Annotated in this window: 198 protein-coding genes, 5 tRNA genes, 2 pseudogenes and 1 riboswitch (2 of these 206 cut by a window edge); of the genes and pseudogenes, 127 read left to right on the forward strand and 78 right to left on the reverse strand. The window is 69.9% G+C overall.

Annotated features, from left to right (window positions below; genetic code table 11):
• Together trxA and OG407_RS34940 are read left to right on the forward strand one after the other, a co-directional pair.
• A protein-coding gene (trxA, locus tag OG407_RS34935; protein WP_403590640.1) for a thioredoxin crosses the window boundary here: on the forward strand, positions 1-21 show its end. Its footprint begins 303 nt before the window's first position; 21 of the gene's 324 nt are visible here — the last part of the coding sequence; its start codon lies off the left edge, out of view; it ends in the stop codon at positions 19-21.
• 153 nt (positions 22-174) lie between these two features.
• Complete coding sequence (locus OG407_RS34940; RefSeq protein ID WP_405868778.1) at positions 175-2,409, forward strand: HelD family protein; 2,235 nt, start codon at positions 175-177, stop codon at positions 2,407-2,409.
• A gap of 198 nt (positions 2,410-2,607) precedes the next feature.
• Here the strand turns inward: OG407_RS34940 and glgB are convergent, their stop codons facing one another.
• Positions 2,608-4,998: a 1,4-alpha-glucan branching enzyme gene (gene glgB / locus OG407_RS34945; RefSeq protein ID WP_405868780.1), complete on the reverse strand. Its 2,391-nt coding sequence runs from the start codon at positions 4,996-4,998 to the stop codon at positions 2,608-2,610.
• 631 nt (positions 4,999-5,629) lie between these two features.
• Here glgB and OG407_RS34950 point away from each other — a divergent pair.
• Positions 5,630-6,799 carry a hypothetical protein gene (locus OG407_RS34950; RefSeq protein WP_405863426.1) on the forward strand — a complete coding sequence of 390 codons (1,170 nt, stop codon included), beginning with the start codon at positions 5,630-5,632 and terminating at the stop codon, positions 6,797-6,799.
• Positions 6,800-6,811: 12 nt separating this feature from the next.
• Here OG407_RS34950 and OG407_RS34955 read toward each other — a convergent pair whose 3' ends face one another.
• From OG407_RS34955 to OG407_RS34970, 4 genes are all read right to left on the reverse strand, one after another.
• Entirely contained in the window at positions 6,812-8,203 is a 1,392-nt protein-coding gene (locus OG407_RS34955) for a maltokinase N-terminal cap-like domain-containing protein (RefSeq protein ID WP_405863428.1), read from the reverse strand.
• A 120-nt stretch (positions 8,204-8,323) separates the two neighbouring features.
• The gene (treS, locus tag OG407_RS34960) at positions 8,324-10,024 is read right to left on the reverse strand and encodes a maltose alpha-D-glucosyltransferase (RefSeq protein ID WP_366489974.1); all 1,701 of its coding nucleotides are present in this window, start codon (positions 10,022-10,024) and stop codon (positions 8,324-8,326) included.
• Positions 10,021-12,120 (reverse strand): alpha-1,4-glucan--maltose-1-phosphate maltosyltransferase, encoded by a 2,100-nt coding sequence (locus OG407_RS34965; protein ID WP_405863430.1) that lies wholly within the window; start codon positions 12,118-12,120, stop codon positions 10,021-10,023. The genes treS and OG407_RS34965 overlap by 4 nt, the downstream gene beginning before the upstream one ends.
• 220 nt (positions 12,121-12,340) lie before the next feature.
• Entirely contained in the window at positions 12,341-13,567 is a 1,227-nt protein-coding gene (locus tag OG407_RS34970) for a S8 family peptidase (RefSeq protein WP_405863432.1), read from the reverse strand.
• 222 nt (positions 13,568-13,789) lie between these two features.
• Here OG407_RS34970 and OG407_RS34975 point away from each other — a divergent pair, with 222 nt between their 5' ends.
• The gene (locus tag OG407_RS34975; RefSeq protein ID WP_405863434.1) at positions 13,790-16,408 is read left to right on the forward strand and encodes a glycosyltransferase family 1 protein; all 2,619 of its coding nucleotides are present in this window, start codon (positions 13,790-13,792) and stop codon (positions 16,406-16,408) included.
• A 143-nt stretch (positions 16,409-16,551) separates the two neighbouring features.
• Here OG407_RS34975 and OG407_RS34980 read toward each other — a convergent pair whose 3' ends face one another.
• The 9 genes from OG407_RS34980 to OG407_RS35020 all read right to left on the reverse strand — a co-directional run bounded on the left by OG407_RS34980 (position 16,552) and on the right by OG407_RS35020 (position 31,564).
• The gene (locus OG407_RS34980; RefSeq protein ID WP_405863436.1) at positions 16,552-17,061 is read right to left on the reverse strand and encodes a DUF1990 family protein; all 510 of its coding nucleotides are present in this window, start codon (positions 17,059-17,061) and stop codon (positions 16,552-16,554) included.
• 82 nt (positions 17,062-17,143) lie between these two features.
• Complete coding sequence (locus OG407_RS34985) at positions 17,144-18,799, reverse strand: M4 family metallopeptidase (protein WP_405863438.1); 1,656 nt, start codon at positions 18,797-18,799, stop codon at positions 17,144-17,146.
• A 256-nt stretch (positions 18,800-19,055) separates the two neighbouring features.
• Positions 19,056-21,083 (reverse strand): M4 family metallopeptidase, encoded by a 2,028-nt coding sequence (locus OG407_RS34990; RefSeq protein ID WP_405863440.1) that lies wholly within the window; start codon positions 21,081-21,083, stop codon positions 19,056-19,058.
• Between the two features lie 210 nt (positions 21,084-21,293).
• Positions 21,294-23,054, reverse strand: coding sequence for an ABC transporter ATP-binding protein (locus tag OG407_RS34995; RefSeq protein WP_405868782.1), 1,761 nt, complete (start codon positions 23,052-23,054; stop codon positions 21,294-21,296).
• 35 nt (positions 23,055-23,089) lie between these two features.
• Positions 23,090-24,811 (reverse strand): ABC transporter ATP-binding protein, encoded by a 1,722-nt coding sequence (locus OG407_RS35000; RefSeq protein WP_405863442.1) that lies wholly within the window; start codon positions 24,809-24,811, stop codon positions 23,090-23,092.
• A 163-nt stretch (positions 24,812-24,974) separates the two neighbouring features.
• A complete protein-coding gene (locus OG407_RS35005) occupies positions 24,975-25,883 on the reverse strand; it encodes an alpha/beta hydrolase family protein (RefSeq protein ID WP_405863444.1) in 909 nt (302 codons plus the stop codon).
• Between the two features lie 47 nt (positions 25,884-25,930).
• Complete coding sequence (locus tag OG407_RS35010) at positions 25,931-26,950, reverse strand: aldo/keto reductase (protein ID WP_405863446.1); 1,020 nt, start codon at positions 26,948-26,950, stop codon at positions 25,931-25,933.
• Positions 26,951-27,887: 937 nt separating this feature from the next.
• The gene (locus OG407_RS35015; protein ID WP_405863448.1) at positions 27,888-29,762 is read right to left on the reverse strand and encodes an ABC transporter ATP-binding protein; all 1,875 of its coding nucleotides are present in this window, start codon (positions 29,760-29,762) and stop codon (positions 27,888-27,890) included.
• Entirely contained in the window at positions 29,759-31,564 is a 1,806-nt protein-coding gene (locus tag OG407_RS35020; RefSeq protein ID WP_405863450.1) for an ABC transporter ATP-binding protein, read from the reverse strand. Before OG407_RS35020 ends, OG407_RS35015 begins: the two co-directional genes overlap by 4 nt.
• A 217-nt stretch (positions 31,565-31,781) precedes the next feature.
• On the opposite strand from OG407_RS35020, the gene OG407_RS35025 reads away from it, so the two are divergent.
• From OG407_RS35025 to OG407_RS35040, 4 genes are read left to right on the forward strand one after another with little or no spacing between them, the layout of a single operon-like run.
• Positions 31,782-32,693, forward strand: a complete 912-nt coding sequence (locus OG407_RS35025; protein ID WP_365608066.1) for an ABC transporter ATP-binding protein — start codon at positions 31,782-31,784, stop codon at positions 32,691-32,693.
• On the forward strand, positions 32,690-33,424 hold the full coding sequence (locus tag OG407_RS35030; RefSeq protein ID WP_403587034.1) for an ABC transporter permease: 735 nt from the start codon (positions 32,690-32,692) through the stop codon (positions 33,422-33,424). The genes OG407_RS35025 and OG407_RS35030 overlap by 4 nt, the downstream gene beginning before the upstream one ends.
• Before the next feature lie 26 nt (positions 33,425-33,450).
• Entirely contained in the window at positions 33,451-34,719 is a 1,269-nt protein-coding gene (locus tag OG407_RS35035) for a sensor histidine kinase (RefSeq protein ID WP_405863453.1), read from the forward strand.
• On the forward strand, positions 34,712-35,356 hold the full coding sequence (locus OG407_RS35040) for a response regulator transcription factor (RefSeq protein ID WP_026151002.1): 645 nt from the start codon (positions 34,712-34,714) through the stop codon (positions 35,354-35,356). The genes OG407_RS35035 and OG407_RS35040 overlap by 8 nt, the downstream gene beginning before the upstream one ends.
• Positions 35,357-35,628: 272 nt before the next feature.
• On the opposite strand, the gene glgX is transcribed toward OG407_RS35040, so the two are convergent.
• Positions 35,629-37,920 (reverse strand): glycogen debranching protein GlgX, encoded by a 2,292-nt coding sequence (glgX, locus tag OG407_RS35045; protein ID WP_405863455.1) that lies wholly within the window; start codon positions 37,918-37,920, stop codon positions 35,629-35,631.
• A 152-nt stretch (positions 37,921-38,072) separates the two neighbouring features.
• On the opposite strand from glgX, the gene OG407_RS35050 reads away from it, so the two are divergent.
• From OG407_RS35050 to OG407_RS35065, 4 genes are all read left to right on the forward strand, one after another.
• On the forward strand, positions 38,073-39,305 hold the full coding sequence (locus OG407_RS35050; protein ID WP_405863457.1) for an Ig-like domain-containing protein: 1,233 nt from the start codon (positions 38,073-38,075) through the stop codon (positions 39,303-39,305).
• Between the two features lie 167 nt (positions 39,306-39,472).
• The gene (locus OG407_RS35055; protein ID WP_405863459.1) at positions 39,473-40,720 is read left to right on the forward strand and encodes an Ig-like domain-containing protein; all 1,248 of its coding nucleotides are present in this window, start codon (positions 39,473-39,475) and stop codon (positions 40,718-40,720) included.
• A gap of 94 nt (positions 40,721-40,814) precedes the next feature.
• On the forward strand, positions 40,815-41,582 hold the full coding sequence (locus OG407_RS35060; protein WP_405863461.1) for an enoyl-CoA hydratase/isomerase family protein: 768 nt from the start codon (positions 40,815-40,817) through the stop codon (positions 41,580-41,582).
• Positions 41,583-41,890: 308 nt separating this feature from the next.
• A complete protein-coding gene (locus OG407_RS35065) occupies positions 41,891-42,394 on the forward strand; it encodes an ATP-binding protein (RefSeq protein WP_200691125.1) in 504 nt (167 codons plus the stop codon).
• A 513-nt stretch (positions 42,395-42,907) separates the two neighbouring features.
• Here the strand turns inward: OG407_RS35065 and OG407_RS35070 are convergent.
• A pseudogene (locus OG407_RS35070) lies at positions 42,908-43,108 on the reverse strand (Scr1 family TA system antitoxin-like transcriptional regulator); the annotation flags it as partial.
• A gap of 307 nt (positions 43,109-43,415) precedes the next feature.
• On the opposite strand from OG407_RS35070, the gene OG407_RS35075 reads away from it, so the two are divergent.
• Complete coding sequence (locus OG407_RS35075) at positions 43,416-44,207, forward strand: polysaccharide deacetylase family protein (RefSeq protein ID WP_405863463.1); 792 nt, start codon at positions 43,416-43,418, stop codon at positions 44,205-44,207.
• Positions 44,207-45,385, forward strand: a complete 1,179-nt coding sequence (locus OG407_RS35080) for a hypothetical protein (RefSeq protein ID WP_405863465.1) — start codon at positions 44,207-44,209, stop codon at positions 45,383-45,385. Before OG407_RS35075 ends, OG407_RS35080 begins: the two co-directional genes overlap by 1 nt.
• A gap of 33 nt (positions 45,386-45,418) precedes the next feature.
• On the opposite strand, the gene OG407_RS35085 is transcribed toward OG407_RS35080, so the two are convergent.
• Complete coding sequence (locus tag OG407_RS35085; protein ID WP_405863467.1) at positions 45,419-46,054, reverse strand: GNAT family N-acetyltransferase; 636 nt, start codon at positions 46,052-46,054, stop codon at positions 45,419-45,421.
• Positions 46,055-46,112: 58 nt separating this feature from the next.
• Here OG407_RS35085 and OG407_RS35090 point away from each other — a divergent pair, with 58 nt between their 5' ends.
• Positions 46,113-47,030, forward strand: a complete 918-nt coding sequence (locus OG407_RS35090) for a MerR family transcriptional regulator (protein WP_405863469.1) — start codon at positions 46,113-46,115, stop codon at positions 47,028-47,030.
• Positions 47,031-47,078: 48 nt separating this feature from the next.
• The gene (locus OG407_RS35095; RefSeq protein WP_200689953.1) at positions 47,079-47,291 is read left to right on the forward strand and encodes an EF-hand domain-containing protein; all 213 of its coding nucleotides are present in this window, start codon (positions 47,079-47,081) and stop codon (positions 47,289-47,291) included.
• Positions 47,292-47,358: 67 nt separating this feature from the next.
• On the opposite strand, the gene OG407_RS35100 is transcribed toward OG407_RS35095, so the two are convergent.
• Together OG407_RS35100 and OG407_RS35105 are read right to left on the reverse strand one after the other, a co-directional pair.
• Positions 47,359-48,156, reverse strand: a complete 798-nt coding sequence (locus OG407_RS35100) for an ABC transporter ATP-binding protein (RefSeq protein ID WP_405863471.1) — start codon at positions 48,154-48,156, stop codon at positions 47,359-47,361.
• Positions 48,153-49,757 (reverse strand): 2-isopropylmalate synthase, encoded by a 1,605-nt coding sequence (locus tag OG407_RS35105; RefSeq protein WP_405863473.1) that lies wholly within the window; start codon positions 49,755-49,757, stop codon positions 48,153-48,155. Before OG407_RS35105 ends, OG407_RS35100 begins: the two co-directional genes overlap by 4 nt.
• 233 nt (positions 49,758-49,990) lie before the next feature.
• Between OG407_RS35105 and OG407_RS35110 the strand changes: the two genes are divergently transcribed.
• Together OG407_RS35110 and OG407_RS35115 are read left to right on the forward strand one after the other, a co-directional pair.
• Entirely contained in the window at positions 49,991-50,668 is a 678-nt protein-coding gene (locus OG407_RS35110) for a FadR/GntR family transcriptional regulator (RefSeq protein ID WP_405863475.1), read from the forward strand.
• 86 nt (positions 50,669-50,754) lie between these two features.
• Complete coding sequence (locus tag OG407_RS35115; RefSeq protein WP_405863477.1) at positions 50,755-51,456, forward strand: NADPH-dependent F420 reductase; 702 nt, start codon at positions 50,755-50,757, stop codon at positions 51,454-51,456.
• 21 nt (positions 51,457-51,477) lie between these two features.
• Here OG407_RS35115 and OG407_RS35120 read toward each other — a convergent pair whose 3' ends face one another.
• Both OG407_RS35120 and OG407_RS35125 read right to left on the reverse strand, forming a co-directional pair.
• A complete protein-coding gene (locus OG407_RS35120) occupies positions 51,478-52,035 on the reverse strand; it encodes a GH25 family lysozyme (RefSeq protein WP_403587072.1) in 558 nt (185 codons plus the stop codon).
• A gap of 35 nt (positions 52,036-52,070) precedes the next feature.
• A complete protein-coding gene (locus OG407_RS35125) occupies positions 52,071-53,111 on the reverse strand; it encodes a phosphatidylinositol-specific phospholipase C domain-containing protein (RefSeq protein ID WP_405863479.1) in 1,041 nt (346 codons plus the stop codon).
• Positions 53,112-54,328: 1,217 nt separating this feature from the next.
• Here OG407_RS35125 and OG407_RS35130 point away from each other — a divergent pair.
• A complete protein-coding gene (locus tag OG407_RS35130; protein ID WP_403587081.1) occupies positions 54,329-54,685 on the forward strand; it encodes a PRC-barrel domain-containing protein in 357 nt (118 codons plus the stop codon).
• Positions 54,686-54,738: 53 nt separating this feature from the next.
• Positions 54,739-55,026, forward strand: coding sequence for a hypothetical protein (locus OG407_RS35135; protein ID WP_019060897.1), 288 nt, complete (start codon positions 54,739-54,741; stop codon positions 55,024-55,026).
• Here OG407_RS35135 and OG407_RS35140 read toward each other — a convergent pair.
• Positions 55,023-56,234, reverse strand: a complete 1,212-nt coding sequence (locus OG407_RS35140) for a N(5)-(carboxyethyl)ornithine synthase (protein ID WP_405863482.1) — start codon at positions 56,232-56,234, stop codon at positions 55,023-55,025. The genes OG407_RS35135 and OG407_RS35140 overlap by 4 nt on opposite strands.
• A gap of 81 nt (positions 56,235-56,315) precedes the next feature.
• Here OG407_RS35140 and OG407_RS35145 point away from each other — a divergent pair, with 81 nt between their 5' ends.
• The 3 genes from OG407_RS35145 (at position 56,316) to OG407_RS35155 (ending at position 59,951) form a co-directional block, all read left to right on the forward strand.
• Positions 56,316-56,729 carry a hypothetical protein gene (locus tag OG407_RS35145; protein ID WP_405863484.1) on the forward strand — a complete coding sequence of 138 codons (414 nt, stop codon included), beginning with the start codon at positions 56,316-56,318 and terminating at the stop codon, positions 56,727-56,729.
• 194 nt (positions 56,730-56,923) lie between these two features.
• Positions 56,924-58,825 carry an ATP-binding cassette domain-containing protein gene (locus tag OG407_RS35150; RefSeq protein ID WP_405863486.1) on the forward strand — a complete coding sequence of 634 codons (1,902 nt, stop codon included), beginning with the start codon at positions 56,924-56,926 and terminating at the stop codon, positions 58,823-58,825.
• Between the two features lie 28 nt (positions 58,826-58,853).
• Complete coding sequence (locus tag OG407_RS35155) at positions 58,854-59,951, forward strand: bifunctional class I SAM-dependent methyltransferase/NUDIX hydrolase (protein ID WP_405863488.1); 1,098 nt, start codon at positions 58,854-58,856, stop codon at positions 59,949-59,951.
• Positions 59,952-60,026: 75 nt separating this feature from the next.
• Here OG407_RS35155 and OG407_RS35160 read toward each other — a convergent pair whose 3' ends face one another.
• The 6 genes from OG407_RS35160 to OG407_RS35185 form a co-directional block, all read right to left on the reverse strand.
• Positions 60,027-60,743 carry a GAF and ANTAR domain-containing protein gene (locus tag OG407_RS35160; protein WP_329349346.1) on the reverse strand — a complete coding sequence of 239 codons (717 nt, stop codon included), beginning with the start codon at positions 60,741-60,743 and terminating at the stop codon, positions 60,027-60,029.
• Between the two features lie 106 nt (positions 60,744-60,849).
• Positions 60,850-61,614, reverse strand: a complete 765-nt coding sequence (locus tag OG407_RS35165) for an ANTAR domain-containing protein (protein WP_405863490.1) — start codon at positions 61,612-61,614, stop codon at positions 60,850-60,852.
• 97 nt (positions 61,615-61,711) lie between these two features.
• Positions 61,712-62,143 carry an STAS domain-containing protein gene (locus OG407_RS35170; RefSeq protein ID WP_405863492.1) on the reverse strand — a complete coding sequence of 144 codons (432 nt, stop codon included), beginning with the start codon at positions 62,141-62,143 and terminating at the stop codon, positions 61,712-61,714.
• A 323-nt stretch (positions 62,144-62,466) separates the two neighbouring features.
• Positions 62,467-62,616 carry a hypothetical protein gene (locus OG407_RS35175; protein ID WP_405863494.1) on the reverse strand — a complete coding sequence of 50 codons (150 nt, stop codon included), beginning with the start codon at positions 62,614-62,616 and terminating at the stop codon, positions 62,467-62,469.
• Positions 62,617-62,749: 133 nt separating this feature from the next.
• Positions 62,750-63,415, reverse strand: a complete 666-nt coding sequence (locus tag OG407_RS35180) for a response regulator transcription factor (RefSeq protein WP_365306787.1) — start codon at positions 63,413-63,415, stop codon at positions 62,750-62,752.
• On the reverse strand, positions 63,412-64,656 hold the full coding sequence (locus OG407_RS35185; RefSeq protein WP_405863498.1) for a sensor histidine kinase: 1,245 nt from the start codon (positions 64,654-64,656) through the stop codon (positions 63,412-63,414). Before OG407_RS35185 ends, OG407_RS35180 begins: the two co-directional genes overlap by 4 nt.
• A 187-nt stretch (positions 64,657-64,843) precedes the next feature.
• Between OG407_RS35185 and OG407_RS35190 the strand changes: the two genes are divergently transcribed.
• From OG407_RS35190 to OG407_RS35200, 3 genes are read left to right on the forward strand one after another with little or no spacing between them, the layout of a single operon-like run.
• Entirely contained in the window at positions 64,844-65,758 is a 915-nt protein-coding gene (locus OG407_RS35190; RefSeq protein ID WP_405863501.1) for an ABC transporter ATP-binding protein, read from the forward strand.
• Positions 65,755-66,768 (forward strand): ABC transporter permease, encoded by a 1,014-nt coding sequence (locus tag OG407_RS35195; RefSeq protein ID WP_405863503.1) that lies wholly within the window; start codon positions 65,755-65,757, stop codon positions 66,766-66,768. Before OG407_RS35190 ends, OG407_RS35195 begins: the two co-directional genes overlap by 4 nt.
• Before the next feature lie 53 nt (positions 66,769-66,821).
• Positions 66,822-67,628 carry a polysaccharide deacetylase family protein gene (locus OG407_RS35200; protein WP_405863505.1) on the forward strand — a complete coding sequence of 269 codons (807 nt, stop codon included), beginning with the start codon at positions 66,822-66,824 and terminating at the stop codon, positions 67,626-67,628.
• Between the two features lie 36 nt (positions 67,629-67,664).
• Here the strand turns inward: OG407_RS35200 and OG407_RS35205 are convergent, their stop codons facing one another.
• From OG407_RS35205 to gcvT, 4 genes are all read right to left on the reverse strand, one after another.
• Positions 67,665-69,032: an L-serine ammonia-lyase gene (locus tag OG407_RS35205; protein WP_405863507.1), complete on the reverse strand. Its 1,368-nt coding sequence runs from the start codon at positions 69,030-69,032 to the stop codon at positions 67,665-67,667.
• Between the two features lie 113 nt (positions 69,033-69,145).
• Positions 69,146-70,405: a serine hydroxymethyltransferase gene (glyA, locus tag OG407_RS35210; protein WP_405863509.1), complete on the reverse strand. Its 1,260-nt coding sequence runs from the start codon at positions 70,403-70,405 to the stop codon at positions 69,146-69,148.
• A 15-nt stretch (positions 70,406-70,420) separates the two neighbouring features.
• Entirely contained in the window at positions 70,421-70,798 is a 378-nt protein-coding gene (gene gcvH, locus OG407_RS35215; protein WP_019058529.1) for a glycine cleavage system protein GcvH, read from the reverse strand.
• A 111-nt stretch (positions 70,799-70,909) separates the two neighbouring features.
• Complete coding sequence (gene gcvT / locus OG407_RS35220; protein WP_405863511.1) at positions 70,910-72,052, reverse strand: glycine cleavage system aminomethyltransferase GcvT; 1,143 nt, start codon at positions 72,050-72,052, stop codon at positions 70,910-70,912.
• Between the two features lie 144 nt (positions 72,053-72,196).
• Positions 72,197-72,295, reverse strand: a riboswitch (glycine riboswitch).
• A gap of 149 nt (positions 72,296-72,444) precedes the next feature.
• Between gcvT and OG407_RS35225 the strand changes: the two genes are divergently transcribed.
• From OG407_RS35225 to OG407_RS35270, 10 genes are all read left to right on the forward strand, one after another.
• Positions 72,445-73,128: an AAA family ATPase gene (locus OG407_RS35225; protein ID WP_405868784.1), complete on the forward strand. Its 684-nt coding sequence runs from the start codon at positions 72,445-72,447 to the stop codon at positions 73,126-73,128.
• A 64-nt stretch (positions 73,129-73,192) separates the two neighbouring features.
• The gene (locus OG407_RS35230) at positions 73,193-73,978 is read left to right on the forward strand and encodes an enhanced serine sensitivity protein SseB (RefSeq protein WP_405863513.1); all 786 of its coding nucleotides are present in this window, start codon (positions 73,193-73,195) and stop codon (positions 73,976-73,978) included.
• A 149-nt stretch (positions 73,979-74,127) separates the two neighbouring features.
• Positions 74,128-74,916, forward strand: coding sequence for an enhanced serine sensitivity protein SseB C-terminal domain-containing protein (locus tag OG407_RS35235; protein ID WP_328678906.1), 789 nt, complete (start codon positions 74,128-74,130; stop codon positions 74,914-74,916).
• A 343-nt stretch (positions 74,917-75,259) separates the two neighbouring features.
• Positions 75,260-76,258 (forward strand): ABC transporter permease, encoded by a 999-nt coding sequence (locus OG407_RS35240; RefSeq protein ID WP_403587100.1) that lies wholly within the window; start codon positions 75,260-75,262, stop codon positions 76,256-76,258.
• 53 nt (positions 76,259-76,311) lie between these two features.
• The gene (locus OG407_RS35245; RefSeq protein ID WP_405863516.1) at positions 76,312-78,063 is read left to right on the forward strand and encodes an ABC transporter substrate-binding protein; all 1,752 of its coding nucleotides are present in this window, start codon (positions 76,312-76,314) and stop codon (positions 78,061-78,063) included.
• Between the two features lie 75 nt (positions 78,064-78,138).
• The gene (locus tag OG407_RS35250; protein WP_033282771.1) at positions 78,139-79,146 is read left to right on the forward strand and encodes an ABC transporter permease; all 1,008 of its coding nucleotides are present in this window, start codon (positions 78,139-78,141) and stop codon (positions 79,144-79,146) included.
• Positions 79,143-80,240, forward strand: a complete 1,098-nt coding sequence (locus tag OG407_RS35255) for an ABC transporter ATP-binding protein (RefSeq protein WP_405863518.1) — start codon at positions 79,143-79,145, stop codon at positions 80,238-80,240. The genes OG407_RS35250 and OG407_RS35255 overlap by 4 nt, the downstream gene beginning before the upstream one ends.
• Before the next feature lie 32 nt (positions 80,241-80,272).
• Positions 80,273-81,805 carry a dipeptide ABC transporter ATP-binding protein gene (locus tag OG407_RS35260; RefSeq protein WP_405868786.1) on the forward strand — a complete coding sequence of 511 codons (1,533 nt, stop codon included), beginning with the start codon at positions 80,273-80,275 and terminating at the stop codon, positions 81,803-81,805.
• A 98-nt stretch (positions 81,806-81,903) separates the two neighbouring features.
• Positions 81,904-83,295 carry a M1 family metallopeptidase gene (locus OG407_RS35265; protein WP_405863520.1) on the forward strand — a complete coding sequence of 464 codons (1,392 nt, stop codon included), beginning with the start codon at positions 81,904-81,906 and terminating at the stop codon, positions 83,293-83,295.
• A gap of 46 nt (positions 83,296-83,341) precedes the next feature.
• Complete coding sequence (locus tag OG407_RS35270; RefSeq protein WP_328678900.1) at positions 83,342-83,998, forward strand: trimeric intracellular cation channel family protein; 657 nt, start codon at positions 83,342-83,344, stop codon at positions 83,996-83,998.
• On the opposite strand, the gene OG407_RS35275 is transcribed toward OG407_RS35270, so the two are convergent.
• The gene (locus OG407_RS35275) at positions 83,907-85,148 is read right to left on the reverse strand and encodes an alpha/beta hydrolase (protein ID WP_405863522.1); all 1,242 of its coding nucleotides are present in this window, start codon (positions 85,146-85,148) and stop codon (positions 83,907-83,909) included. The two genes, OG407_RS35270 and OG407_RS35275, sit on opposite strands and share 92 nt — an antisense overlap.
• Positions 85,149-85,311: 163 nt before the next feature.
• Between OG407_RS35275 and OG407_RS35280 the strand changes: the two genes are divergently transcribed.
• Positions 85,312-86,184: a thioesterase family protein gene (locus tag OG407_RS35280; protein WP_405863524.1), complete on the forward strand. Its 873-nt coding sequence runs from the start codon at positions 85,312-85,314 to the stop codon at positions 86,182-86,184.
• Here OG407_RS35280 and OG407_RS35285 read toward each other — a convergent pair.
• A complete protein-coding gene (locus tag OG407_RS35285; protein WP_405863526.1) occupies positions 86,177-86,764 on the reverse strand; it encodes a TIGR03086 family metal-binding protein in 588 nt (195 codons plus the stop codon). The genes OG407_RS35280 and OG407_RS35285 overlap by 8 nt on opposite strands.
• Before the next feature lie 78 nt (positions 86,765-86,842).
• Between OG407_RS35285 and OG407_RS35290 the strand changes: the two genes are divergently transcribed.
• Both OG407_RS35290 and OG407_RS35295 read left to right on the forward strand, forming a co-directional pair.
• On the forward strand, positions 86,843-87,829 hold the full coding sequence (locus OG407_RS35290) for a helix-turn-helix transcriptional regulator (RefSeq protein ID WP_405863528.1): 987 nt from the start codon (positions 86,843-86,845) through the stop codon (positions 87,827-87,829).
• Positions 87,830-87,972: 143 nt separating this feature from the next.
• The gene (locus tag OG407_RS35295; protein ID WP_405863530.1) at positions 87,973-88,344 is read left to right on the forward strand and encodes a hypothetical protein; all 372 of its coding nucleotides are present in this window, start codon (positions 87,973-87,975) and stop codon (positions 88,342-88,344) included.
• A 403-nt stretch (positions 88,345-88,747) separates the two neighbouring features.
• Here the strand turns inward: OG407_RS35295 and OG407_RS35300 are convergent, their stop codons facing one another.
• Complete coding sequence (locus tag OG407_RS35300) at positions 88,748-89,371, reverse strand: TetR family transcriptional regulator (protein WP_405863532.1); 624 nt, start codon at positions 89,369-89,371, stop codon at positions 88,748-88,750.
• 150 nt (positions 89,372-89,521) lie between these two features.
• Here OG407_RS35300 and OG407_RS35305 point away from each other — a divergent pair, with 150 nt between their 5' ends.
• The 3 genes from OG407_RS35305 to OG407_RS35315 all read left to right on the forward strand — a co-directional run bounded on the left by OG407_RS35305 (position 89,522) and on the right by OG407_RS35315 (position 91,297).
• Entirely contained in the window at positions 89,522-89,689 is a 168-nt protein-coding gene (locus OG407_RS35305; protein ID WP_327401151.1) for a hypothetical protein, read from the forward strand.
• A 65-nt stretch (positions 89,690-89,754) separates the two neighbouring features.
• Positions 89,755-90,060: a DUF4190 domain-containing protein gene (locus OG407_RS35310; RefSeq protein WP_405863534.1), complete on the forward strand. Its 306-nt coding sequence runs from the start codon at positions 89,755-89,757 to the stop codon at positions 90,058-90,060.
• A 73-nt stretch (positions 90,061-90,133) separates the two neighbouring features.
• The gene (locus OG407_RS35315; RefSeq protein WP_405863536.1) at positions 90,134-91,297 is read left to right on the forward strand and encodes a cysteine desulfurase family protein; all 1,164 of its coding nucleotides are present in this window, start codon (positions 90,134-90,136) and stop codon (positions 91,295-91,297) included.
• 22 nt (positions 91,298-91,319) lie between these two features.
• Here OG407_RS35315 and OG407_RS35320 read toward each other — a convergent pair whose 3' ends face one another.
• Both OG407_RS35320 and OG407_RS35325 read right to left on the reverse strand, forming a co-directional pair.
• Entirely contained in the window at positions 91,320-92,885 is a 1,566-nt protein-coding gene (locus OG407_RS35320) for a multicopper oxidase family protein (RefSeq protein WP_405863538.1), read from the reverse strand.
• Positions 92,886-93,100: 215 nt separating this feature from the next.
• Positions 93,101-93,859 carry an N-acetylmuramoyl-L-alanine amidase gene (locus OG407_RS35325; protein WP_405863540.1) on the reverse strand — a complete coding sequence of 253 codons (759 nt, stop codon included), beginning with the start codon at positions 93,857-93,859 and terminating at the stop codon, positions 93,101-93,103.
• Between the two features lie 60 nt (positions 93,860-93,919).
• On the opposite strand from OG407_RS35325, the gene mnmA reads away from it, so the two are divergent.
• The gene (mnmA, locus tag OG407_RS35330) at positions 93,920-95,050 is read left to right on the forward strand and encodes a tRNA 2-thiouridine(34) synthase MnmA (RefSeq protein ID WP_405863542.1); all 1,131 of its coding nucleotides are present in this window, start codon (positions 93,920-93,922) and stop codon (positions 95,048-95,050) included.
• 70 nt (positions 95,051-95,120) lie between these two features.
• Here the strand turns inward: mnmA and OG407_RS35335 are convergent, their stop codons facing one another.
• Positions 95,121-95,906: an alpha/beta fold hydrolase gene (locus tag OG407_RS35335; protein WP_405863544.1), complete on the reverse strand. Its 786-nt coding sequence runs from the start codon at positions 95,904-95,906 to the stop codon at positions 95,121-95,123.
• A gap of 36 nt (positions 95,907-95,942) precedes the next feature.
• Complete coding sequence (locus OG407_RS35340; RefSeq protein WP_328678886.1) at positions 95,943-96,266, reverse strand: DUF427 domain-containing protein; 324 nt, start codon at positions 96,264-96,266, stop codon at positions 95,943-95,945.
• Between the two features lie 50 nt (positions 96,267-96,316).
• On the opposite strand from OG407_RS35340, the gene OG407_RS35345 reads away from it, so the two are divergent.
• The 5 genes from OG407_RS35345 (at position 96,317) to OG407_RS35365 (ending at position 103,502) form a co-directional block, all read left to right on the forward strand.
• Complete coding sequence (locus OG407_RS35345; protein WP_405863547.1) at positions 96,317-96,856, forward strand: TIGR00730 family Rossman fold protein; 540 nt, start codon at positions 96,317-96,319, stop codon at positions 96,854-96,856.
• A 7-nt stretch (positions 96,857-96,863) separates the two neighbouring features.
• On the forward strand, positions 96,864-97,562 hold the full coding sequence (locus OG407_RS35350) for an SDR family oxidoreductase (protein ID WP_405863549.1): 699 nt from the start codon (positions 96,864-96,866) through the stop codon (positions 97,560-97,562).
• A gap of 198 nt (positions 97,563-97,760) precedes the next feature.
• Positions 97,761-98,768 (forward strand): methionine synthase, encoded by a 1,008-nt coding sequence (locus tag OG407_RS35355; RefSeq protein ID WP_405863551.1) that lies wholly within the window; start codon positions 97,761-97,763, stop codon positions 98,766-98,768.
• Positions 98,769-98,783: 15 nt separating this feature from the next.
• Positions 98,784-100,976 (forward strand): NAD-dependent DNA ligase LigA, encoded by a 2,193-nt coding sequence (ligA, locus tag OG407_RS35360; protein WP_405863553.1) that lies wholly within the window; start codon positions 98,784-98,786, stop codon positions 100,974-100,976.
• Between the two features lie 270 nt (positions 100,977-101,246).
• On the forward strand, positions 101,247-103,502 hold the full coding sequence (locus OG407_RS35365; protein WP_405863555.1) for a putative bifunctional diguanylate cyclase/phosphodiesterase: 2,256 nt from the start codon (positions 101,247-101,249) through the stop codon (positions 103,500-103,502).
• A gap of 83 nt (positions 103,503-103,585) precedes the next feature.
• Here the strand turns inward: OG407_RS35365 and OG407_RS35370 are convergent, their stop codons facing one another.
• The gene (locus OG407_RS35370; protein ID WP_405863557.1) at positions 103,586-104,179 is read right to left on the reverse strand and encodes a TetR/AcrR family transcriptional regulator; all 594 of its coding nucleotides are present in this window, start codon (positions 104,177-104,179) and stop codon (positions 103,586-103,588) included.
• Between the two features lie 96 nt (positions 104,180-104,275).
• Here OG407_RS35370 and OG407_RS35375 point away from each other — a divergent pair, with 96 nt between their 5' ends.
• From OG407_RS35375 to gatB, 6 genes are all read left to right on the forward strand, one after another.
• Positions 104,276-104,647 (forward strand): DUF4267 domain-containing protein, encoded by a 372-nt coding sequence (locus OG407_RS35375; RefSeq protein ID WP_405863559.1) that lies wholly within the window; start codon positions 104,276-104,278, stop codon positions 104,645-104,647.
• A 27-nt stretch (positions 104,648-104,674) separates the two neighbouring features.
• Complete coding sequence (locus OG407_RS35380) at positions 104,675-105,169, forward strand: cupin domain-containing protein (RefSeq protein ID WP_405863561.1); 495 nt, start codon at positions 104,675-104,677, stop codon at positions 105,167-105,169.
• Between the two features lie 92 nt (positions 105,170-105,261).
• Positions 105,262-105,558, forward strand: a complete 297-nt coding sequence (gene gatC, locus OG407_RS35385) for an Asp-tRNA(Asn)/Glu-tRNA(Gln) amidotransferase subunit GatC (protein ID WP_007384860.1) — start codon at positions 105,262-105,264, stop codon at positions 105,556-105,558.
• A gap of 5 nt (positions 105,559-105,563) precedes the next feature.
• Positions 105,564-107,066, forward strand: coding sequence for an Asp-tRNA(Asn)/Glu-tRNA(Gln) amidotransferase subunit GatA (gene gatA, locus OG407_RS35390; protein WP_365306827.1), 1,503 nt, complete (start codon positions 105,564-105,566; stop codon positions 107,064-107,066).
• Positions 107,063-107,305 (forward strand): hypothetical protein, encoded by a 243-nt coding sequence (locus OG407_RS35395; protein WP_019058562.1) that lies wholly within the window; start codon positions 107,063-107,065, stop codon positions 107,303-107,305. Before gatA ends, OG407_RS35395 begins: the two co-directional genes overlap by 4 nt.
• A 15-nt stretch (positions 107,306-107,320) precedes the next feature.
• Positions 107,321-108,835, forward strand: coding sequence for an Asp-tRNA(Asn)/Glu-tRNA(Gln) amidotransferase subunit GatB (gene gatB / locus OG407_RS35400; RefSeq protein WP_405863563.1), 1,515 nt, complete (start codon positions 107,321-107,323; stop codon positions 108,833-108,835).
• Positions 108,836-108,919: 84 nt separating this feature from the next.
• Here gatB and OG407_RS35405 read toward each other — a convergent pair whose 3' ends face one another.
• On the reverse strand, positions 108,920-109,708 hold the full coding sequence (locus OG407_RS35405; RefSeq protein WP_405863565.1) for an SAM-dependent methyltransferase: 789 nt from the start codon (positions 109,706-109,708) through the stop codon (positions 108,920-108,922).
• A gap of 117 nt (positions 109,709-109,825) precedes the next feature.
• On the opposite strand from OG407_RS35405, the gene OG407_RS35410 reads away from it, so the two are divergent.
• From OG407_RS35410 to OG407_RS35440, 7 genes are all read left to right on the forward strand, one after another.
• A complete protein-coding gene (locus tag OG407_RS35410; protein WP_328678831.1) occupies positions 109,826-110,128 on the forward strand; it encodes a hypothetical protein in 303 nt (100 codons plus the stop codon).
• A gap of 218 nt (positions 110,129-110,346) precedes the next feature.
• Positions 110,347-112,590: an MMPL family transporter gene (locus OG407_RS35415; RefSeq protein WP_405863567.1), complete on the forward strand. Its 2,244-nt coding sequence runs from the start codon at positions 110,347-110,349 to the stop codon at positions 112,588-112,590.
• Complete coding sequence (locus tag OG407_RS35420) at positions 112,568-113,143, forward strand: GNAT family N-acetyltransferase (RefSeq protein ID WP_405863569.1); 576 nt, start codon at positions 112,568-112,570, stop codon at positions 113,141-113,143. Before OG407_RS35415 ends, OG407_RS35420 begins: the two co-directional genes overlap by 23 nt.
• Before the next feature lie 35 nt (positions 113,144-113,178).
• Positions 113,179-113,787, forward strand: a complete 609-nt coding sequence (locus OG407_RS35425; RefSeq protein ID WP_405863571.1) for a hypothetical protein — start codon at positions 113,179-113,181, stop codon at positions 113,785-113,787.
• A gap of 209 nt (positions 113,788-113,996) precedes the next feature.
• Positions 113,997-114,191, forward strand: a complete 195-nt coding sequence (locus tag OG407_RS35430; protein WP_403587189.1) for a hypothetical protein — start codon at positions 113,997-113,999, stop codon at positions 114,189-114,191.
• Between the two features lie 113 nt (positions 114,192-114,304).
• Positions 114,305-117,403, forward strand: coding sequence for an AAA family ATPase (locus OG407_RS35435; RefSeq protein ID WP_405868788.1), 3,099 nt, complete (start codon positions 114,305-114,307; stop codon positions 117,401-117,403).
• Between the two features lie 46 nt (positions 117,404-117,449).
• The gene (locus OG407_RS35440) at positions 117,450-117,869 is read left to right on the forward strand and encodes a DUF6191 domain-containing protein (RefSeq protein WP_405868790.1); all 420 of its coding nucleotides are present in this window, start codon (positions 117,450-117,452) and stop codon (positions 117,867-117,869) included.
• 247 nt (positions 117,870-118,116) lie between these two features.
• Here the strand turns inward: OG407_RS35440 and OG407_RS35445 are convergent, their stop codons facing one another.
• On the reverse strand, positions 118,117-119,271 hold the full coding sequence (locus OG407_RS35445) for a PQQ-dependent sugar dehydrogenase (RefSeq protein ID WP_405868792.1): 1,155 nt from the start codon (positions 119,269-119,271) through the stop codon (positions 118,117-118,119).
• Positions 119,272-119,528: 257 nt separating this feature from the next.
• Entirely contained in the window at positions 119,529-120,527 is a 999-nt protein-coding gene (locus OG407_RS35450) for an aldo/keto reductase (RefSeq protein WP_405863573.1), read from the reverse strand.
• 76 nt (positions 120,528-120,603) lie between these two features.
• On the opposite strand from OG407_RS35450, the gene OG407_RS35455 reads away from it, so the two are divergent.
• From OG407_RS35455 to serA, 6 genes are all read left to right on the forward strand, one after another.
• Positions 120,604-121,584, forward strand: coding sequence for a 2-hydroxyacid dehydrogenase (locus OG407_RS35455; RefSeq protein WP_405863575.1), 981 nt, complete (start codon positions 120,604-120,606; stop codon positions 121,582-121,584).
• Positions 121,585-122,031: 447 nt separating this feature from the next.
• Positions 122,032-125,010, forward strand: a complete 2,979-nt coding sequence (locus OG407_RS35460) for a putative bifunctional diguanylate cyclase/phosphodiesterase (protein WP_405863577.1) — start codon at positions 122,032-122,034, stop codon at positions 125,008-125,010.
• A 243-nt stretch (positions 125,011-125,253) separates the two neighbouring features.
• Positions 125,254-127,101: an acetolactate synthase large subunit gene (locus OG407_RS35465; RefSeq protein WP_403587200.1), complete on the forward strand. Its 1,848-nt coding sequence runs from the start codon at positions 125,254-125,256 to the stop codon at positions 127,099-127,101.
• Positions 127,102-127,121: 20 nt separating this feature from the next.
• Complete coding sequence (gene ilvN / locus OG407_RS35470) at positions 127,122-127,649, forward strand: acetolactate synthase small subunit (RefSeq protein ID WP_033282732.1); 528 nt, start codon at positions 127,122-127,124, stop codon at positions 127,647-127,649.
• A gap of 142 nt (positions 127,650-127,791) precedes the next feature.
• The gene (gene ilvC, locus OG407_RS35475; protein ID WP_405863580.1) at positions 127,792-128,790 is read left to right on the forward strand and encodes a ketol-acid reductoisomerase; all 999 of its coding nucleotides are present in this window, start codon (positions 127,792-127,794) and stop codon (positions 128,788-128,790) included.
• Between the two features lie 392 nt (positions 128,791-129,182).
• Entirely contained in the window at positions 129,183-130,772 is a 1,590-nt protein-coding gene (gene serA, locus OG407_RS35480) for a phosphoglycerate dehydrogenase (RefSeq protein ID WP_318018995.1), read from the forward strand.
• An 85-nt stretch (positions 130,773-130,857) separates the two neighbouring features.
• On the opposite strand, the gene OG407_RS35485 is transcribed toward serA, so the two are convergent.
• Positions 130,858-132,420 (reverse strand): MFS transporter, encoded by a 1,563-nt coding sequence (locus OG407_RS35485; protein WP_405863582.1) that lies wholly within the window; start codon positions 132,418-132,420, stop codon positions 130,858-130,860.
• Between the two features lie 97 nt (positions 132,421-132,517).
• Here OG407_RS35485 and OG407_RS35490 point away from each other — a divergent pair, with 97 nt between their 5' ends.
• Entirely contained in the window at positions 132,518-133,114 is a 597-nt protein-coding gene (locus tag OG407_RS35490; protein ID WP_405863584.1) for a TetR/AcrR family transcriptional regulator, read from the forward strand.
• A 165-nt stretch (positions 133,115-133,279) separates the two neighbouring features.
• Here OG407_RS35490 and OG407_RS35495 read toward each other — a convergent pair whose 3' ends face one another.
• Both OG407_RS35495 and OG407_RS35500 read right to left on the reverse strand, forming a co-directional pair.
• Complete coding sequence (locus OG407_RS35495) at positions 133,280-134,395, reverse strand: MFS transporter (protein ID WP_405863586.1); 1,116 nt, start codon at positions 134,393-134,395, stop codon at positions 133,280-133,282.
• 12 nt (positions 134,396-134,407) lie between these two features.
• The gene (locus OG407_RS35500; RefSeq protein ID WP_405863588.1) at positions 134,408-135,076 is read right to left on the reverse strand and encodes a Type 1 glutamine amidotransferase-like domain-containing protein; all 669 of its coding nucleotides are present in this window, start codon (positions 135,074-135,076) and stop codon (positions 134,408-134,410) included.
• Positions 135,077-135,261: 185 nt separating this feature from the next.
• Between OG407_RS35500 and OG407_RS35505 the strand changes: the two are divergent.
• The 3 genes and pseudogenes from OG407_RS35505 to OG407_RS35515 form a co-directional block, all read left to right on the forward strand.
• Positions 135,262-135,456, forward strand: a pseudogene (locus tag OG407_RS35505) (Scr1 family TA system antitoxin-like transcriptional regulator); the annotation flags it as partial.
• An 83-nt stretch (positions 135,457-135,539) separates the two neighbouring features.
• Positions 135,540-136,142: a DUF4240 domain-containing protein gene (locus OG407_RS35510; protein WP_405863590.1), complete on the forward strand. Its 603-nt coding sequence runs from the start codon at positions 135,540-135,542 to the stop codon at positions 136,140-136,142.
• A 168-nt stretch (positions 136,143-136,310) separates the two neighbouring features.
• A complete protein-coding gene (locus tag OG407_RS35515; protein WP_405863592.1) occupies positions 136,311-136,700 on the forward strand; it encodes a hypothetical protein in 390 nt (129 codons plus the stop codon).
• A gap of 34 nt (positions 136,701-136,734) precedes the next feature.
• On the opposite strand, the gene OG407_RS35520 is transcribed toward OG407_RS35515, so the two are convergent.
• Together OG407_RS35520 and OG407_RS35525 are read right to left on the reverse strand one after the other, a co-directional pair.
• Entirely contained in the window at positions 136,735-136,959 is a 225-nt protein-coding gene (locus OG407_RS35520; protein ID WP_405863594.1) for a hypothetical protein, read from the reverse strand.
• A gap of 86 nt (positions 136,960-137,045) precedes the next feature.
• On the reverse strand, positions 137,046-138,548 hold the full coding sequence (locus OG407_RS35525; RefSeq protein ID WP_405863596.1) for a helix-turn-helix domain-containing protein: 1,503 nt from the start codon (positions 138,546-138,548) through the stop codon (positions 137,046-137,048).
• A gap of 143 nt (positions 138,549-138,691) precedes the next feature.
• Here OG407_RS35525 and OG407_RS35530 point away from each other — a divergent pair, with 143 nt between their 5' ends.
• The 4 genes from OG407_RS35530 to OG407_RS35545 all read left to right on the forward strand — a co-directional run bounded on the left by OG407_RS35530 (position 138,692) and on the right by OG407_RS35545 (position 142,354).
• Positions 138,692-139,618 carry a proline dehydrogenase family protein gene (locus tag OG407_RS35530; RefSeq protein WP_403587226.1) on the forward strand — a complete coding sequence of 309 codons (927 nt, stop codon included), beginning with the start codon at positions 138,692-138,694 and terminating at the stop codon, positions 139,616-139,618.
• A 69-nt stretch (positions 139,619-139,687) separates the two neighbouring features.
• The gene (gene pruA, locus OG407_RS35535) at positions 139,688-141,319 is read left to right on the forward strand and encodes an L-glutamate gamma-semialdehyde dehydrogenase (protein WP_405863598.1); all 1,632 of its coding nucleotides are present in this window, start codon (positions 139,688-139,690) and stop codon (positions 141,317-141,319) included.
• A 100-nt stretch (positions 141,320-141,419) separates the two neighbouring features.
• On the forward strand, positions 141,420-141,962 hold the full coding sequence (locus tag OG407_RS35540; RefSeq protein ID WP_405863600.1) for a GNAT family N-acetyltransferase: 543 nt from the start codon (positions 141,420-141,422) through the stop codon (positions 141,960-141,962).
• Positions 141,963-142,222: 260 nt separating this feature from the next.
• Positions 142,223-142,354: a hypothetical protein gene (locus OG407_RS35545; protein ID WP_327401110.1), complete on the forward strand. Its 132-nt coding sequence runs from the start codon at positions 142,223-142,225 to the stop codon at positions 142,352-142,354.
• 110 nt (positions 142,355-142,464) lie between these two features.
• Here the strand turns inward: OG407_RS35545 and OG407_RS35550 are convergent, their stop codons facing one another.
• Positions 142,465-144,039 carry a purple acid phosphatase family protein gene (locus OG407_RS35550; protein WP_405863603.1) on the reverse strand — a complete coding sequence of 525 codons (1,575 nt, stop codon included), beginning with the start codon at positions 144,037-144,039 and terminating at the stop codon, positions 142,465-142,467.
• A gap of 153 nt (positions 144,040-144,192) precedes the next feature.
• On the opposite strand from OG407_RS35550, the gene OG407_RS35555 reads away from it, so the two are divergent.
• Entirely contained in the window at positions 144,193-145,236 is a 1,044-nt protein-coding gene (locus OG407_RS35555; protein WP_043680300.1) for a 3-isopropylmalate dehydrogenase, read from the forward strand.
• A 262-nt stretch (positions 145,237-145,498) separates the two neighbouring features.
• Positions 145,499-146,587, forward strand: coding sequence for a branched-chain amino acid aminotransferase (locus tag OG407_RS35560; protein ID WP_405863605.1), 1,089 nt, complete (start codon positions 145,499-145,501; stop codon positions 146,585-146,587).
• Positions 146,588-146,593: 6 nt separating this feature from the next.
• On the opposite strand, the gene OG407_RS35565 is transcribed toward OG407_RS35560, so the two are convergent.
• Positions 146,594-148,027: a cytosine permease gene (locus OG407_RS35565; RefSeq protein WP_405863607.1), complete on the reverse strand. Its 1,434-nt coding sequence runs from the start codon at positions 148,025-148,027 to the stop codon at positions 146,594-146,596.
• A 117-nt stretch (positions 148,028-148,144) separates the two neighbouring features.
• On the opposite strand from OG407_RS35565, the gene ureA reads away from it, so the two are divergent.
• From ureA to cimA, 5 genes are all read left to right on the forward strand, one after another.
• A complete protein-coding gene (gene ureA / locus OG407_RS35570) occupies positions 148,145-148,825 on the forward strand; it encodes an urease subunit gamma (RefSeq protein ID WP_405863609.1) in 681 nt (226 codons plus the stop codon).
• Positions 148,822-150,507 carry an urease subunit alpha gene (locus OG407_RS35575; protein ID WP_405863611.1) on the forward strand — a complete coding sequence of 562 codons (1,686 nt, stop codon included), beginning with the start codon at positions 148,822-148,824 and terminating at the stop codon, positions 150,505-150,507. Before ureA ends, OG407_RS35575 begins: the two co-directional genes overlap by 4 nt.
• Before the next feature lie 41 nt (positions 150,508-150,548).
• Positions 150,549-151,586 (forward strand): agmatine/peptidylarginine deiminase, encoded by a 1,038-nt coding sequence (locus tag OG407_RS35580; protein ID WP_405863613.1) that lies wholly within the window; start codon positions 150,549-150,551, stop codon positions 151,584-151,586.
• 17 nt (positions 151,587-151,603) lie between these two features.
• The gene (locus OG407_RS35585; protein ID WP_405863615.1) at positions 151,604-152,206 is read left to right on the forward strand and encodes a TetR/AcrR family transcriptional regulator; all 603 of its coding nucleotides are present in this window, start codon (positions 151,604-151,606) and stop codon (positions 152,204-152,206) included.
• A 399-nt stretch (positions 152,207-152,605) separates the two neighbouring features.
• On the forward strand, positions 152,606-154,210 hold the full coding sequence (cimA, locus tag OG407_RS35590; RefSeq protein WP_405863617.1) for a citramalate synthase: 1,605 nt from the start codon (positions 152,606-152,608) through the stop codon (positions 154,208-154,210).
• 126 nt (positions 154,211-154,336) lie between these two features.
• Here the strand turns inward: cimA and OG407_RS35595 are convergent, their stop codons facing one another.
• The gene (locus OG407_RS35595; RefSeq protein WP_405863619.1) at positions 154,337-156,205 is read right to left on the reverse strand and encodes a ricin-type beta-trefoil lectin domain protein; all 1,869 of its coding nucleotides are present in this window, start codon (positions 156,203-156,205) and stop codon (positions 154,337-154,339) included.
• Positions 156,206-156,339: 134 nt separating this feature from the next.
• On the opposite strand from OG407_RS35595, the gene OG407_RS35600 reads away from it, so the two are divergent.
• On the forward strand, positions 156,340-159,354 hold the full coding sequence (locus OG407_RS35600; protein ID WP_405863621.1) for a glycoside hydrolase family 3 protein: 3,015 nt from the start codon (positions 156,340-156,342) through the stop codon (positions 159,352-159,354).
• Positions 159,355-159,413: 59 nt separating this feature from the next.
• On the opposite strand, the gene OG407_RS35605 is transcribed toward OG407_RS35600, so the two are convergent.
• Together OG407_RS35605 and OG407_RS35610 are read right to left on the reverse strand one after the other, a co-directional pair.
• Positions 159,414-160,460 carry a sensor histidine kinase gene (locus tag OG407_RS35605; RefSeq protein WP_405868794.1) on the reverse strand — a complete coding sequence of 349 codons (1,047 nt, stop codon included), beginning with the start codon at positions 160,458-160,460 and terminating at the stop codon, positions 159,414-159,416.
• 10 nt (positions 160,461-160,470) lie between these two features.
• Positions 160,471-161,214, reverse strand: coding sequence for a response regulator transcription factor (locus tag OG407_RS35610; RefSeq protein WP_405863623.1), 744 nt, complete (start codon positions 161,212-161,214; stop codon positions 160,471-160,473).
• A gap of 231 nt (positions 161,215-161,445) precedes the next feature.
• Between OG407_RS35610 and OG407_RS35615 the strand changes: the two genes are divergently transcribed.
• From OG407_RS35615 to OG407_RS35640, 6 genes are read left to right on the forward strand one after another with little or no spacing between them, the layout of a single operon-like run.
• Positions 161,446-162,429 carry an endonuclease/exonuclease/phosphatase family protein gene (locus OG407_RS35615; protein ID WP_405868796.1) on the forward strand — a complete coding sequence of 328 codons (984 nt, stop codon included), beginning with the start codon at positions 161,446-161,448 and terminating at the stop codon, positions 162,427-162,429.
• A complete protein-coding gene (locus tag OG407_RS35620; RefSeq protein WP_405863625.1) occupies positions 162,426-163,691 on the forward strand; it encodes a lipid II:glycine glycyltransferase FemX in 1,266 nt (421 codons plus the stop codon). Before OG407_RS35615 ends, OG407_RS35620 begins: the two co-directional genes overlap by 4 nt.
• A complete protein-coding gene (locus tag OG407_RS35625; protein WP_405863627.1) occupies positions 163,688-164,638 on the forward strand; it encodes a D-isomer specific 2-hydroxyacid dehydrogenase family protein in 951 nt (316 codons plus the stop codon). Before OG407_RS35620 ends, OG407_RS35625 begins: the two co-directional genes overlap by 4 nt.
• Positions 164,631-165,680 carry a D-alanine--(R)-lactate ligase VanA-Sc gene (vanA-Sc, locus tag OG407_RS35630; RefSeq protein ID WP_405863629.1) on the forward strand — a complete coding sequence of 350 codons (1,050 nt, stop codon included), beginning with the start codon at positions 164,631-164,633 and terminating at the stop codon, positions 165,678-165,680. Before OG407_RS35625 ends, vanA-Sc begins: the two co-directional genes overlap by 8 nt.
• Positions 165,677-166,285, forward strand: coding sequence for a D-Ala-D-Ala dipeptidase VanX (gene vanX / locus OG407_RS35635; RefSeq protein ID WP_405863631.1), 609 nt, complete (start codon positions 165,677-165,679; stop codon positions 166,283-166,285). The genes vanA-Sc and vanX overlap by 4 nt, the downstream gene beginning before the upstream one ends.
• Positions 166,286-166,326: 41 nt before the next feature.
• Positions 166,327-167,679, forward strand: a complete 1,353-nt coding sequence (locus OG407_RS35640) for a hypothetical protein (protein WP_405863633.1) — start codon at positions 166,327-166,329, stop codon at positions 167,677-167,679.
• Positions 167,680-167,825: 146 nt separating this feature from the next.
• Here the strand turns inward: OG407_RS35640 and OG407_RS35645 are convergent, their stop codons facing one another.
• Entirely contained in the window at positions 167,826-168,248 is a 423-nt protein-coding gene (locus OG407_RS35645) for a MarR family winged helix-turn-helix transcriptional regulator (protein ID WP_405863635.1), read from the reverse strand.
• A 62-nt stretch (positions 168,249-168,310) separates the two neighbouring features.
• Between OG407_RS35645 and OG407_RS35650 the strand changes: the two genes are divergently transcribed.
• Positions 168,311-169,381, forward strand: a complete 1,071-nt coding sequence (locus OG407_RS35650) for an FUSC family protein (protein ID WP_405863637.1) — start codon at positions 168,311-168,313, stop codon at positions 169,379-169,381.
• Here the strand turns inward: OG407_RS35650 and OG407_RS35655 are convergent.
• Complete coding sequence (locus tag OG407_RS35655; RefSeq protein WP_405863639.1) at positions 169,345-169,620, reverse strand: response regulator transcription factor; 276 nt, start codon at positions 169,618-169,620, stop codon at positions 169,345-169,347. The genes OG407_RS35650 and OG407_RS35655 overlap by 37 nt on opposite strands.
• Here OG407_RS35655 and OG407_RS35660 point away from each other — a divergent pair.
• Complete coding sequence (locus OG407_RS35660) at positions 169,619-170,347, forward strand: ABC transporter permease (protein ID WP_405863641.1); 729 nt, start codon at positions 169,619-169,621, stop codon at positions 170,345-170,347. The genes OG407_RS35655 and OG407_RS35660 overlap by 2 nt on opposite strands.
• On the opposite strand, the gene OG407_RS35665 is transcribed toward OG407_RS35660, so the two are convergent.
• A complete protein-coding gene (locus OG407_RS35665) occupies positions 170,344-170,598 on the reverse strand; it encodes a DUF397 domain-containing protein (protein ID WP_405863643.1) in 255 nt (84 codons plus the stop codon). The genes OG407_RS35660 and OG407_RS35665 overlap by 4 nt on opposite strands.
• Positions 170,595-171,416, reverse strand: coding sequence for a helix-turn-helix domain-containing protein (locus OG407_RS35670; protein ID WP_405863645.1), 822 nt, complete (start codon positions 171,414-171,416; stop codon positions 170,595-170,597). Before OG407_RS35670 ends, OG407_RS35665 begins: the two co-directional genes overlap by 4 nt.
• A gap of 112 nt (positions 171,417-171,528) precedes the next feature.
• Here OG407_RS35670 and OG407_RS35675 point away from each other — a divergent pair, with 112 nt between their 5' ends.
• Positions 171,529-171,948, forward strand: coding sequence for an ATP-binding protein (locus tag OG407_RS35675; RefSeq protein ID WP_405863647.1), 420 nt, complete (start codon positions 171,529-171,531; stop codon positions 171,946-171,948).
• On the opposite strand, the gene OG407_RS35680 is transcribed toward OG407_RS35675, so the two are convergent.
• The gene (locus tag OG407_RS35680) at positions 171,939-174,113 is read right to left on the reverse strand and encodes a tetratricopeptide repeat protein (RefSeq protein WP_405863649.1); all 2,175 of its coding nucleotides are present in this window, start codon (positions 174,111-174,113) and stop codon (positions 171,939-171,941) included. The genes OG407_RS35675 and OG407_RS35680 overlap by 10 nt on opposite strands.
• 183 nt (positions 174,114-174,296) lie before the next feature.
• On the opposite strand from OG407_RS35680, the gene OG407_RS35685 reads away from it, so the two are divergent.
• Positions 174,297-175,109, forward strand: a complete 813-nt coding sequence (locus OG407_RS35685) for a DUF6461 domain-containing protein (protein ID WP_405863651.1) — start codon at positions 174,297-174,299, stop codon at positions 175,107-175,109.
• Entirely contained in the window at positions 175,102-176,172 is a 1,071-nt protein-coding gene (locus tag OG407_RS35690; RefSeq protein WP_405863653.1) for a DNA glycosylase AlkZ-like family protein, read from the forward strand. The genes OG407_RS35685 and OG407_RS35690 overlap by 8 nt, the downstream gene beginning before the upstream one ends.
• Here OG407_RS35690 and OG407_RS35695 read toward each other — a convergent pair.
• Positions 176,159-176,767, reverse strand: a complete 609-nt coding sequence (locus OG407_RS35695; protein WP_328678732.1) for a YceI family protein — start codon at positions 176,765-176,767, stop codon at positions 176,159-176,161. The genes OG407_RS35690 and OG407_RS35695 overlap by 14 nt on opposite strands.
• 456 nt (positions 176,768-177,223) lie before the next feature.
• Here OG407_RS35695 and OG407_RS35700 point away from each other — a divergent pair, with 456 nt between their 5' ends.
• Positions 177,224-178,807, forward strand: a complete 1,584-nt coding sequence (locus OG407_RS35700) for an acyl-CoA carboxylase subunit beta (protein ID WP_366490145.1) — start codon at positions 177,224-177,226, stop codon at positions 178,805-178,807.
• Positions 178,808-178,863: 56 nt separating this feature from the next.
• The gene (locus OG407_RS35705) at positions 178,864-179,055 is read left to right on the forward strand and encodes an acyl-CoA carboxylase subunit epsilon (protein ID WP_078652542.1); all 192 of its coding nucleotides are present in this window, start codon (positions 178,864-178,866) and stop codon (positions 179,053-179,055) included.
• Positions 179,056-179,124: 69 nt separating this feature from the next.
• Here OG407_RS35705 and OG407_RS35710 read toward each other — a convergent pair whose 3' ends face one another.
• From OG407_RS35710 to OG407_RS35750, 9 genes are all read right to left on the reverse strand, one after another.
• Positions 179,125-182,235 carry an NACHT domain-containing protein gene (locus OG407_RS35710; protein WP_405863656.1) on the reverse strand — a complete coding sequence of 1,037 codons (3,111 nt, stop codon included), beginning with the start codon at positions 182,233-182,235 and terminating at the stop codon, positions 179,125-179,127.
• A 93-nt stretch (positions 182,236-182,328) separates the two neighbouring features.
• The gene (locus OG407_RS35715; RefSeq protein ID WP_100572095.1) at positions 182,329-182,910 is read right to left on the reverse strand and encodes an ATP/GTP-binding protein; all 582 of its coding nucleotides are present in this window, start codon (positions 182,908-182,910) and stop codon (positions 182,329-182,331) included.
• Complete coding sequence (locus tag OG407_RS35720) at positions 182,891-183,463, reverse strand: DUF742 domain-containing protein (RefSeq protein ID WP_405863658.1); 573 nt, start codon at positions 183,461-183,463, stop codon at positions 182,891-182,893. Before OG407_RS35720 ends, OG407_RS35715 begins: the two co-directional genes overlap by 20 nt.
• Before the next feature lie 93 nt (positions 183,464-183,556).
• Complete coding sequence (locus tag OG407_RS35725; protein ID WP_365306985.1) at positions 183,557-183,970, reverse strand: roadblock/LC7 domain-containing protein; 414 nt, start codon at positions 183,968-183,970, stop codon at positions 183,557-183,559.
• An 11-nt stretch (positions 183,971-183,981) separates the two neighbouring features.
• Positions 183,982-187,284 (reverse strand): nitrate- and nitrite sensing domain-containing protein, encoded by a 3,303-nt coding sequence (locus OG407_RS35730; protein ID WP_405863660.1) that lies wholly within the window; start codon positions 187,282-187,284, stop codon positions 183,982-183,984.
• 401 nt (positions 187,285-187,685) lie between these two features.
• The gene (locus OG407_RS35735; protein ID WP_006375318.1) at positions 187,686-188,261 is read right to left on the reverse strand and encodes an ATP/GTP-binding protein; all 576 of its coding nucleotides are present in this window, start codon (positions 188,259-188,261) and stop codon (positions 187,686-187,688) included.
• A complete protein-coding gene (locus tag OG407_RS35740) occupies positions 188,242-188,640 on the reverse strand; it encodes a DUF742 domain-containing protein (RefSeq protein ID WP_019058642.1) in 399 nt (132 codons plus the stop codon). Before OG407_RS35740 ends, OG407_RS35735 begins: the two co-directional genes overlap by 20 nt.
• 111 nt (positions 188,641-188,751) lie before the next feature.
• Positions 188,752-189,165, reverse strand: a complete 414-nt coding sequence (locus OG407_RS35745) for a roadblock/LC7 domain-containing protein (RefSeq protein ID WP_005479910.1) — start codon at positions 189,163-189,165, stop codon at positions 188,752-188,754.
• A gap of 9 nt (positions 189,166-189,174) precedes the next feature.
• Entirely contained in the window at positions 189,175-193,113 is a 3,939-nt protein-coding gene (locus OG407_RS35750; protein WP_405863662.1) for a nitrate- and nitrite sensing domain-containing protein, read from the reverse strand.
• Positions 193,114-193,685: 572 nt separating this feature from the next.
• Between OG407_RS35750 and OG407_RS35755 the strand changes: the two genes are divergently transcribed.
• The 10 genes from OG407_RS35755 to OG407_RS35800 all read left to right on the forward strand — a co-directional run bounded on the left by OG407_RS35755 (position 193,686) and on the right by OG407_RS35800 (position 198,356).
• Positions 193,686-193,871 carry a hypothetical protein gene (locus tag OG407_RS35755; RefSeq protein WP_019058645.1) on the forward strand — a complete coding sequence of 62 codons (186 nt, stop codon included), beginning with the start codon at positions 193,686-193,688 and terminating at the stop codon, positions 193,869-193,871.
• A gap of 79 nt (positions 193,872-193,950) precedes the next feature.
• Entirely contained in the window at positions 193,951-194,727 is a 777-nt protein-coding gene (locus OG407_RS35760) for a fumarylacetoacetate hydrolase family protein (RefSeq protein WP_329349295.1), read from the forward strand.
• Entirely contained in the window at positions 194,711-196,195 is a 1,485-nt protein-coding gene (gene gltX / locus OG407_RS35765; RefSeq protein ID WP_405863665.1) for a glutamate--tRNA ligase, read from the forward strand. Before OG407_RS35760 ends, gltX begins: the two co-directional genes overlap by 17 nt.
• Before the next feature lie 114 nt (positions 196,196-196,309).
• Positions 196,310-196,969, forward strand: coding sequence for a DUF4241 domain-containing protein (locus OG407_RS35770; RefSeq protein WP_405863667.1), 660 nt, complete (start codon positions 196,310-196,312; stop codon positions 196,967-196,969).
• A 50-nt stretch (positions 196,970-197,019) separates the two neighbouring features.
• Positions 197,020-197,751, forward strand: a complete 732-nt coding sequence (locus tag OG407_RS35775) for an HAD family hydrolase (protein ID WP_405863669.1) — start codon at positions 197,020-197,022, stop codon at positions 197,749-197,751.
• A 91-nt stretch (positions 197,752-197,842) separates the two neighbouring features.
• Positions 197,843-197,914: transfer RNA gene (locus OG407_RS35780), tRNA-Gln, on the forward strand.
• 42 nt (positions 197,915-197,956) lie between these two features.
• Positions 197,957-198,029: transfer RNA gene (locus OG407_RS35785), tRNA-Glu, on the forward strand.
• Positions 198,030-198,090: 61 nt separating this feature from the next.
• Positions 198,091-198,163, forward strand: a tRNA-Glu gene (locus OG407_RS35790).
• 20 nt (positions 198,164-198,183) lie between these two features.
• Positions 198,184-198,255, forward strand: a tRNA-Gln gene (locus tag OG407_RS35795).
• A gap of 28 nt (positions 198,256-198,283) precedes the next feature.
• Positions 198,284-198,356: transfer RNA gene (locus OG407_RS35800), tRNA-Glu, on the forward strand.
• A gap of 154 nt (positions 198,357-198,510) precedes the next feature.
• Here OG407_RS35800 and ndgR read toward each other — a convergent pair.
• On the reverse strand, positions 198,511-199,227 hold the full coding sequence (gene ndgR, locus OG407_RS35805) for an IclR family transcriptional regulator NdgR (RefSeq protein WP_019068721.1): 717 nt from the start codon (positions 199,225-199,227) through the stop codon (positions 198,511-198,513).
• Positions 199,228-199,416: 189 nt separating this feature from the next.
• On the opposite strand from ndgR, the gene leuC reads away from it, so the two are divergent.
• From leuC to OG407_RS35825, 4 genes are all read left to right on the forward strand, one after another.
• The gene (leuC, locus tag OG407_RS35810; protein ID WP_405863671.1) at positions 199,417-200,841 is read left to right on the forward strand and encodes a 3-isopropylmalate dehydratase large subunit; all 1,425 of its coding nucleotides are present in this window, start codon (positions 199,417-199,419) and stop codon (positions 200,839-200,841) included.
• 5 nt (positions 200,842-200,846) lie between these two features.
• Positions 200,847-201,440, forward strand: coding sequence for a 3-isopropylmalate dehydratase small subunit (leuD, locus tag OG407_RS35815; RefSeq protein ID WP_033282691.1), 594 nt, complete (start codon positions 200,847-200,849; stop codon positions 201,438-201,440).
• Between the two features lie 275 nt (positions 201,441-201,715).
• Positions 201,716-201,946 carry a hypothetical protein gene (locus OG407_RS35820; RefSeq protein WP_033282690.1) on the forward strand — a complete coding sequence of 77 codons (231 nt, stop codon included), beginning with the start codon at positions 201,716-201,718 and terminating at the stop codon, positions 201,944-201,946.
• Between the two features lie 138 nt (positions 201,947-202,084).
• Positions 202,085-202,699 carry an HU family DNA-binding protein gene (locus OG407_RS35825; protein ID WP_327401064.1) on the forward strand — a complete coding sequence of 205 codons (615 nt, stop codon included), beginning with the start codon at positions 202,085-202,087 and terminating at the stop codon, positions 202,697-202,699.
• Between the two features lie 102 nt (positions 202,700-202,801).
• On the opposite strand, the gene OG407_RS35830 is transcribed toward OG407_RS35825, so the two are convergent.
• Complete coding sequence (locus OG407_RS35830; protein ID WP_405863674.1) at positions 202,802-203,005, reverse strand: hypothetical protein; 204 nt, start codon at positions 203,003-203,005, stop codon at positions 202,802-202,804.
• Positions 203,006-203,024: 19 nt separating this feature from the next.
• Positions 203,025-203,663, reverse strand: coding sequence for a 2-phospho-L-lactate guanylyltransferase (cofC, locus tag OG407_RS35835; protein WP_390156813.1), 639 nt, complete (start codon positions 203,661-203,663; stop codon positions 203,025-203,027).
• 144 nt (positions 203,664-203,807) lie between these two features.
• Here cofC and OG407_RS35840 point away from each other — a divergent pair, with 144 nt between their 5' ends.
• The 3 genes from OG407_RS35840 to OG407_RS35850 all read left to right on the forward strand — a co-directional run bounded on the left by OG407_RS35840 (position 203,808) and on the right by OG407_RS35850 (position 206,940).
• Positions 203,808-204,617, forward strand: a complete 810-nt coding sequence (locus OG407_RS35840) for a lysophospholipid acyltransferase family protein (RefSeq protein ID WP_405863676.1) — start codon at positions 203,808-203,810, stop codon at positions 204,615-204,617.
• Positions 204,614-205,624 carry an NAD(P)H-dependent glycerol-3-phosphate dehydrogenase gene (locus tag OG407_RS35845; RefSeq protein ID WP_033282685.1) on the forward strand — a complete coding sequence of 337 codons (1,011 nt, stop codon included), beginning with the start codon at positions 204,614-204,616 and terminating at the stop codon, positions 205,622-205,624. The genes OG407_RS35840 and OG407_RS35845 overlap by 4 nt, the downstream gene beginning before the upstream one ends.
• A gap of 158 nt (positions 205,625-205,782) precedes the next feature.
• The gene (locus OG407_RS35850) at positions 205,783-206,940 is read left to right on the forward strand and encodes a D-alanine--D-alanine ligase family protein (RefSeq protein WP_327401059.1); all 1,158 of its coding nucleotides are present in this window, start codon (positions 205,783-205,785) and stop codon (positions 206,938-206,940) included.
• A 1-nt stretch (position 206,941) separates the two neighbouring features.
• Here the strand turns inward: OG407_RS35850 and OG407_RS35855 are convergent, their stop codons facing one another.
• A complete protein-coding gene (locus tag OG407_RS35855; RefSeq protein WP_405863678.1) occupies positions 206,942-207,433 on the reverse strand; it encodes a DUF3515 domain-containing protein in 492 nt (163 codons plus the stop codon).
• Positions 207,434-207,453: 20 nt separating this feature from the next.
• On the reverse strand, positions 207,454-207,687 hold the full coding sequence (locus OG407_RS35860; protein WP_003997603.1) for an Lrp/AsnC family transcriptional regulator: 234 nt from the start codon (positions 207,685-207,687) through the stop codon (positions 207,454-207,456).
• Between the two features lie 218 nt (positions 207,688-207,905).
• Here OG407_RS35860 and OG407_RS35865 point away from each other — a divergent pair, with 218 nt between their 5' ends.
• Both OG407_RS35865 and thiD read left to right on the forward strand, forming a co-directional pair.
• Positions 207,906-208,871 (forward strand): thiamine-phosphate kinase, encoded by a 966-nt coding sequence (locus OG407_RS35865; RefSeq protein WP_019058663.1) that lies wholly within the window; start codon positions 207,906-207,908, stop codon positions 208,869-208,871.
• Positions 208,868-209,662 carry a bifunctional hydroxymethylpyrimidine kinase/phosphomethylpyrimidine kinase gene (gene thiD / locus OG407_RS35870; RefSeq protein ID WP_403587343.1) on the forward strand — a complete coding sequence of 265 codons (795 nt, stop codon included), beginning with the start codon at positions 208,868-208,870 and terminating at the stop codon, positions 209,660-209,662. Before OG407_RS35865 ends, thiD begins: the two co-directional genes overlap by 4 nt.
• A gap of 110 nt (positions 209,663-209,772) precedes the next feature.
• On the opposite strand, the gene rpmB is transcribed toward thiD, so the two are convergent.
• Positions 209,773-209,958, reverse strand: a complete 186-nt coding sequence (gene rpmB / locus OG407_RS35875) for a 50S ribosomal protein L28 (RefSeq protein WP_003973430.1) — start codon at positions 209,956-209,958, stop codon at positions 209,773-209,775.
• 259 nt (positions 209,959-210,217) lie between these two features.
• Here rpmB and OG407_RS35880 point away from each other — a divergent pair, with 259 nt between their 5' ends.
• Complete coding sequence (locus OG407_RS35880; protein ID WP_405863680.1) at positions 210,218-211,885, forward strand: DAK2 domain-containing protein; 1,668 nt, start codon at positions 210,218-210,220, stop codon at positions 211,883-211,885.
• Positions 211,886-211,911: 26 nt separating this feature from the next.
• Here the strand turns inward: OG407_RS35880 and OG407_RS35885 are convergent, their stop codons facing one another.
• Together OG407_RS35885 and OG407_RS35890 are read right to left on the reverse strand one after the other, a co-directional pair.
• Positions 211,912-214,863 carry a tetratricopeptide repeat protein gene (locus OG407_RS35885; protein WP_405863682.1) on the reverse strand — a complete coding sequence of 984 codons (2,952 nt, stop codon included), beginning with the start codon at positions 214,861-214,863 and terminating at the stop codon, positions 211,912-211,914.
• Positions 214,863-216,689 carry an HSP90 family protein gene (locus OG407_RS35890; protein ID WP_405863684.1) on the reverse strand — a complete coding sequence of 609 codons (1,827 nt, stop codon included), beginning with the start codon at positions 216,687-216,689 and terminating at the stop codon, positions 214,863-214,865. Before OG407_RS35890 ends, OG407_RS35885 begins: the two co-directional genes overlap by 1 nt.
• Before the next feature lie 168 nt (positions 216,690-216,857).
• Here OG407_RS35890 and recG point away from each other — a divergent pair, with 168 nt between their 5' ends.
• The 8 genes from recG to mutM all read left to right on the forward strand — a co-directional run bounded on the left by recG (position 216,858) and on the right by mutM (position 224,243).
• On the forward strand, positions 216,858-219,071 hold the full coding sequence (gene recG / locus OG407_RS35895; RefSeq protein ID WP_405863686.1) for an ATP-dependent DNA helicase RecG: 2,214 nt from the start codon (positions 216,858-216,860) through the stop codon (positions 219,069-219,071).
• Positions 219,072-219,175: 104 nt separating this feature from the next.
• Positions 219,176-219,763, forward strand: a complete 588-nt coding sequence (gene rsmD, locus OG407_RS35900) for a 16S rRNA (guanine(966)-N(2))-methyltransferase RsmD (protein ID WP_405863688.1) — start codon at positions 219,176-219,178, stop codon at positions 219,761-219,763.
• Between the two features lie 26 nt (positions 219,764-219,789).
• Positions 219,790-220,269 carry a pantetheine-phosphate adenylyltransferase gene (gene coaD / locus OG407_RS35905; RefSeq protein WP_366490413.1) on the forward strand — a complete coding sequence of 160 codons (480 nt, stop codon included), beginning with the start codon at positions 219,790-219,792 and terminating at the stop codon, positions 220,267-220,269.
• Between the two features lie 99 nt (positions 220,270-220,368).
• Positions 220,369-221,460, forward strand: a complete 1,092-nt coding sequence (locus OG407_RS35910) for a cell division initiation protein (RefSeq protein WP_405863690.1) — start codon at positions 220,369-220,371, stop codon at positions 221,458-221,460.
• 155 nt (positions 221,461-221,615) lie between these two features.
• On the forward strand, positions 221,616-222,269 hold the full coding sequence (locus OG407_RS35915; RefSeq protein WP_365306913.1) for a DUF177 domain-containing protein: 654 nt from the start codon (positions 221,616-221,618) through the stop codon (positions 222,267-222,269).
• Positions 222,270-222,271: 2 nt separating this feature from the next.
• Positions 222,272-222,445, forward strand: coding sequence for a 50S ribosomal protein L32 (gene rpmF, locus OG407_RS35920; RefSeq protein WP_015657589.1), 174 nt, complete (start codon positions 222,272-222,274; stop codon positions 222,443-222,445).
• Positions 222,446-222,464: 19 nt separating this feature from the next.
• Complete coding sequence (gene rnc / locus OG407_RS35925; protein WP_033282672.1) at positions 222,465-223,310, forward strand: ribonuclease III; 846 nt, start codon at positions 222,465-222,467, stop codon at positions 223,308-223,310.
• 78 nt (positions 223,311-223,388) lie between these two features.
• Positions 223,389-224,243, forward strand: coding sequence for a bifunctional DNA-formamidopyrimidine glycosylase/DNA-(apurinic or apyrimidinic site) lyase (gene mutM, locus OG407_RS35930; RefSeq protein ID WP_405863692.1), 855 nt, complete (start codon positions 223,389-223,391; stop codon positions 224,241-224,243).
• 32 nt (positions 224,244-224,275) lie between these two features.
• Here mutM and OG407_RS35935 read toward each other — a convergent pair whose 3' ends face one another.
• Together OG407_RS35935 and OG407_RS35940 are read right to left on the reverse strand one after the other, a co-directional pair.
• On the reverse strand, positions 224,276-224,677 hold the full coding sequence (locus OG407_RS35935; RefSeq protein ID WP_403587374.1) for a winged helix-turn-helix transcriptional regulator: 402 nt from the start codon (positions 224,675-224,677) through the stop codon (positions 224,276-224,278).
• 97 nt (positions 224,678-224,774) lie between these two features.
• Positions 224,775-226,052 carry a CAP domain-containing protein gene (locus tag OG407_RS35940; RefSeq protein ID WP_405863694.1) on the reverse strand — a complete coding sequence of 426 codons (1,278 nt, stop codon included), beginning with the start codon at positions 226,050-226,052 and terminating at the stop codon, positions 224,775-224,777.
• Positions 226,053-226,207: 155 nt separating this feature from the next.
• Here OG407_RS35940 and OG407_RS35945 point away from each other — a divergent pair, with 155 nt between their 5' ends.
• From OG407_RS35945 to smc, 3 genes are all read left to right on the forward strand, one after another.
• Positions 226,208-226,489, forward strand: a complete 282-nt coding sequence (locus tag OG407_RS35945; protein WP_405863696.1) for an acylphosphatase — start codon at positions 226,208-226,210, stop codon at positions 226,487-226,489.
• A gap of 393 nt (positions 226,490-226,882) precedes the next feature.
• Entirely contained in the window at positions 226,883-227,083 is a 201-nt protein-coding gene (locus tag OG407_RS35950) for a hypothetical protein (RefSeq protein WP_033282668.1), read from the forward strand.
• Positions 227,084-227,302: 219 nt separating this feature from the next.
• A protein-coding gene (gene smc, locus OG407_RS35955; RefSeq protein ID WP_405863699.1) for a chromosome segregation protein SMC crosses the window boundary here: on the forward strand, positions 227,303-230,686 show its 5' portion. The gene runs 222 nt beyond the window's last position; 3,384 of the gene's 3,606 nt are visible here — the first part of the coding sequence; it begins with the start codon at positions 227,303-227,305; its stop codon lies beyond the right edge, outside the window.

Genomic DNA, 230,686 nt, shown 5'->3' on the forward strand with positions numbered 1-230,686 from the left:
GAACTGGCCGATGTGATCTGAACCCCTGACACGAAAGAATCCCCCGCGCAATTGCGCTCGGGGGATTCTTTTGCGTATATTCAATGGTTCGCGACTTCATTGGAATTAGGTCGCAAAGAGGCTTAGTGAGCACAGTATATATGTCCGGGAGTGGAATTGTCAAACAGCGATGAAATTCACGGTGAGCAGGAATTCATCGACGGTCTGTACGCACGCGTGGACGCGCTGCGCGGCGCCACCGAGGACTCCGTCACGGACGCGCTCGGGCAGGGCAACACGCCCATGCAGGCCCGGCTGGAGCGGGACATCCTGGTCGCCGAGCGCTCGGGGCTGCTCGCCGCGCTGAACGCCGTGGACGGCTCGCTCTGCTTCGGCCGGATCGACCTGACCTCCGGTGTCACCCACCACATCGGCCGTATCGGCATCCGCTCCGACGACGCCGACCTCACGCCGATCCTGATCGACTGGCGGGCGGATGTCGCCCGCCCCTTCTACCTGGCCACCGGCCACACCCCGATGGACCTGCGCCGCCGCCGGCACCTCACCACCGACGGGCGCCGCGTCACCGCCCTGCACGACGAGATCCTCGACCTCGGCGACGCCACCCGCACCGGCCACGAGGACCCGAGCGGCGACGCCGTCCTGCTCGCCGCGCTCAACTCCGCGCGCACCGGCCGGATGAGCGACATCGTGCAGACCATCCAGGCCGAACAGGACGAGATCATCCGCGCGCCCCACCGCGGGGTGCTCGTCGTCGAGGGCGGCCCCGGCACCGGCAAGACCGCCGTCGCGCTGCACCGGGCCGCGTATCTCCTCTACGAATACCGGGAGTTGCTCGCCAAGCGCGCGGTGCTGATCGTCGGTCCGAACCCCGCGTTCCTCGGCTACATCGGCGAGGTGCTGCCGTCGCTCGGCGAGACCGGCGTGCTGCTGGCGACCGTCGGCGAGCTGTTCCCGGGAGTGAAGGCGACGGCGACCGACAGCCGGGCGGCGGCCACCGTGAAGGGCCGCGCCGACATGGCCGACGTCCTCGCCGCCGTCGTACGCGACTGGCAGTCGCTGCCCGACCCGGTGATCGCGATCGAGCACGACCGCGAGATCCTGATGCTCGACGACGGTCTCGTACGGGTGGCCCGCGACCGCGCGCGCGAGGCCCAACTCCCGCACAACGCGGCCCGGGAGCACTTCGAGGGCCACATCCTCAACACGCTCACCGAGATGGTCGCCGAACGCATCGGCACCGACCCCTTCGACGGCAGCAACCTCCTCGACCCCAGCGACATCACCCAGATCCGCGACGAACTCGCCGAGAACCCCGAAGTCTGGGCCGCCATCGACCAGTTGTGGCCGCGGCTGACCCCGCAGTACCTCGTCGCGGACTTCCTCGCCGACCCCGTGGGCTACGTCTCCGACGACGACGCGGACGCGATCCGCCGCCCGGTGACGCGCGAGTGGACCGTGGCGGACGTACCGCTGCTGGACGAGGCCGCGGAGCTTCTCGGGCGGGACGACCGGGTGCGGGTGGCGCGGGCCCAGCGGGAGCGCGAGGAGCAAGTGTCGTTCGCGCAGGGGGTGTTGGACGTGTCCTTCGCGTCCCGGACGTTCGAGTTCGAGGACAAGGAAGAGGGCGACCCCGAGGGTTCCGAGGTGCTGTCGGCGCACGACATCATCGACGCGGAGCGCTTCGCGGAGCGGCATGAGGAGGAGGACCACCGCAGTGCCGCGGAACGCGCGGCGGCCGACCGGACCTGGGCGTTCGGGCACATCATCGTCGACGAGGCGCAGGAACTCTCCCCGATGGCCTGGCGGTTGCTGATGCGGCGGAGTCCCACGCGGTCGATGACGCTGGTCGGTGACCCGGCGCAGACGGCGGAGGCGGCGGGTGTCGGCTCGTGGTCGGAGATCCTCGCCCCGTACGTCGAGGACCGCTACGACCACACCCGCCTCGGCGTCAACTACCGCACCCCCGCCGAGATCATGGACCTCGCGGCGGCGGTCGTCCGCGCGGAGAATCCCGGCTTCGAACCGCCGAGTTCGGTCCGGACCACTGGGGTACGGCCTTGGGTGCGGGCCACTGACGATCTGCCGGGTGCTGTGGCCAAGGCCGTGGGTGAACTGACCCCCGCGGAGGGGCGTTTGGCGGTGATCGCGCCGCGGGATCTGCATCGGCGGTTGGCTGCGCGGCTGGACGGGGTGACGGCGGGGGAGGAGCCGGATCTGACGCGGAGTGTCGTTCTGCTGGATCCTCGGCAGGCCAAGGGGCTGGAGTTCGACTCGGTGTTGGTTGTCGAGCCGGGGCGGTACGGGACGAGTGATCTGTACGTGGCGCTTACTCGGGCTACGCAGCGGTTGGGGGTGTTGCATACGGGGGCGCTGCCGCTGAGCTTGGCGGAAGCGGGGGCGGTGTGACGGGGTGACGGTGTGATGGCGGGCGGTGTTGGTGTGGGCGTCCTGGGGGCTGCGCCCCCAGACCCCCATCGGCCTGGACGGCCTCGTCCTCAGACTCCCCCAGAGGGGGGACCCCCAACGGGCTGACCAATGCCGGCCGGCGTCAGCAAGTGCTGAACAGGCTGGATTTTGCCGGCCGGCGCCTGCAACGTCAGGTTGCTACGCGGGGCGCAGCCAGACCGTCGCGAGCGGGGGCAAGGTGACTCGGATGCTGGTCGGGCGGCCGTGCCACGGTTGGGGTTCGGGCTTGATGGGGTCCGGGTTGGTGATGTCGCTGCCGCCGTAGAGGGCCGTGTCGGTGTTGAGGGTCTCGTGCCAGGCGGGGATGTCGTCGGGGGTGCCCAGGCGGTAGTCGTGGCGGACTACGGGGGCGAAGTTGCTGATGGCGAGGAGGGGGGAGCCGTCGGTGTCGTAGCGGAGGAAGGCGAAGACGTTGTCCTCGGCGGCGTCGCCGGTGATCCACTGGAAGCCGGTCGGGTCGGTGTCGAGTTGCCAGAGGGCGGGAGTGTGGCGGTAGACCGTGTTCAGGTCGCGGACGAGGTCGCGTACGCCTCGGTGGTCGGCCTCGGCGCCGTAGGCGGGGTCGAGGAGCCACCAGTCCGGGCCGTGGGTCTCCGACCACTCCGCGCCCTGGGCGAACTCCTGGCCCATGAAGAGGAGTTGCTTGCCGGGGTGGGCCCACATGAAGGCGAGGTAGGCGCGGAGGTTGGCGCGTTGCTGCCACCAGTCGCCGGGCATCTTCGACACCAACGAGCGCTTGCCGTGGACCACTTCGTCGTGGGAGATGGGGAGGACGTAGTTCTCGCTGTAGGCGTAGACCATCGAGAACGTCATCTCGCCGTGGTGGTGCTTGCGGTGGACGGGCTCGTGCGACATGTAGTCGAGCGAGTCGTGCATCCAGCCCATGTTCCACTTCAACCCGAAGCCCAGGCCGCCGAATCCGCCGGGTCCGATGTGGTGCGTGGCGCGGGTGACGCCGTCCCAGGCGGTGGACTCCTCGGCGATGGTCACGACGCCGGGCACCCTGCGGTACACGGTCGCGTTCATCTCCTGGAGGAAGGCGACGGCGTCGAGGTTCTCCCGGCCGCCGTGCTCGTTCGGGGTCCACTGGTCCGGTTCGCGTGAGTAGTCGAGGTAGAGCATCGAGGCGACCGCGTCCACGCGCAGGCCGTCGATGTGGAACTCCTCGCACCAGTAAACGGCGTTCGCCACAAGGAAGTTGCGGACCTCGCGGCGGCCGAAGTCGAACTCCAGGGTGCCCCAGTCGGGGTGCGCGGCCCGGAGCGGGTCCTCGTGCTCGTACAGGGGGCGGCCGTCGAACTCGGCCAACGCCCAGTCGTCGCGCGGGAAGTGGGCCGGGACCCAGTCCATCAGGACGCCGATACCGGCCTGGTGCAGGGCGTCGACCAGGAACTTGAAGTCGTCGGGGGTGCCGAGGCGGGCGGTCGGGGCGTAGAAGCCGGTGACCTGGTAGCCCCACGAGCCGCCGTAGGGGTGCTCGGCGACCGGCATCATCTCGACGTGGGTGAAGCCCAAGTCCTTGACGTAGGCGGGGAGTTGCTCGGCGAGCTGGCGGTACGTCAAGCCCGGGCGCCAGGAGGCGAGATGGAGTTCGTAGACGGAGAGGGGGGCTTTGTGGGCGGGGAGTTCGGTGCGCTGGGCGAGCCACTCCTCGTCGTTCCACTCGTAGTGCGAGGCGTGGACGATCGAGGAGGTTGCGGGCGGGACCTCGGTGCGGCGGGCCATGGGGTCGGCGCGCATCGTCTTCGAACCGTCGGGCCGGGTGATCTCGAACTTGTACAGCTCGCCCTCGCCGACACCCGGCATGAACAGTTCCCAGACACCGGTGCCGCCGAGTGAGCGCAGCGGGGCGCCTGTTCCGTCCCAGAAGTTGAAGGTACCGGCGAGGCGTACGCCTTGCGCGTCCGGCGCCCACACGGTGAAGCGGGTGCCGGTGACCCCCTGATGCGTCATCGTCCGTGCCCCGAGCGCCTGCCACAACTCCTCGTGCCGGCCCTCACCGATGAGGTGCAGATCCAGATCACCGAGCGCGGGGAGGAACCGGTACGCGTCCTCGACCTCCTGCACGGTGCCCTCGTAGGCCACGGCGAGCCGGTACTCCGGCACACCCTGGAGGGGCAGCACCCCGGAAAAGAACCCGTCCCCGTCATCATGCAACTCGGCCTTCAACTGCCCTGCCACGACGGTGACTCCGAGGGCGAACGGCCGGAATGCGCGGAAGGCCACTCCGCCGGGGACCGGGTGGGCGCCGAGTACGGAGTGGGGGGCGTGGTGGGTTCCGTGGAGGAGGCGGTCGCGGTCCGGGGCGTCCAGGGCGGGGGAGATGGTGGGGGTTGGGGGAGGGGTGGGGGTTGAGTTGGGGGTGGGGGAGGTCGGTGGGGTGGGCTGTGTGGCCAGGTCTGGGGTGTTGGCTGGGGTCGGCAGCGGGGCGGGGGCCGATACCGGCGGCGTGGCCGGAGCCGGCGCCGGAGCCGGAGCGGCGGGCGAGGTCGGTATGGCTGACGGGGGCGCCGGTGTGACCGACTTCAGATCCGGGGTATCGGCCCGGGTCGGCAGCACCGCCGGAGTCGGAGTGGTCGGCGAGGTGGACGGGGTCGGCAGTGTGGCTGACCCCGACTCCGAGGTGTCGTCCGGGGTTGGCAGCACAGCCGGAGCCGGTGCGGTGGGCGGTGTCGATGACGTGGTCGGCTCTGCATCCTCGGTCGCCGCCAGCGGCGTGGCTGACTCGGAAATGGGACCGGAATCCGAGGTGGGATCCGACTCCGAAGCGAGATCCGACTCCGAGGTGGGACCCGACTCCAAGGTGGGACCCGGCTCCGACGTGAGACCCGGCTCCAAGGTGGGACCCGGCTCCGACGTGAGACCCGGCTCCGGGGCGGACGCGATGCCTGGGTCAGCAGCCGCCTGACCCGGTGTGGAGGCCGCCTGCTCTGCTGCGGAACCTTCCTGCTCCGGTGCGGAAGCCTCCTGCTCCACTGAGGAAGTCCCCTGCTCCGGTGGGAAAGCCCCCTGCTCCGCTGCGGAATCTGCCCCCTCCGACAAGGGTGCGGCGCTTTCCCGCGCGGGAGAAGCCGCTCCCTCTCGTTCGGCAGTCTCCCTGTCCGGCGTGGGAGAAGCCGCCCCCGAATCCACCCCCGTGTCGGCACTCACCATCCTCCGCGTGGAGTTCTCGTCGGCCGCGATCGTCTTCCTGGCCAGGCCCTTCTTCGCCGAGTTCTTCTTCCCGGCACCCTTCTTGGCGGCGACCTTCTTGGTCACGTCCTTCTTCGCTGCGGCCTTCTTCGTCACGGTCTTCCTCGCGCTGCTCGTTTCCGCCACGACGTCTTCTGCCGAGCCCGTCTCCGCCGGGATCTTCGCCGTCACGTTCGTCCTCTTCGCCGTACCGGTCTTCGCGGCGCCCGTCTTCGTCATGGCCTTCTCCGTCGCAGCTTTTGTCGCCGAGGTGTCTTCCGCCGAACCAGTCTTCGCCACGGCGTTCTTCTTAGTCGCTTGCTTGACGGCGGCCTTCTTGATCACGGCGTTCTTAGCCGTCGCCTTGGTCGCCGCCGCCTTCTTCGTGCCGGCGTTCTTCGTCGTCGCCCTCTTGGCCGCGGCCTTCCCGGGCTCCGTGGTCTCGCCCGGCGGGTCCTTCTTCGCCGTTTTGGCTCCGGCCTCTCCCGGCTTGGGCGTTTCAGCCCGCGCGTCCTTCGTCGCCGTCTTCTTGGCTGCCGCGTTTCCGGGCGCAGCCGTCTCGGCCGACGCGTCCTTCGCCGCCGTCCTCTTGGCCCCGGCCGTGCTGACCTTCTCGGGCGCAGCCGTCTCAGTCGCCTCGGCCGGCGTGTTCTTCTTCGCCGTTTTGGCCCCGAGCTTCCCAGGCTTAGCCGTCTCAGCCAGCGCGTCCTTCGACACCGCCCTTTTGGCCCTGGCCGTGCCGGCCTTCCCGGGCGCAGCCGGCTCAGTCGCCGCCCCCTCCGTACCGGCCTTCTTCGCGGCGGCGCTCTCCGTCTCGCCCCTCTTTTTCGTCGCCTTCTCCGCAGCCGCCCCCTCGCCCGCACCCCTCTTGGCCTTGGCCTTCTTGGCCGTAGCCTTTTCTCCCGCTGCCTTCTTGCCGGCAGCCCCCTTAGACGCGCTTCCCTTAGCCGCGCCCTCCTTGCCCACCGCCCCCTCGCCCGCAGCCTTCTCCACAGCACCGGCGGCCTTCTTCACGGTGCTGTCGCCCCCCTTCTCCGCAGAAGCCGTCGGCTGTACTTCCGCACCGCTCTTCGCCTCAGCCGGTTTCTTCCTCGGCTTCGGATCAGAACCGTTGGACGGGGGACGCGGGGTCACGGGGGGAGCCTCCTGGGCGGGGTGAGGGCGGGGTGGGTCAGGTGGTGGGGTCGGGGTTGGCCAGGCGGCGGGCCGCTGACAAGGGGACCGGGAGCCAGTCGGGACGATGGCGGGCCTCGTAGAGGACTTCGTAGATCGCCTTGTCCGTCTCGTACGCGCGCAGCAGCACCGGATCCGTCCGCGGATCCACCCCCGTCACCTCCGCGTACCCCGAGCAGTACGCCGCCCGGCACATGTCCGCCCAGCCCGGCGCCGCCGGTGTCGTCGAGTGGGCCGCGTAGTCGAAGGAACGGAGCATCCCCGCGATGTCCCGTACCGGAGGCTGGGGCATACGGCGTTCCGCGAGGGGCCTGGACGGCTCGCCCTCGAAGTCGATCAGGGACCATTCCCCGGAGGGCGAGTGCAGGCACTGGCCCAGGTGCAGGTCGCCGTGGATGCGTTGGGCGGTCCAGGTCACACCCTCCGCCGCCAAGTCTCCCAGCGCTGAGAACGCCGAGTGCAGGCCCGGGGCGTACGGGCGGAGTGCCGGGACCGCCTGTGCCGCCGCGTCCAGGCGGTCGGTCATGCCGGTGACCAGCTGTTCCAGTTGCGCGTGGCCCAACGTCATCGTCGGCAGCGCTCGTGCCAAGGCCACATGGACCTCCGCCGTCGCCCTGCCCAGCGACCTCGCCTCCGCGCCGAAGTCCTCGCCCTTGGACAACTCGCTCAGCGCCAGTTCCCAGCCGTCCGCCGCGCCCTGCACGAAAGGTTGGAGGACTCCCAGGACGTAGGGCTTGTCGGCGAACTCCGCCCGTAGCCACGCCGTCGGGGCCGGTACCCGGGGGCAGCCCTCCAGGGCGAGAGCCAGCGGGAGTTCCAGGTCCGGGTTGGTGCCGGGGACTATCCGGCGCAGCAGTTTCAGGATGTACGTATCGCCGTAGACCACCGATGAATTGGACTGTTCGGCCGTCATCAGGCGCGGGGTCAGGCCGGGGGCGATGTCCGGGGCGTCCGGAGCCCGTTCGAAGCGCAGCCCGCCGATGCGGGCCTGGGTGCGCAACGCCTCCAGGAGCACCTCGGCGGGCCGGGGGTCGTACAGGGCCTCGTACACCGTGTGACCGGCGAGCGGGCCCTCCTCCACATGTCCGATGAGCGCGGGCGCGAGCCGGGGTGGCAGCGCCTCGCGCACGCCTATGAGGAGTTGGTAGCAGTCGCCGGGGTTGGGGGATTGGTGGGCCTGGACCAGGAGGTGGTGGAGGCCTGGCTTGTTGCCGTCCAGCGGAAGCAGCTCGGTCGCCGCCACCAGCGTGAAACCTGTGACGGGACGGCCCTTGCCCGCGAACCATCGTTGCCTGGGCAGCCACTCCCGCAGGAGGGGGTCCAGTGACGCGAGGAGGTCCGGACCGGGACCCGGACTGGTCCGGCCGGAAATTGTGACAGTCTCCGCCATAGGTGTCACATTCCTTTCCCCGGGGGTGGGTCGGGGTGTCACTGTTGCGTGCCCCGGGCGGGGCGGGGGAAACCGAAACCGCCCCGCCCCACCGGGATCCAGCCCGGATCCGGCAGCGATCTAGGCGGCTTCCTTGCGGAGCCGGAACCAGTAGAAGCCGTGCCCCGCCAGCGTCAGCAAGTACGGCAGCTCTCCTACGGCCGGAAAACGCACCCCGCCGAACAGTTCGACCGGATGCCTCCCATTGAACGCCCGCAGGTCCAGTTCCGTCGGCTGCGCGAACCGGGAGAAGTTGTTCACGCACAGCACGAGGTCGTCCTCGTACTCGCGCAGGAACGCGATCACCGCCGGATTGGACGACGGCAGCTCCCGGTACGAACCCAGCCCGAACGCCAGGTTCTGCTTACGGATCTCGATCATGCGGCGCGTCCAGTGCAGCAGCGACGAGGGCGACGACATCGACGCCTCGACGTTGGTGACCTGGTAGCCGTAGACGGGGTCCATGATGGTCGGCAGCGACAGTCGGCCGGGGTCACAGGACGAAAAACCTGCGTTGCGATCCGGTGTCCACTGCATCGGCGTGCGCACGGCGTCGCGGTCGCCGAGCCAGATGTTGTCGCCCATGCCGATCTCGTCGCCGTAGTAGAGGATCGGCGAGCCGGGGAGGGACAGGAGCAGGGCCGTGAACAGTTCGATCTGGTTGCGGTCGTTGTCCAGGAGAGGGGCCAGGCGCCTGCGGATGCCGATGTTGGCGCGCATACGCGGGTCCTTCGCGTACTCGGCCCACATGTAGTCGCGTTCCTCGTCGGTGACCATCTCCAGGGTCAGCTCGTCGTGGTTGCGCAGGAAGATGCCCCACTGGCAGCTGGACGGGATCGCCGGGGTCTTGGCCAGGATCTCCGAGACGGGGTAGCGGGACTCCCGGCGGACCGCCATGAAGATCCTCGGCATCACCGGGAAGTGGAATGCCATGTGGCATTCGTCGCCGCCGCTCTGGAAGTCGCCGAAGTAGTCGACGACGTCCTCGGGCCACTGGTTCGCCTCGGCCAGCACCACCGTGTCGGGGTACTGCGCGTCGATCTCCTTGCGCACCCGCCGCAGGAACTCGTGGGTTGCCGGAAGGTTTTCGCAGTTGGTGCCCTCGGCCGCGAACAGGTACGGGACCGCGTCCAGCCGGAAGCCGTCGATGCCCAGGTCCAGCCAGAACTTCAGCGCCGAGATGATCTCTTCCTGTACGGCCGGGTTCTCGTAGTTGAGGTCCGGCTGGTGGGAGAAGAAGCGGTGCCAGAAGTACTGCTTGCGGACCGGGTCGAAGGTCCAGTTGGAGGCTTCGGTGTCGACGAAGATGATGCGGGCGTCGGGGTACTGCTTGTCGTCGTCGGCCCACATGTAGTAGTCGCCGTACGGGCCGTCGGGGTCTTTCCTCGACTCCTGGAACCACGGGTGCTGGTCGCTGGTGTGGTTCATGACGAAGTCGATGATGACGCGCATGCCCCGCTGGTGGGCGGAGTCGACGAACTCGACGAAGTCGGCCAGGTCGCCGAATTCGGGGAGTACGGCGGTGTAGTCCGAGACGTCGTAACCGCCGTCCCGCAGGGGGGATTTGAAGAAGGGCGGTAGCCAGAGGCAGTCGACGCCGAGCCACTGGAGGTAGTCGAGTTTGGCGGTGATGCCCTTGAGGTCACCGACGCCGTCGCCGTTGCTGTCCTGGAAGGAGCGGACCAGGACCTCGTAGAAGACGGCGCGTTTGAACCACTCGGGGTCCCGGTCCTTGGCGGGAGTGTCCTCGAAGGTGTCCGGGACGGGCTCGTTGACGATCATATGGTGGGTGACCCTCCGATCTGCGGGGACGGTCGCAGGACGGTGAGGATGTGTGCGGGCCGGTTACCCGGCTCCAGGCGCACATAGTTGGCCCTGCCCCAGTGATAGGTCTCACCGGTGAGCTCGTCGCGCACCGGCACCGACTCGTGCCATTCCAGGCCGAGTTGCGGCATGTCCAACGAGACCGTGGCCTCCTGGGTGTGGTGAGGGTCGAGGTTCGCGACCACCAGAACCGTGTTCGAACCGCTCCGCTTCGAGTACGCGATCACCGCCTCCTGATCCACATCGTGGAAGTGGAGGTCGCGCAGCTGCCGCAACGCCGGGCTGCGACGCCGGATGTCGTTCAACTTGCCCAGCAATGGCGCGATGCTACGTCCTTCCCGCTCGGCCGACACCCAGTCGCGGGGACGGAGTTGGTACTTCTCGGAGTTGAGATACTCCTCGCTGCCGGGCCGCAACGGTGTGTTCTCGCACAACTCATACCCGCTGTACACCCCCCACGTCGGGGCGAGGGTGGCGGCGAGGACCGCGCGCAGTTCGAAGGCGGGGCGGCCACCGTCCTGGAGGAACTCGTGCAGGATGTCCGGGGTGTTGACGAAAAAGTTCGGCCGCATGTAGGCCGCCGCCTCGCCCGACAACTCGCCCAGATACTCGGTGAGTTCCTGCTTCGTGTTGCGCCAGGTGAAGTAGGTGTACGACTGCTGGAACCCGACCTGCGCCAGGGTGGCCATCATCGCGGGGCGTGTGAATGCCTCGGCCAGGAAGATGATGTCCGGGTCGGTGCCGTTGATCTCGGCGATCACCCGTTCCCAGAACACGACCGGCTTGGTGTGCGGGTTGTCCACGCGGAAGATCCGTACCCCGTGGTCCATCCAGTGCCGCAGCACGCGGACGGTCTCCGCGATGAGGCCGTCCAGGTCCCGGTCGAAGGCGATCGGGTAGATGTCCTGGTACTTCTTCGGCGGGTTCTCCGCGTACGCGATCGTCCCGTCGGGGCGGTGGTGGAACCACTCCGGGTGCTTCTCCACCCAGGGGTGGTCGGGTGAGCACTGGAGGGCGAAGTCGAGTGCGATCTCCATGCCCAGCTCGGCGGCCCGCGCGACGAACGCGTCGAAGTCCTCCAGCGTGCCCAGCTGCGGGTGGATCGCGTCGTGCCCGCCCTCGGGTGAGCCGATCGCCCAGGGGACGCCGACGTCCTCCCGCCCTGCGGACAGGGTGTTGTTCGGGCCCTTGCGGAAGGTGCTCCCGATGGGGTGGATCGGCGGCAGGTAGACGACGTCGAAGCCCATCGCGGCGATGCCGTCCAGGCGTTTCGCCGCCGTGCGGAAGGTGCCGTGGGGCTGGGCCGGGGTGCCCTCGGAGCGCGGGAAGAACTCGTACCAGGCGCCGTAGAGGGCCCGCTCCCGCTCGACGAGCAGGGGCCTGGGCTCGGAGGTCGTGACCAGTTCCCGCAACGGATACCGGGCCAGTACCCCGTCCACCTCCGGCGTCAGCGCGGCGGCGAGGCGGGACGCGGGTGGGCGGGTCTCGTCGCGGAGGGCGGTGACGGCGGCGCGGAGGACGGGGCGGAGGCCCTTGCCCTTCGGGACGCCGGAGATGGCGCGTTCGTACAGCCGCGCGCCCTCCTCCAGGACCAGCTCCGTGTCCATGCCGGCCGGGATCTTGATCTGGGCGTGGTGGCGCCAGGTGGCGACCGGGTCGCTCCAGGCCTCCACGGTGTAGGTCCACCGGCCGGGTTCGCCGGGTGTGACCGTGGCGCCCCAGCGGTCGGAGCCCGGGGCGAGCTCCCGCATCGGGGTCCACGGGCCGGGGCGGCCGTCCGGGTCGTGGAGGACGGCGTTGGCGGCGACCGCGTCGTGGCCCTCGCGGAAGACGATGGCCGATACCTCGAACGCCTCACCGGTCACCGCCTTGGCGGACCGGTGGCCGTGCTGGACGACCGGCCGGACATCGAGGACGGGGATGCGTCCGATGCCGGGCGATGTGCCGTCCGCGGAGGGTGGCTCCGGGGCGGGTGGTGCCGTGCCGGCGGGGCGCACGGGGGGCGTGGCCGTGCCGGATGTCGGGGGTGGTGACGAGTGGTGCGTGGCGGGCATGACCGCTCCTGTCCGCGTCAACGTGGGTGTGGGCGGATGGATGTGGGGAGGTGGGTCCTGCGAAGGAGATCCCGTGGTGCGTCTGGGGGGCGTACCGGTGGAGCCTTCCCACCCTATTCGGGTTAGCAATCCGGCAGGTTGCTAACTACTTACGCGCAGATCTCCACAGAAAGATCCGGCCCCGTCCAGGGCGAACGGGGCCGGAGCCGTCACTCTCGCACTACGACCGCGGTACTTGCAGAAGTTTGTCCGGCGAACCGGGCCCCGCGCCGGACACCTTCCCGGAAACCGCCCCCGCGACGAGTGCGGCGGAGACCTGTGCCGGGGTGGCACGCGGGTGACCGGCGAGATAGACGGCCGCCGCGCCGGCCGCGTGCGGGGACGCCATCGACGTACCGGAGAAGGTCGCCTTCCCCGTGTCGCTCGCGTACGACGCGGAGGTGATCGAGACGCCCGGGGCGAACAGGTCGACGGCCGGGCCGACGTTCGAGAAGGCCGCCCGGGCGTCGGTCCTGTCGGTGGCGCCGACCGTGATGGCCTCCTTCACGTCCGCGGGGGAGTACCGGCCGGCCTGCTGTCCGTCGTTGCCCGCCGCGACCGTGTACGTGACACCGGAGGCGATCGAATTGCGTACGGCCGCGTCCAGCTGGGCGTTGCGGATGCCGCCGAGGCTGAGGTTGGCGACCGCGGGCTTGTGCGCGTGCCGGGTGACCCAGTCGATACCGGCGATGACCTGCGAGGTCGTACCGGCTCCGGCGTTGTCGAGGACCCGTACGGCGACGACCTTGGCCTTCTTGGCGACCCCGTACGTGGTGCCGGCGATCGTGCTGGCGACATGGGTGCCGTGGCCGTTGCCGTCCTGGGCGGTGGCGTCGTCGTCGACGAAGTCCCAGCCGTAGCTCGCCCGGCCGTCGAAGTCCTTGTGGGTGATGCGGATGCCGGTGTCGATCACGTACACCGTCACCCCGCTGCCCCCGGACACCGGCGAGGTGTAGCTCTTGCTCAGCGGCAGGCTCGGCTGGTCGAGCCGGTCGAGGCCCCAGGACGGCGGATTGCGCTGGACGCGGTTCGCGGCGCCACGGCTGCTGCCGTCCAGGGTGACGCGGGTGTCCTGGTAGACCGAGGCGACCCGCGCGTCCGCCGCGAGGAGTCTCGCCTGTCTCTCGTTCGCCTTGATGGCGTAGCCGTTGAGGGCCGTGCCGTAGGTGTGGCTTATTTTCGCCCCGTACTTCTCGGCAAGGCCCTTGCCCGCCGTCGACGGAGCCTTCGTCCCCCCTTTCAACGTCACCAGGTAACTGCCGCTGACGGAACCGGGTTCACCGGCGCCGAGTATGGTCCCCTCCGGTGCGGCGTGCGCGGGCAGGGTGATGGCCGAAACGACCGCGGCCGTGATGACCGCGGTCAGACCCCCCGCCCGACGCAGACGCCGCGTGCGCGTCCGTGCCATGTCGAGTTCCCCTCCTTCAACTCTCCACTGGGCAGCCTCTCGTGAGGCGCGAAGCACCACAAGGGCGCATGAGGGGCCCTTATTAGTTCAGGGCGGTAGTAATCAGCCCGTTGGGGTCTGGCGGCGAAGCCCCCAGCAACGCCCACACCATCACCGGTACCGTCATCACACACGACGACACACATAGCCGTGTGTCATCCAGCGAAGCGCCGAGGTGGAGCTGTGAAGGCGATCCGTCGATTCACCGTCCGTCCCGTTCTCCCCGAACCCCTCCGACCTCTCAGCGATCTGGCGCGCAATCTGCGCTGGTCCTGGCACGCCGACACCCGTGATCTCTTCCAGTCCGTCGATCCCGAGCGCTGGGCCGCCTCGGAACGCGATCCCGTACGACTCCTCGGCAGCGTCTCCGCCGAGCGGCTCGCGGAGCTGGCCGAGGACGGCCGTTTCCTGCGCCGGCTCACCGAGGTCGCGGGCGACCTCGCCGACTACGTGGGCGGTGACCGCTGGTACCAGGCCCAGTCCGGTGAACTGCCCGCCGCCGTCGCCTACTTCTCCCCCGAGTTCGGCGTGACGGCCGCCCTGCCGCAGTACTCCGGCGGCCTCGGCATCCTCGCCGGCGACCATCTCAAATCGGCCAGCGACCTCGGCGTACCGCTGATCGGCGTCGGACTCCTCTACCGGCACGGCTACTTCCGCCAGTCGCTGTCCCGGGACGGCTGGCAGCAGGAGCACTATCCCGTCCTCGATCCCAACGAACTCCCGGTCGCGCTGCTGCGGGAGGAGGACGGTTCCCCGGCCCAGGTCGCCCTGGCGCTGCCCGGCGGGCGTTCGCTGCGCGCCCGGATCTGGCTCGCGCAGGTCGGCCGGGTGCCGCTGCTGATGCTCGACTCGGACGTCGAGGAGAACGACGTCGGCGAACGCGGCGTGACCGATGTCCTCTACGGCGGCGGCAGCGAACACCGGTTGCTTCAGGAGATGTTGCTCGGCATAGGGGGTGTGCGGGCGGTACGGACGTACTGCCGCCTCACCGGTCACCCCGAGCCCGAGGTGTTCCACACGAACGAGGGACACGCGGGCTTCCTCGGCCTGGAGCGGATCGCCGAACTCTGCGACGCGGGGCTGGACTTCGACGCGGGGCTTGAGGCGGTGCGGGCCGGCACGGTGTTCACCACGCACACGCCCGTACCGGCCGGAATCGACCGTTTCGACCGGGAGCTGGTGGCCCGGCACTTCGGTTCCGAGGCCGAACTCCCGCGCCTGGACGTCCAGCACATCCTGAGCCTCGGCATGGAGACCTACCCGGGCGGCGAACCCAACCTCTTCAACATGGCCGTGATGGGCCTGCGGCTGGGTCAACGGGCCAATGGCGTCTCCCTGTTGCACGGTCAGGTGAGCCGCGAGATGTTCTCCGGTCTCTGGCCCGGGTTCGACGCGGAGGAGGTGCCGATCACCTCCGTGACCAACGGAGTGCACGCGCCGACCTGGGTCGCCCCCGAGGTGTTCCGGCTGGGCGCGCGGCAGATCGGCGCCCAGCGCACCGAGGACGCGCTGACGGTGGGCGGTTCGGACCGCTGGGACGCGGTCGCGGAGATCCCGGACCAGGACATCTGGGAACTGCGCCGCGATCTGCGCGAGCAGTTGGTGGTGGAGGTACGGGAGCGGCTCCGCGCGTCCTGGCGTCAACGCGGCGCGGGATCGGCCGAGTTGGGGTGGATCGACGGTGTCCTCGACCCCGACGTCCTCACGATCGGATTCGCGCGCCGTGTCCCGTCGTACAAACGCCTGACGTTGATGCTGCGCGACCGGGACCGGCTGATGGACCTCCTCCTGCACCCCGATCACCCGATCCAGATCGTGGTGGCGGGCAAGGCGCACCCGGCGGACGACGGGGGCAAGCGGCTGGTGCAGGAGCTGGTGAAGTTCGCGGACGACCCGCGCGTCCGGCACCGGATCGTGTTCCTGCCCGACTACGGCATGGCGATGGCGCAGAAGCTGTACCCCGGCTGCGACATCTGGCTGAACAACCCGCTGCGCCCGCTGGAGGCGTGCGGCACGAGCGGGATGAAGGCGGCCCTGAACGGCTGCCTCAACCTCTCGGTGCTGGACGGCTGGTGGGACGAGTGGTTCCAGCCCGACTTCGGCTGGGCGATCCCCACGGCGGACGGCACGGGCACGGATCCCGACCACCGGGACGACGTGGAGGCCGCGGCCCTCTACGACCTCCTCGAACAGCGGGTCACTCCGCGTTTCTACGAGCGAGGTCAGGACGGGCTGCCGGACCGCTGGATCGAGATGGTCCGCCAGACGTTGACGTTGCTGGGTCCGAAGGTCCTTGCCGGGCGCATGGTCCGGGAGTACGTGGAGCGGCTGTACGGCCCCGCGGCCCATGCCCATCGCGCCATGACCCCGGACGCGGCTCGTGAACTGGCCGCCTGGAAGGGGCGGGTGCGGGCCGCTTGGCATGGGGTGACCGTCGATCACGTGGAGACGTCTGCGGCTACGGCCACTGCCGAACTCGGTACGACGCTCAATCTCCGGGTGCGGGTGGGGCTGGCGGGCCTCGCCCCGGACGACGTGGAAGTGCAGGCGGTGTCGGGGCGGGTGGATCCGGAGGACCGGATCGGCGACGCGACTACGGTCCCCTTGAAGCCGGCGGGGGGTCCGGATGCGGAGGGGCACTGGTTGTACGAGGGGCCGCTCGCCCTTGATCGCACCGGGCCCTACGGGTACACGGTCCGGATCCTGCCCGCGCACCGACTGCTGGCGTCCGGTGCGGAGTTGGGGTTGGTGGCGGTGCCCTCCGAGGACGGGGTGGAGGGGGCCGGGGTTTTGATGCGGTAGCACTCCGTCGGGAAGTCCGGTGCTTTGGCTGCGGGGCCGGTGGGGGCTGGTCGCGCAGTTCCCCGCGCCCCTTAAAGGCGCTGTCGCGAGCGCCGGACTTCGGCTACGCGGCAGAGCCGCGAATGTCACAGCCCCGCGCCCCTCTACACCTCCGAATAAGGCGCGCACATCTGGCGCAGCGTGCTGCCGATCTTTCGCGCGTACGCGTGCTGCAAGCCTCGGGTTGCCGGGCCGCCCAGGCGGGCGTACCACTTGGCGCCCCGGCTGAAGGCGGAGACCGTCAGCCAGACTGTGCCGTCGCCTGTGCGGTCGACGACGAAGGCTTCCTCGCCGGATTCGGGGTGGCCGGGGAGGGTGCCGTAGGCCCAGCCCGCCCGGCGGTGTTCCTCCACCGTCCAGACGATGCGGCAGGGGGCCTTGATGAGGCCGGCCAGGGTGACCGTTACGTCCACGCCGGGGGCCGCCTTTTCCGCAGTCGCCTCGATGCCCACGCCTATCTCGCGGTGGAGTTCCCAGGTCAGGACCGCTTCGGCGGCCCGGCGGAAGACCTTCTCGCCCTCGCCGATCCGGGTGCGCACATACAGGGGGTGGAAGCCCGGGGGGCAGAAGCCGCGTTCGCGGGTCGCGCCGACGTCGTCGTACGTGAAGGACATGGAACCCAAGAGTAGGGCGGTACCCGGAATTGCCTTCGCTCCGGGTACCGCCCTGGTCACTTGGCTGTCAACTCGGCTGTCGTCAGCTGACGTTGACGGCCGACCAGGCCGCGGCCACCGCGTTGTACTCGGTGGAACCGGAGCCGTACAGTGCCGCCGCCGCCGAGAGCGTGCCGGTGCGGGCGCCCGCGTACTTGGTGGTGGACGTGAAGTACGTCGTCAGGGCCTTGTACCAGATCTGCAGCGCCTTGGCGCGGCCGATGCCGGTGACCGTGGAGCCGTTGGACGTGGGCGAGTTGTAGCTCACGCCGTTGATGGTCTTCGCGCCGCTGCCCTCGGACAGGAGGTAGAAGAAGTGGTTGGCGACGCCCGACGAGTAGTGCACGTCGAGGTTGCCGACGGTGGAGGACCAGGAGTCCTTCGAGCCGCCGTCCTTGCTCGGCTTGTCCATGTAGCGCAGCGGGGTGCCGTCGCCGTTGATGTTGATCTTCTCGCCGATGAGGTAGTCGCCCACGTCGGACGAGTTGTTGGCGTAGAACTCCACGCCGGTGCCGAAGATGTCCGAGGTCGCCTCGTTCAGGCCGCCGGACTCGCCCGAGTAGTTCAGGCCCGCGGTGTTGGAGGTGACGCCGTGGCTCATCTCGTGGCCGGCCACGTCGAGCGAGGTGAGCGGGTGGGTGTTGCTCGACCCGTCGCCGTACGTCATGCAGAAGCAGCTGTCGTCCCAGAACGCGTTCACGTACGAACTGCCGTAGTGGACACGGGAGTAGGCGCCGACACCGTTGTTCTTGATGCCGCTGCGGCCGAACGTGTCCTTGTAGAAGTCCCACGTCTCCTGGGCGCCGTAGGCGGCGTCCGCGGCGGCGGTCACGTCCGTGGTGGAGCTGGACGCGGCGCCGGTGCCCCACGTGTTGGTGGTGTTGGTGAAGAGGGTGCCGGTGCCGGACGTCCCGTGCTTCAGGTTGTACGTCTTGTGGCTGCCGCGCGAGGCGTCGGTCAGCGAGTACGTCGTGCCCGACAGCGTGGTGGTGAGGCTGACGGTGCCCGAGTACAGGGTCTTGCCGGTGCCGGTGGCGTTCTCGATGCCCTGGTACTCGAAGAGCTTCTTGCCGGTGGCCGCGTCGGTGATGACGTGCAGCTGGTTGGGGGTGCCGTCGTCCTGGAAGCCGCCGACGATCGTCTCGTAGGCGAGGACGGGGGTGCCGGAGCCGGCCCAGATGACCTTGCGGGCACCGTCGGCGGCGGTCTTGTCGGAGCCGGCGGCCTTGGCGATGGTCAGCGCCTGCTTCTCGGCCTTGGCGGTGGAGATCTTCGGCGTGACGGTGGCGACCTTGATGGCCGCCGCGTGCGCCTTGGTGACACCCTCGGTCTTGCCCGACGGCGCGGTGTGCACGACCAGGTCGCCACCGAGAACCGGGAGGCCCGCGTAGGTGCGCTCGTAGCGGGTGTGGAGCGTGCCGTCGACGTCCTTGACGACGTCCTTGACGACCAGCTTCTCCTTGGTGCCGAGGCCTATCTGCTGGGCGGTCTCGGGCGCCGCGGCCTGCTTCTCCTGGACCAGCGCGGTGCGCGCGGAGTTGGAGAGCAGCTGCGGCGCGGCGGCGAGGGGCGCCGGCTTGGCCGCGGCGGGCTGGGCGGAGGCACCGGTGGAGACACCGGTGGCGAGCAGTGCTCCGGCGGCGACCGCGGTGGCGATGGCCAGGGTGGTGCGCTTGTGACGCGCGTAGAGGGGGGTCACGCAAGCTCCTCTGTGGGGGAGTCCGGCAGTGTGGGGTTACTGACCGGAGCGGTTGTGAATTGGCTGTGCTGAAGCGGCGTGAGGGAAGAGTGGCATCAGGGGCGCGTACATGTCAGGACCCCCAAGTGATGTTGGCTGAAAATCGACTGTCCGGGAAACATTGCGGCCATGTAAACGTCCACAACAGGGCGCCGCCCCGGAGTTGAAACCCCGAGGCGGCGCCCAGTTCGTGCGGCCGGAAGTGGACCGCTGGTTTTTACGGGAACGTAAGCTTCCAGCTGTTGATGTAGCCGGTGTCCTGTGCTGCCACGTCCTGGACCTTCAACTTCCAGACGCCGTTGGCGACTTCGGAGGACGCGTTGACCGTGTAGGTCGCCTGCACGTTGTCCGCCGAGTCGGACGAGCTGGAGTTCTTCAGGCGGTACGTCGACCCGTCCGGAGCGACCAGGTCGATCACCAGGTCACCGCGCCAGGTGTGCACGATGTCGACCGTGACCGAGAGGTTCGTGGGCGCGTTGCCCGTCCGCCCGGACACGGTGACCGAGGAGGTAACCGCCGCCCCGTTGTCCGGAATCGACACGTCGGCCGTGTTCTCGAACGACGTGCCGCCACCGCCACCGCCACCGGAGCGCGCACCGACCGCGACGGCCGCCCACGCGTCCTGCACGGCCTTGTACTCGGCGCCCGTCGTGCCGTACAGCTCACCGGCCGCGGCCAGCGTCCCGGTGCGGGCCGCCGCGTAGTTGGTGGTGGACGTGAACTTCGTGGTGAGCGCGCGGTACCAGATCTGCAGCGCCTTGTCCCGGCCGATGCCGGTGACCGGAAGCCCGTCCGAGGTGGGCGAGTTGTAGCTGACGCCGTTGATGACCTTGGCGCCGCTGCCCTCGCTCAGCAGGTAGAAGAAGTGGTTGGCGATGCCCGACGAGTAGTGCACGTCGAGGTTGCCGACCCCCGAGTACCAACTGTCCGCCGAGCCGCCGTCCTTGCTCGGCTTGTCCATGTAACGCAGCGGCGTGCCGTCGCCGTTGATGTCGATCTTCTCGCCGATGAGGTAGTCGCCCACGTCGGTCGAGTTGTTGGCGTAGAACTCGACGCCGGTGCCGAAGATGTCGGAGGTCGCCTCGTTCAACCCGCCCGACTCGCCGGAGTAGTTGAGCCCGGCGGTGTTGGAGGTGACGCCGTGGCTCATCTCGTGCCCCGCCACGTCGAGGGCGGTCAGCGGGTCCGCGTTGCCGGAGCCGTCGCCGTACGTCATGCAGAAGCAGCTGTCGTCCCAGAACGCGTTCACGTACGAATTCCCGTAGTGGACACGGGAGTAGGCGCCGACGCCGTTGTTCTTGATGCCGGTGCGGCCGAACGTGTTCTTGTAGAAGTCCCAGGTCTCCGCCGCGCCGTAGTGCGCGTCGGCGCCGGCCGTCGCCGCGTTCGACGTGGTGCTGTTGCCCCAGGTGTTGGTGGTCTGCGAGAACAGGGTGCCGGTGCCGGACGTCCCGTGGTTCAGGTTGTACGTCTTGTGGCCGCCGCGGTCGCCGTCGGTCAGGGTGTAGTTCGAGCCCGACTGGGTCGTCGTCAGCGGGACCGAGCCGCTGTACTGGGTGTTGCCGGTGCCGGTGGCGTTCTCGATGCCCTGGTACTCGTACAGCTTCTTGCCGGTGGCCGCGTCGGTGATGACGTGCAGCTGGTTCGGGGTGCCGTCGTCCTGGAAGCCGCCGACGACCGTCTCGTAGGCGAGGACGGGCTTGCCGCTCGCGGCCCAGATCACCTTGCGGGCCGAGTCGGCGGCCGACTTGGTGGAGCCGAGGGCCTTGGCGCGGGAGACGGCCTGCTTCTCGGCGGTGGCGGTCGTGACGTCCGGGGTGAGGTCGGCGACCGCGATGGTGGCGTTCGTCGCCTTGATGACGCGCTCGGTGGCGCCGGACTTGGCGGTGTCGACGACCAGGTCGCCGCCGAGGACCGGGAGTCCGCCGTAGGTGCGCTCGTAGCGGGTGTGGACCGTGCCGTCGGCGTCCTTGATGACGTCACGGACGACGAGCGCCTCCTTGGCGCCGAGGCCGATGTCCTTGGCCGTCGAGGTCCGCGCCGACGAGGCGTCGCGGAGCAGCTCGGCGCGCTGCGAGGGGGAGAGGGAGACTGCGGTGTGTGCCGGATTCCCCTTGCTGGCAAGGGGTTTGGCCGGAGCGGCGGAGGAGGTCGCGCCGGCCTGGACGGCCGCCGCGAGCAGAGCGGTGACGCCGGCTACGGCGACTATGTGGGAGGTGCGTCTGCGCGAGGAATTGCTTCTCAACACTGACTCCTTCAGGACGGTCGCGGATCACGCGACCAGGGGAGATCACAGGGATCACAGTGATCACTGGTGTGAAGCTGTGGGGTTGCTGTGAAGCGCCAGTGGGAAGAGTGGCACCAGTCCGCGCTTTCTGTCAGGAGCGCGTCAGGATGTTGGCCGGAATTCGTTCGTTGTCCGGATGTTCATGTTCGCTATACGGACCCCTTCCGGTCATGTGGCCGTCGGCGGCTCCCCGTGCCACGAATGCCACAGCGCCGCGTACGCCCCGCCCGCCGCCACCAGCTCCTCGTGCGGGCCGAGTTCGGTCAGCAGGCCGTTCTCCATCACCGCGACCCGGTCCGCGTCGTGGGCGGTGTGCAGGCGGTGGGCGATGGCGATGACGGTGCGGCCCTCCAGTACGGCGGCCAGGGCGCGCTCGGTGTGGCGGGCGGTGGCCGGATCCAGCAGGGCCGTCGCCTCGTCCAGGATCAGCGTGTGCGGGTCGGCCAACACGACCCGGGCCAGGGCGAGTTGCTGGGCCTGTGAGCCGTCCGTGACCGAACCGCGCGGGCCGAGGCGGGTGTTGAGCCCGTCCGGCAGGTCCCGGACCCACTCCTCGGCACCCACCGCCGTCAGCGCCGCCCACAACTCCTCGTCCGTGGCGGCAGGTTCGGCGATCAGGAGGTTGTCGCGCACCGAGCCCAGGAACACGTGGTGCTCCTGGGTGACCAGCACGACCTGGCGGCGCAGCGTCTCCGGCGAGAGGCCGTGGACCGGCACCCCGCCCACCGTCACCGTGCCCTCGGTCGGCGCGTCCACGCCCGCCAGCAGCCGGCTCAGCGTGGTCTTCCCGGCGCCCGACGGGCCGACCACCGCGAGCCGTTCACCCGGCCGTACGGTCAGGTCGACGCCGTGCAGCACCTCGCCGCCGCGCTCGTAGGCGTACCGCACGCCCGTCACGTCGATGCGGTCGTCCGCCGGGGCCGGGGCGTCGTCGTCGCCCTCCGCGCGGGGCGCCCGGGCCAGCCCCTCCACGCGGGCGAACGAGGCGCCGCTGCTCTGGAGTTGCTCGATCCGCATCAGGATCTGGTCCAGCGGCTCGGTGAACTGGCGCAGATACAGCGCCGCCGCCACCACCGCGCCCAGGCCCACCTCCCCGCGCCCGTGCAGCCACCCGCCGACGAACAGCACGCCCGCCACCGGGATCGTGTACGACACCTCGACCGCCGGGAAGAACACCGTCCGCAGGAACAGCGTGTACAGGCGACTCCGTAGCGCCGTCCGCAGGGTGTCGCGGCTCGCGGTGACCCGTCGCTCCTGGAGTCGGAACGCCTCCACCGTGCGCGCCCCGGCCACGGTCGCCGTGAGGATCTCGGCGACCTCCGAATTGGCCGCGCCCTCCGCGAGATAGCCGTCCCGGGCCCGGCGCAGATACCAGCGCAGCGCGAACCAGACCGGCGTCAGCCCCAGCACCCCGAACAGCCCGAGCAGCGGGTCGAGCGCGAACACCGCGCCCATCACGAACAGCGCCTGCACCGAGCAGACCAGCAGTTCGGGTCCGACGTCCCGCAGGGTCGTGCCCACGATCGCCACGTCCGCCGTGCCGCGCGCGGTCAGGTCACCCGTCCCGGCCCGCTCCACCACCGACGCGGGCAGCGCCAGCGCCCGGTCGACGAAGTCCTCCCGGACCCGCGCCAGCGTGCGCTCACCGAACCGGTGCCCCACGTACCGCGCCCACCGCGCCAGCAGCAACTGGGCCAGCGCACACGCCACGATGACGAGCGCCAGCCGGTCCACGACCCCCACCCCGGCGCCTGCCCGCACGTCGTCCACGATCCGCCCGAGCAGCCACGGCCCGGCGAGCCCGGCCCCGGCGGCCAGCGCGTTCACCACCAGCACGACGGCGAACGCCCGCCGGTCCGCCCGCACGAGCCGCAGCGCTGCCCGCCGTACGTCCGCCCGTTCCGCGACGGGCAGTTGACCCTTGGCCAGTGAGGACCGCGTCCCCTTCGCCAACGAGGACCGCGTCACCGTACGACCTCTTCCTCTTCCGCGTCTTCCGTGTCCCGGGCCACCAGCGCGCGGTAGCCGGGCTCCTCGGCCAGCAGCCGGCGGTGGCCGCCGCTGGCCGCGACCTTGCCGTCGACCAGGTAGTGCACGGTGTCGGCGTGGTCGAGGACCAGCGGGGACGTCGTGGTCACCATCGTCGTACGGCCCGCGCGCTCCGCGTGCAGCCGTAGCGCGACCGCCGCCTCCGTGTGCGCGTCGAGGGCCGAGGTCGGCTCCACCGCGAGCAGCACCTCCGGCTCGGCGAGCAACGCCCTTACCAGGCGCACCCGTTGACGCTGTCCCCCGGAGAGGCTGCGCCCCTGCGCGGCCACCGCCGAGTCCAGGCCCTCCGGCAGCCCCTGCACGATGTCGTCGGCGGCGGACGCGCGCACGGCCTTCGCCACCGCCTCCGCCGACCGCTCGTGGCGCCCGGACACGACCTCCGTCAGCGGTCCCGCGAACAGGTCGGCCTCGTTGTCGGCGACCAGGATCCGCGCCCGCACCTGGTCCAGCGGAATCCCGTCGAGCCGCACCCCGCCCCAGGTCGCCACGGACGGCGCGTACCGTCCGAGCCGGTCCACCACGGCCAGCGCGTCGGCGGGCCGCGCCCCGACCAGCGCGGTCAGCCGCCCCGGCAGCACCCGCACCCCCGAGTCGGGATCGTGCAGGACGGCCGGCCCGGCGGGAGCGTCCAACTCCCCGTGGTCCGGCACGGGTTCGAGCCGCAGCAGCGCTACGACCCGCCGCGCGGACACCACGCCCCGGCTCAACTCGTAGACCATCTGCACGAAGAAGGCCACCGGGCCGATCAGCACCGCGACATAGCCATACACGGCGACCAACTCGCCGATGCTGAGCTGCCCTTGGGCCGCCAGCCGGGCCGCGAGCCAGGTCACCACGGCGAGGAACAGCGTCGGCAGCCCGACCCCGATCGCCTGCACCCAGCTCGCCACCGCGCCCACCCGGTAACCCTGCGCGCGCAACCGCTGCGAGTCACTGCGGAACGCGTCCGCGAACAGCCCTTTGCCGCCAAGGCCGTTGAGGACACGCAGGCCGCCCGCGAGGTCACCGATGCGCGCGGTGAGCACGCTCTGCCGCTCCCGGTACTCCGTCTCCACGCTCTGCAGCCGCAGCGTCAACGGCCCAGCGAGCAACGCGATCACCGGCACACCCAGCAGCACTACGGCGGCCAGCGGCGCCGAGATCGACAGCAGCACGCCCGCGACCACGCCGTAGACGACGAGGGCGCCGAAGCCGGGGCCGACGACGGTGAGGGACTGGGCGATCGTCCACACGTCGCCGACGCCGGTGGTGATCACCTCACCGGCCTGCGCCCGGCGGGAGAGCACGGCGCCGAGCCGGACCGTCTGGCCGACGATCAGCTTCACCGTACGGAAGTTGGCGTCGATCCGGACCCGGGTCATCGTGCGGTGCCGCATGATGCTCAGCCACGAGTTGACGGCCCCGACCACGAACAGCGCCCCGGTCCACCAGGCCAGCGCGCCCATGTCCCCCGGCACCAGCCCGTCGTCAACCGCTCGGGACATCAGATACGGCGCCGCCGCCATCAGCACCATCCACACACTCGACAGCAGCGCCCCGGACACCGCCCGCCCCGGCTGCCGCCACACCAGCCACCACAGAAACCGCCAGCCGCCCCGGCAGTCGGGCGTCCCGGGATCCTCGTACGCGTCGATCATGTGCCTCCTTGCTCGGGCTGCCGGGCGCGCGCAGCCGTGAGCGATCCGGGGGTGGTTGGAGGCAACGAAGATTACCGAGCGTGAGCGCGGTTGCCCATCGAATATCGCGGGCCCGCAGGCCAAGGGGCCGGCACGCGGGGAGGCGTGGTTCTCCTGGGACCCGTTACTTGCTCTGCAACTTCCCCAGGGGGGCGGGGTCTTGGTCCAGTGCGGCGGCTGCCGCCTTCCAGCCGGTGTCCTCGGGGTGGAGGGCGCTGTGCAGGAACGCCGTGGTGAGGTGTTGGAGCAGGGCGACGCGGGCGGGGCTCTCGTCCGTCGTCTCGGCTGCCTCGTAGCCGGGGATGCCGCCCAGCGAGTGCTCCGCGCCGAAGAGGGTGAGCAGGGTCTTGTCGCCGGGGCTGTAGGTGTACGGGTCGGTGAACCAGTCCGGGCCGCGGGTGGAGAGCCGGGACTGGTCGTGGTCTCCGGCGACGATCAGCGCCGGTGCGGTCATCGTGGTGAACGACGGCCTCATGAAGGGGAGTTGCTCGGCGGCGAACGGGGTCAGGTCGTCGCCCAGGCCGGTCAGGGCGAGCAGCACGCCCGCCTTCACGCGGGGGTCGGACAGGTCCTCGCCGGGGACGCCGTCGGGGTCGAGGACGCGGGCGCCCAGCAGCGTGCTCGCCGTCTGGGCGCCCCAGGAGTGGCCGGCCACGGCGATGCGGTCGTGGTCGAGGCGTCCCGCGAGGCCCGGCACGGAGGCTTCCAGGACGTCGAGTTCGTCCAGTACGCGCTTGAGGTCCTCGATGCGGATGCGCCAGATCTCCGGGAAGCGGGGGTCCTCGTGCGGGATGCCGAGCGTCCTGGAGTCGAGGTGGGTGGGCTGGACGACCACGAAGCCGTGCGCGGCCCAGTGGTCCGCCAGCGGGGCGTAGCCGTCCATCGACCAGCCGAAGCCGTGCGAGAAGACGACGACGGGCAGACCGTCGCCGGTCACGGGCGCGGAGACGCGGACCTGGAGGTCCTCACCACGGCCCGGGGCGGGCAGGACGACCGGCTTCACGGACACGATCGCGGGGTTCGGGTCGGACATGGCTGTGCTTCCGTTCTCTTTGTTGTCCGGTTGTTGTCCGGTGGGCCTCAGCGGCGGCGCAGGGCCGGGTCGAGGAGTGCGGGCGGGGTGTCGTTCTTCTCGTGGGCGGCGAGGTCGGTGCCGGGGGCGACGATCGTGTCGATCGCGTCGAGTACGTCGGCGGAGAGCACGGTGTCCGCGGCGGCTAGCTGGCTGTGCAGGTGGTCCAGGGTCCGGGGGCCGATCAGCGCGCTGGTCACGGCGGGGTGCGCGGTCACGAAACCGAGCGCGAGCTGGATCATCGTGAGCCCGGCCTCGTCGGCGACCTTGGCCAGCTGCTCGACGGCGTCCAGCTTGGCGCGGTTGGCGGGGACGGTGGTGTCGTAGCGCTGCGGCATGAACGTGGAGCGGCTGGTGGTGATGGACCGGCCCTCGCGGATCGCGCCGGACAGCCAGCCCGAGGCGAGCGGGCTCCAGGCCAGGACGCCGAGGCCGTACTCCTCGGTCACCGGCAGTACGTGGGTCTCGATCCCGCGCTGGAGGATCGAGTAGCTGGGCTGCTCGGTGACGTAACGGCCCAGGTGGTTCTCGCGGGCGGCCCACTGTGCCTGGACGATGCGGTACGCGGGGAAGGTCGAGGAGCCGAAGTAGCGGATCTTTCCGGCGCGTTGGAGGTCGGTCAGCGCGGAGAGGGTCTCCTCGTCGCCGGTGCGGGGGTCCCAGCGGTGGATCTGGTAGAGGTCGACATGGTCGACGCCGAGCCTGCGCAGGCTGTTGTCCAGCTCGGTGACCAGCCAGCGGCGCGAGGTTCCCTGATGGTTGCGCTCCTCGCCCATCGGCAGGCTCGCCTTCGTGGCCAGCACGATGTCGTCGCGGCGGCCGGCGATCGCCTTGCCGAGCAGCTCCTCGGACTCGCCGCCGCTGTACGCGTCCGCGGTGTCGATGAGATTGACCCCGCCCGCGAGAGCGGCGTCGACGATCGCGGTGACGTCCTCCTGGGTGGTCCGCCCGATCCTGCCGAAGTTCATGGCGCCGAGCGCGAGGGTGCTGACTTGTACGCCGGTGCGGCCGAGGGTGCGGTATTGCATGACTGCGTCCTCCATGATGGGTAAGCGGAACGTTGTTCCGGTAACGATACGGAACGGGGTTCCGGTTCGCAAGCGGGGAGGGGTGGGGTGGGGTGCGGGGAGATGAGGGGAGGTGAGGGGAGAGGGGTGGAGGGGGGTGGCGCGCGGCGGCACAGGGGTGCGGGGTGCTGTGAATGGCGGCGACGAGGGGTGGGGTGTGCGGACCTGGCCGGGGGAGTGGGTGCTCGGTGCGGGGAAGAGCCCCGCTGTACGTGGCCGTCGTGGCCGTCGCGGGCTTCGGGACGTCAGAGGTGGAGACGCCGGTGCGTAGCTGCGCGGCTGAGGTGGGTGTCGGCCAGGGGGGGCGATCCGCCGCCGCTTCCCGACCCGCGCGGACCTCGGCGTCGCCGTCCATAGGCGCCCGGTCGACGCCCGTGCCGAGGCCGGAACGGTCCCGCCGGTGTTCGGTCCGACACCGCCCGCCGCGCTCGGGCAGCGGAACGCCCTCGCCGTCCGGCCGCCTGGTCACCCGGCACGGACTCGCGACCGGGCCGGGGACGCGGAAAGCGGGGACCGGCAACACGGGTTTCGGCTACGCGGGTTTCGACCGCGACGCGCGCCGCGCGATCGAAACCCTCATCGCGGGACCATGCGCGCCGCAGTGCTACACGTGCCGCAGTGCTACACGTGCCGCAGTGCTACACGTGCCGCAGTGCTACACGTGCCGCGGGATTACACGTGCCGCTGTGCTGCACGCGCCGCTGTGCTGCACGCGCCGCTGTGCTACACGCGGCGCGGGACCACACGCGCCGCTGTGCTACACGCGGCGCGGGACCACACGCGGCGCGGGACCACACGCGGCGCGGGACCACACGCGGCGCGGGACCACACGCGGCGCGGGACCACACGCGGCGCGGGACCACACGCGCCGCAGGCCCCCGCCCTCACGCCCCCGCCCTCACGCCACGCTCTCCCGCCAAGCCCGGTGCAGGTCCGCGAACCGCCCCGTCCCCGCGATCAGTTCGGCCGGGGTGCCGTCCTCGACGACCCGGCCGTGTTCCATGACCAGGACCCGGTCCGCGATCTCGACCGTGGACAGCCGGTGCGCGATCACGACCGCCGTACGGCCGCGCAGGACCGTCGACATGGCGCGCTGTACGGCCTGTTCGCCCGGGATGTCGAGGGAGCTGGTCGCCTCGTCGAGGATGAGGACGGCGGGGTCGGCGAGCAACGCCCGTGCGAACGCGACGAGTTGGCGCTGACCTGCCGAGATACGGCCACCCCGCTTGCGTACGTCCGTGTCGTAGCCGTCGGGCAGCGCGCTGATGAAGTCGTGCGCGCCGATCGCCTTCGCGGCCCGCTCGATCTCCTCACGCGGTGCGTCCGGGCGGCCGATCGCGATGTTCTCGGCGACCGTGCCGGAGAACAGGAATGCCTCCTGCGTCACCATCACCACCCCGCGCCGCAGTTCGGGCACGGACAGCTCGCGCAGGTCGACGCCGTCGAGCAACACCCGCCCGTCCGAAGGGTCGTAGAACCGGGCCAGCAGCTTGGCCAGGGTGGACTTGCCCGCGCCGGTGGAGCCGACGACGGCGACGGTCTGGCCGGCGGGGAGGGTGAGGTCGAAGACGGGCAGCACCTCGCCGCCGGTGCGGTAGGCGAAGCGGACGCCGTCGAAGACGACCTCGCGGCCGGGCTGGTCCGACTCAAGTGCCGGGAGCTGGACGGGGGTTGAGGATTCGGGGACGGACGGGGTCTGGGCCAGCAGGCCCGCGATCTTCTCCAGGGAAGCCGCGGCCGACTGGTACGAGTTGAGGAACATGCCGAGGCGGTCGATGGGGTCGTAGAGCCGCCGTAGGTACAGCACCGCGGCGGCCAGTACGCCCAACTCCAGTGAGCCGTCCGCGACCCGGGTCGCGCCCCAGAGGACGATCACCGCGACGGCCGTGTTGGCGACCAGGCGGGAGCCGGTGACGTAGCGGGCCATCTCCAACAGGGCGTCGCCGTTGGAGCGTTCGTGCTGTTGGTTGAGGACCTGGAAGTCGGCGTCGTTCACGGCCTCGCGGCGGAACGCGCGGACCGGGCGGATGCCGTTCATCGTCTCGACGAACTTCACGATCACGCGCGCGATCGCGGTGGACCGGATCGCGTACACCCGTACCGCGCGCCGCTGGTAGACCCGCACCAGCAGGTACAACGGCACGAAGGACGCCACCGCGACCGCGCCGAGGCCCAGGTCGAGCCAGAGCAGCATCGCCGAGATGTACACGAACGACAGGATGACCGTGATCAGTTCCTGGAGCCCCTCGCTGAGCAGTTCGCGCAGGGCCTCGATGTCCGTCGTCGAACGGGAGATGAGCCGGCCGGACGTGTACCGCTCGTGGAAGTCGATGCTGAGCGCCTGCGCGTGCCGGAAGATACGGCCGCGCAGATCCAGCAGCACGTCCTGGTTGACGCGGGCGGAGGCGCCGATGAACGCGTACTGGAGTCCGCCGGAGATCAGCGCGCAGAACAGGTAGCCCGCTCCTACGGCGATCAGCGGGCCGTGGTCGTCATTCCGGAACGCCGGTACCGCGCGGTCGATGGCGTACGCCACGAGGAGCGGGCCCACCTGCACGGCCGCCTGCTGGAGCAGGAGGAGGAGGGTCGTGAGGGTGACGCGTGCCTTCATCGGGGCGAGCAGGGAACGCAGGAGGGTGGCGGTCGCGCCTGGGGGAGTGGGCAGGGTGTCGCGATCGAAGAGGTCGGCTGCGGCGGGCTGGTGCGGGGGTGACGGCGTGGGCTCGGGGTTGTCGTCGCCGGTGGTGGGGGTGGAGGTGGTGGCCGCGGTCATCGTTCGTCCCCCTGGTGCTCGGCGCCCGACATCAGGTACGCGTACTCCGCGTTCGTCCGCAGGAGTTCCTGGTGGGTGCCGACCGCCGTGATGCGGCCGTCGGACAGCAGGGCCACGCGGTCGGCGAGGAGGACCGTGGACGGGCGGTGGGCCACGATCAACGCCGTTGTGTCGGCCAGGACTTGGCGGAGGGCTGCCTCAACGGCCGCCTCCGTGTGGACGTCCAGCGCGGAGAGCGGGTCGTCGAGGACCAGGAAGCGGGGTTCGCCCACCACCGCCCTTGCCAGGGCGAGGCGTTGGCGTTGGCCGCCGGAGAGGCTCAGGCCCTGTTCGCCTACCTGGGTGTCCGTGCCCTGGGGCAACGCGTGCACGAAGTCCGCCTGCGCGACGGCCAGCGCTCGCTCCAACTCGGGTTCCCCTGCGGCCCTTTCGGCTCCCATGAGTACGTTCTCCCCGACGCTGGCCGAGAACAACGTCGGTTCCTCGAAAGCCACCGCGACGATTGCGCGCAGCGTTTCCCGGGGCATGGCGGTGATGTCCTCGCCGTCCAGTGTGATCTGGCCGGAGGTCACCTCGTGGAGGCGGGGGACGAGCGCCGTCAATGTGGTCTTGCCGGTGCCTGTGGCGCCTACCAGGGCCATGGATTCGCCGGGTCTGATGTGCAGGCTGATGTTGTCGAGGGTGGGTGGGGAATCGGGCGGGGCGTCTGGGTAGCGGAAGGAGACTGAGGAGAAGCGGATGCCGTCGTTGTCGGGTGCGGGTCGGTGGGGGCTGGGCGCGTCCCCTGAGGGCGCTTCCTCCTCCTGGGTCTCATCCATCACCTCGAAGAACCGCTCCGTCGCCGTCGCCGCCTCCTGGCTCATCGCCAGCAGGAAGCCGATCGACTCCACCGGCCAGCGCAGCGCGAGTGCCGTGGACAGGAACGCCACCAGCGTGCCCGCCGACAGACCCCCGTCCGCGACCTGCACCGTCCCCACCACCAGCGCTGCCCCCAGCGCCAGTTCGGGCAGGGTCACGATGACGCCCCAGATCGTGGCGAGGAGCCGGGCCTTGTGGAGTTCGGTGCCGCGCAGGGTGCGGGAGAGGTCGCGGAAGGCTCGGGCCTGGGTGCGGTGGCGGCCGAAGCCCTTGATGATGCGGATGCCGAGGACGCTCTCCTCGACGACCGTCGTCAGGTCGCCGACCTGGTCCTGGGCGCGGCGGGCCACGTGCGCGTAGCGCTGCTCGAAGATCACGCACGTGATGATCACCGGTAGGGCGGGCCCGAGGATCACCAGCCCGAGTGTCCAGTCCTGGAGCAGCATGATGATCACGCCCACCAGGATCGTCACGGCGTTGACCAGCAGGAACGTCAGGGGGAAGGCGAGGAACATCCGGAGCAGCATCAGGTCGGTCGTGCCCCGGGAGAGGAGCTGGCCCGACGGCCATCTGTCGTGGAAGGACACCGGCAGGCGTTGCAGATGCCGGTACAGGTCCGCCCGCATCTCCGCCTCGACGTGCGACAGCGGCCTTGCGACCAGCCATCGCCGCAGCCCGAACAGGACCGCCTCCGCGATCCCGAGCAGCAGCAGATACAGCGCCCCGAGCCACACGCCCGCCGTGTCCCGGTCGGCGACCGGCCCGTCCACCATCCACTTCAGGACGAGCGGGAACACCAGCCCCGTACAGGACGCGACGACGGCGACCCCGGCCGCGGCGAACAGCCGTACCCGCACGGGGCGGACGTACGGCCACAGCCGCGCGAGCGTACGGACGGCGGACCGGTCGGAGTGGTCCTCGGCGGAGGCGGGTGTCGTGGTCATCACGGGCGAGCCTACGGACCACCACTGACAGTGCCCACCGAGTTTTGGCCGGACCCGGATCGGCCGTTGGTCCTACGACCTGGGTGTTCGAAGGGGCGTAGGGGGGTCGTAGCGGCACATCAAGGGGAGTCGTAGTCGCGCATCAACCGATCGGTTGATGTCCCTTCGAGCGCGATGGCCGATGTGCCGGGCCCGGCTCCGGCGGGACCCTCGGTACATGTCAGCCACTCCTGTCATCGAAGTCACCGCACTACGGAAGTCCTACGGCGGCCGGGCCGTCGTGGACGGGGTCTCGTTCGCCGTCGAGGAGGGCGAGATCTTCGGGATCCTCGGCCCGAACGGCGCCGGCAAGACCACCACTGTCGAGTGCGTCGAGGGCCTGCGGGTCCCGGACGCGGGCCGGGTCCGCGTCACCGGACTCGACCCCGTCGCCGACCACGAAGAGGTCGCCCGGGTCCTCGGCGCCCAGCTCCAGGAGAGCGAGCTCCAGGCCAAGCTCACCGTCCGTGAGGCGCTGGAGCTGTACGCGTCCTTCTATCCGCACCCCGCCGACTGGCAGCCGCTGGCCGAACGCCTGGGCCTGACCGCGAAGTTGACCACCCGGTTCGCGAAATTGTCCGGCGGGCAGAAGCAGCGCCTGTTCATCGCGCTCGCGCTCATCGGCAACCCTCGCGTCGTCGTCCTCGACGAACTCACCACCGGGCTCGACCCGCGCGCCCGCCGCGACACCTGGCAGCTGATCGAGGACGTGCGGGCGAGCGGGGTCACCGTGCTGCTCGTCACGCACTTCATGGAGGAGGCGCAGCGGCTGTGCGACCGGATCGCCGTGATCGACAAGGGCCGGGTGGCCGCCCTGGACACCCCGGACGGGCTGATCCGGCGCTCGGCGGGCTCCACCGTCATCAGTTTCACGCCCTCCGCGGCGCTGGACGACGGTGACCTGAACGCGCTCCCCGCGCTCACGTCCGTGACGCGCAAGGACGGCCGGATCACGCTCTCCGGCTCCGACGAGACCGTCAACGCCGTCATCACCCTGCTCGCCCGCAACCACATCACCGCCCACCAACTCCGCGTGTCCGACGCCACGTTGGACGACGCGTTCCTGGACCTGACGGAGGTCTCCGCATGAACACCGCAGTCCTGCGCACCGAGTTGAAGCTCTTCCGCCGTGAACCGGGCGCCCTCTTCTGGATCCTGCTGTTCCCCACCCTGCTGCTGGTGATCCTCGGCTCCATCCCGGGCTTCCGCACCCACCAGGCCGACCTCGGCGGCCTGCGCACGGTCGACGTGTACGTCCCGGTCGCCGTCCTGCTCGGCATGATCGTCGGCGCGCTCCAGTCGATGCCGCAGAACATCACCGGCTACCGCGAACGCGGCATCCTCCGCCGCATGTCCACCACCCCGGTCCGGCCCACCGCCCTGCTCGCCGCCCAGATGGTGGTCTACGGCACGGCTGCCCTGGCCTCCGCCCTGTGCGCCCTGATCGTCGGCCGGCTCGCCTTCGACGTACGCCTGCCGGAGCAGCCCGGCGGCTATCTCCTCGCCCTGCTCCTCGCGATCCTGGCCGCCCTCGCGCTGGGCTCCGTGGTCTCCGCGCTGTCCCGGACGACGAAGATCGCCGGTGCGATCGGGTCGGCGGTGTTCTTCCCGATGATGTTCTGCGCGGGCGTGTGGATCCCGGTGAACTCCATGCCGGACGTCATGGCGCGCATCGTCGGCTACACCCCGTTCGGCGCCGCCGCCGAGGCCCTGAACCGGGCGGCGGCCGGGAACTGGCCGGGCTGGGCACACCTGGGTGTCCTGGTGGCCTGGACCGTCCTGCTCACGGCGGGCGCGTCCCGCTGGTTCCGCTGGGAGTAGGGGAGACGGCCGTGCAGACTGGGGAGATGACCACCAGGGACCGCCAGATCGACCGGCGCTGGGAGCAGCTGCACACATGGGGGCCGTACGCGCTGCTCGGTGTCAGTGTCCTCCTCGCGCTCGCCTCCTCCGGTCTGTTCGACTACTCCGCCGCCCAGTGGTGGACCGGCTGGTCCCTGGCCGGCGCCGCGCTCGTCCTCCAGCTGTGGTGGCACGGCACCCGCTCCCGCCGTCCCGGCCGCGGCCGGACCCCGTCGCGGGCCGGGACGGCGTACTACGTCGTCCGCTGGGCCATCGCCTTCGTCCTCACCTGGATCGACCCGTTCTTCGCGTTCTACGCCGCCTCCGGTTTCATGGACGCCGACGAACTGATCCCGGGTACGGTGGCGCAGCGGGTCGGGCTGTTCGCGAGCGCGGTCACCGTGGCCGGAGCGCAGGCGGGCGGGCTGCCGTTCGGGAGCGGGCTCCAATGGGTCCTCTTCGCGGCGCTCGTGGCCGCCAACTCCGGTCTGCAGATGGCGATCGCGCATCTCACCGAGCAGGAGTCACTGCGCTCCCGCGAGCGCAACGAGACCATCACCGAACTCGAACGCACCAACACCGCCCTGCAACAGGCCCTCGACGAGAACGCCGCCCTGCACGCCCAACTCCTCGTCCAGGCAAGGGAAGCAGGGGTCGCGGACGAGCGGCGCAGGCTCGCCGCCGAGATCCACGACACCATCGCCCAGGGCCTGACCGGCATCATCGCCCAGCTCCAAGTCGTAGCGAACGCCCCCGACTTGACGACCGCCCGCACCCACCTCGAACGCGCCTCCACCCTCGCCCGGCACAGCCTCGGCGAGGCCCGCCGCTCCGTGCAGAACCTCGCGCCCATCGCCCTGGAGAACGACGGACTGCCCGAGGCCCTGAAGAACACGGTCGCGGAGTGGGGTGAACGCACCGCCGTCCGCGCCGAGTTCACCGTCACCGGCATCACCGAGCAGCTCCACGACGAGATCTCGGCGACCCTGCTGCGCATCGCCCAGGAGGCCCTGTCGAACGCGGCCCGGCACGCCCGCGCCACCCGCGTCGGCGTGACCCTCTCCTTCCTGGGCGACGAGGTCATCCTCGACATCCGCGACGACGGCCGGGGCTTCGACCCGCTGGCCCTCCCCGAACGCACCCGCACCGGCGGCTTCGGCCTCGACGGCATGCGCGCCCGCGCCGAACGCGTCGCGGGCTCCCTCACGATCGAGGCAGAGCCCGGTCACGGCACGGCCCTCTCGGCTCGCGTACCGTTGGTCCGCCATGAGTGACGAGTTGCTGATCTCCCTGTTGATCGTCGACGACCATCCCGTCGTACGGGACGGTCTGCGCGGCATGTTCGAGTCCGCGCCCGGATTCCGCGTCCTGGGCGAGGCGTCCAACGGCGTAGAGGCCGTGGAGCGGGCCGCCGACCTCGACCCCGACGTCATCCTGATGGACCTGCGGATGCCGGGCGGCGCGGGCGTCGACGCCATCCGCGAACTGACCCGCCGCGCCGCCCGCGCGAAGGTGCTCGTCCTGACGACGTACGACACCGACTCCGACACCCTCCCCGCGATCGAGGCGGGCGCGACGGGCTATCTGCTGAAGGACGCCCCGCGCGACGAACTCTTCACCGCGGTCCGCGCGGCGGCGGAGGGCCGCACGGTCCTCTCACCCGCCGTCGCCTCCCGCCTGGTGTCCGCGGTCCGCAGCCCCCAGTCCCCGGGCAACGAACCGCTCTCCGCCCGCGAACGCGAGGTCCTGGCCCTGGTCGCCAAGGGCACCTCGAACCGCGAGATCGCCCGCGAACTCTTCATCAGCGAGGCGACCGTGAAGACCCATCTCACCCACCTGTACGGCAAGTTGGGCGTCAAGGACCGCGCGGCGGCCGTCGCGGTGGCGTACGACCGGGGGATTCTCGGCTAGGGCGAGTACTGGCTCGGGTAGGGGAGGAGACCGGAGGCGATCCGTTCCCAGGCCGCCTTCAGCTCGGCGAGCAACTCCGGCTTGTCGGGGGCGAGATCGGCCTGTTCACGCCTGCGAGGCCCTTGTGGGGAAGACGGCGGGCGGCGACGGAAAGCAATGGAAGCCGTGGGGGCGTGCCCTCCATGTGATCACCGGGCCCGCCCCAAGCCCAGCCATCCGCCCGGGAGTTCACGGACCTGAAACCTCACCCCGGCCGGAACCACGGCCGCCCTTCAGCTCACCACTTTCAGCAACAGCACCGCCCGCGCCGGCACCGTGATCGCCGCCCCTGCCCGATGCACCACCCCCGGCGCCTCCCCCTGCTCCTCCCGTGACGTGTCGACGACCACCTCGTACCGCTCCGCCCACGGCGGCCCCGGCAGCACGAAGCTCACCGGGCGGTGGCCCGCGTGCAGGACGGCGAGGAAGCTGTCGTCGACGATCGGGGCGCCGCGTTCGTCGCGGCCGGGGATGTCCCGGCCCGAGAGATACATGCCGAGGGTGGCGGCGGGCGCGTACCAGTCCCGTTCCGTCATCTCCGTGCCGCGCTCGGTGAACCAGGCCAAGTCCCTTATGCCGTCCGCCGAATGGGCCCGCCCGGAGAAGAACGCCCGGCGGCGCAGCACCGGGTGGCGGTGGCGCAGGTCGATCAGCCGGGCGGTGAGGTCGGTCAGCGCCGCCCAGCCGGGGTCCTCCCGCAGGCCCCAGTCCACCCAACTGATCTCGTTGTCCTGGCAGTAGGCGTTGTTGCTGCCCCGCTGCGTCCGCCCCAGCTCGTCACCCGCGACCAGCATCGGCACGCCCGTGGAGAGGAGGAGGGTGGTGAGGAGGTTCCTCAACTGCCGTCGCCGCAGCGCCTTTACGCGCTCGTCGTCGGTCTCGCCCTCGACCCCGCAGTTCCAGGAGCGGTTGTCGTCGGTCCCGTCCCGATTGCCCTCGCCGTTGGCCTCGTTGTGCTTGCGCTCGTACGACACCAGGTCGCGGAGGGTGTAACCGTCGTGCGCCGTAATGAAGTTGACCGAGGCGTAGGGGCGACGGCCGCCCCACGCGTACAGGTCGCTCGACCCCGACAGCCGGTACCCGAGGTCCCGTACGTCCGGCAGCGCGCCCCGCCAGAAGTCCCGGACGGCGTTGCGATAGCGGTCGTTCCACTCCGTCCACAGGGGCGGGAACGCGCCCACCTGGTAGCCGCCCGAGCCGACGTCCCACGGCTCGGCGATCAGCTTCACCCGTCGTAGCACCGGGTCCTGGGCGATCACCGCGAGGAACGGGGACAGCATGTCGACGTCGTGCATCGAGCGGGCCAGCGCCGCCGCGAGGTCGAAGCGGAAGCCGTCGACGCCCATCTCGGTGACCCAGTAGCGCAGGGAGTCGGTGATGAGCCGGAGCACGTGCGGCTGGACGACGTGCAGGGTGTTGCCGCAGCCGGTGTAGTCCGTGTAGCGGCGGGCGTCGCTCTGGAGGCGGTAGTAGCCGCGGTTGTCGATGCCCTTCAACGACAGCATCGGCCCCAACTCGCCTGCCTCGGCCGTGTGGTTGTAGACCACGTCGAGGATGACCTCGATCCCGGCCTCGTGCAGCGCCCGCACCATCCGCTTGAACTCGCCGACCTGCTGCCCGGCGGTGCCGGTCGCCGCGTACCCCGCGTGCGGGGCGAAGTAGCCGATGGAGTTGTAACCCCAGTAGTTCTTCAGCCCCCTGCGCAGCAGATGGTCCTCGTGCGCGAACTGGTGCACAGGGAGCAGCTCTACGGCCGTCACGCCCAGCTTCACCAGGTGCTCGATCGCCGCCGGGTGCGCCAACCCGGCGTAGGTGCCCCGGAGTTCCTCGGGTATCCCGGGGTGCAGTCTGGTGAAGCCGCCGACGTGGAGTTCGTAGATGACCGAGTCCGCCCACGGTGTCTTCGGGCGGCGGTCGTCCATCCACTCGTCGTCGGTGGTGTCGTCGTGGACGACGACGCCCTTCGGGACGTGGGGCGCGGAGTCGCGGTCGTCGCGCACGGTGTCCGCGACCTGCTGCTGCGGCCAGTCACGGACGTGCGCGTACACCTCGGGCGGCAGCCCGAACTCGCCGTCCACCGCGCGGGCGTAGGGGTCGAGGAGCAGCTTCGCCGGGTTCCAGCGGGCGCCGGTCCACGGGTCCCAGCGGCCGTGCACCCGGAAGCCGTAGCGCTGTCCGGGCAGCACGTCCGGCAGGAAGCCGTGCCAGATCTCGTGCGTCAGCTCGGTGAGGGGGACCCTGGCCTCTACGCCCTCCGCGTCGAAGAGGCACAGCTCGACCGCCTCCGCACCTCCCGCCCACAGCGCGAAGTTGGTGCCCGCCACCCCGTCCGGGCCGACCCGGTACCGGGCCCCCAGCGGCATCGGCGTCCCCGGCCACACGGGCACCGGCGGTCCCGTGTGCGAGGCGCCGTTCAGGACGGGCGCGGCGCGTGGCGACGGCACGGCCTCCACCACGCGCTCCATCGGCACGCCGTCGTCGACGCGCCCCTCCTGCACGGCCTCCTGCTCGGCTGCGCTCGACACCGTCCGGCCTCCTGCGGCTCATGGAACGACGAGGTGAAGACCGCGCGACGTCCCGGTCGCGAGTCCCTGTCCTGTCATCCTCCCCACTGTTCTGCCCAGAGCTTGGGTCGCACTCACGTTTCCCCGGAGCGTGCCCGCTCGTTGGGCACCCCGTGAGGCATGCACAAGGGCGCGCGAGGCGCGCGGGGGTCGCACTGGCCGCCGTACTGACATGGGCAGGACTGCTGGCCGGAGCCACCGGCTGTACTTCGGACGGCTCGGGCGGGGGCGGTATCGGCGAGATCTTCGGCAAGGCACCGTCGCCCGAGGATGTGATCCGGATCTCGCCCGAGGACGCCAGCAAGGGCGTCAAACCCGACCAGCGGCTCGTGGTCCGGGTGCCCAGCGGGCGGCTGGAGTCCGTGCAGGTGGTCAAGGCGCAGGACGCCCAGGACACCCCCGTACCCGGCCACATCTCCGACGACGGACTGCGCTGGGAACCCGAGGACGGGAAGCTCGCGCTGGCCGCCGAGTACACCGTCGACGCGGTCGCCCTCGACGGCGACGGCCACCGCTCCGCCCGGCACACCACGTTCACGACCTACGTCCCCGACGAACGGTTCATCGCCTACGTCACCCCGGAGAACCGCGCCACCGTCGGCACCGGGATGATCGTCTCCCTCGGCTTCAACCGGGAGATCGAGAACCGGGCCGCCGTCGAGCGCGCGATCCACGTCACCGCGAAACCGGCCGTCGAGATCCGCCCGCACTGGTTCGGCAACACCCGCCTCGACCTCCGCCCCGAGACCTACTGGAAACCCGGCACCCAGGTCACCGTCTCGCTGCGCCTGCGGGACGTGGAAGGGGCAAAGGGCGTCTACGGCCTCCAGTACAAGACGTTCTCCTTCACCGTCGGCCGCAGCCAGGTCTCCCTCGTCGACGCCGCCAAACACACCATGGAGGTGCGGCGCGACGGCGACCTGCTGGCCACCGTGCCGATCACGGCCGGCGCCCCCGGGAAGACCACGTACAACGGGAAAATGGTGGTCATGGAGATGCTGGAGGTGACCCGCATGAACAGCCGCACGGTCGGCTTCGGCGGCGAGTACGACATCCCCGACGTCCCGCACGCCATGAAACTCACCGACTCCGGCACCTTCCTGCACGGCAACTACTGGGCGCCGACCGCCCCCGGACGCGTCAACGTCAGCCACGGGTGCGTCGGGTTGAGGGACGTCAAGGGCGGCAGCTCGGACACCCCCGCCGGATGGTTCTTCGACCGCAGCATCGTCGGGGACGTCGTCGAGGTCGTGCACAGCAACGACAAACAGGTCGCTCCGGACAATGGCCTCGGCGGGTGGAACATGGGTTGGAAGGAGTGGAAGGCGGGCAGTGCGCTGAGGTGACCCGGGAAGGGGCCGGGGCCCTGTGTCAGGCGGCAGTTGAAGTTGCGACCGAACGGTGACAATCGCCTGACATGAAGCTCAAAACCAGGCGGTTAATATGCGCGGACGTGCACGTCAGATGCGCGAAGGGGTGCGGGCCTGACCGGGCCCGGCGAGGGGAGAAAGTCTTGAACGTGCGACCGATATCGGGGGCGTCGGTTGACGCGCGCGGCCGGAGAAACAAGGGACTGCTGGCGCTGATCCTCGGCGTGCTGCTGCTCGCCGTGACCGCGTGCGGAGGCGGCGGCGGTTCCAACTCCGGGTCCGGCTCGGGCGACAGCAAGGCCAAGGGGTCGGACACGGCCGAGACCAAGCAGTCGCAGGCCGTCGTCACCATCGCCCCGAAGAACGGCTCGAAGTCCGTCGACACCAGCGGCGCCCTCAAGATCAGCGCCGCGAAGGGCAAGTTGACCGAGGTCGAGGTCAAGGACACCGACGGCACCAAGGTCTCCGGCGCGATCACCGGCGGCGGCGCGAGCTGGACGCCGGCGACGCACCTCTCGGCCTCCACCAAGTACAGCGTCCACGCGGTCGCCAAGGACTCCGACGGCCGGGTCGCCGCCGAGGACTCCAGCTTCACCACGCTGACCCCGAAGAACACCTTCATCGGCGACTTCACCCCGGAGGACGGCTCCACGGTCGGCGTCGGGATGCCGTTCTCGGTCAACTTCACCCGGGGCATCACGCACCCCGACGACGTGAAGAAGGCCATCACCATCACGACCGTGCCGGCCGTCGACGTCGAGGGCCACTGGTTCGGCAACGACCGCCTCGACTTCCGCCCCGAGAACTACTGGAAGTCCGGCACCAAGGTCACCGTCAAGCTCAACCTCGACGGCGTCGAGGGCCGCCCGGGTGTCTACGGCAAGCAGACCAAGACGGTCTCCTTCACCATCGGCCGCAACCAGGTCTCCGTGGTCGACGCCAAGAAGCACACCATGAAGGTCACCCAGGACGGCAAGACCGTCAGGACCATCCCGGTCACCACCGGCAAGCCCGGCTACGACACCTGGAACGGCCAGATGGTCATGAGCGAGAAGCTCGAAGTGACCCGGATGAACGGTGAAACGGTCGGCTACGGCGGCGAGTACGACATCAAGGACGTCCCGCACGCCATCCGCCTCACCAACTCCGGCACCTTCATCCACGGCAACTACTGGGGCGGCGGCGCCTTCGGCAACTACAACGCCAGCCACGGCTGCGTCGGCCTCCAGGACGTCAAGGGCGGCTACAGCAGCAGCGTTCCGGCCGCCTGGTTCTACAACCACTCGATGATCGGCGACGTGGTCGTCGTCAAGCGCTCCAACGACGAGACCGTGGCGCCGGACAACGGGCTCAACGGCTGGAACATGTCGTGGGCGAAGTGGAAGGCGTAAGCCGTACGGGAGTTGAGCTGGCCTGACCTGCGGGTCCGGTGCTGTGACACACGGCACCGGGCCCGTTGGCGTTAGCGCGCGTTAACCTGCCCCCATGACCGTGAATCTCGAAGTCGCCGAGGGCGTCGGCACCATCCGCCTCGACCGCCCGCCGATGAACGCGCTGGACGTCGCCACGCAGGACCGCCTCAAGGAACTCGCCGAGGAGGCCTCGCGTCGCGACGACGTACGGGCTGTAGTGGTCTACGGCGGGGAGAAGGTGTTCGCGGCGGGCGCGGACATCAAGGAGATGCAGCGGATGGACCATGCGGGGATGGTCGTGCGGTCGCGGGCGTTGCAGGAGTCGTTCACGGCGGTGGCCCGTATCCCGAAGCCGGTGGTGGCTGCGATCACGGGCTATGCGCTGGGTGGGGGTTGCGAGTTGGCGTTGTGCGCGGACTTCCGGATCGCGGCGGACAACGCGAAGTTGGGGCAGCCGGAGATTCTGCTGGGGTTGATTCCGGGGGCTGGTGGCACGCAGCGGCTGGCGCGGCTGATCGGTCCCTCGAAGGCGAAGGACCTGATCTTCACGGGTCGGATGGTCAAGGCCGATGAAGCGCTTGAACTGGGCCTGGTGGACCGGCTGGTGCCCGCCGCCGACGTCTACACCGAGGCGCATGCGTGGGCGGCGAGGCTCGCGCAGGGTCCGGCGATCGCGTTGCGTGCGGCTAAGGAAGCGATCGACACCGGGTTGGAGACGGACATCGAGACCGGGCTCGCCGTCGAACGGACTTGGTTCGCGGGGCTGTTCGCGACCGAGGACCGTGAGCGCGGGATGCGGAGCTTCGTCGAAGAGGGCCCCGGCAAGGCGAAGTTCCGCTGAACCGGACTGTCGAGCTCCGGTGAACCGGACCGTCAAATACCGCTCAACCACTTGCAATTGACGTGATGTCTCATATGGATCCCTCGGCGGGGCGGTTTATGGGAACCTTAAGGTGACCTTAAGCCTGCCTTGTCGAGGGAGCCTGTCGATTGCCTCCAACAGAGCCTTCACCGCAGGTCGGAGGGGCTGTGACAAGCCCTGAAATGCCATTGGCACATGCCAATCGGATGTCGCGGAACGGGGGCTTCCGGGGGGCGTATTCCTCCGGAACCGCCCCGGAGCCCGTTCGGGGCGGCCATGATGGACGCATGGCGGGGCTGGAAGGTATCGGACAGCCGCGGGGACAAGGCCGTGCGACCGCGGCGCGCTGGTCGCCTGCGGTCGAGGACGAGCGGGCGCTCAAGGCGATCGAGTTGTTCGGCAATCCGACGGAGGCGGAGGTTCCGCTGCCGTCCCGTCCGGAGTCCGCGGCGACGGCCCGCCGGCTTACCCAGATCGTCGTTCTGCGGCACTGGGGGCTCAGTCCGAAACTGACCGAGGACGCCGTCTTACTTGTCTCGGAGCTTGTCGGGAACGCCGTACGGCACACCGGTGCGCGGGTGTTCGGGCTGCGGATGAAGCGGCGGCGGGGGTGGATCCGGGTCGAGGTGCGTGATCCCTCGCGTGGGTTGCCGTGTCTGATGCCGGTTCAGGAGATGGATCTGAGCGGGCGGGGGTTGTTCCTCGTCGACAAACTCTCCGATCGGTGGGGGGTCGACTTGTTGCCGCGGGGCAAGACGACGTGGTTCGAGATGCGGGTGGCGGATCGCTGAGGGCGAAGCGTCTGGCTCTCTTCAAGTGGACGTTGGGCCGCCCGCTTCTTGGCCAGTGTCGGGCTTCCGCGCCCCGAGTAAAGGGCGCTCCCTGCGGTCGCGTCGCCTGCGGCGATTCCGCTTCGCTCCACCCTTGACTCGGTGCACTCCAGCCCGTTGGAGAAGCGAGCGGGCGGCCCCGAGGGATGGGTGGCCAGGTGGGGATCCCCGTGCCTGAACTGTGTTGTCGGCCGGTGCTGAGGAGCGCGCTCGCCTGTCGCCGGCACGCCGGGTCGGCTTAGCGGCCAACTCCGGGTGGTGGGTGGTGTGTTCGCCGTGTCTTGGGATGTCGTCGGGTCGGCTGATGGGTTGCGGCGGGAGCGGGAGGGCCTGAGGGGGTTCGGGAAGCTGGGTGTTTTTCTAACCGGTCAAGTGGTGGATAGCCGGTTAGTTTTGGGACAGCTTCCAGAGACCACCTGGGCCACCTGGGCCACCTGGGCCACCTGGCGGTGCCGGCGGCCTCGACGTAGTCACCGCCGGTACCCGCTCGGGCCCGATCGCCCCTCGATGCGCGGCGCTGTCCGTCAACACCCTTGCGTACTCAGGTGTTTGCAACAGGCCGGGGGTGATGTCGATCTCCCACAGTCGGATCTCAACCTCCCTCAGCCTGCGGATGTGGGCCCCGAAAGCGGCTTGCGGACTGCTGTCGGGCTGGAACTCCTTGATGTTGACCATGCCGCCCCCCAACCTTCCCTTCGCGACTGACTAGTTCGGTCCTGTCATGCAGCGGATCCGGTCCCTGGTCGAAGGCGCGAACGGACGTGCCGCCGGAAGGCTCCCCATACGGCAAGCCCCGGCCGCCGGGGATGCTCGCGTCCTTACGTCCATCGCGAACCGCGTGGCGTGGCGTGGCTGTGGTTGTAGCTGTAGCTGACGAGTCGTAGCCGGCTTCTCTCCGGTCCCGGCTCCCGCACGGAACCCTGGACGCGCCCAATGTCATCAAAGGGGTTAATCACCCCCTTTCTTACCTCGCGCCCCTTAAATGGTGCGGGTGACCACGACCGACCGCCGTACGGCACTGCGCGCAGGCGCCGGCCTAGTCGCCGGAGGCGCACTCGCCGCCGGCTGTGCCACGAACGCCCCCGCCACAACCGCCGCGCACACCCCCACCACGGCAAACGCGCCCGCAAAGGCAACCCCCCTCACCGCACCGACGCCCCGTGCCTTCCCCCACCAGCCCGCGCAGATCACCCACGGACCCCGCGACCGCCCCGACATCGCGCTCACCTTCCACGGGCAGGGCGACCCGAAGATCGCCACCGCTCTCCTCACCGAGGCCGAGAAACACGGCGCGCACGTCACCGTCCTCGCCGTCGGGACCTGGCTCGACACCCACCCCGGGATGGCCCGCCGCATCCTCGACGGCGGCCACGACCTGGGCAACCACACCCAGCGGCACATCGCCGTCAACACCCTGTCCGAGGCCGACGCGCTGGCCGAGATCACCGGCTGCGCCGACCGCCTCAAGCGGCTCACCGGCTCGATCGGCACCTGGTTCAGGCCCTCGCGCGCCCCGGCCGCGTCCCCGCTCGTCCAGCGCCTGGCCCACCGCGTGGGCTACCCGCACGTGCTGTCCTACGACGTCGACTCCCTCGACTTCACCGCGCCCGGCGCCCCCGCCGTCACCCGCAAGGTGCTCGCCGAGGTCCGCAACGGGTCGGTCGTCAGCATGCACTTCGGGTACGCCGACACGGTCGCCGCGCTCCCCGCCGTACTGGAAGAACTCCACCGCCGCGGACTGCGCGCGGTGACGACCACGGAGCTGCTGAGCTGATGCGACACATCCCCCTCACCCGCGCCCTCGTCGCCGGGATCGCCCTTGCCGCCCTCGCCGGCTGCGGCTCGCAGGACCACGCCGACGAGGCCCTCGGCACCAAGGCCGCCCTCCAGCCGCAGCAGCAGAAGAAGGCGCAGGTCGCGCGGGCGCTGCCCGGAATGCCGCCGGTGCTCGACCCGGCCGACGTGTACGCGGCCGACCGCCCCAACCAACTCTCCCCGGTCGTACGGGACTTCCCCTCTCGGGTCTACGTCCCCAACACCAACTCCAACACGGTCTCGGTGATCGACCCGAAGACGTACAAGGTCGTCGAGACCATCCCGGTCGGCGTCCAGCCCCAACACGTCGTCCCCTCCTGGGACTTGAAGACCCTGTGGGTCAACAACGACCGGGGCAACACCCTCACCCCGATCGACCCGCGAACGGGCAGGGCCGGCAAGCCCGTTGACGTGCACGACCCGTACAACCTGTACTTCACGCCCAACGGCAAGTACGCGATCGTCATGGCCTCGCTGGACCGGCAGTTGGTGTTCCGGGACGCGCACACGATGAAGACGGTGAAGGCGGTCCACGTCGGCTGCTACGGCGTCAACCACGCCGACTTCTCCCCGGACGGGCGGTACTTCATCGTCTCCTGCGAGTTCAGCGGTGAGCTGCTGAAGGTCGACACCGAGAAGATGAAGGTCATCGGGCAGCAGAAACTGCCGTTCCACGGTTCGATGCCGCAGGACGTCAAGATCTCGCCGGACGGCAAGAAGTTCTACATCGCCGACATGATGGCCAACGGCATGTGGGTCCTGAACGGCGACACCTTCGCCAAGCCGGACTTCCTGCCGACCGGCAAGGGCTGCCACGGCCTGTACATCAGCCGGGACTCGCGCGAGATGTACATCTCCAACCGCGGCGAAGGCACCATCTCCATCTTCGACTTCACCAAGAACAAGCTCACCAAGAAGTGGCACCTCCCCAACGGCGGCAGCCCCGACATGGGCGGCGTCTCGGCCGACGGCAAGGTCCTGTGGCTCTCCGGCCGCTACAACTCCGAGGTCTACGCCATCGACACCCGCACCGGCACGCAGCTCGCCCGCATCAAGGTCGGCGGCGGCCCGCACGGCCTCGCGGTGTACCCGCAGCCGGGCCGCTACTCGCTGGGCCACACGGGCATCTTCCGCTGAGACCCGCCGCATCTCATCCGGTACGAGTACGGTCTAGCGGGCGCTGAGCAGCACCGCCTCCGAACCCACCGGACGGTAGCCCGCCGCCAGGAACGCCCGCATGCTGCGGGCGTTCCCCGGTGCGACCTGGGCCCACAGCGGCTCGGCGGTGAGGTGGCGGGCGGCGGCCACCAGGGCGCGGCCCAGCCCCCGGTGCCGTACGTCCTCGTCTATCTCGACGGAGACCTCAAGCCGGCCCCCGACTCCGCGCCCGATCACCACTACACCGCCCTCCGTCGTCCACGCGCGGACGTCGTCGCGGCGGCCGCGGGCGTACACGATGCGCGGATGGTCGCCGTCCGTGATCTCCCGTAGGGGGAGCGGGGGTTCGCCCGGCAGCGGGGAACCCACGAGCATCGCGTCGATGGTCTCCGCCCTGCGGCCCGTACGGTCGAGCAGGGCCATCAGGAACCACGGGTTCATCGGCGCCGCGAGCGCGTCGCACGGCACGGCCGCGAGGGTGTCGTGGACCCACTGCGGGTCCTCGTCGACGAAGACGACGGCGTGCGCGGTGAAGGCGAGCACTCCCGCGTCCCGCCCGGACATCTGCGGTACGACGGTCACGCGGCCGTCCGCCGGCGGGAGGTCGTCCCGGGCCACCGCATCGAGAATGTCCCGAAGAGTCTCCATCACCAAGCTCCTTGCGCCGCTTGAGTCTCCACCCACTGGAAGGCCCACACTCACAGACATGATCGATGACGGCACCGGACTCCTCACCATCGGGGAACTGGCCAGAGCCACCGGACTGACCGTGCGCACCATCCGCTACTGGTCCGACGAGGGCGTCCTCACCCCGGTGACCCGCTCCGCGGGCGGCTATCGGCTCTACGACGCCGAGTGCGCCGCCCGTCTCGAACTGATCCGCACTTTGCGGGAGTTGGGCCTCGGCCTGGCCGCCGTACGCAAGGTGCTGGCCGGGGAGACGACGGTCGCGGAGGTGGCCGCCGCCCATGTGGTGGCACTGGACGCGCAGATCAGGTCGCTGAGGGTGACCCGGGCGGTGCTGTCGACCGTCGCGAGACGCGGTTCGACCGCGGAGGAGATGACGCTCATGAACAAACTGGCTCGGCTGTCGGCGGCCGAACGCAGGCGGATCATGGAGGAGTTCGTGGAGGAACTGTTCCACGACCTCGACGCCGTCGATCCGTGCATCAAGGAGCGGATGCGCTCCATCGCCGTGGACCTGCCCGACGACCCGACCCCCGAACAGGTCGACGCCTGGGTCGAGTTGGCGGAGATGGTGCAGGACCCGGAGTTCCGGGCGCAGATGCGCAAGGCCGTCGAGTTCAACGCCTCGGACCAGGAGCGCGCGGCCGTGCGCGGCCGGTCCACCTGGTTCCCCATGCGGCTGGTGCAGCTGGGCGCGGAGGCCAGGGAGCGGGGTATCGCCCCGGGGTCGCCGGAGGCCGAGGCGATCCTGCGGGAGGTGCTGGGCGACGGCGGCGACCCGGCCGCCGTACTCGAACGGATGGAGTCGGCGTCCAACGAACGGCTCGCCCGCTACCGGGAGTTGCTGGCCACGGTGAAGGGCGGCGGACCCACGGCGGCGCACCGGCCGGAGTTCGCGTGGGTGGTCGCCGCACTACGGGCGCGCGCGGCCGGTTAGTCTGACGTCCGTCAACAGGCAGTAAAGCGTTACGAAGGGGCGGATCCGGTGGCGGACATCGAGGAAGCACGCAAGCATTTCCAGCGGATCGACACGGACGGTGACGGTGTCATCACCGCGGCCGAGTTCAAGACCGCCCTGGCCCAGGGAGGCGACTGGAACGTCACCGAGGCAGTCGCCGAGGCCATCATCAAGAGCCGGGACCTCAATGGGGACAAGGTCCTGTCGTTCGACGAGTTCTGGGCCCACCTGAACAAGTGACCTGATCGGTCGGAGGGGCGCCCGTCCTACGGTGGACGGGCGCCCCTCCGTCATGTCCGGCGGTGGGTCACGCCCTGCGGCGGCTGTTCCTGATCCGTACGCTCCAGCGGCCCTCGTGCCGTTCCAGGACCAGCGGCAGGTCGAAGCACTTGCCGACCTGGTCGCTGGTGAGGACCTCGGCCGCCGGGCCCTGTGCGAGGGGGCGGCCGTCGCGCAGGAGCAGGGCGTGGGTGGTGCCGACGGGCAGTTCCTCCAGGTGGTGGGTGACCAGGACCGTGGCCAGGTCCGGGTGGTCCCGGCGCAGGCCGTCCAACGAGTCGAGCAGGCGCTCCCGGCCCGGGAGGTCCAGGCCGGTGGCCGGTTCGTCGAGCAGCAGGAGCCGGGGCTCGGGCATCAGCGCGCGGGCGATCAGGGTCCGGCCGCGCTGCCCCTGAGAGAGCGTGGGCCAGCGGGCGTCACGGAGTTCCGTCAGGCCCAACGTGTCGATGAGCCGCTCGGCCCGTGCCAGCTGCTCGGGCGTGGGCCGCCAACGGGGGAGCGGGGCAACGGAGTTGGTCACCCCGGTCAGGACCACCTCCCGGACCCGCAGGGGTTCGGTGAGCGGGTGGCGGGGGTTGACGTGGCCGACGTAGGACCGCAACTCCCGTACGTCGACCCGGCCCAGGCGTCGGCCGAGGACCGCCACGGTCCCGCCGGTCGGGTGGACCTGCGCGCCGAGCAGGCTCAACAGGGTTGATTTTCCCGCCCCGTTGGCTCCGAGGAGGGCCCAGTGCTCGCCGGTGCGGACGGTGAGGGAGGCCTCGGCCAGGATGGGGCGGCCGTCGCGTACGACCTGGACGTTCTCGGCGCGCAGCACGTCTGTCATCGCGGCACCCGGTTCACCGCGGAGAGGACGGCCCGCACGGAGGCTGCCGGACCCTCCGCCGCGCCCCAGACCGTGACGCCGTTCACCCGGCACTCGGCGTAGGCGGCCGTCGCGTCCTCGGCGAGTTCCAGCACGTCCACCGCGCGGCCGGTCGCGGTGAGCGTCTCGACCAGGGTGGAGGTGTCCAGGCCCGTCAACTCGCCCTGTTCGGGCGGTCCTTCGACCACGTAGGTCTCCCGGAACAGCTCGTACAACTCCTTCGGTGTCGCCTCCCGGCCGCTCGCGTCCGTCGCCTCCTGGACCACCCGGGAGAAGTCGGGCCGCATGCGCGGCGGCAGGTCGAGGCCGTGGTGGGTGCGCAGCAGGTACGCCATTCCGCCCTTGCCGGACTGGGAGTTGACCCGGATCACCGCCTCGTAGGAACGGCCCACGTCGGCCGGGTCGATGGGCAGGTAGGGGACGGACCAGGGGACGCGTCCCTCGGGCAGCCCCAACTCCGCTGCCCTGCGGGCGTGTTGTGCGAGCCCCTTGCTGATCGCGTCCTGGTGGGTGCCCGAGAACGCGGTGTAGACCAAGTCGCCGGCGTACGGGTGGCGGGGGTGCACCGGCAGCCGGTTGCAGTGCTCGACGGTCTCCCGGACCGCGTCGATGTTCCCGAAGTCGACCATGGGGTCGACGCCTTGGGCGTACAGGTTGAGGGCGAGGGTCACCAGGTCGACGTTGCCGGTGCGTTCGCCGTTGCCGAAGAGGCAGCCCTCGACGCGCTGGGCACCGGCCAGGACGGCGAGTTCGGCGCAGGCGACGCCCGTGCCGCGGTCGTTGTGCGGGTGGACGGAGAGGATCACCGCGTCGCGCCGGGACAGGTTCCGGTGGGCGTACTCGATCTGGTCGGCGTAGACGTTCGGTGTCGCGATCTCGACCGTGGCCGGGAGGTTGTGCGTGACCGGCCGGTCCGGGCTCGCGTCCCACAACTCCGTGAGCCCGTCGCACAGTTCGAGGACGAAGTCGGGCTCGGTGAGGTTGAAGGTCTCCGGCGAGAACTGGAAACGGATGCCGGGCGCGTCCCCGGCCCCGCGCGCCATGTGCTCGGCCGCCGCGCGCACGGTCGCCCACACCTCGCCCCGGTCCCGGCCCAGCACGACCTCACGCCACACCGGGGAGGTCGCGATGTACAGGTGGACCACCGCGCGGGGCAGCCCTTCGATCGCGTCGAAGGTGCGGTCGATCAACTCCGGCCTGGCCGGGGTGAACACGACCGGCGTGACATCGTCCGGCACGGCCCCGGAGGTCACCAGATGCCGTACGAAGTCGAAGTCGGTGCGGCTCGCGGAGGGGTAGCCGACCTCGATCTCCTTGAACCCGGTCGCCACCAGCAGGTCGAACAGCCGGCGCTTGCGCGGGGTGTCCATCGGCTCGGCGAGCGCCTGGTTGCCGTCGCGCAGGTCGACGGGGACCCAGAGCGGGGCGCGGTCGATATGGGCGGCGGGCCAACTCCGCTCGCCGGATGGGACGTTGACGCGTTCGTGGAAGGGGCGGTAGCGGTCGTACGGCATCGGGCTCGGGCGCTGGGGGTTCCAGCTGAAGGGGGATGCGGTGGTCATCGTCTGCTGACTGCTCTCGGCTCGGTCGGACGGTGACCGGCAGCACGGCGACCCGCGGCGGGGTGCCGGTCGCGTCAGGCCCCGCCGCGGCAGCCGAGAAGAAGGAGACCGCGAAGCGTCATGCCGGTAGGCTAGCCACACCTCAGGTCCTCAGACAAGTGAGAATCCGCTGAGACCGATGAGCCACGACAAGTACTGATGAGCCCGATGATCTCCGAGTTGGTGAGCCGCCCGTGCCGCTAGGTCCCGTCCGTCCCAGTCCCCTCGTCGAACAGGCCGCCGAGCGATTGCGCGCGCAGATCGCCGCCGGTGAGTGGCCGGTCGGCAGCAAACTGCCCGGCGAGACCACGCTGGCAACGGAGTTGGGCGTGGGCCGTTCCACGGTCCGTGAGGCGTTGCGGGCGCTCGCCGGGGCGGGGCTGGTCCGGCCGCGGCAGGGCGCCGGGGTCTTCGTCGTCGCCACCGAGCCCGCCGAGGACTGGCCGACCCGGCTGCGGCGGGCCGCGGTGACCGACGTCTACGAGGTGCGGATGGGCGTCGAGGTCCAGGCGGCCCGGCTGGCGGCGAGCCGTCGTACGCCCGAGGACGTGACGGCGCTGGAGCGCGCGCTGGAGGCCCGCCGGGCCGCTGCCGGAGCCGACGACATCGCGTTCGTCGACGCCGACATCGCGTTCCACGCGGCCGTGGTCGCCGCCGCTCACAACCCCGTACTCGCCGATATCTTCGGCCAGTTCACGCCGGTGCTGCGGGAGGGGCTGGTGGAGCTGCTGGCGCTGACGGAGCTGCGCGCGCACGATCCGAACACCGGGGACGGGGCGCACGAGGCGCTGGTGCGGGCGGTCGTGGAGGGGGATGCGGAGACGGCGGCGGAGGTGCTGCGGGCGGAGCTGGAGGATCCGTTCGGGGAGTAGGTTCCGCGAGCGGGGAGTCACTCGTACCGGGGAGGGGCCGGAATAGGGGACGGGCACCCGGGGTTGCAGCCGCCAGACGCATGCGCATGCATGGATCGCATGGAATCCGGATCGGCGAAGGGTCTGTCATGAAGATCGGCATCATCGGCGCGGGCAACATCGGCGGCAACCTCACCCGGCGGCTCACCGCGCTCGGGCACGACGTCTCCGTCGCCAACTCGCGCGGCCCGCAGACGCTCACCGCGCTGGCCGAGGAGACGGGCGCGACGCCCGTACCGGTCGAGGAGGCGGCGAACGGGGCCGAGGTCGTCGTGGTCACCGTCCCGTTGAAGGCGGTCCCGAACCTGCCCAAGGGTTTCCTGGACGGCGCCGCCGAGAACGTCGCCGTCATCGACACCGGGAACTACTACCCCGGACGCGACGGCCGCATCGCCGCGATCCTCGACGACGACCTCACCGAGAGCCGCTGGACCGCGCAGCAGATCGGCCACACCGTGATCAAGGCCTTCAACGGCACCTACGCGCAGGACATCCTGGACCGCCCCCGCCCGTCCGGCGCCCCCGACCGCCTCGCCCTCCCGGTGGCCGGCGACGACGAGGCCGCGAAGCGCGTGGTCCGGGCCCTGATCGACGACCTCGGCTTCGACACGGTCGACGCGGGCACCCTCGACGAGTCCTGGCGGCAGCAGCCGGGGACGCCGGTGTACGGGCTGCGGGAGGGCGTGACCGGGATCGAGAAGGGGCTGGGGGAGGCTTCGCGGGAGCGGACGGGGGACTTCAAGGGCTGACCGGCCCGGCTCGCACGACCGTCAGGCGTCCTTCGCCCACGTCTGCAAGGACGCCTTCGTCGTGAAGTCGGCGACGTCCTTGTCGTGGGGGTCCGAGGTGTACTGGTGGAACTTCCAGTCCGCCTTGATGCGGGGCTTGCCGGCCGTGACGTAGTCGGCGATCCAGAGGCCGTCGCCCGCGTAGGACGTCTTGTCGATGGTGAGCCAGAAGTCGCGGTTCGTGTAGAGGATCACCCGGTTGTCCGGGCGGAGGGACTTCACCTTGCGGATGAAGCTGTCCTTCTCGGCGTTCGTGGCGTGGGTGCCGTCGCCCGTGGTCTCCCAGTCGACGGCCAGCAAGTCGCCTGCTTTCTCAGGGGCCTTGCTGACGAAGTACTCCGCCTGGGCGGTGATGTCGCCCGGCCAGAGGAAGTGGTAGAAGCCGACGACCAGTCCCGCGTCACGGCCCGTCTTCGTCTGGGCGGTGAGTCTGGGGTTGACGTACGAATGGCCCTCCGTCGCCTTGATGAAGACGAAGGAGGAGCCGTCCGTTTCGTACGCGGTGGACTGGAACGCGCTTACGTCGATGCCATGCAACATGGGGGACTTGTGCCCTGTCCCCGCTATCCGGAACCTCAGCTTCTGGTGGCTGCCGAGGACAGGACCGACGCCGATTTCGACGACCAGTCAGAAGTGATCACGCTTGCGTGGTCCGCTGCCAAGAGTGCCAATTTGGCGGCGACTTCGTCGTCCGTGGGGGCCGTTGAGGAGATCGCCGGGGCCACCGCGTACGCGTCCGTCATGATCAGGATGTAGTGGTTCGTGGAGTAGAACGACGTGTCGTAGGCGTTGTTGACGTAGGTCGCCGCGTCACCGTCGAAGAAGACGAACCACGGGCGGATGGACGTGTCCGACGTCCAACGGGTCGCCCTGGGATCGCCGTTGGCCGCGCCCAGCACCGCCGGGAAGGCCTGCGCCTGGGCGATCGTGCCGGCCGCGTACAGGTCGCGGAGATGGTCGCCGTACTCCTGGTCCGTCCAGTAGTGGTCGAACGGGTTGGCCTGCTCGACCGTGCCGGGGATCAGTTCGAAGATGAACTTGCCCTTGAGGGCGTCACGTGAGGGCCACGCGTTCGCCTGGGCCGCCGCGTCGAGCGTGGAGTAGGAGGAGCCGAGCAGGTCGGACGGCTTGTAGACGCTGCTGCCGAGCTTCTGCGAGACCAGGGTGTCGAAGGCGGTCGGGCCGAGGCCGATGGTCTGGTTGAAGCCCACCTTCATCTCCACCTTGATGATGATGGGAGCGTGGTCCGGGTGCAGGGTGTTCCAGGCGGCCATGTTGTCCAGGCAACTGCCGAGGTCCTGGTTGCGGTCCTTGCTGTACAGGTCGGCGGGGGTGCTCGCGTACTCGCAGTTGTTGTCGTTGGAGAACAGGTCGCTGTGGCTGACCCGCCACCGCTTGCTCAAACTGTCGACGTAGACGTCGAGTTCGAGCAGCGAGGCCCCGGAGTCCAACGCCTGCGCCCAGTACGTGTACTTGTCCTTCTCGTACGCGTTGTGCGTCCCGATCGTCGTCGTCTCGGAGAACTTCGCCGTCGCCGCATGGGCGTTGCCCGCGGCCCCCGTCAGCAGCAGGGCGACGGTGCCCAGCAGCGCCGCCAGCCGTCTTATCGTCTTCATGAGTGTCAAGTCCCCTTCGCCGTGGCCTAGTTGGAGCCTTGGTGGCGGCAGCAGCGTAGGGCGAAGCGGTTACTGCCCGGTAGCCCCTGGGGGAACATGGGCTTCCGCGCGGGTGGGGGAGGGGCGTTATCTTTTCCCGCATGTTGCATTCTTCGTGATGGGAATCACATTCCCGTGCGATGGCTCGTCCTGGTGTGGAGTTCGCCCTCGGATTCGACTTCCGTCACCCCGAGTCGGCCGGTACGGCCATGGCGGAGGGCAGGGCGCCGGGGCGAGCGGTGGGGTGCGGGTGCCGAGTCTCTCGGCCGTCGTCCGCAACCTCCTGGTCCTGGTCGTCGTACCGACGGCGTTGGTGACGTTCGTCGGGGCGGTGGCCGGTGGGCGGGACCGTGGCCGGCGGGGTGCTGCAGCTCGCGCCGAACGCGCTGGCCGTGCTGCTGACGTTCGGCGTGGGCGCGCCCTGGACCGCCGCGACGCACCCCGTACAGACTCAGGGCGGCAACCCGCTCGCCTCGCTCAGACGATGGCCTTCGGCGGCATGCCCAACGGCCTCCCGATGCCGGCCCGGGCGGGCATGCCGTACGCCGGCGCCCACGCTCACCCGAGTGGGCTGGACGCGGTCGCCCAGGTCACGTTGTCCCTTGCCGGGGGCGGGGTGGCACGGGTGATGGAGCGTCACTTTCCGGGTGGGCGGCGGGTGAGTTCACGGTAGACGGAGAATCGGTCAACGGGGCGTCGGCGCTGAGGAGTTGGGGGAGCGGGGCCGGCGCCGGGGCCGGTGTCGGCAGGATGCGGTCCTCCCACCAGGACAGGCCCAGGACGGTGGCGAGCAGGACGAAGGGGGTCGAAGCCGGAACGATCAGCGCGTACATGTGTCCGCCTGTCGTGAAACGCGAGCGAGGCGGCGGGCGGCGGAAAGGCGCCCGCGCGGAGCGCGTCGATGCCGCGTGGCGATCCGGCACCGATGCGCGAGATGCGCCCCCGAGGAACGCGGGAGAGCGAGCGAGGGTCGACGCTGCCGGGGGCTGGGGCCGTAGGCCACACGCTAGCCCTCTCCACACCTCCCGAACAGGCGTCCGGTGGCCATCCGCAACCGGCCGCCGTCCCCGATCACTGTCCGCGTCCCGCGGTGGGGACTACGCTGGTCGAACCGGCCCTGGCTCTGGCCCTGGCGCTCTGGACCCCGCTGTTGGACGAGCCGTCCGAAGGAGAAGGCCATGATTCACGCAGCCGATGTTCGGGAGTGGCGGGAGCGGGACGTCGTGGATGCGGAGGCGCACAAGATCGGCGTGCTGGAGGCCGTGTACGTGGACACCGCGACCGATGAGCCGGCCATGGCGACGGTTCGGATCGGGTTGCCCACGCGGCATCGGCTGATCTTCGTGCCGTTGGACGACGCGATCGTGGGGCCGGACTACGTGAAGGTCGGGTATCCCAAGGCTCTGGTGAAGCAGGCCCCTTCGATCGGTACGGACGACGTGCTGCCCGCCGAGCAGGAGGAAGGGATCTTCAAGCACTACGGGCTGCCGTACCAGCCGGGTGCCGGCGGCGAGCGCCAACTGGCCCGGCGTTGACGGCACCGGACGCCGAGAGGTTTCAACTCGGCGTTCCGGGCCATCCGTTGAACATGTCCAGACGCTACGGCGGAAGCCCCGCGGGGACGGTTATCTCCGTCATCGCGGACATCGCGGCACTGATCCTGATCCTGTGGATCGCTCTCTATCTGTTCGACGCCAACACCGCGAACAACTCGGTCGACTGGGTCCACAACGCGGCCGACTGGCTATCGGGCTGGTCGCACAACCTGTTCACCATCCACTCGGCGGACTGGCGCACTGTCGTCAACTACGGCCTGCCCGCCCTCGTCTATCTCTTCATCGGCCACGCGGTGGCCACCGGTGTCAACCGGAGCTAGACCACCACCGGGCCGTCAACCGGCTTGCCGTCAGGCCGCCTCACCTCATGACCTCCGGGCCGTCGTGCCTCGGGGCTGTGCGGGTAGGCGGCCGACCGGTGCTGGAAGGAGAGGATCTTCGGGTTCTGGACGACTCCGTCCCGGATCTCGATGGCCTTCCGTACCGTGACGTCGTCGTCCCAGGCGGTCGGTCCGCTCATGACCGTACGCAGATACGGCAGGAGCGCCTCGCTGATCTCCCACGTCGCGGAGTTCCACAGGTGGGACGGGCTGTGGTCCACGGCGTAGTAGTGGCAGCCCGGTCCGACCGTGGCCATCGGGTCGCCGAAGCCGCTCGGCCGGGCCCAGGCGAAGCCCATGCCCTCGTCGCAGGCCACGTCGATGAAGAAGGTCCCCGGCTGGAACAGCGCGAGTTCCTCGTTGTTGACGAACATGAGCGGCGCGTCGGTGTCCTGCAGAACGCAGTTGACGACGATGTCGAACCCGGCCAGATACTGCGCGAGCGGCACCGGCCCGAGCCCGGTGACGGCCTCCAGGCGGGTGGGGTCGTCCTCCCGTTCCTGGAAGTGCCCCATCACGACCGACGGCATCGGCGACGCAACGGCCGCCGCCGCGCGCTGCGTGAGCACCGTGACGTCGGAGACACCCATCGCACCCAGCCCCGTGACCGCGCCGCGGGCGGTGGCGCCGAAGCTTATGACCACGGCACGCAGCCGGCGGCCGTAGCTCCCGGTCAGCCCGCCGAGCTGCAGGGCGTGCAGCACCGAGCAGTAGCCGGCCAGCTCGTTGTTCTTGTGGAACACGTGGACGCTGAAGGCGCCCGTGGAGGTCCAGTGGTTCATGGCCTCCCAGGCGATCAGGGTCAGCCGGCGGTCGATGCCGATCTGCGTCGTCTTCTCGTCCTGCACACAGTGCGGCCAGCCCCACAGCACCTGGCCCTCGCGCAGCTCGGCGAGGTCCTCGTGCATGGGCTTGGGCAGCAGCATGATGTCGCACTCCGCGACCAGTCGCTCACGCGAACGGAGGCCGCCGACGAGGGGCCGCAGCGCGTCGTCGGCGATGCCGAACCGTTCGCCGTAGCCCTCTTCGAGGAAGATCCGCTCCCGTAGGTCCGGGTCGATCCGGTCCAGGTGCCGAGGGTGCAGCGGCAGCCGGAACTCGTTCTCCTTGCGGGAGGAGTGCAGTACTCCGAGACTCATCAGGCTCATGTGGGGCGGCTCATTTCCGGCCGGACACGAAGCGCTCCGGCGTTGCCGTTCCCCGAGGGCGACGCCGAAACGGCTGACGGCGTGCGAGGTGCGCTCGGTAATGCCACGGTACTCCAGTCCCCGAAGGGCTGGATTCCATCGGTCCAGGCCGCGAGCACCCCCGCCGACCCCACCCCGCGCAAGGTCCCCTTCCGGTTCCCGCTGGGCGGTTCGACCCTGGTCATGGCCGGCGTGATCCTCGGTTTCGTCGCCGCGGTCATCGGCTTCACGATGCTCCGCACGAAGGACCTCCGCTCCAGCGCCCTGTCGACGATCCCCCCGGACGTCGACGAGGACGGCGAGGTACGCCCCGACGACGCGTCGGACCTCCCGGTCGGCGCCCCGGCCCGACCGCACCGCGCGGCCGAAGAGCCCGCCCGATTCACCGTCCCGGTGGTCAATCTCCCGCGCCACCGGGACGGTTCAGCGCTGTCCGGCGATCCCTCGGTCGGGTGACGGCCCGCTGTACGGCCACTCGAACACGGTGTCGTGACCACACGCCCCAGCGGCCCCTGGGGCAGCACCCGCGTGGCAGCAGGTGGTCGGGCGGCTAGTGCGGGGGCCCTCGGGGGAGGCTGCCGTATGACTCACCGCCAACACCACTTACCAGAGCGTCGGTTGATGCCCCGCCGTGCCGAGGGGGCGGCCCGATGAGCGCCGGGACGGCCGGCCGGACCCCGTCGGCCGGGACCGCCTCGCGTGTGCCGCCACCGCAACCCGCCGAGATCCGCTACGCGGGCCGGCCTGCCCAGAACCCGTTGGCCGAGGCCGAGTTCGGGAAGCTGTGCGCACGACTGCCCTCCGTGCTGGCGCAGACCGCGCGGATGGCGTGGGCCATCGACCGGGCCGCCGTGCTGCTGCTGGCCGGCTGCCAACTGGCCGTCGGCGCCGCCGCCGTGGTGCTGCTGCTGTCCACCGCGCGGGCGATGCGCTCGGTGTTGGCCGCCGGGCCCGTGAGCGACCGGCTGCATCAGGCGTTGCCCGCGCTGCTGGTCATCGCCGTCGCGGCGGCGGTCGGCCGGGTCGCGAGCGCGCTGTCCTCGTACGCGGACGGGCGGATCACCCCGCGGCTGACCACGGCGGCGGACAGTTCCCTCGTCGAGGCGGTGTGCCGGGTGGAGGCCGCCGCGCGCGCCGAGGACGGTTTCGCCGACCGGCAGGAGGCCGCGGAGATGGGGGTGATCCGGGGCCATGTGATGGTGCAGGACGCCACGCGTTTCACCGCCGCCGTGGTCCGGATGGTCAGCGCGAGCGGGGTGCTGTCCTTGCTGCACCCGCTGATGCTGCCCCTGTTGCTGCTCGCGGTCGTGCCCGCCGGCGTGGGCGCGATCCTGCACGCGAAGGTCCAGTACGAGACGCACTACGCCAACGTCGGTGACCGCAACGTCCGCCAGAACATGCGGGGTTGGGTCACCAGCCCGAAGTTCTCCGACGAGATCCGCGCCAACGGGATGGTCCCCTACCTGGGGTTCTGGCACCGGACGATCTCCGAACGCATCGACCGCCGGGTGCTGGACGTGGCGCCGCGCATGCTGCGGATCGTGCTGGCCAGTTCGGCGATCGGCGGGGTCTTCCTCATCGGGACCTGGGCCGCGCTCGCCTGGCTGGCCGCCACCGGACGCGTCGAACCCGCCATCGCCGCCACGGCGGTCGTCGCCGTCCAGACCACCCTCGCCGCACTCGGCCAACTCGTCATCTACGGCGCCGCGATGTTCCACACCGCCCTCTACCTCGCCGACCTGGAGGGCTTCCTCGCCTTCGCCGACGAACGCGCCCCGAAACGGGGGCAGTTGGGGCCGGGGACGCCGGTGGAGGAGATCCGGCTCGACGAGGCCGTCTACTGCTACCCGGGCAAGGAGATCCCGGCGGTGGCCGGGGTCTCGCTGACCGTGCGGCGCGGGGAGATCCTCGCGGTGGTCGGCGAGAACGGCTCCGGGAAGTCCACCCTGACCCGGCTCCTCGCGGGCATCTTCCTCGCCGACGAGGGCACGGTCAGCTGGAACGGGCGCGACCTCGCGGGTCTCGCCCCGGACGAACTGTGGGGGTTGTCGGGTCTGGTGCCGCAGAATTTCGCCCAGTGGCCCCTCAACGTCCGCGACAACGTCACCCTCGGCCAGCCCCGCACCGGGGACGACATGCTGGTGTGGGAGGCGCTGGACGCCGTAGGGCTGCGGGAGGCGGTGGACGAACTCCCTTACGGGCTGGACACGTTGCTGGCCCGCGAGTTGTGGGGCGGTACCGAACTGTCCGGTGGGCAGTGGCAGCGGCTGGCGTGTGCGCGGGCCCTGTACCGGCAGCCGGACCTGCTGATCCTGGACGAGCCGACCAGTCAGATGGACGCCCGCGGCGAACACGCCATCCTCGAACAGATCAAGGCGATCGCCGCCCGCCGCATGACGATCGTCGTCACCCACCAACTGGTCAACACGAAGATCGCCGACCGGGTCGTGGTCATGCGGCATGGCCGCATCGCCGAACAGGGTACGTACGACGAACTCGCCCATGGCGGCGGCCTGTTCGCGGAACTCCTGGCCCTGTCCAACGACCGCTGACCGATCACCACCTCGCAGGGAGAACCCCGTGACCGACGCATGGGACGCGCACTACGCCGACGGCAACACCTTCAGCCCGCTCCGCGACTCCGAACGCGCGCTCCTCGCCGAGCACGCCCCGGCCCCCGAGAGTGGCGGACACGCCCTGGACGTCGGGTGCGGGCTGGGTGAACTCGCCCGCCATCTGGCCGAGTCGGGGTACGAGGTCGACGCCGTCGACTTCGCGCCCGCCGCCCTCGCGCGCGCCCGTGCCGAAGGCCAGCTCTCCGCCACCCCCACCTCGGCGGTGAACTACCACCTGCTCGACATCGAACGCGACAGCCTCGACGCCCTGCCCCATCCCGCCTACGACCTGATCACCTTCCGCCTCGGCTGGGCCTTCGTCCACGACCGCACCCGGGTGATGAACCGGCTGCGGGAGCGGCTGCGACCGGGGGGTGTCGTGTGTGTCATCACGCCCATTGCGGAGGAGGGGGAGGGGGAGGGGGAGGCCGACGGCAGGCGTTCCATCGCCCTCGACGACGAGGAGATCCGTGCGCTGGGCGGGAGTTGGGCGGTGGCCGAGCGGTACGACGCCGACGGGCTCGCGTTCGTCGTCCTGCGTGATCCGGCCCCCGCGGCCGTCACCTGCGCGGGCAAGAAGCGGCCCTCGCCGCATGCCCTCACCGGTGCCGGTGTCGTCGTGACCGACTCGGCGGGGCGGATCCTGCTGGGCTGGTCGGTGCGCGGGGTCTGGGAGTTGCCGGGTGGCAAGAACGACGCCGGCGAGGGCTTTCTGGAGGCGGGCGTACGGGAGTTGGAGGAGGAGACCGGTCTGAAGGCCGACCCGATCCCGGGAGGCGCGCGGCTGCTGGCCCTCCTCATGGACTCCACGCACGGCATGCCCCGGCTGACGGGCGCCGTCCGCGTCACCGCCTGGACCGGTCAACCGACCGTCACCGAACCGCAGTTGATCCACCGCTGGGAGTGGCACGAGGTCGCCGACCTGCCCACCCTGCCGCAGCCGCTGTTCACGCCGAGCGCGCATGTCATCGACACGGTCTGGCCGGGGTTGCTGCCCGGCCTGCCACCGGTCCACCGGTACCCGGTCACTCCGGCCGCGGCTGCGGCTCCGGCTCCTGCGTAAGGAGTGCTCCCACCGGACCCGCCGCCGTGAAGGACACGCGCGAGGAAACGGTGGAGGGCGCCGCTCGTCTCCCCGTCAGACCCCCAGCCCGGGCAGCGGCTCGGAGTCGTCCACGAAGGCGCGGGCCACCTCCGACAGGCGCCGGTTGTGCGCGCGGGCGTAGCCGCGCAGGGTGGTGAAGGCGCGCTCCATGTCGATGCCGAGGCGTTCGGCGAGCTTGCCCTTGGCCTGCTCGATCAGGACGCGGCTGTTCAGGGCGGTCTGCAGTTGCTCGTTGAGGATCGTGCTGAGGTGACTGGAGCGCTGCTGGAGCAGGCTGATGGTCGCTACGTCGGCCAGGGCCTGGGCGATCAGCGTGGCCGCCGGGTCGAACGGACCGGGGGCGGCCCGGAAGAGGTTGAGGGCGCCGACGACCTCGTCCCGCAGCCGCATCGGCAGCGCCTGAACGGCGGTGAAACCGCTGCGGTGGGCCGTCGTGACGAAGCGCGGCCAGCGCTCGGCCTCCCGGGTCAGATCGGGGACGATCACGGGGGTGCCGGAGCGGAAGCACTCCAGGCAGGGGCCCTCGTCGTTCTGAAGCTGGAAGAGCTCCAGGAGGCGGACCTGTTCGTCGGAGGCCGCCATCACGCGCAGTTCGCCGTCGCGGTCCGCGAGCAGCACGCCCGCCGCGTCGGCTCCGAGCATGCCCACGCAGCGGTCGGTGAGCAGGCGCAGGAAGTCGATCAGATCGAAGTCGGCGACCAGGTTGTCCGCCAGTTCGACGAAGGTTTTGGCCAGGAGCTGCTGATTCATCGTGTCACCTTCGTTGGGGACCGGGTCCCGCCGGGAGGGGGCGGGAAGTGCGGCACGTCCGCCGGCCGCCGTCGACGAGCCGTCCGTCTGTGCGCCAGCCGATACGTCAGGTGTCCTCGTCGTCCTGGTCCGGCTCGGCGTGCGGGGAGAATCGGAGCCGGTGGGCCACCACGTCCGCGGCCACGTCGGCGAGCCGGCGCCCCCGCATATAGGCGTGCGCACGCAGTCGTACGAAGGCCTCGTCGATGCCGATGCCGAGCTGGACGGTGAGGATGCCGGTGGCCTGGTCGATCTCCGCGCGGTATCCGTCCAGGTCCCCGAAGTCCCGTTCGGCCGGGGCCTGTTGGCCGGGCGGGCCGCCCGCTCCGTCGATCCGGGCGTCGAGCAGGAGCAGTGTCGCGAGATCGGCGAACGCGAGGGCGTCGGCGAGCTGTTCGGCGTCCAGTACGGTCGGCACGTCGGCGTACAGGTCCAGGACTCCCGGGCTGATCGCGCCCACTTGCAGGGGGAGGGCGAAGACGGCGCGTGCCCCGACTTCCAGGGCCGCGTCCGCGAACACCGCCCAGCGGTCCTGGAGTCGGCCGGTGAGGAGGTCCGGCGTCAGGACGGCCGAACCGTCCAGGAACGCGTCCACGCAGGGGCCCTCGCCCAACGTCAGCTGCAGTTCCTCCAGTTGCTCGCTGATGTCGTCGGTGCTGCACAGCGGATGGCTCGCCGAGGTGCGGGACATCGCGGACAGCCCCGCCCCGCCGACCGGGAGCGCGGCCACGGCGGCGGTGCACACGTCCACCACACCGGCCCGTTCACCACGCCGCGCCGCCTGCTCGGCGACCAGCACCTGGATCCGGGCCGACCGACTGCCGGCCCTCATTCGAGCCACCGCGTCCGGAGGCCGTCCCCAAGTCCCGTCAGCTGTACGGCCGTTGGGCTCCTCGCGGGAGGGGGCCGGACCCGCCCCGGCCGGGCGGTCACCGTGCGTCGCCCGAGAGCAGGGAGGCGAGGGGAAGGGTTGGGTGCGGCGGGGTGTGGGCGGCGGCGGCAGGGTCCGGGTCGCCGTCGACGGGGGCCAACAGGCATCCCAACGGCACGCCGAGGAGCAGGAATTGGGCGCCGGTGAGGTCGAGGATCAGGCCGAGTGTCGGTGGCGGGTGGTGCAGGCGCAGGGTGGCTCCGACTTCGGCGGCCTTCTGTGCCACGTGGAGGAAGACGTTGAGGCCGCTGCAGTCGCAGAAGGAGACGGGGGTGAGGTCGATGTCGAGGGTACGGATGCCGTCGCGCAGGCACTGGACCAGTGCCGTGCGCACCAGGGGGGCCGATTCCAGGTCGATCTCGCCGACCAGGGTGATCAGTGCCCGTTTCCTTCGGTCATGGCGGTAGACGGTGAGCTGCGTACGGGGCATGACGCCTCGGTTCGGGGGACCATCCGGCAACGGGCGTGGTGGCGACGGGAGTTCCGGCACCGAGGGCGCGCTGCCGACAGGGGGGCGTACGGGGATGCGCCGGGTGACGGACGAAGAATCCGCTCCCCGCGACCATCTGTGTCGAGCATCTGTACCGAGCTACGACGAGCCGCCGGGGTCTGGGACGTCCGTACAGCAGCATAGTCCTCGTGGCGGCGCGTGGGCGGTTCTCACAGGGAAGTACTGACGGCTGTCGGAGTTGGAGTCGGAGTAGATGCTCAGATCGCGGTAACTGGTGCTCGGCGGTGGGTGGTTGGCGCTGCTCACGGTGTTCCGTCGAACGCCTCGCGGAGTTCGGGCAGGAACGAGGCGAGGTGGTTCAGGTCGGCCGCGCAGTGGTGCAGCAGGGCGACCCCGAGCGCCTGGAGATCGGGCGCACCGGCGGGAGCGCGTCCGGCCGGCGGCTGGGCCACCGACGCGGGCGGAAGGGCACGGTGCCGCGTCGGGGGTGTGCGGCGGGGGAGCGGTCTCGGTAACGCGCTGCCGCATCGGGGGAGTTGGGGCCGATCAGGGGCTCCAAGCAGGGTCCGTCGCGTCCGTCGCGGGTCAGACCAGTCCCGCGTAGTGCACGGTCAGGGCGATCTGGACCCGGTTGGTGTGTTCCAGCTTGGTGAGGATGTGGGAGACGTGGGCCTTGACTGTGGCCACGCTCATGTACAGCTCGGCCGCGATCTCCGCGTTGGTCCTGCCCCGGCCGACGGCCACGGCGACCTCGCGTTCCCGGTCGCCCAGCCGGTCGAGGCGGATACGGGCCTCGGCGGTCTCCGGTCGGCGCGGGCCTGTCGTATCGCCGCCCTGGGTGACCCGGGCGATGAGCTGCTCGGTGACCGCGGGGGAGAGCACCGGCTCGCCCGCCTTCACCCGGCGCACGGCCGCGACGATCTCGGCGGGCGGGGTGTGCTTGAGCAGGAAACCGGCCGCGCCCGCACGCAGCGCACCGAGGACCTGCTCGTCGTCCTTGAAGGTCGTCAGCATCACGACGGCCGGTGCGCCGGGCCGGGCCCGCAGCAGCTCGGTCGCCTTCAGGCCGTCCACGCCGGGCATCCGGATGTCCATCAGCACCAGGTCGGGGGCGTGCTCGTCGACCAGGGCGGGCACCTCGCCGCCGTCCGCCGCCTCGGCCACGACCTCGATGTCGTCGGCGCCGCTGAGCATGAGGCGGAGTCCTGAGCGGACCAGCGGGTCGTCGTCGACGAGCAGCACACGGATCATGCGGGCCAGGGTAGCCAGGCCCGAAGCGCGTATTCCGCTCCGTCCCTGCCGTGGCTGAACCGGCCGCCCGCCAGCGCGACGCGCTCCGCGAGGCCGATCAAACCCTGCCCGGAACCCGGGACGCCGTCGCGCGGCCCACCTCGTCCGGCCGGAAGGGCGGGATGGACGGGATCGGCCGGGTTGGTCAGCTCCAGGATGAGCCCGTCGCCGGGGCCGCCCGACACCGTGATCCTGACCGGCGTACCGGGGGCGTGCTTCCTGGCGTTCGTCAGCCCTTCCTGCACGAACCGGTAGGCGGCGAGCCCGGCGATACCCGCAGGACCGCCATCGTCACCGCTGCTCGGTCCGACGCCGCCCATGTCGAGGTCGACCTTCATGCCCGCGTCCCGCGACTCCCTGACCAGCTCGGACACCTCGGCGAGCCCGGTCTGCGCGGGCCGCCGGGTTCCGGTGACGCCGTCCGCGGCCGGACCCCCGGCCGGCGACCGCAACACCTCCAGCACCACCTGCAGATCCTCCAGCGCCTGGTGCGAGCTCTCCCGGATCACGGCGGCGGCCCGCGTGGTCTCCTGCGCGGACGCCCCGGCATTGAACTCCAGCGCCCCCGCGTGGACGCTCAGCAGCGACAGCCGGTGGGCCAGCACATCGTGCATCTCCCGCGCGATGTCCTCCCGAGCCTCGCGCTGAGCCCGCTGGGCTCGCAACACCGCCTCCGCCTCGGCCCGTTCGGTGCGTTCGCTCAGGGAACGGACGAACAGGCCCCAGCCGACCGCGGCGGCGATCAGGACACCCAGGATCACCGCGTTGGCGATCGGCACCCCGGAGACGTAGGGACTGCTCAGGAAGTGGACGGGGATCGGCAGCAGTGCCAGCAGGGCGACGGTCAGGATCGTGCGCGGTGGCCTGAGGACGGCGACGGTGAAGAGCGCCACGATCAGGGGCACCATGGCCGGCGTGACGGTCGCGGCGAGGACCGTCACGACGGCGACGGCGGTCGGCCAGCGCCTGCGCCACCACAGCGCCCCGACGGCGACCAGGCAGATCGGGTTCACCGCCCAGGCGAACCTGAGCAGCAGCGGCGACGAGAAGACCAGCCGGTCGAACGGCCGGCTACCGGACCCCAGTCCCGGGCTCAGTGCCAGATCCCCCCTGACCTGCACCAGCGAGAGGGCAGCCGACAGCACCAGGGCCAGCACCACAAGGCCCAGGTCGATGGTCTTCTCACGCCGGTAACCGCTCACAAGCCACAAATGTAGAGCGACCGCCGCCGGACGCCGTACAGACTTTGGTCTAGAGACTTTGGTCGTACGCCGAGGCCGGAGCACCGACTTTGCGCCGAAGCCACCCATGGCCCGCCGCTCCTAGCGTTCCGGGAGTCGCACATCGCCTTGACGGAAGGCTCGGCCATGAAGAAAGCCGTGAAGAAGAATGACTGATCCGGCGCTGGAGGTGGTCGGCCTCGGCAGGCGCTACCGGCGTGGCTGGGCGCTGCGGGACTGCTCGTTCCGGCTGCCGGCCGGCCGTGTCTGCGCGCTGGTCGGCCCGAACGGCGCCGGCAAGACGACCCTGCTCTCGCTGGCCGCCGGTCTGCTGGAACCGAGCACCGGCACCATCCGGCTGGGCGGACACCCGGCCCGGTCCGCCGAGGCCCGGCAGCACACCGCGTTCCTCGGCCAGGAGAAGGCGCTCTATCCGCGCTTCCGGGTCTCCGACACGCTGCGTATCGGCCGCGAGCTGAACCCGGCCTGGCACCAGGAGACCGCCGAACGCATCGTCGCCGCCGGCAACATCCCGATGGACGCCCGGGTCGGCACCCTGTCCGGCGGCCAGCGCACCCGCGTGGCCTTCGCGCTGGCCCTGGGGAAACGCCCCCGGCTGCTGCTCCTCGACGAACCGATGGCCGACCTGGACCCGCTGGTCCGGCGCCGGATGACGGACCTGCTCATGTCCGAGGCCGCCCAGCACGGTTCGACCGTCGTGATGTCCTCCCACCTGGTCTCCGAACTGGAGGGCGCCTGCGACTTCCTGGTCCTGATCGACAACGGCACCGTCAGACTCGCCGGCGACGTTGCCGAACTCATCGCTGCCCACCGCACCGTCTCCGCCCCCGATGCCCACGCGGCCCGGCTGGCGAGACTCCCCGGCCAGGTGACCGTGGAGACCCGCAGCACGGGCGGTCGTACGACGGCACTGATCCGCCCGAGGGGCCCGCTCCCGGCGGAGAACTCCCCGGCCCTCCCGACCCTGGAGGACCTCCTGCTGGCCCACCTCCGGACGGACGACGTAACCCCGCTGATCACGCCCACGGCACGGGTCGGCGCGCGGCGCGAGGTGACCGTATGAGCGGGGTCCTGACCGTCAACCGCCCCTCGGCACCGCTCAGTTCGATACTTCGGCTACGGGGCCTGACCTGGCTGGTCTGGCGGCAGAACCGGCTGGCGTTCTGGATCGGGATCGGTGTCGCGCTCGCCGTGGCGGCGTACGCGATCGGGCGCCACCAGGAGATGACGACCGCCATCGCGCAGGGGCATCTGGACGCCTGCCGGGGCACCACCGTCCCGGCCGGCGACTGCTCCCACAAGCTCAACTCCTTTGCGCAGGCGTACCAGTTCCCGCTGCGCAGACCCCTCCAGGCCATGCTCGCGCTGCCGTTGGTCTTCGGCATCTTCCTCGGCGGCCCCCAACTGGCACAGGAGCTGGAGTCCGGCACGTACCGCACCGTGTGCACGCAGTCCGTCACTCAACTACGTTGGTTCGCGGCCAAGTTGCTGGTCCCCGTCGTCCTGACGACCCTGATCAGCGGCACGATCGCCGCCGCGATGACCTGGTGGTGGCGGCCGGCGGGCTCCCTGTTGGGCGGCTGGTTCCCCTGGTGGCAGTGGTACCCGTACGACGGCATCGGCCCGGTCGTGGTCGGCCTGTCCGTGCTCTCCCTGCTCATCGGCGTGACCGCGGGTCTGATCCTGCGCCGCACGGTCCTGGCGATGGGCGCGACGGTGGCCGTGAGCGCGGCGGTGATGTATCTGCTGGAGTCGGTCCGCGGGTATCTGCTGCCCACCACCCTGGCCACGGTCCAGCACCCGACCGGCACGGCAGCCCCGTCGAACGCCTGGGTGCTCTCCGAGGGTGCGACCGACGCGACCGGGCGCCACGTACCGGACCTGCCGAGCTGCTACGCGACCGACGACTACACCAACTGCCTTGCCCAGCACGGCAGAACGGGCCGCTGGGCGGAGTTCCATCCGTCGTCCCACCTGTGGCCGTTGCAGTGGGCGGAGACGGGCCTGTGTCTGCTGCTGGCGGCGGGGCTCGCGGGGCTGTGCGTCTGGTGGATCCGCCACCGCTCGGCCTGACCCGTCACCCACACCCCCAACACCCTTTCCCGCGTTCGAGGTTGAGGTACCCCATGCCCTTTTACAGGCTGAGTAGCAGCCGCATACGCCGATCCCGATTCCGATCCCGCCTGCTCATCGCCCTCGCGGCGGCCACGACCACTGCTCTCGCCGTGACACTGACACTGGCGTTGACGGTCACGACGTACGACCACACCTCACCCCGCGCCGCCCGGAACAAGGCAACGGGACCGGTGGCGGCCGGAACCGTCGACTGCCGCAAGGCGAAGTGCGTGGCCCTCACCTTCGACGGCGGCCCGAGTCCCACAACTCCCCGTCTCCTGGACATCCTTGAGCGGGACCATCTCCACGCGACGTTCTTCCTCCAGGGCAAGGGCCACATCGCGAAGTACCCGGAGATCATCCGCCGCATCGCGAACGAGGGCCACGAGATCGGCAACCACACCTGGAACCACAGGGTGTTGACCCAGATCGACGCGGCCGACGCCCGCCGGGAGCTGACCCGCACACAAGACGCCATCGAGCGGATCACCGGCACCAAGCCGGTCCTGATGCGCCCGCCCCAGGGCCGCACCAACCGTCAAGTGGCCAAGATATGCCGCGAGTTGGGCCTGGCGCAGGTGTTGTGGAGCGTAACGGCCAAGGACTACGAAACAACCGACTCGGCCCTGATCACCCGACGTGTCCTCGACCGGACCCACCGCGACGGCATCATCCTGCTCCACGACCTCCACAAGGGCACGGTCCCCGCGGTACCGGGCATCATCAAGGCCCTCCAGCAGCGCGGCTACACCATCGTCACGGTGTCCGAACTCCTCGCCCCGGCCAGGCCCCGGCCGGGGATGGTCTATCGCCCCTGAACACCCGCCCCTGAGGACCCGCCCTGAAGACGCGCTTCAGCACTCGATGATGTTCACAGCCAGCCCACCCCGGGCGGTCTCCTTGTACTTGACACTCATATCCGCCCCCGTCTCCTTCATCGTCTTGATGACCTTGTCGAGGGACACCTTGTGCGACCCGTCCCCCCGCATGGCCATCCGCGCCGCGGTGACCGCCTTCACCGCGGCCATGCCGTTGCGTTCGATGCAGGGGATCTGGACGAGGCCGCCGACGGGGTCGCAGGTGAGGCCGAGGTTGTGTTCCATGCCGATCTCGGCCGCGTTCTCGACCTGTTCCGGGGAACCGCCGAGCACTTCCGCCAACGCGCCCGCCGCCATCGAGCAGGCCGACCCCACCTCGCCCTGGCAGCCGACCTCGGCGCCGGAGATGGAGGCGTTCTCCTTGAAGAGCATGCCGATGGCGCCGGCGGAGAGCATGAAGCGGACCACGCCCTCCTCGTCGGCGCCCGGCACGAAGTTGATGTAGTAGTGCAGGACGGCCGGGATGATGCCGGCGGCGCCGTTCGTCGGGGCCGTCACCACGCGCCCGCCCGCCGCGTTCTCCTCGTTCACCGCCATCGCGTAGAGCGTGATCCACTCCATCGCGTGCGCCAACGGGTCGCCCTCCGCCCGGAGTTGGCGTGCCGACATGGCGGCCCTGCGGCGGACCCGGAGGCCGCCCGGCAGGATGCCCTCCCGCGACATGCCCCGCGACACGCACGCCTGCATCACGCGCCAGATCTCCAGCAGCCCGGCCCGGATCTCGTCCTCCGTGCGCCAGGCGCGCTCGTTCTCCAGCATCAGCGCGGAGATCGACAGGCCGGTCTCCTGGGTGAGGCGCAGCAGCTCGTCGCCCGTACGGAACGGGTACTTGAGGACCGTGTCGTCCAGCTTGATGCGGTCGGCGCCGACCGCATCCTCGTCGACGACGAAACCGCCGCCCACCGAGTAGTACGTCTTCGACAACAGCTCCTCGCCCGCCGCGTCGTACGCCCACAGCGTCATGCCGTTCGCGTGGTACGGCAGGGTTTTCCGGCGGTGCAGCTTCAGGTCGGAGTCGTAGGAGAACGGGATCTCGTGCTCGCCCAGGAGGCGGATGCGGCCTGCCTCCTTTATCTGCTCGACCCGTTCGTCCGCCTTCCCCACGTCCACCGTGCGCGGCGACTCGCCCTCCAGGCCGAGCAGCACCGCCTTCGGGGTGCCGTGCCCGTGGCCGGTCGCGCCGAGGGAGCCGTACAGCTCGGTGCGGACGGAGGCGACGGAGTCCAGGAGGTCCTCGTTGCGCAGCCGGAGCGCGAACATGCGGGCCGCCCGCATCGGGCCGACCGTGTGGGAGCTGGACGGGCCGATGCCGATCGAGAACAGGTCGAAGACCGAGATGGCCACGGTGACTCCTCAGAACGCAAGACGTGCGGGGTGGTGCAAGGGGTGGGACACCGGCGCGCACCTCCCAGTGTGCGCCGGTGTCCCCGACGGCGACTGCCGCCCGGTGGGCCGAACTACAGCCCGGGATACAGCGGGTACTTCTCCGCCAGCGCGGTCACGCGGGCCTTCAGACCCTCCACGTCGTACGACGGCTTGAGCGTCTCCGCGATGACGTCCGCGACCTCGGCGAAGTCCTCGGCCGTGAAGCCGCGGGTCGCCAGTGCCGGGGTGCCGATGCGCAGGCCCGAGGTGACCATCGGGGGCCGGGGGTCGTTCGGGACGGCGTTCCGGTTGACCGTGATGCCGACCTCGTGGAGCCGGTCCTCGGCCTGCTGACCGTCCAGTTCGGAGGTGCGCAGGTCGACCAGGACCAGGTGCACGTCCGTACCACCGGACAGGACGTCGACCCCTACGGCCTTCACGTCGTCCCGCACCAGGCGCTCGGCCAGCAGCCGCGCACCCTCCACGGTACGCCGCTGCCGCTCCTTGAAGTCCTCGCCCGCCGCGACCTTGAAGGAGACGGCCTTCGCGGCGATCACGTGCTCCAGCGGACCGCCCTGGAAGCCCGGGAAGACGGAGGAGTTCAGCTTCTTCGCGAACTCCTTCTTCGCCAGGATGATCCCGCCGCGCGGGCCGCCCAGCGTCTTGTGGGTCGTGGACGTGACGACATCCGCGTACGGGACGGGGTTCGGGTGCAGCCCCGCCGCGACCAGGCCCGCGAAGTGCGCCATGTCGACCCACAGGAAGGCCTCGACCTCGTCCGCGATCCGGCGGAACTCGGCGAAGTCCAGCTGGCGCGGGTACGCCGACCAGCCCGCGATGATCACCTTCGGGCGGTGCTCCTTGGCGAGCTTCTCCAGCTCGGCCATGTCGACCAGACCGGTCGTCGGGTCCACGTGGTACGCGACCACGTTGAACTGCTTGCCGGAGAAGTTCAGCCGCATCCCGTGGGTCAGGTGGCCGCCGTGCGCCAGGTCCAGGCCGAGGATGGTGTCGCCGGGCTTGGCCAGCGCGAACAGCGCGGCCTGGTTCGCGGAGGCGCCCGAGTGCGGCTGCACGTTCGCGTACTCGGCGCCGAACAGCTCCTTGACCCGGTCGATCGCGATCTGCTCGGCCACGTCGACGTACTCGCAGCCGCCGTAGTAACGACGGCCCGGGTACCCCTCGGCGTACTTGTTGGTGAGGACCGAGCCCTGCGCCTCCATGACCGCGACCGGAGCGAAGTTCTCCGAGGCGATCATCTCCAGCGTGGACTGCTGCCGGCGCAGCTCGGCGTCGACGGCCGCGGCGATGTCCGGGTCGAGCTCGTGCAGGGGCGTGTTCAGAACAGACATCAGGTGTACGACTCCTCAGCCGGCGGAAAACGCGGTGTACTCGTCGGCGGAGAGCAGGTCGCCCGGCTCCTCCGCGACACGCACCTTGAAGAGCCAACCCCCCTCAAAGGGGGCCGAGTTCACCAGCGAAGGGTCGTTCACGACGTCCTCGTTGATCTCGGTGACCTCGCCGCCGACGGGCGAGTACAGGTCGGACACCGACTTCGTCGACTCCAGCTCACCGCAGGACTCGCCCGCGGTCACCGTGGAGCCGACGTCGGGGAGCTGGGCGTAGACGACATCGCCGAGCGCGTTGGCCGCGAACTCGGTGATGCCGACCGTCGAGACGCCGTCCTCGGCGACCGACAGCCACTCGTGCTCCTTGCTGTAGCGCAGCTGCTGGGGGTTGCTCATGGCCTGAATTCTCCTGTACGCGGGGGAGTGCTGATGAATGGGGGACTACGGAGGACATCGGCGGACAGGGGCGATCCGCCCCGGGTCACAGACGTGACGCTACGACGACTGTCACTTCTCGCGCTTGTAGAACGGCAGCGCCACGACTTCGTACGGCTCGTGACTGCCCCGGATGTCCACGCCGACACCGGCCGTGCCCGGCGCCGCGTGCGCGGCGTCGACGTAGGCCATGGCGATGGGCCTGCCCAGCGTGGGGGAGGGGGCGCCGGAGGTGACCTCGCCGATCACCTGGCCGTCGGCGACGACGGGGTACCCGGCGCGCGGGACCCGGCGGCCCTCGGCGACGAGCCCGACGAGGACGCGCGGCGGCTGCGAGGCGGCCCGCTCGGCGGCGGCCTCCAGGGCCGTACGCCCGACGAAGTCGCCGTCCTTCTCGAACTTCACGACCCGGCCGAGCCCGGCGTCGAAGGGGGTGAGGGAGGTCGACAACTCGTGCCCGTACAGCGGCATCCCGGCCTCCAGGCGCAGGGTGTCGCGGCAGGACAGGCCGCACGGGATCAGCCCGACCGGCGCCCCGGCCTCGGTCAGCGCGAGCCACAGCTTCTCCGCGTCACCGGGGGAGACGAACAGCTCGAAGCCGTCCTCGCCGGTGTACCCGGTGCGGGCGATCAGCGCGGGGACGCCCGCGACCGTGCCGGGCAGACCGGCGTAGTACTTCAGGCCGTCGAGGTCGGCGTCGGTGAGCGACTTGAGGATGCCGGGGGACTCGGGACCTTGGACGGCGAGCAGCGCGTACGCGTCACGGTCGTCGCGGACGACGGCGTCGAAGCCCGCGGCCCGCTCGGTGAGCGCGTCCAACACCACCTGCGCGTTGGAGGCGTTGGCGACCACCATGTAGGTAGAAGATGCAGCCTCGGTGTCCGCCAGCCGGTAGACGATCAGGTCGTCCAGGATGCCGCCGTCGGCCCGGCAGATCATGGTGTAGCGGGCGCGGCCCACGCCCACGGAGGCGATGTTGCCGACGAGTGCGTAGTTGAGGAGTGCGGCCGCGTCCGGTCCGGTGACCGTGATCTCGCCCATGTGGGAGAGGTCGAAGAGGCCGGCCTTCGTGCGGACGGCGAGGTGCTCGTCGCGCTCCGAGCCGTAGCGCAGCGGCATGTCCCAGCCGGCGAAGTCGGTCATCGTCGCACCGAGCGAGCGGTGCAGCGCGTCGAGCGCGGTGCGGCGCTTCTCAGGGGTGGCGGTACTGCTCATCGGTCGGTCTCCCAAGGCATGACGGCGAGGTCGTTCCTCCCCATCTGTCATCGGGACCTGAGAGGTTCGCCATGACCGCACGCGGAACATGGGTTGCACCTTGGGTGGGACCACCGTCGCCGGCGGTCCGCTTTTCAGATGTGCCTCGCCCGCGCGGTAACGGGGCCTGAGAGATTCAAGGGAGGGACTTGCTCCTTCGGCGCCCCGGCAACAGCTGGCTGGGGACTCTCCCGCGCGGATTCAAGCGGCCGGTATGCAGTTAGGCGGGCACATCATCGCACAGGCTTTGTAACAGGCCTGTGGCCGGACGCGAACGGAACCGCGAGGCACCGTGCATTACCTTCTCTTTACGTTCAGTGGGGAGAACCTTTCCTGACCCCGCAGGGAGGACGATCACGGTGACAAGGACCACGGTGTACGCCACGACCTCGGCCGTAGCGCTGCCCGAGCAGCCCTCGGCCCCGGCCAGGGAGGCATGCCCGGCCCGCCCGGTACCGACCGTCCGCGATCTCCGCGAGCGCGGCGGGCACAGCCCGTACGGACTCCGCTTCGGCCCCCGCGACCTGGTCGTGGTCACCGGCCTGCCCGGCAGCGGCAAGTCCACGCTGATGCGGCGCGCGGTGGCGGGCGGCGACGGCGTCCGCGTCGACAGCCAGGACACCCGGGACCGCTGGGACGCCCACATGGCCGGAGTCCTGCCCTACGCGGTCTACCGCCCCCTGGTCCGCCTCGCCCACTACGCCGGACTGCACCGCGCGCTGCGTTCCGCGTCCGGAGCCGTCGTGCACGACTGCGGTACGCAGACCTGGGTGCGCGGCTGGCTGGCCCGCGCCGCCGGGCGCCGGGGCGGCGCGCTGCACCTGGTGTTCCTCGACGTCAGCCCGGACACCGCGCTCGGCGGCCAGCGCGAGCGAGGGCGCGGGGTCTCGCGGTACGCGTTCCTGCGCCACCGCAGGGCCGCCGCCCGGCTCCTGCGCGCGGTGGAGCGCGGTGATCTGCCCCGGGGCGTCGACTCGGCGGTCCTCCTGGACCGGGACGCGGCGGACGTGCTGCGCCGGATCGACTTCGCGGACTGAGCCGCTAGCCTTTTCAGCCACAGCAGGGTTACAGCAGGCGGTTTCACCAGCAGGCGGTAGGTAGATGGACTTCCCGGCGGACTTCCCCGGTCAGGCGTACCCCCACCCGCATCCGCACGGCGGATGGCCGGGCAACGAGCTGGAGGAGGTGCTCTCCGCGTCCCTCGGCATGCCCTCGGCCGGCGGCCGGATCGTCGAGGTGCTCGGCCGCAGCTTCGTCTGGGTCCCGCTCCCCAGCGGCGGCGGCCCGCAGAGCGGCCCCCTTGACCTGCCGACGCTGGACATCGAGGGGCAGGCGTTCGTCCCGGTCTTCAGCTCCGAGGAGCAGTTCCGGCAGGTCGTCGGCTCGCATCTGTCGTTCACGATCGCGCCGGCGGTGGAGTTCGCCCGCGGGCTGCCCCCGCAGGTCGGCATCGCGGTGAACCCGGGCGGCATGGTCGGCGTCCCGCTCCCGCCCCTCGCGGTGGCCGAGCTGTGCCGCATCGGCCGCACCGCCCTCGACGGCCCCACCAGTGGCGGTCGCGTCCGCCTCTTCGAACCCGACTGGCAGGACGACCCGGTCGACTTCCTCGCCGCCGCCTCCGCCGAGTTCGCGGCGCTCGGCGTGGTCGGCTCGGCCCGCCGCTGCCTGGCCTCGATCGAGACGGCCGCCCCGGTCATGTTCGTGGGCGTAGAACTCACCAACTGGGACGGCGACTTGAGAGCGGCCCCGATGGAGGCGTTGGCGCGGGCGCTGGGCCAGGTCACGGTCCAGTGGCAGGTCAACTTGGTCTTGTTGGACGTAACGCAGGACCCGGTGGCGGACTGGATGCGCCAGACGGTACGTCCTTTCTATACACAGGGTCACTGAGAGCGTCCCTTTAGGGGCGCGGGGCACGGCGCGACCAGCCACACTCGACCGGCACTCGCGAACGCACCACGGGCCCCCACCCCTTGGGCGCTTAAGCTGTTTCCAAACGCAGGCCAACTCAGGGCAACCAAGCAGAAGGGGCGGTACACGTGAGCGCCAGCGGCACCGCGACCGGCCAGGTCGAGCACATGCTGCGCCAGGTGACGCCCGGGCGCTACGACGCCTACGAGGCGCTCCTGCGCGCCCTCGCGACCCCCCACTCCGGTCAGATCTGGATGCTCCTGTGGCACGGCCAGTCCGGCTCCCCGGACGCCCAGTACGGAAACATGCAGGTCGACAAGTACGGCTACGCCCCCTGTGTCACCTCCGCCCAGGAACTGTCGGCGAGCGGCTGGAACCGCTCCTACGAGGTGGTCGACGGCCTGGATGTCGCCCGCACCCTCTACCCCGACCACTTCGGCCTCTGGCTCAACCCGCACGCCCCCGGCGGCGGCGTCGGCATCCCCTGGCTGGATCTCCGCCGGATCGCCACCGGCCTGGAGCGCCAGCCGGCCGGGCCCCTGCGGCTGTCGGAACCGGGCATCGAGATCCCGCAGTTCTACGCCACGCTCACGCAGAACGCCCACCGCACCCCGGCGGTCCGCGCACTGCGCCGCGCCTGGGTCCAGCCCGCGCTCGGAGCGCCGTATCTCGCGATCGGCCTGGACGTCTACGACACCAGTCCGCCCGCCGTGGACTCGGTGCGCGGCATGATGCAGCAGTCGATCGGCGCGGTCCCCGACGGGCTGCCGGTCTCGACCGTGGCGATGTCCGACGAGTACGACCCGGTCGCGCTCTGGCTGCGGGCCAACGCCCGCCCGTTCTACGACCGCGAGGCCCACGCGGCGCCCGCCCAGGCGGGTGGGTACGGATACCCGCCCGTCCGTGGTGGATACTGAACCCGCGAGTCCTCTTCTCAGCTTCTCCGCAGGATTTACGTCTACGACACTTTTCTTCGCGCGTAGACGGCGGTGTGGTGCCCCGAAAGACGCCGAATCTCCGTTCTGTCCCAAGTGCCCGGCGTCCGGGGGGCGTTACCCACTGTTCGGATAACGGAATCCCTAGTTAAGCATCACGGTTGCGCATACTTTCGCCGTCAGACCTGGCGGGTGATCGCAGCCACGCTGAAGACTCGCGACTCAGACACAGGGTCCAGGGACCCATGTCCACTGCAAGTCGACAAAGCCGCTAATCCGCGGCAGGCGTAAGCCGGTAACCACCGGCGAGAGGGGTCGGGTCACAGTGACCGCACCGATCGAGACCACGGGGGCGGAAGCCGGGGCGCAGCCGGAGGCTGTGCTCGTCGGCGCCGAGAAGGGGCAGATCGAGGGCCGTTCCCTTGGACAGATCGCCTGGACCCGGTTCAAGAAGGACAGAGTCGCCGTCGCCGGCGGCGTCATCGTCGTCCTGCTGATCCTGGTCGCGGCACTCTCCCGTCCGATCCAGTCGATCTTCGGACTGGATCCCGACGCCTTCCACCAGAACCTGATCGACGCCAACACCTCGCTGCCCAGGGGCGGTTGGGGCGGCATGAGCTGGGACCACCCGCTCGGCGTGGACCCGCAGTTCGGCCGGGACGTCGCCACCCGCATCCTCGAAGGCTCCTGGGTGTCGCTGGTGGTCGCCTTCGGCGCCACGATCCTGTCGAACGTGATCGGCACGATCCTCGGCGTCGTCGCGGGTTTCTACGGCGGCCGGGTCGACTCGATCATCAGCCGGCTGATGGACACCTTCCTCGCCTTCCCCCTGCTGCTCTTCGCCATCGCCATCTCGGCGACCCTGCAGGGCGGCGCCTTCGGCCTCAGCGGCCTGCCGCTCCACCTGAGCGTGCTGATCTTCGTCATCGGCTTCTTCAACTGGCCCTACCTGGGCCGGATCGTCCGCGGCCAGACCCTCGCCCTGCGCGAGCGGGAGTTCGTGGACGCCTCCCGGGGGATGGGCGCCAGGGGGCCGTACATCCTCTTCCGGGAGCTGCTGCCCAACCTGGTCGGCCCGATCATCGTCTACTCGACGCTGCTCATCCCGACGAACATCCTCTTCGAGGCGTCCCTCAGCTTCCTCGGGGTCGGTATCCAGCCCCCGCAGGCATCCTGGGGCGGCATGTTGCGGGACGCGGTCACCTATTACGAGGTCGACCCCGCGTACATGATCGTTCCCGGCCTCGCCATCTTCGTGACCGTCCTGGCGTTCAACCTGCTGGGCGACGGTCTCCGCGACGCTCTCGACCCCCGCAGCCGCTAGGGCCCGCACCCGAGAGTCCATCAAGTTTCCGACAATGGAGGAAGCAGACCATCATGCGAAGGTCAGCGCTGGCCGCAGTTGCGGCCATCGGCTCCGCGACACTGCTCATGGCAGGTTGCAGCAAGGCCGATGACAGTAAGAGTGACAACGGTGGGACGAAGGCGGCTGGGGCCAACGCAGCGACCAAGGACGTCGTCAACGCCTCTACGCACAAGGGCGGGACGGTCACCTACGAACTGTCCGACGTTCCGGACTCGTTCGACCCGGGCAACACGTACTACGCGTACATGTACAACTTCAGCCGGCTGTACGCCCGGCCGCTGATGACGTTCGAGCCCGGCCCCGGTTCCAAGGGGAACACCCTGGTCCCGGACCTCGCCGCGAGCAAGGGTGTCTCCAGCGACGGCGGCAAGACCTGGACGTACAAGCTGCGTTCGGGTCTGAAGTACCAGGACGGCACGGCGATCACGTCCAAGGACGTCAAGTACGCCGTGGAGCGTTCGAACTTCGCGCGTGACGTGCTCTCCCTCGGCCCGAACTACTTCCAGCAGTTCCTGGTCGGCGGCAAGGACTACAAGGGACCGTACAAGGACAAGAGCGCCGACGGCCTCAAGTCCATCGCGACGCCGGACGACACCACCATCGTCTTCCACCTGAACACGGCCTTCCAGGAGTTCGACTACCTGGTCGCGGCGCCGCAGACGGCTCCGGTGCCGCAGGCGAAGGACAAGGGCGTCGACTACGTCAAGAACATCGTGTCCTCCGGCTCGTACCAGTTCCAGAGCTACCAGGACGGCAAGCAGGCCGTCCTCGTGCGCAACAAGAACTGGAACGCGGCGACGGACCCGCTGCGCAAGCAGTACCCGGACAAGATCGTCGTGAACCTGAAGGTCAACGCCGACACGATCGACAAGGACGTCCTCGCGGGCGACGCGATCGACATGGGCGGTACGGGTGTCCAGGCCGCGACCCAGGCGCAGCTGCTGACCTCCGCCGACAAGAAGGCCGGCACGGACAACACCTTCGGTGGCCGTCTCGTCTACATGGCGATCAACACCAAGGTGAAGCCGTTCGACAACGTGGCCTGCCGCAAGGCCGTCGAGTACGCCATCGACAAGGTCTCCGTGCAGACCGCCGAGGGCGGCCCGATCCGCGGTGAGATCGCCAGCACCGTCCTGCCGCCGGACATCACCGGCTACGAGAAGGCCGACCAGTACGCCACCACGGGCAACAAGGGTGACGTCGCCAAGGCCAAGGCGCAGCTGACGGCCTGCGGCAAGACGTCGATCTCGACGAACCTGTCGGCCCGCAGCGACCGTCCGCAGGAGATCTCCGCGGCCACCGCGATCATCAACTCGCTGAAGGCCGTCGGCATCAACGCCAGCCTGAAGCAGTACCCGTCGGGCAAGTACTTCACCGACTACGCGGGTGTCCCGAAGTTCACCGAGCAGCAGAACATCGGCCTGATCATGATGCAGTGGGGTGCCGACTGGCCCTCCGGCTACGGCTTCGAGCAGCAGATCCTGAACGGTGAGGCGATCGGTGCTTCGGGTAACACCAACCTGTCGCAGTACGACAACAAGACGGTCAACAACCTCCTCGCCAAGGCCATCGGCACCGAGGACGTCGCGACCCGCAACAGCATGTACGCCCAGATCGACAAGCAGACCATGAGTGACGCGGCCCTCGTTCCGCTGACCTACTTCAAGGTCCTGCTGGCCCGTCCGGCGAACTACAGCAACCTGGTGTCGACGGCGGCCTTCAGCGGCCAGTACGACTACCTCAACATCGGCACCGCGAAGTAGTCGTAGCCCCGGAAGGCAGGTGAAGGCATTGGTGCCCGCGGGCTTTGCGGCCCGCGGGCACCAGCGCCGATCCCCGTGATCTCGTACATTCTCCGTCGGACGGTCGCAGCGGTGATCCTGCTGCTGGTCGTCTCCGCGGTCACCTTCGGCATCTTCTTCCTGCTGCCACGGCTCGCCGGCCAGACCGCGGACCAGTTGGCCCAGCAGTACATCGGGAAGAGCCCGTCGGCGGCGGACATCGCCGCGGTCAAGCACAACCTGGGTCTGGACCAGCCCCTTTACCTGCAGTACTGGCACTTCATCAAGGGGATCGTGGCGGGCGCCACCTACAACCTCGGCCCCACCACGGTGCACTGCGACGCGCCCTGCTTCGGCTACTCCTTCAAGGACCACGTCGAGGTCTGGCCGCAGCTCACCTCCCGCCTTCCGGTCACCATCTCGCTGGCCTCCGGCGCCGCCGTGCTCTGGCTGCTGTCCGGTGTCACGGTCGGTGTGATCTCCGCGCTCAAGCCGCGGTCGTTCTTCGACCGCGCCTTCATGGGCGTGGCGCTCGCGGGTGTCTCGCTGCCCATGTTCTTCACGGGCAACCTCGCCATCCTGCTCTTCACGTACCAGTGGCCGATCTTCGGCCGCACCTACGTCCCGTTCACCGAGAACCCCGCGCAGTGGGCCAACACGCTGTTCCCGGCGTGGTGTTCGCTCGCGCTCCTCTACTCCGCCATCTACGCGCGGCTCACCCGCTCGGGCATGCTGGAGACGATGAACGAGGACTTCATCCGCACGGCCCGCGCCAAGGGTCTGCGGGAACGCAACGTCGTCGTCAAGCACGGTCTGCGGGCCGCCCTGACGCCGATCATCACCGTCTTCGGCATGGACCTCGGTCTGCTGCTCGGCGGTGCGCTGATCACCGAGTCGGTGTTCTCCCTGCACGGCATCGGCCAGTACGCGGTGCAGTCGATCGAGAGCAACGACCTGCCCCCGATCCTCGGCGTGACCCTGCTCGCAGCGTTCTTCGTAGTGATCGCAAATCTTCTGGTGGACCTGTTGTACGCCGCCGCCGACCCGCGGGTGAGGCTCTCGTGACCGACCTTTCCAAAACCGGCGCCGCGGTCGGCGAGCCCGTCGACACGGCCAAGTCCGCCCCGAACGCGTTCCTCGAAGTCCGCGACCTCAAGGTGCACTTCCCGACCGACGACGGCGTGGTCAAGTCCGTCGACGGGCTCAGCTTCTCGCTGGAGAAGGGCAAGACCCTCTCCATCGTGGGCGAGTCGGGCTCCGGCAAGTCCGTCACCTCGCTGGCGATCATGGGCCTGCACCGGCTCGGCCCGCGCGGCAAGAACGTACGGATGACCGGCGAGATCTGGCTCGACGGCCAGGAACTCGTGGGTGCCCAGCCGGACGAGGTGCGCAAGCTCCGCGGCCGGCAGATGTCCATGATCTTCCAGGACCCGCTGTCCGCGATGCACCCGTACTACAAGATCGGCGACCAGATCGTCGAGGCGTACCGCGTGCACAACGACGTCAGCAAGAAGGTCGCCCGCAAGCGTGCGATCGAGATGCTCGACCGGGTCGGCATCCCCGAGCCGGCCAAGCGCGTCGACGGCTACCCGCACGAGTTCTCCGGCGGTATGCGCCAGCGCGCCATGATCGCGATGGCCCTGGTCAACAACCCCGAACTGCTCATCGCGGACGAGCCGACGACCGCCCTGGACGTGACCGTCCAGGCGCAGATCCTCGACCTGATCCGGGACCTGCAGAAGGAGTTCGGCTCCGCGGTCGTCCTGATCACCCACGACCTCGGTGTCGTCGCCGAGATCGCCGACGACGTCCTGGTCATGTACGGCGGCCGGTGCGTGGAGCGCGGTCCCGTGGACGAGATCTTCGAGAAGCCGCAACACCCGTACACCTGGGGCCTGTTGGGCTCGATGCCGCGCATCGACCGGGAGACCTCGGAGCGGCTCATCCCGGTCAAGGGCCAGCCGCCGAGCCTCATCAACGTCCCCTCGGGCTGCGCCTTCCACCCGCGCTGCCCGTACGCGGACATCCCCAAGGGCGACGTCACGCGAACCGTGCGCCCCGAGCTGGAGCTGGTCCCCGGCGGGCACTGGTCCGCCTGCCACCTCCCGGCTGCGGACCGTACGCGGATCTGGACCGAAGAGATTGCGCCGAAGCTGTGAGCGATACGAACAAACAGACCGCCACCGCGGTCGTGCCGGAGCAGGCGGCCTCCTCGGAGGACCGTGAGGTACTGCTCAAGGTCGAGGGCCTGAAGAAGCACTTCCCCATCAAGAAGGGGATCCTGCAGCGTCAGGTCGCCGCGGTGAAGGCCGTCGACGGCATCGACTTCGAGGTACGCAAGGGCGAGACCCTGGGCGTCGTCGGGGAGTCGGGCTGCGGCAAGTCGACCATGGGCCGGGTCATCACCCGGCTCCAGGACCCGACGGGCGGCTCGATCCACTTCGAGGGCCAGGACATCACGACCCTGAACGCGGCGGGGATGCGTCCGCTGCGGCGGGACATCCAGATGATCTTCCAGGACCCGTACGGCTCCCTGAACCCCCGGCACACCATCGGCTCGATCGTCTCGGCGCCGTTCCGGCTCCAGGGCGTGGAGCCCGAGGGCGGGGTGCGCAAGGAGGTCCAGCGCCTTCTGGAACTGGTCGGCCTGAGCCCCGAGCACTTCAACCGCTACCCGCACGAGTTCTCCGGCGGCCAGCGCCAGCGCATCGGCATCGCCCGCGCGCTGGCCCTCAAGCCGAAGCTCGTGGTGGCGGACGAGCCGGTGTCGGCGCTCGACGTGTCGATCCAGGCGCAGGTCGTCAACCTCATGGACGACCTCCAGACGGAGCTCGGCCTGACGTACGTGATCATCGCGCACGACCTCTCCGTCGTCCGCCATGTCTCGGACCGGGTCGCGGTGATGTACCTCGGCAAGATCGTCGAACTCGCCGACAGCACCAAGCTGTACGAGTCGCCGATGCACCCGTACACCAAGGCCCTGATGTCGGCCGTGCCGGTGCCTGACCCCAAGCGCCGGGGTGCCAAGAGCGAGCGCATCCTGCTCAAGGGCGACGTCCCCTCGCCGATCTCCCCGCCCAGCGGCTGCCGTTTCCACACGCGCTGCTGGAAGGCCACGGAGATCTGCCGGACGAAGGAGCCCCAGCTGATCGAGCTCCGGCCCGGCCAGCAGGTCGCCTGCCACCACCCGGAGAACTTCGCGGACCAGGCCCCGCAGGACACCGTCCTGCTGAGCGCCGCGAAGGAAGCGGTGGAACTGGTGGGCGCGGCGGTCCTGGGGAAGCCGGCGCAGGTCGAGCCGGAGTCCGAGGCCGGGGCGGAAGCCAAGGTCGAGGCGGAAACTGAGGTCGAGGCGGGATCCGAGGCCAAACCGGAAGCCAAGGTCGGGCCCGAAGCCGAGATCACGGCGGATGCCGAGAGCAAGTCGGAAGCCGAGGTTGAGGTGGCCGAGGTCGCTGCCGTGACCGAGGCGCCGGACGCGGCTGCGCCCGCCGCGACCGAGAAGCCTTCGGCGCCGGCAGCGGCTGTCACCGCGGAGCCTGCTCCCGCCGAATCCACGGCTGCCGCCGAATCTCCGGCGGACGCCGAGGAATCCGCGGCGGAGACGCCCGAGGCCGCCGATGCGGAGTCGGCGGAGACCGCGGCGGAGCAGCCTGTGGCCGAAACCCCGGCCCCCGCTTCCCCCGAAGCGGAATCCGGCGATCAGGAGTCAACTGCCAAGTAGCACATGACGAGTTGGTAAAGTCATGTCCATGTCGAAACGGGAGAGTGCAGAGTCGAGCGCGTCCGTCTGATCGGAAACGCACCCGAAAGGGACGACTCATGGCACTCTCCCGTTCGGCACGTCTGGGGGCCCTCGCGACAGCGGCGGCCTCTTTTCTTGTCATCGCCGCCTCCTCCGCCCCCACCCCCGGCGCCGACGGCATCGGTGACCTCTACTTCCCCCAACTCGGCAACGGCGGCTTCGACGCCCGGCACTACGCCCTGGACGTCGCCTACAACCCCGACACCGACCGCCTCGACGGGCGTACGACGCTCACCGCCCGCGCCACCCAGAACCTCTCCTCCTTCGACCTGGACCTCCAGAAGCTGGAGGTCACCAAGGTCCAAGTGAACGGAAGACGGGCCCAGTTCACCCGCACCGGCGACGAACTGCGCATCACCCCGCGGGACTTCCTCCGCAAGGGCAAGGACTTCACCGTCAGCGTCACCTACGGCGGTGTCCCCGAACCCCTCAACGGCCCCATCGTGTTCGGCTCCGACTACGGCTGGATGAAGACCCCCGACGGAGTCTTCGTCGCCTGCGAACCCAACGCCGCCTCCACCTGGTTCCCGTCCAGCGACCACCCCTCCGACAAGGCCACCTACGACATCCGCATCAAGGCCCCCAAGGGCCTGACCGGAGTCTCCAACGGCCGGCTCGTCTCGACGTACAGCAAGGGCGCCTCGACGTACACCCACTGGCGCGAGAGCAAGCCCATGGCGACCTACCTCGCCACGGCCACCATCGGGAAGTTCGACGTCAGGACGGGGAAGACGCCCGGTGGCATCCCGATCTACGTCGCCATCGACCCCGTCCTCGCCAACAGCAACAGCGTCGACGTGTACGCCGTGACCGCCGCCGCCACCGACTACTGGTCGCAGCTCTTCGGGCCGTACCCCTTCGAGGAGACCGGCGCGATCGTCGACGACATGCCGGAGGCCGGGTTCTCGCTGGAGGTGCAGAGCAAGCCCGCCTACTCGGCCGTGCGCAACGAGACGACGATCGTGCACGAGCTGGCCCACCAGTGGTTCGGCGACTCCGTGTCGGTCGCGCACTGGAAGGACATCTGGCTCAACGAGGGCTTCGCGACCTACGCCCAGTGGCTGTGGGCCGAACACCAGGGCACCCGCACCGCGCACGACTCGTTCCTGGCCGGCTACAACTCCCGCCCCGCCGACAGCTCCTTCTGGCAGACCGTCGTGGCCGATCCGCAGCGCGACACCATGTTCGCCTCCGGCGTCTACCAGCGCGGCGCGATGACCCTCCAGATGCTCCGCGAACGCATCGGCGACACCGCGTTCTTCAAGCTGCTCCCCGCCTGGACGAAACTCCACCGCTACGGCAACGGCGACACCGCCGGATTCATCAAGCTCGCCGAGAAGATCAGCGGGCAACAGCTCGACGACCTGTTCCAGACCTGGCTGTACACGCCGGGCAAGCCCACCCTGTAGATCCACGAGAGATCCGCTGACCGATCCCCGCGAGTAACAATGTGGGGTGCTTCAGCAACTGTTCAGCCCCTCCGTCCAGCACACGCTCGACCTCGTCGGCATCTTCGTGTTCGCCATCTCCGGCGCGCTGCTGGCCGTCCGCAAGAACTTCGACGTGTTCGGCATCGCCGTGCTCGCCGAGGTCACCGCGCTGGGCGGAGGGGTGTTCCGCGACCTCATCATCGGGGCGGTGCCCCCGGCCGCCTTCACGGACCTGGGCTACTTCAGCACCCCGCTCTTCGCCGCGCTCCTCGTCTTCTTCCTCCATCCGCACGTGGAGCGCATCCAGTCCGGCGTCAACGTCTTCGACGCGGCCGGCCTCGGCCTGTTCTGTGTCACCGGCACGGTCAAGGCGTACGACTACGGGCTCGGCCTGACCGCCTCGGTGGCCCTCGGTCTCGGGTCCGCGGTCGGCGGCGGTGTGCTGCGGGACGTCCTGGCCAACGAGACTCCGTCCCTGCTCCGCTGGGACCGCGACCTGTACGCGGTCCCCGCCATCGTCGGCGCCACCATGGTCGCCGTGTGCATCCGCTACGACGTGCTGGGCCCGTTCACCAGCGGGCTCGCGGTCGTCACCGCTTTCGTGCTGCGCCTGCTCGCGATGCGGTTCCACTGGCGAGCTCCGCGTGCGTGGAACCGGAGGTCGACCGTGCGTGAGGAGTAGTCGTCCTCCCGGTCTTCGGGTGCGGACGGTTCTTGCCCATCTCCAGGGTCAGCCAGCGGAACACCGCCTTCACCTGCGGCCGCCACAGCGCCATCGTGTGGCCGCCGTCGCTGCGCGGCAGGAACACCACGTGCACGGTCGTCGGCGCCTTGGCGACGGATGCCAGGGCCGTGCCCGCCTGGTAGCCGTCGCCGGACTCGCCGGAGATGTACAGCGCGATCGGCGGCGGGGTCCTCTCCGCCCTGAGCAGCAGGTACGGGTTGTTGGCGGCGCGCAGGGCCGGGCTCGCGGCGGCGAGTGAATTGCGTTCGCCGATCGGGTCGTTGTAGCCGGACATGCCCACGGCCGCGCGGTATCGGTCCGGGTGGGCGACGGCGAGCTTGACCGCGCAGTGCGCGCCGGCCGAGTAGCCGGCCACCGCCCAGCCCGAAGGGGCGGGCTCGGCGCGGAAGTTGTCCATGACCATCTTCGGTACGTCGACGCTCAGCCAGGTGTCGGCGTTGACCGTGCCGGTGATGTTGGCGCAGCCGGTGTCGACGCCGGCCAGCAGGTTGGTGCGCGGTGCGACCAGGATGAACGGCGCGACCCGCCCGCTCTTCATCAGCGGCAGCAGCTGCTCGTTCGCGTGCAGCGACCCGAACCAGGCCCTGGCCGAGCCGGGATAGCCCGGCAGCAGTTCCACCACCGGGAACTTGTGGTGCCGGTAGGCGGGCTCCTTGTACTGCGGCGGCAGCCACACGTACACCTCGGCGTTGACGCCGGAGACCTGGCCCTTGAGCTGGGTGACCTCGACCCCGCCGGCCGCGCGCATGCCGGGACCCTCGGCGGGCGAGAAGGCCTGCTTCACCTTGGGCAACCGGTTCAGCGAGATGTTTCCGGTGCCGTTCCTGCCGAGATTCGCGGCCTGCTGGACGTGGTTGCCGGTGCCGAGGAGGTCGGCCCAGTTGTCGTAGAGGTTGTTCTGGTTGTTGACCACGACGAAGACCAGGGTGACGGCCGTGGCCTGGGCGAACAGCAGCATCAGGGCCCGTGCCGCCACGCGAACGGCCTTGGGGCCGCGCATCCTCGACCACAGCACGAGCGGCAGTATGAGGGCGACGATCGTCAGCACGACGGCGGTGTAGAGGAACGAGGTCCCGGTGAGGCTCATGTCCCCAAAGAGGGGGATCGCGGGCCGCGGGTCACGGACGAGTTCGGACACTTACCAAGAAATTGCCGGTTCCTCACCCGACCGGCCGACAACGTGCCGGTGTTTTCATCTGCCCGCAACAACAAAGCTACCGCTTAGTAATCACCTGTTGTACGGTTCATCCATGCGAGAAGCAGCACCCGCCCCGGCGCCCCCGCGGGCCAGACGGGCCACGATCGGCGACAGCGAGTTCGACCGCGACACGGCGGTCACCCGTCGCGCCCCGGGCGTCTACGGCATCGACCTCTCGGCCGGCTGGACGATCATCAGCGCCGTCAACGGCGGCTACCTCCTCGCCGTCCTGGGCCGAGCCCTGGCGGACGCCCTCCCGCACAGCGACCCGTTCACGATCTCCGCGCACTACCTCACGGCGTCCCAGCCCGGCCCGGCGGTCATCCGCACGGACACGGTCCGCACCGGCCGCACCCTCTCCACTGGCCAGGCGTCCCTCTTCCAGTACGACGAAGAGGGCACGGAGGTCGAACGCATCCGGGTCCTGGCCTCCTACGGCGACCTGGACACCCTCCCGGACGACGTCCGTACGACGGCTCGCCCGCCGGTGTTCCCGCCCATGGAGCAGTGCTTCGGCCCGGAGGACGGCCCCACCCCCGTCTCCGGCAGCTCGGCGATCACGGACCGCCTGATGCTGAAGCTGGACCCGTCCACCCTCGGCTGGGCCCTGGGCGCCCCCTCCGGCAAGGGCGAGATGCGCTCCTGGTTCGGACTGGCGGACGGCCGCGACGCGGACCCGTTGTCCCTGCTCCTCGCGGTGGACGCGCTCCCCCCGACCGCCTTCGAGATCGGCCTGAAGGGCTGGGTCCCCACGGTGGAACTCACCGTCCACGTCCGCGCCCGCCCCGCACCGGGACCGTTGCGGGTGTCGATCACCACCCGCAACCTGGCCGGCGGTTTCCTGGAGGAGGACGCGGAGGTCTGGGACAGCGAGGACCGACTGGTCGCCCAGGCACGGCAGTTGGCGCGGGCCCGGCTCAGCTGACCGGCTTACGTCCGAGCCAGGCCGCCAACTGGCCGTACGCGTCGGCTCCTTCAGGTGCCGCCTGTGCCGTGGCGAAGGGGGTGTCCGCGTCCCGTTCGGCGTCGGGGAGGACCCGGCGGGCGATGGTGAGCGCGAACTCGGCCAATTCCGGGTCGAGTTGGATGGGGTGGCCCAGTGCCTCGGAGAGGTCCCAGGCGTGGGTGACGTTCTCCATGACGTAGCCCGAGAGCGCGATCCGGCCCGGTGCCTCCCCCCACGGGACCCGGACCAGCGCGTCCAGCCGGGCGTCGTCCGCCCAGGCGGCGCGGACCCGGACGCGGGCCTCGTCGTACACGGCCGTCCAGCCCTTGTCGTCGACGCCGTCCACGAAGGGGTGGACGGCCATGCCGTCACCGCCCTCGCCGACCGTCGCGATCCGGTGGGTGCCGCCGACGAGATGACTCAGCAGGGTCCGTACGTCGAACTCCGCGCAGGGGGTCGGACCGGCCAGCTGCTCCGGCCGTACCGTCCTGATCAGGGCGGCGGCCTGCTCGGTGGCGCGGGTGTACAGGGGGCGGGGGTCGTTCGCGTTGGTGTTCATGGCACCGATGCTGGACCCATAACCTGACAGTTTCCGTCAACATTTGCGCCGGGGTTCCGGGCGGTGGATTCTGGGGGTGTGAAGGCCGACCGACTGCTCTCGATCCTGCTGCTCCTGCAGACCCGGGGTCGCGTTCCCGCGCATGAACTCGCCGACCGGCTTGAGGTGTCGGTGCGGACCATCTACCGGGACGTCGAGGCGTTGTCCGCCTCCGGGGTGCCGGTGTACGCCGAGCGGGGGCGGCACGGCGGGATCGAGCTGCTCGCCGGGTTCCGTACGGACGTGACGGGACTGACCGCCGACGAGTCGCGCGCCCTGTTCATCCTGGCCGCGCAGGGCGCCCATGCCGCACTCGGTCTGGACGCCGCGCTCGGTTCCGCGCTGCGCAAGGTGATGGCCGCGCTGCCGGCGCCGTACCGGCCGGCCGCCGAGGTGACCTCCCGGCGCATCCTCGTCGACGCCACGCGCTGGAAGGGCGGGCCCCAACCCGCCGTGGATCTGGACGTGTTGCAGGACGCGGTCTTCACCGACCGGCGGCTGCGGCTGCGCTACCGGCACAGCGGGGCGAAGGAGCCGAGCACCTACACCGTCGATCCGTACGGCCTCGTCTCCAAGGCCGGTGTCTGGTACCTCGTCGCCGACCGCCGTGCGCGCCCCCGCCTCTTCCGTGCCGACCGCGTCCACTCGGCCACCCTCCTGACCGACCCCGTGAAGCGCCGACCGGGCGTCGAACTCGCCGACGCCTGGGAGGAGTTGCGCCGCCAGGTCGAGGAACGCCCTGGCGGACTCGACGTCACGGTCCGCGTCCGCCGCTCCCGCCTCGACATGTTCCTGCGCCTCAACGCCTCCTCACTCGCCGAACTCCCCAAGGCCGAGGGGGCAGTTGAGGGTGCGGACGACTGGGTGACCGTCCGGCTGTCCTACGGCGTCGTCCGCGAGGCGCGTCAACTGCTGCAGTTCGCCGACGCGTTGGAGGTCGTGTCGCCGCCGGAGGTACGCGCGGAGGTGGCCGCGGCGGCCGCTTCTGTCACGGAGCTGTACCAGCGGGTAGGCGCGGGTCAGTAGCGAAGTAGCAGGTCAGGGCGGTCTCTTGGGCTGCCCTTTACTCCGTGCACAGGGTGAGGACAGGGCTCCGACAACGAAGTCCTAAGCGGCGTTGATTGAGTTCCCGTCACAAGACATCCTCATGGTTTTTGGAGTTGTTTCTCATGAAGCGTGCGCGTCTCCTCCCCGCAGTGGCCCTGCTGGCGCTCTCGCCCCTGGCCCTGGCGGCCTGCGGGTCGAGCGGCTCGTCGTCGTCCTCCGGCAGCGGCAACTCCGGTTCCACCCAGTCCTGTTCGGCCTCCGGCAGGCCCACCGGCAACGCCACGGCACGGCCCTCCGGTGCCCCCTCCGGCGCGCCCACGGGCGCCGCGGCCTCGGGCAGGCCGACGGGCATGCCGACCGGCAACGCCTCCGGTATGCCGACCGGCGGTCCCGGCGGAGGGGGCGGACAGGGCGGCCAGGGCGGCGGCCCCGGCGGCGGGTGCGGCGGCGGCCCGGGCGGCGGCCAGATGAGCGGGGCCCCGCAACAGGGCTGACCGCGCTCCCGCACGACAGGGGCGGCACACCCGTAAGCCGGGGGTGCCGCCCCTGTCGTATGCCCGCCGTCCGCACGGAACTTCCGGCCGCCGGTGTGGAGTTGCGGCCGTCACGGAATTCCTGGCCGCCGGTGTGGAGTTGCGGCCGTCACGGAATTCCTGGCCGCCGGTGTGGAGTTGCGACCGTCACGGAACTCCCGTCCGCCGGTGTGGAGTCGCGACCGGCACCGAACCCTCAGCCGTCGGTGTTGAGTTGCGACCGGTATCGAACTCCCGCGCGCCAGTGCGGAGTTGCGACCGGCACTGAACTCTCAGCCACCGGTGCGGAGTGCCAGCCGGGGCGGAGCTGTCGGCCGGCGATGGAGCTGCCCGGCGATGGAGAGTTGCCCGGCGGTGCCGCACCTCAGCCGAGCCAGTGTCGCCGTCCCACGCTGATCAAGCGCATCTGCTGCTGGGCGAGTTGGGCCATTCGCTCGCGCTCCTCCTCCGGCGCCTCCAGTGTCTCCAGGAAGAGGGAGGCCGTGATGAGCATCTGGTCGACGTAGAGGTGGGCCAGCATCAGCAGGTCGTCGTCGCGCCAGCCGTGTGACTCGGGGTCCTTGGCGAGCTCGGCCTTCACCTCCTCGGCGAACCGGGCGAGTTGGTCCCGGATGGCCTCCCGTACCGGCTGCACCCCACCGTGCCGCTCGCGCGCGATGAAGCGGACGTGCGCCGGGTGCGTGTTCACGTGATGGGCGATCAACTCGACGGCCCGCGTGATGCGTTGGCCGCTGTCCGCCGGGGCCACCGTCTGCCGGATCATCGGATGCAGACTGCCCAGCGCCTCCTCGACGAGCGCGACCCCGAGGTCCGCCGTGGAGCGGAAGTGCCGGTAGAAGGCGGTCGGGGCGACGCCCACGGCCCGGGTGACCTCGCGCAGGCCCAGACTGCTCAGGCTCTGCTCCTCCAGCAGCCCCAACGCGGCGTCCAGCAACGCCTGTCGGGTCTTCTGTTTCTGTACCTGCCGGATGCCGAGGGTGTGACTCATGTCATCCAGTTAACAACTGTTCTCCGTAATTGGAAAGTCGCCGGACGCGCTAGACTCAAGTTCAGTGAACAAGTGTTACTACAACCGTTCACCGAAACGTAACGAGAGCCGTCCCGGACCTCCCGGTCAGCTCGGAGGGGGATTCATCCCATGCTGTTCCTCGTCGTAGCGCTCCTGCTGTTCGGCGTCGTGATGGGCACCGTGGCCCACGCGCCGCTCGCCTTCACCGCCGTCGCCGCCACCGTCATCGCCGTATGGCTGGGCATCTTCGCACTCCGCGAGCGGCACGGCCGCCGCAGCCGTACGACCGCCAACTGACCGTCCGCGGCTGCCTATTGACCGCCCGTCCCACCACCCGCCCGATCCTCGGGAGCTGAACCCACATGCAACTCACCGCACCGGCAACCAGCAGCAACAGCACCACCGCAGCCGACAACGCCGCCGTGAAGCCCACCGGCCGTCGTGACGCCGACGGCATGGCCGTCGCGTCCTTCATCCTCGGCCTCGTCGGACTGCTCGTGCTCAACGTGTTCCTCGGCCCGATCGCCATCGCCCTGGCCGGCGCGGCGCTGTGGCGCGGCACCGCCCGTCGCGGCCGTGCTTTCCTCGGTCTGGGACTCGGCATCGCCGATCTGCTGGTCCTCGTCGCCTTCATGCAGCTGGACAGCACGGTCTCCTGGAGCTTCTAGGGGACCGGCCGGATCCCGTCGGGGCGCCCGCCCCTCCGGGGTGCGCACCGGGGCCCGTAGAATCGGCGTCACCATGGCATACCTCGACCACGCCGCGACCACCCCGATGCTTCCCGAGGCAGTCGAGGCGATGACGGCCCACCTGAGCATCACGGGCAACGCCTCCTCCCTCCACGCTTCCGGCCGCAAGGCCCGCCGTACGGTCGAAGAGGCCCGGGAGACCCTCGCCGAAGCGCTCGGCGCCCGCCCCAGCGAGGTGGTCTTCACCTCCGGCGGCACCGAGGCCGACAACCTCGCGGTGAAGGGCCTGTACTGGTCCCGCCGCGACGCCGACCCGGCCCGCACCCGGGTCCTGGCCAGCCCCGTCGAGCACCACGCCGTCCTGGACGCCGTCCACTGGCTGGGCGAGCACGAGGGCGCCACCGTCGAGTACCTCCCGGTCGACTCCTACGGCCGGGTCCGCCCCGAGGTGCTGCGCGAAGCGATCGCCCGCAACCCCGACGACGTCGCCCTGGCGACCGTGATGTGGGCCAACAACGAGATCGGCACGGTCATGCCGGTGCGCGAACTGGCCGATGTGGCGGGGGAGTTCGGCATCCCGCTGCACGCCGACGCGGTGCAGGCCTTCGGCCAGGTCCCGGTCGACTTCGCCGCCTCCGGGCTCGCCGCGGCGACCGTCTCCGCGCACAAGATCGGCGGCCCGTACGGCATCGGCGCCCTGCTGCTGGGCCGCGAGTACACCCCCGTACCGGTCCTGCACGGCGGCGGCCAGGAACGCCATGTCCGCTCCGGCACCCTCGACGTCCCCGCGATCGCCTCCTTCGCGGTCGCCGGCCGGCTCGCCGCCGAACAGCGCGAGTGGTTCGCCCGCGAGATCGGCGCCCTGCGCGACGAGCTGGTCTCCGCCGTCCGTACGGCGGTCCCGGACGCGATCCTCGGCGGCGACCCGGTGGACCGCCTCCCGGCCAACGCCCACTTCACGTTCCCGGGGTGCGAGGGCGACTCCCTGCTGCTCCTGCTGGACGCCCAGGGCATCGAGTGCTCCACCGGCTCGGCCTGCACGGCGGGCGTCGCCCAGCCCAGCCACGTCCTCCTCGCCACCGGCACCGACCCGGACCTGGCCCGCGGCACCCTGCGCTTCTCCCTCGGCCACACCTCCACGGAGACCGACGTGGAGGCGGTCGCGAAGGCGATCGGCCCGGCGGTGGACCGTGCGCGCGCCGCCGGGCTGACCTGAACGCCGTTCGCCGGCTCGCCGGCTAGCTCTCCGTCACCATCAGGGCGGCCATCATGCCCTCGTCCTCGTGCTGCAGGAGATGGCAGTGGAGCATGTACATATAGGTGTCGTCGGCGTAGTCGGTGAACTCCATGGCGATCTGGATCGAGCCGCCGCCGACCACTTCGTAGGTGTCGTACCAGCCGAGTTGGACCCCCGTCGGGGTGTCACCGTTGATCGCTATGAGCTGATACGGCACGTCGTGCAGATGGAACGAGTGTTCCAGCTGAGTGCTGTTCTTGATCGTCCAGATCTCCTTGGCGCCCAGCGTGGTGCTGATCATCGCCATGGACGACATGCTGGTGCCGGCCGAACCGTTGATCAGCATCGTCGCGCCGCTCTGGCCGAGCGTGATGGTGCGGGCGGTGAAGTCGCTGGTGTCGTACCGGTCGATGGTGTTGAGAGTGGAGGGCAGGTCGTCCGGGGTGTCGGTGCCGCTCGCGGTGACGGCCAGGACGTCGTAGGTGCCGCTGCCGCCGCGGACCCAGCCGGTGGTGATGACGGCCTGGAGCGTGGCGTCCGCGGTCAGGTCCATCACGAACTCGGCGCGGGCGCCCGCCACCAGCCGGATGGTCGTCACCTCGGCCGCCTCGGCGAGGTAGCCCTGGTCGCTGGAGATCTGGGTGAGGGTGCCGCCGTCGCTGCGCTGGATGGTGATGATGTCCGACGGCGAGGCGTTGAGCGCCCGGAACCGGGTGCGGGTCTTGGTGGCGGTGAAGCCGAGCGTGGTGGAGTCGACGTTCGTGCCGTTCAGCAGGACCGGGTAGCTGAGACCGCTGCTCAGGTAGCCGGTCAGGTCGTACTTGATGTCGCCGGCGCTGTCGACGGCGAGGCACTGGAAGATCAGCGGAACGTCGTCGACGCCGTAGTCGCTGGGCAGGTCGGCGGAGGTGGTCGAGTCGTCCTCGACGATGATCATGCCGGCCAGCCCGTGCACCGCCTGCTTGGCCGTGGTGCCGAGCGCGTGCGGGTGGTACCAGAGGGTCTTCGCGTCGTCGTCGACCGTGAACGTCGGCGACCAGGTGGTCCCGTCGGAGAACGCGACCTGCGGGCCGCCGTCCATCTTGGCCGGGACGTGGGCGCCGTGGAAGTGGACGGTGGTGTCCGCGCCCAGGCTGTTGGTGATGTTCAGCAGGACCGTGTCGCCGTTGGTCCACTTCATGGTGGGGCCGAGGAACGACTGGTTGTAGCCCATGGTGTCGCTGGTGACCCCGCTCAGCACCTCGGCGGTGCCGGTCTTGGCCTCCAGGGTGAAGGTCGTGGTGCTGCCGCTGGTCGTGCCCTCCAGGAGGTCCGGGATGACCAGGGTGCTGTCCGCCGCGGACGCCTTGTTCTTCGCCGCGTCGTTCAGCAGGGCGAAGGCTCCGCCGGCCGCCGCGACCGCCGCGATGCCGGTACCGGCCATCCCGCCGAGGAACTTGCGCCGGTGCAGACCCTTGCCCCGGAGCGCGATGTCCTGGCCGTGCTCGCGCTTCTCGGCCGTGGACTTGCGGTGGTTGCCCTTCACGTCGCTGTTCTCTCCGGACGCGGGCTCGCTGGTGTGTGTCATGGGGCCAGAGATTTGACCTAAGGGCTGTGTAAAGACTGGGGGACACTTAGTAGTCAGCAGAGCAGTCTATGAAAGACATGCGTGCCCGATCGCTCCCCAACTGCCCTTGAGGGAAAGCCGAGTTGGCGTGCCCCAGGTCACGTCCGGAGCGGGGGACGCATCGGACACCGCCCGTTACTGAAATGACTCATAGCCAACCCGTCGTGTGACCCGAGTCACAATTGTGTCCGGTGTGCCCGCCTTACGAGTGTCATGTACCGGTCCCAGTCCCAGTACCGCCCGGGGTCCGTGTGATCGGTCCCCGGCACCTCCACGTGCCCGATGACATGCTTCCGGTCCACAGGGATTCCGTAGCGCCCGCATATCTCCGCCGTCAGCCGCGCGGAGTTCGTGTACATCACGTCCGTGAACGACGACTTCCGGTCCACGAAGCCCTCGTGCTCGATGCCGACACTGCGCTCGTTGTACGACCGGTTGCCCGCGTGGAAGGCCACGTCCAGCTCGCGGATCATCTGCGTGATGTCCCCGCGCTGCCGGACGATGTAGTGCGCGGCGGCCTGGTGCCCGGGGTCCTGGAAGGCCTTCACCGCACTCGCGTAACTGCCCTGCGTGACATGGATGACCACCCGGTCTATCGCGTAGTCGTCCGGCCGGTCGGCCCGCCGGTAGTTCGCCGAGGACGCCGCCACCCACGTGGCCCCCGGGAAGTCGACGGCCCCCGGAGTCCGCGGCTTCTCCACCCCCGGCACCCGCCACCACAACCGCGCCAACTCGTCCCGAGCCACCACAGCGGTCCCTACGGCGGCCACGGCCCCGCCGATGAGCAGAGCGCGCCGCCCGGGCCGCCGGCCGACGGAACCGGGTGACGTGTCCGCGGCGCCCGGCGGCTTCCTCGCCGGATCGCCCGGATCACCCCGATCGCCCTGACTGTCCTGATGACTTTGACGGTTCCGATCGCTCTGCGTCTCCCCCATGTGATCGTCAACGGATACTCGCGGGCCCCGGTTCCCGAGGACCCGTACCCTGGAAGGGTTATGACTGAGACCTCGCAGCGCCCCCGCCCCCTTCGCGTACTCGCCGCCATGTCGGGCGGCGTCGATTCCGCCGTCGCCGCCGCCCGCGCCGCGGAAGCCGGCCACGACGTGACCGGCGTCCACCTCGCGCTCTCCGCGAACCCGCAATCGTTCCGCACGGGCGCGCGTGGCTGTTGCACGATCGAGGACTCACGGGACGCCCGCCGCGCCGCCGACGTCATCGGCATCCCGTTCTACGTCTGGGACCTCGCCGACCGCTTCCGCGAGGACGTCGTCGAGGACTTCGTCGCCGAGTACGAGGCCGGCCGCACCCCGAACCCGTGCCTGCGCTGCAACGAGAAGATCAAGTTCGCCGCCCTCCTCGACAAGGCCCTCGCCCTCGGCTTCGACGCGGTCTGCACCGGCCACTACGCCCAGGTGATCGTGAACGAGGACGGCAGCCGCGAACTGCACCGCGCCTCCGACATGGCGAAGGACCAGTCGTACGTCCTCGGCGTCCTGGACGAGCGGCAGCTCGCGCACGCGCTGTTCCCGCTCGGCGACACCGTGACGACGAAGGGCGAGATCCGCGAGGAGGCCGAGCGCCGGGGCCTCGCGGTCGCCAAGAAGCCCGACTCGCACGACATCTGCTTCATCGCCGACGGCGACACCCAGGGCTTCCTCGCCAACCGCCTGGGCAAGGCCGAGGGCGACATCGTCGACGAGTCCGGCTCCGTCATCGGCTCGCACGAGGGCGCGTACGGCTTCACCATCGGCCAGCGCAAGGGCCTGCGCATCGGCACCCCGGCCGCCGACGGCAAGCCGCGCTACGTCCTGGACATCTCCCCGGTCGACAACACGGTGACGGTCGGCCCGGCCGCCTCCCTCGACGTCAGCGGCCTCACCGCCGTCAAGCCCCGCTGGTGCGGCACGGCCCCGACCGGCCCCGGCACCTACACCGCCCAGCTCCGCGCCCACGGCGGCGAGACCGAGGTCACCGCCGAACTCGTCGACGGCACCCTGGAGGTGTCGTTCACCGAGCCGGTACGGGGCGTGGCCCCCGGGCAGGCGATCGTGCTGTACGACGACACGCGCGTGGTGGGGTCGGCGACGATCGCGACGACCACGCGCGCGGCGACGGCGATGGCCTGAGACCTGGGACTGAGACCAGGGCGCCTGAGAGCAGGGCCCGAGACCGGGGCCAAGTCCCCAGGCGGCCTGGTCAGTTCGAGTCCGCGAAGAACTCGGTGAGCACGGGCGCCAGGACGGCCGGGTCCACCATGTGGGTCTGACCGTCCAGCACGCGATACGTCCCGTCCGGCGCCGCATGCGCCACGGCCTGCGCGGCCTCCCGCATCCACTCGGCGCTCGCGCCGCCCGCGATGGTGAGCACCGGCACGGACAGGGACGCCAGCCGTTCCGCCGGCACCAGTCCATCCCCCAAGGCGGCGTCGTCGTAGGCGAGGGTCGGGGCGATCGCCTCCATGCCGGGCCACATGGGGGAGCGGCGGGCGCCGTCGATCATCTCCGGGGGTGCGCCGGTGAGCGCCATGAACAGCGCGACGGCGTCGCCGTGGCGGCCCTCGGCGAGGAGTTCCGTGAGGCGCTCGGTGTACTCGGCGCGCTCCTTGGCGCCGGTCGCGTCGAGGGCGAACGGCGGCTCGTACAGGGCGACTTGGGTGACCGGCAGGCCGCTCGCCGCCGCGTGCAGGGCGAGGGCCGCGCCGGACGAGTGGCCGTAGAGGGCCGCGCTGCCGCCCACGGCGTCGATCAGCGCCGCGAGGTCCTCGACCTCCCGGGCCACGGCGAAGGGCGCCGTGTCGCCGCTCGCGCCCCGGCCCCGGCGGTCGTACGGGACGGCCCCGAACCGGTGCGCGAGCTGCGCGGCGAGCGGCAGGAGCCCGTCGCCCGTCGTCATCGCGCCACCGACCAGGACGACGGGCGGACCCGCACCGATGCGTTCGTACGCGATGGCGGTGCCGTCGCGCGAAACAGTCTTCTTGTCCATGCCCTGGAGACTGCCGCAGGGCGGCGGGCTAATCGGTCACAACACTTCTACTTCGTAGAAGCAGAGGTGGTCCTTGATCTGGGCGACGTCGGGCTTGGGGTCGGGGTACGCCCACACCAGGTCGGGGGAGTCCGGCAGGGACCAGTAGGAGGCGTCGCCCTTGAAGGGGCAGTGGGTGTGGGTCTCGGAGGGGGTCAGGAGGTCGAGGCGTACATCCTCCGGAGGGAGGTAGTACCGCACCGGAGAACCGGTCTCCTTCAGGACGAGGGGGCGGTCGCTCTCCGCCAGCACCTGGTCGCCGTGGACGACGCGGACGTGCCGGTCGCCCTGCTCGATGGTGATCGTGTGTCCTTGGGCCATACCGGAAAAGCACTCGCGGGCCCCTGGTTCTTCCCGCGTACGGTGACGACATGAGGATCTGTGTCTTTCTCTCCGCCGCCGATCTGGACGAGCGCTACACGCGCCCCGCGCGCGAGTTCGCGGAACTGCTCGGCAAGGGCGGGCACACGCTCGTGTGGGGCGGTTCGGAGTCCGGACTGATGAAGGTGGTCGCCGACGGCGTACAGGCGTCCGGCGGACGCCTGGTGGGCGTCTCGGTGACCTTCCTGGCGGCGTCGGCACGGGCGGACGCCGACGAGATGGTGATCGCGGCCGACCTCGCCGAACGCAAGAGGCTGCTCCTGGAGAAGTCCGACGCCGTGGTGATCATGGTGGGCGGCACCGGGACGCTGGACGAGGCCACGGAGATCCTGGAGCTGAAGAAGCACGGCCACACCGACAAGCCGGTGGTGCTCCTGAACACCGCGGGCTTCTACGACGGCCTGAAGACCCAGTTCCGGCGCATGGAGGACGAGGGGTTCCTGCCCGTGCCGCTCGCCGACCTGGTGTTCTTCGCGGAGGAGCCGGTGGGGGCGCTGGCCTACCTGGAGGAGTCTTTCGGTACCCGCTGATGCGAGCATGGCGGGCATGGCTACACATGTGATCACCGGGGCCGGTTCCGGCATCGGCGCGGCCGTCGCCCGCCGCCTCCACGCGCGCGGGGACGAACTCGTGCTCCACGCGCGCGACGCGGGCCGCGCGAAGGAACTGGCGGCGGAGTACCCCGGGGCGAGCACCCTGGTGGGCGACCTCGCGGACCCCGACAAGCTCAGCTGGGCGTTCTCGCACCAGAGCCTGCCCGACCGGGTCGACACGCTCCTGCACATCGCCGGGGTGGTCGACCTCGGCCCGGTGGGCGAGCTGACCCCCAAGACCTGGCGCCACCAGCTCAACGTCAACCTGATCGCCCCCGCCGAACTGACCCGCCACTTCCTGCCCCAACTCCGGCTGTCCGGCGGCCACGTCCTCTTCGTGAACTCCGGCGCCGGACTGCGAGCGAGCGCCGACTGGTCCGCGTACGCCGCCTCCAAGCACGGCCTGAAGGCCCTGGCGGACTCCCTGCGCCACGAGGAACACCCCAACGGCGTCCGCGTCACCTCGGTCTACCCCGGCCGCACCGCAAGCCCCATGCAGGCCAAGGTCCACCAACAGGAGGGCAAGCAGTACGACCCCGCCCAGTGGATCGACCCCGAGTCGGTCGCGACGACGATCCTGATGGCGATCGACCTGCCTGGGGACGCGGAGGTCAACGACCTGACGGTGCGGCCGGGACGGTGAGGTCGCCCCCGGGGACGGCGACCGGGGCGGCTGGGAAAATGAACGGGTCGGCGGAGGCGGGCACTTCTCAGCGCAGGCCGCCACAATCCAGCCTGTCCGGCGCTTGAGGACGAGGCCCCTTCAGGGCCGAAGCGGGGTCTGGGGGCGCAGCCCCCAGGGGCGCTGCCTCACCCCCGGCGGGTTCCGTAGTCTTCCGGGGTGAGCAACAACAGCCAGTTCAGCTTTGGCGCGGCCACCGGTGTCGGTTCCCTGCCCGGTGGTGACGCCCGTGAGGCCGCGAAGACCGCGACCGGTGCCTTCGAGGACTTCCCGTTCCTGCCCGAATTGCCCGCGCGGGGACCCGGCGCGGACATGATCGGCCGGACCGCGGGGCTGCTCGTCGAGGTGTACGCGCGCGTGGAGCCCAGCGGTTGGCGGATCGGGGACCGGCCGGGGCGGGACACGAAGCGGGCGTGGGCGTGGCTGGGGGAGGACCTCGACGCGTTCGAGGAGTTCACCCAGGGGTACGAGGGGCCGCTCAAGGTGCAGGCCGTTGGACCCTGGACCCTCGCCGCGAGTCTGGAGTTGAGGAACGGTGAGTCCGTGCTCTCCGACCTCGGGGCGAGCCGGGACCTCGCGGGCTCGCTCGCCGAGGGACTGCGCAACCACCTCGCCGACGTCCAACGCCGCGTCCCCGGCGCCCAGATCGTGCTCCAGCTCGACGAACCGTCCCTCATGGCCGTCCTGCGCGGACACGTCAGGTCCGCCAGCGGCTACCGCACGCACCGCGCCGTCGACCGTCAACTCGTCGAGGACACGCTCCGCGAGGTCGTCGGGGTGCACGGGAACGGCCCGGTCGTCGTCCACTCCTGCGCACCGGACGTGCCGTTCGCCCTGCTGCGCCGGGCGGGCGCGGCCGGGGTCTCCTTCGACTTCTCGCTCCTCACCGAGCGTGACGACGACGTGATCGGCGAGGCGGTCGAGGCCGGCACCCGGCTCTTCGCCGGTGTCGTGCCGGGCACGGACACCGCGTTGTCGGACCCTGCCGGTAGCGTCATGGGTGTCAGGACGCTGTGGCGCAGGCTGGGGCTGCGACCGGGACTTCTCGCGGAGGCGGTCACGATCACCCCGTCGTGCGGACTCGCGGGGGCTTCTCCCGAGTACGCGCGCCATGCCCTCGCCCACTGCGTCCGGGCGGCGAGATCCCTCGCGGACAACCCTGAGTGACGGAAGGACAATACGGTGGCCGGCGACAGGCAAGCGGAGACGGCGGTGCCCGCAGAGGCACGGGAGAAGCACGCGCAGCTCGCTGAGCAGATCGAGGAGCACCGCTTCCGGTACTACGTGAACGACGCCCCGGTCGTCAGCGACGCGGACTTCGACAAGCTCCTGCGCTCCCTGGAGGCGCTGGAGGAGGAGTACCCGGAGCTGCGGACGCCGGACTCGCCGACCCAGAAGGTCGCGGGGGCGTACGAGACGGAGTTCACCTCCGTCGTCCACCGCTCCCGCATGCTCTCCCTGGACAACGCGTTCGACGACCTGGAGCTGGCGGCCTGGGCCGAGCGCGTCCAGAAGGACGTCGGGACCACCGACTACCACTTCCTGTGCGAGCTGAAGGTCGACGGCCTCGCCGTCAACCTGACGTATGAGCACGGCCGCCTCACGCGCGCGGCGACCCGCGGCGACGGTCGTACGGGCGAGGACATCACGCCCAACGTCCGCACGATCGCGGAGATCCCGGACCGCCTGACCGGCGACCGCGTGCCCGACCTCGTGGAGATCCGCGGCGAGGTCTACTTCCCGATGGAGAAGTTCGAGGAGCTCAACGCCCGCCTGGTCGAGGCAGGCGACAAGCCCTTCGCCAACCCCCGTAACGCGGCGGCCGGTTCACTGCGCCAGAAGGACCCCCGCGTCACCGCCACCCGCCCCCTGCACATGGTCGTGCACGGCATCGGCGCCCTGGAGGGCTTCGACGCCCTCACCCGTCTCTCCGAGGCGTACGACCTGCTGAAGACCTGGGGCCTGCCCACCTCCTCGTACAACAGGGTGGTCGACGACCTCGACGGCGTACGGGAGTTCATCAGGTACTACGGCGAGAACCGCCACTCCGTGGCGCACGAGATCGACGGCGTCGTCGTCAAGCTCGACGAGATCCCCCTCCAGGGGCGGCTCGGCTCCACCTCCCGCGCCCCGCGCTGGGCGATCGCGTGGAAGTACGCGCCCGAGGAGGTCAACACCAAGCTCGTCAACATCCGCGTGGGCGTGGGCCGTACGGGCCGGGTCACGCCGTACGCCCAGGTCGAGCCGGTGACGGTGGCGGGCTCGGAGGTCGAGTTCGCGACGCTGCACAACCAGGAGGTCGTCAAGGCCAAGGGCGTCCTCATCGGTGACACGGTGGTGCTGCGCAAGGCCGGTGACGTCATCCCGGAGATCCTCGGCCCGGTCGCCGACCTGCGCGACGGCAGCGAGCGGGAGTTCGTGATGCCGGCCGAGTGCCCCGAGTGCGGGACCCCGCTGCGGCCGATGAAGGAGGGCGACATCGACCTCCGCTGCCCGAACGCCCGTACCTGCCCTGCCCAGTTGAGGGAGCGCCTGTTCTACCTCGCGGGCCGCAAGGCGCTCGACATCGACCACTTCGGCTATGTGTCGGCGGCTGCCCTCACCAAGCCGCTGGAGCCCGCGGACCCGCCGCTGGCCGACGAGGGCGACCTGTTCGACCTCACCATCGAGCAGTTGCTGCCCATCAAGGCCTATGTCCTCGACCAGAACAGCGGACTGCCCAAGCGGGACCCGAAGACCGGCGAGGAGAAGATCGCCACGGTCTTCGCCAACCAGCAGGGCGAGCCCAAGAAGAACGCGCTCGCGATGCTGGAGACCATCGCGGCGGCCAAGGACAGCCCGCTCGCCCGCGTCCTCACCGGTCTGTCGATCCGTCATGTCGGCCCGGTCGCGGCCGAGGCGCTGGCCCGCGGGTTCCGCTCGATCGAGCGGATCGAGCAGGCCACCCAGAAGGAGCTGGCGGACACCGACGGCGTCGGCGAGATCATCGCCGCCTCGCTCAAGGAGTGGTTCGCCGAGGACTGGCACCAGGAGATCCTGCGCAAGTGGCGGGCCGCCGGGGTCCGGATGGAAGAGGAGGGTTCCGCCGAGGACGAGGGCCCGCGCCCGCTCGAAGGTCTCACCGTGGTCGTCACCGGCACACTTGAGCACTTCACGCGGGACGGGGCGAAGGACGCACTCCAGAGCCGGGGAGCGAAAGTGACCGGTTCTGTTTCGAAGAAGACGTCTTTCGTTGTCGTAGGTGACAATCCTGGTTCGAAGTACGACAAGGCAATGCAGGTCAAGGTGCCTGTTCTGAACGAGGACGGCTTTGTCGTCCTGTTGGAACAGGGCCCCGAGGCGGCCGCCGAAGTCGCGCTTCCGGTCGAGGAGTAGCGAGGAGCAGCGGTTGAAGGCCACCCGATCGGCGCATACCAGATGCATACGGGTGGCCGGGTCGCATTCGGGCAACCGTCTACGACCGCTGCCCGTGGAAGCCTTCTGCGGCCTACTGTTGAGGTGTGCACCTGCCGTGCCCAGCTGCGGTTGGGGCAACCCCCTGCTCTTGGTGAGCAGGGGGAGGGGTTTTCCAAACGCGGTGCCGTTGACGGAAGTCGGGCATCGGACCGCGTGGCGTGGGCACCGCCGGCTGTGAGAGGGACGGGAATGGAACCGACCGAGAGCGCCCCCCCGGACTCTCTGCTGCGCCGGGTCACCGGCGCCTGGCGGGAGAGCCGTTGGGGAGCGCGCCCCGTGGAGCGTCCGGGCGCCCAGCCGCGCGCCACCGGACAGTACTCCACACCCGATGCCCGTCACTCCGCACCGCTCTCGGCCGACCCGGGCGCAGGACTGCCCGGCGACGGCGAACGCCATCCGACCTGGCCCGCGCTGCCCACGGCGGTCGTCATCGCGGCCGGGTTCGTCCTCGGCGCCGGTTTCTTCCGGGCGTTCACCGGCGACCACGCGCTCTTCCCGTCCGGCACGGTCGGCTGGTCGCTCGCCGTCCTGACCGGCGTCATCGTCGGCCACCTCGTCGCCCTCGGCCGCGCCCGCTGGTGGGGCGGCACCGGCTCGGGCGCCGCCCTCACCCTCGGCGTCCTGCTGCTCTACGGCTGGGTCGCCGCCGGCATGGTCAGCCTCACCGTCGTCGTCCTGGTCGGCATAGCCCGGCGCAACCGCTGGCGCCAGGGCGTCCTGCACGGCGCCGTGGACATCCTCGGCATCGCCGCCGGCGCACTCGTGCTGGGCGCGTTCGGCCGGGTGCCGTCCGTCGAGAAGCCCTGGAACCCGGACACCTGGACGGTCTACACCGCTCCTGAAGTGGTCCTGGTCGCCGTCGCCTATCTCGCCGTGACCCGCACCCTGCTCTGGTACCTGCACGCCCCGCGCCACGGCGGACTGCCCACCGTCGCCCGCACCGCCCTGCTCAGACAGGGGCTGGTCGCCGTAGCCCTGCTCGGCATCGCACCCCTCATCTGCGTGGTCGCCGTAGCCCAGCCGGTCCTGCTGCCCCTGTTCTCGATCCCGCTCATCGCCCTCGACTCCACCCTGTGGATGGCCCGGGCCCGGGCCGAGGAGCAGCTGCGCGACCCGCTGACCGGGTTGCCCAACCGGCAGTGGCTCCTGGAGCGCATCTGGACCGCCCTGGACGACGCCGAGCGGATCGGCGCCAAGGCCGCGCTCATGCTGATCGACCTCGACCGGTTCCGGTCGGTCAACGACACCCTGGGCCATCTGGCCGGTGACCGGCTGCTGTTGCAGATAGCCGACCGGCTGCGGGTGGCACTGCCGCGCGGGGCGGAGGCCGCGCGGCTCGGCGGTGACGAGTTCGCCGTCCTGCTGCCCGTCGCCGACTCCACGACGTCCGCGACCCGGGTCGCCCGCAACCTCGTCGCCGCGCTCAGCTCCCCGCTCGACCTCGACGGACTCACCCTCGTCCTGGAGGCCAGCGCGGGCGTCGCCGTCTTCCCCGACCACGCCCTCGACGCCGAGGGGCTGCTGCGCCGGGCCGACGTCGCGATGTACCAGGCGAAGCGGGACCGTACGGGCGTAGAGGTCTACGAGTCCAAGCGGGACTCCAACACCCCTGACCGGCTCGGCCTGTTGGGCGACCTGCGCCGCGCGCTCGACGCGCACGAGGTGCAGCTGCACTACCAGCCCAAGGTCCGCTTCGACGGCCAGGTCGCCGGACTTGAGGCGCTGGTGCGGTGGGTGCATCCGGAGCGCGGGAAGGTGCCGCCGGACGAGTTCATAGCGATCGCCGAGTCGTCCGGGCTGATGCCCCATCTCACCGAGTACGTGCTCGACACCGCCCTCGCCCAGGTCGCCAGGTGGCGCGCTCAGGGCCTGTTCGTACCGGTCGCGGTGAACGTCTCCCCGCGCGACGTCCACACCCCCGGCTTCGCCGGCTCGGTCGCCGCGCGCCTCGCCCGGCATGGCGTCCCGCCGGGCTCCCTCCAGCTGGAGATCACGGAACACGTCCTCCTGGAGGACCCCCAGCGCGCCGCCGACACCCTCAACGGGCTGACCGGGCACGGCGTGAAGATGTCCCTCGACGACTTCGGCACGGGGTACTCGTCCCTGGTGCATCTACGGCGGCTGCCGGTCAGCGAGTTGAAGATCGACCGGTCGTTCGTGGCCCGGCTCGCGGTGGACACGGAGGACGCGGAGATCGTTCGGTGCACCGTTGATCTCGCGCATTCCCTCGGGCTGCTCGTCGTGGCTGAGGGGGTTGAGGACGACGAGACGTGGGAGCGGTTGCGGGACCTGGGGTGTGACGCCGTTCAGGGGTGGCTTGTCGCTGCGGCGATGCCTCCGGAGGACATGACGGCTTGGTTGCGGGCTCGGGGTTCGCGGGGTTGGCAACGGCCTCGCGCCGCGCTGCCTGCGGCTGCGGCGGATGATCCGGGGCGGATCGGCTGAGGTCGCTGCGCCTATTGGGGTGGGGCTTCTGTTTGGTCGCGGGCGCCGGTGCGTTGTGGCTTGTCGCGCAGTTCCCCGGGCCCCTAGGGGGTTCGCCTCACGCCTGCTGTGAAGTGGGCGATCAGTAGCGCAAGCCGCTGCTCGTGGGCCTTCTCCGGTAGGCGGCCGCTGCGCATCAATGTCACCAAGCCGTGCAGGCCCGCCCAGTACGTCTCCGTCAGCAGGCCCGGGTCGTCGCCCTCTGCCGCGATGGGCTCGACGGCCTGGAAGATCTCGCCGAAGGCCGCCTGCAAGGGCGCCGGTGCCTCCGGGGTGGCGAACGGCAGGTCGACCATGTGCGTGAACATCGCGTCGTAGAGGGCCGGGCGGCGGCGCGCGAACGACGTGTACGTTTCGCCGACCGCGCTGAGCGCCCCACGCGCGCCCTTCGCAGCCGTGCGCGCCGTGCGCAGCTCGGCGGCCAGTACGGCGCAGCCTTCCACCGCCACCGCCGCCATGATCGCCCCCTTGTCCTTGAAGTGGCTGTAGAGGACGGGCTGGCTGTACTCGATCTCGGCTGCCAGGCGCCGGGTCGTCACCGCGTCCCAGCCCTCCGTCTCGGCCAGTTCGCGTGCGGCCGAGATGATCAGTCGCTCCCGCTCCGCCCGCTCGCGCTCCCGGCGCGTCTGAATCGTCATGCCCGGAATTCTAGCATCGCTAGCGTTTCTTTCGTCGCTCTGTTAGCTTCGCTCTTGTTGCTAGCGTTGCTAGAAAACGAGACGAGGAGAAGTGGCATGACCATCACCGCGTACACCCTGGCGATCGTGCTGGACCTGTTCTGTCTGTTCCTCGGCTATCGGTTCCTGTTCCAGCCGGCCTCCGCCGCGACCGGTTACGGAGTCCCGGCCGATCCCGCCGGCGACGCCGGTGCCTACCTCGCGATCAAGGGCCTCAGGGACGGCACGTTGGGCGTGGTGGGCCTTGCCCTGCTGGTCTTCGCCGGGGTGCATGCCGAGGCGTGGTTCATGCTCTGCGTGGCGCTCGTCCCGCTCGGCGACACCCTGATAGTGCTGCGCAACGGCGGCGCGAAGGCCGTTGCGTACGGGATCCACTTCGCCACGGCGATCGTTGTACTCGTCAGTGCCGTCCTGCTGTTCCTCAGCTGAATCCGCCGTATCCGAAGGGGACCCGAAATGTCGTTGCTCGTACCGAAGTTCGACGAGTCCGTGATCGTCCGTGATGCCGAGGCCGAGGTGGTGGGCCGGGCGCCGACCACCGTGAAGCTGCTGGCGGACAGCAGTGCGACCGGCGGTGCGCTGTCCACCCAGCGCGTCACCCTCAGCGGGGGAGCCGACGGCGCCAAACCGCACTGGCACGACAACTCCGCCGAGATGTTCTTCCTGCTCGACGGCGCCGCCCAGATCCTCTCCGGCGACCAGGTCGTCACCGCCGGACCAGGTGACCTGATCGTCGTCCCGCCCGGCCTGCCCCACGCCTTCGCCGCCGCGCCCGGCACCGACGCCGACCTCCTCATCGTCATCACGCCCGGCGTAGAACGCTTCGAGTACTTCCGTCACCTGCAGCGCATCGCCCTCGGAGAGGTCGGCCCGGAGAGCCTCCTGGAGGTGCAGGAGCTGTACGACAACCACTTCACGAAGAGCGCGGTGTGGGACGCGAGAGGCCGGTGATCGGGGTCCCGGAGAAACCGTTTAACGGCTGAGGGCCCCCGCCCCATAGGATTGGCGCCAAACCACACACACTCACCCCAGAGGAACGCTGCATGCCTGGCATCACGCGCGAGGAGGTCGCCCACCTCGCCCGGCTGGCGCGTCTGGAGCTGAAGCCCGAAGAGCTCGAACACTTCGCGGGACAGCTGGACGACATCATCGGCGCGGTCGCCCGCGTCAGCGAGGTCGCCGACCAAGACGTACCGCCGACCTCCCACCCGCTGCCCCTGACGAACGTCATGCGCGCGGACGAGGTCCGTCCCTCGCTCACCCCCGAGCAGGCGCTCTCCGGCGCCCCGGCCCAGGAGCAGCAGCGTTTCAAGGTGCCGCAGATCCTGGGGGAGGACTAACCACCATGACGGACCACAGCAGCATCATCCGGCTCACCGCCGCCGAGATCGCCGCGAACATCGCGTCCGGCGTGCTCACGGCCGTCGAGGTCACCGAGGCCCACCTCGCCCGGATCGAGGAGGTCGACGCGAAGGTGCACGCCTTCCTGCACGTCGACCGCGAGGGTGCCCTCGCGCAGGCCCGCGCCGTCGACGAGAAGCGGGCCCGGGGCGAGCAGCTCGGCCCCCTGGCCGGTGTTCCGCTCGCGCTGAAGGACATCTTCACCACCGAGGGCATCCCGACCACGGTCGGCTCCAAGATCCTCGAAGGCTGGATCCCGCCGTACGACGCGACCGTCACCAAGCGGCTGAAGGCCGCCGACGTCGTCATCCTCGGCAAGACCAACATGGACGAGTTCGCCATGGGGTCGAGCACCGAGAACAGCGCCTACGGGCCGACCGGCAACCCCTGGGACCTCACCAAGATCCCCGGCGGCTCCGGTGGCGGTTCCTCCGCCGCGCTCGCCTCCTTCCAGTCGCCGCTCGCGATCGGCACCGACACCGGCGGTTCCATCCGCCAGCCGGCCGCCGTCACCGGCACGGTCGGCGTCAAGCCGACGTACGGCGCGGTCTCCCGCTACGGCATGGTCGCCTTCTCGTCCTCCCTCGACCAGGGCGGGCCCTGCGCCCGTACGGTCCTGGACGCGGCGCTCCTGCACGAGGCCATCGCCGGACACGACCCGCTCGACTCCACGTCGATCGACGCCCCGGTCCCGCCGGTCGTCGAGGCCGCGCGCAACGGCAGCGTGCAGGGCATGCGCGTCGGCGTCGTCAAGCAGTTCCGCGGCGAGGGCTACCAGGCCGGCGTCATCCAGCGCTTCGACGAGGCCGTCGAGGTCCTGAAGGAACTGGGCGCCGAGATCGTCGAGCTGGACTGCCCGTCCTTCGACCTCGCCCTGTCGGCGTACTACTTGATCGCGCCCTCCGAGTGTTCGTCGAACCTGGCCCGTTTCGACGGCCTGCGCTACGGCCTCCGCGTCGGCGACGACGGCACCCACTCGGCCGAAGAGGTCACCTCGATCACCCGTGAGGCGGGCTTCGGCCCCGAGGTGAAGCGCCGCATCATGCTCGGGACGTACGCGCTCAGTTCCGGCTACTACGACGCGTACTACGGCAGCGCCCAGAAGGTCCGTACGCTCATCACCCGCGACTTCGAGAAGTCGTTCGAGAGCGTCGACGTGATCGTGTCGCCGACGACGCCGACCACCGCCTTCCCGATCGGCGAGCGCGCCGACGACCCGATGGCGATGTACCTCGCGGACCTGTGCACCATCCCGACCAACCTGGCGGGCAACTCGGCCATGTCGCTGCCCTGCGGTCTCGCGCCGGAGGACGGTCTCCCGGTCGGGCTGCAGATCATCGCCCCGGCGCTGAAGGACGACCGGCTTTACAAGGTCGGCGCCGCCGTCGAGGCCGCCTTCGTGGAAAAGTGGGGCCACCCGCTGCTTGAGGAGGCACCGTCGCTGTGAGCAATGCACTGTCGAAGGCCAAGGGCTTCAAGAAGTCCAAGTCCGGCACGTACGTGTCGATGGCCACCACCGCGTTCGGCGCGCTGGGTGTCGCCAAGCAGATCAAGAAGGCGCGCACCGAGCACGACACGCTCCGTCTGATCGACGCCACGGTGTCCGCCGTCGCGCTCGTCACCGGCTTCGCCATCCTGTACCGCGAGCTGAAGCGGCTGGGCGACGACGACGTCCTGCTGGGCTGAGAGGGAAAGTTCACCGTGACCACCACGACCGACCTGGAGTCGTACGAGGACGCGCTGGCGTCGTACGACCCCGTCATGGGCCTTGAGGTCCATGTCGAACTCGGCACCAAGACCAAGATGTTCTGCGGCTGTTCGACCGAGCTGGGCGCCGAACCGAACTCGCAGACCTGCCCGACCTGCCTCGGCATGCCCGGCGCGCTCCCGGTCGTCAACGCGATCGGCGTCGAGTCCGCGATCAGGATCGGCCTCGCGCTGAACTGCGAGATCGCCGAGTGGTGCCGCTTCGCCCGGAAGAACTACTTCTATCCGGACATGCCGAAGAACTTCCAGACCTCCCAGTACGACGAGCCGATCGCCTTCAACGGCTACCTCGACGTACAGCTGGAGGACGGCGAGACCTTCCGGGTGCAGATCGAACGCGCCCACATGGAGGAGGACACCGGCAAGTCGCTGCACGTCGGCGGCGCGACGGGCCGTATCCACGGCGCCTCGCACTCGCTGCTCGACTACAACCGCGCCGGTATCCCGCTCATCGAGATCGTCACCAAGCCGATCGAGGGTGCGGGCGAGCGTGCTCCCGAGGTCGCCAAGGCGTACGTCGCCGAGCTGCGCGAGCTGATCCGGGCGCTCGGTGTGTCGGAAGCCCGCATGGAGCAGGGGCAGATGCGCTGCGACGTCAACCTGTCGCTGCGTCCGCACGGCCGCGAGAAGTTCGGCACCCGGAGCGAGACGAAGAACGTCAACTCGCTGCGTTCCGTGGAGCGTGCCGCCCGTTACGAGATCCAGCGCCATGCCGCGGTGCTGAACTCCGGCGGCACGATCATCCAGGAGACCCGCCACTTCCACGAGGACACCGGGTCGACGACCTCGGGCCGCGTGAAGGAGGAGGCGGAGGACTACCGGTACTTCCCGGAGCCGGACCTGGTGCCGGTGGCCCCCTCGCGCGCGTGGGTCGAGGAGATCCGCGCCGAGCTGCCCGAGCAGCCGCTGGCCCGCCGCAACCGGCTGAGCGAGGAGTGGGGGATCACCGCGTTCGACATGCAGTCGATCCTCAACGCCGGTGCCATCGACCCGATCGTCGCCACGATCGACGCCGGTGCGGACTCGGCCTCCGCGCGCAAGTGGTGGATGGGTGAACTCGCCCGCAGCGCCAACGAGTCCGGCAAGGCGCTCGACGAGCTGCCCATCACGCCGGAGCAGGTCGCCCGGGTCACCGCGCTGGTCACCGCCGGCGAACTGAACGACAAGCTGGCCCGCCAGGTCATCGAAGGCGTCCTCGCCGGCGAGGGCACCCCGGACGAGGTCGTCGAGAAGCGCGGCCTGAAGGTCGTCTCCGACGACGGCGCCCTCACCACCGCCGTCCAGGACGCCATCACCGGCAACCCGGGCATCGCCGACAAGATCCGCGGCGGCAAGGTGGCGGCGGCCGGCGCGCTGGTAGGCGCCGTCATGAAGGCCACCCGAGGCCAGGCCGACGCGGCCCGCGTCAAGGAGCTGATCCTGGAGCAACTCGGCGTCAGCGAAGGCTGATACGGCCGTAGGAAATCAGCCGTAGGAAGTCAACAGCCCTGGGGGGATGCATCGGTTGCGATGCATCCCCCCAGGTGTGTCACTTCACAGGCGGCGCCCCACGACGCGTGTGAAGCCGATCAGATGGTCCACGTCGGCGTGCACCAACTCCACCGACGTGCGCGCCATGCCCGCCATGAACTCGCTCGGGCTCTCCTCGGCACACACCTCGCTCCACAGCAGCCAGTCGCGCCATCCATCGGCCAGCCAGTCGGCCGTCTCGACCTCCACGGCTCTGCCGCGAGTCCAGTGCCTGCGCCACCAGGCGGGGGAGTGGAACGCCCAGAAGCCCGGGTCTCCTTCCCAGTACTGCTTCAGATGCTCCGGGGCCTCGTCGCCCGCCAGTTCCTCCCGCAGCGCGGGCATCACGACGCCGATCCGGCCACCCGGCTTCAACAGCCTTGTCAGGGTGGGCAGATAGAGGTCGGCCGTGCCGAAGTACTGGTAGGCGTCGATCGACACGATCGCGTCGAACGTGCCGTCCCCGAAGGGGAGATCGTGCGCCTCCACATGCAGGGGGAGCACCCGGTCCGCGACACCCGCCTCGGCGATCCGCACGGCGTTCTCCTCGGGTTTCACCCACAGGTCGGCGGCGGTGACCTGGACGTCGTACTCCTTGGCGAGGAAGACGGAGGTCATGGCGCGCCCGCAGCCCAGGTCCAGGACACGGGCGCCCGGGCGCAGGGTGTCCAGGCCGAGGGTCGGGGCCAGCCATTCCAGCAGCCACAGGGCATGCGGGCCCATCTGGTTCTCGATGGTCCAGCGGGCGTCGTAGCCGCTGCTGCGGGGGTAGCGGGGGTGGGTCAGGCGGGCGGTCAGGTCGGTGTCCGGCATCGGTGAACGGTGTCCTCCGGTTCTGCGTAGGTTGCTGTGAGGAAGCAACGAGATTGTGGAGGACGTCGGTTGGCCGCGCACCAGGTTTCTCAGGCGGAGGCGCTACAGTCGCCCGCCATGGACGGACGCGGAGATTCCGAGATATCCGAAGTGCAGGATTTCGGGGATCCGGCACTGGACGCACGGCGGGCCCGGTGGACGGCCGCGCTGACCGGTGCCGTGCTGGCCCTCGCGGGGGTGGCCGCCGCGGTGTTGCGGGCGAGCGGGGCCGGGCCGGTGCTCGTTCCGGCCGCCTATGCGGTGGGCGCCGCGGTGTGTGCGCTCGCGTCCGTGCTCGGGTCCAGGGGGCGTACCAGGCGGGCGCTCTGGCTGTTGGTCGTCGGGGCGATGGTGATGGCGCTGGGGGACCAGTTCGACTGAGCCGACGGTCAACGTGGCAGCCGGGGCTACAGAGTTGCCGTTACTGTCCTGTGATCTGGCTCCCACTCCCGTGATTCAGCGCATGAACGTCATGAACGATCATTTTCTGCTGCAAGAGTGGGCCCCGTATTGCTCATGCGTTCTTTGCGGGCTGTTCATCCCTTGAACCAGGATTCCCGGTCAAAGATCCACAATTCGCCTTCCCCGGGAGCACGTTCGTGGCAGCCCTTGCCCGCTGGTGTGTTCGGCACCGCCTCGTCGCCGTCCTGTTGTGGCTCGTCGCGTTCGGCGGGGTCACCGCGGCCGCCGCCGTCACCGGCTCGGCGTACTCGAACGACTACGAGGCCCACGGCACCGAGTCGGGTCGTGCGACCCAGTTGCTCAAGGAGGGGTTTCCGGGCCTCGGCGGCGACAGCGACACCGTTGTCTGGCGCACCTCACCCGGCTCCGTCCGCGCCGCCGCCGTCGAACAGACCATGACCCGCGCCCTGGACAGGATCGCCGACCTGCCCGGAGTCGCCTCCGTCGTCAGTCCGTACGACGGACAGGGCACGGGCCGGATCAGCGCCGACGGACGCACCGCCTACGCCACCGTCACCTTCGCGCACCAGGCCGAGGACATCGACAAGTCCGAGGCGCAGGCGGTTGTCCGCGCCGCCAAGGATGCCCAGACCGCCGGGCTCCAGGTCGAGTTGGGCGGCAGCGCCATCGCGCTCACCGAGGCGTCCAGCGGGCACACCGCCGAGATCGTCGGGGTCGCCGTCGCCGCCCTCGTGCTGTTCCTCGCCTTCGGGTCGCTCGCCGCCTCGCTGCTGCCCATCGGCACCGCCCTGGTGAGCGTCGGCACCGCGTACGGGGCGATCGTGCTGCTCGGGCACGCCATGACCGTCGCCGACTTCGCGCCCATGCTCGGCATGCTGATCGGGCTCGGCGTCGGCATCGACTACGCCCTGTTCATCGTGACCCGGCACCGGCGCGGGCTGAAACGCGGCCTGTCCGTCACCGAGGCGGTCACCAACGCGGTCGTCACCACCGGACGCGCGGTCGTCTTCGCCGGCGCCACGGTGTGCATCGCCCTCCTGGGGATGCTGATCCTGCGCCTCGGCTTCCTCAACGGGGTCGCGATCGCCGCCTCGTCGACCGTGGTGCTCACCGTCGCGGCCTCCGTGACGCTTCTCCCGGCCCTGCTGTCCTTCATCGGCCCCCGCGCCCTCAGCCGCCGCGAACGACGCCGACTGGCCGAGCACGGGCCCCAGCCGGAGCTCCCCACCGGCCTCGCCGCCCGCTGGTCCGCGTTCGTCGAGCGGCGGCCCAAACTGCTCGGCACCCTCGCCCTGATCGTCATGGCCGTCCTCGCCCTGCCCACCCTCGGCCTCCACCTGGGCACCTCCGACCAGGGCAACGACCCCAGGTCGTCGACCACCCGCCAGGCCTACGACCTCCTCGCGGCCGGCTTGGGACCCGGCGTCAACGGCCCCCTCACCCTCGTCACCAAGATCGACGGTGCCGAGGACAAGCTCACCCTCGACAACCTCGACGCCACCCTCCGCACCACCGAGGGCATCGCCTCCGTGACCCCGGTGACCTACGACGCCGGCGGCTCCACCGGGTACTTCAGCGTCGTACCGGACTCGGCACCGCAGTCGCGGAGGACCAGCGACCTCGTCGACCGGCTGCGCACCGAGGTGCTGCCCAGGGCCGAGACCGGCACCTCGCTCGACATCCACGTGGGTGGCGTGACGGCGAGCTACGACGACTTCGCCGACGTGATCGTCGGCAAGCTCCCGCTGTTCGTCGGGGTCGTCATCTCGCTCGGCTGTGTGCTGCTCCTGCTCGCCTTCCGCTCGATCGGCATCCCGCTCAAGGCCGCCGCGATGAACGTCGCCGCCGTGGCCGCCGCCTTCGGGGTCGTCGTCGCGATCTTCCAGTGGGGCTGGGGGAGCGAGTTCCTCGGCCTGGGACGCGCCGGACCGATAGAGCCCTTCCTCCCCGTGATCATGGTGTCGGTCCTTTTCGGGCTCTCCATGGACTACCAGGTCTTCCTGGTGAGCCGGATGTACGAGGAATGGCTGGAAACCGGCGACAACCGCCGTGCCGTCCGCGTCGGCCTCGCCGAGACCAGCCGGGTGATCAACTCGGCCGCCGTCATCATGATCTCGGTCTTCCTCGCCTTCGTGCTCAGCGGCGACCGCGTGATCGCCATGTTCGGCATCGCGCTGGCCTCCGCCGTCGCCCTGGACGCGTTCGTCCTGCGCACCCTCCTGGTGCCGGCCCTCATGCACCTCCTGCGCGGCGCCAACTGGTGGCTGCCCCGCGGCCTCGACCGCGTCCTGCCCCGCATCAGCATCGAGCCCCCCGAGTGCCGCGCCGCCCATGAGAGGCTGGCCGCCGCGACGGACGCCGAGGTGGCGGACGTCCTGGCGAAGGAGCAGGAGCAGGATGTACGCGATATCCCTGGGTGACGACGGAGCCGAACTGCGTCCCCTGGAGCCGTGGCACGCCGAGGAGTTCCTCGCGCACCTGGACCGCGGCCGGGAGTTCATCGGCCGGTTCATCGCCTTCGGGTCCAAGGAAACGGACGTCGACTCCGCGCGGGCCATGCTCCAGCGCTACGCCGACCTCCGCGCCGCCGACAGCGCGTCCCTGCACGGCATCTGGCTGGACGGCAAGCTCGTCGGCGGGGTCCTCTTCCTGAACTTCCACGCCGACCAGGGCAACTGCGAGGTCGGCTGCTGGCTGGAACCCGCCGCCGCCGGGCGCGGGCTGATCACCCGGGCGATACGGATTCTCATCGACTTCGCGGTCGAACAGCGCGGCATCCACCGCGTCGAATGGCACGCCGCCGCGGGCAATGAGAAGAGCCTGAATGTTGCCCGCCGCATGGGCATGACCAGGGACGCGGTCCTGCGCGAGTCCCACCCCTACGGGGGGCAAAGGCATGACATAGAGGTGTGGTCCGTGCTCGCCCCCGAGTGGCGCGAGGCACGCGCGCGTGCGCAACACAGCGATCTTTAAGGAACTTCTCAGACTTCACCCCTACCGTGCGCATCATGGGTACCAAGACTGTTGACGAGGCCGCGAACGAGGCCACCGAGGTGAAGAGCGACGCGGAGACCGTCGATGTCACCAAGACCGACGAGGAAGTGACCGAGCCGGACACCGCGAACACCGAGGCCGAAGCCGCCGAGGACGAGGACGACCTCTCCGAGGAGGAGTACGCGGCCGAGCTCGCGAAGCTCCGGCTGGAGCACCCCGAGGAGGGTCCCTCCGGCGTCGGCCAGGGCGCAGCCGCCGTGGTCTCCGCCGCGCTCGGCTTCATCTCGCTCTCCGGCGGCTGGATCGGCTCCGTCGCCGCCGCCCGCGAGACCCTCGTGGGCCAGCTCCACACCGCCTCGACCGCGAGCGTGTCCACCCAGATCAAGGAGGTCTACGGCGACGCCTGGCACACCACCGCGCTCTGGGCCGGCATCTTCGCCCTGGTCGGCGCCCTCGTGGGTGTCGCGGCCCTGATCCGGCCCGCGTTCGGCACCCCGGGCAAGCCGCAGGCCACCTGGATCAAGTCGGTCGCCTGGGCGGGCATCGCACTCGGTGTCGTAGGACTGCTCCTGGCCGTCCTGAAGTACACCGACGTCCTGCTCAGCCTGCCGTCGGCCACCTGACGGCCGGGCCGTTCCACCGCACGTAACCAGGGGTCTTAGGGCCTCCGTAAGCACCTTACGGAGGCCCTAAGACCCCTTACGCATGTCTAAGGCCCGCTCGGCCCCGCAAGATGCGGAACTCTCCCGATGTGGCGGACCCCCCTTGGAGACGAAGGTTGAGGCATCGCAACAAGCGAAGCCGAAGAACCGCCTCCATCAAGGGACTTGAGATGTACGAGTTCGAACTCCACCAGATCCGTTCCGCCGAACTGCGCCGGCAGGCCGCCAACGAGCGGCTGGCCCGCGAGGCCGTGCGCGGCGCCCGCGCCGCCCGCCGCGAGCAGGCCCGTCAGGCCCGCCAGGCCGCCGAGGGGGAGGTGCATACCCAGCGCCCCCGCAGGCACCTGTTCGCCCGCGCGTCGTGACCGTCCGGGCCCGGGAGGACGGCCGTACGGCGCCCGCCCGGCAGGCTCGCGGGGCGCTCCTCCCCGCGGCCGTCCTCCCGAAAACCGGTGCCGCGTTGTCAGACCCGCGTGACATGCTCGCAGGCGTGGAGACCAGGTCCGTCAGTCCGGTCTTCGTCGGCCGCGCCGACGAACTGGACACGCTGAACGATGCGCTCGCCCGCGCCGCCGCGGGCGAGCCGCAGGCGTTGCTGCTGGGCGGCGAGGCGGGCGTCGGCAAGACCCGGCTGGTCGAGGAGTTCGCCACCGCCGCCTGCCGCCGGGGTGCCGTCGTCGCGCTCGGCGGCTGTGTCGAGATCGGCGCGGACGGACTGCCCTTCGCCCCGTTCTCCACCGCCCTGCGCGCGCTGCGCCGCGAACTGCCCGACGAGCTGTCCGCCGCTGCCGCCGGCCAGGAGGAGGAACTCGCCCGGCTCCTCCCGGAGTTGGCGGAAGCGGCCACCTTCCAGCGGGCCGGCCGGCACGACGAGGAGGGCATGGCCCGCCTCTTCGAACTCACCGCGCGCCTCCTGGAGCGCGTCACCGCCGACCGCACGGTCGTCGTTGCCCTGGAGGACCTGCACTGGGCCGACGCCTCCACCCGCCACCTCCTCGCCTACCTCTTCCGCACCCTGCGCACCGGCCGCCTCGTCGTCCTGGCCACCTACCGCGCCGACGACATCCACCGCCGCCACCCGCTGCGCCCCCTGCTCGCCGAACTCGACCGGCTCCGCACGGTCCGCCGGATCGAACTGGGCCGCTTCAACCGGGAGGAGGTGGGCCGTCAGATCGCCGGCATCCACGCCGCCGAACCCGACCCGGCCCAGGTCGACGAGATCTTCGAACGCTCCGACGGCAACGCCTTCTTCGTCGAGGAACTCGCCGTCGCCGCCCACGACGGCTGCCGCGGCAACCTCACCGACTCCCTGCGCGACCTGCTCCTCGTCCGCGTCGAGTCGCTGCCCGAGAGCGCCCAGCGGGTCGCCCGGATCGTCGCCGAGGGTGGCTCCACCGTCGAGTACCGGCTGCTCGCCGCCGTCGCCCGGCTCACCGAGGACGACCTCATCGAGGCGCTGCGGGCCGCCGTCGGCGCCAACATCCTCCAGGCGGCGCCCGGCGACGACGGCTACCGCTTCCGCCACTCCCTGGTCCGCGAGGCCGTCGGCGACGACCTGCTGCCCGGCGAGCGCTCCCGCATCAACCGCCGCTACGCCGAGGTCCTGGAGGCCGACCCGACCCTCGTCCCGGCCGACCAGCGCGTCATGCGCCTGGCGAGCTACTGGTACCACGCCCACGACGCCGCCAAGGCCCTCCCCGCCGTCCTGGACGCCTCCGTGGCCGCCCGCGGCCGGCACGCCCACTCCGAGCAACTACGGCTCCTGGAGCGGGCGATGGAGCTGTGGGACACCGTCCCCGACGCCGTACGCGCCGGACTGCGCCCCGTCGACTACACCGAGGTGTACCCGCCCTGCGGCTGCGACCCGGAGACCACACCCCTGCGCTACCTCGACCTGATGGCGGAGGCCGCCGTCGCCGGGCGGCTGAGCGGGGAGCGCGAGCGCGCCCTGAAGATCACCAAGCGGGCCCTGCACCTCCTGGAGGACGAGGGCGACCCGCTGCGGGCCGCCTGGTTCTGGGTGCAGCGCTCCGTCCTGGTCCGGTCCCAGGCCCGTGGGGACGGCTGGCCGGAACTCGCCGCCGCGCAGGAGCTGGTCCGCGGACTGCCGCCCTCCGAGGTGCACGCGGAGGTCCTCGCCAAGGTCGCCGGCTGGTCCATGGTCCACGTCCCGGGCCCCGACGCCTACGTGGCCGCCGAGCGCGCGGTCGAGTACGCGCGCATGGTCGGCGCCCGCGAGATCGAGATGGACGCCCGCCTCACCCTGGCCGGCCTCATGGTCGCCTCCGGCGACGTCGAGGGAGGTCTCGCCGAACTGGTCGAGGTGAACGAACGCACGGTCGCCGAGGGCATCTCCGTCGTCGCCGGCCGCAGCTATGTGAACCTCCCCTCCTCCCTCCAGACCGTCGGCCGCTCCCGCGAGGCCGTGCCCATCCTGGAGACGGGGCTCGCCTTCGCCAAGAAGTTCGGCCAGTTCGACAAAGAGGCCTGGATCTGGGGAAACCTCGCCGAATCCCTGTTCTCCCTGGGCCGTTGGGACGAGGCCGCCGAGGCCGCGACCAAGTCGGAGCGCGTGGACCAGAGCGCCAAACCCCGGGGCTTCCACGCCCGGATCCGCGCCGAACTCGCGCTCGCCCGCGGCGAGCTGCCCGAGGCCCGTCGCCAACTGGCCGCCGCCCGCGAGCACTTCGGCACCCACGACGTCGCCCCCCAGCACCATCTGCCCCTGGAGCGGATCGAACTCCAGGTCGCCACCGCCGAAGGCCGCCTCCTCGACGCCCGCGCCACCCTCGAACTCGTCCTGGACTCCGACTTCCTCCCCGGCACGTACTTCGAGGTCTGGCCCCTGCTGGTCACCGCGGCCGTCGCCGAGACCCAGGCCGTCGGCCTGCCCGTCGCCGACCCCGGCCGCCCCAAGATCCTCGAACGCATCCGGAAGGCCGCCAAGCCGGTCCCCACCAACGTCCCTGTCTGGCAGGCCCACGAACGCTGGCTCCGCGCCGAACTCCTGCACGCCGAGGGCCGCTCCACCCCGGACGACTGGTCCGAGGCGGTCGCCGCCTTCGAATGCCTCGACCGCCCCTACGACCTCGCCCGCGTCCGGCACCGCCTCGCCGAGGCGCTGCTGTCCGCCCCCGGCGGGGGTGACGACGAGCGGGACCGCGCGACGGAACTGCTCCGCCTGTCAGCCGCCGTCGCCGACCACCTCGGCGCCCGCCCGCTCGCCGACTCCGTCGCGCTGCTCGCCCAGCGGGCCCGGCTGACCCTCACGAAGGCCCCGGAACGGCGAGGGGTTTCCTCCGACCCCGCCGACCCCGTCGAGGCGCTCGGCCTCACCAGTCGCGAGCGGGACGTCCTGCGGCTGGTCTCCGCCGGCCGCACCAACCGGCAGATCGCCGAGGAACTCTTCATCTCCCCGAAGACCGCGAGCGTCCACGTCTCGAACATCCTCGGCAAGCTCGGCGTCTCGGGCCGGGGAGAGGCGGCGGCCGTCGCCCACCGGCTGGAGCTGTTCCCGCCCCACCCGCCCTACCCGCCCCACCCGTCAGACCCGCTCACCGCGCGCTCCGCGCGATGAGTCGTACGCTGGAGGGGACCGGCACAGGGGAGGCGCCGTGTTCAACATGTTCGAGGAGTTGTTCTCACCGGGCCGCAAACACACCCAGGACGAGGCCAACCGGCTTGAGCTGACCAGGGTCGACGTCGCGGACGGAGACCCCGGGCGCGGGCCGATAGACCTGGAGTCCGGGAGGGTTGTGGTGCGGCTACGGGAATCGGGGACGGAAGCCGAGTCGGTGGCCGAGCCTGGTTCGGGCGCCGAATTCGATTCTGGCCCTGATGCCGGTTCCGGTTCGGGAACCGATCCTGGTCCTGATGCTGGTGCCGAATCCGGTCCCGGTTCCGAAGCCGGTTCCGGCGCCGGGCCCGATCCCGGGTTCGCTGCCGATCCCGGATCTGAACCTGATTTCGGCCCCCGTCCCGCTGACGAAGCCGATTCCGGCCCCGAGACCGGTTCCGGTACTGGGCCCGCGTCCGGTTCCTGACGCCGCTCCAGAGCCTGGTCCCGGTCCCGAGTCAGCTTCCAGGTCCGCTCCGGAATCCGAGTACGAGGCCGCTCCCGATCCTGGGTCCGCTCCCGCTTCCGCTCCCGGGTCTGTGCCGGAGTCCGAGCCCGTGCCGCTCCCGACCCCGAGGCCGCTCTGTTGCCCGGGCCTGCTGAGCTGAGGCCCGGGTCGCCCGGATCCGCCCCGTCGCCCGGGTCCACCTCGCCCGGTTCCGCCCCACCCGGACCTACGTCACCTGAATCTCCAGGATCCGGTCGTCGCCCGGCTTGGGCGTGCCCCGGCCGTCCGTGTTGCTGGTGATGAGCCACAGCTTGTCGTCGCCGGCCGAGACCACCGTGCGCAGGCGGCCGTACTCGCCGGTGAGGAAGGCCTGTGGGGCGGCGGATGTCTTCGTGCCGTTCAGGGGGATGCGCCACAGGCGTTGGCCCTTGAGGCCCGCCATCCATATGGAGCCCTTGGCGTAGGCGATGCCGCTGGGGGAGGCGTCGTCGGTGTGCCACTGGGTGATCGGGTTGTGGTACTTGGGGTTGTTCCCCTTGCCTTCCGCGTTCGGCCAGCCGTAGTCGTCGCCCGGTGTGATCGCGTTCAGCTCGTCCCAGGTGTCCTGGCCGAACTCCGAGGCGAACAGGCGCTGCTTGGAGTCCCAGGCGAGGCCCTGCACATTGCGGTGGCCGTAGGTGTACACCGGCGAGTCCGGGAACGGGTTGCCCGGCGCCGGGTCGCCCTCCGGGGTGAGCCGCAGGATCTTGCCGCCGAGGGACTTCTTGTCCTGCGCGAGGCCTCGCTGACCGCTCTCGCCCGTACCCGCGTACAGCATGCCGTCCGGGCCGAAGGCGATGCGCCCGCCGTTGTGGATGTAGCCCTTGGGGATGCCCTTGAAGATGGTGTCGGGCGCGCCCAGCTGCTCACCGGCCGGCTTCTTCTCGTCGTACAGGACGCGGACGATGCGGTTGTCCGAGGCCGAGGTGAAGTACGCGTAGATCATGTGGTCCGAGGCGTAGTCCGGGGAGAGCGCGATGCCGAGGAGACCGCCCTCGCCGGCCGGGGAGACCCCGGACACCTTGCCCAACTCGGTCTTCTTGCCGGTCTTCTCGTCGACCCGGGTGATCGTGCCGTCGTCGCGCGAGGACACGAGCAGGTTCCCGTCAGGCAGCGGGGCCAGACCCCAGGGCGTCTTCAGCCCCTCGGTGACGGTACGCAGCACCTTCACGGTGCCCTTCGCGGGCGGGGTCTGCTCGGCGGCCTGCGCGGAGGGCGAGGCGCCCGTACCCGTACCGGTACTGCCGGGCGACGCACTCGTACCGTCGCCCGGAGATCCTCCCCCGTCGGAGGAGCAGCCCGCCGTCAGCAGGAGTGCGGTCACGGCCAGGGCGGCCGACACGACTCGACGTTGCACGATCAGGTCCTTTCGACGGGCGGGCACTCACCAGTGGGTACGGCGGGTTCTCGCGGCGGGCTCACGGCCGGGCCCTGCGGCTGGTTCTACTTTTCATACACCGCTCGCGCCACCCGGGTTCCCGATCACCGCCCACCGACGCACGATCGAGCCGTCGGGGCCGGAGAGCCGGGGCGCCGGTCGGTCCCAATCCCCGGAACCGGTACGGCTGCCGGCCTCGAAGCCGGAGAAGCCCCCGCCCCTCAATCCCAAGACCCCAACGCCCCCGGCAACCCCGCCACCTCCGCAAGATCCTCCGACGTCAACCGCAACCCCGCCGCCCCCGCGTTCTCCACCACCCACCGCTCCCGCTTCGTGCCCGGTACCGGCACCACATGCGCCCCCTGCGCGAGCACCCACGCCAGGGCGACCTGGGCCGGGGTCACCTCCGGACCGTGGCGGCGGGCGACCCGGCGCAGGCCGGCGACGATCGGCTGGTTCGCGGCGGTCATCTCGGCGGTGAAGCGGGGGTGGCGGGCGCGGACGTCGTCCGGTTCGAAGCCCTCGCCCGGGGTGAGGGTGCCGGTGAGGAAGCCGTTGCCCAGGGGCATCGCGGCCAGGAAGCCGACGCCTCGGGCCGTGCACCACGGCAGCAGCGCGTCCAGGGCCTCGGACGACCACACCGACAACTCCGCCTGTACCGCCGTCACCGGGAACACCTGCTGTACGCGCTGGAGTTGGCGGATCGTTCCGTCATGGAGGCGTGCCCCGGGGCGGCGGGCGGAGCGGGCGCCCACCGCGCACATGCCCAACGCCCGTACTTTTCCGGCCTGTACGAGATCCGCCATCGCGCCCCAGGTCTCCTCGACGGGGATCTCGGGGTCGGCGCGGTGCAGTTGGTAGAGGTCGATCACGTCCGTCTGGAGGCGGCGCAGTGACGCGTCGCACGCTCGTCTGACGTAGCCGGGGCGGCCGTTGGCCACGATGTGCTGTTCGCCGACCAGCAGGCCGACCTTGGTCGACACGAACGCGTCCGCGCGCCGCTCCTTCAACACCCGCCCCAGCAACAGCTCGTTGGTGAACGGGCCGTACATGTCGGCGGTGTCCAGCAGCGTCACCCCGAGATCGAGCGCCCGGTGCACGGCCCTGACCGACTCGTCGCCCCGCCGCCGCGACCCGCTGTAGGCCCAGTGCATCGGCATGCAGCCGAGTCCGACGGCCCCCATCGCGAGCGCCCCCGCGCCGATCGTCCTGCGCTCCACCTGCTCGTGACCTTCCTTCTTCTCGCACCCCAACCTAACCTCTACGCGCGCGTGGCCCTGACATAGCCTCCTGACCATGACTGTCGACGTGTGGCTGCCCATCCCGCCGGAGGAGATCGAGGGGCTCCCCGAGGGGCCCAACTACCTGTTCTGGGACGGGGGTGAGGACGGCGATCAGGCGTTCCCCGGTGATCCCGCGGACTGCGTCCTATACGTAGTGCCGTACATGAAGCGTCAGCCCGTGAAGACGCGGCCCCTGGAGCGGATGCGGAAGCTGCAGGTCATCCAGACGCTCACCGCCGGCATCGACGACATGACCGCGAGCCTCTCGTCCATCGTCCCCGGGGTGCGGCTCTGCAACGCGCGCGGAGTGCACGAGGCGAGCACCGCCGAGCTTGCGCTCGCCCTGACGCTCGCGTCGTTGCGCGGTATCCCGGGGTTCGTGCGGGCGCAGCAACAGGAGCACTGGCAGGGGGACTTCCACCCGGCGCTCGCCGACCGGTCCGTCCTCATCGTCGGCTACGGGGCCATCGGTTCCGCCATCGAGGACCGGCTCACTCCCTTCGAGCTCGCGCGGGTGGCGCGGGTGGCGCGCTCCGCGCGTGCCACCGCGCGCGGGCCGGTGCATCCACTCGCCGAACTGCCCGCCCTGCTCCCGGAAGCGGACGTCGTCATCCTGTCCACGCCCCTGAACGAGACCACCCGGCACCTCGTCGACGCCGAGTTCCTGGCCCGGATGAAGGACGGGGCGCTGCTGGTCAACGTGGCCCGCGGTCCCGTCGTCGACACCAAGGCGCTGCTCGCGGAGCTCGAAAGCGGGCGTATCACCGCCGCGTTGGACGTCACCGACCCCGAACCGCTGCCCCAGGGGCACCCGTTGTGGCACGCGCCCGGCGTGCTGATCAGTCCTCATGTCGGCGGGCCCACCTCGGCGTTCCTGCCGCGCGCGAAGCGTCTGGTCGCCGACCAGTTGGGACGGTTCGTGAACCGGGAGCCCTTGCGGAACGTGATCCTTACGACAGGCGAGAGGGTCGAGACGGGAAAGTCGGGGAACTAGCCCCAACAGACGGGCAATCCACTTCCGGGCACCCTCCGCAACCTTTCGGAAGCGGGGCGTGCGCGCATCTCCGCTGGTCGTTACGGAGCGTAGAGAGACTATGTCCCTGAGTGACGAGACTGGTGTATCGTCCCGGCAGGGGCTGCGCCGCGCACCGTTCGGCGCCGGGGATGGACATTTCAGACTGTGAGGGGGGCGACGGGCGATGCACGGCCTATGGACGAGCGATCCGACGCGGCGGGGCCGCCGACGGCGACCCTGGCGCACCGCCGCGCGCAGCCGCGGCCACCACGCCGACCACTGCGGTCACGGCGGTCATGGCGGCCGCGGCGGACATCACAGCAGCCACAGCCATCACCACCGCAGGCCCAACAGCCGCCGCAGGCACGCTCATCCAGCGCACCGGGGCCCGCGGGACCCGGGAGCGACGCGGACCGGGAGGGCCCGGTGAGTTCGCCACCGTCTCCGACGACCACCCTCAACGGGGCGCTCCGGGACCGGACTTCACCCGGGGCGCGGCAGCCACGCCCGCCGGCGACCGGCGGAAAATGGAGCCTGGTCCAGCAACTCGTCCTGGCCCTGGTGTGCGCGGGATACGCCGTCGGTTCCGCGCTCGACTGGGGGTCCGCCCAACTCGCCCTGGTCATGGGCGACTTCGGGCTCAGCGCGGCAGCCGGTACCGCCGCCGTCTCGTGCTTCCTCTACGCGCGAAGCCGCCGTATCCGCTTTCGACCCGCCTGGCTGCTGTTCTCGCTCTCCTCGGCGATGGCGGCGCTGGGCAACGGAGTCTGGGGGTGGTACGAGGTCGTGCTGGAGCGGCCCGTGCCCAGCCCCAGTTTCGCCGATCTGTTCTTCCTGTGCTTCGCGCCGCCCGCCATCGTCGGGCTCCTCGTCCTCGCCAAGAGGCCTGTCACCAAGGCCGGTTGGGTCTGTCTGGCGCTGGACGCCTGGCTGATCGGGGGCTCGCTCCTCACGCTGTCCTGGAGCCTCGCGCTGGCCCAGGCAGCCAAGTTCGACGGGCCGAGCGTGGCCCACACCGCGCTGTCGCTGGCGTACCCGCTGCTCGACATCATCCTCGTCAGCATGGTGCTCGCGCTGCACTTCCGGCGCTCCTCGGTCAACCGCACCGCGGTGAACACCGCGATCGGCGCGCTGGCCCTGACGGTGATGTGCGACGCCCTGTTCACCTCGCCGCTGCTCCACAACAACTACCACTCGGGCCAGTTGCTCGACGCGGGCTGGTTCGCCGGCTCGCTGCTCCTCGCCTACGCCCCCTGGGCCGCGCCCCGGCACACCCAGCCCGAGGACGACGGGCACACGCGCGTGGTGCACGAACACCGGCCCGGACAGCGCAGCGGCGTCCAGCCGCAGGCCGCGGCACCCGGCGCCGATCACGGACGGTATCCGGCGACCCGGCCCATCGCGGGTTCGCTGGCCGCGCTCACCCCGTATCTCGCCGCCGCCGTCTGCACGTTGGGGATTCTCTACAACGTGCTCAACGGCCGCAGCCCCGACCGCGTGGTGCTCATCACCGCGGGCTGCGTGGTGCTCGCCCTCGTGGTGCGCCAGGGCATCATGCTGCTCGACAACATCACCCTCACCCAGGAGCTGGCGCAGAAGGAGAACCACTTCCGCTCCCTGGTGCAGGGCTCCAGCGACGTCATCATGATCGCCGCCCCGAACGGCATCCTCCGCTACGTCTCCCCGGCCGCCGCCGGTGTCTACGGCAAGGCCGCGGAGGATCTGGTCGGGACCGAACTGGCCTCGATCATCCACCCGGAGGACCTCGGCTGCGTGGTGCACGAGGTGCGCCGCTTCCTCACCGCCAGCCCCTTCGAGGAGTCCACCACCCGCATCGAGTGCCGCTTCCGCTCCGGCGACGACGGCTGGCTGAACGTCGAGTCGACGGTCAACCGCCACCACGGCGGCCTCATCTTCAACAGCCGGGACGTGACCGAACGGGTGCGCCTCCAGGCGCAGTTGCAGCACAACGCCGAGCACGACCCGCTCACCGACCTGCCCAACCGCGCCCTGTTCACCAAGCGCGTCCAGCAGGCCCTGTCCGGCCGCCGCTCCACCGACCGCGGCACGGCGGTCCTCTTCATCGACCTCGACGGCTTCAAGGCCGTCAACGACACCATCGGCCACCAGGCCGGCGACGAACTCCTCATCCAGGCCGCCCGCAGACTCGACGGCGCCGTCCGGCACGGGGACACCGCGTCCCGGCTCGGCGGCGACGAGTTCGCGGCCCTGATCGTCGGCGACGGCACCCGGGACCGTGCCGCCCGCGAGCGGCACATCATGGAGCTGGCCGACCGCCTGCGCATCACCCTGTCCCAGCCGTACCTCATCGACGGCAACGATGTCCGGGTCGCCGCCTCCATCGGCGTCGCCTTCGCCGAACCGGGCCTGGGCGCGGGGGAGTTGCTGCGCAACGCGGACCTCGCGATGTACCGCGCCAAGGGCGCCGGCAAGGGTCGCGTCGAGCTGTACGCCCCGCAGATGCAGCAGGACGTCGTACGGAAGGCGGAGCTGGCCACGCGGCTGCGGGCGGCGCTGCACGACGGGGAGTTCGCGCTGCTGCACCAGCCCGTGGTGTCGCTGGTGGACGGCCGGATCGCGTCGGTGTCCACGCAGGCGCGCTGGCGGTCCTCGCAGGGCGTGCTGTTCACGCCGGCCGAGTTCCTGCGGGTGGCCGAGGACAGCGACAAGACCGCCGAGCTGGGGCGCTGGATGCTGGAGGAGGCCGTAGAGCAGGCCGCCGAGCGCACGGCGACCGGGCTCGCCGTGTCCGTCGCTGTGCGGATAAGTGCCCGGCGGCTGCTGGACAAGTCGATGCCGCTCGGCTCGATCGAGGCCCTGCTGACCCGGCACGGGCTGCCGTCCGGGTCGCTGGTGATCGAGCTGTCCGACACCGACCCGAGGATCTCCCTGGACGAGCTGGAGCGCCGTCTGACCGCCCTCAGGCGCCTCGGCGTCCGGATCGCCCTCGACGGCTTCGGCAGCGGCTACGCGGCCATCACGACGCTCCGGCGGCTCCCCGTCGACGTACTGAAACTGGACCGCAGTCTGGTCGAGGGCGTCGTCGAGTCCGCGCGGCTGCACAAGATCACCAGCGGGCTGCTGCGGATCGCCTGCGATCTCGGGCTGCAGTCCGTCGCCGACGGCGTCGATCTGCCCGAACAGGTGGTCGCCCTGCGCGCGATGGGCTGCACGCACGGGCAGGGCATGGCCTTCTCCGCGCCGCTGGACGAGTACCGGCTGCGCCGGGCCCTCTCGCGCGGTCACTATCCGGTGCCGCACGGCCCGGCCGAGCCCGCGTTCGCGGGGGGTGGCCTGGGGGTGTACACCAGTGGTGTGCCCGCGGTTTTCGGTGGCGGAACGGCCCTCCGTTCACATAATGAGACTCCCGTCCCACCCACTTGACAGTCGGTGCGTGCCGGGGGGAGGGTCAATGCCATGCGCACCCGAATTCTCGTACTTGGAAAGCGCGTCGGCTGAAGCTGGTGACGTCCGGACGGACCCGGAACTCCCAGCGACCGCACCCGGCGCGCTCCCCTCGCTTGCCTCACGGCACGAGGGGTTTTTTGTTGCACAGGATCCAGTCGTGCAGCAGCAGAACCCCGCACAAACCTCGCAAAAACCCTCAGCATCGAGAAGAGAATGACGATGACCGAGCAGGCCACCGGGGCCCATCCGCAGCCGCGGCCCCGATCCGGAGGACAGCAGTCCGCCCCCGAGCACGTCACGGGCGCGCAGTCCCTCATCCGCTCTCTTGAGGAAGTCGGGGCCGACACGGTATTCGGCATCCCCGGGGGCACCATCCTGCCGGCGTACGACCCGCTGATGGACTCCACGCGGGTGCGCCACGTGCTGGTCCGCCACGAGCAGGGCGCCGGCCACGCGGCCACCGGATACGCGCAGGCCACCGGCAAGGTCGGGGTGTGCATGGCGACCTCCGGGCCGGGCGCCACCAACCTGGTCACCCCCATCGCGGACGCGAACATGGACTCCGTGCCGCTGGTCGCGATCACCGGGCAGGTCGTGTCCGCCGCGATCGGCACGGACGCCTTCCAGGAGGCGGACATCGTCGGCATCACCATGCCGATCACCAAGCACAGCTTCCTGGTCACCAAGGCGGAGGACATCCCCCGGGCGATCGCGCAGGCGTTCCACATCGCCTCCACCGGCCGTCCGGGCCCGGTCCTGGTCGACATCCCCAAGGACATCCTCCAGGCGAAGACCACCTTCTCCTGGCCGCCGGTCATGGACCTGCCCGGCTACCGCCCGGTGACCAAGCCGCACGCCAAGCAGATCCGCGAGGCCGCCAAGCTGATCACCGCCGCGAAGCGGCCCGTCCTCTACGTCGGCGGCGGTGTCCTCAAGGCACACGCCACCGCCGAACTGAAGGTCCTCGCAGAACTCACCGGAGCGCCCGTCACCACCACCCTGATGGCGCTCGGCGCATTCCCCGACAGTCACGAGCTGCACGTGGGAATGCCGGGCATGCACGGCGCGGTCACCGCCGTCACCGCGTTGCAGAAGGCCGACCTGATCGTCGCCCTCGGAGCCCGCTTCGACGACCGCGTCACCGGCAAGCTGGACAGCTTCGCCCCGTACGCCAAGATCGTCCACGCCGACATCGACCCGGCCGAGATCGGCAAGAACCGCACCGCCGACGTGCCGATCGTCGGGGACGCCCGCGAGGTCATCGCCGACCTCGTGCAGGCCGTCCAGAAGGAGCACAGCGAGGGTCACACCGGCGACTACAGCGCCTGGTGGAAGGACCTCAACCGCTGGCGCGAGACCTACCCGCTCGGCTACGAGCAGCCCGACAACGGCTCGCTCTCCCCGCAGCAGGTCATCGAGCGCATCGGCCAACTCGCCCCGGAGAACACCATCTTCGCGGCGGGCGTCGGCCAGCACCAGATGTGGGCCGCGCACTACATCCAGTACGAGAAGCCCGCGACCTGGCTCAACTCCGGCGGCGCCGGGACCATGGGCTACGCGGTCCCGGCCGCGATGGGCGCCAAGGCCGGGGCGCCGGACCAGACGGTCTGGGCGATCGACGGCGACGGCTGCTTCCAGATGACCAACCAGGAACTCACCACCTGCGCGCTCAACAACATCCCGATCAAGGTCGCCATCATCAACAACGGCGCTCTCGGCATGGTCCGCCAGTGGCAGACCCTGTTCTACAACCAGCGCTACTCCAACACCGTGCTGCACAGCGGCCCGGAGGCGGACGGCAAGCAGCCGAGCGCCGGCACGCGCGTCCCCGACTTCGTCAAGTTGTCGGAGGCGATGGGCTGTTACGCGATCCGCTGCGAGTCCCCCGACGACCTGGACAAGGTCATCGAGGAGGCGAACTCGATCAACGACCGCCCCGTCGTGGTCGACTTCATCGTCCACGAGGACGCCATGGTGTGGCCGATGGTCGCCGCCGGCACCTCGAACGACGAGGTCATGTTCGCCCGGGACGTCCGCCCCGACTTCGGCGACAACGAAGACGACTGAGCGAGAGAGACGAACGAGAAATGTCCAAGCACACGCTCTCCGTCCTGGTGGAGAACAAGCCAGGTGTCCTCGCCCGGATCACCGCCCTGTTCTCCCGGCGCGGCTTCAACATCGACTCCCTCGCGGTCGGTGTCACCGAGCACCCCGACATCTCCCGCATCACGATCGTGGTGAACGTGATCGAGGCACTCCCGCTCGAACAGGTCACCAAGCAGCTCAACAAGCTCGTCAACGTGCTGAAGATCGTCGAGCTGGAGGCGGGTTCCGCGGTTCAGCGCGAACTCGTTCTGGTGAAGGTGCGCGCCGACAACGAGACGCGCTCCCAGATCGTCGAGATCGTCCAGCTGTTCCGCGCCAAGACCGTCGACGTCTCCCCGGAGGCCGTCACCATCGAGGCGACCGGCTCCAGCGACAAGCTGTCCGCCATGCTCAAGATGCTGGAGCCGTACGGCATCAAGGAGCTGGTCCAGTCCGGCACGATCGCCATCGGCCGCGGCGCCCGCTCCATCACCGACCGCTCGCTGCGCGCGCTCGACCGGTCCGCGTAACCGTCGTAGAAGACTCGTCTACGACCGGAATGCGGGCGCCCGACAGCTGCCGGCCGCCCGCATTCCGAGACCCGGAAACTTCCCCTCCCGCCGCCGTCATACGGTGGGACGCAACACCTGCACACCAAGGAGAGAACCCAAAGTGGCCGAGCTGTTCTACGACGCCGACGCCGACCTGTCCATCATCCAGGGCCGCAAGGTCGCGGTCATCGGCTACGGCAGCCAGGGCCACGCCCACGCGCTGTCGCTCCGTGACTCCGGCGTCGACGTGCGCGTCGGTCTGCACGAGGGCTCCAAGTCCAAGGCGAAGGCCGAGGAGCAGGGCCTGCGCGTGGTGACCCCGGCCGAGGCCGCCGCCGAGGCCGACGTCATCATGATCCTCGTGCCGGACCCGATCCAGGCCCAGGTCTACGAGGAGTCCATCAAGGACAACCTCAACGACGGCGACGCGCTGTTCTTCGGCCACGGCCTGAACATCCGCTTCGACTTCATCAAGCCGCCGGCCGGCGTCGACGTCTGCATGGTCGCCCCCAAGGGCCCGGGCCACCTCGTCCGCCGCCAGTACGAGGAGGGCCGCGGCGTTCCGTGTATCGCGGCCGTCGAGCAGGACGCGACCGGCAACGGCTTCGCGCTCGCGCTGTCGTACGCGAAGGGCATCGGCGGCACCCGCGCCGGCGTCATCAAGACGACCTTCACCGAGGAGACCGAGACCGACCTGTTCGGTGAGCAGGCCGTTCTCTGCGGTGGTACGGCCGCGCTGGTCAAGGCCGGTTTCGAGACGCTGACCGAGGCCGGTTACCAGCCCGAGATCGCGTACTTCGAGTGCCTGCACGAGCTGAAGCTCATCGTCGACCTCATGTACGAGGGCGGCCTGGAGAAGATGCGCTGGTCCATCTCCGAGACCGCGGAGTGGGGCGACTACGTCACCGGCCCGCGCATCATCACGGACGAGACCAAGGCCACGATGAAGCAGGTCCTCGCCGAGATCCAGGACGGCACCTTCGCCCGTGAGTGGATGGCCGAGTACCACGGTGGCCTGAAGAAGTACAACGAGTACAAGCAGAAGGACGCCGAGTCCCTGCTGGAGACGACCGGCAAGCAGCTCCGCAAGCTGATGAGCTGGGTCGACGAAGAGGCGTAAGTCCTGCGGCAGAGGGGCTGGAGCGAACGCTCCGGCCCCTTTGTCCAACCCGTCCAGCCTCGGACGGGTGATCCTTCCACAGAGGCGCAGGACGACTGTCGGAGCGCCACTACACTGCCGTACTAATACGCGTCAGGCCCACAGCGTCGTGCGTCTCCGCGGCAAAGCGACACCGAGGAATGTCAGGCACACCCCTGCGCCGCCCGGCACGCACTCTCGCCGCACCGGCCAAAGGCCCTAGTAGCTCCGCTACGAGGACCTTCGTCCGGCACACCGAGAGCACGCACCGAACGACGCAGGAGCGCACCCGACATTCCCCGGCGCCGCTTCCCCTCCACCGCCTGCGGCCGTCGGGACGGCCGTCCGCACGCAATGGACTTGTGAGGACTCACGTGAGCTCGAAACCTGTCGTACTCATCGCTGAAGAGCTGTCGCCCGCGACGGTGGACGCCCTCGGCCCTGACTTCGAGATCCGGCACTGCAACGGCGCCGACCGGGGCGAGTTGCTCCCCGCGATCGCCGACGTGGACGCGATCCTGATCCGCTCGGCCACCAAGGTCGACGCCGAAGCGGTCGCCGCCGCACGGAAGTTGAAGGTCGTCGCACGAGCCGGCGTCGGCCTGGACAACGTCGACGTCTCCGCCGCCACCAAGGCCGGCGTGATGGTCGTCAACGCCCCCACCTCGAACATCGTCACCGCCGCCGAGCTGGCCTGCGGTCTGCTGCTGGCGACCGCACGCCACATCCCGCAGGCCAACGCCGCGCTGAAGAACGGCGAGTGGAAGCGCAGCAAGTACACGGGCGTCGAGCTGGCCGAGAAGACCCTCGGCGTGGTGGGCCTGGGACGCATCGGTGCCCTCGTGGCGCAGCGCATGTCCGCGTTCGGGATGAAGGTCGTCGCCTACGACCCCTACATCCAGCCCGCGCGGGCCGCCCAGATGGGCGTCAAGATCCTGTCGCTGGACGAGCTGCTCGAAGTCTCCGACTTCATCACGGTGCACCTGCCCAAGACCCCGGAGACGGTCGGTCTGATCGGCGACGAGGCGCTGCGCAAGGTCAAGCCGACCGTGCGGATCGTCAACGCCGCGCGTGGCGGGATCGTCGACGAGGCGGCGCTGTACTCCGCGCTCAAGGAGGGCCGCGTCGCCGGCGCCGGGCTCGACGTCTACGCGAAGGAGCCCTGCACGGACTCCCCGCTGTTCGAGTTCGACCAGGTCGTCTCCACCCCGCACCTCGGCGCCTCCACGGACGAGGCGCAGGAGAAGGCCGGTGTCTCGGTCGCCAAGTCGGTGCGCCTCGCGCTCGCCGGTGAACTCGTCCCCGACGCGGTGAACGTCCAGGGCGGCGTCATCGCCGAGGACGTCAAGCCGGGCCTGCCCCTCGCCGAGAAGCTCGGCCGCATCTTCACCGCGCTCGCGGGCGAGGTCGCGGTCCGCCTCGACGTCGAGGTCTACGGCGAGATCACCCAGCACGACGTCAAGGTGCTCGAACTCTCCGCGCTCAAGGGCGTGTTCGAGGACGTCGTCGCCGAGACGGTGTCGTACGTCAACGCTCCGCTGTTCGCGCAGGAGCGGGGTGTCGAGGTACGGCTGACCACCAGCTCGGAGTCCGCCGACCACCGCAACGTCGTCACCGTGCGCGGCACGCTCGGCAGCGGCGAGGAGGTCTCGGTCTCCGGCACGCTCGCCGGCCCCAAGAACCTGCAGAAGATCGTCGCGGTCGGCGACTACGACGTCGACCTCGCGCTCGCCGACCACATGGTGGTGCTGCGGTACGAGGACCGCCCGGGTGTCGTCGGCACGGTCGGCCGTGTCTTCGGTGAGGCCGGGATCAACATCGCCGGGATGCAGGTGTCGCGGTCGGTCGCGGGCGGCGAGGCGCTGGCCGTGCTGACGGTCGACGACACGGTGGCCGCGAACGTGCTGGCGGAGGTGGCCGAGGAGATCGGCGCGACGTCGGCCCGCTCGGTGAACCTGGTCTGAGATTCCTGTCCGACGTTTCACGTGAACGCCGGGTGGGCTGAGGAGATGATCCTCAACCCACCCGGCGTTTCTGTGTAGTTGGGGGTCACGCCTCGGCCTGCTGCGGCTCGGCCGCCACCGGCTCGGGCGCCTGCACCTGGATGCCCCGCAGGGTCCGTGCCGCCGCGAAGGCCGCGCCCAGCAGCAGCACCGCACCGGCGATCGCCGCGCCGTGCATGCCGTCGGTGAAGGCCTCGCGGGCGGTTGCGATCAGGGCGTCTCCCGTGCGCCCCGGCAGCCGGCGGGCGACGGCCAGGGCGCCGCCGAGGGTCTCGTGGGCCGGGGCGGGGGCCGAGGCCGGGATGCCGTGGCGGTAGATCGCCGTACCGATGGAGCCGAGGACGGCCATGCCGAGGGCGCCGCCGAACTCCGCGCCTGTTTCCATCAGCGAGGACGCGACGCCCGCCTTCTCCAGCGGGGCGTTGCCCATCGCGAGGTCCATGATCTGGGACATCACCATGACGATCCCGGAGGCGAGGACACCGGCGGCGGCCAGGACCAGCCAGAGGGAGTCGGTGCCGGTGAGGGCGAGCATGCCGTAGCCGCAGGCGGCGATCGCGAAGCCGGACGCGACCACGTAGGCGCGGTCGACTCCCTTCTGGACGAGGGTGGTTGCGAGCGGGGCCGCCATGCCGATCGGTACCGAGGGGAGCAGGGCCCACAGGGCTGCCTCCATCGCGCTCTTGCCGAGTACGGACTGGAGGTACTGCGTGGTGAAGAAGGCCGAGCCCAGCATCCCGAAGGTGGAGAGGAGGTTGAGGACGACGGAGGGGCCGAAGCCCCGGGCGCGGAACAGGGTGGGGTCGATCATCGGGGAGGCGGTGGTGCGCTGGCGGTGGACGAACAGGGCCGCGAAGAGCAGGCCGACCGTGATCGAGACGACGTACTGGACGTGCCAGCCCTCGGAGGGGATCTCCTTGAGGCCGTAGATCACGGGCAGGACGCCGGCCATCGACAGGGGGACGCTCGGCCAGTCGAAGCGGCCGGGGGCGGGGTTCTTGGACTCGGGGAGCAGGAACGGGCCGATCAGGAGCAGCAGGGCCATCGCGGGCAGGTTGACCAGGAAGACGGAGCCCCACCAGAAGTACTGGACGAGGACACCGCTGAGCACCGAGCCGAGGGCGACACCGGCCGTCATCACGCCGGACCACAGGCCGATCGCCTTCGCGCGCTGGCCGGGGTCGGTGAACATCGTGCGCAGCAGCGCCATCGTCGAGGGCATCAGGGTCGCGCCGCCGATACCGAGGACCGCGCGGGCGGCGATGAGGGTCTCGGCGCTGTTCGCGTAGGCCGCGATGACGGAGGCGGTACCGAAGGCGGCGGCGCCGATCAGGAGGAGCCGGCGGTAGCCGACGCGGTCGCCGACCGAGCCCATCGTCATCAGCAGGCCGGCCAGGACGAAGGCGTAGATGTCGAAGATCCACAGTTGCTGGGTGCCGCTGGGCTCCAGGTCCGCGCTGATCGCCGGGATGGCGAAGTAGAGGACGGAGACGTCCATCGAGACCAGGAGCAGGGGGAGCATCAGGACGCCCAGAGCGGTCCATTCGCGGCGCCCGGCACGGGAGTTGGGGGTGCTCGGGGGGTTCGGTGCGTGCGTCGAGTTCGTCATGGCAGTGAATGTACGCGCGTCTTAAACGCTTGTCTAGAACGAATGTATAGGTCACCCGTCTAGGACGGTTGTATGGAACTGGCGGTACGGTGGAGGCATGGGACACCGTGAGGATCTGCTCGAAGGCGCGAAGCGCTGTCTGCTGGAGAAGGGGTTCGCGCGGACCACCGCGCGCGACATCGTCAAGGAGTCGGGGACCAACCTCGCGTCCATCGGCTATCACTACGGCTCGAAGGACGCGTTGCTCGCGCAGGCCTACATCGCGCTGGTGGAGACGGCGTCCGACGGCTTCGAGGGAGGCGACGGGGGCGCGGGCGCGGAGATCGGCGGCGAACCCGGTTCACTGGAGCGGTTCCGGGCGGTGTTCGCGAACATCGTCGCCAGCATGAGCGAGCCCGGTTCGATGTGGGGGCTCGGCATGGAGATCATGACCATGGGCGACAAACTGCCCGAAGTACGCGACCAGTTGGTCCGGGCCCAGCGTGAAGGCGGGCGGGGCATGGTCGCCTTGATGACGAGCGTGCCCGAGGCGGAGGTCTCCGACGAGACCGCGGACACCCTCGGCGCGCTCTACATGACCCTGATCACCGGGCTCATCGCGCAGTGGACCTTCGACGCGAAGAGCGCGCCGGACGCGGGGCAACTCACCGAGGGGCTGCGCCAAGTGCTCGAAGGCGCGCGGAAGTCCCGCTGATCCGGGGACGGGAGTGACGGTGATCCGGTGGGTGTACGGACGGCACGGCGATCCGGGGCAGGGGGCGCGGTGATCCGGCGGATGTATGGACGGCATGGCGATCCGGGGCAGGGGGCGCGGTGATCCGGCGGATGTATGGACGTCACGGTGAGCCGGGGATCGAAGTCACGCTGGTCCGGCGGGTGTTCGTCGGTCCCGGAGCGCCGGGGCCGCCGCGCCCAGCATCAACAGTGCGGTCAGCGTGAACGCCCACGGGTAGCCCGTCAGGCCCGCCGCGATGCCGAAACCTGCCGCGCCTACGCCCATTCCGCCGTCGTAGGCCAGGTTCCACAGGGCGCTGACCGTGCCGTAGGAGGTGGCGGAGACGTGGGCGTACATCAGGGTCAGGGTGGCGTTCTGGGTGATGCCGAAGCCCGCGCCGAAGATGGCGGTGCCCGCAACGACCGATACCGGGTTGGCAGTTGGGGCGATGACCAGGACGCCCGCCGCCGACAGGAGCAGGCCGGGGAGGATGAGCCGCGCGCTGCCGTGGCGGTCGCCGAGGCGGCCCGCGAGCCAGCGGGTCAGGGTCGAGGCGGCGGTCTGTACGAACAGGGCCGTCGCGATGACTCCGGCCGGCGCCGACGGGACGGCCAGCGGTAGGAAGGTCACCACGATGCCGGCGGCGGTGGCGGTGGCCGCGAAGACGAGTACCGGCCGGAGCAGCGCGCCCGTGCGCAACCCCCGTACGACGCCCAGCGGTTGCTCGGAGTGGTCCGTGTGGTCCGTGTGGTCCATATGGTTCGGCAGTCCGAGGACGAAGGCGATCGCGGCCAGCGCGGCGAGGCCGCCGGTGACAGCGACCGGGCCGTAGCCCACGCGGTCGGCCGGCCAAAGCCCCAGTGGCAGTGCGATCAGCGACGGCACGCCGGACACCACACCCACCAACGCGAGCCCCTCGCCCCGGCGTTGGTCCGGGATCAGCGACGCGGTGAGGGCACCGCCCGCGACGATCGTCAGCGCGAAACCGAGTCCGCGTACGAAGCACACCGCTACGATCCACGCCGTCTGCCCGGAGACGGTCAGCACCAACGCCGGTGCCCCGAGCAGGAACAGCCCCACGATCAGGGTCAGTCGATACCCGAAGCGCCCGACCAGCCGGGGTGTCACCAGCCCCCCGAGCACCGTCGCCAGCATCAACGAACCGGTCGCGAGCCCCGCCGCACCTCCACCGCCCCGCTCGGCCGCGTACGCCGGTACGACCGACAGCAGGAGAAAGAAACTGATCCCATTCCGGGCCACTGGACCGGTCGCTCAGTTGAACAGCCTCCAGCGCCCCTCGGACACGACCTCGACGCCACCACCGTCGGTCACCTTGATCGCGGTCTGCGCGTCGATGGCGTATGCCGGACCTCTTGTCGCGGCGGCCCAACGTTCCGCCTCCGCCATGGTGTTGTCCGGACAGCCCGGGCTGTCGAGGTGCGGGAAGAGGGAGAAATCGACGACTCCCAGCGCGCTGTCGTCACCCGTGGGCGGCTTCCAGTCGGCGAAGGCCTCTCCGATGCGAGGAGTCAGCACCATGCTTCCGGCGCTGAGGCCGACGTAGACCGTGTCGCGCAGGGACGGGAAGAGGTCGGCCAGGCCGGACTCGCGCATCCAGTGGCACAGGTAGAGCGCGTCGCCGCCGTTCACCAGGAGGGCGTCTGCTTCTCGGACCCAGGAGACCCAGCGTTCCTTGTCGATCCCGGGCAGTGCGGTGAGTTCCAGTACGCCCACCGACTTCCAGCCCAACTCGGTCATGGGGCTGGGGGATTGACCGCTGATGAAGCGCCATGGCCCGCCCGGGTCGCCGTACGGGCCCCCGTATCCCGCCGTGGGGATGCAGAGCGCGCCTGCCTCGGCGATCGGTTTGCCGAGGAGGTCGACTAGTGCCGCCAGGATGCTCGCGTTCCTGACGCCGGAGTCGGTGAGGAGGAGCTTCATCGGGACTCCCTGCTGCTTGGGCAACTGCCTTTTCCACCCGTCATGTTGGACCCTCCTCCCACATGCCCAAGGCTGGGGCTCTGAGTGCGAAGCAACGGAACGCGTGCAGGAGCGGTGGGGCGTACGTCCTCGGGGGTCACCGTCCATTCCGTCCCGCTGGTGACCCCGTGCAGGCGCCCTCGTCGTTGGTGTTCGTCGTGCTGGACGAGAGCTGTCTGCGTCGGTCCGTCGGTGAACCCGCCGTCATGAACGGCCAGTTGGACCGGCTGCTGAAGTTCGCCGAGTTGCCCAACACCGTGCTGCAGATAGCCCCGTTCGAGATGGGGGAGTGTGAAGGCTGCCGACACCCGCCGGTGAGGACCCTCTTCGTGGAAGTGTGACACTTTGCCGGAGAGTGTCACATTTCTGCACCCTGCCTACCCACCCGGAGGGCGATGTCAGTGCCGCCTGTCATGGTGGGATCGTGGACGACGAGACCTTCTGGAATCTGATCGAGGGCTGCCGACGACGGATGCCCGGCCCTGACGAGCAGGACGAGCAAGTGGGTTGGCTGTCCGGGGAGTTGGCGCGCCGCGCCGAACCGGAGATCGTGCGGTTCCAGGTATGCCTGGACCGTGTGCTGATCCCCACGTTCACCTGGGAGTTCTGGGCCGCGGCGGAAAGAATCATGGGCTGGTGCTCCGACGACAACTTCTTCTACTTCCGGCTCTGGCTGGTCGGGTTGGGGCGGGACGCGTTCGACCGGGTGACCCGTGATCCGGACGCGCTGGCGGAACTGCCGGAAGTGGTACGGCTCGTGGGCCGGCACCGGGAGGCCTGGGGTGAGGAGGAGTGGCTCGCCTGGGAGGAGTTGGGCTACGCGGCGGGGCGGGCGTTCGTCCAGGTGACGGGCAGGACGGAGCAGGACTTCTACGACGCCGTCGAGGCGTGGGGCGCCGAGGATCCCGAGCCGATGGACCCGGCCGGTGAACAGTGGGACGCGAACGACGACGAGCAGGCGAAGCGTCGTCTGCCCCGCCTCAGCGCGCTGTTCCCCGTGTCCGAGGGCAACTCCGGGACGGCGTAGGAGAGCGCCCTTCTACGGCGCACGCGCCCCCGCCCTCCGCCGGGGGCGCACCCCGTCACCCACACGAGCGGCATCGACGCCGTTCACCCGTACGGCCCCTGCGGGTCGTTCCGTGCCTCCTCCATGATCGCCGTGCAAGCAGGCACCGCACGGAACGAGGAGCAGGCAGTGAACGTACGGAAGAAGATCGGCATGCTGGCCATGGCGGGCGCGCTGGCGCTGGGGATGGCCTCGGCGCAGTCACCGGCGAGTGCGACCTCGGGCGCCACCCCGGTGAAGTCCGTGCGGGCCGAGTGCGGTGTGCGTTCCGACGCCCGGCTGTACTGCGGGAACAAGGCCGGCGCGAAGGGCTACGCGGACCGCTCCTACCGCTCCGCGACCCGGGGCCAGTTGAACGGCACGTTCAGCTGGTTCCAGTGTTGGGGCCACGGCGACCCGCACCCGGGCGGCAACGACATCTGGTACTGGACCCAGCTCGACAACGGCGCCTGGGGCAACGTCCCCGCCGTCGACGTCTCGACCGGCCAGGACCCGGCGCCCGGTCTGCGGCAGTGCTGAAGCGCTGAAGCGCTGATGTGCTGAAGTCGCTTGATCAGCGCGCTGTTTCCGGGGCGCCGATCACGTGATGGATCGCGGACGCGGCGTCGACGGCGATGTGGGTGGGGCGGAACGTCGGCTCGGCCAGGGTGACGCGGTCGGCGGCGCCCCGGTCGAGGAACGTCCGGACGGCATCGCCGGTGACCGTCCCGCCGTAGCGCTCGATCATGGCCTCGGCGACGGCCTGCCTCGGCGCGTAGCCGCTCGCGTCGACCGACATCAGCCAGGTGACGTCGTCCTCAGGGTGTTGTCCAGATCGAGCATCCGCTGGGGCACGCCGAGCTGTAGATCACCGGCCGGCGGTGTCTACAGCCGCGCCCTTTTCAACGCCATGTGGAGCAGCAGCCGGTCCTCGCCGTCGTCCAGGTCCAGGCCCGTCAACTGCTCCACGCGCGACAGCCGGTAGTACAGCGTCTGCCGGTGGATCCCCAACTCGGCCGCCGCGCGCCCCGCTTGGCCCGCGCAGTCGAGGTACACCTCGGCCGTGCGGGCGAGTTCGTGGTGGGCGGGGGAGAGGAGGGGGGCCACCGCGGGGTCGTGGGGGGACTCGGGGGAGAGGGAGGTCAGGAGGCGGTACGGGCCGATGCCGGACCAGTCGGCGACCGGGGCGAAGCGGGGTTCCGCGAGGGCCGCGCGGCACGCCGCCGTGGCTTCCTGCCAGGCGGTGCCCAGGTCGGTGAGGCCGATGCGGGGGGTGCCGATACCGGCGACGGGGGTGGTCCCGCGCGGCGGTCGTGAGGCGCTGCTCGCCGGGGGAGTCCGGCCGTCTGTCGGTGGTCGTGAGGTGGTGTTCGCGGGGGGAGTGCCTCCGGCGGAAGCCGGTTGCGAAGTGCCGCCGGCCCCCGCAATCCGTCCGTTCGCGGGGGGCCGCGAAGCCGCACTCGCCCCGGGCCCCCGCGTATTCCCTGGCGCCTGTGCCGCCGCAGTTGTCCCGGGTCCCCGCCTATTTCCCGGCGCCTGCGAAGCCACACTCGCCCCTGGTCCCCGCGTATTCCCCGGCGCCTGCGAAGCCGCACTCGCCCCGCCCCCCCGCACATCCCCCAACACCCGCGCCGCCGCGGTCGCCGCCGGAGTCCGTACATCCGTCGACCGCAGCCGTACCAGCACCGCCAGGCACTGCTCCTCCGCCGCACCCCACGGCACCGTGCACAGCGCCGTCGCGTGCGGGACCGTACGGGCCGACGGGGCGTCGTCCGGGTCGGCGGACGGCCACGGCGCGACGCAGACCACCGCGTGCGGGCCGTCGCCGCGCGGGCCGAGGGCCGTGCGGAGGGCGGCCACCGCCATGTCGCGCTGCCAGCCGCGTTCGGCGGTGAGGACCGCGCGGAGTTCACGCGTCAGGTCGGCGCCCGCCTGGGCCTCGTCCGCGAGGAGCGCGCCGATCCGGGCGGCCACCCCCATCGCCGCCGCGAGCCGCGTCTCGTCGGGGCCGGGATCGTCGTCGTCCAGGAGCCAGACGTAGCCGAGGACGACAGCCCGATGGCGTACGGGGAGGCAGATGCGGCCGCGGTAGACGCCCGCCTCGGGGGTCGGCGGAATCCGGACCGGGCCGGCGGCGCGCGTGATGCCGAAGCCCTCGAACCACGTGCGGATCGCCGCCGTGGAACGCCGGGTCAGGATCGAGCGGGTGCGGACCGGGTCCAGCGCGGACGGGTCGAGGTCGCCCTCACCGTCGTAGGCACCGAAGGCGATCAGCTCGAAGTCGCGGTTCTCCAGGGTCGCGGGGGCGCCGAGGAGCTCCGAGATCTCGTCGACGAGCTCTTGGTAGTCGCCGGTGGAATCGGATGTCACCCGGGCATTCTCCCGCATTCCCGCATCGATTCCAGGCTGCCTTCATACATCTGTCTGAGATCTGCGGCACGGATGCGTGACAGCTGTCGATGGCCGACGATCGGAGACAACCCTAGGTTTCACGGTGGTTCCCCGTATGCCCGACTGCTTGGAGGTACCCCGTGCTGGGTCCCGTGATTCTCGCCGCCTCGCGCAGCGATCAGATGCGTCGGCTGATCTCGGCCGCGCCGGTGACCAAGCAGGTCGTCGACCGCTTCATCCCCGGCGAGACCGTGGACGAGATCGTGCCGATCGTCCAGGACCTCACCGCCAAGGGTCTTGAGCTGACGATGGACGTCGTCGGCGAGGACATCACCACCCCCGAGCAGGCCGCCGCCGCCCGCGACGCGTATCTCCAACTCGTCGACCGGCTCAAGGAGTTGGAGCTGGGCACCCGGGCCGAGATGTCCATCAAGCTGTCCATGTTCGGGCAGGCGCTGGACGGCGGTCACGAACTCGCCCTCGCGAACGTCCGGCCCGTCGTCGAGGCCGCCGCCGCCATCGGGACGACCGTCACGCTCGACGCCGAGGACCACACCACCCTCGACTCGATGTTCGCGATCCACGAGGAACTGCGGAAGGACTTCCCGGGGACCGGCTGCGTCATCCAGGCCTACCTCTTCCGCACCGAGTCCGACGCCCGCCGCCTCGCCGAGGCCGGCAGCCGGGTCCGGCTCGTGAAGGGCGCGTACAAGGAGCCCGCCGAGGTCGCGTACCAGCAGAAGCACGAGATCGACAAGGCGTACGTCCGCATCCTGCGCATCCTGATGGAGGGCGAGGGGTACCCGATGATCGGCTCCCACGACCCGCGCCTCATCTCCATCGGCCAGGAACTCGCCCGGCGCGCGGGCCGCAAGCTCGACGAGTACGAGTTCCAGATGCTCTACGGCATCCGCAGCGACGAGCATCTCCGGCTCGCCGCCGAGGGGCACCGCATGCGCGTCTACACCGCCTACGGCACCGACTGGTACGGATACTTCATGCGCCGCCTGGCGGAGAAGCCGGCCAACCTCCTCTTCTTCGCACGATCGACCCTCACCAAGGGCTGACCGAGGCCGACCGAGGCTGACCAGGGATTGACCCCAACACCCGCTCACGTACAAGGAGTTACGGATCTCATGGACGCTGTGACCCAGGTCCCCACCCCCGTCAACGAGCCGGTGCACGGCTACGCGCCCGGTTCTCCCGAGCGGGCCCGTCTTGAGGTCAAGCTCAAGGAGCTGGCCGAGAACCCGATCGACCTGCCGATGACCATCGGCGGCGAGAAGCGGCTGGGCGGCGGCGAGCGCGTGGACGTCGTACAGCCGCACAACCACAAGGCGCGGATCGGCACATACGCCAATGCCACGCAGGACGACGCCCAGGACGCTATCGACGCGGCCCTCGCCGCCGCGCCCGCCTGGCGTGCGATGTCCTTCGACGACCGTGCCGCGATCATCCTGCGCGCGGCCGAGCTGCTCTCCGGTCCGTGGCGGGAGACCCTCGCCGCGTCCACCATGCTGGGTCAGTCGAAGACCGCCCAGCAGGCCGAGATCGACTGTCCCTGCGAGCTGGTCGACTTCTGGCGCTTCAACGTCAAGTACGCCCGCGACCTGCTCGCCGAGCAGCCCCCGGTGAACTCCGCGGGCGTCTGGAACCGCCTCGACCACCGCCCGCTCGAAGGCTTCGTCTACGCGATCACGCCGTTCAACTTCACGGCTATCGCAGGTAACTTGCCGACGGCTCCGGCTCTCATGGGCAACGTGGTGGTGTGGAAGCCGTCGCCGACGCAGACCCACTCGGCCGTGCTGTTGATGCAGCTGCTGGAGGAGGCGGGTCTCCCCAAGGGCGTCATCAACCTCGTCACCGGAGACGGCATCGAGGTCTCCAAGGTGGCTCTTGAGCACCGCGACCTGGCCGCCATCCACTTCACCGGTTCCACCAAGACCTTCCAGTACCTGTGGAAGACGGTCGGCAACAACATCGAGAAGTACCGCTCCTACCCGCGTCTGGTCGGCGAGACCGGCGGCAAGGACTTCGTCCTCGCCCACCCGAGCGCGGACCGCGCGGTGCTGAAGACGGCGCTGACCCGGGGCTCCTTCGAGTACCAGGGCCAGAAGTGCTCCGCCAGCTCCCGGGCCTACATCCCGGCGTCGATCTGGAACTCGGGTTTCAAGGAGGAATTCGCCACCGAGGTCGACTACTTGACGATGGGTGACGTCACCGACCTGTCGAACTTCATCGGCGCGGTCATCGACGAGCGCTCCTTCGCCAAGAACAAGGCGGCCATCGACCGCGCGAAGGCGGACCCCAACTGCACGATCGTCGCGGGCGGTTCGTACGACGACTCGGTCGGCTACTTCGTCCGCCCGACGGTCGTCGAGTGCAGCGACCCGACCAACGAGGTCTTCACGACGGAGTACTTCGGCCCGTTCCTCGCGGTCCACGTCTACGAGGACGAGAACTACGACGAGATGCTGACCCAGATGGAGTCGGTGTCCGACTACGCCCTCACCGGCGCGGTCATCTCCAACGACCGCGCGGCGGCGGCCCACACGATGGAGAAGCTCCGGTACGCGGCCGGCAACTTCTACATCAACGACAAGTCCACGGGTGCGGTCGTAGGCCAACAGCCCTTCGGCGGCGGCCGCTCCTCCGGCACCAACGACAAGGCCGGCGCCCCGCAGAACCTGATGCGCTGGACCCTGACCCGCGCCATCAAGGAGACCCTGGTCGCACCGACGGACTACACGTACCCGCACATGGGCTGACGTCCGGTCGGACGGCATGAGGGGCTGGGCGATCGCCCAGCCCCTCGGTGTTTCTCCGAATGCGCCGGGCCGACGAGCCCTCGTCTCCGATACTGACCCCGTGACCATCCGTATGCGCACCGTCCACACGGCCGACCTCACCCCGGCCGATCTCCGTGCCGCCCGCGAGCTGCTGGACGCGGCCTTCGGGGGCGATCTCACCGACCAGGACTGGGAGCACGGGCTCGGGGGCGTGCACGCGCTGCTCGCCGACGACACCGGGCTCCTCCTCGCGCACGGCTCGGTCGTCATGCGCCGGGTGCGGTATCGGGGGCGCTGGCTGCGGGTCGGGTACGTGGAGGGCGTCGGGGTGCGGCCCGGTGCCCGGCGCAAGGGGTACGGCGGGCTGGTCATGGCCGAGCTGGAGCGGATCGTCGATCGTGGCTACGACGTCGGGCTGCTCGGGGCCAGTGACGACGGGGCCCGGCTCTACACCGTGCGCGGGTGGCGGCTGTGGGGCGGCAAGATCTCCGCCCTCGGGCCGGACGGGATCGTGCACCTGCCCGAGGAGGAGGACAGCACCTACGTCCGGACCGCGCTCGCCGGGCCCCTCGACCTCGGCAGCGATCTTCTCTTCGACTGGCGCGACGGGGATGTGCTCTGACGGGCCGGATCACAAAAGGCCAGGTCAGGGGCGTGTGACTCGTTTCACCGTCTCAGATAGTAGGAAGTCCGAGTAATTGTGGAGACAGATGCGCTGTCCTGTCCTAGCTTTGTAGGAGCCGAACGTCTCGCTAGACCAAGCGAATGGCGGTCGTGAGCCGGACACCGTGCAGGCAACCCCTGCGGTCCGTCGCTCCCCGTCTCTTCCGGCGTCTCGTAACCCCCTTCAGCACTCCAGGAATTCGAAGGAGTCGGTTCCCCATGGCCGAGACGACCGTCCGCCCCCGCGTCCGCCACGTGTCCCGCACGAGCGAGTCCGAGCGCAAGAACGCCGCAGCCGCCCTGCAGCGCGCCCTCGACCGCCGGGACAACGGCGGCGAGACCGGGCACTGAGCAGCAGTAACGCCTCAAAGGCCGCAGCCGCAGTAACGCTTTGAAAGCACGCCCGTCTTGAAGCACGCCCACCAGCCGGGAGCCGCGCCCGCACGGGGTGCGGCGCGGTCTCAGTGACCGCGCCGCACCTCGAAGTGGTCGATGCGCTCGCCGTTCCCGTCGAGGGCCGACACCCTGAGCCGGGGCGTACTGCCGCTCTCCGCCTCCACCGAGAGGAGGGAGAAGCCCCGGTAGCGCACCCGTGACCACTCCACCGTCTCCGCCTTCGTGTGCTGCCCCTTCGCCCACTCCACGGTGTCGACCGTCCCGTGCCGCGTGACGTGCCCCTCGTAGCTCTCCTTGACGCCCGCCGGGAAGCCGTACAGATCACGGCCGCCGCCGCCCGCCGTGACGTAGACGATCCCGTCCTTCGTCGGATCGGTGGACGCGCCGATCGGTACCGCCCGGCCGACCGTGTTGTCCCTGATCGCGTCGGTCCGCTCGTAGACGTGGTTGTGCCCGTTGATCACCAGGTCCACCTGGTGCTTGGCGAACAGTGGTAGCCATTCCGCCCGCACCCCGCCGTCCGACGCGTGCGACGAGGTCGAGTACGCGCAGTGGTGGAAGAAGACCACGACGAAGTCGACCTCCTTCGCCGCCCGCAGCTCACGCAGCCGGCCGTCCAGCCACTTCGTCTGCTTCCCGTCCGTGTAACCGAGGTTGGCGGTGATCTCGTACGACACGTCGTTCGCGTCCAGCGCCACGACGCCGACGTTGCCGTAGACGAAGGAGTACACGCCCGGCGCGTGTGTCGGGTCGAAGCCGTTCTCCGGGAGGGACCAGCGGGCGAGCTGGCCGCCGTAGCCGTCGGGGGAGTACCAGGCCTCCATGTCGTGGTTGCCGGTCGTCACCATCCACGGGACGGACCGGGAGACGGGCTCGTTCTGCTTGAGGAACAGGTTCCAGTACGTCGGGTCGTAGCCGTCCGTCGTCCTGCCCAGGCCGTTGGTGTCGGCGTAGCAGATGTCGCCCGCGTGGAGGTGGAAGGCGGGGTTCTCGCGCAGGACGACGTGGTCGTTGGCGGCGGCGGCGTTGCTCACGCCCTGGTCGCCGAAGGCCGTGAACACGAACTTCTCGGGGTTCCCCGGTGCCGTACGGAACGAGCCGATCGTCGAGCGGTGTGCCGGTGCCGCCGGGTCGAAGCCCTCGTGGCCGACGCCGTAGTAGTACGTCGTGCCGGGGTGGAGGTCGTCCAGGGCCGCGTGCACGTAGTACTGCTCCACCGCGGGACGGACGCCGGTCAGCCCGGGGGTGTGCAGGTCGCGTACCTCGGCGGTGATCCGGCGGCTCAGGTCGTCCGGCTTCAACCCCACGCGTACGTACGGCTTCCTGACCGCGAACGGGACCTGCCAGGAGATCCGCATCGCCGTCTTCGGGTCGGCGCCGAAGGCGAGATGGCGGCCGAACGGGGTGACGACCGCGCCGGGCACCTTCGACGTGGCGGGGCTGCTCGTTTTCCCGCCGGCCGCCTTGCCGTCGGTGGTCCCCTTGCCGGCGCACCCCGTCAGCAGTCCGCCCGCCGCCACCGCGCCCGCCGTCACCAGCGTCCGGCGCCGGGACAGCTTCGTGCGCAGGTACTCGTACTGCTCGGCCATGCTCATCCGGACCGCGAGGTGCTCCGGGATGCCGACGTCAGGTGTCTCCATGTCGATGAAGTTCCCCTAGAACTCCAACGGGGGCCATGCGTAGGGGTGAACGTACGTCGAACGGCCGACACCGGTGCCCGGGAGCAGTCCGTGCCCCGTCCGCATCGTGGACACCCGGTGTCATCCCATGGGACGCGGAGTACGGTGTCGGGCATGTCTCGCAGCATCGATCTCGCAGTGATCCCCGGTGACGGCATCGGTCAGGAAGTCGTGGCCGAAGGTCTGAAAGTCCTCTCCGCCGTCCTTCCGCAGGATGTGAAGCTGGAGACCAAGGAGTTCGACTTCGGCGCCCGGCGCTACCACGCCACAGGTGAGACCCTCACCGACGCCGACCTGGCCGCGCTGAAGCCGCACGACGCGATCCTGCTGGGCGCGATCGGTGACCCGAGCGTCCCCTCCGGGGTGTTGGAGCGCGGCTTCCTGCTGAAGCTGCGCTTCGCCTTCGACCACCACGTCAACCTGCGGCCGAGCAAGCTGCTCCCGGGAGTGGCGACCCCCCTCGCCGGTGAGCCGGAGATCGACTTCGTCGTCGTCCGTGAGGGCACCGAGGGTCCGTACACCGGCAACGGCGGCACGATCCGCAAGGGCACCGAGCACGAGGTCGCCACCGAGGTCTCCGTGAACACGGCCTTCGGTGTCGAGCGCGTCGTCCGGGACGCCTTCGCCCGCGCCCAGGCCCGCCCGCGCAAGAAGCTCACGCTGGTCCACAAGAACAACGTGCTGACCTTCGCGGGCCACCTGTGGACGAACGTCTTCAACAAGGTCGCGGCCGAGTTCCCCGAGGTCACCACCGACTACATCCACGTGGACGCGGCGACGATCTACCTCGTCACCGACCCCGCCCGCTTCGACGTGATCGTCACCGACAACCTCTTCGGCGACATCATCACCGACCTCGCCGCGGCCGTCTCCGGCGGCATCGGCGTCGCCGCGAGCGGGAACATCAACCCGTCCGGCGAGTTCCCCTCGATGTTCGAGCCCGTGCACGGCTCCGCGCCCGACATCGCGGGCCAGGGCAAGGCCGACCCCACCGCCACGGTCCTGTCCGTCGCCCTCCTCCTGCGTCACCTCGGCTACGAGTCCGAGGCCGTCCGCATCGAGGACGCCGTCTCCGCCGACCTCGCGGACCGCACCGGCAAGCCCGCCCGCAGCACCACCGAGATCGGCGACGCGCTCGCCGTACGAGTAGCCGGCTGACCCCGCCGCCACTCGAAAAACTCTCGCAGTATTTCGAAGCCGCCGGGTAGCAACCGCACCCGGCGGCTTTTCTTACGTCCCCGCCGGGTGCCACCATCATCCCTGGGTCGCATTCACGCCGTTTTCGTCCACGGTCCACCACGCGCGATAATCGAACGCGGAGCCGCGGAATGAGGGAATGCTCGGACGTCCTAACACTGGCCACTGGCAGTCGGGGCGTGAGCGCGGCCCGTCACACACAACCGGTGAAGGACAACCACTCATGACGACGCCCACGATCGAGCTCAAGCCCTCGGCCTCGCCACTTTCCGCCGCCGAGCGCGACGCGATTCTGACGAACCCCGGCTTCGGCCGCCACTTCACCGATCACATGGTGACGATCAAGTGGACCGAGGGCCGCGGCTGGCACGACGGCCAGCTCGTGCCGTACGGCCCGCTCTCCCTCGACCCCGCGAACATGACCCTGCACTACGCGCAGGAGATCTTCGAGGGCCTCAAGGCCTACCGACAGGCCGACGGCTCCGTCGCCACCTTCCGCCCCGAGAAGAACGCCCGCCGCTTCCAGACCTCCGCCCGCCGCCTCGGCATGCCCGAGCTGCCGGTCGAGACGTTCATCGAGGCCTGTGACGTGCTGGTCCAGCAGGACCGCGACTGGGTCCCGGCGCACGGCGGCGAAGAGTCCCTGTACCTGCGCCCGTTCATGATCGCGACCGAGGTCGGCCTGGGCGTGAAGCCCGCCAACGAGTACCTCTTCCTCGTCATCGCCTCCCCGGCCGGCGCCTACTTCCCCGGTGGCGTGAAGCCCGTCTCCATCTGGGTCTCCGAGGACCACGTCCGCGCCGTCCCCGGCGGCATGGGCGACGCCAAGACCGGCGGCAACTACGCCGCGTCCCTCCTCGCCCAGGCCGAGGCCGCCGAACAGGGCTGCGCCCAGGTCTGCTACCTCGACGCGGTCGAGCGCACGTGGGTCGAGGAACTCGGCGGTATGAACCTGTACTTCGTCTACGGCGACCGGATCGTCACCCCCACCCTCACCGGCTCGATCCTGGAGGGCGTCACCCGCGACTCCCTCCTCACCCTCGCCCGCGACCTCGGCTACGAGCCGGAGGAGGGCCGGATCTCCATCGACCAGTGGCAGCGCGACTCCGAGAACGGCACGCTGACGGAGGTCTTCGCCTGCGGTACGGCCGCGGTCATCACCCCGGTCGGCACGGTCAAGCGCACCGGCGCCGAGTGGCACCAGTCCGCCGGTGAGCCCGGCGAGGTCACGCTGAAGCTCCGCGCGGCACTTCTCGACATCCAGCGCGGCGACAGCGTCGACAAGCACGGCTGGATGCACAAGCTCGGCTAGGAACGGCTAGACCCGACTGGTCACTTCGGGGGTCGTCACGGACTCGGTCTCCCGGTCCGTGGCGGCCCCCGCCGTCAGCAGCACGTACGCCAGCCCGCCGACCGCCCCCGACAGCAGGAAGCTGCAGTCCACCCCGCCGGTCAGCGACAACAACGGCCCCTCGTACGACGGCAGCGACACCGCGAGCAGACCGACCCCCGCGCCCACCGCCCAGGAGATGACCGCCGGGACGTTCCAGCCCGCGCGGTACCAGTAGATCCCGCCCCGGGAACGGCGGTTGAAGACCTGGAGGGCGTCGGCGTCGTACATCCCCCGGCACCGCACGAAACCGACGAGGGTGATGACCGCCCACGGCGTCCCGATCGCCGTCAGCAGAAGCACGAAGGACGTCATCGCGGACTGCGCGTTCCAGGCGTAGTGGCCGACGAAGACACAGGCCATGGCGACGACCGCGACCGCGCACGTGGCCCGCGCCCGGGACGCGCGGGGCAGGATCGCGTCCAGGTCGAGGCCCATCGAGTAGAGCATCAGGCCCGCGTTGCCGACCGAGCCCGCCGACGCGGCGAGCAGCAGCGGGACCAGGTACCAGGTGGGTGACGCCGACACCAGCGGGCCCGCGTAGTCGAGAGCCGCCCGCGCCCCGAACGCCGTGAACGTGCCGAAGAGTTGGGGCACCAGGAGCCCGGCGATCAGGCCGAGCCAGGTCGCGTGCAGGACCGTACGGGAGGTGTGGCGGGCCGGGGAGATGTAGCGCGTGTAGTCCCCGAGGAGGGTGATGAACGCGATCGGCCCGGACAGTCCCGCCGCCACCGTCGCCAGACACCACGTCGGCCAGAACCCGCCCAGCAGATACCCGCCCGCCCCCGGCAGCGCGCCGGTCGTGAAGTGCGGGGCGTACGCGATCACCCCGAGGACCAGCAGCGCCGTCATCCCGACGGACAGGACGCGGGACATCGCGAGCAGCACCCGGTAGCCGTACACCGCGCCCGCCACGGTCGCCGCCGCGAGCAGCGCGTACACGACGGCGTACGACGCCCCGTCCGCCGGCAGCCCGAACAGCCGCCCCAGCACGCCCACCATCACATCGCCGCCGATCCACACGGTCAGCGCGGTGTAGCCGAGGGCGAGGAGCAGCCCGACGACCGAGCCGACCAGCCGCCCCCGCACCCCGAACTGGGCGCCGGACGACGTCGACAGGTTGGTCGCGGTGCGCAGCGAGACCAGCGCCAGCGGGGCCGTGAACAGCGTGCCGACCACCGTCCCCGCGACGATCGAGGAGACGGAAGCCCACCAGCCGAGCCCGAACGACGGCGGCAGCCACCCGAAGATGATCACGCCGAGGCAGAGGTTGGAGCCGAGCAGGATCGACATGAGGTCGCGCGGGCCGCTGGTGCGCTCCGCGTCCGGGACGGTGTCGACTCCGCGCTGTTCTATCGGCATGGTGGGCCACCTCATTCTTAGAGTGACGTTCAATGTGAACCGGGCGAGGGTGGCGCGTCAAGCATTCCGGGTATGGGTTTTACCGGTTAGAGTGATGCTCTAAAGGAGGGATACGGGATGAGGCTCACCCCCACGGAACGCGACCGCCTGCTGCTGTTCTCGGCCGCCGAACTGGCCCGCGCCCGCAAGGCGCGCGGCCTGCGGCTCAACGTGCCGGAGGCCACGGCGCTCATCGCGGACACGGTGTGCGAGGCGGCTCGTGACGGTGCTCGACTTGCCTTCGCGATCGAGCGCGCCCGGTCCGTCCTCGGCCCCGACGACGTGCTGCCGGGTGTCGCCGACGTCGTCACCGAGGTGCATGTCGAGGCCGTCTTCGACGACGGTTCGCGGCTCGCGGTGGTCTCGGACCCGATCGGCGGGGGACTCGCGGCCGATGCCCCGGGTGCGCTCCTCCCCGGCCCCGCGCACGCCGAACCCGAGGCGGTCGTACGGCTCACCGTCACCAACACCGCGACCGTCCCCGTCTCCGTGACCTCCCACTTCCACTTCTTCGAGGCCAACCCGCGCCTCGACTTCCCCCGCGCCGAGGCCTACGGCATGCGGCTCGCCGTCCCCGCCGGATCCTCGGTCCGCTTCGGTCCGGGCGAGAGTGCCGAGGTCGGCCTGCTGCCCATTGGCGGCGAGCGCGTCGCGATCGGTTTCGCGGGCCTCGTCGACGGCCCGCTGGACGCGCCGGGCGCGAAGGCGGAGGCGCTGCGCCGGGCAACTGCCTGCGGCTACCTGGGAGTTGAGCAGTGAACCCGTACGAGTACGCCGCCACCCACGGCCCCCGCGCGGGCGACCGCGTCCGCCTCGGCGACTCCGGACTGATCATCCGCGTCGAGTCCGACTCGCAGCGCTACGGCGACGAGTTCCTCGCCGGGTTCGGCAAGACGGCCCGCGACGGACTGCACCTCAAGGCCGCCGCCGTGCGCGATACCTGCGATGTCGTGATCAGCAATGTGGTCGTGATCGACGCCGTGCAGGGCATCCGCAAGGTGTCCATCGGGATCAGGGAAGGGCGGATCTGCTCCATCGGGCGGGCCGGCAACCCCGACACCCTCGACGGGGTGGACGTCGTCGTCGGCACCGGTACCTCGATCGTGTCCGGCGAGGGGCTCATCGCCACCGCCGGCGCGGTCGACACCCACGTCCATCTGCTCTCGCCGCGCATCATGGAGGCCTCGCTGGCGTCCGGGGTGACGACGATCATCGGGCAGGAGTTCGGCCCGGTGTGGGGCGTCGGCGTCAACTCGCCCTGGGCGCTGCGTCACGCCTTCAACGCCTTCGACGCCTGGCCGGTCAACATCGGCTTCCTGGGCCGGGGTTCGTCGTCCTCGGACGCGCCGTTGATCGAGGCGTTGGCCGAAGGCGGGGCCTCCGGCTTCAAGGTGCACGAGGACATGGGCGCCCACACCCGCGCGCTGGACACCGCGTTGCGGGTCGCCGAGGAGTACGACGTCCAAGTCGCCCTGCACAGCGACGGGTTGAACGAGTGCCTGTCCGTCGAGGATACCCTGCGAGTCCTGGAGGGCCGGACGATCCACGCCTTCCACATCGAGGGCTGCGGCGGCGGACATGTGCCGAATGTCCTGAAAATGGCGGGAGTCGCCAACGTCATCGGCTCCTCCACCAACCCCACCCTCCCCTTCGGCCGGGACGCGGTCGCCGAGCACTACGGCATGATCGTCTCCGTCCACGACCTGAAGACCGACCTGCCCGGCGACGCCGCGATGGCCCGCGACCGCATCCGTGCCGGGACGATGGGCGCCGAGGACGTGCTGCACGACCTGGGTGCGATCGGCATCACCTCGTCGGACGCGCAGGGCATGGGCCGGGCCGGTGAGACCGTGCGCCGTACGTTCGCGATGGCCGGGAAGATGAAGGCCGAGTTCGGCGCGCTCGGCGGTGCTCCGGAGACGGACCACGACAACGACCGCGTCCTGCGCTACATCGCCAAGCTGACCATCAACCCCGCGATCGCACACGGACTCTCGCACGAGGTCGGCTCCATCGAGGTCGGCAAGCTCGCGGACATCGTGCTGTGGCAGCCGCAGTACTTCGGCGCCAAACCACAGCTCGTCCTGAAGTCCGGGTTCCCGGCCTACGGCGTGGTCGGCGACCCCAACGCGGCGACCGACACCTGCGAACCCCTCGTCCTGGGACCGCAGTTCGGCGCGCACGGCTCCACGCCCGCCGACATCTCCGTGGCCTTCGTCGCGCAGGCGGCCCTGGACCAGGGGAACGACTCGATGCCAACGCGGCGCCGACGCGTGGCAGTTCGCGGCACGCGGGGCATCGGGCCCGCCGACCTGCGGCTCAACTCCCGTACCGGGGCGGTCGATGTGGACCAGCGGACCGGCCTGGTCACCCTCGACGGTGAGCCGCTGCGCTCGGAGCCGGCCGAGTCGGTCTCCCTGACCCGTCTCTACTTTTTGTGACACATGACCGGTCGAGTGTCACATTTCCAGAAAGGACCCTCATGACCACGCCCGCCACCGACGGCTTCCGGATGCCCGCCGAATGGACCCTGCACGAGCGCACCTGGATGGCCTGGCCCGGGCCCAACCCGACCTTCACCACGGCGGAGGAGCTGGCCGAGGCCCGTGCCGCCTGGGCGTCCGTGGCCCGTGCCGTGCGCCGCTTCGAACCGGTGACGATGGTGCACGGCACGGGCCAGGGCGAGTCGGCGCGCGAGCTGCTCGGCCCGGACGTCGACCTGGTCGAGCGCGAGCTGGACGACGCGTGGATGCGGGACATCGGCCCCACGTTCGTCACCGACGGCAAGGGCGAACTGGCCGCCGTGGACTGGACGTTCAACGGCTGGGGCGCGCAGAGCTGGGCCCGCTGGGAGCACGACTCCAAGATCGCCCGCCATGTCGCCGACCTGGCCGGAGTCCCCGCACTCAGCAGCACGCTTGTCAACGAGGGCGGCGCGATCCACGTCGACGGCGAGGGCACGGTCCTGCTCACGGAGACGGTCCAGCTCGGTGCCGGCCGCAACCCCGGCCGGACGCGCGAGCAGGTCGAGGCGGAGATCCACGCCAGGCTCGGCACCACAAAGGCGATCTGGCTCCCGCACGGTCTCACCGGCGACTACGGCCTCTACGGCACCCAGGGCCACGTCGACATCGTCGCGGCCTTCGCAAGGCCCGGCACCGTACTGGTCCACAGCCAGCGCGACCCGGCCCACCCGGACCACGCCCGCTCGCAGGAGTACCTCGCCCTCCTCCGCGCCGAGACCGACGCGCAGGGCCGTCGCCTGGAGGTCGTCGAGGTTCCGGCCCCGACCGTCCTCAAGGACGAGGACGGCGACTGGGTCGACTACTCCTACATCAACCACTACCTCTGCAACGGCGGGGTCGTGCTCTGCGCCTTCGACGACCCGGGCGACGAGATCGCGGCCGGGATCTTCCGTCGCCTCTTCCCCGAGCGGACGGTCACACTGGTGGACGCCCGTACGATCTTCGCGGGCGGTGGCGGCATCCACTGCATCACCCAGCAGCAGCCGAAGATCTAGGGCCGGAGGAGACGGGAATGGCCGGTGCGCGGAAGAACGCGCCGCCGCGCGAGGACGTCCTCGCCGCAGCCATGGGCATGATCGCCGAACGCGGTCTGGAGCAGCTCACCATGGCGGCGCTCGGCCGCGAGGTCGGCATGAGCAGCGGCCATCTCCTCTACTACTTCCACTCCAAGGACGAACTCCTCCTCCAGGCCCTGGAGTGGAGCGAGGGCAGACTGGGCGCCGAGCGCGGTCGCCTGCTCACCCGCAGCACGGCCACGGCCCGCGAGCGCGTCGACGCGTACGTCGACCTGTACGTCCCCGACGGCCACCGCGACCCGCACTGGACGCTGTGGCTGGAGGTCTGGAACCGCTCGCAGAACGCCGACGACAACGCCCGTGACCGGCAGGCCGCGATCGAGGGCGTCTGGCACCGCGACCTGGTCGCGCTGATCGCGGAGGGGGTGTCACGCGGGGAGTTCCGGGCCGTCGACCCGGACCGGTTCGCCGCCCGGCTCCGCGCTCTCCTCGACGGTTTCTCCATCCACGTGGCGATCGGGCTGCGGGGCACGGACCGGGCGCAAGTCCTCGGCCACGTACGGGAGTTCCTGGACGAGGGACTTCTCGCGGACGCGTGACCTTCCGCTTGCATCCCCGTGAGTCCCCCGTGAGTACGGTGACGTTCAATTCGGCGGTGTCGGACGTGTTCATCCGCCAGGCGAGTTGATCAACGGACTGTTCGCATCATGAGACGGACGGTGAGCGCGGACGCGGGGTGTGCCAGACTGCGTCCGTGTTCTCGTTCGCCACGATTATTGGCAGCAGGCGCGCCGGTCCGCAGTGACCGCCTCGTACGACCAGGTACGGGCGGCCACCGTCGTCACTCGACCCGCGCGCAGACCTCTCGCACCCGCGAGGGGTTTTTCGCTTTTCTGGCCCACCTTCAGCCGGGAAAGCAGTGCGAGGGATCATTGAGGGACGGTGGAGCCGGTCATTCCGGTACAGACCGAGATTCAGATCCTCAGGAGCCAGACACCATGACGGAAACCAGCGAACTCGACGACTCGTTCCACGTCTTCGACACGACCCTGCGTGACGGCGCGCAGCGGGAGGGCATCAACCTCACCGTCGCGGACAAGCTGGCCATCGCACGGCACCTGGACGACTTCGGCGTCGGCTTCATCGAGGGCGGCTGGCCCGGGGCCAATCCGCGGGACACCGAGTTCTTCGCCCGCGCCCGGCAGGAGATCGACTTCAAGCACGCCCAGCTGGTCGCCTTCGGCGCGACCCGGCGGGCGGGCGCCAAGGCCAGCGAGGACCCGCAGGTCAAGGCGCTCCTGGACGCCGGCACCGAGGTCGTCTGCCTCGTCGCGAAGTCCCACGACCGCCATGTCGAGCTGGCCCTGCGCACCACCCTCGACGAGAACCTGGCGATGGTCCGCGACACCGTCTCCCACCTGGTCGCCCAGGGCCGCCGCGTCTTCGTCGACTGCGAGCACTTCTTCGACGGCTACCGCGCGAACCCCGAGTACGCGAAGGCGGTCGTACGGTCCGCCGCCGAGGCCGGCGCGTCCGTCGTCGTCCTCTGCGACACCAACGGCGGGATGCTCCCGGCGCAGATCCAGGCGGTCGTCTCCACCGTCCTCGCCGACACCGGCGCCCGGCTCGGCATCCACACCCAGGACGACACGGGCTGCGCGGTCGCCAACACCCTCGCCGCCGTCGACGCGGGCGCGACCCACGTCCAGTGCACGGCGAACGGCTACGGCGAGCGCGTGGGCAACGCCAACCTCTTCCCCGTCGTCGCCGCCCTGGAGCTGAAGTACGGCAAGAAGGTCCTCCCCGACGGCAAGCTCCGCGAGATGACCCGCATCTCGCACGCGATCGCCGAGGTCGTGAACCTCACCCCGTCCACGCACCAGCCCTACGTCGGCGTCTCGGCCTTCGCCCACAAGGCGGGCCTGCACGCCTCCGCGATCAAGGTCGACCCCGACCTGTACCAGCACATCGACCCCGAGCAGGTCGGCAACACCATGCGGATGCTGGTCTCCGACATGGCGGGCCGCGCGTCGATCGAACTCAAGGGCAAGGAACTCGGCGTAGACATCAGCGGCGACCGCGAGCTGGTGGGCAGGGTGGTCGAGCGCGTGAAGGAACGCGAGCTGAAGGGCTACACGTACGAGGCGGCAGACGCGTCGTTCGAGCTCCTCCTCCGTGCGGAGGCGGAGGGCAGGGCCCGCTCCTACTTCGAGGTCGAGTCCTGGCGCGCGATCGTAGAGGACCGCCCCGACGGCACCCACGCCAACGAGGCCACGGTCAAGCTCTTCGCCAAGGGCGAGCGCATCGTAGCCACCGCCGAGGGCAACGGCCCGGTCCACGCCCTGGACCGCGCCCTCCGCGTAGCCCTCGAAAAGATCTACCCCCAGCTCGCCAAGCTGGAGCTCGTCGACTACAAGGTCCGCATCCTGGAGGGCAAGCACGGCACGTCCTCCACGACCCGCGTCCTGATCGCCACGTCCGACGGTTCGGCGGAGTGGTCGACGGTCGGCGTCGCCGAGAACGTCATCGCCGCGTCATGGCAGGCGCTGGAGGACGCGTACACGTACGGCCTGCTGCGCGCGGGAGTCGAGCCGGCGGAGTAAGCGAGCGAGACACCGGAGGGACTGGAAATTCAGCCGAGAAAATCCAGCCCCTCCGGCGTTTGAGGAGCGGGGCCTGGGGCGGAGCCCCAGAAGGATGGGACGGGTAGGGGCGGCGGGGGCGAAAACCTACTGCAGATGCCACTTCTGGTTCGCAGCCCCCGTGCACGTCCAGATCTGCGCCCGAGTCCCGTTCGCAGACGTATTGCCCGTCACATCAAGGCACTTGTTGGCCGCCGTATTCACCACATCACCGGTGGTCGCGTTGTACGACCACTGTTGCGCGGCGGTTCCATTGCAGTCGTACAACTGGACCTTCGCCCCGTCGGCGGTCGAAGCCGACGTCACGTCAAGGCACTTGCCGAGGGAGCGGACCGTGCCGTCGGTGCCCACGGTCCACTGCTGGGCGGTCGAGGAGTTGCAGTCGTAGAGCTGGACGGCCGTGCCGTTGGTGGCCGAACCCCCGGCCACGTCGAGGCACTTGCTCGCGAGGCCGACGAACGCGCCGGTCTGGCTGCCGCCGCCGGCCTGTGTGCCCGCCCAGGTGAACGTGGCGGACGTCTTGCCGGGGAGGGAGTAAGTCGCGTGCTGGCCACCCCAGTTGATGGTCACCGTCTTCGCCGTGGACGCGTCGTTGTAGGCGATCAGCGCCTTCGATCCGTCCGGGTTGCGCCACGCCACGTTGGGGACGTTCGTGGACGCCGTCGACGCGATCCGCTGGGCTCCCGGCCGGACGAACTTCGTCAGCTGGCCCATCGTGTAGTACTCGACGGTGTAGTCGACGGTCCCGCTCGCGCCGTCGCCGTTGTGCACGGTGATCAGACCCGTGCAGGTGCCGCAACCGCCGTTGTGCGGGCCCATGTTCTGGTCCACGGCGAGCGACCACTTGGTCACCGACTTCGCCCAGTTGCGGGTGTAGTCGATGATGTTGCTCATGTCCTCGCGCTGCTGGTTGGCGATCCAGGTGCCGCCGGAGTGCTCGGTGCCGAAGGCGTCGAGCGTGGGGTACTGGTTGTGGACGGTGGTCTGCTTGGTGACGTCACCGCCGTAACCGTGCCAGGCGATCCCGCCGAAGTTGGGGTTCGAGCGGACGGCCGCGTCGTCCACGGTCGAGGCCGCGTAGGAGTCGTAGACGTCCCAGTTCCAGTCGTGCGCCAGCACCTTCGTCGTCAGGCCGGACGCGTTGAGCTTCGGCAGCAGCTCGCTCTTCGTGAAGTAGGCGAGGCCGGACGCGTTCCAGCTCATCGACGGGTAGCCGGAGCAGCAGGTCGGCTCGTTCTGGACGGTCACGTACGAGACCGGAACGCCCTGGTCCTTGTACGCCTGGAGGTACTTGACGAAGTAGTTGGCGTAGGCGCCGTAGTCCTCGGACTTCAGCCAGCCGCCGTTGAGCGAACCGCTGTCCTTCATCCACGCCGGTGCCGTCCATGGCGAGGCCATGACAGTCAGAGAGGGGTTGAGGGTCAGCGCCTGCTTGGTGAGCGGCACGACATCGGCCAGGTCGTGCGCGATCGAGAAGGAGTTGAGGTTCGGGTCGGTCTGGCCGGCCGCCACGTCGTCGTACGAGTAGCCGTAGCGGGCCAGGTCGGAGGCGCCCATCGGGTTGCGCAGGAACGACAGCCCGATCCCGTCGGTCGGCGAGAACAGCTTGGTCATGGTCGCGTTCCGGGTCGCCGTCGACAGCGCGCCGCTGCTGTTCATCAGCCAGGCCGCCGTGTCCGTGAAGGACGCGCCGCCCCCGGTGAACGTCTGGTAGCGGGTGTTCTCGTCGACGGTGATGTTCTCGCCGCTCCCGCCCGTCCCGGACGAGAAGGCGAACGGAGTCTGGGCCTGGAGGCCGCGCGTGACATGGCGTCCGGCGGCGTCGTCGGTGGTGGTGAGCCAGGCCGTGACCTGTTCACCGGCAGCGTGTGCGGGAGGTACGGCCGCGGTGAAGCCGGCCACGGAGAGCAGTCCGGCGAGCAGCAGCCGGGCCGTGCGGGGGGTTCTCCTGGACATGGATGCGTTAGCCCTTCCTGACGAGATGTCTTGACGGGTCTGCGGGCCGTTAGTTAACTCACGGCGTGATCTAAGTCATGAGTGAACTGTGCGAACCCAGAGTGAACCAGAGCTCCAGAGCCGAGGGAAGGTCCATGCCAAGAACCGCCCTGCTCGTTTCCACCGCCCTGTGCGCCGCGCTGCTGTCACCGGCCGCGGTCTCCCAGGCGGCCGCCGCCGCCGATCCAGCCCCCACGCCCGTCGACCGCTTCGAGGGCGAGGTGCCCTTCGCGAGCCAGCCCGCCGAGGGCATCTTCACCTGGGGCGGTGACACCGACGACCCGCCCCAACTCGCCCTGACCGCGAGACCCGACGCCCCCGAGGGCGCGAAGGTTCTCTCCGGGACGTACGACATCAGCGGCTACGGCGGCTTCACCCACGACTACGCCGCGACCGAACCCGGACACGACTGGTCCGCCCATCAGGGCATCCGCTTCTGGTGGGACGGCCAGAACACCGGCAAGGCCACCAACTTCGAGATCAAGGACGGCGGCGCGAACGGCGAGGCCTCCGAGCTGTGGACGACGTCCTTCACGGACGACTTCACCGGCTGGAAGCAGATCGAGATCCCGTTCACGAACTTCGTCTACCGCACGGACTACCAGCCCGTCGGCGGTATCGACCACGTCCTCGGCCTCACCCAGATGTGGGGCTACGCGGTCACCCTCCCGGTCGGTGTGCCACACGGCCAATTCGCCATGGACGACGTCGAGTTGTACGGCAAGGCCGACCAGTCCCTGCGCGCCTCCGTCACCACCGACTCGGCCGTCTACCCGGTCAAGGAGGGCGGTACGGCCGCGGTCAAGGTCACCGTCTCCACCACCGGCGCCGTCCCGCTGGACGACCCGGTGACCGTCGCCTACGCGTCCGACGGCGGCACCGCCACCACCGGCAAGGACTACACCCCGGTCGCCGGCACGCTCACCTTCCCGGCGGGCACCGCGTCCGGCGCCACCCAGACCGTCAAGGTCCGCACGCTGAAGGACAAGTCGGCCGAGAACGCCGAGACGATCCCGCTGAAGTTCACGGTCACCGGCGCCAAGGCCCCGGCCGAGAACCCGCAGGTCGTCATCGACGCGCACGGACTGCCGTACCTGGACAGCAAGTTGCCCATCAAGAAGCGCGTCGCCGACCTCGTCAAGCGCATGTCGCTGGAGGAGAAGGCCGGGCAGATGACCCAGGCCGAGCGCGGCGGTGTGGGCACCGGCGCCGACGTCGCCACCTACGACCTCGGCTCCCTGCTCTCCGGCGGCGGCTCGACCCCGACGCCCAACACGGCAGCCGCCTGGGCGAAGATGATCGACTCGTTCCAACTCCGCACGCAGGCAACCCGGTTCCAGATCCCGCTGATCTACGGCGTCGACGCGGTGCACGGCCACAACAACCTGGCCGGCGCCACGATCATGCCGCACAACATCGGTATCGGCGCGACCCGCGACCCCCAACTCGCCGAGAAGGCGGGCGCGGTGACGGCCAGTGAGGTCCGCTCGACCGGCGTCCCGTGGGACTTCGCACCCTGCCTCTGCGTCACCCGTGACGAACGCTGGGGCCGCTCCTACGAGTCCTTCGGCGAGGACCCGGCGCTCGTGCAGTCCATGGAGACGGTGATCCAGGGTCTCCAAGGCGCCGCGAACGGCAAGCAGTTGAAGGACGACGACAAGGTCCTGGCCACCGCCAAGCACTTCGTCGGCGACGGCGGCACCGCGTACGGCTCCTCCACGACGGGCACGTACACGATCGACCAGGGCGTCACCACGGTCACCCGCCAGCAACTGGAAGCCATCCACCTCGCCCCCTACCAAACGGCAGTCGACCGGGGCATCGGCACGGTCATGCCCTCCTACTCCTCGCTCGACATCGTCGGCGACGGCCTCGGCCCGGTGAAGATGCACGCCCGCGCCGACATGATCAACGGCGTCCTCAAGAACCGGATGGGCTTCGACGGCTTCGTCATCAGCGACTGGAACGCCATCGACCAACTCCCCGGCGACTACGCCTCGCACGTCGACACGGCGGTCAACGCGGGCGTCGACATGATGATGGTCCCGTACAGCTACAAGGACTTCAGCTCGACGCTCATCGCCGAGGTGAAGGCGGGCCACGTCACCGAGAAGCGGATCGACGACGCCGTATCGCGCATCCTCACCCAGAAGTTCAAGCTCGGCCTCTTCGAGAAGCCGTACGCCGACACGAGCAACGCCTCGAAGATCGGCTCGACTTCACACCGGGCCGTGGCCCGGCAGGCGGCGGCCGAGTCGCAGGTGCTGCTGAAGAACGCGGTTGGCGTCCTGCCGTTGAAGAAGAACCAGAAGGTCTACGTCGCCGGTTCCAACGCCGACGACCTCGGCAACCAGACCGGTGGCTGGACCATCACCTGGCAGGGCTCGTCCGGCACGAACACCACCGGCACGACGATCCTCCAGGGGATGAAGAACGCCGGCGGGAACGTCACGTACTCCAAGGACGCCTCGGCTTCCACGAGTGGTTATGACGTGGGTGTGGTCGTCGTCGGCGAGACCCCGTACGCCGAGGGCGTGGGCGATGTCGGCAACGGCAACGACCTGACCCTCACCCCGGCCGACCAGGCAGCCGTGGACAAGGTGTGCGCGGCGATGAAGTGCGCGGTGCTGATCGTCTCCGGGCGCCCGCAGCTGATCGGGGACCAACTCCCCAAGATCGACGCCCTGGTGGCCTCCTGGCTCCCGGGCACCGAGGGCGACGGTGTGGCCGACGTGCTCTACGGCAAGCGGTCCTTCACCGGTCAACTCCCGGTCACCTGGCCGAAGTCGGAGGCCCAGCTCCCGATCAACGTGGGTGACACGTCGTACGATCCGCAGTTCCCGTACGGCTGGGGTCTGACGACGCGGACGAAGGCGCCGACGGGTGGCGCGGCCACCTTGAAGGCGCTGGAGAACGCGGCGGCGCACGCCAGGTCGGCGGAGAGCGGCAAGGCGCTCGTCACCAAGGCGCGGCTGCTCGTGCAGGCGAAGGTGGGGCAGAACGTGACGGCGGCGGTGTCGAAGCCGTTCGCCGACGCGGACCATCTGCTGCTGACGGGTAAGTACGCGGCGGCTGTGAAGAAGCTGGAGGAGGCGTACAAGGCGGCGTAGGCCTCGGCTTGTTCGCCGGATTCGCACCCCCTGTGGCCTCAACGGCACGAGGGGTGCGGCTAGTTGGCGGGTAGTTCCACCGTGATGCGGAGGCCGCCGGCGGGGCGCGGGGTGAGGGTCAGGGTGCCGTCGTGGGCGCCCGTGATGGTCTTGACGATCGCCAGGCCGAGGCCGACTCCCGCGTGGTCGGTGTGGACGCGTTCGGTGCCGCGCTGGAAGGGCTCGGTGAGGGTCGAGACCTGGTGGGGGGTGAGGATGGCGCCGGTGTTCTCGACCGTGAGGACCGCGGACTTGGGGCCGACGGCGGTGGTCACCCACACGGTGCCCCGCTCGGGGAGGTTGTGGACGATCGCGTTCTGCACGAGGTTCGTGGTCAGTTGGAGCAGGAGTGCCTGGGAGCCGCGGGTGGGGGTGATGTCGCCGCCGGTCTCGATGCTGACGCCGTGCTTCTCCGCGAGGGGGAGGAGGGTCTCGGTGGCCTCTTCCGCCAGGAGGGACAGGTCGACGGGTTCCCGGGCGAAGGACCGCTGGTTGGCGCGGCTGAGCAGGAGCAGTGCCTCGGTGGCGTCGATCGCCCGGGTGTTGACGGTGTGGAGGCGGTCGATGATCCGGCCGGTGTCGTGGTCCGGGTCGGCGCGGGCCAGGTCGAGCAGGGTCTTCGAGATCGCCAGCGGGGTGCGCAGCTCGTGGGAGGCGTTGGCCGCGAACCGCTGCTGTTCGGCGACGTGGGCTTCGAGCCGGGCGAGCATCGTGTCGAAGGCGTCGGCGAGTTCGCGGAACTCGTCCTCGGGGCCCGGCAGTCGGATGCGGTGGGAGAGCGAGCCGTCCGTGGCCAGCCGGGTGGCCTCCGTGATGCGGGTCAGCGGGGCGAGCATGCGGCCGGCGAGCAGCCATCCTCCGCCGAGACCGAACACGAGCAGGAACGTCAGCGTGACGGCCGCGGTCGGAGCGAAGGCGCGCAGCACGGCCAGGGTGTAGTCGGGCTGGATGATGAGCCCGACGTGGGACACGCGCGTCAGGAACGTCCACGCGGCGACGAGCAGCAGGACACCGGCGAGCATGAGGAACCCGGCATAGCTGAGGGTGAGCTTGAGCCGGACGCTCATCCCGGGGGCTCTATCCACGGGCTTCCCCTTCCTGGCCGGGTTCCGATGGCTTCAATGATTCCGGTGGCTCCAATGGCTCCAATGGCTCCGATTGCTGCGTGTCGATGCGGTAGCCGACGCCCGGCACGGTGGCGATGATCCAGGGCTCGCCGAGCCGCTTGCGCAACGCCGAGACGGTGATGCGTACGGCGTTGGTGAACGGGTCGGCGTTCTCGTCCCAGGCCCGCTCCAGGAGTTCCTCGGCGCTGACGACTCCGCCCTCGGCGGCGACGAGGACGTCCAGCACGGCGAACTGCTTCCTGGTCAGCGCGACATAGCGGCCGTCCCGGTAGACCTCCCTGCGGAACGGGTCGACGCGCAGGCCCGCGATCTCCCGTACGGGCGGCCGGCTGTGGGCGCGTCGGCGGTCCAACGCCCGCAGCCGGAGGGCCAGTTCCTGGAGTTCGAAGGGTTTCGTGAGGTAGTCGTCGGCGCCGAGTTCGAACCCGGTGGTCTTGTCGTCGAGACGGTCGGCGGCGGTCAGCATGAGGATCGGCATACCGCTGCCGGAGGCGACGATACGGCGGGCCACCTCGTCGCCGGAGGGGCCGGGGATGTCGCGGTCGAGGACGGCGATGTCGTAGCTGTTGACGCTCAGCAGCTCCAGCGCGGTGTTCCCGTCACCGGCGATGTCGGCCGCGATCGCCGCCAGGCGCAGGCCGTCGCGGATGGCCTCCGCCAGATAGGGCTCGTCCTCGACGATCAGCACACGCATGGGTCCGATGGTAGGAGTCGGCACATATCGTCCGCGTATCGAAAACCCCATACGCGCCGGCAACACCGGGCTGCCTTGACTGGCGGCGTGACGCCAACTCCTTCACCGGTACCGACGCAGACACCCTCACCGGCACCGACGCCGACTTCATCACCGGCACCGACGCGGACCCCGCCGCCAGGGCGAACGACGGGCCTCCGGACAACGAGCCTCCGGACAACGACCTTCCGGATTCCTCGCGAACCCTGGAAACGCGGCCCGGTGCTCGCGACGCTCGCCCTGCTGCTCGGGCTGCTCATGGCGCTGCACGCCCGGCTCCCGAGCATCGGGGGCATCGGCAGCCTGGTGGAGAGCCTCCTGCCGTGGTTCGGCGCGTTCGTGCCGGTGCTGCTGGCCGGAGCGCTGTGGCGCCGGTCCGCCTCCGCCGTGGTCGCGCTGGTGCTGCCGGTCACGGTCTGGCTGAGCCTCTTCGGCGGGCTGCTCACCGACAAGGCCCACCCCGGCGGCGACCTCACCGTGGTCAGCCACAACGTCGACGCCGGCAACCCCGACCCGACCGGCACCGCCCGCAGACTGGCCGCCTCCGGCGCGGACTTGCTCGCACTGGAGGAGCTGACCGATCAGGCCCGGGGCAGCTACGAGAAGGGGCTCGCGAAGGCGTACCCGTACCACGCGGTGCGGGGCACGGTCGGGCTCTGGAGCAGGTTGCCGCTGTCGGACACGCGGCCGGTGAACGTCGTACGGGGTGATGCCGGACCGCTGGCGAGGACCAAGCCGGCCGAATCGAAGGCGGAGGCGGCGGACGAGGTCCGGGCGCTGCGCACGACGGTGGCCACGGCTCGCGGGCCGCTGGCGGTGTACGTGGCGCACCTGGGGTCCGTGCGGGTGACGTCCAGGGACGGCTTCTGGACGGTCTCGCGCGACTTCGGCGCGGACGCGCTCGCCAAGGTGATCGCCGCCGAGCCGAACAAACGGGTGGTGCTGCTCGGCGACCTGAACGGCACCACGGACGACCGCGCGTTCCACGCCCTCACCTCGCGGCTGAACTCGGCCCAGGAGACGGCCGGGAACGGCTTCGGCCTCACCTGGCCCGCGTCCTTCCCGATCGCGCGGATCGATCAGATCCTGGTACGGGGGGTGCGGGCGCGGAGTTCGTGGGTGCTGCCCGAGACCGGTAGCGATCACTTGCCGGTCGCGGCCCGGATCAGCTGGTGAGCCGAACCGTCCACCCCTCAGGGGCCGTTGCCGCGGGCGTGCGTCGTCTGTCCGTCGAACCGATCAGCTCCGCAGAGCACTTGGCATTCGTACGCGCCCAGCGGTCGGTGAGTTTTCTGCAGACCCCGGCGTGGGGCCGCGTCAAGACCGAGTGGCGCAGCGAGTCCCTAGGTTGGTACGACGGCCGTCAACTGGTCGGCGCCGGGCTCGTGTTGCACCGTCCGGTGCCGAAGCTGGACCGCTGCACGCTGGCGTATCTGCCCGAGGGCCCGGTCATCGACTGGACCGGGGACATCGACAGCTGGCTCGACCCGTTGGCGGCGTATCTCAAGGCACACGGCGCGTTCGCGATCCGGCTCGGGCCGCCGGTGTGCACGGACATCTGGAGCGCGGCCCAGGTGAAGGAGGGCCTCGCCGACCCGGGCATCCGGCGGCTCACCGACCTGCCCGCCGCGTGGGCCGATCCGGTCGGCACCCGCGTGACCGACCGTCTCCGGGCCGCCGGCTGGCTGCCGCAGAACCCGGAGGACGGCTTCGGCGTCGGGCATCCGCAGTTCAAGTACGAGATGCCGCTGGCCGGCCGAACGGAGGACGACCTCCTCAAGGGCATGAACCAGCTCTGGCGCCGCAACATCAAGAAGGCGGCCAAAGCGGGAGTCGAGGTCAGAGTCGGCGAAGTCACGGCAGGCGGGGGCACGATCGTTGGTATGGCCGGAGCCGGAGCCGGAGCCGGAGCCGGAGCCGGAGCCGGAGCCGGAGCCGGAGCCGCGGACTCGTTCGGCCCGGACCTGAAGGCTTTCCACGACCTCTACGTCCACACCGCGCGACGCGACCGCTTCACGCCCCGCCCGCTGCGCTACTTCGAGACCATGTTCGCGGCACTGAACGCCGAGGATCCCGACCGGATCAAGCTCTATCTCGCCCACCATCAGGGCGACTTGGTCGCCGCCACGATCCTGGTCCGGGTCGGCGCCCACGCCTGGTACTCCTACGGCGCCTCCTCCACCGAGAAGCGCGAGGTGCGCGGCTCCAACGCCTGCCAGTGGGCGATGATCCGCGACGCGCTGGCCGCCGGCTGCGATGTCTACGACCTGCGCGGCATCACCCCCACCCTCGACGCGGACGACCCGCAGGTCGGGCTGGTCCGGTTCAAGGTCGGTACCGGGGGTCAGGCGGTGCGGTACGCGGGGGAGTGGGACCTGCCGTTGCGGCCGCTGCTCTACCGGGCGTTCGACCTCTACATGAGCCGGCGGGGCCGATGAACACGGGCATCACGATCTACGGCTGCGGGCCGGACGAGGCCGCTCTGTTCCGGGAGTTGGCGCCCCGCTTCGGTGTCGTCCCGACCATCACCCAGGCGCCGGTGTCCGCAGCGAACACTCAACTGGCCTACGGAAACAGGTGTGTCAGCGTCAGCCACAGAACGCCGATCACGAACTCCGTTCTGCTCGCGCTCAGTCGAGCCGGCGTGGCGTACCTCTCCACGAGGAGCATCGGCCGCGACCACATCGACGTGGACTACGCGAACCGTGTGGGCCTGTCCGTCGGGAACACCGCCTACTCGCCCGACAGCGTGGCCGACTACACGGTGATGTTGATGCTGATGGCGATCCGGAACGCACGGTCCACGGTCCGCCGCACGGACGTACACGACTACAGGTTGAACGAGATGCGCGGAAAGGAACTGCGCGACCTGACCGTCGGAGTCGTCGGAACGGGCCGTATCGGCACGGCGGTTGTGGACCGGCTACGGGGTTTCGGCTGCCGGGTACTGGCCCACGACAGCCGTCTCACCCTCGATCTGGACGAGTTGCTGCGGCTGAGCGACATCGTGACGCTCCACGCACCGCTCACCCCGGACACGCACCATCTCCTCGACCGTCGGCGCATCGAGCGGATGAGAAACGGGGCGTTCGTCATCAACACAGGCCGCGGCCCGCTGCTCGACACCGAGGCCCTCGTCACGGCCCTGGAAAGCGGCCGGTTGGGCGGTGCGGCGCTGGACGTCCTCGAAGGAGAGGAAGGGATCTTCTATGCCGACCACAGAGACAAACCCATCGACAACAAGACGTTGCTGCGGCTGCACGAGCTGCCGAATGTGCTCATCAGTCCGCACACCGCCTACTACACGGACCACGCCCTGAGGGACACGGTCGAGAACTCCCTCACCAACTGTCTGGCATTCGAAAGCGGGGATCAGCATGGCTAGGTCGAAGATCGCGGTTCTGTTCGGTGGCTGTTCCGAGGAACACCCCGTCTCCGTCAAGTCCGCGCAGGAGATCGCGCGGAACCTCGATGCGGAGAAGTACGAGCCGTTCTATGTCGGGATCACGAAGAGCGGTGCGTGGAAGCTCTGCGACGGTCCGGGCGAGGACTGGGAGAACGGCAGGTGCCGTACGGCCGTGCTGTCACCGGACCGGAGTGTGCGAGGCCTACTGATCCTGGAGCAGGGGCGATACGAGACGATCGGCCTGGACGTCGTGCTGCCGGTCCTGCACGGCACGCTCGGTGAAGACGGCGCGATACAGGGCTTGTTGGAGCTGTCCGGCATTCCTTACGTCGGCTGCGACGTCCCGAGTTCCGCCCTCTGCATGGACAAGTCCCTCGCCTACGTCGTCGCCGGAAGCGCGGGAATAGCCACCCCGAATTTCTGGACCGTCACGGGCAAGGAGGACGACATCGACCCCGGCCGGCTCACCTATCCCGTCTTCGTGAAGCCGGCCCGTTCGGGTTCGTCGTTCGGGGTCGGCAAGGTGTCCCGGAAAGAGGAACTGCCGAACGCGCTGGACAGTGCACGGCAGTACGACACGAAGGTGCTGATCGAAGAGGCGGTCATCGGCAGCGAGATCGGCTGTGCCGTCCTGGGCGATGAACTCGACCTGGTCGTGGGCGAGTTGGATCGCATCGCGCTCTCCCACGGGTTCTTCAGGATCCATCAGGAGGACAAGCCCGAGACCGGTTCCGAGAACGCGACGGCGGTCGTCCCCGCCGACATCCCGGCGGAGTCGCGCACACGCGTCCAGGAGACGGCGAAGGCGGTGTACCGCGCCTTGGGGTGCAGGGGCCTCGCACGGGTGGACATGTTCCTCACCGAGGACGGGGAAGTGATCCTCAACGAGGTCAACACCCTGCCCGGAATGACCTCGTACAGCCGCTATCCGAGAATGATGGCAGCCGCTGGATTTCCACTGACCGAGGTGATCGACCGACTGGTGTCATCGGCGCTGGCCGCTGCTGGGGAAAGCCGATGAACGACGACTTCGTCTACGTGGACGAGCACGTACCCGGAATGCGCTGGGACGCCAAATACGCCACCTGGGACAACTTCACCGGCAAGCCGGTGGACGGATACCTGGCCAATCGCATCGTAGGGACAAAGGCGCTGTGCGCGGCGCTGGAAGAGGCGCAGCAGAAGGCCGAAACCCTGGGCTTCGGTCTGCTCCTCTGGGACGGGTATCGCCCCCAGCGTGCCGTGGACTGCTTTCTGCGCTGGTCACGACAGCCCGAGGACGGCCGGACCAAGCCCCGCCACTATCCGAACATCGACAGGGCCGGAATGTTCGCGAGGGGATATGTGGCCGCCAGGTCGGGCCACAGCCGGGGCAGCACGGTCGACTTGACGCTGTTCCGCCTGGATACCGGTGAACTGGCTCCCATGGGCGGGGGCCATGACCTGATGGATTCCATCTCGCACCACGGAGCGAAAGGGATCACGTATGCGGAGACGGAAAACCGTCACCACCTGCGCGCCCTCATGGATTCCTGCGGTTTCAGCGCATATGACAACGAGTGGTGGCATTACGTACTGAAATCCGAACCGCATCCGGACACCTATTTCGACTTTCCCATCACGTAACCGATCCGGCCTGGGGAGCCGGTGTCGGGTAGCGTCGAATCATGAAGGCCGTGACTCTGACCCGAAGCCTCCCGGGGCTGCTGCTGGCCCTGCTGCTCGCCGCGCTGACCATGGCGTCCCCGGCCGCCGCGGACACCGGCGTCTCGACGATCGGGCAGGCCCTGCGCAAGGGTCCCGTCTACGTCGACCCGGCGGCCTCCGGGCTGTCGTCCGCCGACGCGCTCACGCAGCGGATCAAGAAGGCGGACAAGCCGGTGTTCATCACGGTCCTCCCCGCCGACTACCCGACGGCGAACCTCTTCACGAACCTCCGCACCGCCACCGGCATCACCGGCCTCTACGCGATCCGCCTCGGCGACCGTTTCGACGCCCGCGCCGACTCCTCCGTCCTGTCGAACACGGCCGTGAAGAACCTGGTCAGCAGCGTCCAGGGCGAGGACGCGAAGACTCAGCTCGCCGACTTCACCGACCGCGCGCTCGCCAGCATGGGCGGCTCGGCGCCCGCGTCCTGGGGCGGCTCGTCGGACGGCGGCGGGGGAGTCTCCGGTACGGCGCTGATCGTCGCGGGCGGGGTACTGGTGGCCGGTGGCGCGGGGGCGTACACCCTCGTACGCCGTGGCCGTCGCCGCCGCGAGGAGGAACAGCGGGCGGCGCTCGACAGGCTACGGGTGGTCGTGGACGAGGACATCACGGCGTTCGGCGAGGAACTGGACCGCCTCGAATTCCACCCGGCCGAACCCGGCGCCGACGACGCGATGCGCGCGGACTACGAACGTGCCCTCGACGCCTACGAGCAGGCGAAGTCGTACATGGCGGCGGCCACGAAACCGGAGGACGTCCGGTCGGTCACCCAGGCCCTGGAGGACGGCCGCTTCTCCCTCGCCCAGCTCGCCGCCCGCCGCGAGGGCCGCCCGCTGCCCGAACGCCGGGCCCCCTGCTTCTTCGACCCGCGCCACGGCCCGTCGGTCGCCGACGCCACCTGGACCCCGCCCGGCGGCGCACCCCGCGAGGTCCCGGTCTGCGCGGCCGACCAGGCCCGCCTCGCCGACGGCCGGGACCCGATGATCCGCGAGGTCGACACCGACTACGGCCGCCGCCCGTACTGGGACGCCGGCCCGGCCTACGGCCCCTGGGCAGGCGGCTACTTCGGCGGCGGCCTCCTCCCCGGCCTCCTCGTCGGCACGGTCCTCGGCAGCATGATGTCCACCCCGTCCTACGCCTCCGACTACGGCACGGGCTACGGCGACTTCGGCACCGGCGGCTACGACGGCGGCGACGTCTCCGGAGCGAACTTCGACCCGGGCGACTTCAGCGGCGGCTTCGGCGACGGCGGGGGCGGGGACTTCGGGGGCGGCGGAGACGGCGGCGGTGGAGACTTCGGCGGAGGCTTCTAGAGGAGAGAAACCGCAGGGACCTGCTCCGGCGGTGCATACCAGCCCCGGCCGGGGCAACTCCCGCAGGGGCGTGGCAACTCCGGCCGGGGCAACCCCCTAAGGGGCGCGGGGAACTGCGCGACCAGCCCCCACCGGCCCGCAGCCGATCAACTACCTGCGAGCCGTTCCATCAACACCCCTGCCAACTCCAACACCCCCCGCTCCGTAGCACTCAGCGAAGCCAACGCCTCCGCCAGCCACACATCCCGCTCGCCCATGTCCCGGTCCAACGCCCCGTGCCCCTTGGCCGTCAGCGTGAGAACGGACTGACGCCGGTCGACCGGGTCCGGCGCACGCGAGATCAACCCCTCCGCCTCCAGCTCGCCGAAGACCCGGGTCAGAGACTGCGGCCGCTGCCGCTCCGCCGCCGCGATCTCGCCCGGAGTCGCGGAGTGATGCCGGTGCAGATGCCCGAGCACGATCAGCTGATTCGGGGTGAGCCCGGCCTCGTTGCCGCGCTCCTGCCGCAGCCGCCGGTTGAGCCGTACGACGCCACGACGGATCCGGACGGCCTCGGAGAGATGATCCATGCCGGATATCGTACGCCGATGCTTACTATTCAGAGGCCATAACCCCCGCTATTCTCGGGACAGTGACCCCGAAACTCATACGCAACGCGTACGAAGCGGCCCTGACGATGACCGCCGTGCTGCTCTGCTGGGGCGCCGCCCTCTCGCTGGAGGGTGCCGCCGGGCTGCACACCGACGTGCTCGTCCTCGCGGTCGCCCTGACCCTCACCCTCGCCAACACCCAGCGCACCGCCGACACCCGCCGCCGCCTCACCGCGCTCGTCCTGCTGCCCGTCACGGCCGGTGCCTCGATCTTCGTCGGGCGACTGATCGGCTCCCACTACCTGCTCGGCGCCGCCGTCTTCACGGCGGGCATGGCGCTGGCGATCTGGATCCGCCGCTACGGCCCCGCCGCCACCAAGGCGGGCACCCTGCTCGCCCTCCCACTCGTGACGCTCCTCGTCGTACCCGGCCCCCCGCTGCCGGCCAAGGCGCAGAGCGGGCTGGTCACTTGGGGCTGGGCGGCGCTCGTCGGGGCGCTCGCGTGTGCCGGGGTCTGGCTGGTGCAGGGGCTGGGCGACCGGTTCGGGCCCCCGGCCTGGCGTGCGGAACCCGGCCCCGACCAACCCCCGCGCCGCTCCCGCCTCCACCCCCGCCCCAGCACCCGCATGGCCCTCCAGATGGCGGCCGGAATCGCCGCCGCGTTCACCGTCGGGCATCTCCTCTTCGACGACCACTGGCCGTGGGTCGTCCTCACCGCGTACGTCGCCGCGAGCGGCAACCGCGGCCGAACCGACGTACTGCGCAAGGGAATTGAACGCCTCGCCGGAGCCACGGTCGGCACGCTGCTGGCCACCGGCATCGCGCTGGTCGGCGTCACCGGCCACACGGCCGTGGCGCTGATGTTCGCCGTCCTCGCCGTGGCGTTGTGGCTGCGCCCCCTCAACTACGCCTACTGGGCCGCCGGAATGACCTGCGCGCTCTCCCTCCTCCTCGGCTACTTCGGCCAGGACGCCCTGAGCCTGTTGCCCACCCGGCTCGAAGGGATCGCGGTCGGGGCGGTGTTGTCGGTGGCGTCGGCGTGGTGGCTGCTGCCGGTGCCGCGCGCCCGCCGCCGTCAGCCGGTCCTCGGCACGACGAGTCCCGTCTCGTAGGCCATCACCACGGCCCGCGTACGATCCCGCAGCCCCAGCCTGGACAGCCCCTCCGCGAGCAGCCGCCGCGTGATCCCGGGTGGCCTGGGCGGCGACTCGCCCGCGGCCACGACCCGTACCGCCTCGGCGCCGTCGCGGGCCGTGCCCACGACCGTGAAGTCGGCCTGGGTGGCGAGGAGTCCGGCGTACCCGAACCGGACGATCTCATGGTTGTCGGCGACGACGATCCGGATGTTCATGGCAGCGCCTCCGCCTCCGTCTCCGGCGGCGCAGTGGCTGCTGAGGGTGACACCGGCGGCTGCCTTCGCGATCCAGCAGGGCGTCACGTACTACCCGCAGGTCCACCACAACTGCCTTCCGGAGAGCGGCTGTTACCCACTCACCCCGTACCACGGCCTGGCGGTCCTGGCGGTCTATGCGGCGGCGGCTCTGCTCCTGGCGGCAACGGTCGCCTTGACGGCGGCGGTCGGCGCGGCGGCGGCCTCGTCCCTCACGACCCAGGTGTGCCCGTCTCCCGCCGCCTGTCACGAGGACACGGTGAAACTGACCCTGACCGGGGTCCAGTTGAGCCAGGCACTGTGTCTGGTCCTGGGCGTGCTGTCGATGGGGGCGGAGTACAGCACGGGCACGATCCGCACGACGCTCACGGCGATGCCGGGACGGTGGCGGGTCCTGGCGTCCAAAGCGGCCACGCTGTCCCTGCTGACGGCGGTGACGGGAGCCCTGGCGGTACTGTCCGCCGTGGGCCTGGGCTTCCTCTACGTAGTCCCGTCCCTGTCCCGCCTGGTCAACTCCCCGACCTGGCAACACCGTTTGCAACGCAGGACCCCCATGCCGGCGGCCCTCTCCATCCAGGCGACGAAGAACCTGGAGAGGCTGGCGATCGCTCCGTGGCCGGGGTTGGGGGTGCTGGCGGCTTACGCGGTGGGGTTGTTGGTGGTCGGGGGGAGCGGCGTTCGGGATTAGGGACGCGTGACCTGACCGAGGAACTCGCTCCAAGTGCCGGGCGAGACGGTGAAGATGGGTCCGGCGGCGACCTTGGAGTCACGAACGTGAATGGCGGCGGGGTGAGCGGCGACCTCGATGCAGTCCCCGCCCTCGCTGCCGCTGTAGCTGGACTTCCGCCAGGCGTAAGCGACTTCGATGCAGTTGCCGCCCTCGCTGCCGCTGTAGCTGGACTTGAACCACGCCAACTGCTGCCGTGCTGCGGTGTTCATTGCTCTCCTAGCAGTCGCTCCAGGAGGCGCATGCTCTCGGAGGGAGAGAGCGCCTGTGACCGCAGCATTCCATATTTCAGGTGGTAGTTACTCACCTCTTCCGGGTCCTCGACGAGGAAGCTGGCGCGCTGAACTTCCAGGTAGGCGAGGCGCTCGTGGTCCGGCGTCTCCAGCAACACCAGAGGACCGTCGAGGCAGGCGTGGGGCATCCGGTCCATCGGCATGATCTGCACGCCCATGTGGGCCGGTTCGTTGGCCTCGATCAACTTGCGGATCTGGTCCCGCATGATCTCCGGGCCGCCGACGTTCCGCCGCAGGGCGCTCTCCTCGATGATGAAGTGCCCCACCGGCGGCCGCTTGCGTGTCCAAATCTCCTGCCGTTGCATCCGGTTGGCCACCCACTGGTCGGCCGTCTTGTCCGCGACCGCTGGATACCCGGACTCGAAGACGCAGCGGGCGTACGCCTCGGTTTGGAGCAAACCGGGCACGACCTGTGTCTCGTACGACAGGATGGCGACGGCCTCCTGCTCATTGTCGACGAGCCCCTGTGCGAACGCGGGCATCCGCGCCTGCACCGGCAACTTGTCGACCAGGGCGAACAACGCCCCACCCGTGTGCAGCAGTTCATCGAACTCGATGGCCCGATGATCCTGCAACGCAAGCCGCCCTTGCTCGATGGACCTGATGGTGTCAACGTGCAGGTTCGCGATCTCGGCGAACTGCTCCTGCGTGAGCCCCGCCTGCCTCCGGAAGTGGGCGACCAGCCCGCCGACCGCCTGCCAAGTACCGACCTTCTTGGGCCTCTTCGCCGATTGCATGCGTGTCCCTTTCCCCCGCGCACACCCGAAGTCGTCGTAGTGGGGTCGTAGAGAAAACAAATACGACCTCACTCACTGACCCACGATAGTGACTGCCTGTGACAGTGGCCTCATGAACGAACAACTCCACCAAAGCCACACCCGCCAGGCGTTCTACCGACGCGACCGCAGATCAGTCGCGCTGGCCCGCACGTTCACCCGGAACACCCTCGCGGACTGGGAGATCACCGACCGCACCGATGATGTCCTGCTCTGCGTAAGCGAGTTGGCGACAAACGCGGTCCTCCACGGCGTACCACCGGGCCGGCGTCTCGCCCTCCGTCTCTGCGTCCACCTCGACGGAGTCCTCCGCGTCGAGGTCCACGACAGCGGCACCGGCGAACTCCGAAAGGTCCGCACCCCGTACCGGGATCTCCACGCGGAGGACGGCCGCGGCCTGATGCTGGTCTCCATGCTCGCGGACAAGTGGGGGGTGGGGGAGCGGGCGCCGGGGAAGGTGGTGTGGTGCGAGTTCGCGGTGGGTTATGGGTGAGTGTTTGGGAGTTCGGCGATGTCGGACTCGTCGCTGAACTCCCGGTACAGATCAGGCGCTTGGCGCCGAGCTGATAGTGCCTCCTGGGTGCGGTCGAGCTGGAGAAGCACGGTGCTTATGCTGGCCCGGGCCAGGGTCTCTCCGTGACGGTCGCGGAAAAAGACGTACCAGTTCAATGCCCGGTTGTGGGCTCCGAGCGCCTTGTCGTACAACCCCAACTCGTTCCAGGTCGTCCCCAGGTTGCTCCAGGCGTTGGCCCGGTAGTGCCAGTCGCCGGATTCGGCGCACAGCCCCAGAACATGGACGAAGGCGGTGGTGGCTTCCTCATGTCGGCCCAGCTTGAAGAGGGCGACGCCAAGACCGTTACGGGCCATTGTCTCGCCTTCCTTGTCGCCGAGTTCCACGTGGATGGCCAGGGCTTCTTCGAAGACGTCGTGTGCCTCTTCCGTGCGACCCGCCTCACTTAGGGCAGCACCGAGATTCATGCGTACCCTTGATGTCTGCCGGACCAGGCCGATCTCGGCGGCGATCCGCGCGCTGCGGGTGTGGGCATCGATCGCGTCGTCATACAGTCTGAGCGCTCGCAGCGTAATTCCGATGTGGTTCCACGCCATGGCCTGTCCTTTGGCGTCGCCGGATTCCTCGGACAATCGCAGGGCTCGCCGCTGGGCGGTCTCGGCCTCTTCGAACCGCCGGAGGTGGAACAGGGCTAAGCCGTGAGCACCGGATGTCTTGGCCTCGGCCCAGGAGTCGCGGACCCGGCGGGCGGCTTCATATGCGGCCTTCGTCACAGTGGCCCAGTCGTCGAAGGCACGTCGAAGGCTGAGGTAGCTGTCCAGGTACAGGACGATCAGCAGGGAGAGGGGCCGCCCCTTGTCCTCGCCGTCGGTCCAGTGGACGATCTCCAACAGTCCCGTACGCTCGGAGTCGAGCCATTTCAGGGCTCCTTCGCGTGTGTCGAAGTAATCCTGGGGTGCCGCTTCAGAGATCCCCTCGACGTGAGCCTTGGCGGATACGAGCAGGTGGCAGTAGAACTCCAGCAACTTCATCCGGGCCTCAGCCACTTCCTCATGCACCCCGGGATCCTCGACGGCGACGAGTCGGGCGTAGACCCGAACGAGGTCATGCATCACCCAGTGCTCACCACCTGGGAGTGCGGTGAGGAGCGAGACAGCGGTCAGTTCGTCGAGGAGTGGTTCCAGGTACTCCGGTTCCAGCGAGGTCAGGCTGATCGCGGCCCCGAGCCAGATACTGTCCCCCGGCGCCTGCCCCAACAGTCGGAAAACCCAGGCGAGTTCAGGCTCCAACCGTGCATACATCACGTCGAACACGGGGCGCAGACTCAGTTCCTTGCCGTACTGATCAACCCCCTTCGCTCGCAACGCCCGCACCCGATCCTCGGCCGCCCGCAACTCACTGACCAGTGTGGAAACCGGCCGCTGCCGACGCCGTAGCAACGCCGAGACGATCAGCAAGGCGAGCGGCAAGTGACCGCACAGTTCAGCGAGTTGGCGTACAGCCTCCGGCTCCTCCGCAACCCGACGATCTCCGGGGTCGGACAGCCGAAGCGACCGATCGACAAGATCTCGCGAAGCATCTGGTGTAAGCCCGTTGACCCTGAACTGCCGTACCGGAAGGGAGTCCTGGACCTCCCGGGACGTCACCAGAACCCGATGTCCGCCCCCCTCTCCCGGCAGCAGCGGAACGATCTGAGCCGGGTCGGAGGCGTTGTCCAGAAGAATCAGCACAGGCTCACGGGAACTCAACTCGCCCCGATACCGCGCGTACTGCTCATCAGCCGTAGGCGGCAGATCCGCATCCCCCACCCCCAACGCCCGCAACAGTGCCAGCACCGCCTGATCCGCAGTCACCGGAACCTCGTCGTACCCCCGCAGATCGACGAAGAGCGCACCCCCGGAAAACCACCCCCGCCCCCGCGCCGCATGCGCAACACACAACGCGAGCGCGGTCTTTCCGACGCCACCCAACCCCGAGACGGCGGAGATGACCACGGACTCGGAACCACTACCGACCCCCGGATCAAGGGCGCCCAACAACTCGGCCACCTCATCCTCACGACCGGTGAAGACGGCGGGCGCGGCAGGCAACGCCGACAACGCGGTGGGGGAGGGTGCCGCACGCGGGGACTCCGACTTCCCCGTCACGGGCCCGTGGAACGTACCGCCCCGAAAGTCGAAGTAATCCCCGTCGCCCACTCGCCCCGCCCACCGCTCGTCCCCACGCAGCACTACCGACTGCCGTACCCATAGTGCCCGGGATGTCAGTGGGTCGTCCTAGGGTCAACAGACACAGGCAGGGCGCCTGTTCGTTGCGGAAAGGGGCGGCACGTGGGCGACGGCATTCAGTGGATGGTGGGTGCTACGTCGAGCTCCGGGTGGATGCTGGACGTCCACTTCGCCTGCGGCATCGGCGTCGAGGAACTCGCGCTTCGCATGGGCGCACCGCTCGGGGCGACGGCGGAACCGATGACCGACGCCGAGGTGGCCGATCTCGACATCGACGCCTACCCCGATCGCGGGCCGGGCAGCGCCGTGATCCGCGTCGGCGAGGACGCCGGCTGGGCGTTCGCCATCACCTATGGTCCTTACCTCGACCGACTGGCGGAGGCATCGCGCGACGGCGGGGAAGCCGTCCACTACCACTACAACTCGGAGCACCCGCCCACCACCGTCATGTACGCGCGCGACGGCCGCACCGTCTGCGGATTCGGGCTCTGCGAGGAGGACAACCGCTACGGGGACGAACCCGATCTGCTCCTGCCCGACCTCGTGGCCGCCGGGATCCTGCGCCCGGACGGAGGGACCTACCGCGACCCCAGGATCGGTTTTGGCATCGACGACTACGAAGACCGTAAGCGCCTCGGCCTGGCCGTCTTCGAGGGACGCTTCGGCCTCTCCCTGCCCCGCTCCGCACTCGCGGAAGCCCGGCTTCCCGTGTACGCGATCATGGGTTCACCGGCCCCGGACTTCGAGGAGATCTCCGCGTGGGCCGCGGCCAACGACAGACCCCTGCCCGACACCCACCTGCGCCTGATCCCGGCCGGCCTGCGCAAGGAGTACGAGCGGGCCACCGACCCCGAGTGGTGGCAACGAGGGGCACACCGCCTCACCGCACGCGTCGAGTGGAGCCCCCATGCATGAACTGACCCGCCCCCAAGCCCGCCGCATCGCCGTCCAGGCTCAACTCCTCGACGCCCATCGCCCCACCGAACTCCACGCGGTCGTGAGGCAGTTGACCCTGCTCCAGATCGATCCGATCGCCGCGATCGCCCCGAACGCCGACCTGGTCGCCTGGAGCCGCCTCGGCTCGTCGTACGTACCGGACGAGTTGGCCACCGCGCTCAAGGAGCGGACCCTCCTCGAACTGCGGGCGATGATCCGCCCGAGCGAGGACCTGGCGCTGTACCGCGCCGACATGGCCGTATGGGAAAGGGAGTCGAAGCACTACCGCGAGTGGGTCGTCGCCAACGACGCGTGCAGGCGGGACATTCTGGAACGGCTCGGCGGTCAAGGGCCGCTCACCTCACGGGAGTTGCCCGACACGTGCGCGGTGCCGTGGAAGTCGTCGGGGTGGACGCACAACCGCAACGTCAGCCAGCTGCTGGAGCTGATGGTGTTGAGGGGGGAGGTCGCCATCGCGGGGCGTGCGGGGCGGGAGCGGCTGTGGGACCTGGCCGCACGCGTCTACCCGGACGAACCCGCCGTGCCGCTCGACGAAGCGCGGCGCCTGCGTAACGAACGGCGGCTGCGCGCCCTCGGTATCGCCCGGGCCACCGGCACCGCACTCCCGGTCGAACCCGCTGTCGTCGGTGAGGTCGGCGAACGGGCCGTCGTAGAAGGGGTGAAGGGGGAGTGGCGGGTCGATCCGGCATACCTGGAACGGCCGTTCAGCGGGCGGGCCGCACTGCTCTCGCCCTTCGACCGGCTGATTCACGACCGGAAGCGCACCGCCGAACTCTTCGGCTACGACTACCAGTTGGAGATGTACAAACCGTCCGAGAAGCGCCGCTGGGGTTACTTCGCCCTGCCGATTCTCTACGGTGACCGGCTCGTCGGAAAGCTCGACGCCACCGCCGACCGCAAGGCCGGCGTGCTCCTGGTGAACGCCGTCCATCAGGACGTGGAGTTCACCCGGAGCATCGCCGATGCCGTGGACGCCGAGATCGAGGACCTGGCGGTCTGGCTCAAGCTCAGGCGCTCTTGATCGCCGAGATGTCGAAGTTCAGCTTGATCTTCTCGGAGACGAGGACGCCACCGGTCTCCAGCGCCGCGTTCCAGGTGAGGCCGAACTCGGAGCGCAGGATCTCGGCCTTGCCCTCGAAGCCCACGCGCTCGTTGCCGAACGGGTCCTTGGCCGCGCCGTTGAACTCCAGGTCGATGGTGATCGGCTTGGTGGTGCCGAGGATCTCCAGGTCACCGGTGACGCGGTAGTCGTCGCCGCCCAGGGCCTCGGCCGAGGTGGAGCGGAAGGTCATCGTGGGGAACTCGTCCGTCTTGAAGAAGTCCGCGCTCTTGAGGTGACCGTCACGGTCCGGCGAGCCGGTGTCGATGCTGTCCATCTTGATGTCGAGAGACGCGGTGGACTTGGCCGGGTCACTGCCGTCCAGGTGCAGCGTGCCGGTGAAGTCGAGGAACTTGCCCTTGACGTTGGTGACCATCGCGTGGCGGGCGGTGAAGCCGAGCGTGGTGTGCGACGGGTCGATGGTGTACTCGCCGGTCAGCGCGGCCAGGTCGGGGTTGACGGCGGCGGGTGCCGAGGTGGTGTCGGTCTCGTCGCTCTTGCGGCCGAAGATGCCCATGACGTGCTCCTAAAGGGGACGGGGGTGGTGCGGGGATGAAGCGGGGGTGGTGCGGGAGTGGCGCGGGGATGAATCTGTTGAACGTTCAACGATGCCAACACGAAGGACCGTAGACCTATTCCATTCAATTTTCAACATCATCCGCAGGGTGTTGCGCCAACTACTACGAGTACGCCCTCTCGGCGGCCCCGGCAACGCGAGAATCACTCCGCGAATCGCTTCGGGGGGCGCTCGGGAGTCACTCGGGAGTCACTCTGGGGATGGCATCCGCCGCACGTGAATGTGAGGTGGCTCTCAGCTGTCAGGTTTGTGTAACCCCTACAACCAGCATGCCCCGTGAGCAGTCGGAACGGCTGCATGCCGGTGAGGTTCTGTTCAGGGGTACCAGGAAAACGGTCCGGAGACTGTGCAGAGTCGACGGCGCCCTTTCCTTGGTCCCCTTCGTAGGGTCAGTACATGACCGTTTTGGATGAGGCGCCGGGTGAGCCGACTGACGCGCGTGGGCGAGTGGCCGAGCTGCACGAGATTCGTGCGCGGGCACTGGCCGGCCCGAGCGAGAAGGCGACCGAGGCGCAGCACGCCAAGGGGAAGCTGACCGGCCGGGAGCGTATCGACCTGCTCCTCGACCCCGGGTCCTTCCGTGAGGTCGAGCAGCTGCGCCGGCACCGCGCCGTCGGCTTCGGCCTGGAGGCCAAGAAGCCGTACACCGACGGTGTCATCACCGGCTGGGGCACGGTCGAGGGCCGCACGGTCTTCGTCTACGCGCACGACTTCCGGATCTTCGGCGGCGCGCTGGGCGAGGCCCACGCCACGAAGATCCACAAGATCATGGACATGGCCATCGCGGCCGGGGCTCCGCTGGTCTCCCTGAACGACGGCGCCGGTGCCCGCATCCAGGAGGGCGTCTCCGCCCTCGCCGGGTACGGCGGCATCTTCCAGCGCAACACCAAGGCCTCCGGGGTCATCCCGCAGATCAGCGTGATGCTCGGCCCGTGCGCCGGCGGCGCGGCGTACTCGCCCGCCCTCACCGACTTCGTCTTCATGGTCCGCGAGACCTCGCAGATGTTCATCACCGGCCCGGACGTCGTCAAGGCGGTCACCGGTGAGGAGATCTCGCAGAACGGCCTCGGCGGCGCCGATGTCCACGCCGAGACCTCCGGCGTCTGCCACTTCGCCTACGACGACGAGGAGACCTGCCTCGCCGAGGTGCGCTACCTCCTGTCGATGCTCCCGCAGAACAACCGCGAGAACCCGCCCCGCGCCGAGTCGAGCGACGAGGCCGAGCGCCGCTCGGAGATCCTGCTCGACCTGGTCCCGGCGGACGGCAACCGGCCGTACGACATGACCAAGGTGATCGAGGAGATCGTCGACGACGGCGACTACCTGGAGATTCACGAGCGTTGGGCCCGCAACATCATCTGCGCGCTGGCCCGCCTCGACGGCCAGGTCGTCGGCATCGTCGCCAACCAGCCGCAGACCCTCGCGGGCGTCCTGGACATCGAGGCCAGCGAAAAAGCTGCGCGCTTTGTCCAGATGTGTGACGCTTTTAACATTCCGATCGTTACGTTCCTGGACGTTCCGGGATTCCTTCCCGGCGTCGACCAGGAGCACGGCGGAATCATCCGGCACGGAGCGAAGCTGCTCTACGCGTACTGCAACGCCACCGTGCCGAGGATTTCGCTCATCCTGCGCAAGGCGTACGGAGGTGCCTACATCGTCATGGACAGCCAGTCCATCGGCGCCGACCTCACCTACGCCTGGCCCACCAACGAGATCGCCGTGATGGGCGCCGAAGGTGCCGCCAACGTCATCTTCCGCCGCCAGATCGCCGACGCCGAGGACCCCGAGGCGATGCGGACGCGCATGGTCAAGGAGTACAAGTCCGAGCTGATGCACCCGTATTACGCGGCTGAGCGCGGACTCGTCGACGACGTCATCGACCCCGCCGAGACCCGCGAAGTACTCATCAAGTCGCTCGCGATGCTGCACACCAAGCACGCCGACCTGCCGTCGCGTAAGCACGGCAACCCCCCGCAGTAATCCAGCGGATTCCTCGCGGTACACCCGCGGAAACCTCATCCACGGAGACTGAACCTATGAGCACCCCTGACATTCGTGTCGAGAAGGGCCACGCCGAGCCCGAGGAAGTCGCCGCCATCACGGCGATCCTGCTGGCCCGTGCGGCGGCTGCGCCCGCGGAAGCCCCGGCTCACCGTCCGCTTCCCAAGGCCGGCTGGCGCCGGTTGGAGCGCGAGGGTGGATTCCGGGCGCCGCACAGCTGGCACTGAGCAGCGCTTCAACTCGCTTGCTGCGGCCCCACTCTCCTGCGGGAGGGTGGGGCCGTTGGCGTTTGCGGGTCAGGTGATGTTGAGGTTCTTGACCGGGAGGTCGAGGGTGGTGATGGGAGTGCCGTCGGGAGACCGGCAGGACGATAGGTGTAGTAAGTCGAGGGAGCTGAGGTCGCGGTAGGCGCGGGAGTCCCCAGGCGCGACGCAGCGCTCCAGTATGAGCGTCCGCAGTTGGGCCGGAAGGGGTTCACGTGCTGTCAGCCATTCCGGCAAGTGCATGACTCTGAGGATGAGGTCATGGAGCCCGTGCATGGCTGAGACGCTGCTCAGGCCACGTGGCGTACACGTGCTCGCGGTCGACAGAAGGAGGCATTCGACATCGGGGAAATTACTCAAAGCGGTTAGTTCGCACGTCCCGTTCAGCTCGTAGAAGCACAGCCAGGATGTGGTCGGACCGAGACGCAGACTGTCGAGGTCGGCCATGCCCCCGTGGCCGAGCGCCAGGTAGGAGAGGTTCCCTAAGTTCTCCACGGATTCGAGTCCGTGCAGCTTTCCTCGCCCCAAGACCGTGAGGTGCCGTAGCTGTGGGTGAGCCGACAGCACTGAGAGGTCTCCGGGGCCACGGAGGTCGAAGACCGACAGGATCCCCACGGGTGGGAGTTGATCCACGGCAGCGAGCGTCGGGAGCGGGTAGTGGATCAACAGCTGCGTGACGGACTTCAACCGAGTCGCTGCGCGCCACTGTTGGGAGTGCGTGAGACTCACGTGGTGTCCCGCCAACGGCAACCCGGCCAGTACCTGCTCGCCGTAGGCGTCCGCGTCGAAGTATGCCCAGGCGTCGATGATTTCCTGGACGACGGGGTCACGGCGGTCCGCGGCATACCTCACCATCAACGCCAACGCCTCCTCACCCCCGATCATCGCCACGGTCCGCACCGTCTGCACCGCGGCCTTCTCCGTCAACTCGCCCAGTGAACGCGGCAACCGCCGCAGCAAGCTCGTCCCCACAGCCGCCAAAGCCGGAGCATCCGTACGCCGACGAGCCGGAAGCAGCGCCGACACCGCCCCGTCCAACCGCCCCGCCAGCCCATCCGGGACCGTCGGCAACGTCTCCTGACAAGAAGCCGCGAGCAACCGCAGCCCCCGCGCATACCGAGGTTCCGCCTCCGCCCGATCCAGGATCCCGTCCAACAGCTCCTGCCGCTGACGGGAGTTGGCATGCCCCGCGGCCATGATGATCGTCTCGCGCCACAGGTCCAGGTGGGCCCGCCCGACGAGGTTGCCGATGCGGTCCTCCTCCGTGGCCTCTTCCGCCGCCAGGTACTCCTGGAAGGTCCGGTGGACGAAGTCGAGGCGGCCCTCGACGGGGGAGCGGAGGATGCCGGAGCGGTCCCGCAGCTGTTCCAGGACCCCAAGGCCGTCCTGTACCTCCAGGTGCCGCATCGCCGAGAGCTTGGACGCGACATGACCTGCAGCTAGCTCAAGGGCGATCTCGCTGCGGTTGTTGTCCGACAGGCGCCAGGCCAGATCCCGCAGCACGACCAGCTTGTCGCCGAGGCTGAGCTTGCTGTCCAGCGCACTCGGCACGTTCCGGTCGGCGTCGCGGTCGTGGACCAGGGTGTGGAGCGCGTTGCGGTACAACTCCATGCGGTCCCGGGGGAGTTGGCTGCCCCGGTTCAGGTGCATCGCGCACAGCATCGCGGCCAGGAGCGGGGTGCCCGCCAGGGACTGGAGATGCGCGCGGTCCTTGAGGCTGTTGAGCAGGGACTGTTCGTAGCGGGGCAACTCGTCGACGCCGCAGGGGAGTTCATCGCCGAGTTCCCGTACGGCCTCGTGCCACTGCCGTACGAACGCGGCCAGGTCCGGGGGTGTCATCCGGTCGAGGTGCAGCGCGGTGAAGTCCTCCCGGCGCAGCCAGTCCGCCCCGGCGGCGGTCGGGCGGGAGGTCACGACGACCCGTATGCCACCGTAGGCCCCGAGTAGCTTGCGCAGCCAGTCACGCACCAACCGTCGCTCCGAGCCCAGCAACTCGTCCACTCCGTCGACCAGTAACAGGACCTTGTTGTGCCGGAGTTGGCGCTCCACCCAGCCCCTGGGCATGATCCCGGTGATGTTCCCGGCGACTCCGTCCAGCAACTCCTCGGGTTTCTTGGGCAACGAACGGCCGCTGTACTCGCGGAGTTTGACGAAGACGGGTGTGAGGCCGTTCCAGTCGGCGAGTTCGGCGGTGAAGGCGCCCCGGGCCGCCGTGATCGCCAGCCAGCGGAGCAGCGTGGTCTTGCCGGAGCCCGCCTCGCCGCGCAGCAGGACCCTGGACGCCCCGCCCAGCGCCGACTCCACCCGCATCCCGGAGCTCTCCGTCCCGGACTCCTCCCAGCCGCTCAGGTCCGGCCTGAGCGGCAGTGTGCGGACGGCGGCGCGGCGGCGGGTCCCGTCGTCCCCGGTGGCCCGCAGGCTGACGTAGGCCACCGACAGCCGTACCTGCGCGGCGGCGCGGTCGGACGTGCGGCGGAACAGTTCCACCTCGTCCAGGGTGTTGCTGACCAGCTCCATGTACCAGCGGCGGAACTCCTGGTCCCGGTCGGTGCCGTCGGGGGCGAACAGGGAGCGGTCGGGGAGGCGTTCGAGGACGCGGGCGACCCGGTCGCTCAACGAGCTGGTGCGGGCCAGGAGTTCGGCCAGGGTCCGCTCCTCGAAGACCGGGAGGGTGCGCACGATGCTGACGTAGTACTCGCAGCATTCGCTGAAGAGGAGTTCGTAGAGGCGTGTTTCGGGTTCGTTCAGGCCGACCGGTGGGCTCACGGATGCGGTGATGCGGCGGATCAGTTCGGCCGGTTGCGCGTCGGCAGCCAGGACCGCCTCGTCGGAGAGGTCGGCGCGGGCGAAGGTGTCGCACACCCCGTTGAGCGCCGCTTCCCGGCCGCTCTCGTCCAGGCCGCGGAACTCCTGGGCCAGGAACGGCTCGATCCGCGCGGCCGCCGTGTCGGCCATCTCCTCGAACTGGCGCTGGACGCTGCGCTGTTGGCGCAGCCCGGACACCCGCAGCCGGACGAGTTCGTCCATCGGCAGCCGGCGCTCCTGCTCGCGCCGCCTGCCCCCCAGCCACGTCTGCGCCGCCGCCTTCACCACGGTCGTCCCCAGACGCAGTGCAGCCGCCTCCGCGCTCATCGTGTCCCCCATTGCCGAACCGAAGAGTGTTCAGTGTGGCAGGGGGGTACGACAAAGGGGCCTACTCCAGCCGGAGTTGGCCCCTTGACGTCGACATGCCGCGTGTTACCGGAGGCGGGCCATCAGCGCGTGCTCGACCAGGGTGATCAGTGCCGACTTCGCGTCCGCGCGGTGGCGGGCGTCCGTCGTGATGATCGGGGCGTCGGGGCCGATCTGCAGGGCCTCGCGGACCTCGTCCGGGTTGTACGGCTGCTGGCCGTCGAAGCCGTTGAGGGCGATGACGAAGGGGAGACCCGAGTTCTCGAAGTAGTCGACCGCGGGGAAGCAGTCGGCGAGACGGCGGGTGTCGACCAGGACGATCGCGCCGATCGCGCCTCGTACCAGGTCGTCCCACATGAACCAGAAGCGGTCCTGGCCCGGCGTACCGAAGAGGTACAGGATCAGGTCCTGGTCCAGGGTGATGCGTCCGAAGTCCATCGCGACCGTCGTGGTCGTCTTGTCTCCGGTGTGGGTGAGGTCGTCGATGCCCGCGGACGCGGACGTCATCACAGCCTCGGTACGCAGCGGGTTGATCTCCGAGACGGCCCCGACGAACGTGGTCTTGCCCACGCCGAAGCCGCCCGCCACCACGATCTTCGCCGAGGTCGTGGAGCGGGAAGGCCCTCCGCTAGAGCTTGCGAAGTCCACTGAGCACCCTTTCGAGCAGTGTCACATCTGGCTGGCCGCCGGCGTTCTCGTCGCCGCCGGGTTGATGAATGGCGACCAGGCCTGCCTCCGCCAAGTCGGCGACGAGGATCCTGGCCACACCGAGAGGGATCGTCAGGAGGGCCGAGATCTCGGCCACCGACTTGATCTCCCGGCAGAGGTTGCAGATCCGCTGATGCTCGGGCAACTGGCCCTGCAACTGGTGCGGCTGCGCGGTCGTGTGCACCAGCGCCTCGATGGCGAGCTGGTAGCGGGGGCGCGTCCGGCCGCCGGTCATGGCGTACGGACGCACCAGGGGATTGCTCGACGACCCTGCGGGCGCCGCCTCGGGGGAGCGTCGATGGGGCTGCACAGGCTGGATGCGCGGCGCCGGCGGCTGGTCGTACGGCGAAGGACCGGGGCCCTGCGGGTACTGCGGGCGACGCGGGGACGGCGAGGAGGGGAAGTTGTACCGGTTCTGGGAACCGTCGCCCTGCCCCTGGCCGGGGCCGTACGACCAGTTGCCCGAAGACGAACCGCCTGGGGGTGTTGCCACTTTCTCCTCCTCCGACTGTGCCGGGCACCCATCAATGTGGAGCCGCGTCCCGAAACCTTATGGCTCAGAACGCCAAAACGCACCGTCCGCTGGTTAGTTGAGAAGGCTCCCTTGGAGCTCTGATCGAAGGTCCGGGGTCAGGACCGAGCCGGTACGGTCCACCAGAAGGGCCATCTCGTACCCAATGAGGCCGATGTCCGCCTCGGGGTGTGCGAGGACCGCGAGGGAGGAACCGTCGGATACGGACATGAGGAAGAGGAATCCCCGCGCCATCTCCACAACCGTCTGGTTCACGGCGCCGCCCTCGAAGATGCGGGAGGCGCCCGCGGTCAGCGAGGTCAGGCCCGATGCGACGGCCGCCAACTGGTCGGCACGGTCACGCGGGAAGCCGTCGGACATCGCCAGAAGGAGTCCGTCGGCGGAGACCACCACCGTGTGGGACACACCTGGGGTGTTGTCCACGAAGTTGGTGATCAACCAGTTCAGGTTCTGCGCCGCCTGGCTCATCGGGCTCACAACTAACGCTCCTGGTTGTAGGTGCTGTCGGAGCCGAAGCCCTGACCGTTCGTTTCACTGCCTTCGCTCCGTCCACGCTGGACGCCGCGGCGCAGGTTGCTCAGCCTGCCCCGGATGTCCTCGGGAGCGCGGGAGACCTGTGGGCCTCCCTGGGGGGTGCTCTCGGCGGTGCCCTCGACCAGGTTGGCCTTGGGTACCCGCCTCGGCAGGCCGGAGGAGGTGACCCCGCCCGCCTTGGGCTTCTTCAGTGCCGACGCCTGCTGCCAGCGCTCGTCGTTCGCCGAGCGCCAGTCCACGGCTCCGGTGCCGCCGTTCGCGGTGCCGAAGACATCGACCTTGCTCTCCGGCGCCGCTGAGGCCGACGGCCCCGGCTGCGCGGGCTGCGAACCGTTCGTGCTCGTACCGTTCGCGGCCGAACCGCGGCGCGGCAGTCCGGCGTCGGTCAGCGCGTGGACGGCGGAGGGGGTCGGTCCCGGACGCTCGAAGCCTACGTGGTCCCGCTCACTCACGTCAGCGGCCTGCGTGGACTCCGCTTCCGGAGCGTACTGGTCCGGGTACCCGTTGCGGTAACCGTCCTGCTGGGGCCAGTCGTCCTGGTAGGACGGCTCTTCGAAGCCCGGATACGTCTCCGGCCCCGTGGGGTGCGGTGACGCGTGCTCCTCCTGCGCCGGCTCCGCGTACCCGGGTTCCGGGTAGCCGCCGTTCGACGGGAAGGAGTCGGGGAAGGCGTCGGCCTGCGGCGCGGCGCCGTTCGGCGCGAAGTACTGCTCGTCGTACGAGGGTTGGCGCGGCTCGTCGTACGACGTCTGCTGCTGCTCCTCGTACGCCGGCTGACCGGTGAAGCCGGTCGGCTGGTCCTGGTAGCCCTGCTGGCCGTTGCCGTACGGCTGCTGCTGCGGGGCGTCGAACTCGTTGTACTCCCGGTACTCGCCCGCTTCGAGCTCCTGGCCCGGCTTCTGGGACTCCAGGGCCGCGCGGCGCTCCTCGCGCATCAGCGAGCGGCCCACCGGGTCCAGCTCGCGGATGTCGTCCGGCACCTCGGGGTAGCGGGTGTCGTCGAAGCCCAGCTCGGCGGCCGTGCGCAGCGGGGCCTGGTTGAAGTCCTCGCCCTGGTACTGCGGCTGCTGGGGCTGCTCCGGCATGATCTGCGAGACGGTGAACTCGTCGCGCTGGAGCTGCGACTCGCCACCGCCACCGTGCGTGATCGCGTCCGGCAGCATGACCAGCGAGGTCGTGCCGGCCTGCTCGCCGGAGGGGCGGAGCTGGACGCGGATGCCGTGCCGGTCGGACAGGCGGCCGACCACGAACAGGCCCATGCGCTGGGAGATCGCGACGTCCACGGTCGGCGGGTTGGCCAGCTTGTGGTTGATGTCCGCGAAGTCCTCGGCGGTGAGGCCGATGCCCTTGTCGTGGATCTCGATCATGACCCGGCCGTCGGGGAGACGGGTGGCCGTGACGCGGACCTTGGTCTGCGGGGAGGAGAACGTCGTCGCGTTCTCCAGCAGCTCGGCGAGCAGGTGCACGAGGTCGGTCACGGCGCGGCCGTGGATCTCGGCCTCCGGGACGCCCGACAGCTCGATGCGCTCGTACTGCTCCACCTCGGAGGAGGCGGCGCGCAGCACGTCGACCAGCGGGACCGGCTGGTCCCAGCGGCGGCCGGGCTCCTCGCCGGCGAGGACCAGGAGGTTCTCGCCGTTGCGGCGCATACGGGTCGCGAGGTGGTCCAGGCGGAAGAGGTTCTCCAGCTGGTCCGGGTCGGCCTCGTTGTTCTCCAACTCGGTGATCAGGGTCAGTTGGCCCTCGATCAGCGACTGGTTGCGGCGCGAGAGGTTGGTGAAGATCGCGTTGATGTTGCCCCGCAGGAGGGCCTGCTCGGCGGCCAGTCGTACGGCTTCGCGGTGGACCTGGTCGAAGGCTCTGGCGACTTCGCCGATCTCGTCGGTCGTGTTGATCGGGATCGGCGAGATCCGGGTGTCGACCCGGCCGGGGTCGGTGCGCGAGAGCTGGTCGACCAGCATCGGCAACCGCTGCTCGGCGATGCCGAAGGCGGCGTTGCGCAGCTGGCGCATCGCGCGGCTCATCTGCCGGGCGACGGCACCGGCCAGGATGAAGGCGAGGAGCAGGGCGACGACGACGGCGGCACCGGTGATGATGGCGTCCCGCTTGGCGGTGTCGGCGATGTCCGACGCCTCGCTCACCGCGGTGTCGGCCTTGTCCTCCTCGATCTTGCGGTACGCCTCGTACTTGAGGGTCGTGCCGGCCCACCAGTTCTGCGCGGTGATGCCCTTCTCGGCGAGCGCGGCACGCGCCGAGGTGTCGGTGGTCTGCAGTTGCGACATCGCCGTGATCATGTCGATCGGGTTCGCCGGCGGCGGCACATACGTCTCGTTGGCGGCCTTCGCCTGCGCGGCGGCCTGCTTGACCATGGTCGCGCCGTCGGTCTTGACCTTCGCCATGGCCGTGTTCAGCTTCGCGATGTCCGCGTCGGTACCACCCGCCTGGTACTCCTGGATGGCGATGCCCTCCAGGTACGCGTACGAGGTGATGGCGGTGCGCTGGGTGGCCAGGCTGCCCTGGCCGGGGCCCGGCTTCACCAGCAGGTGCATGCCGATGGAACGCTCCAGCGAGAGCGCGCCCTTGGCGAGTGCGATGGCGTAGACCGAGCGGCCGTAGCTGGTGATGTTGCCGGTGCCGAGGCCCAGTTCGTTCGAGAACTCAAGGAGCGGGTGCTCCAGGTTCACGTAGGCCTCTTCGGTCTGCACACCCGTGAACTTGGTGGTGTACGCGGCGGCCCGGATGGACGTCAGCTGCGGCTCGACCTTGCGGAAACGGCTGAGCCGGCGCTCCAGGCCCGACTGGTCCGGCATGTTCTGCGCGGCCTTGTCGAAGGTGTCCGCGGCGTCGTCCGTGGCCTTGCGGGCGGCGACGACCGTCGGGTCCTTCACGCCCTTGCCCAGCAGCAGCGGTGCGGCGGTGGAGTCACGCTCGTTGGTGATCGCGTTGCTGTAGGTCAGGGCCGCCTGCACCAGGCGGGCGGTCTTCTCCGCGTCCTCGGCGTTCTGCCAGGTGTCGATCGAGCTCTTCACCTGGAAGCCGCCCATGACGAGGCCGACCACCACGGGTATGAGCAGAATCGCGTTCAGCCTGGTCGGCACCCGCCAGTTGCGGGGGGAGAAACGGGTGCCGCTCGGAGCGGGTAGCGCCGTGGGCTCCGAGCCGGGCACAGGGGCGGGCGCCGCTCCGCGCGGCGGCGGGGTGAAGTTGCCCCGGGCCGACGGCTCGGGACCGTTCTTGCTTCGCCTCACTCGACCAACAACCTTCCGGCGGTCGGCACCTATCGTCGTGCCGCAGTGTCTCAAGCCCGTCAACGACCTCTGCCTATCAGTACGTCGTTGACTATTGGGCAGTTCAGGCATTCCAGCACGTCAGCCTGCGCGATTCCAAACAGTCGGAACGGCGGATTCCGAGTGATGTAAGCCCCAGATAAAACGGTCATAAAGAGCGAGCCCCGCCAAAAGACGGGGCTTTGTTAGCGCAGTGGCACCGGATGACCGCGACGTGTTGCGGTACCACCGGATTCCTCTGCCGAAACGTTATGAACACCGGGGCCGACCGTGTCAAAGGCCACAGCCGGCTCCGGGGTGTCTACGACAAGTGCCGTATGGCGCTGCCGACTTGAGAACTGCATGCAGAGCCCCGTCGCAAGCTACCGCAGCCGGGCCATGAGTGCGTGCTCGACCAGCGTGATCAGCGCGCTCTTCGCGTCCGAGCGGTGCCGGGCGTCCGTCGTGATGATCGGTGCGTCCGGGCCGATCTGCAGCGCCTCGCGCACCTCCTCCGGGTTGTACGGCTGGTGCCCGTCGAAGCCGTTGAGGGCGATGACGAAGGGGAGACCCGAGTTCTCGAAGTAGTCGACCGCGGGGAAGCAGTCGGCGAGACGGCGGGTGTCGACCAGGACGACGGCGCCGATCGCGCCGCGCACCAGGTCGTCCCACATGAACCAGAAACGGTCCTGACCCGGCGTACCGAAGAGGTACAGGATCAGGTCCTGGTCCAGGGTGATGCGTCCGAAGTCCATGGCCACCGTGGTGGTGGTCTTGTCCCCGGTGTGGGTGAGGTCGTCGATGCCCGCGGACGCGGACGTCATGACGGCCTCCGTGCGCAGCGGGTTGATCTCCGAGACGGCACCCACGAACGTGGTCTTGCCGACGCCGAAGCCACCCGCCACCACGATCTTCGCGGAGGTGGTCGCCCGCCCTCCGTCAGAGCTTGCGAAGTCCACTGAGCACCCTTTCGAGCAGCGTCACGTCCGGTGCGCCGCCGTTGTTCTCGTCGCCGCCCGGCTGGTGGATGGCCACCAGTCCGGCCTCGGCGAGGTCCGCGACGAGGATCCTGGCCACACCGAGGGGCATGGCGAGGAGTGCCGACACCTCGGCCACCGACTTGACCTCGCGGCACAGGTGGCAGATGCGCTGGTGCTCAGGGAGCAGTCCCATCAGCGCTGCCGGGTCGGCCGTGGTGCTGATCAGCGCCTCGATGGCGAGCTGGTAGCGCGGCCTGGTCCGGCCGCCGGTCATCGCGTACGGACGGACCAGCGGCTGGTCGCCCTCGTCCCCGTACGGCTCGGCGTACGGGTCGTGAGAGGCGGTGGGCGGGGTCATGAATCCTCCGGGCGGGACAGCAAGTCGGTCGGGCTAGCCGTCTGACAGGGCCGGTGGGGGGATTGTGGCGGCCGGACGGTGATTTGGTGAGACGGGTGGTGCCGGGGCCGGTCAGTGAAGCAGACTGCCCTGGAGTTCGGCGCGCAGGTCCGGTGTGAGGACCGCCCCCGCACGGTCGACGAGCAGTGCCATCTCGTAGCCGACGAGACCGATGTCGCACTCGGGGTGCGCGAGCACTGCCAGGGACGAGCCGTCCGAGACGGACATGAGGAAGAGGAATCCCCGCTCCATCTCCACGACCGTCTGTGCCACGTCGCCGCCCTCGAAGATCCGGGATGCCCCGGCCGTCAGCGAGGTGAGCCCGGAGGCCACGGCCGCGAGCTGGTCGGCGCGGTCCCTCGGGAACCCTTCGGACATGGCCAGAAGGAGTCCGTCGGCAGACACGACGACGGTGTGGGACACACCCGGGGTGTTGTCCACGAAGTTGGTTATCAACCAGTTGAGGTTCTGTGCCGCCTGGCTCATCTGGCTCAACTAACGCTCCTGCTGGTGAGTGGGGCTGGGGAAGCTGCCGGTCTGGCCGGTACCCGTACCGGCCTGTCGACCCTGTGCGATGCCCCGACGGAGATTGGTCAGCCGGCCGCGTACGTCGTCAGGCGCACGGGAGACCTGCGGACCGGTTTGGTGCTGTTGCTGCTGAGCCGTGCCCGGGACGAGGTTCGCCCTGGGCACCCGGCGCGGCAGGCCGGAGGTGGTGACGCCGCCCGCGGCCGGCTGCCGTACACGCTCTGCCTGCCGGACGAGATCGTCGTTCGGCGAGCTGCGCCACGTACCGCCCGTGGGTCGTTGGGGGGGTGTCGCCGGAGCAGACGGTGCCTGCGGCTGCGGGGCGGGGGCGGAGCCGTTGGTCTGGCTCTGCTGCTCCGCCTGCTGGCCGTGGAACCAGTTGGTCTCCAGCGTGTCGTACAGCGGCGTCCTGCCGTCACCGGGACCCGTGGCAGGCGGCAACGCCTCGGGCTCCTGGCGGGTGGGACGCTGCGGGGCGGGCGGTCGCCCGGAGCCGAGGTCGGCGCCGTTGCGGTTCCCGTTGACCTGCGGCCGCTCGAACTGCCCGGTGTTCGCGGGGTTCTGACGGTTCGGCAGATTGTGCTGACCGGTGGAGCCGTTGTCAAAGCCGGGTGTCGCGAACTGGCCCGTGGAGCTGGGGTCGTACGCCTGCGGGACAGCGAACTGTCCCGTGTTGGCGGGGTTCGACGGGTTGTTGGCCTGGCTCGACGGGCCACTCGGCGGGGTGCCGAAGACGTCCGAGCGGACGAACTGGCCGCCGTTCTGCGGGGAGTTGGCGCCGGGACGCGGAGTGTCGAACTCCGGCCGCGGGAACGAGCCGGTGTCCTGCGGTCCGCCCGTACCTGGCCGCGGGAACTGCCCGCCGCCCTGCGATCCGTTCGCCCCGGGACGTGCGGACTGCCCTGTGTCCTGGGGGCCGTTGGCGCCCTGGCGGGGGAACGAGCCGGTGTTCTGCGACCCGTTGGTGCCGGGACGCTGGAACTGGCCGGTGTTCTGCGCGTCGAGGCGCGGTATCGCCGGCATCTCCGTCGTGGCCGCGGGGCCCTGGCGGTCGTCGATGCGCGGCATCCGGGAGGTCTGCTCGGCGTCCCGCTCGTCGTGACCGCGCGGGGCGTCGAGGTTGCCGCGGCCCAGCGGGGGCTGCGCGTTCTCGTCGCTCCAGCTCGGACGCTGGTTGTTGTTGCCGCCGGGCAGCTCGGCCCGCGCACCACCGCGCGGCGGGAGCTGCGGCTGACGGCCACCACGCCGCCGGCCACCACCGCGGGGCGGCTCGGGCTCGTCGTTGCCCGTGCGCTGCGGCGGCACCGGGTTGCCCTGCGGCGGGGGTCCGCCGAAGGCGTCCTGGCGACCGTCGCTGAAGCCCTGCGGGGTACCCGTACCGGCCGCCTGCATGCCCTGCGGGGCGCCCGGAGCCTGGCCGAAGAGACCGGCACCGGAACCCGCGGCCGGACGGCCCTGCGGCGCCGAGGGACCCTGAGGCCCACGCGCACCGCCCGGACCACCGGGACCGCCGGGTCCACCCGGACGTCCACCGCCCGTACCGGGCAGCGCGGCCCGCGGGCCCTGACCGGCACCGACCTGGCCGCGCGGAGCGGCCCCGGCACCGAGAAGTCCACCGTTGCCACCGGCGGGCGCACCCGCGCCGAGCGCGGAGCCGGTCTGGCCGTTGCCCCGGCGGGCCGCACCGGCACCGGCCGCGGCAGCCGCCGCGGCGGAACCGACGGCGGCCTGGCCGGGCTTGCCCGGAGCGGGCTTCTTGCCGCCCTGGGCGACGTCGACGGGGAGCATGACCAGCGCGGTCGTACCACCGGAGTCGGACGGCCGGAGCTGGATGCGGATGCCGTGGCGCTGCGAGAGGCGGCCGACCACGAACAGACCCATGCGGCGGGAGACCGAGACGTCCACGGTGGGCGGCGAGGCGAGCCGCTCGTTGATCGCCGCGAGGTCCTCGGGGGAGAGGCCGATACCGGTGTCGTGGATCTCGATCAGGACGCGGCCGTCGGGCAGCGCGTGACCGGTGACCTTGACCTTGGTCTGCGGCGAGGAGAAGGAGGTCGCGTTCTCCAGCAGCTCGGCGAGGAGGTGCACGAGGTCGTTGACCACACGGCCGGCCACTTCGGTGGTCGGCACGGAGGACAGCTCGATGCGCTCGTACTGCTCCACCTCGGAGGCGGCGGCGCGGAGCACGTCGACCAGCGGGACCGGACGGGTCCAGCGGCGGCCGGGCTCTTCACCGGCGAGGACCAGGAGGTTCTCGCCGTTACGGCGCATGCGGGTCGCGAGGTGGTCGAGCTTGAAGAGCGAGGACAGCTGGTCCGGGTCGGCCTCGCGGGACTCCAGCTCGGAGATGAGCGAGAGCTGACGCTGGATGAGGCCCTGGGAGCGGCGCGAGAGGTTGGTGAACATCGCGTTGACGTTGCCCCGCAGCATGGCCTGCTCGGAGGCGAGGCGGACGGCCTCGCGGTGCACGTCGTCGAAGGCCGAGGCCACCTGGCCGATCTCGTCCCGGGAGTGCACACCGACCGACTCCACGGACGTGTCGACGTCCTGCGGGTCGGACTCGGACAGCTGCCGGACCAGCTCGGGCAGCCGGTCCTGGGCGACCTTGTTGGCCGTCTCCTGGAGGCGGCGCAGCGAGCGGATCATGGACCGGGCGATGACGAAGGCGCCGACGAGGGAGACGCCGAGCACGAGCAGGATCAGCGCACCGGAGATGATCGCCTCGCGCTCGGAGGCTGAGCGCAGCTCGCGGGCCTTCTGCTCCATGTCTTCGAGCAGCGTGTGCTCGATCTTCTTCATCTGCTCGATCTTGGTCGAGCTGTCGTCCACCCAGTCCTTGTAGGACCGCTTGTCCAGCGAGGCCAGGCCGTTCTGGTTGTCGAGGACACGCTGGGCGTAGGTGTCGGCCGACTCGATGGTCGGGTTGCCGTCCTCGATGGGCGAGATGAGGTCCTCGGCGCCCTGGTTGCCGTAGATGTTGCGGAAGATGCTCAGTTCCGACTTCTCGCTCTCCAGAGCGGAGTCGGCGTAGAGCCGGTCGTTCGGGGAGAGGGTGCCCAGCTGCGTGTTGTTGTTCGGCAGGGCCGCCGCGATCACGGCGCGCTGCACGGACGAGAACTCCTTGGCGGCGGAGAAGGCCGCCAGGGCGCGGGTGCGCTGGATCATCTCCGGGTTGCTGGTGGCCTCCGCCATGTCCTGCGAGAGGTCCAGCAGCTGGCTGATCAGCCGGTGGTAGGCGTCGACCGTCTGCGTCGAGTTGCCCTTCGACTGGTACGCCGTCTTGCGGATCTTGTCGAGGTTGTCCAGCTCGGTCGCGAGACCGACCAGGCTCTCCCGGACGCCCTGGAGGTTGCCGCTCTTGCTGGCGCTGTCGACCTCTTCCGAGGCGTTGATGAAGTTGTCGCGGGCGCGGTCGGTCTTCTCCTCGTAGCCCTTGACCTCGTAGTCGGTGGCCTTGCCGCCGTGCGAGAGGGGACCGGCCGACTGGTCGCGCTCCTCCTGGAGCGCGGTGGCCAGCTCGGTGGCCTGCTTGGTCATGTCCGTCAGCAGCTTCATGTTGTCGAGCTGCTGGATGTCGGTCATCGAGTCGCTGATGCGCAGAGCGCCCAGCGAGGTCGCCGCGACCACCGGGAGCGCGAGCAGCGAGACCAGGCGCGTGGAGATGCGCCAGTTACGCAGAGCGACGCGCGGTCCGGGTCCTGGTGCGCCCGACGGCGGCTTCACCGGGGGCGTGGGGGTCGGGGCTGCGGACACACCGGGGCGCCCGGGGCCTCCACCGTCACCTGACGGCGCCGGGCCCGGGTTCTGGGCGTGCTGGGGCGAGGAGCTGCCGGTCTTGGGGCCAGCCCCGCCATGCGGCTCCGGCTCCGCCGAAGCACTGCCATCCCTCTTGAAACGTCCCTGCACTAGCGTCGCAACCTCTGGACCAGGCGCCCCTCCGCGCGAACGGAAGGACGGTGTCGGCGTCTTAGGGAGCGCCCTGAACGCGCCCCCCAGTGTGTGGTCGTGAGTGACCGGCGCTGCTCCCCCTTCCGCCGCCCCTGGCGCTGCGTTGCGCCCTCTGCGCGCCGGGCTGATTCTGCGGCGGTCCGTGGAATTCCAGCACAGTGCCGGATCTCCAACAAGGCCCGTAGGCCAGGCTGTGACCTGTGTGACACCGCGTGAGGGGTGCGTCACGAGACGTAGAAAGCTATTCACCCCAAAGGGTGCATATCCGCACGGCCTCCAGGGGCATGCCATGTGCCCAAGTCGCCATGATCAGGAGCGGAATAGCAGCTTCAAGGGGGCAATGTCCGTTTCGTTGAGGTGAGTTGGGGGTCCGAATTGGTCGCTTTGCCCATACGGCCGTGAGCAAACTCACACCCGGATCAGGGGCCCTTCGCGTCTTCGGCCGGGAATTGGATGTTTAGCCTGACGCTTTACATGAGGGCACATACTGCCAACCACCCACCCACGGACGACGAGGGTCGAGTACAACAGTGAAGACCACGATGATGTTCCGCAACATTGCCAACCCGCGACGCACGACGCTGGCGCACCTCACGGACGCCGAGCCGCTGCAGACGCCGGAGCTGCAGGAACACTCGCTCGACCTGCCGGCCCAGACCGCCAACCCGCGCCGCACCATCCTCATGGAGATCCCGGTCACCGCCGCCGCGGAGTAATCGCGCGAGGAGGGGCCCCGCACCGCGTTAGCCTGGAGCGTCAGACTCCAGCCAGCTCAGTGAGGGGCGCCAGGATCCCGTGCGCATCGCCAGATTCTCCATCGACGGGAACGTCGCCTTCGGCGCGGTCGAGGGCGACAAGCCGGACGAGCTCGTCCTCGACATCATCAAGGGCATCCCGTTCGCGGACTTCGAGCTCTCCGGTACGAAGGTCCCGCTCAGCAAGGTCAGGCTGCTGCCGCCGGTCCTCCCGAACAAGATCGTCGCCTACGGCCGCAACTACGCCGAGCACGCCCGCGAACTGGGCAACGAGGTGCCGGACGTCCCCTTCGCCTTCTTCAAGCCGTCCACCTCGGTGATCGGCTCCGGCGACGACATCCAGTACCCCTCCTTCACCGAGGACCTCCACCACGAGGCCGAACTGGCCGTCGTCATCGGCCGGATGTGCCGCGAGGTCCCGCGCGAGCGCGTCAAGGACGTCATCCTCGGCTACACCTGCGCCAACGACATCACCGCGCGGGACGTCCAGAAGCGCGAGAAGCAGTGGGCCCGGGCCAAGGGCTTCGACACCTCCTGCCCGCTCGGCCCCTGGGTGGAGACGGACCTCGACCCGAGCGACCTCACCATCCAGCTCACGGTCAACGGACAGCAGCGCCAGCTCGGCCGCACCAGCGAGATGATCCACTCGATCGAGGATCTGATCGTCAACATCACCGAGGCCATGACGCTGCTCCCCGGCGACGTGATCCTCACGGGCACCCCGGCAGGCGTCGGACCGCTCACCGTCGGCGACGAGGTCGCCGTCTCCATCGAAGGCATCGGCACTCTCACGAACAAGGTTGTCAAGCGTGGCTAGCGCACCCGTACGCGTCCGTTTCTGCCCCTCGCCGACCGGCAACCCGCACGTGGGCCTGGTCCGCACCGCCCTGTTCAACTGGGCGTTCGCCAAGCACCACCAGGGCACCCTGGTCTTCCGCATCGAGGACACCGACGCGGCCCGCGACTCCGAGGAGTCGTACGACCAGCTGCTCGACTCGCTGCGCTGGCTGGGCTTCGACTGGGACGAGGGCCCCGAGGTCGGCGGCCCGCACGCGCCGTACCGCCAGTCGCAGCGGATGGACATCTACAGGGACGTCGCCCAGAAGCTCCAGGACGCCGGCCGCGCCTACCACTGCTACTGCTCCACGGCGGAGCTGGACGCCCGCCGCGACGCCGCCCGCGCCGCCGGTAAGCCGTCCGGCTACGACGGCCACTGCCGCGACCTCAGCGCCGAGCAGGTCGAGGCGTACCGGGCCGAGGGCCGCACGCCGATCGTCCGGTTCCGGATGCCCGACGAGACGATCACCTTCACGGACCTGGTCCGCGGCGAGCTGACGTTCACCGCGGAGAACGTGCCGGACTACGGCATCGTCCGGGCCAACGGCGCCCCGCTGTACACGCTCGTCAACCCGGTCGACGACGCCCTGATGGAGATCACCCACGTCCTGCGCGGCGAGGACCTGCTCTCCTCCACCCCGCGCCAGATCGCCCTCTACAAGGCGCTGATCGACCTGGGCATCGCCAAGGAGATCCCCTCCTTCGGGCACCTGCCGTACGTGATGGGCGAGGGCAACAAGAAGCTCTCCAAGCGCGACCCGGAGTCCTCGCTCAACCTCTACAGGGAGCGCGGTTTCCTGCCCGAGGGACTGCTCAACTACCTTTCCCTGCTGGGCTGGTCGCTCTCCGGCGACCGGGACGTCTTCTCGATGGACGAGATGGTCGCGGCCTTCGAGATCTCCGACGTGAACCCCAACCCGGCGCGCTTCGACCTGAAGAAGTGCGAGGCGATCAACGGCGACCACATCCGCCTGCTCGACGTGAAGGACTTCACCGAGCGCTGCGCCCCCTGGCTCCAGGCCCCGTTCGCTCCCTGGGCGCCGGAGGACTTCGACGAGGCCAAGTGGCAGGCGGTCGCGCCGCACGCGCAGACCCGCCTGAAGGTGCTGTCGGAGATCACGGACAACGTCGACTTCCTGTTCCTGGCCGAGCCGGTCGAGGACGAGGCGTCCTGGACGAAGGCCATGAAGGAGGGCTCCGACGCCCTTCTCCGCACGGCCCGCGAGAAGCTGGAGTCCGCGGACTGGACCTCGGCCGAGGCCCTCAAGGAGGCCGTCCTGGCCGCCGGTGAGACCCACGGCCTCAAGCTCGGCAAGGCGCAGGCCCCGGTCCGTGTCGCCGTCACCGGCCGCACGATCGGCCTGCCGCTCTTCGAGTCCCTGGAGATCCTCGGCAAGGAGAAGACCCTCGCCAGGATCGACGCGGCCCTCGCCAGGCTGGCCGCGTAACGCACGCACGCGTGAAGGGGCGGCAGCCGCAACGGCCTGTCGTCCCTTCGGCGTTGTCAGCGCGGGGCGTTAGGGTTCCGGATCATTGAAGATCGTTCAGGAGAGGCGCCTTTCATGCCGATGACCGCTCGTGACTACACCTGGCTGTTCACGCCGGGCAGCGAGTTCAGGGAGGACGAGACCGGCACGGTCGGCGTGATCCACCTCGTCGACGGCGGCCAACTCTGGCTCCCCACCGGCCAGGTGATCGCCTGCGACCCCTTCGTCGGCCTCGGCCAGGGCGAGTTCGAGCCCTTCACGGTCGCCGTGACTCCTGGCCACTACCGCGTCGAAGCGGCCGTCGCCACCCTCACCCGGCCCGACCAACTCCCGTCCGACGACCCGCACTTGCGGGTGGCCGCCGCCCGCCTGGTCATACGGGACGAGCCCACCGCCGGCTGGGAACTCGCCCTCCAGCCCGGCCAGGACCTCGCCGCACTCACCGAGGACGAGTTCTACGGCTACGGGGTCGACGCCGGCACGGGCGCGTTCTACGACGCGTCGGTCGACGGCTCCTTCCCGGAGTGCGTGGCGGACGAGGGCCCGCTGTGGGACGCCTTCGAGCAGACCAAGTGGGCCCCGGGACCCCACCTGATCACCGCCCCCGACACCGGGCACAACCTGGCGGCCTTCACCTCCGGCTGGGGCGACGGCGCCTACCCCACCTGGATCGGCCGGACGGCGGCCGGTGAAGTCACCTGCTTCGTCACGGACTTCTTCGTCGTCCCCGTGTGACGGCGGGCCGGGGGCAGACGCGCCCCCGGGGCCCGGGTTACCGTCGGATCATGACCATTCGGGCCGTTGTCTGGGACGTCGACGACACCTTGTTCGACTACACGGGTGCGGACCGCGCGGCCATGCGCGAGCACCTGCTGGCCGAGGGGCTGACCGACGGGCACGAGAGCCTGGCGGACGCCCTGGAGCGCTGGCGGCTGGCCACCGAGTTCCACTGGGCACGCTTCTCGGCCGGCGAGGTCTCGTTCGAGGGACAGCGGCTGGACCGCGTCCGGCTGTTCCTGGACCGGGAGTTGACCGACGCCGAGGCCGAGGACTGGTTCCAGCGCTACAAGGCCCACTACGAGACCTCCTGGGCCCTCTTCCCGGATGTCCTGCCCGTCCTGGACGCCCTCGCGGCCACCCACCGGCACGCCGTCCTCTCCAACTCCAGCCTCATCGTCCAGGACCGCAAACTGCGCGCTCTCGGTGTGTACGACCGCTTCGAGGCCGTCCTGTGCGCGGCCGAGCTGGGCGTCTCCAAACCCGAGGCGGGTGCCTTCCTCGCGGCCTGCGAGGCGCTGGAACTGCCGCCGCACGAGGTGGCGTATGTCGGAGATCACCCCGAGATCGACTGGCGCGGTGCCGCGGACGCCGGACTGCTGTCCGTGTGGATCGACCGCCGCGGTGAGCACGCCCCTGGTGAGGCCCTCGTGGGGCGGCACCGGATCGTCTCGCTCGCCGAACTCCCCGCGCTCCTCGGCGCTGATACCCGTTTTGGAGCCCCGTCCACCTTCAGGTAATGTTCTTCCTGCGCCGCCGGAGAACAGACCGAAAGGTCGGCTACCTGGGGGCGAACGCTAGAACAAGATCCCGACAGGGATTGAGTCTTAGTGGCCTATGGTGTAATTGGCAGCACGACGGTTTCTGGTTCCGTTAGTCTAGGTTCGAGTCCTGGTAGGCCAGCTCGCAGAGCTCATCTGCAACCGCAGAGGTCAACTCTGCAAAGCCCCCGTTGTGTAGCGGCCTAGCACGCTGCCCTCTCACGGCAGTAGCGCCGGTTCGAATCCGGTCGGGGGTACAGATCCTTCCCAGGAAGGTGGTCGGGTCGCACCCGCCGCCTCTCATGCAGGATCGCTAGGGCCCCCGTTGTGTAGCGGCCTAGCACGCTGCCCTCTCACGGCAGTAGCGCCGGTTCGAATCCGGTCGGGGGTACGCTTTACCTTGAATCACCTTGGTCTATGGTGTAATTGGCAACACTACGGTTTCTGGTACCGTCATTCTAGGTTCGAGTCCTGGTAGACCAGCTTTGATCTGCGGAAACGTACGATCTGGGCCCCCGTTGTGTAGCGGCCTAGCACGCTGCCCTCTCACGGCAGTAGCGCCGGTTCGAATCCGGTCGGGGGTACGTACAGGAAAGACCCTCCACTTCGGTGGGGGGTCTTTCGCGTTGTCCGCCCCGTGCGTCAACTCGGCGTGCTCCACCAGGAGTTGGGGGCCGGACATGACGAAGGGCCTGCCGCGGCGTTGAGGCAGGCCCTCCTTGAGATGTTCCCGGCGGATCAGCCGGTGCGGCGCAGGGCCTCGGAGAGGCGGGCGGCGGCGTCGATGACCGCCTGGGCGTGCATACGGCCCGGGTGACGCGTCAGGCGCTCGATGGGGCCGGAGACGGACACGGCGGCCACCACGCGGTTCGAGGGGCCGCGCACCGGCGCGGAGACGGACGCGACGCCCGGCTCCCGCTCGCCGATCGACTGGGCCCAGCCCCGGCGTCGTACGCCCGAGAGGGCCGTGGCGGTGAAGCGGGCGCCCTGGAGGCCGCGGTGCAGGCGCTCCGGCTCCTCCCAGGCCATCAGGATCTGCGCGGACGAACCTGCCTTCATCGTGAGCGTCGAGCCGACCGGGACCGTGTCCCGCAGTCCGGACAGGCGTTCCGCCGCGGCGACGCAGATGCGCATGTCGCCCTGGCGGCGGTAGAGCTGCGCGCTCTCGCCCGTGATGTCCCGCAGATGCGTGAGCACCGGGCCCGCCGTGGCGAGCAACCGGTCCTCGCCGGCGGCCGCGGCCAGCTCGGCGAGACGGGGGCCGAGAATGAACCGGCCCTGCATGTCTCGCGCCACCATGCGGTGGTGTTCCAAAGCCACGGCCAGCCGGTGTGCCGTGGGTCGTGCCAGCCCGGTCGCCGCGACCAGACCCGCGAGGGTGGCCGGACCGGACTCCAGAGCGCCCAGGACAAGGGCTGCCTTGTCCAGGACGCCGACGCCGCTACTGTTGTCCATGAAACGATACTCGCGTCTCACTCTGTGAAACGCAAGTTCCTTTTTTCGTGAGACGCGCAACTCTTGTAGGCACAGCGGCCCGCGGACCAACGGGCCAGGCGGCGGCTGCCCGTGAACCAGGGGTGCGAGCGCCGTCTCCTCAAGATCTCTAGTTGGGCCGGCGCTGTTTCGCCGGCCGGAGGGAAAGCGATGGGTAGGACACTCGCGGAGAAGGTCTGGGACGACCATGTCGTCCGGCGCGCCGAGGGCGAGCCCGACCTCCTCTTCATCGATCTGCACCTGCTGCACGAGGTGACCAGCCCGCAGGCCTTCGACGGTCTCCGCCAGGCCGGGCGTCCCGTGCGGCGCCTCGACCTCACCATCGCCACCGAGGATCACAACACCCCGACCCTCGACATCGACAAGCCCATCGCGGACCCGGTCTCCCGGGTCCAGCTGGAGACGCTGCGCAAGAACTGCGCCGACTTCGGCGTGCGCCTGCATTCCCTGGGCGACGTCGAGCAGGGCGTCGTCCACGTCGTAGGGCCGCAGCTGGGGCTGACCCAGCCCGGTACCACGGTCGTGTGCGGTGACTCCCACACCTCCACCCACGGCGCCTTCGGCGCGCTGGCGTTCGGCATCGGCACCTCCCAGGTGGAGCACGTGCTGGCCACCCAGACGCTGCCGCTGGCCCGCCCGAAGACCATGGCCATCACGGTCGACGGCGACCTGCCCGACGGCGTCACCGCCAAGGACCTGATCCTCGCCATCATCGCGAAGATCGGCACCGGCGGCGGCCAGGGCTACATCCTCGAATACCGCGGCTCCGCCATCGAGAAGCTCTCGATGGAAGCCCGCATGACCATCTGCAACATGTCGATTGAGGCCGGGGCACGCGCGGGCATGATCGCCCCCGACGAGACCACCTTCGAGTACATCAAGGGCCGCGCCCACGCCCCCGAGGGCGAGGACTGGGACGCCGCCGTCGCGTACTGGAAGACCCTGAAGACCGACGCCGACGCGGAATTCGACGCCGAGGTCGTCATCGACGGTCCCTCGCTGGCGCCGTTCGTCACCTGGGGCACCAACCCCGGTCAGGGCGCGCCGCTTTCGGCGTCCGTCCCCGACCCGGCTTCGTACGAAGACGCTTCGGAGCGCTTCGCCGCCGAAAAGGCCCTGGAATACATGGGGTTGGAGGCCGGCCAGCCGCTGCGCGACATCAAGGTCGACACCGTCTTCGTAGGTTCGTGCACCAACGGCCGTATCGAGGACCTGCGCGCGGCAGCCGAAATCGTCGAGGGACGCAAAGTCGCCGACGGTGTACGGATGCTGGTCGTCCCGGGCTCCGCGCGGGTCGGTCTGCAGGCCGTCTCCGAGGGCCTGGACGTCGTGTTCAAGGAGGCCGGCGCCGAATGGCGGCACGCGGGCTGCTCGATGTGTCTGGGCATGAACCCGGACCAGTTGGCGCCCGGTGAGCGCTCTGCGTCCACCTCCAACCGCAACTTCGAGGGCAGGCAGGGCAAGGGCGGCCGTACGCACCTCGTCTCGCCGCAGGTCGCCGCCGCGACCGCCGTGCTGGGCCACCTGGCCTCGCCCGCCGATCTGTCCGACGCCCCTGTGCCCGCTGGAGTCTGAGAGTCATGGAAGCATTCACCACGCACACCGGCCGGGCCGTTCCACTGCGCCGCAGCAACGTGGACACCGACCAGATCATCCCCGCCCACTGGCTCAAGAAGGTGACCAGGGACGGCTTCGAGGACGGGCTCTTCGAGGCCTGGCGCAAGGACGAGAACTTCATCCTCAACCGCCCCGAGCGCAAGGGCGCGACGGTCCTGGTGGCAGGCCCCGACTTCGGTACGGGCTCCTCGCGTGAGCACGCCGTGTGGGCGCTGCAGAACTACGGCTTCAAGGCCGTCATCTCCTCGCGGTTCGCCGACATCTTCCGCGGTAACTCGCTGAAGAACGGCCTGCTCACGGTGGTTCTGGAGCAGAAGATCGTGGACGCGCTGCAGGACCTCACCGAGAAGGACCCGCAGGCCGAGGTCACGGTCGACCTGGAGGCCCGCGAGGTGCGCGCCGAAGGCATCACCGCCGCCTTCGAACTCGACGAGAACGCCCGCTGGCGGCTGTTGAACGGCCTGGACGACATCTCCATCACCCTCCAGAACGAGGGCGACATCGCCACGTACGAGGCCAAGCGCCCCTCGTACAAGCCGCGGACGGTCCAGGTCTGACCCGAAGGACCTCACGAAGCCTTCCCCGAGTCGAGATTCGGCCACGCGACACCCCGTCTGTACCCCCGATCGCCACGATTGGGGGTACAGCCATGTCTGCACCCGAACGGCCCTGCGCGCCTGCAACGCTTTGCTCAACTTCCCATGTTAGACAGGGTGTTGACGGGGTACGTGCAGCTTTGAGCCAAGGCTGCCGCCGGACCCCTGAAGGCTGTTTGAGGCACCAGTTGCTACCCCCGCAGGCGACAACTCGCCCCAGATGGCACAATCTGTGCATGGAACACGACGGCCAACTCAAGCTCTATGCGGCAGTCGCGGACCAACTCAAAGAAGCGCACACAAGGGTGCGCGCACTGCAAGTCCCGGAGGGCGTACGGATGGCGCTGGCCCGGAAGCTGCTGGTCATTACGGCCGCGGCCAAGCACGATCTCGCCGACGCGACAAGGCGGCTGGACCGGTTCACAGAGGACCTCGACGCGGGTCGATTCCCGGAAGAGGAACGCTGAAACAAGTCCAGGACAGCCGAGTTCGTTGCGGCGCACGGGTGATTAGCCCGTTTCGTGTTTGATTTGCGGTATATATCTGCCTAACGTGCGAAAAAGCCGGAGCAGTTTCGTTCCGGCAATGTCTCCGAAGGGGAAGACGTGAACAAGGCGCAGCTCGTAGAAGCGATTGCGGACAAGGTCGGTGGCCGTCAGCAGGCCGCCGAGGCGGTCGACGCGGTTCTGGACGCGGTCGTCCGCGCCGTCGTCAATGGGGACCGGGTTTCGGTCACCGGCTTCGGTTCGTTCGAGAAGGTCGACCGTCCGGCCCGTTACGCCCGCAACCCCCAGACGGGCGAGCGGGTTCGGGTCAAGAAGACCTCCGTGCCGCGCTTCCGCGCGGGCCAGGGTTTCAAGGACCTGGTGAGCGGCTCGAAGAAGCTCCCGCGCGGCGGCGAGGTCGCCGTCAAGAAGGCGCCCAAGGGCAGCCTGAGCGGCACCGCCTCGGCGACGGTCAAGAAGGCCGCGGCCAAGAAGACCACCGCCAAGAAGGCGTCTGCCGCCAAGAAGACCGTGGCGAAGAAGACGGTCGCCAAGAAGACCGTCGCGAAGAAGGCCACGGCCAAGAAGGCCACCGCCAAGAAGACCACGGCGACGGCGAAGAAGACGGCGGCCAAGAAGGCCACCGGCACCGCCACGAAGGCGACGGCCAAGAAGGCGCCCGCCAAGAAGTCGGCGACGCGCAAGACCACCGCCAAGAAGGCCACCACCCGCTAGTCACGGGGCGCAGGGCACTCACGCGCCGGGCCGGACTCCCTCTGGGAGTCCGGCCCGCGGCGTGTTCAGGGGGACGGGAAGCAGGGCGTACGGAAAGGGCGTTCAGAAGGTCTGCAGCGTCACCAGCGTGACCCTGAGGCCGCCCTGGGGCCCCTCGGTCTCGATCCGCACCCGCTGTCCCGGCCTGAGCAGCCGCAGCCCGCCCGCGTCGAACGCGGCGGCGTCGAAGGACACCGGGGTGCCGTCGTCGAGCAGCACACTTCCGGTACGGGTCCCGGCGTCGTAGGTGTAAGCGGTCGCCTGCATGGGCGCAGCCTACTGCCGGTCACTGGCCCGGAATCAGCAGCCCCGCCGCCGCTGCCGCCGTGCGCGGGCCCACCCCGAGAGCCAGTGCCGCCCGCAGGTCCTCGCCGGTGTCCACGTCCTGCCGTACGGAATCCACCGCGTCCAGGGTGAGTTCGCTCGCCCCGGAGGCGCGATGGCGGGCGCGGGAATCCGTGCCGAAAGCCGGGCGCAATTCGCGGCCCTCTCGGGCGGTGAGCAACGTGGTGCCGATTGCGGCGGCGTCCGGGAGGAATGCGCGCGGGAATTCGGCGGCCGCGTCCAGGACCCGGGCCAATTCCGCGGGGCGCAGAGCCGGCAGATCGGCGTTCAGGGCCGCCACGGCGCTTTCGGGTCGGGAAACCCGCACGACCGCCGCCGCGTGCCGCAGAGCGGCGTTCAGGCCGCCTCCCGGCTCGTCGGCGACGATACGGGCGCCCAGCGCGGCCAGCTCGCGGCCGGCCAGGGCGTCGTCCGTGACGACCGCCACATCGCGGACCGCCGGGCAGGCCAGCGCGGCTGCCACGGTGTCCTGGGCGAAGGCGAGGGCGAGGCCGGGGCGCAGCCCGTCGCCCGCCGTGTCCGAGAGCCTGCTCTTGGCGCGCGCCAGAGGCTTCAGGGGGATGACCAAGGTCCACTGCACGGGCGTTCCGCCCCTCTCTTGTCGCGGCCATTGTCACCCGGCGCCCCTGGCGGTGTCGGTGGCGGGGCGTACGGTGTTCTCGACAGACCGACGGCCTGGGGCGACACTTGTGCGGCCCCCCAGGTCCAAGAGGAAGGTGTTCGCGTGCCCCGCCGCAGAATCGGGTTCTGGTACCGCTTCGCAGCGGTCCTCTGCAAACCACCGCTGGTGGTTCTGATCAAGCGGGACTGGGGCGGAATGGAGCACATTCCGGCCGAGGGCGGGTTTATCACCGCCGTGAACCACAATTCACAAGTGGACCCCTTCGCATACGGACACTTTCAGTACAACACCGGACGTGTTCCGCGATTCCTGGCGAAGAGCGGCCTTTTCGGGAAGGGATTCGTCGGTGCCGCGATGCGCGGCACCGGACAGATCCCCGTCTACCGCGAGACCACGGACGCGTTGAGTGCCTTCCGCGCCGCGATCGACGCCGTGGAACGCGGAGAGTGCGTCGCGTTCTATCCCGAGGGCACCATCACCCGGGACCCCGACCAATGGCCCATGACCGCCAAGACCGGTGCCGCGCGGGTGGCCCTGCAGACCCAGTGCCCGGTGATTCCCGTAGCGCAGTGGGGCGCCAACGAGTTGCTCCCGCCGTACGCCAAGAAATTGCACGTCTTTCCGCGCAAGACCAGCCATGTGCTCGCGGGCCCGCCGGTGGACCTCACGCGTTTCTACGGCAAGGAGATGAGCCCGGACCTTCTCAAGGAGGCGACCGAGGTCATCATGGCCGACATCACCCGCCTGTTGGAGCGGATCCGCGACGCGAAGGCACCCGAGACGCCCTACGACCCGCGCCGCGAGCGGATCGAGCAGCGGCGCCGGACGGCCGTGGAAACACAGGAGTTGGAGGCTCGGGCCCAGTCGGCACTTGAGCCGAAGGTCGAGCAGGAAGAGGGGCAGGGCACGTGAGCAAGCCGGTCAAGGCGGCTGTCTTCAGCGCCGGTTCGTGGGGCACGGCTTTCGGCATGGTGCTCGCCGACGCGGGGTGCGAGGTCACGCTGTGGGGGCGCCGCGCGGAGGTCGTGGAGGCCATCAACTCCACGCGTACGAACCCCGATTACTTCCCCGGCGTCGAACTCCCGGAGAACCTGCGGGCCACCACCGACGCCGCCGAGGCCGCCGCCGACGCCGACTTCACCGTCCTGTCGGTCCCTTCGCAGACGCTGCGCGCCAACTTGGCCGACTGGGCACCCCTGTTGGCGCCCGACACGGTCCTCGTCTCGCTCATGAAGGGCGTCGAGCTCGGCTCCGTCATGCGCATGAGCGAGGTCATCGAGGACGTCGCCAAGGTCGGCCGGGACCGTATCGCCGTGGTCTCCGGACCCAACCTCGCGCGCGAGATCGCCTCCCGGATGCCGGCCGCCGCGGTGGTCGCGTGCACCGACGAGGCCGTGGCCCGCCGGCTCCAAACCGCTTGCCACACCCCGTACTTCAGGCCGTACACCATCACCGACGTCGTGGGCTGCGAGCTCGGCGGCGCGGTGAAGAACGTGATCGGCCTCGCCGTCGGCATCGCGGACGGCATGGGGCTCGGGGACAACGCGAAGGGTTCGCTCATCACCCGGGGTCTCGTCGAGACGACCCGGCTCGGGCTCGCGATGGGTGCGGATCCGCTCACGTTCTCCGGGCTCGCGGGCCTCGGCGATCTGGTGGCGACCTGTTCCTCGCCGTTGTCGCGCAACCACACCTTCGGTACGAACCTCGGCAAGGGCATGACCCTTCAGGAGACCATCGCGGTCACCAAGCAGACCGCGGAGGGCGTCAAGTCCTGTGAGTCCGTGCTGGACTTGGCCCGTCGGCATGATGTCGACATGCCCATCACGGAGACGGTGTTCGAGATCGTGCACGAGGGGAAGTCGCCGGTGGTGGCCGTCAAGGAGCTCATGTCGCGCAGCGCCAAGCCGGAACGTCGCTGAGGGCTCCGCCAGGGGTGCCGCTGGGTGCCGTTGTGCGGCTGCGGCGCCGTCGTGGCTGGGCGCGCAGTTCCCCGCGCCCCTTCCGGGGCGCTTGTCGAACCGCCGCTCGTCAACGGACGCTGACTCGAAGCGCTGCCACCGGGTACTCTCATCGCGATATGAGCACCGAGAACCTCTCCCAGAACCCTGAGCAGCCGCCTCGCAAGCCGCGTGTGGCCGTCGTGTTCGGCGGTCGCAGCTCCGAACACGGGATCTCCGTGGTCACCGCCGGGGCCGTCCTCGCGGCCATCGACCGGGACAAGTACGACGTCCTGCCGATCGGCATCACCCGCGAAGGCCGCTGGGCCCTCACCGCCGACGCCCCGGAGCGGATGGCGATCACCGACCGCCGTACCCCGGACGTCGAGGAACTCGCCGAGTCGAGCGAGGGCGGCGTGGTGCTCCCGCTCGACCCCGGGAACCGTGAAGTCGTCGTCAGCGAACCGGGATCCGTGCCCAAGGCGCTCGGCGAGGTCGACGTCGTCTTCCCCGTCCTGCACGGCCCCTACGGCGAGGACGGCACCCTGCAGGGACTCCTGGAGCTGTCCGGTGTGCCGTACGTGGGCGCGGGTGTGCTCGCCTCGGCCGTCGGCCAGGACAAGGAGTACATGAAGCGGGTGTTCACCTCGTTCGGCCTCAAGGTCGGCCCCTACGTGGTGATCCGGCCGCGCGAGTGGGAGCGGGACGAGTCCGCCGCACGCAAGAAGATCATCGACTTCGCGGGTGAGCACGGCTGGCCGCTGTTCGTGAAGCCCGCGCGCGCGGGGTCGTCGATCGGCATCACCAAGGTCGACGAACTGGCCGGTCTCGACGAGGCGATCGAGGAGGCGCAGCGGCACGACCCGAAGATCCTCGTGGAGGCCGCGCTGCGTGGCCGCGAGATCGAGTGCGGGGTCCTGGAGTTCGAGGACGGCCCGCGCGCGAGTGTGCCGGCCGAGATTCCGCCGCCCCAGGAGCACGCGTACTACGACTTCGAGGCGAAGTACATCGACTCGACCCCCGGTATCGTGCCCGCCCCGCTGACGCCGGAGGAGACCGCCGAGGTCCAGCGGCTCGCGGTGGACGCCTTCGACGCGGCCTCCTGCGAGGGGCTCGTGCGGGCGGACTTCTTCCTTACCGAAGACGGCGAGTTCGTCATCAACGAGATCAACACGATGCCCGGGTTCACGCCGATCTCGATGTACCCGAAGATGTGGGAGGCCAGCGGCGTGCCCTACGGCGAGCTGGTGGACCTCCTGGTGCAGGCGGCGCTGCGCCGGTCGACCGGACTGCGCTGAGCTAGTCGGCGATCCCTGCGGGGATCGCCTTCTCGACCGACTTCGCGAGGTCGACCAGCGGTGCCATGCCGTCTCCGGTGCGGTCCTTCGGGATGGTCACCTCTACGTACGCCTTCCGCAGCGTCGTGGTGAAGCGGAAGGAGCCGTCGTCCTCCTTCTGGAGGAGCCAGCCGACGCCGTTCACCTCGACGCCGTCGGCCTCCGGGTCGTTCATCTTGGCGGGTCTGACGACACCGCAGCGCAGTATGATCGCCGGGTTCCCCCAGCCCGCGGTCAGCGCGGACGCGGGCTCGGGATCCCGGCGGCCCAGGTCGTCGACCTTCGACGGCAGCATCTTGTCCAGGTTCCGGCACAGCCCGGTGACCTTCGCGCCCGGCGAGGGAACCGCCGCCGACACGCCGTCGTCTGCTGAGGAGCAGCCCGCGACGGTGATCAGCGCGGCGAGCACGGACAGCCCGATGACAGAACGGTGCCGGTGACGGAGAGAGTTCACCGGCCAAGGGTAGACGGGGGCTACAGATGCACCACCGGGCAGGTCAGGGTGCGGGTGATGCCGTCCACTTGCTGGACTTTGGCGACCACCATGCGGCCGAGGTCGTCGACCGTGTCGGCCTGGGCCCGCACGATCACGTCGTACGGTCCTGTCACGTCCTCGGCCTGGATCACTCCAGGGATCTTGCTGATCGTTTCGGCGACGGTCGACGCCTTGCCGACCTCCGTCTGGATCAGGATGTACGCCTGTACCACGGAACCTCCAGGGCGGCCACGAGGATCATGTGGGGAAAAGGAACGCCACGGTATCGCGTCGCCGCTCACCACGGGGAGACCCGCGGAGGTCCGGGCCCTTGTGCCGGGGCGCGGGCACGACTGAAGCGGGCACGACCGAAGTCGACGGTCACCTCGACCGTACCGAGCACACCGACGGCTCGCGACCGGGCGCTGCCGTCACGAGAAGAGGACGAACGATGAAGGGCACCGTCGGTGAGTTGGGGGAGTTCGGGCTCATCAGGGAGCTCACTTCCCGGCTCACCACCACCCCCGCGGTCCGGGTCGGCCCCGGCGACGACGCCGCGGTCGTCGCCGCGCCCGACCGCAGGGTCGTGGCGAGCACCGACATACTGCTGGAGGGCCGCCACTTCCGCCGCGACTGGTCCACCGCCTACGACGTCGGACGCAAGGCCGCCGCGCAGAACCTCGCGGACATCGCCGCCATGGGCGCCGTACCGACCGCGCTGCTTCTCGGCCTGGTCGTACCCGCCGAACTCCCGGTCACCTGGCCCATGGAGCTGATGGACGGCCTGCGCGACGAGTGCCAGGTCGCGGGCGCCTCGGTGGTCGGCGGCGATGTCGTACGGGGCGACACGATCATGGTGTCGATCACCGCGCTCGGCGATCTGCGCGGCCGTGAGCCGGTCACCCGGGGTGGTGCCCAGCCGGGCGATGTGGTCGCCGTGACCGGGTGGCTGGGCTGGTCCGCGGCCGGGTTCGCGGTGCTGTCGCGGGGTTTCCGCTCGCCGCGCGCGTTCGTGGAGGCGCACCGGCGCCCCGAACCGCCGTACCACGCGGGTCCCGCGGCGGCCGGGCTCGGCGCGACCTCGATGTGCGATGTGAGCGACGGGCTGATCGCCGACCTCGGGCACATCGCGGAGGCCAGCAAGGTCCGCATCGACATCCGGTCCGGCGCGATCGACGTCCCGACGCAGATGAACGACATCGGGCAGGCCGTCGGCGTCGACCCCATCCAGTGGGTGCTCACCGGGGGTGAGGACCACGCGATCGTGGCGACCTTCGCACCGGACGTGAAGCTGCCGGCCCGCTGGAAGGTGATCGGCGAGGTCCTCAACCCCTCCGCACTGCCCCAGGTGACGGTCGACGGGGCGCCCTGGACCAGCAAGGGTGGCTGGGACCACTTCGGGGACATCGAGTCGTGAAGCCTCTCGTGCTGACGGTCGCAGGCTCCGACTCCGGTGGAGGGGCCGGAATCCAGGCCGACTTGAAGACGATGCTGGCGCTCGGCGTGCACGGCATGAGCGTCGTCACGGCGGTCACGGCGCAGAACTCCCTCGGCGTACAAGGCGCTTGGGAACTTCCGGCGGAGGCGGTGCGCGCCCAGTACCGCAGCGTGGTCGACGACATCGGCGTACAGGCCGTGAAGACCGGGATGCTCGCGTCGGCCGAACTCGTCGAGACGGTCGCGGGGTTGATCGGCGACACGGACGTTCCTACGGTCGTCGACCCGGTCGGCATCTCGAAGCACGGGGACTCGCTGCTGGCGGCCTCCGCGCTGGACGCCGTACGGACGAAGCTGTTGCCGGTGGCGACCGTTGCCACGCCGAATCTGGACGAAGTGACGCAACTCACCGGCGTGCGGGTCGAGTCGGAGGGCCAGTTGCGCGAGGCCGCGGCGGCTGTGCTGTCGTACGGGCCGCGGTGGGTGTTGATCAAGGGTGGTCATCTGCCGGGTGACGCGGTGGATCTGCTCACCGATGGCTCCGAGGAACACTGGCTGCGCGCGCCCCGGCACGACAACCGGCACACCCATGGGACCGGCTGCACGCTCGCCTCGGCGATCGCGTCACAGCTCGCCAAGGGGGAGTCGGTTCCGGAGGCGGTGACGGCGGCGAAGGCGTATGTCACGGGGGCGATCGCGGCGGGGTTCGCGCTCGGGGGAGGCATCGGACCCGTGGATCACGGGTGGGCGCTGCGGCGCGGGGATTCCTGAACTGGGTTTCCTGAGCTGTGCTTTTGAGAGGGCACGGCAAAAAGCCGGCCCACACGAGGTGGACCGGCTCGATGCAGCGAACCAGCAGTGGCCGCGCGCTCAGCAGTGCGTCAGCGCGAGACCTTGCCGGCCTTGATGCACGAGGTGCAAGCGTTCACGCGCTTCGGCGTCCCACTGACCACGGTACGGACGCGCTGGATGTTCGGGTTCCAGCGACGGGACGTACGGCGGTGCGAGTGCGAGATGTTGTTGCCGAAGCCCGGCCCCTTGCCGCAGACGTCGCAGTTGGCAGCCACGGGTCACTCCAAAGACTTCAGATGCACAGATGCACTTACGGATGATCCCGGCATGCCGGGATCGAGATCGTAGGATCTGGAAGTGGCACTGCCAGGGGGGATGGCCCGATCGGGATCGGGCAACCGGAGCAGCATACAACGACCGCGCCAGTACAACGAAACTACCATGCCTGGTCGGGGGCCCGCTCCGGCCCTCCTCGGGCCCGGGCCGCCCCAAGGTCTACGCTGCGGTCCAGTCCAGCAGCTCAAGGAGGCGCAGGTGCCGCAGGTGCCGCAGACATTCTTCGATGCTCTCGCGGTGCGCACCTGGTGCGGTCTCGCGCTGCGGGCGCTGGGGCGTGCGCGCGAGGAGATCGACGCGATCAACGTGTACCCGGTGGCCGACGGGGACACCGGCACCAACCTGTACCTGACCATGGAGTCCGCCGTCGCCGCGGTCGAGGCGGTGTTCGACGGACACGGCACCCTCACCGAGCGGAAACCGCCGCTGGCCGACGCCGCCCGCGCGATGGCCCACGGGGCCCTCATAGGGGCGCGCGGCAACTCCGGGACGATCCTCGCGCAGCTGCTCCGGGGCATGGCCCAGGTCCTCGCCGCCGACGGTGAGACGGCTCACACGGACGGGGAGGGCCTACGGCTCGCCCTGCGCCGCGCGGCCGACTCCGCCCGGCACGCGGTGGCCCACCCGGTCGAGGGCACGGTCCTCTCGGTCGCCTCGGCGGCGGCGGACGCGGCCGACGGCACCGACGGCGACTGCGGGACCGTGGCACGGGCTGCCTATGAGGGAGCGTGCGCGGCGCTGGCCGCGACCCCGGGGCAGCTGGCCGTCCTGGAGCGCGCGGGAGTCGTCGACGCGGGCGGGCGGGGGCTGGTGGCGGTGCTGGCCGCGCTGGTGGAGACGTTCACGGGGGAGGTGCCGGTCTTCATGGTTTTGGAGGCGCACGCACGCGTGGAGGCCGTTCTGGATTCAGGTGCTCCCGAAGTCACCCCTTGCGGGGGCGATGGCCCCGCCTTCGAGGTGATCTACCTCCTGGAGGCCGACGACTCGGCCGTGACCCGGCTGCGGCAGCGGCTGGACGCCCTTGGCGACTCGCTCGTCGTGGTCGGCGGGGACGGCCTGTGGAACGTCCATGTGCACGTCGACGACGCGGGCGCCGCCGTGGAGGCAGGTGTCGAGGCCGGACGGCCGTACCGGATCCGGATCACCCACTTCGGGCTCGGTGACGTCCACACCACCGGTGCCGAACGGCCGCCCAGGGAGCGTGCGCAGCGGGCCGTCGTCGCCGTGGTCCCGGGGGAGGGTCTGGCGGGGCTCTACGGAGAGGCAGGCGCGACCACCGTGCTCGCGCGCCCCGGGGAGCCGCCCGCCAGCGGGGAGTTGGTCGCGGCCGTACGGCGGGCACACGCGCGTGAGGTCGTGCTGCTGCCCAATGACGCGGAGCTGCGGCACACCGCCGCCGCTGCCGCCGAGCAGGCCCGGGCCGAGGGCATCCGGGTCGCGCTGATCCCGACGCGCTCCGCGGTCCAGGGGATCGCCGCGCTCGCCGTGCACGAGCCGGAGCGGCGCTTCGACGAGGACGTCGTCTCCATGACCTCGGCGGCGGGCGCGACCCGCTACGCCGAGGTCGCCGTCGCCGAACGTCAGTCCTGGACCATGGCCGGCATCTGCCAGGCCGGGGATGTGTTGGGTCTCGTCGACGGTGATGTGGCGGTGATCGGCGCCGATGTCACGGCCACCGCCCGGGCCGTCCTGGACCGGATGCTCGCGGCCGGTGGCGAACTGGTCACGCTCGTCCTCGGCGACGAGGCGCCCGTGAGCGTCGCCGACATCCTGGAGATCCACGTCCGGGAGTCGTACCTCGCCGTCGACACGGTGGTGTACCGGGGCGGCCGACAGGGTGCGCTGTTGCTCATCGGCGTGGAGTAGGTCCCTAGTCCCACCCTCAACTCCCCCTACTTTTCCGTCTGTTCCTCCATCAGCTGGAGGAGCTGCTCCGCCTCGGCGCGACGGGCCCGTACCGTCTCGTCGCCGTCGTCGGCACCCTCGTAGGCCTGCAGTACGCCACGCGCGCGTGCCGCCGCGTCGGCGGGGCGGCTGAGGTCGGCCTCCAGCCAGCCCGCGGCGAGTTCGGCTCCGGTGCGGGTGTGCACCGCGCCCTCTCCTAGGGCGGCGAACACGGTGACCGCCTCCGCGGTCTGTGTCAGGGCGTCCTCGAACGCGGCCTGGATCGCGGTGTCCTCGGCCTCCTCGGCGACGGAACGGGCCAGCAGCTCACCGAACTGCCGGTGCGTGTGGCCGAGTTCGCCGGTGAGCCGCTGCCGCGCCTCCTGGTCGTCGGTCACGAGCAGCGCGGCCTCGCACTCCTGGATCGCGCCCGCCATCAACTCCCGTGCGCGGTCCAGGCCCCGGTCCGCCCGGTCCGCGCGCAACGCCAGCCACGCGCGGGCGCGCAGCGAGCGGACGAGCCCGTGCACGTTGCCCAGGGAGCGCCACAGGTCGCCCGCGCGCTCGTACGCCTGGTCGGCCTCGGCGGGCAGTTCCGCGTGGCCCAGGGACTCGGCGGCGAGGTGGGCGAGCGTCGCGTGGTCGTTCTGCTCGGGCCAGTGCCGGGCGATCTCGGCCGCCTGCAACCGCCGTTCGGCAGCGGCCCGGTGCTCGCCCAGCTCGCTCAGACAGTCACCGAGCCACCACTGCGTCTGGACGATCGCGCCGTCGCCGTGCGTCTCGACGCTCAGGTCGGGCAGCGCCGACTCCAGCACCTCTGCCGCCTCGGCCCACCGGCCCTGGCGCAGCAGGAAGCCGCCGAGCTGGTGCCGCGCCCAGGCGCCCAGCGTCGGACCCTCGCCGGCCTCGTCGGACCAGTGCGCGGCCTCCAGGGCGTGCTCAGCGGCCTCCTCGGACCGCCCTCGGCCGCCGAGCACCTCGGCGAGCTGGAGATGCAGCTGCGCCCGCCCAGGGGCCTCCAGGTACGGCCCACCGTGCTCCAGGGCCGCCCGCAGCGCCCGCTCCGCCTCCGTGACGTCGCCGAGGTGATGGGCGAGCCCGGCCAGCCGGGCCTCGTACTCCACCGCGAACCACGGCAGCTCCGCGACCACGAACGCCGTGGACGCCTTCGAGAACAGCCGGACGGCCGTCTCCACATCCCCGGCCCGCACCGCGAGTTCGGCCAGCATCGCCTGCCCCTCGGCACCCCGCGCGGCCAGCCGCACATCGGCCACGTCACCAGGAAGGGGCCGCCCCTCGACGAGAGCCAGCACTTCCCGTACGGCGGCCTCGGCGGCGGCCAGGTCCCCGCTGTCGGGTTCGTGGTCGGGGGAGTCCCCGTGGACCCTGCGCATCAGGATGCGTGCCCGGCTCATCAGCACGGCCGCCGTCTGCCGTACGCCGGTGCCGTCCTCGGCGTACAGGGCGAGCACTCCGTCGTACGGCTCGGCGATCGCCGTGAGGGCCTCGTCGATCTCGCCCGTGAGAGCGCGTACGTACGCTCCACGCGCGCGTGCCGCCCACGCCTCCCCGGGGTCGCCCGCCTCGGCGAACAGCCCGGCCGCGCGCTCGAAGAGGGCGATGCCCTCGGGGCCGCGGTCCATCGCCTGGTGGTCGGCGATCTCGGCGCGGTCGCGGGCGGACAGCTCGACGCCCTCGGCGGCCCGGGAGACCGCCAACCAGGCCTCCACGGCGTGCGGTTGGAGGGTGTCCGACAGCCGCCGCGCCTCCGCGAGGAGCGCGGTGAGGTCCTTCTCCGGGATGACCTCGGGTGCTGTGGCCGTCACCGGCGCCGCTGTCGGCCGGCCCGCCGAACGCACTCCCAGGGGGAGCCGTTCCACCAAGGGCCGCTGGTCCATGCGCGCGCGTGCCTGGTCGCCGACGTGGGTCGTGCCGTTGCGTTCGTCGAAGCGGGCGGCCAGGGAGAGGGTCTCCACGCGTGCGTGGGCGGCGAGTTCGCGTGCCGTCCAGGTGCGGCCGGCCGGGCCCGGCACCTGCTGGCCGCCGAGTCCCAGCTCGGTCAGCCGGTCCATCAGCAGGGTCACCACGGAGAGGAAGTCCAGCCCGCTGCGCGGGTTCCCGGAGTCCGTGAAGTACGCCGGACGCTCCGCGAGCAGCTCCAGACCGCGTGCCTCGTTGCCGCTCAGCGCGCAGAACTCCACATGGTCCGCGTAGGCGCCCCGCATGCTCTCCATGGGCCGTACGAGACGGAAACCGCGCAGGTGATGGGCGCGCGCCTCGTCGGCCCGCCCGAGGCGCAGCAGCGGGGTCAGGGAGGACGCGAGGACGGTGTGCGGCTCGTGGGCGCAGGTGAACTCGCCCTCCAGGACCGGCTCCCACAGGTCGAGGGCCTCGGCGTACCGCTCCCGCTGCACCTGCCACTCGCCCTGGGTGTGCAGTTCGCACGCGTGACAGTCGGCCATGGTGTCCCGGTCGGCGGCCAGCCACGCGGCGTACGCCCGCTCGGCCCGCGCCAGGTCGCCGACGTGCGAGGCGACGCTGAACTCGGCGCTGCGGACGGCCCGTTCGGAGTGTCCGGCCAGCCGGTAGCGGTGCTCCATCTCGCCGAGCCACTTCTCGATCGACGCGAGCGGGATGTGCGGCTGGCCCAGCATCCCGGACGACACCCACTTGAAGACCCAGTGCAGCGAGTGGACCTCGTACTCGTCGAAGTCCTCCGGCCGTTCGTCCCACATGCGCAGCAGGCGCGCGAAGGGGACGAACATCTTGTCCTTCTCGGAGCTGTAGTTGTAGACCTTCAGCTGGTGTCCGAGCGCCTCGATCACCGCGAGCGGGACGTCCAGCTTCTCGGCCTCGACGAGCAGGTGCTCCGCGCGCGCGTTGCGGGCCGGTCCCTCCGGCTCCTCGGAGTTCTCCGCCATCGCCCGGCGCAGCGCGTCGAAGTCCGTGATCCCTGTCATCAGTGCTCGCCCTCCCCGTGTGTGGCCCACTCCAGGAGGCCGATGAACGCCCGGTTCAGCAGTGCCGAATCGGCGGGGCGCAGTGGTCGCTGCGCCATCAGGAGTGCCTGCCCGTAGAGCGACTCCGTGGCCGTCCCGATCAGGTCCCGGTCCCTCAGCGAACTGATCCGCCGGATCAGCGGGTTGAGGTGGTTGAGCACGAGACGCGCGCGTGGGGCGCTGCCCCGCAGCGAGCCCAGGATGCCCGCCCACAGGTCGTCGGCCTGCTCCTCGGCCTCCGCGCGGGCCTGCTCGTGCCGGGCGGACCGGTCGTCCAGGTGCAGCGCGGGCACCGACAGCGGATGGAAGGCCCGGAGGACGACATCGCAGCCCAGGGGGTCCAGCTTGGCCCGCGCGGCGGCCAGGAAGTCCGCCAGGGCCAGCTCCTCGGCCGGGTCGACCGAGTCCAGGTGCGCGGTCACGGTGTCCGAGTCCAGCTCGGCGACCACCGTCCCCGGGCGCACCGACGGCAGCGCCTCGACCAGCTCGCCGTCGTAGGTGTAACCGCCGTTGATCACCCCGATGCCCTGCGCGGACGCGATCGGGGCGACCTGCCGGTACTCCTCGACGGTCCGCGTGAAGTGCACCACCGGGTGGCGCTGCGCGAACTCCTCCAGGGACACCCGTCCGTCGGTCGTCTCGAACGGGAGCCACGGCAGCATCGTGCGCAGCATCTCCTTGTCGTGCCGCGCCAGGGACTTCACCCCCAGGTGGTGCACCGACAGGAACGCGGCAAGACGCTCCGGATCACCCGCCGCGAGCCCGGTCAGCCAGGCCCGGATCCGCTCCCCGAGCGCCTCCCGTACGGCGGCCAGCGTCTCGTCCTCGTACAGCGACTCGCGCGAGGCCGTGGGCCGCAGACTGTCCGTGTCCAGCACACAGCGCACGAAGAACGCCCAGTCGGGCAGCAGCTGTTCGGCCCGCTCGGTCAGCAGCATGCCCTTGAGATGCACCCGGTGACTCGCCCGCTGCGCCGGACTCACGGCACCGGGAAGGACGTAGGCCACCCCCCGGATCCCCGCGAGCGGCACGGACAGGTCGATCGAGTCCAACGGCGTGAACCCGAACAGCTCGTGACAGTGCCGCGCCAGCGCCACCCTCCGGGTGCTGGGACTCGGGTACGACCGGTCCCAGGGCGCGGGCAGGTCGGTGATCGCCTCGCCGTCCACGCGCACGTCGTACGGCAGCAGCGCCCCGAAGTCCCGGGCCAGCGCGAGGACCTTCTCCTTGGTGAGCCATTCGCCGGCGCCCGCGCGCGCCACCAGGTGCACGGTGGTGCCCGGTTCGGGGCGCTCGGAGTCGGGGAGGGTCCGCACGGTGTACGAGCCGTCGTCGGTCGCCGTCCACTCCACGGGCGGCGCGTCGGGCGTGCGGGCGCTGCGGCTGACGACCCGGATCCGCTCGGCGACCACGAAACAGGCGAGCAGCCCGATGCCGAACTGCCCGAGGAAGTCGGAACGAACCTCCTGGAGCCCGTCGGCCCGCTTGGAACTACGGCCGATGGTCGCGAGGAGGTTGTGCACGTCCGCCTCGGTGAGCCCGACGCCGGAATCCTCGACGCGCAGGGTGCCCCCGTCGGCGAACAGCCGTACCAGGGCAGGGGAGTCGGGCTGCTCGGCCCGGCGCGCGGTGATCGCGTCCACGGCGTTCTGCAGCAGCTCGCGCAGATAGACCTTGGGGCTGGAGTAGAGGTGATGGGAGAGCAGGTCCACCAGACCGCGCAGGTCGACCTGGAACGTGTGGGGTGACTGGGATGCCTGGGATGACTGTGAGGTCTGGGAGTCCATCGTCGCAGCGCCGAGGTGGGGGAAGTGCGATCGGCGCGAGGGTCGGGCGGTCCCTGTGAGGCGGTGACCGCGGGGGATGGCCGGAGCGCGCCATCCTAGGCCTCGAACGACCCGCCTGACCAGGAGTTTCGCAAGACGTATACGGCATTGTCAGTGGCGTGGTGTGCAATGGATCTCGTGCCCGCACTGGAAGAACCACTGAAAAAGGTGCTCGGCCCCGCCACCGCGAAGGTGATGGCCGAGCATCTCGGCCTGCACACAGTGGGCGACCTCCTGCACCACTACCCGCGCCGGTACGAGGAGCGGGGCCAGCTCACGCACCTCGCCGAGCTGCCGATGGACGAGCACGTCACCGTGGTCGCCCAGGTCGCCGACGCCCGGCTGCACACCTTCGCGTCCAGCAAGGCCCCCCGGGGCAAGGGCCAGCGTCTCGAAGTCACGATCACGGACGGCAGCGGCCGGCTCCAACTCGTCTTCTTCGGCTCGGGAGTTCACAAACCCCACAAGGAACTGCTGCCGGGCACGCGCGCGATGTTCGCCGGCAAGGTCTCCGTCTTCAACCGCCGCCTTCAACTCGCTCATCCGGCGTACGAGTTGCTGAAGGGCGACGCCGAGGAGACCGTGGAGACCTGGGCGGGCAGCCTGATCCCCATCTACCCCGCCACCGCCAAACTGGAGTCCTGGAAGATCGGCAAGGCCCTCCAGACGGCACTGCCCAGCGCCCAGGAAGCCGTCGACCCCCTCCCGGACTCCCTCCGCGAGGGCCGCGGCCTGGTCTCCCTCCCCGAGGCCCTCCTCAAGATCCACCGCCCCCACACCAAGGCGGACATCGCCGCAGCCCGCGACCGCCTCAAGTGGGACGAGGCCTTCGTCCTCCAGGTGGCCCTGGCCCGCCGCCGCCACGCGGACGCCCAACTCCCCGCCGTAGCCCGCAAACCGTCCCCCGACGGCCTCCTCTCGGCCTTCGACGACCGCCTTCCGTTCACCCTCACGGACGGGCAGGTGAAGGTCTCCAAGGAGATCTTCGACGACCTGGCTACGGAGCATCCGATGCACCGGCTGCTGCAAGGAGAGGTCGGATCGGGAAAGACAATGGTGGCCCTACGAGCCATGCTCGCCGTGGTCGACGCGGGCGGGCAGGCCGCGATGCTCGCGCCCACCGAAGTGCTCGCGCAGCAGCATCACCGGTCGATCACCGAGATGATGGGGGAACTGGCCGAGGGCGGGATGCTGGGCGGGGCCGAGCCGGCCACCAAGGTCACCCTGCTCACCGGCTCCATGGGGACGGCCGGCCGCCGTCAGGCCCTCCTGGACCTCGTCACCGGTGAGGCCGGGATCGTGATCGGCACGCACGCGTTGATCGAGGACAAGGTCCAGTTCCACGACCTGGGCCTGGTCGTGGTCGACGAACAGCACCGCTTCGGCGTGGAACAGCGCGACGCCCTGCGCGGCAAGGGCAAGCAGCCCCCGCACCTCCTCGTCATGACCGCCACCCCCATCCCGCGCACGGTCGCCATGACGGTCTTCGGCGACCTGGAGACCTCGGTCCTCGACCAACTCCCGGCAGGCCGCTCACCCATCGCCAGCCACGTCGTCCCCGCCGCCGACAAGCCGCACTTCCTGGCCCGCGCCTGGGAGCGCGTCCGCGAGGAGGTCTCCAACGGCCATCAGGCGTACGTCGTCTGCCCCCGCATCGGCGACGAGGACGACGACCCCAAGAAGGCCGGCAAGACCAAGAAGAAGTCCCCCGAGGACGAGGCGGAGAAGCGCCCACCACTCGCCGTCCTCGACATCGCGGCCCAACTCGCCAAGGGCCCGCTCCAAGGCCTGAAGATCGAGGTGCTGCACGGCCGTATGCACCCCGACGACAAGGACGCGGTCATGCGCCGCTTCGCCGCCGGGGACACGGACGTCCTGGTCGCGACGACGGTCATCGAGGTCGGCGTCAACGTGCCCAACGCCACGGCGATGGTCATCATGGACGCCGACCGCTTCGGCGTCTCCCAGCTCCACCAGCTGCGAGGCCGAGTGGGCCGAGGCTCGGCTGCCGGCCTCTGCCTCCTGGTCAGCGAGATGCCCGAGGCCAGCCCCGCCCGCCAACGCCTCAACGCCGTCGCCTCCACCCTCGACGGCTTCGAACTCTCCCGCATCGACCTCGAACAGCGCCGCGAGGGCGATGTGTTGGGGCAGGCCCAGTCCGGTGCCCGTACGTCCCTACGGGTCCTGTCGGTCATCGAGGACGAGGAGGTCATCGCGGAGGCGAGGGAGGAGGCGACGAGTGTGGTGGCAGCCGATCCGGAACTCACGGGGCTCCCCGGCTTGCGGACAGCCCTGGATGCCCTCTTGGACGAGGAGAGGGAGCAGTACTTGGAAAAGGGCTAGCGATGACCCCCAGGGGCGCGGGGCTGTATTGAATATGCGGCTACCGCCGCGTGCGCGCGACCAGCCACAATGAACCTGCACCGACCCACGAACAAGGACCCCAGATGACCCGCGTGATCGCCGGCGAAGCCGGTGGACGTCGACTCGCCGTCCCGCCCGGCACCGGCACCCGCCCCACCTCCGACCGCGCACGCGAGGGCCTCTTCTCCACCTGGCAGTCCCTCCTCGGCGCCCCCCTGCACGGCGAAAGGGTCCTGGACCTGTACGCGGGCTCGGGCGCCATCGGCCTCGAAGCCCTGTCCCGCGGCGCGAGCCACACCCTCCTCGTGGAGGCCGACCCGAAGGCCGCCCGCGTCATCAGGGAGAACGTCAAGAACATCGGCCTCCCCGGCGCCGAGGTCAGGGCGGGCAAAGCGGAGCAGATCGTCCAGACGCCGGCGCCGGCAGACCCGTACGACATCGTCTTCCTCGACCCGCCGTACGTTGTCGCAGATCACGATCTTCGGGAGATTCTCCTCACACTCCGGTCCGGGGGCTGGCTCGCGCCGGACGCGCTCGTCACCGTGGAGCGCAGCACCAGAGGCGGCGAATTCGGGTGGCCGGACGGATTCGACGCGATCCGGGCCCGGCGCTACGGCGAGGGGACCTTTTGGTACGGTCGCGCCGCCTCTACGTGCGAAGACGCACGATGACCGGACCGGAGAGCGAGGGAACTCAGTTGCGCCGCGCCGTTTGTCCGGGGTCGTTCGACCCCATCACCAATGGACACCTCGACATCATCGCCCGTGCCTCCCGGCTGTACGACGTCGTGCACGTCGTCGTGATGATCAACCAGTCGAAGAAGGGCATGTTCACCGTCGACGAGCGGATCGAGCTGATCGGCGAGGTCACCGCCGAGTTCGGCAACGTCCAGGTCGAGGCGTACCACGGACTGCTCGTCGACTTCTGCAAGCAGCGCGACATCCCGGCCATCGTCAAGGGCCTGCGCGCGGTCAGCGACTTCGACTACGAACTGCAGATGGCCCAGATGAACAACGGTCTTTCGGGCGTCGAAACCCTGTTCATCCCCACCAGCCCCACCTACAGCTTCCTGTCGTCCTCGCTGGTCAAGGAGGTCGCGCAGTGGGGCGGCGACATCTCCCACCTGGTGCCGTCGATCGTCCTGGAAGCGCTCCACGAGCGGCTCGGCCAGGGCTGAGGCACTGACAGTGCGTCACCCGGTGTCGGGCGGGGCGGGTGTGGTCGTACAGTCGACCCGTCCGTCTCCAACACGTCGGTAGAGAGTGGCGAGCACACGGTGGACGTGCAGAAGAAGCTCGACGAGATCGTCGCCTCGGTCTCCAGCGCCCGGTCCATGCCCATGTCGGCCTCGTGCGTGGTCAACCGCGCCGAGCTGCTCACGCTGCTCGAAGAGGTGCGCGCGGCCCTGCCGGACTCGCTGGCGGAGGCGCAGGAGCTGATCGGCGGCCGGCACGAGATGGTCGAGCAGGCCCGCCAGGAGGCCGAGCGGATCATCCAGACCGCGCACGCCGAGCGCGGCTCGCTGATCTCCGACACCGAGGTCGCCCGCCGCTCGCAGAACGAGGCGGACCGCATCCTCGCCGAGGCCCGCCAGGAGGCCGAGGAGGTCCGCGGGGAGGCCGACGACTACGTCGACTCCAAGCTCGCCAACTTCGAGGTCGTCCTCACCAAGACCCTCGGTTCGGTCGGCCGCGGCCGCGAGAAGCTGCTCGGCACCGGCCCCGGCATCGACGACCAGGGCTACGAGGACGAGGACGCCCCCGAGCGCAGCCACGACCCCGAGACCCTGCGCCGCGACGCCGACGCGTACGTGGACGTCAAGCTCGGCGCCTTCGAGGCGGTGCTCGCCAAGACCCTGGAGGCCGTAGGGAAGGGCCGGCAGAAGCTGCACGGCCGGCTCGCCAGCGACGATCTCGGCGCCCTCTCCCTCGACGACGACGGCAACCAGGTCCAGCACACCAGCGACGCCGACTACCTCGCCGACCTCGCGACCGTCACGGACACCCCGGTCTCGAACACCCCGCTCCAGCCCGAGCAGCAGGACTACGCCCCGCAGGCGGCCTACGACTACCAGCAGACCGCCCAGCAGCAGGACCCGTACGGCTACCAGCAGCAGGGTTACGCCCAGCCCCAGCAGCAGGACCCCTACGGGTACCAGCAGGCCGACCCCTACGCCTACCAGGGCTACGACACCGGCCAGCAGCCCGTGTACGACCCGAACCAGATGCAGCAGGCCCAGCTCGACCCGCAGCAGACCCAGCAGGCCCAGGCTCAGCAGGGCTACGCGCTCGACGAGACCAGTCTCTTCGACACCGGCATGATCAGCGCGGAGCAGCTGCGGGCCTACGAGCAGGGTCGCGGCCTGTAGCGATCCGGGCCGGTGGCCGAGAGCGCACACCGGATTGGGCCGTGAGCGAAAGGTCCAGTATCCTGGCTCTTCGGTCGCGTGTACGTCCGCGATCAACGCTGCCCGGAAGCACCGAAGGGCAGCGTCCTCTTGAGCTAGTAGACCGAAAGACAGGGATGGCTCTGAACGCCCGCCTCGACCACCGCAACCCTCTCGTGTTCGACACTCACGAGCTGGGTCGGCGTCCTGGTGCGCTGCAGCGCCTGAACCGTTCGATCGACGCTCCCAAGGATCTCGGGATCCAGGGAGTCATCGGAGTGCCGGAAGGCGCCCCGGTGGAGCTCGACCTCCGCCTTGAGTCCGTCATGGAAGGGGTGCTTGTCACAGGCACCGCCCGTGCGCTGGCCAAGGGGGAGTGCGTAAGGTGTCTGGAGCCGCTGGAGCTGTCGCTCGAAGCGGACTTCCAGGAGATGTTCTCGTACCCTGACGCCGACGACCGTGGCCGCGTAAAGGCGGAACCGGTCGACGACGCCGAGGAAGACGAGGACAGGCTCTTCATCGAGGACGGCTTGTTCGACCTCGAATCCGTGCTGCGCGATGCGGTGGTGCTCGCACTGCCGATGCAGCCGGTGTGCCAGGACGACTGTCTGGGCCTGTGCTCCGAGTGCGGGGTACGGCTCACGGACGACCCGGACCACCACCATGACGCCGTCGACATCCGTTGGGCGGCACTGCAGGGACTCGCCGGTTCACTCGAAGACGGCGAGAAGGACGAGATCAGTGGCGAAGCGCCCCGACCGGCGCGCGCCAACGAGAAGCAGGAGAAGTAGCCGTGGCTGTTCCGAAGCGGAAGATGTCGCGCAGCAACACGCGCCACCGCCGGTCGCAGTGGAAGGCTGCGGTCACCCCTCTGGTTGCGTGCGAGCGCTGCCACGAGCCCAAGCAGCAGCACATCGCGTGCCCTTCTTGCGGCACGTACAACAAGCGCCAGGTCCTCGAGGTCTGAGCGGCTGGTGAGAGGCACCATGTCTGACGTCAAGGCCGACTCAGTCGCCAAGAAACACGCGGACACAGCCTCGTCCCACACGCTGTTGGAAGGGCGGCTCGGGTATCACCTCGAGTCCGCCCTTCTGGTGCGTGCGCTGACCCACCGTTCGTACGCGTACGAGAACGGCGGTCTGCCGACGAACGAGCGGCTGGAGTTCCTCGGGGACTCCGTGCTCGGCCTCGTCGTCACGGACACGCTGTACACGACCCACCCCGACCTGCCCGAAGGCCAACTGGCCAAGCTGCGGGCCGCGGTGGTCAATTCTCGTGCGCTGGCGGAGGTCGGTCGCGGTCTGGAACTCGGCTCCTTCATCCGGCTCGGCCGCGGTGAAGAGGGCACGGGGGGCCGGGACAAGGCGTCCATCCTCGCCGACACCCTGGAAGCGGTGATCGGCGCGGTCTATCTCGACCAGGGCCTCGATGCGGCCTCCGAACTGGTGCACCGCCTGTTCGACCCGCTCATCGAGAAGTCCTCGAACCTCGGTGCCGGCCTGGACTGGAAGACCAGTCTCCAGGAGCTCACCGCGACCGAGGGGCTCGGTGTCCCCGAGTACCTGGTCACGGAGACCGGCCCCGATCACGAGAAGACCTTCACTGCTGCCGCCCGCGTCGGAGGCGTCTCGTACGGCACCGGCACCGGCCGCAGCAAGAAGGAGGCGGAGCAGCAGGCCGCCGAGTCCGCCTGGCGGTCCATCCGGGCCGACGCGGACGAGCGAGCCGAGAAGGCGAAGGAGGCGGCCGAACAACAGGCCGTCGAGACCGCCGCCGAGGCCGCTGAGCAGCCTGCCGAGGAGAACACCGACACGTCGTCGGCGTCCGCCTGACCGAACAGCGCGACCGAGCGCCCGTCCCCACGTGGGACGGGCGCTCGGATCGTTCACCCGTTGCCACCAGGGGATGTCATGCCCGAGTTGCCCGAGGTCGAGGTCGTCCGGCGCGGTCTGGAGCGGTGGGTCGCCCAGCGCACCGTCGCCGACGCCGAGGTGCTGCATCCGCGTGCGGTACGACGACATGTCGCCGGTGCCGACGACTTCGCGCACCGGCTCAAGGGGCATCGGATCGGCACGCCGAGCAGGCGCGGAAAGTATCTGTGGCTGCCGTTGGAGGACACCCACCAGGCGGTGCTGGCGCACCTCGGGATGAGTGGTCAACTCCTGGTCCAGCCACACGAGTTGCCCGACGAGAAACATCTGCGCATCCGGGTCCGGTTCGCCGACTCCGTCGACACGGAACTCCGCTTCGTCGACCAACGCACCTTCGGTGGGCTGTCGTTGCACGACACCACCCCGGACGGGCTGCCGGACGTCATCGCGCACATCGCGCGTGACCCCCTGGACCCCTTGTTCGACGACGAGTTGTTCCACCAGGCCCTGCGCCGCAAGCGCACGACCATCAAACGGGCCCTGCTCGACCAGTCGTTGATCAGCGGAGTCGGCAACATCTACGCGGACGAGGCCCTTTGGCGGGCCCGCGTCCACTACGAACGTCCGACCGCGACCTTCACCCGCCCGCGCACCGCCGAACTCCTGGGCCACGCACGGGATGTGATGAACGCGGCCCTCGACGTGGGCGGCACCAGTTTCGACAGCCTGTACGTCAACGTGAACGGGGAGTCGGGCTACTTCGACCGCTCGCTCGACGCGTACGGCCGCGAGGGCCTGCCGTGTCGGCGCTGCGGAACGCCGATGAGCCGGCGGGCGTGGATGAACCGGTCGAGCTACTTCTGCCCGAAGTGCCAGAAGGCGCCCAGGAGTTAGCGGGCGCCGCGGCTCCGGAACTCGCCGATGGTCTAGAGACCGCCGCGCGTCTCGTCGTAGCGCGTGCGGGCCGCGAGGACGTCGTCCATGCGGGACTCCATGAAGCCGACCAGTCCCGCGAGGCGTTCGGCGACGCCATGTCCCAGCGGGGTCAACTCGTAGTCCACGCGCGGTGGGTTGGTCGGCTGGGCCTCGCGGTGGACCAGGCCGTCGCGCTCCAGGGCGTGCAGGGTCTGCGAGAGCATCTTCTCGCTCACGCCGTCGACGCGGCGGCGCAGTTCGTTGAAGCGCAGCGAGCCCTCGTGCAGCGCGCACAGGGTGAGTCCGCCCCAGCGGCCCGTGATGTGCTCCAGGGTGCCTCGGGAGGGGCAGGCCTTCGCGAAGACGTCGTACGGGAAGCTCTGCTCCTCCGTACGCTCCTGGGTGGTGTCCATGTCGCCAGGGTACGCGAGCGCAGCGCTAACCAAAAGGGAGCACTAACCAATGGTTAGCGCTCCCTGTCGGTGTCCTGCGGAGCCTTACGGCGTCGGACTAGTACCCGAAGTCCTGCGTCCACCAGGGGCCGCCGGTGCCGAAGTGCACACCGACGCCCAGGGTCTTGAAGTCGCAGTTCAGGATGTTGGCCTTGTGGCCGGCGCTGTTCATCCAGGCGTCCATGACCGCGGCCGCGTCGGCCTGGCCGCGGGCGATGTTCTCGCCGCCGAGGTTGGTGATGCCGAGCTTCTCCGCCCGGTCCCACGGGGTGGCCCCGCTGGGGTCGGTGTGGTCGAAGAAGTCCTGGTCGGCCATCTGCTGGCTGAAGTTCTCGGCCAGCGTGGTCAGCGAGCTGTTGGCGGCCACCGGGCTGCAGCCGACGAGCGCCCGCTGCTCGTTGACGAGCTTGAGCACCTCGGCCTCGGCGGCGGCCTCCGTGGAGACCGTCACCGGTGCGTCGGCGGACTGCGTGGGCGCCGGAGTGGTGGGCTTCGCCGAGGGGGTCGAGGTCGTCGGCTCCTCGGTCGGGGTGGCCGCCGGCTTCTTCGCCGGGGCCTTGGTGGCGGGCGCGGTGGCGGACTTGGTCGGAGCCGCCGACGGGGAGGCCGCACGGTTCGCGTCGCGGCTCGTGGACGAGCCGTCGTCGCGGGACTCCGCGCTGCCGGAGGTGCCGCCCTGCTCGGTCGCCGAGTTGGACGGCGAACCGGCCGCCTGCACCTTGTCCGAGCCGCCACCGCCGCCGAGCTTGTAGTGCTCCAGCCCCGGCATCGCGCCCGCGGCGACCGCGACCGTGCCGATGGCGACGGCGGCGGAGACACCGAGCAGACCGGTCTTGACCGGCGTCGCGGTCCTGCGCTTGCGACGGCGACCGCGGCCCGGGCGTGAGGCGTCGCCCCGGGAGGAGGTGGCGCCCGCCGCCTCGGGGAAGACCACGGCGTAGTCCTCCTCGGTGGCGAAGAGGTAGGCCTCGCTCTTGCGGCGGGAGTCGGCCTTGAGGCGGCTCTCGGCCTTCAGCCGGGCCTCGCTCTTCGGCGGGACCTCGTGGTTCGCGCGGACCTCGTGGACCCGGTGGTCCGTGGGGGCCTGGTGGTTCGGGTGGGGCTGGTGGAACTCGGCGGGACCCTCCGGGTGGAGATAGGGCGCCATGCCGATCGTCGAGCCGTCGGCCGGGTTCCAGTCGAAGCGGTCGTTCCGGGTGGAGTGGTCGGCGCGGTCGTTCCAGTCGTACGAGTCATGCGGGTCGTAGCCGCTCGTGTATGAGCCGTGCGTCTCTGTGACCCCCGTGGCGCGGCTCGTGGCGGCGCGGCCGGCGGCGGAGCGTCGGTGGCGTCCCATGTCCTTGCCTTTCGTCCTTGCGGTCAACTCGTCCCTGCGGTGACCCAGCTCACTCGATCGAGTGAGTTTCATATGAGATTCATTGGGGCGGACGGTACCGCATGGCGCGAGGGGAGCAAGTGTCCAGAGAGGTTTTGGCCGGTTAGGTTGCAGCCATGAGCGAGGATGTGCGGATGGTCGCCTGGGTGCGAGGGCGTGTGCAAGGTGTGGGTTTTCGGTGGTTTACCCGTGCCAAGGCTCTGGAGATCGGCGCCCTGAGTGGTTTTGCTCTCAATTTGGGCGACGGACGCGTCCAGGTGGTCGCGGAGGGATCGCGCGAGGGCTGCGAAGGACTCCTCGACTGGCTCCAGGGGCACGACACGCCCGGGCGCGTGGACGGCGTCACCGAGATCTGGGACACACCCCGCGGCGGCTACGACGGCTTCGCGATCCGCTGAGCACAATCTGCGAAACGCTGTAAAGCGGCCCTGGCGGAAGCGGAGGGACATGCCACCGGCAGCTGCCCGCGGCGGAAACTGCCTGGTGGTTGCCAAGAACGGCTCGCTCTGGCAGGCTCCGCACCTAAGGATGATCGCCACACCCAGCGAGGCCCCGCAGGAGTCGCAGTGCCGCCCGGTCAGGGCCGCGCGCCCCCGGGTCGCCCGCCAATACGGGGCGTGATCGTGTTGACCGTCAAACTTTTTGGTGAGACTCTGAAAGCCCCGCGCACCTTAGCTGTTTGGCATGGAAGAACAGCAGAGCAACACCCCAGTTTGTCAAGCATCGCGGGTGCGATTCCCTCACGACCCACACCGCTTCGGTCGGTCACTCAGTGTGGAGGACCATCCATCATGGCAAAGGCGCTTCTCGGTTACGTCGGCGGCTCTGACCCGCGACTCCTCGCCGAGATGCGACGGCTCCAGCAACGCGTCCAGGACCTGGAATCCGAGCTCGTTCGGATCCAGGACGAGAACGACGCGCTGACGGCTGCCGCAACTCACGATTCGCTTCTTGAGCTCGACGCACGCCAGGCGGAGCCCGCGCTCACCTGATCACCGCGACGCATCACATGACAAGCAGTGGTTGGGCTGCCTGCGTCAACCGCTGGATTGTCAGAGTTTGCAAGGGACGCTTCGGCGTCCCTTCTTTCTTTCCCCCGTGCTGCCTCCACCCTCTTTAACGTTTGGTGTGCCCTGCACGTTCAAGGGCGAAACCGCGGGGAACCGGACGTTCATGGAGAGAGCGAGCGGCGGAAGGTAGAGTCCAGCGGCGTGCACCTCAAGGCCCTGACCCTGCGGGGGTTCAAGTCGTTCGCCTCGGCGACCACGCTCCGGTTCGAGCCGGGCATCACGTGCGTCGTCGGTCCGAACGGCTCGGGCAAGTCCAATGTCGTGGACGCGCTCAGCTGGGTCATGGGCGAACAGGGCGCCAAGTCGCTGCGCGGCGGCAAGATGGAGGACGTCATCTTCGCCGGCACCACCGGCCGCCCCCCGCTGGGCCGCGCCGAGGTGTCCCTCACCATCGACAACTCCGACGGGGCACTCCCCATCGAGTACGCCGAGGTCACCATCACGCGGATCATGTTCCGCAACGGCGGCAGCGAGTACCAGATCAACGGCGACACGTGTCGCCTCCTCGACATCCAGGAACTCCTCTCCGACTCCGGCATCGGCCGCGAGATGCACGTCATCGTCGGCCAGGGCCAGCTCGACTCCGTGCTCCACGCCGACCCCATGGGCCGCCGCGCCTTCATCGAGGAGGCGGCCGGCGTCCTCAAGCATCGCAAGCGCAAGGAGAAGGCGCTCCGCAAGCTGGACGCGATGCAGGCCAACCTCGCGCGCGTGCAGGACCTGACGGACGAACTCCGCCGCCAGCTCAAGCCCTTGGGCCGCCAGGCCGCGGTCGCGCGCAGGGCGGCCGTCATCCAGGCCGACCTCCGCGACGCCCGCCTCCGCCTGCTGGCCGACGATCTCGTACGACTGCGCCAGGCGCTGAACACCGAGATCGCCGACGAGGCCGCGCTGAAGGGACGCAAGGAGGCCGCCGAACTGGAACTGCGCAAGGCGCTCCAGCGCGAGGGCCTCCTGGAGGACGAGGTACGGCAGCTCACCCCACGTCTCCAGCGCGCCCAGCAGACCTGGTACGAGCTGTCCCAGCTGGCCGAGCGGGTACGCGGCACGATCTCGCTGGCCGACGCCCGCGTGAAGAGCGCGACGTCGGCGCCGCCCGAGGAACGTCGGGGCCGTGACCCCGAGGACATGGAGCGCGAGGCCGCCCGCATCCGCGAGCAGGAGGCGGAACTCGAAGCGGCCCTTGAGGCGGCCGAGCACGCCTTGGAGGACACGGTCGCCCACCGCTCCGAACTGGAGCGGGAGTTGACGGCCGAGGAACGGCGCCTGAAGGACGTGGCCCGTTCCATCGCCGACCGCCGCGAGGGCCTCGCCCGGCTCAACGGCCAGGTCAACGCGGCCCGTTCACGCGCCGCCTCCGCCCAGGCCGAGATCGACCGCCTCGCCTCCGCCCGCGACGAGGCCCAGGAACGAGCGGTCACCGCGCAGGAGGAGTACGAGGCACTCCAGTCCGAGGTCGACGGCCTGGACGCGGGCGACGAGGAACTCACCGCGCGCCACGAGACGGCCCGGGCCACCCTCGCCGAGGCGGAAGCAGCCCAGGCCGCCGCCCGCGAGGCGTCCACAGCGGCGGAACGCCAACGCGCCGCCACCCAGGCCCGCCGAGACGCGCTGGCCCTGGGCCTGCGCCGCAAGGACGGCACCGGGATACTGCTCGGCGCCCGCGACCGCCTCACCGGAATCCTGGGCCCGGCGGCGGAACTCCTCACGGTGACCCCGGGCCACGAGGTAGCCCTGGCGGCGGCCTTCGGCGCGGCGGCGGACGCGATCGCGGTGACAACTCCCGCATCGGCGGCGGACGCAATCCGCTTGCTGCGCAAGCAAGACGGGGGCAGGGCGGCACTCCTGCTGGCAGGAGGCCCGGACGATCGCACACCGGGCACGAGCACACCCTCAAGGGGCGCGGGGAACGGCGCGACCAGCCACGACGAGCCCGCAGACAACAGACAACCCGTCGCCGCTGATTTCGTCCGCGCCCCCGCCGACCTCATGCCCGCAGTCCGCCGCCTCCTGCACAACTACGTCGTGGTCGACACCCTCGAAGACGCCGAGCAACTCGTATACACACACCCAGAGTTGACCGCAGTAACCGCCGAAGGCGACCTACTGGGCGCCCACTTCGCCCACGGCGGCTCCGCAGGCGCCCCCAGCCTCCTCGAAGTCCAGGCCTCCGTAGACGAAGCCGCAGCCGAACTCGAAGAACTGGCCATCCGCTGCGAGGAGTTGGCCGCCACCCAGCAGGCCGCAGGCGAGCGCCGCAAGGAATGCACCGCGCTGGTCGAGGAGTTGGGGGAGCGGCGCCGAGCCGCAGAGCGCGAGAAGTCGACCGTGGCACAGCAGTTGGGCCGGCTGGCCGGGCAGGCGCGGGGCGCCGCCGGTGAGGCCGAGCGGTCGACCGCGGCGGCGGCACGGGCACAGGACGCGCTCGACAAGGCCGTAGAAGAGGCTGAAGTGCTCGCCGAACGGCTGGCCGTGGCCGAGGAGATGCCGGTCGAGGAGGAGCCCGACACCTCCGTGCGGGATCGGCTTGCCGCTGATGGGGCCAATGCGCGGCAGACCGAGATGGAGGCGCGGCTTCAGGTTCGTACGCATGAGGAGCGGGTCAAGGGGCTTGCCGGGCGGGCCGATTCGCTGGATCGCGGGGCCCGGGCCGAGCGGGAGGCGCGGGCACGGGCGGAGCAGCGGCTCGCGCGGTTGCGGCACGAGGCCGCTGTCGCCGAAGCCGTCGCCTTCGGCGCGCGGCAGTTGCTCGCGCACGTCGAGGTGTCACTGCACCGCGCCGACGAGGAGCGCACCGCCGCCGATGCCGCCAAGGCGCGCCGCGAGCAGGAGCTGGCCGCCGCCCGCAACCAGGGGCGCGACCTCAAGGGCGAGCTGGACAAGCTGACCGACTCGGTGCACCGCGGTGAGGTGCTCGGGGCCGAGAAGCGGATGCGGATCGAGCAGTTGGAGAACAAGGCGCTGGAGGAGCTGGGGGTGGAGCCCGCGGGGCTCGTCGAGGAGTACGGGCCGCATCAGCTCGTGCCGCCCTCGCTCGCCGCCGAGGGCGAGGTGCTGCCCGATGATCCGGAGGACCCGCGCAACCAGCCCCGTACGTTCCACCGCGCCGAGCAGGAGAAGCGGCTCAAGTCCGCCGAACGGGCGTACCAGCAGCTCGGGAAGGTGAACCCGCTCGCGCTGGAGGAGTTCGCGGCGCTGGAGGAGCGGCACAAGTTCCTCAGCGAGCAGCTGGAGGACCTGAAGAAGACCCGCGCCGACCTGCTTCAAGTGGTGAAGGAGGTCGACGAGCGCGTCGAGCAGGTCTTCACCGAGGCCTACCGGGACACGGCCCTGCAGTTCGAGGGCGTCTTCAGCCGACTGTTTCCCGGGGGCGAGGGCAGGTTGATCCTGACCGATCCCGACAACATGCTGACCACGGGTGTGGATGTGGAGGCCCGCCCGCCCGGTAAGAAGGTCAAGCGGCTCTCGCTGCTCTCCGGCGGGGAGCGGTCGCTGACCGCCGTGGCGCTGCTGGTGTCGATCTTC

Origin of the sequence: Streptomyces sp. NBC_01515, from assembly GCF_045040345.1 — a bacterium.
GTDB lineage: Bacteria > Actinomycetota > Actinomycetes > Streptomycetales > Streptomycetaceae > Streptomyces.

Excerpts from the sequence above, each read along its gene's own strand:
- OG407_RS35490 (WP_405863584.1), top strand. The coding sequence starts at position 132,518 with ATGGGACACCGTGAGGATCTGCTCGAAGGCGCGAAGCGCTGTCTGCTG.
- OG407_RS35315 (WP_405863536.1), top strand. The coding sequence starts at position 90,134 with ATGGCATACCTCGACCACGCCGCGACCACCCCGATGCTTCCCGAGGCA.
- OG407_RS35550 (WP_405863603.1), bottom strand. The coding sequence starts at position 144,039 with ATGGAGACACCTGACGTCGGCATCCCGGAGCACCTCGCGGTCCGGATG.
- gatC (WP_007384860.1), top strand. The coding sequence starts at position 105,262 with ATGCCTGGCATCACGCGCGAGGAGGTCGCCCACCTCGCCCGGCTGGCG.
- OG407_RS35885 (WP_405863682.1), bottom strand. The coding sequence starts at position 214,863 with ATGACAGGGATCACGGACTTCGACGCGCTGCGCCGGGCGATGGCGGAG.
- OG407_RS35285 (WP_405863526.1), bottom strand. The coding sequence starts at position 86,764 with ATGAACACCAACGCGAACGACCCCCGCCCCCTGTACACCCGCGCCACC.
- OG407_RS35950 (WP_033282668.1), top strand. The coding sequence starts at position 226,883 with ATGGCAAAGGCGCTTCTCGGTTACGTCGGCGGCTCTGACCCGCGACTC.
- recG (WP_405863686.1), top strand. The coding sequence starts at position 216,858 with ATGGATCTCGTGCCCGCACTGGAAGAACCACTGAAAAAGGTGCTCGGC.
- OG407_RS35035 (WP_405863453.1), top strand. The coding sequence starts at position 33,451 with ATGACCACCAGGGACCGCCAGATCGACCGGCGCTGGGAGCAGCTGCAC.
- OG407_RS35040 (WP_026151002.1), top strand. The coding sequence starts at position 34,712 with ATGAGTGACGAGTTGCTGATCTCCCTGTTGATCGTCGACGACCATCCC.
- OG407_RS35440 (WP_405868790.1), top strand. The coding sequence starts at position 117,450 with ATGTTCGAGGAGTTGTTCTCACCGGGCCGCAAACACACCCAGGACGAG.
- OG407_RS35600 (WP_405863621.1), top strand. The coding sequence starts at position 156,340 with ATGCCAAGAACCGCCCTGCTCGTTTCCACCGCCCTGTGCGCCGCGCTG.
- OG407_RS35135 (WP_019060897.1), top strand. The coding sequence starts at position 54,739 with ATGTCCAGACGCTACGGCGGAAGCCCCGCGGGGACGGTTATCTCCGTC.
- OG407_RS35850 (WP_327401059.1), top strand. The coding sequence starts at position 205,783 with ATGAGCACCGAGAACCTCTCCCAGAACCCTGAGCAGCCGCCTCGCAAG.
- rsmD (WP_405863688.1), top strand. The coding sequence starts at position 219,176 with ATGACCCGCGTGATCGCCGGCGAAGCCGGTGGACGTCGACTCGCCGTC.
- OG407_RS35560 (WP_405863605.1), top strand. The coding sequence starts at position 145,499 with ATGACGACGCCCACGATCGAGCTCAAGCCCTCGGCCTCGCCACTTTCC.
- OG407_RS35525 (WP_405863596.1), bottom strand. The coding sequence starts at position 138,548 with ATGCGGGAGAATGCCCGGGTGACATCCGATTCCACCGGCGACTACCAA.
- rnc (WP_033282672.1), top strand. The coding sequence starts at position 222,465 with ATGTCTGACGTCAAGGCCGACTCAGTCGCCAAGAAACACGCGGACACA.
- OG407_RS35075 (WP_405863463.1), top strand. The coding sequence starts at position 43,416 with ATGGTGCGGGTGACCACGACCGACCGCCGTACGGCACTGCGCGCAGGC.
- OG407_RS35545 (WP_327401110.1), top strand. The coding sequence starts at position 142,223 with ATGGCCGAGACGACCGTCCGCCCCCGCGTCCGCCACGTGTCCCGCACG.
- OG407_RS35655 (WP_405863639.1), bottom strand. The coding sequence starts at position 169,620 with ATGAACATCCGGATCGTCGTCGCCGACAACCATGAGATCGTCCGGTTC.
- OG407_RS35140 (WP_405863482.1), bottom strand. The coding sequence starts at position 56,234 with ATGAGCCTGATGAGTCTCGGAGTACTGCACTCCTCCCGCAAGGAGAAC.
- OG407_RS35660 (WP_405863641.1), top strand. The coding sequence starts at position 169,619 with ATGGCAGCGCCTCCGCCTCCGTCTCCGGCGGCGCAGTGGCTGCTGAGG.
- OG407_RS35370 (WP_405863557.1), bottom strand. The coding sequence starts at position 104,179 with ATGACGATTCAGACGCGCCGGGAGCGCGAGCGGGCGGAGCGGGAGCGA.
- OG407_RS35150 (WP_405863486.1), top strand. The coding sequence starts at position 56,924 with ATGAGCGCCGGGACGGCCGGCCGGACCCCGTCGGCCGGGACCGCCTCG.
- ureA (WP_405863609.1), top strand. The coding sequence starts at position 148,145 with ATGAGGCTCACCCCCACGGAACGCGACCGCCTGCTGCTGTTCTCGGCC.
- OG407_RS34970 (WP_405863432.1), bottom strand. The coding sequence starts at position 13,567 with ATGGCACGGACGCGCACGCGGCGTCTGCGTCGGGCGGGGGGTCTGACC.
- OG407_RS35300 (WP_405863532.1), bottom strand. The coding sequence starts at position 89,371 with ATGAGTCACACCCTCGGCATCCGGCAGGTACAGAAACAGAAGACCCGA.
- OG407_RS35555 (WP_043680300.1), top strand. The coding sequence starts at position 144,193 with ATGTCTCGCAGCATCGATCTCGCAGTGATCCCCGGTGACGGCATCGGT.
- OG407_RS35405 (WP_405863565.1), bottom strand. The coding sequence starts at position 109,708 with ATGCCGGACACCGACCTGACCGCCCGCCTGACCCACCCCCGCTACCCC.
- vanX (WP_405863631.1), top strand. The coding sequence starts at position 165,677 with ATGAACGACGACTTCGTCTACGTGGACGAGCACGTACCCGGAATGCGC.
- OG407_RS35365 (WP_405863555.1), top strand. The coding sequence starts at position 101,247 with ATGGAACCGACCGAGAGCGCCCCCCCGGACTCTCTGCTGCGCCGGGTC.
- OG407_RS35350 (WP_405863549.1), top strand. The coding sequence starts at position 96,864 with ATGGCGGGCATGGCTACACATGTGATCACCGGGGCCGGTTCCGGCATC.
- OG407_RS35625 (WP_405863627.1), top strand. The coding sequence starts at position 163,688 with ATGAACACGGGCATCACGATCTACGGCTGCGGGCCGGACGAGGCCGCT.
- OG407_RS35455 (WP_405863575.1), top strand. The coding sequence starts at position 120,604 with ATGACTGTCGACGTGTGGCTGCCCATCCCGCCGGAGGAGATCGAGGGG.
- OG407_RS34965 (WP_405863430.1), bottom strand. The coding sequence starts at position 12,120 with ATGCCCGCCACGCACCACTCGTCACCACCCCCGACATCCGGCACGGCC.
- cimA (WP_405863617.1), top strand. The coding sequence starts at position 152,606 with ATGACGGAAACCAGCGAACTCGACGACTCGTTCCACGTCTTCGACACG.
- OG407_RS35375 (WP_405863559.1), top strand. The coding sequence starts at position 104,276 with ATGACCATCACCGCGTACACCCTGGCGATCGTGCTGGACCTGTTCTGT.
- OG407_RS35500 (WP_405863588.1), bottom strand. The coding sequence starts at position 135,076 with ATGAAGCTCCTCCTCACCGACTCCGGCGTCAGGAACGCGAGCATCCTG.
- OG407_RS35700 (WP_366490145.1), top strand. The coding sequence starts at position 177,224 with ATGACCGTTTTGGATGAGGCGCCGGGTGAGCCGACTGACGCGCGTGGG.
- OG407_RS35105 (WP_405863473.1), bottom strand. The coding sequence starts at position 49,757 with ATGACCACCGCATCCCCCTTCAGCTGGAACCCCCAGCGCCCGAGCCCG.
- OG407_RS35335 (WP_405863544.1), bottom strand. The coding sequence starts at position 95,906 with ATGGACAAGAAGACTGTTTCGCGCGACGGCACCGCCATCGCGTACGAA.
- OG407_RS35280 (WP_405863524.1), top strand. The coding sequence starts at position 85,312 with ATGCGAGAAGCAGCACCCGCCCCGGCGCCCCCGCGGGCCAGACGGGCC.
- OG407_RS35010 (WP_405863446.1), bottom strand. The coding sequence starts at position 26,950 with ATGCAATACCGCACCCTCGGCCGCACCGGCGTACAAGTCAGCACCCTC.
- OG407_RS35740 (WP_019058642.1), bottom strand. The coding sequence starts at position 188,640 with ATGACCCCGCCCACCGCCTCTCACGACCCGTACGCCGAGCCGTACGGG.
- OG407_RS35865 (WP_019058663.1), top strand. The coding sequence starts at position 207,906 with ATGAAGGGCACCGTCGGTGAGTTGGGGGAGTTCGGGCTCATCAGGGAG.
- OG407_RS35030 (WP_403587034.1), top strand. The coding sequence starts at position 32,690 with ATGAACACCGCAGTCCTGCGCACCGAGTTGAAGCTCTTCCGCCGTGAA.
- OG407_RS35645 (WP_405863635.1), bottom strand. The coding sequence starts at position 168,248 with ATGGATCATCTCTCCGAGGCCGTCCGGATCCGTCGTGGCGTCGTACGG.
- OG407_RS35160 (WP_329349346.1), bottom strand. The coding sequence starts at position 60,743 with ATGAATCAGCAGCTCCTGGCCAAAACCTTCGTCGAACTGGCGGACAAC.
- OG407_RS35130 (WP_403587081.1), top strand. The coding sequence starts at position 54,329 with ATGATTCACGCAGCCGATGTTCGGGAGTGGCGGGAGCGGGACGTCGTG.
- OG407_RS35170 (WP_405863492.1), bottom strand. The coding sequence starts at position 62,143 with ATGCCCCGTACGCAGCTCACCGTCTACCGCCATGACCGAAGGAAACGG.
- OG407_RS35310 (WP_405863534.1), top strand. The coding sequence starts at position 89,755 with ATGCAACTCACCGCACCGGCAACCAGCAGCAACAGCACCACCGCAGCC.
- OG407_RS35090 (WP_405863469.1), top strand. The coding sequence starts at position 46,113 with ATGATCGATGACGGCACCGGACTCCTCACCATCGGGGAACTGGCCAGA.
- leuC (WP_405863671.1), top strand. The coding sequence starts at position 199,417 with ATGGGTAGGACACTCGCGGAGAAGGTCTGGGACGACCATGTCGTCCGG.
- OG407_RS35725 (WP_365306985.1), bottom strand. The coding sequence starts at position 183,970 with ATGAGCCAGGCGGCGCAGAACCTGAACTGGTTGATCACCAACTTCGTG.
- OG407_RS35245 (WP_405863516.1), top strand. The coding sequence starts at position 76,312 with ATGCGAAGGTCAGCGCTGGCCGCAGTTGCGGCCATCGGCTCCGCGACA.
- OG407_RS35230 (WP_405863513.1), top strand. The coding sequence starts at position 73,193 with ATGGACTTCCCGGCGGACTTCCCCGGTCAGGCGTACCCCCACCCGCAT.
- OG407_RS35420 (WP_405863569.1), top strand. The coding sequence starts at position 112,568 with ATGTACGCGATATCCCTGGGTGACGACGGAGCCGAACTGCGTCCCCTG.
- OG407_RS35005 (WP_405863444.1), bottom strand. The coding sequence starts at position 25,883 with ATGTCCGACCCGAACCCCGCGATCGTGTCCGTGAAGCCGGTCGTCCTG.
- OG407_RS35085 (WP_405863467.1), bottom strand. The coding sequence starts at position 46,054 with ATGGAGACTCTTCGGGACATTCTCGATGCGGTGGCCCGGGACGACCTC.
- OG407_RS35325 (WP_405863540.1), bottom strand. The coding sequence starts at position 93,859 with ATGGGGGAGACGCAGAGCGATCGGAACCGTCAAAGTCATCAGGACAGT.
- OG407_RS35165 (WP_405863490.1), bottom strand. The coding sequence starts at position 61,614 with ATGAGGGCCGGCAGTCGGTCGGCCCGGATCCAGGTGCTGGTCGCCGAG.
- leuD (WP_033282691.1), top strand. The coding sequence starts at position 200,847 with ATGGAAGCATTCACCACGCACACCGGCCGGGCCGTTCCACTGCGCCGC.
- OG407_RS35770 (WP_405863667.1), top strand. The coding sequence starts at position 196,310 with ATGCCGATGACCGCTCGTGACTACACCTGGCTGTTCACGCCGGGCAGC.
- OG407_RS35435 (WP_405868788.1), top strand. The coding sequence starts at position 114,305 with ATGCTCGCAGGCGTGGAGACCAGGTCCGTCAGTCCGGTCTTCGTCGGC.
- OG407_RS35940 (WP_405863694.1), bottom strand. The coding sequence starts at position 226,052 with ATGGGACGCCACCGACGCTCCGCCGCCGGCCGCGCCGCCACGAGCCGC.
- OG407_RS35485 (WP_405863582.1), bottom strand. The coding sequence starts at position 132,420 with ATGACGAACTCGACGCACGCACCGAACCCCCCGAGCACCCCCAACTCC.
- OG407_RS35020 (WP_405863450.1), bottom strand. The coding sequence starts at position 31,564 with ATGACCACGACACCCGCCTCCGCCGAGGACCACTCCGACCGGTCCGCC.
- OG407_RS35690 (WP_405863653.1), top strand. The coding sequence starts at position 175,102 with ATGCATGAACTGACCCGCCCCCAAGCCCGCCGCATCGCCGTCCAGGCT.
- OG407_RS35195 (WP_405863503.1), top strand. The coding sequence starts at position 65,755 with ATGAGCGGGGTCCTGACCGTCAACCGCCCCTCGGCACCGCTCAGTTCG.
- OG407_RS35595 (WP_405863619.1), bottom strand. The coding sequence starts at position 156,205 with ATGTCCAGGAGAACCCCCCGCACGGCCCGGCTGCTGCTCGCCGGACTG.
- OG407_RS35200 (WP_405863505.1), top strand. The coding sequence starts at position 66,822 with ATGCCCTTTTACAGGCTGAGTAGCAGCCGCATACGCCGATCCCGATTC.
- OG407_RS35945 (WP_405863696.1), top strand. The coding sequence starts at position 226,208 with ATGAGCGAGGATGTGCGGATGGTCGCCTGGGTGCGAGGGCGTGTGCAA.
- OG407_RS35430 (WP_403587189.1), top strand. The coding sequence starts at position 113,997 with ATGTACGAGTTCGAACTCCACCAGATCCGTTCCGCCGAACTGCGCCGG.
- OG407_RS35605 (WP_405868794.1), bottom strand. The coding sequence starts at position 160,460 with ATGAGCGTCCGGCTCAAGCTCACCCTCAGCTATGCCGGGTTCCTCATG.
- OG407_RS35890 (WP_405863684.1), bottom strand. The coding sequence starts at position 216,689 with ATGGACTCCCAGACCTCACAGTCATCCCAGGCATCCCAGTCACCCCAC.
- OG407_RS35830 (WP_405863674.1), bottom strand. The coding sequence starts at position 203,005 with ATGCAGGCGACCGCTTACACCTACGACGCCGGGACCCGTACCGGAAGT.
- OG407_RS35520 (WP_405863594.1), bottom strand. The coding sequence starts at position 136,959 with ATGTCGGTCGACGCGAGCGGCTACGCGCCGAGGCAGGCCGTCGCCGAG.
- treS (WP_366489974.1), bottom strand. The coding sequence starts at position 10,024 with ATGATCGTCAACGAGCCCGTCCCGGACACCTTCGAGGACACTCCCGCC.
- glyA (WP_405863509.1), bottom strand. The coding sequence starts at position 70,405 with ATGTCTGTTCTGAACACGCCCCTGCACGAGCTCGACCCGGACATCGCC.
- OG407_RS34955 (WP_405863428.1), bottom strand. The coding sequence starts at position 8,203 with ATGGCGGAGACTGTCACAATTTCCGGCCGGACCAGTCCGGGTCCCGGT.
- OG407_RS35745 (WP_005479910.1), bottom strand. The coding sequence starts at position 189,165 with ATGAGCCAGGCGGCACAGAACCTCAACTGGTTGATAACCAACTTCGTG.
- gcvH (WP_019058529.1), bottom strand. The coding sequence starts at position 70,798 with ATGAGCAACCCCCAGCAGCTGCGCTACAGCAAGGAGCACGAGTGGCTG.
- OG407_RS35675 (WP_405863647.1), top strand. The coding sequence starts at position 171,529 with ATGAACGAACAACTCCACCAAAGCCACACCCGCCAGGCGTTCTACCGA.
- OG407_RS35585 (WP_405863615.1), top strand. The coding sequence starts at position 151,604 with ATGGCCGGTGCGCGGAAGAACGCGCCGCCGCGCGAGGACGTCCTCGCC.
- OG407_RS35425 (WP_405863571.1), top strand. The coding sequence starts at position 113,179 with ATGGGTACCAAGACTGTTGACGAGGCCGCGAACGAGGCCACCGAGGTG.
- gatA (WP_365306827.1), top strand. The coding sequence starts at position 105,564 with ATGACGGACCACAGCAGCATCATCCGGCTCACCGCCGCCGAGATCGCC.
- OG407_RS35820 (WP_033282690.1), top strand. The coding sequence starts at position 201,716 with ATGGAACACGACGGCCAACTCAAGCTCTATGCGGCAGTCGCGGACCAA.
- OG407_RS34980 (WP_405863436.1), bottom strand. The coding sequence starts at position 17,061 with ATGTCCTTCACGTACGACGACGTCGGCGCGACCCGCGAACGCGGCTTC.
- OG407_RS35610 (WP_405863623.1), bottom strand. The coding sequence starts at position 161,214 with ATGCGTGTGCTGATCGTCGAGGACGAGCCCTATCTGGCGGAGGCCATC.
- OG407_RS35080 (WP_405863465.1), top strand. The coding sequence starts at position 44,207 with ATGCGACACATCCCCCTCACCCGCGCCCTCGTCGCCGGGATCGCCCTT.
- OG407_RS35115 (WP_405863477.1), top strand. The coding sequence starts at position 50,755 with ATGCATGGATCGCATGGAATCCGGATCGGCGAAGGGTCTGTCATGAAG.
- OG407_RS35665 (WP_405863643.1), bottom strand. The coding sequence starts at position 170,598 with ATGAACACCGCAGCACGGCAGCAGTTGGCGTGGTTCAAGTCCAGCTAC.
- OG407_RS35340 (WP_328678886.1), bottom strand. The coding sequence starts at position 96,266 with ATGGCCCAAGGACACACGATCACCATCGAGCAGGGCGACCGGCACGTC.
- OG407_RS35000 (WP_405863442.1), bottom strand. The coding sequence starts at position 24,811 with ATGATCGACGCGTACGAGGATCCCGGGACGCCCGACTGCCGGGGCGGC.
- OG407_RS35305 (WP_327401151.1), top strand. The coding sequence starts at position 89,522 with ATGCTGTTCCTCGTCGTAGCGCTCCTGCTGTTCGGCGTCGTGATGGGC.
- vanA-Sc (WP_405863629.1), top strand. The coding sequence starts at position 164,631 with ATGGCTAGGTCGAAGATCGCGGTTCTGTTCGGTGGCTGTTCCGAGGAA.
- OG407_RS35100 (WP_405863471.1), bottom strand. The coding sequence starts at position 48,156 with ATGACAGACGTGCTGCGCGCCGAGAACGTCCAGGTCGTACGCGACGGC.
- OG407_RS35695 (WP_328678732.1), bottom strand. The coding sequence starts at position 176,767 with ATGGGCATCTTCGGCCGCAAGAGCGACGAGACCGACACCACCTCGGCA.
- mutM (WP_405863692.1), top strand. The coding sequence starts at position 223,389 with ATGCCCGAGTTGCCCGAGGTCGAGGTCGTCCGGCGCGGTCTGGAGCGG.
- OG407_RS35380 (WP_405863561.1), top strand. The coding sequence starts at position 104,675 with ATGTCGTTGCTCGTACCGAAGTTCGACGAGTCCGTGATCGTCCGTGAT.
- OG407_RS35025 (WP_365608066.1), top strand. The coding sequence starts at position 31,782 with ATGTCAGCCACTCCTGTCATCGAAGTCACCGCACTACGGAAGTCCTAC.
- OG407_RS35180 (WP_365306787.1), bottom strand. The coding sequence starts at position 63,415 with ATGATCCGTGTGCTGCTCGTCGACGACGACCCGCTGGTCCGCTCAGGA.
- OG407_RS35265 (WP_405863520.1), top strand. The coding sequence starts at position 81,904 with ATGGCACTCTCCCGTTCGGCACGTCTGGGGGCCCTCGCGACAGCGGCG.
- OG407_RS35935 (WP_403587374.1), bottom strand. The coding sequence starts at position 224,677 with ATGGACACCACCCAGGAGCGTACGGAGGAGCAGAGCTTCCCGTACGAC.
- OG407_RS35705 (WP_078652542.1), top strand. The coding sequence starts at position 178,864 with ATGAGCACCCCTGACATTCGTGTCGAGAAGGGCCACGCCGAGCCCGAG.
- OG407_RS35275 (WP_405863522.1), bottom strand. The coding sequence starts at position 85,148 with ATGAGCCTCACCGGGACCTCGTTCCTCTACACCGCCGTCGTGCTGACG.
- OG407_RS35565 (WP_405863607.1), bottom strand. The coding sequence starts at position 148,027 with ATGCCGATAGAACAGCGCGGAGTCGACACCGTCCCGGACGCGGAGCGC.
- OG407_RS35775 (WP_405863669.1), top strand. The coding sequence starts at position 197,020 with ATGACCATTCGGGCCGTTGTCTGGGACGTCGACGACACCTTGTTCGAC.
- mnmA (WP_405863542.1), top strand. The coding sequence starts at position 93,920 with ATGACTGAGACCTCGCAGCGCCCCCGCCCCCTTCGCGTACTCGCCGCC.
- OG407_RS35015 (WP_405863448.1), bottom strand. The coding sequence starts at position 29,762 with ATGACCGCGGCCACCACCTCCACCCCCACCACCGGCGACGACAACCCC.
- ndgR (WP_019068721.1), bottom strand. The coding sequence starts at position 199,227 with ATGGACAACAGTAGCGGCGTCGGCGTCCTGGACAAGGCAGCCCTTGTC.
- OG407_RS35320 (WP_405863538.1), bottom strand. The coding sequence starts at position 92,885 with ATGACACACACCAGCGAGCCCGCGTCCGGAGAGAACAGCGACGTGAAG.
- OG407_RS35915 (WP_365306913.1), top strand. The coding sequence starts at position 221,616 with ATGGCTCTGAACGCCCGCCTCGACCACCGCAACCCTCTCGTGTTCGAC.
- gcvT (WP_405863511.1), bottom strand. The coding sequence starts at position 72,052 with ATGAGCAGTACCGCCACCCCTGAGAAGCGCCGCACCGCGCTCGACGCG.
- ilvN (WP_033282732.1), top strand. The coding sequence starts at position 127,122 with ATGTCCAAGCACACGCTCTCCGTCCTGGTGGAGAACAAGCCAGGTGTC.
- OG407_RS35710 (WP_405863656.1), bottom strand. The coding sequence starts at position 182,235 with ATGGGGGACACGATGAGCGCGGAGGCGGCTGCACTGCGTCTGGGGACG.
- OG407_RS35465 (WP_403587200.1), top strand. The coding sequence starts at position 125,254 with ATGACCGAGCAGGCCACCGGGGCCCATCCGCAGCCGCGGCCCCGATCC.
- OG407_RS35295 (WP_405863530.1), top strand. The coding sequence starts at position 87,973 with ATGAAGCGTGCGCGTCTCCTCCCCGCAGTGGCCCTGCTGGCGCTCTCG.
- OG407_RS35190 (WP_405863501.1), top strand. The coding sequence starts at position 64,844 with ATGACTGATCCGGCGCTGGAGGTGGTCGGCCTCGGCAGGCGCTACCGG.
- OG407_RS35345 (WP_405863547.1), top strand. The coding sequence starts at position 96,317 with ATGAGGATCTGTGTCTTTCTCTCCGCCGCCGATCTGGACGAGCGCTAC.
- pruA (WP_405863598.1), top strand. The coding sequence starts at position 139,688 with ATGGACGCTGTGACCCAGGTCCCCACCCCCGTCAACGAGCCGGTGCAC.
- OG407_RS35120 (WP_403587072.1), bottom strand. The coding sequence starts at position 52,035 with ATGTTGCATGGCATCGACGTAAGCGCGTTCCAGTCCACCGCGTACGAA.
- OG407_RS35640 (WP_405863633.1), top strand. The coding sequence starts at position 166,327 with ATGAAGGCCGTGACTCTGACCCGAAGCCTCCCGGGGCTGCTGCTGGCC.
- OG407_RS35125 (WP_405863479.1), bottom strand. The coding sequence starts at position 53,111 with ATGAAGACGATAAGACGGCTGGCGGCGCTGCTGGGCACCGTCGCCCTG.
- OG407_RS35060 (WP_405863461.1), top strand. The coding sequence starts at position 40,815 with ATGACCGTGAATCTCGAAGTCGCCGAGGGCGTCGGCACCATCCGCCTC.
- OG407_RS35670 (WP_405863645.1), bottom strand. The coding sequence starts at position 171,416 with ATGCAATCGGCGAAGAGGCCCAAGAAGGTCGGTACTTGGCAGGCGGTC.
- OG407_RS35065 (WP_200691125.1), top strand. The coding sequence starts at position 41,891 with ATGGCGGGGCTGGAAGGTATCGGACAGCCGCGGGGACAAGGCCGTGCG.
- OG407_RS35580 (WP_405863613.1), top strand. The coding sequence starts at position 150,549 with ATGACCACGCCCGCCACCGACGGCTTCCGGATGCCCGCCGAATGGACC.
- OG407_RS35410 (WP_328678831.1), top strand. The coding sequence starts at position 109,826 with ATGGACGGACGCGGAGATTCCGAGATATCCGAAGTGCAGGATTTCGGG.